222 protein-coding genes, 4 tRNA genes, 1 pseudogene and 1 riboswitch (2 of these 228 running past the window's edge) are annotated in these 222,825 nt (G+C 70.4%); of the genes and pseudogenes, 81 read left to right on the forward strand and 146 right to left on the reverse strand.

The window, feature by feature from the left end:
* The 3 genes from ACZ7J0_RS11325 to ACZ7J0_RS11335 form a co-directional block, all read right to left on the reverse strand.
* Positions 1 to 378 carry the 5' portion of a hypothetical protein gene (locus ACZ7J0_RS11325; RefSeq protein WP_470886216.1) on the reverse strand. It extends 186 nt beyond the left edge of the window, so only the first 378 of its 564 coding nucleotides appear in the window; the start codon lies at positions 376 to 378; its stop codon lies beyond the left edge, outside the window.
* Between the two features lie 70 nt (positions 379 to 448).
* Positions 449 to 1,108: a DUF4328 domain-containing protein gene (locus tag ACZ7J0_RS11330; protein ID WP_470886218.1), complete on the reverse strand. Its 660-nt coding sequence runs from the start codon at positions 1,106 to 1,108 to the stop codon at positions 449 to 451.
* 86 nt (positions 1,109 to 1,194) lie between these two features.
* Complete coding sequence (locus ACZ7J0_RS11335; protein WP_470886220.1) at positions 1,195 to 2,844, reverse strand: beta-N-acetylhexosaminidase; 1,650 nt, start codon at positions 2,842 to 2,844, stop codon at positions 1,195 to 1,197.
* 269 nt (positions 2,845 to 3,113) lie between these two features.
* Here ACZ7J0_RS11335 and ACZ7J0_RS11340 point away from each other — a divergent pair, with 269 nt between their 5' ends.
* The 7 genes from ACZ7J0_RS11340 to ACZ7J0_RS11370 all read left to right on the forward strand — a co-directional run bounded on the left by ACZ7J0_RS11340 (position 3,114) and on the right by ACZ7J0_RS11370 (position 9,102).
* On the forward strand, positions 3,114 to 3,683 hold the full coding sequence (locus tag ACZ7J0_RS11340; protein WP_470886752.1) for a 2-oxo-4-hydroxy-4-carboxy-5-ureidoimidazoline decarboxylase: 570 nt from the start codon (positions 3,114 to 3,116) through the stop codon (positions 3,681 to 3,683).
* A gap of 148 nt (positions 3,684 to 3,831) precedes the next feature.
* Positions 3,832 to 4,212 (forward strand): succinate dehydrogenase, cytochrome b556 subunit, encoded by a 381-nt coding sequence (gene sdhC, locus ACZ7J0_RS11345; RefSeq protein WP_470886222.1) that lies wholly within the window; start codon positions 3,832 to 3,834, stop codon positions 4,210 to 4,212.
* Positions 4,213 to 4,220: 8 nt separating this feature from the next.
* Entirely contained in the window at positions 4,221 to 4,694 is a 474-nt protein-coding gene (locus tag ACZ7J0_RS11350; protein ID WP_470886224.1) for a succinate dehydrogenase hydrophobic membrane anchor subunit, read from the forward strand.
* Between the two features lie 22 nt (positions 4,695 to 4,716).
* Complete coding sequence (gene sdhA, locus ACZ7J0_RS11355; RefSeq protein ID WP_470886226.1) at positions 4,717 to 6,471, forward strand: succinate dehydrogenase flavoprotein subunit; 1,755 nt, start codon at positions 4,717 to 4,719, stop codon at positions 6,469 to 6,471.
* A complete protein-coding gene (locus tag ACZ7J0_RS11360) occupies positions 6,471 to 7,229 on the forward strand; it encodes a succinate dehydrogenase iron-sulfur subunit (protein WP_470886228.1) in 759 nt (252 codons plus the stop codon). Before sdhA ends, ACZ7J0_RS11360 begins: the two co-directional genes overlap by 1 nt.
* Before the next feature lie 142 nt (positions 7,230 to 7,371).
* Positions 7,372 to 7,875, forward strand: a complete 504-nt coding sequence (locus tag ACZ7J0_RS11365; protein ID WP_470886230.1) for a hypothetical protein — start codon at positions 7,372 to 7,374, stop codon at positions 7,873 to 7,875.
* A gap of 81 nt (positions 7,876 to 7,956) precedes the next feature.
* Positions 7,957 to 9,102, forward strand: a complete 1,146-nt coding sequence (locus tag ACZ7J0_RS11370; protein WP_470886232.1) for a serine hydrolase domain-containing protein — start codon at positions 7,957 to 7,959, stop codon at positions 9,100 to 9,102.
* Here the strand turns inward: ACZ7J0_RS11370 and ACZ7J0_RS11375 are convergent.
* On the reverse strand, positions 9,099 to 9,632 hold the full coding sequence (locus tag ACZ7J0_RS11375) for a MarR family winged helix-turn-helix transcriptional regulator (protein WP_470886234.1): 534 nt from the start codon (positions 9,630 to 9,632) through the stop codon (positions 9,099 to 9,101). The genes ACZ7J0_RS11370 and ACZ7J0_RS11375 overlap by 4 nt on opposite strands.
* Before the next feature lie 135 nt (positions 9,633 to 9,767).
* On the opposite strand from ACZ7J0_RS11375, the gene ACZ7J0_RS11380 reads away from it, so the two are divergent.
* The 4 genes from ACZ7J0_RS11380 to ACZ7J0_RS11395 all read left to right on the forward strand — a co-directional run bounded on the left by ACZ7J0_RS11380 (position 9,768) and on the right by ACZ7J0_RS11395 (position 12,717).
* A complete protein-coding gene (locus tag ACZ7J0_RS11380) occupies positions 9,768 to 10,982 on the forward strand; it encodes an MFS transporter (RefSeq protein ID WP_470886236.1) in 1,215 nt (404 codons plus the stop codon).
* Positions 10,983 to 11,064: 82 nt separating this feature from the next.
* Entirely contained in the window at positions 11,065 to 11,499 is a 435-nt protein-coding gene (locus tag ACZ7J0_RS11385) for a hypothetical protein (RefSeq protein WP_470886238.1), read from the forward strand.
* A 7-nt stretch (positions 11,500 to 11,506) separates the two neighbouring features.
* Positions 11,507 to 11,905: a thiol-disulfide oxidoreductase DCC family protein gene (locus ACZ7J0_RS11390; protein ID WP_470886239.1), complete on the forward strand. Its 399-nt coding sequence runs from the start codon at positions 11,507 to 11,509 to the stop codon at positions 11,903 to 11,905.
* Between the two features lie 53 nt (positions 11,906 to 11,958).
* Complete coding sequence (locus ACZ7J0_RS11395; protein WP_470886754.1) at positions 11,959 to 12,717, forward strand: TetR/AcrR family transcriptional regulator; 759 nt, start codon at positions 11,959 to 11,961, stop codon at positions 12,715 to 12,717.
* 32 nt (positions 12,718 to 12,749) lie between these two features.
* On the opposite strand, the gene ACZ7J0_RS11400 is transcribed toward ACZ7J0_RS11395, so the two are convergent.
* From ACZ7J0_RS11400 to ACZ7J0_RS11410, 3 genes are all read right to left on the reverse strand, one after another.
* Positions 12,750 to 14,303 carry an ABC transporter substrate-binding protein gene (locus ACZ7J0_RS11400; protein ID WP_470886241.1) on the reverse strand — a complete coding sequence of 518 codons (1,554 nt, stop codon included), beginning with the start codon at positions 14,301 to 14,303 and terminating at the stop codon, positions 12,750 to 12,752.
* Between the two features lie 149 nt (positions 14,304 to 14,452).
* Positions 14,453 to 15,793 carry a metallophosphoesterase gene (locus tag ACZ7J0_RS11405; protein ID WP_470886243.1) on the reverse strand — a complete coding sequence of 447 codons (1,341 nt, stop codon included), beginning with the start codon at positions 15,791 to 15,793 and terminating at the stop codon, positions 14,453 to 14,455.
* Positions 15,794 to 15,864: 71 nt separating this feature from the next.
* Positions 15,865 to 16,110 carry an SCO4848 family membrane protein gene (locus ACZ7J0_RS11410; RefSeq protein ID WP_470886245.1) on the reverse strand — a complete coding sequence of 82 codons (246 nt, stop codon included), beginning with the start codon at positions 16,108 to 16,110 and terminating at the stop codon, positions 15,865 to 15,867.
* A 106-nt stretch (positions 16,111 to 16,216) separates the two neighbouring features.
* On the opposite strand from ACZ7J0_RS11410, the gene ACZ7J0_RS11415 reads away from it, so the two are divergent.
* Positions 16,217 to 17,473: a D-alanyl-D-alanine carboxypeptidase family protein gene (locus ACZ7J0_RS11415; protein WP_470886247.1), complete on the forward strand. Its 1,257-nt coding sequence runs from the start codon at positions 16,217 to 16,219 to the stop codon at positions 17,471 to 17,473.
* Here the strand turns inward: ACZ7J0_RS11415 and ACZ7J0_RS11420 are convergent.
* Genes ACZ7J0_RS11420 through ACZ7J0_RS11435 form a run of 4 tightly spaced genes read right to left on the reverse strand, consistent with a single transcriptional unit; the run spans position 17,439 to position 20,446 of the window.
* Positions 17,439 to 18,467 carry a YihY/virulence factor BrkB family protein gene (locus ACZ7J0_RS11420; RefSeq protein WP_470886249.1) on the reverse strand — a complete coding sequence of 343 codons (1,029 nt, stop codon included), beginning with the start codon at positions 18,465 to 18,467 and terminating at the stop codon, positions 17,439 to 17,441. The genes ACZ7J0_RS11415 and ACZ7J0_RS11420 overlap by 35 nt on opposite strands.
* The gene (locus ACZ7J0_RS11425) at positions 18,455 to 18,850 is read right to left on the reverse strand and encodes a GtrA family protein (RefSeq protein ID WP_470886251.1); all 396 of its coding nucleotides are present in this window, start codon (positions 18,848 to 18,850) and stop codon (positions 18,455 to 18,457) included. Before ACZ7J0_RS11425 ends, ACZ7J0_RS11420 begins: the two co-directional genes overlap by 13 nt.
* Before the next feature lie 29 nt (positions 18,851 to 18,879).
* Positions 18,880 to 19,848 (reverse strand): decaprenyl-phosphate phosphoribosyltransferase, encoded by a 969-nt coding sequence (locus ACZ7J0_RS11430; protein WP_470886253.1) that lies wholly within the window; start codon positions 19,846 to 19,848, stop codon positions 18,880 to 18,882.
* Complete coding sequence (locus tag ACZ7J0_RS11435) at positions 19,841 to 20,446, reverse strand: phosphatase PAP2 family protein (protein ID WP_470886255.1); 606 nt, start codon at positions 20,444 to 20,446, stop codon at positions 19,841 to 19,843. The genes ACZ7J0_RS11430 and ACZ7J0_RS11435 overlap by 8 nt, the downstream gene beginning before the upstream one ends.
* Positions 20,447 to 20,619: 173 nt before the next feature.
* Here ACZ7J0_RS11435 and ACZ7J0_RS11440 point away from each other — a divergent pair, with 173 nt between their 5' ends.
* On the forward strand, positions 20,620 to 22,002 hold the full coding sequence (locus ACZ7J0_RS11440; RefSeq protein WP_470886256.1) for an FAD-binding oxidoreductase: 1,383 nt from the start codon (positions 20,620 to 20,622) through the stop codon (positions 22,000 to 22,002).
* Positions 22,003 to 22,084: 82 nt separating this feature from the next.
* A complete protein-coding gene (locus ACZ7J0_RS11445) occupies positions 22,085 to 22,840 on the forward strand; it encodes a decaprenylphospho-beta-D-erythro-pentofuranosid-2-ulose 2-reductase (protein ID WP_470886756.1) in 756 nt (251 codons plus the stop codon).
* A gap of 24 nt (positions 22,841 to 22,864) precedes the next feature.
* Here the strand turns inward: ACZ7J0_RS11445 and ACZ7J0_RS11450 are convergent, their stop codons facing one another.
* Together ACZ7J0_RS11450 and trpS are read right to left on the reverse strand one after the other, a co-directional pair.
* The gene (locus tag ACZ7J0_RS11450; RefSeq protein WP_470886258.1) at positions 22,865 to 23,458 is read right to left on the reverse strand and encodes a 2'-5' RNA ligase family protein; all 594 of its coding nucleotides are present in this window, start codon (positions 23,456 to 23,458) and stop codon (positions 22,865 to 22,867) included.
* Between the two features lie 94 nt (positions 23,459 to 23,552).
* Complete coding sequence (gene trpS, locus ACZ7J0_RS11455; protein ID WP_470886260.1) at positions 23,553 to 24,566, reverse strand: tryptophan--tRNA ligase; 1,014 nt, start codon at positions 24,564 to 24,566, stop codon at positions 23,553 to 23,555.
* Between the two features lie 56 nt (positions 24,567 to 24,622).
* Here trpS and ACZ7J0_RS11460 point away from each other — a divergent pair, with 56 nt between their 5' ends.
* Together ACZ7J0_RS11460 and ACZ7J0_RS11465 are read left to right on the forward strand one after the other, a co-directional pair.
* Positions 24,623 to 25,246 (forward strand): RNA polymerase sigma factor, encoded by a 624-nt coding sequence (locus ACZ7J0_RS11460; protein WP_470886262.1) that lies wholly within the window; start codon positions 24,623 to 24,625, stop codon positions 25,244 to 25,246.
* A complete protein-coding gene (locus ACZ7J0_RS11465) occupies positions 25,203 to 26,120 on the forward strand; it encodes a hypothetical protein (RefSeq protein ID WP_470886263.1) in 918 nt (305 codons plus the stop codon). Before ACZ7J0_RS11460 ends, ACZ7J0_RS11465 begins: the two co-directional genes overlap by 44 nt.
* A gap of 241 nt (positions 26,121 to 26,361) precedes the next feature.
* Here the strand turns inward: ACZ7J0_RS11465 and ACZ7J0_RS11470 are convergent, their stop codons facing one another.
* Positions 26,362 to 27,633: a serine hydroxymethyltransferase gene (locus tag ACZ7J0_RS11470; protein ID WP_470886265.1), complete on the reverse strand. Its 1,272-nt coding sequence runs from the start codon at positions 27,631 to 27,633 to the stop codon at positions 26,362 to 26,364.
* A 66-nt stretch (positions 27,634 to 27,699) separates the two neighbouring features.
* Positions 27,700 to 27,790: riboswitch (ZMP/ZTP riboswitch) on the reverse strand.
* A 107-nt stretch (positions 27,791 to 27,897) separates the two neighbouring features.
* Here ACZ7J0_RS11470 and rocD point away from each other — a divergent pair.
* The gene (gene rocD, locus ACZ7J0_RS11475; protein WP_470886266.1) at positions 27,898 to 29,103 is read left to right on the forward strand and encodes an ornithine--oxo-acid transaminase; all 1,206 of its coding nucleotides are present in this window, start codon (positions 27,898 to 27,900) and stop codon (positions 29,101 to 29,103) included.
* 70 nt (positions 29,104 to 29,173) lie between these two features.
* Here rocD and ACZ7J0_RS11480 read toward each other — a convergent pair whose 3' ends face one another.
* The gene (locus tag ACZ7J0_RS11480; protein WP_470886268.1) at positions 29,174 to 30,367 is read right to left on the reverse strand and encodes a glutathionylspermidine synthase family protein; all 1,194 of its coding nucleotides are present in this window, start codon (positions 30,365 to 30,367) and stop codon (positions 29,174 to 29,176) included.
* 15 nt (positions 30,368 to 30,382) lie between these two features.
* Positions 30,383 to 30,694: a hypothetical protein gene (locus ACZ7J0_RS11485; RefSeq protein ID WP_470886270.1), complete on the reverse strand. Its 312-nt coding sequence runs from the start codon at positions 30,692 to 30,694 to the stop codon at positions 30,383 to 30,385.
* A gap of 136 nt (positions 30,695 to 30,830) precedes the next feature.
* Here ACZ7J0_RS11485 and ACZ7J0_RS11490 point away from each other — a divergent pair, with 136 nt between their 5' ends.
* Positions 30,831 to 31,721, forward strand: coding sequence for a DMT family protein (locus ACZ7J0_RS11490; RefSeq protein WP_470886272.1), 891 nt, complete (start codon positions 30,831 to 30,833; stop codon positions 31,719 to 31,721).
* A 4-nt stretch (positions 31,722 to 31,725) separates the two neighbouring features.
* Here the strand turns inward: ACZ7J0_RS11490 and pdxR are convergent, their stop codons facing one another.
* A complete protein-coding gene (gene pdxR, locus ACZ7J0_RS11495) occupies positions 31,726 to 33,156 on the reverse strand; it encodes a MocR-like pyridoxine biosynthesis transcription factor PdxR (RefSeq protein WP_470886274.1) in 1,431 nt (476 codons plus the stop codon).
* A 47-nt stretch (positions 33,157 to 33,203) separates the two neighbouring features.
* Here pdxR and ACZ7J0_RS11500 point away from each other — a divergent pair, with 47 nt between their 5' ends.
* The 3 genes from ACZ7J0_RS11500 to ACZ7J0_RS11510 all read left to right on the forward strand — a co-directional run bounded on the left by ACZ7J0_RS11500 (position 33,204) and on the right by ACZ7J0_RS11510 (position 35,004).
* Positions 33,204 to 33,728: a carboxymuconolactone decarboxylase family protein gene (locus ACZ7J0_RS11500; protein WP_470886276.1), complete on the forward strand. Its 525-nt coding sequence runs from the start codon at positions 33,204 to 33,206 to the stop codon at positions 33,726 to 33,728.
* 86 nt (positions 33,729 to 33,814) lie between these two features.
* A complete protein-coding gene (locus tag ACZ7J0_RS11505) occupies positions 33,815 to 34,264 on the forward strand; it encodes a carboxymuconolactone decarboxylase family protein (protein ID WP_470886278.1) in 450 nt (149 codons plus the stop codon).
* Positions 34,255 to 35,004, forward strand: a complete 750-nt coding sequence (locus tag ACZ7J0_RS11510; protein ID WP_470886280.1) for an isocitrate lyase/PEP mutase family protein — start codon at positions 34,255 to 34,257, stop codon at positions 35,002 to 35,004. The genes ACZ7J0_RS11505 and ACZ7J0_RS11510 overlap by 10 nt, the downstream gene beginning before the upstream one ends.
* Before the next feature lie 9 nt (positions 35,005 to 35,013).
* Here ACZ7J0_RS11510 and ACZ7J0_RS11515 read toward each other — a convergent pair whose 3' ends face one another.
* From ACZ7J0_RS11515 to ACZ7J0_RS11545, 7 genes are all read right to left on the reverse strand, one after another.
* Positions 35,014 to 35,550: a hypothetical protein gene (locus ACZ7J0_RS11515; protein WP_470886281.1), complete on the reverse strand. Its 537-nt coding sequence runs from the start codon at positions 35,548 to 35,550 to the stop codon at positions 35,014 to 35,016.
* A complete protein-coding gene (locus ACZ7J0_RS11520) occupies positions 35,547 to 35,789 on the reverse strand; it encodes a helix-turn-helix transcriptional regulator (protein ID WP_468708189.1) in 243 nt (80 codons plus the stop codon). The genes ACZ7J0_RS11515 and ACZ7J0_RS11520 overlap by 4 nt, the downstream gene beginning before the upstream one ends.
* 62 nt (positions 35,790 to 35,851) lie before the next feature.
* Positions 35,852 to 37,234, reverse strand: coding sequence for a B12-binding domain-containing radical SAM protein (locus ACZ7J0_RS11525; RefSeq protein WP_470886283.1), 1,383 nt, complete (start codon positions 37,232 to 37,234; stop codon positions 35,852 to 35,854).
* Positions 37,235 to 37,359: 125 nt separating this feature from the next.
* Entirely contained in the window at positions 37,360 to 38,349 is a 990-nt protein-coding gene (locus ACZ7J0_RS11530; RefSeq protein WP_470886284.1) for a malate dehydrogenase, read from the reverse strand.
* Positions 38,350 to 38,664: 315 nt separating this feature from the next.
* Positions 38,665 to 39,570: a helix-turn-helix domain-containing protein gene (locus ACZ7J0_RS11535; RefSeq protein WP_470886286.1), complete on the reverse strand. Its 906-nt coding sequence runs from the start codon at positions 39,568 to 39,570 to the stop codon at positions 38,665 to 38,667.
* A gap of 333 nt (positions 39,571 to 39,903) precedes the next feature.
* A complete protein-coding gene (locus ACZ7J0_RS11540) occupies positions 39,904 to 40,545 on the reverse strand; it encodes a DUF3017 domain-containing protein (RefSeq protein WP_470886288.1) in 642 nt (213 codons plus the stop codon).
* A 57-nt stretch (positions 40,546 to 40,602) separates the two neighbouring features.
* Complete coding sequence (locus ACZ7J0_RS11545; protein WP_470886289.1) at positions 40,603 to 41,466, reverse strand: bifunctional methylenetetrahydrofolate dehydrogenase/methenyltetrahydrofolate cyclohydrolase; 864 nt, start codon at positions 41,464 to 41,466, stop codon at positions 40,603 to 40,605.
* A 230-nt stretch (positions 41,467 to 41,696) separates the two neighbouring features.
* Here ACZ7J0_RS11545 and ACZ7J0_RS11550 point away from each other — a divergent pair, with 230 nt between their 5' ends.
* Positions 41,697 to 42,296, forward strand: coding sequence for a hypothetical protein (locus tag ACZ7J0_RS11550; RefSeq protein ID WP_470886291.1), 600 nt, complete (start codon positions 41,697 to 41,699; stop codon positions 42,294 to 42,296).
* 96 nt (positions 42,297 to 42,392) lie between these two features.
* Here the strand turns inward: ACZ7J0_RS11550 and purH are convergent, their stop codons facing one another.
* Positions 42,393 to 43,955 carry a bifunctional phosphoribosylaminoimidazolecarboxamide formyltransferase/IMP cyclohydrolase gene (gene purH, locus ACZ7J0_RS11555; protein WP_470886293.1) on the reverse strand — a complete coding sequence of 521 codons (1,563 nt, stop codon included), beginning with the start codon at positions 43,953 to 43,955 and terminating at the stop codon, positions 42,393 to 42,395.
* Positions 43,952 to 44,575 carry a phosphoribosylglycinamide formyltransferase gene (gene purN, locus ACZ7J0_RS11560; protein ID WP_470886295.1) on the reverse strand — a complete coding sequence of 208 codons (624 nt, stop codon included), beginning with the start codon at positions 44,573 to 44,575 and terminating at the stop codon, positions 43,952 to 43,954. The genes purH and purN overlap by 4 nt, the downstream gene beginning before the upstream one ends.
* A 309-nt stretch (positions 44,576 to 44,884) precedes the next feature.
* Here purN and ACZ7J0_RS11565 point away from each other — a divergent pair, with 309 nt between their 5' ends.
* Positions 44,885 to 45,607, forward strand: a complete 723-nt coding sequence (locus ACZ7J0_RS11565) for a hypothetical protein (protein ID WP_470886297.1) — start codon at positions 44,885 to 44,887, stop codon at positions 45,605 to 45,607.
* A 22-nt stretch (positions 45,608 to 45,629) separates the two neighbouring features.
* Here the strand turns inward: ACZ7J0_RS11565 and ACZ7J0_RS11570 are convergent, their stop codons facing one another.
* Positions 45,630 to 47,363, reverse strand: a complete 1,734-nt coding sequence (locus tag ACZ7J0_RS11570) for a cell division protein PerM (protein ID WP_470886299.1) — start codon at positions 47,361 to 47,363, stop codon at positions 45,630 to 45,632.
* A 116-nt stretch (positions 47,364 to 47,479) separates the two neighbouring features.
* Between ACZ7J0_RS11570 and ACZ7J0_RS11575 the strand changes: the two genes are divergently transcribed.
* Positions 47,480 to 48,718, forward strand: coding sequence for a helix-turn-helix domain-containing protein (locus tag ACZ7J0_RS11575; protein ID WP_470886301.1), 1,239 nt, complete (start codon positions 47,480 to 47,482; stop codon positions 48,716 to 48,718).
* A 185-nt stretch (positions 48,719 to 48,903) separates the two neighbouring features.
* Here the strand turns inward: ACZ7J0_RS11575 and sucD are convergent, their stop codons facing one another.
* The 8 genes from sucD to ACZ7J0_RS11615 form a co-directional block, all read right to left on the reverse strand.
* Positions 48,904 to 49,788, reverse strand: a complete 885-nt coding sequence (gene sucD, locus ACZ7J0_RS11580; protein WP_468708207.1) for a succinate--CoA ligase subunit alpha — start codon at positions 49,786 to 49,788, stop codon at positions 48,904 to 48,906.
* Between the two features lie 19 nt (positions 49,789 to 49,807).
* On the reverse strand, positions 49,808 to 50,986 hold the full coding sequence (gene sucC, locus ACZ7J0_RS11585; RefSeq protein WP_470886303.1) for an ADP-forming succinate--CoA ligase subunit beta: 1,179 nt from the start codon (positions 50,984 to 50,986) through the stop codon (positions 49,808 to 49,810).
* A gap of 480 nt (positions 50,987 to 51,466) precedes the next feature.
* Positions 51,467 to 52,435 (reverse strand): hypothetical protein, encoded by a 969-nt coding sequence (locus ACZ7J0_RS11590; RefSeq protein WP_470886305.1) that lies wholly within the window; start codon positions 52,433 to 52,435, stop codon positions 51,467 to 51,469.
* A gap of 105 nt (positions 52,436 to 52,540) precedes the next feature.
* A complete protein-coding gene (locus ACZ7J0_RS11595; protein WP_470886307.1) occupies positions 52,541 to 53,476 on the reverse strand; it encodes a hypothetical protein in 936 nt (311 codons plus the stop codon).
* Positions 53,477 to 53,577: 101 nt separating this feature from the next.
* Positions 53,578 to 54,753 carry a vWA domain-containing protein gene (locus ACZ7J0_RS11600; RefSeq protein WP_470886309.1) on the reverse strand — a complete coding sequence of 392 codons (1,176 nt, stop codon included), beginning with the start codon at positions 54,751 to 54,753 and terminating at the stop codon, positions 53,578 to 53,580.
* Positions 54,750 to 57,053 carry a DUF5682 family protein gene (locus ACZ7J0_RS11605; RefSeq protein ID WP_470886311.1) on the reverse strand — a complete coding sequence of 768 codons (2,304 nt, stop codon included), beginning with the start codon at positions 57,051 to 57,053 and terminating at the stop codon, positions 54,750 to 54,752. The genes ACZ7J0_RS11600 and ACZ7J0_RS11605 overlap by 4 nt, the downstream gene beginning before the upstream one ends.
* The gene (locus ACZ7J0_RS11610; RefSeq protein WP_470886313.1) at positions 57,050 to 58,180 is read right to left on the reverse strand and encodes an ATP-binding protein; all 1,131 of its coding nucleotides are present in this window, start codon (positions 58,178 to 58,180) and stop codon (positions 57,050 to 57,052) included. Before ACZ7J0_RS11610 ends, ACZ7J0_RS11605 begins: the two co-directional genes overlap by 4 nt.
* Before the next feature lie 188 nt (positions 58,181 to 58,368).
* Positions 58,369 to 58,494 carry a hypothetical protein gene (locus ACZ7J0_RS11615; protein ID WP_470886315.1) on the reverse strand — a complete coding sequence of 42 codons (126 nt, stop codon included), beginning with the start codon at positions 58,492 to 58,494 and terminating at the stop codon, positions 58,369 to 58,371.
* A 47-nt stretch (positions 58,495 to 58,541) separates the two neighbouring features.
* On the opposite strand from ACZ7J0_RS11615, the gene ACZ7J0_RS11620 reads away from it, so the two are divergent.
* Both ACZ7J0_RS11620 and ACZ7J0_RS11625 read left to right on the forward strand, forming a co-directional pair.
* Entirely contained in the window at positions 58,542 to 59,930 is a 1,389-nt protein-coding gene (locus tag ACZ7J0_RS11620; RefSeq protein ID WP_470886317.1) for an SWIM zinc finger family protein, read from the forward strand.
* A gap of 16 nt (positions 59,931 to 59,946) precedes the next feature.
* Positions 59,947 to 61,575 carry a DUF5691 domain-containing protein gene (locus tag ACZ7J0_RS11625; RefSeq protein WP_470886319.1) on the forward strand — a complete coding sequence of 543 codons (1,629 nt, stop codon included), beginning with the start codon at positions 59,947 to 59,949 and terminating at the stop codon, positions 61,573 to 61,575.
* Between the two features lie 299 nt (positions 61,576 to 61,874).
* Here ACZ7J0_RS11625 and ACZ7J0_RS11630 read toward each other — a convergent pair whose 3' ends face one another.
* Complete coding sequence (locus ACZ7J0_RS11630) at positions 61,875 to 62,288, reverse strand: cobalamin B12-binding domain-containing protein (protein WP_470886321.1); 414 nt, start codon at positions 62,286 to 62,288, stop codon at positions 61,875 to 61,877.
* Positions 62,289 to 62,614: 326 nt separating this feature from the next.
* Here ACZ7J0_RS11630 and ACZ7J0_RS11635 point away from each other — a divergent pair, with 326 nt between their 5' ends.
* On the forward strand, positions 62,615 to 63,451 hold the full coding sequence (locus ACZ7J0_RS11635) for an esterase/lipase family protein (protein WP_470886323.1): 837 nt from the start codon (positions 62,615 to 62,617) through the stop codon (positions 63,449 to 63,451).
* Between the two features lie 261 nt (positions 63,452 to 63,712).
* Complete coding sequence (locus ACZ7J0_RS11640) at positions 63,713 to 65,218, forward strand: M23 family metallopeptidase (protein WP_470886325.1); 1,506 nt, start codon at positions 63,713 to 63,715, stop codon at positions 65,216 to 65,218.
* 91 nt (positions 65,219 to 65,309) lie between these two features.
* Here the strand turns inward: ACZ7J0_RS11640 and pcrA are convergent, their stop codons facing one another.
* Positions 65,310 to 67,796, reverse strand: a complete 2,487-nt coding sequence (gene pcrA, locus ACZ7J0_RS11645; RefSeq protein WP_470886327.1) for a DNA helicase PcrA — start codon at positions 67,794 to 67,796, stop codon at positions 65,310 to 65,312.
* A gap of 302 nt (positions 67,797 to 68,098) precedes the next feature.
* Here pcrA and ACZ7J0_RS11650 point away from each other — a divergent pair, with 302 nt between their 5' ends.
* The gene (locus tag ACZ7J0_RS11650; protein WP_470886329.1) at positions 68,099 to 69,274 is read left to right on the forward strand and encodes a C40 family peptidase; all 1,176 of its coding nucleotides are present in this window, start codon (positions 68,099 to 68,101) and stop codon (positions 69,272 to 69,274) included.
* Positions 69,275 to 69,309: 35 nt separating this feature from the next.
* On the opposite strand, the gene ACZ7J0_RS11655 is transcribed toward ACZ7J0_RS11650, so the two are convergent.
* Positions 69,310 to 69,663, reverse strand: a complete 354-nt coding sequence (locus ACZ7J0_RS11655) for a hypothetical protein (RefSeq protein ID WP_470886331.1) — start codon at positions 69,661 to 69,663, stop codon at positions 69,310 to 69,312.
* Positions 69,664 to 69,894: 231 nt separating this feature from the next.
* Here ACZ7J0_RS11655 and ACZ7J0_RS11660 point away from each other — a divergent pair, with 231 nt between their 5' ends.
* On the forward strand, positions 69,895 to 70,965 hold the full coding sequence (locus ACZ7J0_RS11660; RefSeq protein WP_470886333.1) for a C40 family peptidase: 1,071 nt from the start codon (positions 69,895 to 69,897) through the stop codon (positions 70,963 to 70,965).
* Here the strand turns inward: ACZ7J0_RS11660 and ACZ7J0_RS11665 are convergent.
* The 3 genes from ACZ7J0_RS11665 to ACZ7J0_RS11675 all read right to left on the reverse strand — a co-directional run bounded on the left by ACZ7J0_RS11665 (position 70,929) and on the right by ACZ7J0_RS11675 (position 74,213).
* Entirely contained in the window at positions 70,929 to 72,131 is a 1,203-nt protein-coding gene (locus ACZ7J0_RS11665) for an alpha/beta hydrolase (RefSeq protein WP_470886335.1), read from the reverse strand. The two genes, ACZ7J0_RS11660 and ACZ7J0_RS11665, sit on opposite strands and share 37 nt — an antisense overlap.
* 100 nt (positions 72,132 to 72,231) lie before the next feature.
* Positions 72,232 to 72,939 carry a LuxR C-terminal-related transcriptional regulator gene (locus tag ACZ7J0_RS11670; RefSeq protein WP_470886337.1) on the reverse strand — a complete coding sequence of 236 codons (708 nt, stop codon included), beginning with the start codon at positions 72,937 to 72,939 and terminating at the stop codon, positions 72,232 to 72,234.
* Positions 72,936 to 74,213: a PspC domain-containing protein gene (locus ACZ7J0_RS11675; protein WP_470886339.1), complete on the reverse strand. Its 1,278-nt coding sequence runs from the start codon at positions 74,211 to 74,213 to the stop codon at positions 72,936 to 72,938. Before ACZ7J0_RS11675 ends, ACZ7J0_RS11670 begins: the two co-directional genes overlap by 4 nt.
* A 265-nt stretch (positions 74,214 to 74,478) precedes the next feature.
* On the opposite strand from ACZ7J0_RS11675, the gene ACZ7J0_RS11680 reads away from it, so the two are divergent.
* A complete protein-coding gene (locus ACZ7J0_RS11680) occupies positions 74,479 to 75,768 on the forward strand; it encodes a PspC domain-containing protein (protein ID WP_470886341.1) in 1,290 nt (429 codons plus the stop codon).
* Positions 75,755 to 76,018, forward strand: a complete 264-nt coding sequence (locus tag ACZ7J0_RS11685; RefSeq protein WP_470886343.1) for a hypothetical protein — start codon at positions 75,755 to 75,757, stop codon at positions 76,016 to 76,018. The genes ACZ7J0_RS11680 and ACZ7J0_RS11685 overlap by 14 nt, the downstream gene beginning before the upstream one ends.
* Here the strand turns inward: ACZ7J0_RS11685 and ACZ7J0_RS11690 are convergent.
* From ACZ7J0_RS11690 to guaA, 4 genes are all read right to left on the reverse strand, one after another.
* Positions 75,925 to 76,458, reverse strand: coding sequence for a DoxX family protein (locus ACZ7J0_RS11690; protein ID WP_470886345.1), 534 nt, complete (start codon positions 76,456 to 76,458; stop codon positions 75,925 to 75,927). The two genes, ACZ7J0_RS11685 and ACZ7J0_RS11690, sit on opposite strands and share 94 nt — an antisense overlap.
* Before the next feature lie 156 nt (positions 76,459 to 76,614).
* Positions 76,615 to 77,874, reverse strand: coding sequence for a hypothetical protein (locus ACZ7J0_RS11695; protein WP_470886347.1), 1,260 nt, complete (start codon positions 77,872 to 77,874; stop codon positions 76,615 to 76,617).
* 154 nt (positions 77,875 to 78,028) lie between these two features.
* Positions 78,029 to 78,859: a class II aldolase/adducin family protein gene (locus ACZ7J0_RS11700; protein WP_470886348.1), complete on the reverse strand. Its 831-nt coding sequence runs from the start codon at positions 78,857 to 78,859 to the stop codon at positions 78,029 to 78,031.
* A 135-nt stretch (positions 78,860 to 78,994) separates the two neighbouring features.
* Complete coding sequence (guaA, locus tag ACZ7J0_RS11705) at positions 78,995 to 80,593, reverse strand: glutamine-hydrolyzing GMP synthase (protein ID WP_470886350.1); 1,599 nt, start codon at positions 80,591 to 80,593, stop codon at positions 78,995 to 78,997.
* Between the two features lie 313 nt (positions 80,594 to 80,906).
* On the opposite strand from guaA, the gene ACZ7J0_RS11710 reads away from it, so the two are divergent.
* A complete protein-coding gene (locus ACZ7J0_RS11710) occupies positions 80,907 to 81,227 on the forward strand; it encodes a chorismate mutase (RefSeq protein WP_470886352.1) in 321 nt (106 codons plus the stop codon).
* An 873-nt stretch (positions 81,228 to 82,100) separates the two neighbouring features.
* Entirely contained in the window at positions 82,101 to 83,177 is a 1,077-nt protein-coding gene (locus ACZ7J0_RS11715; RefSeq protein WP_470886354.1) for an LAETG motif-containing sortase-dependent surface protein, read from the forward strand.
* Positions 83,178 to 83,266: 89 nt separating this feature from the next.
* Here the strand turns inward: ACZ7J0_RS11715 and ACZ7J0_RS11720 are convergent, their stop codons facing one another.
* From ACZ7J0_RS11720 to ACZ7J0_RS11750, 7 genes are all read right to left on the reverse strand, one after another.
* Positions 83,267 to 85,102 (reverse strand): GMC oxidoreductase, encoded by a 1,836-nt coding sequence (locus ACZ7J0_RS11720; protein WP_470886356.1) that lies wholly within the window; start codon positions 85,100 to 85,102, stop codon positions 83,267 to 83,269.
* 29 nt (positions 85,103 to 85,131) lie between these two features.
* Positions 85,132 to 86,757, reverse strand: coding sequence for a succinic semialdehyde dehydrogenase (locus ACZ7J0_RS11725; RefSeq protein ID WP_470886357.1), 1,626 nt, complete (start codon positions 86,755 to 86,757; stop codon positions 85,132 to 85,134).
* A 284-nt stretch (positions 86,758 to 87,041) separates the two neighbouring features.
* Complete coding sequence (locus ACZ7J0_RS11730) at positions 87,042 to 87,377, reverse strand: hypothetical protein (protein ID WP_470886359.1); 336 nt, start codon at positions 87,375 to 87,377, stop codon at positions 87,042 to 87,044.
* Between the two features lie 30 nt (positions 87,378 to 87,407).
* A complete protein-coding gene (locus ACZ7J0_RS11735) occupies positions 87,408 to 89,006 on the reverse strand; it encodes a serine/threonine-protein kinase (protein WP_470886361.1) in 1,599 nt (532 codons plus the stop codon).
* A 177-nt stretch (positions 89,007 to 89,183) separates the two neighbouring features.
* Positions 89,184 to 92,129 (reverse strand): protein kinase, encoded by a 2,946-nt coding sequence (locus ACZ7J0_RS11740; RefSeq protein WP_470886362.1) that lies wholly within the window; start codon positions 92,127 to 92,129, stop codon positions 89,184 to 89,186.
* 137 nt (positions 92,130 to 92,266) lie between these two features.
* Positions 92,267 to 94,816: a serine/threonine-protein kinase gene (locus tag ACZ7J0_RS11745; protein ID WP_470886364.1), complete on the reverse strand. Its 2,550-nt coding sequence runs from the start codon at positions 94,814 to 94,816 to the stop codon at positions 92,267 to 92,269.
* 366 nt (positions 94,817 to 95,182) lie between these two features.
* Entirely contained in the window at positions 95,183 to 96,889 is a 1,707-nt protein-coding gene (locus ACZ7J0_RS11750) for a glycerol-3-phosphate dehydrogenase/oxidase (protein ID WP_470886366.1), read from the reverse strand.
* A 268-nt stretch (positions 96,890 to 97,157) separates the two neighbouring features.
* Between ACZ7J0_RS11750 and ACZ7J0_RS11755 the strand changes: the two genes are divergently transcribed.
* Positions 97,158 to 98,399 (forward strand): nucleotide sugar dehydrogenase, encoded by a 1,242-nt coding sequence (locus ACZ7J0_RS11755; protein WP_470886368.1) that lies wholly within the window; start codon positions 97,158 to 97,160, stop codon positions 98,397 to 98,399.
* A 111-nt stretch (positions 98,400 to 98,510) separates the two neighbouring features.
* Here the strand turns inward: ACZ7J0_RS11755 and ACZ7J0_RS11760 are convergent, their stop codons facing one another.
* The 4 genes from ACZ7J0_RS11760 to ACZ7J0_RS11775 form a co-directional block, all read right to left on the reverse strand.
* Positions 98,511 to 99,635 carry a GuaB3 family IMP dehydrogenase-related protein gene (locus ACZ7J0_RS11760; protein WP_470886370.1) on the reverse strand — a complete coding sequence of 375 codons (1,125 nt, stop codon included), beginning with the start codon at positions 99,633 to 99,635 and terminating at the stop codon, positions 98,511 to 98,513.
* 104 nt (positions 99,636 to 99,739) lie between these two features.
* Complete coding sequence (gene guaB / locus ACZ7J0_RS11765; protein WP_470886372.1) at positions 99,740 to 101,245, reverse strand: IMP dehydrogenase; 1,506 nt, start codon at positions 101,243 to 101,245, stop codon at positions 99,740 to 99,742.
* 127 nt (positions 101,246 to 101,372) lie between these two features.
* Positions 101,373 to 101,960, reverse strand: a complete 588-nt coding sequence (locus ACZ7J0_RS11770) for a sigma-70 family RNA polymerase sigma factor (protein WP_470886374.1) — start codon at positions 101,958 to 101,960, stop codon at positions 101,373 to 101,375.
* Between the two features lie 295 nt (positions 101,961 to 102,255).
* On the reverse strand, positions 102,256 to 102,867 hold the full coding sequence (locus ACZ7J0_RS11775; protein ID WP_003948568.1) for a response regulator transcription factor: 612 nt from the start codon (positions 102,865 to 102,867) through the stop codon (positions 102,256 to 102,258).
* A gap of 458 nt (positions 102,868 to 103,325) precedes the next feature.
* Here ACZ7J0_RS11775 and ACZ7J0_RS11780 point away from each other — a divergent pair, with 458 nt between their 5' ends.
* Positions 103,326 to 103,655 carry a WhiB family transcriptional regulator gene (locus ACZ7J0_RS11780; protein WP_470886376.1) on the forward strand — a complete coding sequence of 110 codons (330 nt, stop codon included), beginning with the start codon at positions 103,326 to 103,328 and terminating at the stop codon, positions 103,653 to 103,655.
* A 77-nt stretch (positions 103,656 to 103,732) separates the two neighbouring features.
* Here ACZ7J0_RS11780 and ACZ7J0_RS11785 read toward each other — a convergent pair whose 3' ends face one another.
* Positions 103,733 to 104,626, reverse strand: coding sequence for a LysR family transcriptional regulator (locus tag ACZ7J0_RS11785; RefSeq protein ID WP_470886377.1), 894 nt, complete (start codon positions 104,624 to 104,626; stop codon positions 103,733 to 103,735).
* Between the two features lie 80 nt (positions 104,627 to 104,706).
* Here ACZ7J0_RS11785 and ACZ7J0_RS11790 point away from each other — a divergent pair, with 80 nt between their 5' ends.
* Both ACZ7J0_RS11790 and ACZ7J0_RS11795 read left to right on the forward strand, forming a co-directional pair.
* Entirely contained in the window at positions 104,707 to 105,372 is a 666-nt protein-coding gene (locus ACZ7J0_RS11790) for an MOSC domain-containing protein (protein ID WP_470886379.1), read from the forward strand.
* 65 nt (positions 105,373 to 105,437) lie between these two features.
* Positions 105,438 to 106,211 (forward strand): SDR family NAD(P)-dependent oxidoreductase, encoded by a 774-nt coding sequence (locus ACZ7J0_RS11795; RefSeq protein WP_470886381.1) that lies wholly within the window; start codon positions 105,438 to 105,440, stop codon positions 106,209 to 106,211.
* Here ACZ7J0_RS11795 and ACZ7J0_RS11800 read toward each other — a convergent pair.
* Entirely contained in the window at positions 106,208 to 108,055 is a 1,848-nt protein-coding gene (locus ACZ7J0_RS11800) for a DUF2264 domain-containing protein (RefSeq protein ID WP_470886383.1), read from the reverse strand. The genes ACZ7J0_RS11795 and ACZ7J0_RS11800 overlap by 4 nt on opposite strands.
* Before the next feature lie 192 nt (positions 108,056 to 108,247).
* Between ACZ7J0_RS11800 and ACZ7J0_RS11805 the strand changes: the two genes are divergently transcribed.
* The 6 genes from ACZ7J0_RS11805 to ACZ7J0_RS11830 all read left to right on the forward strand — a co-directional run bounded on the left by ACZ7J0_RS11805 (position 108,248) and on the right by ACZ7J0_RS11830 (position 114,372).
* On the forward strand, positions 108,248 to 109,366 hold the full coding sequence (locus ACZ7J0_RS11805) for a LacI family DNA-binding transcriptional regulator (protein ID WP_470886384.1): 1,119 nt from the start codon (positions 108,248 to 108,250) through the stop codon (positions 109,364 to 109,366).
* A gap of 136 nt (positions 109,367 to 109,502) precedes the next feature.
* Positions 109,503 to 110,825, forward strand: coding sequence for an ABC transporter substrate-binding protein (locus tag ACZ7J0_RS11810; protein WP_470886386.1), 1,323 nt, complete (start codon positions 109,503 to 109,505; stop codon positions 110,823 to 110,825).
* A gap of 5 nt (positions 110,826 to 110,830) precedes the next feature.
* Positions 110,831 to 111,718 carry a carbohydrate ABC transporter permease gene (locus tag ACZ7J0_RS11815; RefSeq protein WP_470886387.1) on the forward strand — a complete coding sequence of 296 codons (888 nt, stop codon included), beginning with the start codon at positions 110,831 to 110,833 and terminating at the stop codon, positions 111,716 to 111,718.
* Positions 111,715 to 112,554, forward strand: a complete 840-nt coding sequence (locus ACZ7J0_RS11820; RefSeq protein ID WP_470886389.1) for a carbohydrate ABC transporter permease — start codon at positions 111,715 to 111,717, stop codon at positions 112,552 to 112,554. The genes ACZ7J0_RS11815 and ACZ7J0_RS11820 overlap by 4 nt, the downstream gene beginning before the upstream one ends.
* Before the next feature lie 38 nt (positions 112,555 to 112,592).
* Positions 112,593 to 113,621, forward strand: a complete 1,029-nt coding sequence (locus ACZ7J0_RS11825; RefSeq protein WP_470886391.1) for a hydroxyacid dehydrogenase — start codon at positions 112,593 to 112,595, stop codon at positions 113,619 to 113,621.
* A gap of 52 nt (positions 113,622 to 113,673) precedes the next feature.
* Entirely contained in the window at positions 113,674 to 114,372 is a 699-nt protein-coding gene (locus ACZ7J0_RS11830; protein WP_470886393.1) for an ester cyclase, read from the forward strand.
* A 217-nt stretch (positions 114,373 to 114,589) separates the two neighbouring features.
* Here the strand turns inward: ACZ7J0_RS11830 and groL are convergent, their stop codons facing one another.
* The 4 genes from groL to ACZ7J0_RS11850 form a co-directional block, all read right to left on the reverse strand.
* A complete protein-coding gene (groL, locus tag ACZ7J0_RS11835; protein ID WP_470886395.1) occupies positions 114,590 to 116,218 on the reverse strand; it encodes a chaperonin GroEL in 1,629 nt (542 codons plus the stop codon).
* Between the two features lie 103 nt (positions 116,219 to 116,321).
* Positions 116,322 to 116,630, reverse strand: a complete 309-nt coding sequence (gene groES / locus ACZ7J0_RS11840; RefSeq protein ID WP_073810087.1) for a co-chaperone GroES — start codon at positions 116,628 to 116,630, stop codon at positions 116,322 to 116,324.
* 174 nt (positions 116,631 to 116,804) lie between these two features.
* Positions 116,805 to 117,005, reverse strand: coding sequence for a hypothetical protein (locus tag ACZ7J0_RS11845; protein ID WP_470886397.1), 201 nt, complete (start codon positions 117,003 to 117,005; stop codon positions 116,805 to 116,807).
* A gap of 19 nt (positions 117,006 to 117,024) precedes the next feature.
* Entirely contained in the window at positions 117,025 to 117,951 is a 927-nt protein-coding gene (locus ACZ7J0_RS11850) for a polysaccharide deacetylase family protein (protein ID WP_470886399.1), read from the reverse strand.
* A gap of 115 nt (positions 117,952 to 118,066) precedes the next feature.
* On the opposite strand from ACZ7J0_RS11850, the gene ACZ7J0_RS11855 reads away from it, so the two are divergent.
* From ACZ7J0_RS11855 to ACZ7J0_RS11865, 3 genes are read left to right on the forward strand one after another with little or no spacing between them, the layout of a single operon-like run.
* On the forward strand, positions 118,067 to 119,266 hold the full coding sequence (locus ACZ7J0_RS11855) for a class I SAM-dependent methyltransferase (RefSeq protein ID WP_470886757.1): 1,200 nt from the start codon (positions 118,067 to 118,069) through the stop codon (positions 119,264 to 119,266).
* Between the two features lie 2 nt (positions 119,267 to 119,268).
* The gene (locus ACZ7J0_RS11860; protein ID WP_470886401.1) at positions 119,269 to 119,919 is read left to right on the forward strand and encodes a hypothetical protein; all 651 of its coding nucleotides are present in this window, start codon (positions 119,269 to 119,271) and stop codon (positions 119,917 to 119,919) included.
* Positions 119,912 to 121,369, forward strand: coding sequence for a hypothetical protein (locus ACZ7J0_RS11865; protein ID WP_470886403.1), 1,458 nt, complete (start codon positions 119,912 to 119,914; stop codon positions 121,367 to 121,369). The genes ACZ7J0_RS11860 and ACZ7J0_RS11865 overlap by 8 nt, the downstream gene beginning before the upstream one ends.
* 32 nt (positions 121,370 to 121,401) lie before the next feature.
* Here ACZ7J0_RS11865 and ACZ7J0_RS11870 read toward each other — a convergent pair whose 3' ends face one another.
* The 5 genes from ACZ7J0_RS11870 to tsaB all read right to left on the reverse strand — a co-directional run bounded on the left by ACZ7J0_RS11870 (position 121,402) and on the right by tsaB (position 124,833).
* Positions 121,402 to 122,256: a polysaccharide deacetylase family protein gene (locus ACZ7J0_RS11870; protein ID WP_470886405.1), complete on the reverse strand. Its 855-nt coding sequence runs from the start codon at positions 122,254 to 122,256 to the stop codon at positions 121,402 to 121,404.
* Between the two features lie 90 nt (positions 122,257 to 122,346).
* On the reverse strand, positions 122,347 to 122,586 hold the full coding sequence (locus ACZ7J0_RS11875) for a hypothetical protein (protein ID WP_470886759.1): 240 nt from the start codon (positions 122,584 to 122,586) through the stop codon (positions 122,347 to 122,349).
* Positions 122,587 to 122,600: 14 nt separating this feature from the next.
* Complete coding sequence (tsaD, locus tag ACZ7J0_RS11880; protein ID WP_470886407.1) at positions 122,601 to 123,698, reverse strand: tRNA (adenosine(37)-N6)-threonylcarbamoyltransferase complex transferase subunit TsaD; 1,098 nt, start codon at positions 123,696 to 123,698, stop codon at positions 122,601 to 122,603.
* 2 nt (positions 123,699 to 123,700) lie between these two features.
* Positions 123,701 to 124,156 (reverse strand): ribosomal protein S18-alanine N-acetyltransferase, encoded by a 456-nt coding sequence (gene rimI, locus ACZ7J0_RS11885; RefSeq protein WP_470886761.1) that lies wholly within the window; start codon positions 124,154 to 124,156, stop codon positions 123,701 to 123,703.
* Between the two features lie 23 nt (positions 124,157 to 124,179).
* Complete coding sequence (gene tsaB / locus ACZ7J0_RS11890) at positions 124,180 to 124,833, reverse strand: tRNA (adenosine(37)-N6)-threonylcarbamoyltransferase complex dimerization subunit type 1 TsaB (protein ID WP_470886409.1); 654 nt, start codon at positions 124,831 to 124,833, stop codon at positions 124,180 to 124,182.
* Positions 124,834 to 124,965: 132 nt separating this feature from the next.
* Between tsaB and ACZ7J0_RS11895 the strand changes: the two genes are divergently transcribed.
* Entirely contained in the window at positions 124,966 to 125,529 is a 564-nt protein-coding gene (locus ACZ7J0_RS11895) for a L,D-transpeptidase (RefSeq protein WP_470886411.1), read from the forward strand.
* A gap of 19 nt (positions 125,530 to 125,548) precedes the next feature.
* Here ACZ7J0_RS11895 and ACZ7J0_RS11900 read toward each other — a convergent pair whose 3' ends face one another.
* The 9 genes from ACZ7J0_RS11900 to ACZ7J0_RS11940 form a co-directional block, all read right to left on the reverse strand.
* Positions 125,549 to 125,749 (reverse strand): hypothetical protein, encoded by a 201-nt coding sequence (locus ACZ7J0_RS11900; protein ID WP_470886412.1) that lies wholly within the window; start codon positions 125,747 to 125,749, stop codon positions 125,549 to 125,551.
* 136 nt (positions 125,750 to 125,885) lie between these two features.
* The gene (gene tsaE / locus ACZ7J0_RS11905; RefSeq protein WP_470886414.1) at positions 125,886 to 126,464 is read right to left on the reverse strand and encodes a tRNA (adenosine(37)-N6)-threonylcarbamoyltransferase complex ATPase subunit type 1 TsaE; all 579 of its coding nucleotides are present in this window, start codon (positions 126,462 to 126,464) and stop codon (positions 125,886 to 125,888) included.
* Positions 126,436 to 127,647 carry an alpha/beta fold hydrolase gene (locus ACZ7J0_RS11910; RefSeq protein WP_470886416.1) on the reverse strand — a complete coding sequence of 404 codons (1,212 nt, stop codon included), beginning with the start codon at positions 127,645 to 127,647 and terminating at the stop codon, positions 126,436 to 126,438. The genes tsaE and ACZ7J0_RS11910 overlap by 29 nt, the downstream gene beginning before the upstream one ends.
* A gap of 9 nt (positions 127,648 to 127,656) precedes the next feature.
* Positions 127,657 to 128,817: an alanine racemase gene (gene alr / locus ACZ7J0_RS11915; RefSeq protein WP_470886418.1), complete on the reverse strand. Its 1,161-nt coding sequence runs from the start codon at positions 128,815 to 128,817 to the stop codon at positions 127,657 to 127,659.
* Between the two features lie 20 nt (positions 128,818 to 128,837).
* Entirely contained in the window at positions 128,838 to 129,728 is an 891-nt protein-coding gene (locus tag ACZ7J0_RS11920; protein WP_470886763.1) for a L,D-transpeptidase family protein, read from the reverse strand.
* Positions 129,729 to 130,162: 434 nt separating this feature from the next.
* Positions 130,163 to 131,587, reverse strand: a complete 1,425-nt coding sequence (locus ACZ7J0_RS11925) for an NAD(P)H-hydrate dehydratase (RefSeq protein ID WP_470886420.1) — start codon at positions 131,585 to 131,587, stop codon at positions 130,163 to 130,165.
* A 4-nt stretch (positions 131,588 to 131,591) separates the two neighbouring features.
* Positions 131,592 to 131,960, reverse strand: coding sequence for a holo-ACP synthase (locus ACZ7J0_RS11930; RefSeq protein WP_470886422.1), 369 nt, complete (start codon positions 131,958 to 131,960; stop codon positions 131,592 to 131,594).
* A 7-nt stretch (positions 131,961 to 131,967) separates the two neighbouring features.
* On the reverse strand, positions 131,968 to 133,815 hold the full coding sequence (gene glmS / locus ACZ7J0_RS11935; RefSeq protein WP_470886424.1) for a glutamine--fructose-6-phosphate transaminase (isomerizing): 1,848 nt from the start codon (positions 133,813 to 133,815) through the stop codon (positions 131,968 to 131,970).
* 30 nt (positions 133,816 to 133,845) lie between these two features.
* On the reverse strand, positions 133,846 to 134,076 hold the full coding sequence (locus tag ACZ7J0_RS11940) for a hypothetical protein (protein WP_470886426.1): 231 nt from the start codon (positions 134,074 to 134,076) through the stop codon (positions 133,846 to 133,848).
* Between the two features lie 72 nt (positions 134,077 to 134,148).
* Between ACZ7J0_RS11940 and coaA the strand changes: the two genes are divergently transcribed.
* Both coaA and ACZ7J0_RS11950 read left to right on the forward strand, forming a co-directional pair.
* A complete protein-coding gene (gene coaA / locus ACZ7J0_RS11945; RefSeq protein WP_470886428.1) occupies positions 134,149 to 135,138 on the forward strand; it encodes a type I pantothenate kinase in 990 nt (329 codons plus the stop codon).
* Between the two features lie 11 nt (positions 135,139 to 135,149).
* On the forward strand, positions 135,150 to 136,070 hold the full coding sequence (locus tag ACZ7J0_RS11950) for a DUF389 domain-containing protein (protein ID WP_468708333.1): 921 nt from the start codon (positions 135,150 to 135,152) through the stop codon (positions 136,068 to 136,070).
* Positions 136,071 to 136,116: 46 nt separating this feature from the next.
* On the opposite strand, the gene glmM is transcribed toward ACZ7J0_RS11950, so the two are convergent.
* The 5 genes from glmM to ACZ7J0_RS11975 all read right to left on the reverse strand — a co-directional run bounded on the left by glmM (position 136,117) and on the right by ACZ7J0_RS11975 (position 142,155).
* Complete coding sequence (gene glmM, locus ACZ7J0_RS11955) at positions 136,117 to 137,475, reverse strand: phosphoglucosamine mutase (protein ID WP_470886430.1); 1,359 nt, start codon at positions 137,473 to 137,475, stop codon at positions 136,117 to 136,119.
* 133 nt (positions 137,476 to 137,608) lie between these two features.
* Positions 137,609 to 138,127, reverse strand: a complete 519-nt coding sequence (gene rpsI, locus ACZ7J0_RS11960; protein WP_470886432.1) for a 30S ribosomal protein S9 — start codon at positions 138,125 to 138,127, stop codon at positions 137,609 to 137,611.
* Positions 138,128 to 138,171: 44 nt separating this feature from the next.
* Positions 138,172 to 138,615: a 50S ribosomal protein L13 gene (gene rplM, locus ACZ7J0_RS11965; protein WP_470886434.1), complete on the reverse strand. Its 444-nt coding sequence runs from the start codon at positions 138,613 to 138,615 to the stop codon at positions 138,172 to 138,174.
* A gap of 266 nt (positions 138,616 to 138,881) precedes the next feature.
* Positions 138,882 to 140,456 carry a serine/threonine protein kinase gene (locus ACZ7J0_RS11970; protein ID WP_470886436.1) on the reverse strand — a complete coding sequence of 525 codons (1,575 nt, stop codon included), beginning with the start codon at positions 140,454 to 140,456 and terminating at the stop codon, positions 138,882 to 138,884.
* Positions 140,457 to 140,532: 76 nt separating this feature from the next.
* Entirely contained in the window at positions 140,533 to 142,155 is a 1,623-nt protein-coding gene (locus tag ACZ7J0_RS11975; RefSeq protein ID WP_469122283.1) for an ABC-F family ATP-binding cassette domain-containing protein, read from the reverse strand.
* Between the two features lie 56 nt (positions 142,156 to 142,211).
* Between ACZ7J0_RS11975 and ACZ7J0_RS11980 the strand changes: the two genes are divergently transcribed.
* A complete protein-coding gene (locus ACZ7J0_RS11980; RefSeq protein ID WP_470886438.1) occupies positions 142,212 to 143,087 on the forward strand; it encodes a hypothetical protein in 876 nt (291 codons plus the stop codon).
* 142 nt (positions 143,088 to 143,229) lie between these two features.
* Here ACZ7J0_RS11980 and ACZ7J0_RS11985 read toward each other — a convergent pair whose 3' ends face one another.
* The 34 genes from ACZ7J0_RS11985 to rpsJ form a co-directional block, all read right to left on the reverse strand.
* The gene (locus ACZ7J0_RS11985) at positions 143,230 to 144,843 is read right to left on the reverse strand and encodes a glycosyltransferase family 39 protein (RefSeq protein ID WP_470886440.1); all 1,614 of its coding nucleotides are present in this window, start codon (positions 144,841 to 144,843) and stop codon (positions 143,230 to 143,232) included.
* Positions 144,843 to 145,823: a glycoside hydrolase family 26 protein gene (locus tag ACZ7J0_RS11990; RefSeq protein ID WP_470886441.1), complete on the reverse strand. Its 981-nt coding sequence runs from the start codon at positions 145,821 to 145,823 to the stop codon at positions 144,843 to 144,845. The genes ACZ7J0_RS11985 and ACZ7J0_RS11990 overlap by 1 nt, the downstream gene beginning before the upstream one ends.
* Complete coding sequence (locus ACZ7J0_RS11995; RefSeq protein WP_470886765.1) at positions 145,823 to 147,238, reverse strand: glycosyltransferase family 2 protein; 1,416 nt, start codon at positions 147,236 to 147,238, stop codon at positions 145,823 to 145,825. The genes ACZ7J0_RS11990 and ACZ7J0_RS11995 overlap by 1 nt, the downstream gene beginning before the upstream one ends.
* Before the next feature lie 343 nt (positions 147,239 to 147,581).
* Positions 147,582 to 148,436, reverse strand: coding sequence for a tRNA pseudouridine(38-40) synthase TruA (gene truA / locus ACZ7J0_RS12000; RefSeq protein WP_470886443.1), 855 nt, complete (start codon positions 148,434 to 148,436; stop codon positions 147,582 to 147,584).
* A gap of 83 nt (positions 148,437 to 148,519) precedes the next feature.
* Positions 148,520 to 149,011, reverse strand: coding sequence for a 50S ribosomal protein L17 (rplQ, locus tag ACZ7J0_RS12005; RefSeq protein WP_470886445.1), 492 nt, complete (start codon positions 149,009 to 149,011; stop codon positions 148,520 to 148,522).
* 121 nt (positions 149,012 to 149,132) lie between these two features.
* The gene (locus ACZ7J0_RS12010; RefSeq protein ID WP_003956430.1) at positions 149,133 to 150,155 is read right to left on the reverse strand and encodes a DNA-directed RNA polymerase subunit alpha; all 1,023 of its coding nucleotides are present in this window, start codon (positions 150,153 to 150,155) and stop codon (positions 149,133 to 149,135) included.
* A gap of 128 nt (positions 150,156 to 150,283) precedes the next feature.
* A complete protein-coding gene (gene rpsK / locus ACZ7J0_RS12015) occupies positions 150,284 to 150,688 on the reverse strand; it encodes a 30S ribosomal protein S11 (protein WP_003956432.1) in 405 nt (134 codons plus the stop codon).
* Between the two features lie 101 nt (positions 150,689 to 150,789).
* The gene (gene rpsM, locus ACZ7J0_RS12020) at positions 150,790 to 151,170 is read right to left on the reverse strand and encodes a 30S ribosomal protein S13 (RefSeq protein WP_365718491.1); all 381 of its coding nucleotides are present in this window, start codon (positions 151,168 to 151,170) and stop codon (positions 150,790 to 150,792) included.
* A gap of 193 nt (positions 151,171 to 151,363) precedes the next feature.
* The gene (gene rpmJ, locus ACZ7J0_RS12025; RefSeq protein ID WP_003956441.1) at positions 151,364 to 151,477 is read right to left on the reverse strand and encodes a 50S ribosomal protein L36; all 114 of its coding nucleotides are present in this window, start codon (positions 151,475 to 151,477) and stop codon (positions 151,364 to 151,366) included.
* Between the two features lie 60 nt (positions 151,478 to 151,537).
* Positions 151,538 to 151,759: a translation initiation factor IF-1 gene (gene infA, locus ACZ7J0_RS12030; RefSeq protein ID WP_003956442.1), complete on the reverse strand. Its 222-nt coding sequence runs from the start codon at positions 151,757 to 151,759 to the stop codon at positions 151,538 to 151,540.
* Positions 151,760 to 152,158: 399 nt separating this feature from the next.
* Complete coding sequence (map, locus tag ACZ7J0_RS12035) at positions 152,159 to 152,995, reverse strand: type I methionyl aminopeptidase (RefSeq protein WP_470886447.1); 837 nt, start codon at positions 152,993 to 152,995, stop codon at positions 152,159 to 152,161.
* A 121-nt stretch (positions 152,996 to 153,116) separates the two neighbouring features.
* Positions 153,117 to 153,782, reverse strand: coding sequence for an adenylate kinase (locus tag ACZ7J0_RS12040; RefSeq protein ID WP_470886449.1), 666 nt, complete (start codon positions 153,780 to 153,782; stop codon positions 153,117 to 153,119).
* The gene (secY, locus tag ACZ7J0_RS12045; protein ID WP_470886451.1) at positions 153,782 to 155,101 is read right to left on the reverse strand and encodes a preprotein translocase subunit SecY; all 1,320 of its coding nucleotides are present in this window, start codon (positions 155,099 to 155,101) and stop codon (positions 153,782 to 153,784) included. The genes ACZ7J0_RS12040 and secY overlap by 1 nt, the downstream gene beginning before the upstream one ends.
* Before the next feature lie 265 nt (positions 155,102 to 155,366).
* A complete protein-coding gene (rplO, locus tag ACZ7J0_RS12050; protein WP_468708352.1) occupies positions 155,367 to 155,822 on the reverse strand; it encodes a 50S ribosomal protein L15 in 456 nt (151 codons plus the stop codon).
* A gap of 1 nt (position 155,823) precedes the next feature.
* The gene (rpmD, locus tag ACZ7J0_RS12055; RefSeq protein ID WP_015035589.1) at positions 155,824 to 156,006 is read right to left on the reverse strand and encodes a 50S ribosomal protein L30; all 183 of its coding nucleotides are present in this window, start codon (positions 156,004 to 156,006) and stop codon (positions 155,824 to 155,826) included.
* Positions 156,006 to 156,608: a 30S ribosomal protein S5 gene (rpsE, locus tag ACZ7J0_RS12060; protein WP_254372698.1), complete on the reverse strand. Its 603-nt coding sequence runs from the start codon at positions 156,606 to 156,608 to the stop codon at positions 156,006 to 156,008. The genes rpmD and rpsE overlap by 1 nt, the downstream gene beginning before the upstream one ends.
* A gap of 46 nt (positions 156,609 to 156,654) precedes the next feature.
* Entirely contained in the window at positions 156,655 to 157,038 is a 384-nt protein-coding gene (gene rplR, locus ACZ7J0_RS12065) for a 50S ribosomal protein L18 (RefSeq protein WP_469122279.1), read from the reverse strand.
* A 3-nt stretch (positions 157,039 to 157,041) separates the two neighbouring features.
* Positions 157,042 to 157,581, reverse strand: coding sequence for a 50S ribosomal protein L6 (gene rplF, locus ACZ7J0_RS12070; protein ID WP_470886454.1), 540 nt, complete (start codon positions 157,579 to 157,581; stop codon positions 157,042 to 157,044).
* Positions 157,582 to 157,602: 21 nt separating this feature from the next.
* Entirely contained in the window at positions 157,603 to 158,001 is a 399-nt protein-coding gene (rpsH, locus tag ACZ7J0_RS12075; RefSeq protein WP_018528360.1) for a 30S ribosomal protein S8, read from the reverse strand.
* 209 nt (positions 158,002 to 158,210) lie between these two features.
* Positions 158,211 to 158,396, reverse strand: coding sequence for a type Z 30S ribosomal protein S14 (locus tag ACZ7J0_RS12080; RefSeq protein ID WP_003956452.1), 186 nt, complete (start codon positions 158,394 to 158,396; stop codon positions 158,211 to 158,213).
* A 3-nt stretch (positions 158,397 to 158,399) separates the two neighbouring features.
* Positions 158,400 to 158,957 (reverse strand): 50S ribosomal protein L5, encoded by a 558-nt coding sequence (rplE, locus tag ACZ7J0_RS12085; protein WP_019888759.1) that lies wholly within the window; start codon positions 158,955 to 158,957, stop codon positions 158,400 to 158,402.
* Complete coding sequence (gene rplX / locus ACZ7J0_RS12090) at positions 158,957 to 159,280, reverse strand: 50S ribosomal protein L24 (RefSeq protein WP_019888758.1); 324 nt, start codon at positions 159,278 to 159,280, stop codon at positions 158,957 to 158,959. Before rplX ends, rplE begins: the two co-directional genes overlap by 1 nt.
* A 2-nt stretch (positions 159,281 to 159,282) precedes the next feature.
* Positions 159,283 to 159,651, reverse strand: a complete 369-nt coding sequence (gene rplN / locus ACZ7J0_RS12095) for a 50S ribosomal protein L14 (RefSeq protein ID WP_003956455.1) — start codon at positions 159,649 to 159,651, stop codon at positions 159,283 to 159,285.
* Between the two features lie 101 nt (positions 159,652 to 159,752).
* A complete protein-coding gene (rpsQ, locus tag ACZ7J0_RS12100; RefSeq protein WP_093656384.1) occupies positions 159,753 to 160,037 on the reverse strand; it encodes a 30S ribosomal protein S17 in 285 nt (94 codons plus the stop codon).
* A complete protein-coding gene (gene rpmC / locus ACZ7J0_RS12105) occupies positions 160,037 to 160,261 on the reverse strand; it encodes a 50S ribosomal protein L29 (RefSeq protein ID WP_015035581.1) in 225 nt (74 codons plus the stop codon). Before rpmC ends, rpsQ begins: the two co-directional genes overlap by 1 nt.
* Positions 160,261 to 160,680, reverse strand: coding sequence for a 50S ribosomal protein L16 (gene rplP / locus ACZ7J0_RS12110; RefSeq protein ID WP_014047785.1), 420 nt, complete (start codon positions 160,678 to 160,680; stop codon positions 160,261 to 160,263). Before rplP ends, rpmC begins: the two co-directional genes overlap by 1 nt.
* A gap of 5 nt (positions 160,681 to 160,685) precedes the next feature.
* Complete coding sequence (rpsC, locus tag ACZ7J0_RS12115) at positions 160,686 to 161,534, reverse strand: 30S ribosomal protein S3 (protein WP_468708358.1); 849 nt, start codon at positions 161,532 to 161,534, stop codon at positions 160,686 to 160,688.
* Positions 161,534 to 161,881, reverse strand: coding sequence for a 50S ribosomal protein L22 (rplV, locus tag ACZ7J0_RS12120; RefSeq protein WP_009997296.1), 348 nt, complete (start codon positions 161,879 to 161,881; stop codon positions 161,534 to 161,536). The genes rpsC and rplV overlap by 1 nt, the downstream gene beginning before the upstream one ends.
* Before the next feature lie 42 nt (positions 161,882 to 161,923).
* Complete coding sequence (gene rpsS, locus ACZ7J0_RS12125) at positions 161,924 to 162,205, reverse strand: 30S ribosomal protein S19 (protein ID WP_003948639.1); 282 nt, start codon at positions 162,203 to 162,205, stop codon at positions 161,924 to 161,926.
* A 12-nt stretch (positions 162,206 to 162,217) separates the two neighbouring features.
* Positions 162,218 to 163,054, reverse strand: a complete 837-nt coding sequence (gene rplB, locus ACZ7J0_RS12130) for a 50S ribosomal protein L2 (protein ID WP_344363073.1) — start codon at positions 163,052 to 163,054, stop codon at positions 162,218 to 162,220.
* A 40-nt stretch (positions 163,055 to 163,094) separates the two neighbouring features.
* A complete protein-coding gene (rplW, locus tag ACZ7J0_RS12135) occupies positions 163,095 to 163,418 on the reverse strand; it encodes a 50S ribosomal protein L23 (RefSeq protein WP_147980752.1) in 324 nt (107 codons plus the stop codon).
* Positions 163,418 to 164,068 carry a 50S ribosomal protein L4 gene (gene rplD / locus ACZ7J0_RS12140; protein WP_470886459.1) on the reverse strand — a complete coding sequence of 217 codons (651 nt, stop codon included), beginning with the start codon at positions 164,066 to 164,068 and terminating at the stop codon, positions 163,418 to 163,420. Before rplD ends, rplW begins: the two co-directional genes overlap by 1 nt.
* A 4-nt stretch (positions 164,069 to 164,072) precedes the next feature.
* Entirely contained in the window at positions 164,073 to 164,717 is a 645-nt protein-coding gene (rplC, locus tag ACZ7J0_RS12145; protein WP_470886461.1) for a 50S ribosomal protein L3, read from the reverse strand.
* Positions 164,718 to 164,730: 13 nt separating this feature from the next.
* Positions 164,731 to 165,039, reverse strand: coding sequence for a 30S ribosomal protein S10 (rpsJ, locus tag ACZ7J0_RS12150; protein WP_003948644.1), 309 nt, complete (start codon positions 165,037 to 165,039; stop codon positions 164,731 to 164,733).
* Positions 165,040 to 165,604: 565 nt separating this feature from the next.
* Here rpsJ and ACZ7J0_RS12155 point away from each other — a divergent pair.
* Both ACZ7J0_RS12155 and ACZ7J0_RS12160 read left to right on the forward strand, forming a co-directional pair.
* A pseudogene (locus ACZ7J0_RS12155) lies at positions 165,605 to 166,441 on the forward strand (RNA repair domain-containing protein); the annotation flags it as partial.
* A 255-nt stretch (positions 166,442 to 166,696) separates the two neighbouring features.
* On the forward strand, positions 166,697 to 168,769 hold the full coding sequence (locus ACZ7J0_RS12160) for a PIG-L family deacetylase (protein WP_470886767.1): 2,073 nt from the start codon (positions 166,697 to 166,699) through the stop codon (positions 168,767 to 168,769).
* Between the two features lie 116 nt (positions 168,770 to 168,885).
* On the opposite strand, the gene tuf is transcribed toward ACZ7J0_RS12160, so the two are convergent.
* The 13 genes from tuf to ACZ7J0_RS12225 all read right to left on the reverse strand — a co-directional run bounded on the left by tuf (position 168,886) and on the right by ACZ7J0_RS12225 (position 185,974).
* Positions 168,886 to 170,079, reverse strand: coding sequence for an elongation factor Tu (gene tuf, locus ACZ7J0_RS12165; protein WP_451485640.1), 1,194 nt, complete (start codon positions 170,077 to 170,079; stop codon positions 168,886 to 168,888).
* Between the two features lie 150 nt (positions 170,080 to 170,229).
* Positions 170,230 to 172,359 carry an elongation factor G gene (gene fusA, locus ACZ7J0_RS12170; protein WP_468708367.1) on the reverse strand — a complete coding sequence of 710 codons (2,130 nt, stop codon included), beginning with the start codon at positions 172,357 to 172,359 and terminating at the stop codon, positions 170,230 to 170,232.
* A gap of 38 nt (positions 172,360 to 172,397) precedes the next feature.
* The gene (gene rpsG / locus ACZ7J0_RS12175) at positions 172,398 to 172,868 is read right to left on the reverse strand and encodes a 30S ribosomal protein S7 (RefSeq protein ID WP_468708368.1); all 471 of its coding nucleotides are present in this window, start codon (positions 172,866 to 172,868) and stop codon (positions 172,398 to 172,400) included.
* Between the two features lie 2 nt (positions 172,869 to 172,870).
* On the reverse strand, positions 172,871 to 173,242 hold the full coding sequence (rpsL, locus tag ACZ7J0_RS12180; RefSeq protein WP_003948652.1) for a 30S ribosomal protein S12: 372 nt from the start codon (positions 173,240 to 173,242) through the stop codon (positions 172,871 to 172,873).
* Between the two features lie 500 nt (positions 173,243 to 173,742).
* Positions 173,743 to 177,642: a DNA-directed RNA polymerase subunit beta' gene (locus tag ACZ7J0_RS12185; protein ID WP_470886464.1), complete on the reverse strand. Its 3,900-nt coding sequence runs from the start codon at positions 177,640 to 177,642 to the stop codon at positions 173,743 to 173,745.
* 107 nt (positions 177,643 to 177,749) lie between these two features.
* The gene (gene rpoB, locus ACZ7J0_RS12190) at positions 177,750 to 181,235 is read right to left on the reverse strand and encodes a DNA-directed RNA polymerase subunit beta (protein ID WP_470886465.1); all 3,486 of its coding nucleotides are present in this window, start codon (positions 181,233 to 181,235) and stop codon (positions 177,750 to 177,752) included.
* Between the two features lie 530 nt (positions 181,236 to 181,765).
* Positions 181,766 to 182,149, reverse strand: coding sequence for a 50S ribosomal protein L7/L12 (rplL, locus tag ACZ7J0_RS12195; protein WP_470886467.1), 384 nt, complete (start codon positions 182,147 to 182,149; stop codon positions 181,766 to 181,768).
* A gap of 111 nt (positions 182,150 to 182,260) precedes the next feature.
* Complete coding sequence (gene rplJ, locus ACZ7J0_RS12200) at positions 182,261 to 182,791, reverse strand: 50S ribosomal protein L10 (RefSeq protein WP_468708679.1); 531 nt, start codon at positions 182,789 to 182,791, stop codon at positions 182,261 to 182,263.
* Positions 182,792 to 183,097: 306 nt separating this feature from the next.
* Positions 183,098 to 183,820 carry a 50S ribosomal protein L1 gene (gene rplA / locus ACZ7J0_RS12205; RefSeq protein WP_470886469.1) on the reverse strand — a complete coding sequence of 241 codons (723 nt, stop codon included), beginning with the start codon at positions 183,818 to 183,820 and terminating at the stop codon, positions 183,098 to 183,100.
* A gap of 106 nt (positions 183,821 to 183,926) precedes the next feature.
* Entirely contained in the window at positions 183,927 to 184,361 is a 435-nt protein-coding gene (gene rplK / locus ACZ7J0_RS12210) for a 50S ribosomal protein L11 (protein ID WP_005313632.1), read from the reverse strand.
* Positions 184,362 to 184,527: 166 nt separating this feature from the next.
* Positions 184,528 to 185,427 (reverse strand): transcription termination/antitermination protein NusG, encoded by a 900-nt coding sequence (gene nusG / locus ACZ7J0_RS12215; RefSeq protein WP_470886471.1) that lies wholly within the window; start codon positions 185,425 to 185,427, stop codon positions 184,528 to 184,530.
* 78 nt (positions 185,428 to 185,505) lie between these two features.
* The gene (secE, locus tag ACZ7J0_RS12220) at positions 185,506 to 185,793 is read right to left on the reverse strand and encodes a preprotein translocase subunit SecE (protein WP_468708380.1); all 288 of its coding nucleotides are present in this window, start codon (positions 185,791 to 185,793) and stop codon (positions 185,506 to 185,508) included.
* A gap of 108 nt (positions 185,794 to 185,901) precedes the next feature.
* Positions 185,902 to 185,974: transfer RNA gene (locus ACZ7J0_RS12225), tRNA-Trp, on the reverse strand.
* Positions 185,975 to 186,155: 181 nt separating this feature from the next.
* Between ACZ7J0_RS12225 and ACZ7J0_RS12230 the strand changes: the two genes are divergently transcribed.
* Positions 186,156 to 187,382, forward strand: coding sequence for a pyridoxal phosphate-dependent aminotransferase (locus tag ACZ7J0_RS12230; RefSeq protein WP_470886473.1), 1,227 nt, complete (start codon positions 186,156 to 186,158; stop codon positions 187,380 to 187,382).
* A gap of 121 nt (positions 187,383 to 187,503) precedes the next feature.
* Positions 187,504 to 188,523, forward strand: coding sequence for an adenosine deaminase (locus tag ACZ7J0_RS12235; RefSeq protein ID WP_470886475.1), 1,020 nt, complete (start codon positions 187,504 to 187,506; stop codon positions 188,521 to 188,523).
* Here the strand turns inward: ACZ7J0_RS12235 and ACZ7J0_RS12240 are convergent.
* The gene (locus ACZ7J0_RS12240) at positions 188,513 to 189,112 is read right to left on the reverse strand and encodes a TetR/AcrR family transcriptional regulator (RefSeq protein WP_470886477.1); all 600 of its coding nucleotides are present in this window, start codon (positions 189,110 to 189,112) and stop codon (positions 188,513 to 188,515) included. The genes ACZ7J0_RS12235 and ACZ7J0_RS12240 overlap by 11 nt on opposite strands.
* An 87-nt stretch (positions 189,113 to 189,199) precedes the next feature.
* On the opposite strand from ACZ7J0_RS12240, the gene ACZ7J0_RS12245 reads away from it, so the two are divergent.
* Positions 189,200 to 189,832 (forward strand): NAD(P)-dependent oxidoreductase, encoded by a 633-nt coding sequence (locus ACZ7J0_RS12245; protein ID WP_470886479.1) that lies wholly within the window; start codon positions 189,200 to 189,202, stop codon positions 189,830 to 189,832.
* Positions 189,833 to 189,862: 30 nt separating this feature from the next.
* Here ACZ7J0_RS12245 and ACZ7J0_RS12250 read toward each other — a convergent pair whose 3' ends face one another.
* From ACZ7J0_RS12250 to ACZ7J0_RS12285, 8 genes are all read right to left on the reverse strand, one after another.
* Positions 189,863 to 190,918, reverse strand: coding sequence for a UDP-N-acetylmuramate dehydrogenase (locus ACZ7J0_RS12250; protein WP_470886481.1), 1,056 nt, complete (start codon positions 190,916 to 190,918; stop codon positions 189,863 to 189,865).
* An 89-nt stretch (positions 190,919 to 191,007) separates the two neighbouring features.
* Positions 191,008 to 192,447 carry an MFS transporter gene (locus tag ACZ7J0_RS12255; RefSeq protein WP_470886483.1) on the reverse strand — a complete coding sequence of 480 codons (1,440 nt, stop codon included), beginning with the start codon at positions 192,445 to 192,447 and terminating at the stop codon, positions 191,008 to 191,010.
* Positions 192,448 to 192,533: 86 nt separating this feature from the next.
* Positions 192,534 to 193,103, reverse strand: a complete 570-nt coding sequence (locus ACZ7J0_RS12260; protein WP_470886485.1) for a TetR/AcrR family transcriptional regulator — start codon at positions 193,101 to 193,103, stop codon at positions 192,534 to 192,536.
* 81 nt (positions 193,104 to 193,184) lie between these two features.
* Entirely contained in the window at positions 193,185 to 193,613 is a 429-nt protein-coding gene (locus ACZ7J0_RS12265; protein WP_470886487.1) for a MaoC family dehydratase, read from the reverse strand.
* 2 nt (positions 193,614 to 193,615) lie between these two features.
* Positions 193,616 to 194,068 (reverse strand): FAS1-like dehydratase domain-containing protein, encoded by a 453-nt coding sequence (locus ACZ7J0_RS12270; RefSeq protein WP_468708394.1) that lies wholly within the window; start codon positions 194,066 to 194,068, stop codon positions 193,616 to 193,618.
* 94 nt (positions 194,069 to 194,162) lie between these two features.
* Positions 194,163 to 194,327, reverse strand: a complete 165-nt coding sequence (gene rpmG / locus ACZ7J0_RS12275; protein ID WP_007265873.1) for a 50S ribosomal protein L33 — start codon at positions 194,325 to 194,327, stop codon at positions 194,163 to 194,165.
* 88 nt (positions 194,328 to 194,415) lie between these two features.
* Positions 194,416 to 194,488: transfer RNA gene (locus ACZ7J0_RS12280), tRNA-Met, on the reverse strand.
* Positions 194,489 to 194,534: 46 nt separating this feature from the next.
* A tRNA-Thr gene (locus ACZ7J0_RS12285) sits at positions 194,535 to 194,607 on the reverse strand.
* 231 nt (positions 194,608 to 194,838) lie between these two features.
* On the opposite strand from ACZ7J0_RS12285, the gene ACZ7J0_RS12290 reads away from it, so the two are divergent.
* From ACZ7J0_RS12290 to ACZ7J0_RS12300, 3 genes are read left to right on the forward strand one after another with little or no spacing between them, the layout of a single operon-like run.
* Entirely contained in the window at positions 194,839 to 196,086 is a 1,248-nt protein-coding gene (locus ACZ7J0_RS12290) for an amidohydrolase family protein (protein WP_470886489.1), read from the forward strand.
* A 34-nt stretch (positions 196,087 to 196,120) separates the two neighbouring features.
* Positions 196,121 to 196,777 (forward strand): SDR family oxidoreductase, encoded by a 657-nt coding sequence (locus ACZ7J0_RS12295; protein ID WP_470886491.1) that lies wholly within the window; start codon positions 196,121 to 196,123, stop codon positions 196,775 to 196,777.
* A gap of 22 nt (positions 196,778 to 196,799) precedes the next feature.
* A complete protein-coding gene (locus ACZ7J0_RS12300; protein WP_470886492.1) occupies positions 196,800 to 197,297 on the forward strand; it encodes a GyrI-like domain-containing protein in 498 nt (165 codons plus the stop codon).
* 251 nt (positions 197,298 to 197,548) lie between these two features.
* On the opposite strand, the gene ACZ7J0_RS12305 is transcribed toward ACZ7J0_RS12300, so the two are convergent.
* Positions 197,549 to 197,746: a hypothetical protein gene (locus ACZ7J0_RS12305; RefSeq protein ID WP_470886494.1), complete on the reverse strand. Its 198-nt coding sequence runs from the start codon at positions 197,744 to 197,746 to the stop codon at positions 197,549 to 197,551.
* Positions 197,747 to 198,210: 464 nt separating this feature from the next.
* Here ACZ7J0_RS12305 and ACZ7J0_RS12310 point away from each other — a divergent pair, with 464 nt between their 5' ends.
* The 4 genes from ACZ7J0_RS12310 (at position 198,211) to ACZ7J0_RS12325 (ending at position 202,336) form a co-directional block, all read left to right on the forward strand.
* A complete protein-coding gene (locus ACZ7J0_RS12310) occupies positions 198,211 to 198,804 on the forward strand; it encodes a hypothetical protein (protein ID WP_470886496.1) in 594 nt (197 codons plus the stop codon).
* Positions 198,805 to 199,202: 398 nt separating this feature from the next.
* Entirely contained in the window at positions 199,203 to 199,721 is a 519-nt protein-coding gene (locus ACZ7J0_RS12315) for a DUF4365 domain-containing protein (protein ID WP_470886498.1), read from the forward strand.
* 1,576 nt (positions 199,722 to 201,297) lie between these two features.
* The gene (locus ACZ7J0_RS12320) at positions 201,298 to 201,762 is read left to right on the forward strand and encodes a MarR family transcriptional regulator (protein WP_470886499.1); all 465 of its coding nucleotides are present in this window, start codon (positions 201,298 to 201,300) and stop codon (positions 201,760 to 201,762) included.
* Position 201,763: 1 nt separating this feature from the next.
* Complete coding sequence (locus ACZ7J0_RS12325; RefSeq protein WP_470886501.1) at positions 201,764 to 202,336, forward strand: HD domain-containing protein; 573 nt, start codon at positions 201,764 to 201,766, stop codon at positions 202,334 to 202,336.
* Here the strand turns inward: ACZ7J0_RS12325 and ACZ7J0_RS12330 are convergent.
* Together ACZ7J0_RS12330 and ACZ7J0_RS12335 are read right to left on the reverse strand one after the other, a co-directional pair.
* Positions 202,324 to 202,797 carry an NUDIX domain-containing protein gene (locus tag ACZ7J0_RS12330; protein ID WP_470886503.1) on the reverse strand — a complete coding sequence of 158 codons (474 nt, stop codon included), beginning with the start codon at positions 202,795 to 202,797 and terminating at the stop codon, positions 202,324 to 202,326. The two genes, ACZ7J0_RS12325 and ACZ7J0_RS12330, sit on opposite strands and share 13 nt — an antisense overlap.
* A gap of 2 nt (positions 202,798 to 202,799) precedes the next feature.
* On the reverse strand, positions 202,800 to 203,516 hold the full coding sequence (locus ACZ7J0_RS12335; protein ID WP_470886504.1) for a MerR family transcriptional regulator: 717 nt from the start codon (positions 203,514 to 203,516) through the stop codon (positions 202,800 to 202,802).
* Positions 203,517 to 204,109: 593 nt separating this feature from the next.
* Here ACZ7J0_RS12335 and ACZ7J0_RS12340 point away from each other — a divergent pair.
* From ACZ7J0_RS12340 to ACZ7J0_RS12400, 13 genes are all read left to right on the forward strand, one after another.
* Positions 204,110 to 204,403, forward strand: coding sequence for a hypothetical protein (locus ACZ7J0_RS12340; protein WP_470886506.1), 294 nt, complete (start codon positions 204,110 to 204,112; stop codon positions 204,401 to 204,403).
* A complete protein-coding gene (locus tag ACZ7J0_RS12345; protein WP_470886508.1) occupies positions 204,400 to 205,395 on the forward strand; it encodes a DUF2637 domain-containing protein in 996 nt (331 codons plus the stop codon). The genes ACZ7J0_RS12340 and ACZ7J0_RS12345 overlap by 4 nt, the downstream gene beginning before the upstream one ends.
* The gene (locus ACZ7J0_RS12350) at positions 205,392 to 206,039 is read left to right on the forward strand and encodes a GGDEF domain-containing protein (RefSeq protein ID WP_470886510.1); all 648 of its coding nucleotides are present in this window, start codon (positions 205,392 to 205,394) and stop codon (positions 206,037 to 206,039) included. The genes ACZ7J0_RS12345 and ACZ7J0_RS12350 overlap by 4 nt, the downstream gene beginning before the upstream one ends.
* Positions 206,039 to 206,425 (forward strand): RRQRL motif-containing zinc-binding protein, encoded by a 387-nt coding sequence (locus ACZ7J0_RS12355; RefSeq protein WP_470886512.1) that lies wholly within the window; start codon positions 206,039 to 206,041, stop codon positions 206,423 to 206,425. Before ACZ7J0_RS12350 ends, ACZ7J0_RS12355 begins: the two co-directional genes overlap by 1 nt.
* Before the next feature lie 80 nt (positions 206,426 to 206,505).
* The gene (locus ACZ7J0_RS12360; RefSeq protein WP_470886514.1) at positions 206,506 to 208,731 is read left to right on the forward strand and encodes a cell division protein FtsK; all 2,226 of its coding nucleotides are present in this window, start codon (positions 206,506 to 206,508) and stop codon (positions 208,729 to 208,731) included.
* A gap of 139 nt (positions 208,732 to 208,870) precedes the next feature.
* Positions 208,871 to 209,122, forward strand: a complete 252-nt coding sequence (locus tag ACZ7J0_RS12365; protein ID WP_470886516.1) for a hypothetical protein — start codon at positions 208,871 to 208,873, stop codon at positions 209,120 to 209,122.
* A 164-nt stretch (positions 209,123 to 209,286) separates the two neighbouring features.
* Positions 209,287 to 209,475 carry a hypothetical protein gene (locus tag ACZ7J0_RS12370; RefSeq protein ID WP_470886518.1) on the forward strand — a complete coding sequence of 63 codons (189 nt, stop codon included), beginning with the start codon at positions 209,287 to 209,289 and terminating at the stop codon, positions 209,473 to 209,475.
* 10 nt (positions 209,476 to 209,485) lie between these two features.
* Complete coding sequence (locus tag ACZ7J0_RS12375; protein ID WP_470886520.1) at positions 209,486 to 210,094, forward strand: hypothetical protein; 609 nt, start codon at positions 209,486 to 209,488, stop codon at positions 210,092 to 210,094.
* A gap of 3 nt (positions 210,095 to 210,097) precedes the next feature.
* Positions 210,098 to 210,580: a hypothetical protein gene (locus ACZ7J0_RS12380; RefSeq protein WP_470886522.1), complete on the forward strand. Its 483-nt coding sequence runs from the start codon at positions 210,098 to 210,100 to the stop codon at positions 210,578 to 210,580.
* A gap of 85 nt (positions 210,581 to 210,665) precedes the next feature.
* On the forward strand, positions 210,666 to 211,532 hold the full coding sequence (locus ACZ7J0_RS12385) for a bifunctional DNA primase/polymerase (protein ID WP_470886524.1): 867 nt from the start codon (positions 210,666 to 210,668) through the stop codon (positions 211,530 to 211,532).
* Positions 211,533 to 211,534: 2 nt separating this feature from the next.
* A complete protein-coding gene (locus tag ACZ7J0_RS12390; RefSeq protein WP_470886526.1) occupies positions 211,535 to 213,013 on the forward strand; it encodes an ATP-binding protein in 1,479 nt (492 codons plus the stop codon).
* A gap of 501 nt (positions 213,014 to 213,514) precedes the next feature.
* Positions 213,515 to 213,724 (forward strand): helix-turn-helix transcriptional regulator, encoded by a 210-nt coding sequence (locus ACZ7J0_RS12395; protein WP_470886528.1) that lies wholly within the window; start codon positions 213,515 to 213,517, stop codon positions 213,722 to 213,724.
* Entirely contained in the window at positions 213,721 to 215,103 is a 1,383-nt protein-coding gene (locus ACZ7J0_RS12400; RefSeq protein ID WP_470886530.1) for a tyrosine-type recombinase/integrase, read from the forward strand. Before ACZ7J0_RS12395 ends, ACZ7J0_RS12400 begins: the two co-directional genes overlap by 4 nt.
* Before the next feature lie 180 nt (positions 215,104 to 215,283).
* Here the strand turns inward: ACZ7J0_RS12400 and ACZ7J0_RS12405 are convergent.
* Positions 215,284 to 215,365: transfer RNA gene (locus ACZ7J0_RS12405), tRNA-Tyr, on the reverse strand.
* Positions 215,366 to 215,581: 216 nt separating this feature from the next.
* On the opposite strand from ACZ7J0_RS12405, the gene ACZ7J0_RS12410 reads away from it, so the two are divergent.
* The 4 genes from ACZ7J0_RS12410 to ACZ7J0_RS12425 all read left to right on the forward strand — a co-directional run bounded on the left by ACZ7J0_RS12410 (position 215,582) and on the right by ACZ7J0_RS12425 (position 218,210).
* Entirely contained in the window at positions 215,582 to 216,070 is a 489-nt protein-coding gene (locus tag ACZ7J0_RS12410) for a YajQ family cyclic di-GMP-binding protein (RefSeq protein WP_468708407.1), read from the forward strand.
* 302 nt (positions 216,071 to 216,372) lie between these two features.
* On the forward strand, positions 216,373 to 216,759 hold the full coding sequence (locus ACZ7J0_RS12415) for a rodlin (protein WP_470886532.1): 387 nt from the start codon (positions 216,373 to 216,375) through the stop codon (positions 216,757 to 216,759).
* Positions 216,760 to 217,071: 312 nt separating this feature from the next.
* The gene (locus ACZ7J0_RS12420) at positions 217,072 to 217,575 is read left to right on the forward strand and encodes a methylated-DNA--[protein]-cysteine S-methyltransferase (protein WP_470886534.1); all 504 of its coding nucleotides are present in this window, start codon (positions 217,072 to 217,074) and stop codon (positions 217,573 to 217,575) included.
* Positions 217,572 to 218,210 (forward strand): alpha-ketoglutarate-dependent dioxygenase AlkB family protein, encoded by a 639-nt coding sequence (locus ACZ7J0_RS12425; protein ID WP_470886535.1) that lies wholly within the window; start codon positions 217,572 to 217,574, stop codon positions 218,208 to 218,210. Before ACZ7J0_RS12420 ends, ACZ7J0_RS12425 begins: the two co-directional genes overlap by 4 nt.
* On the opposite strand, the gene ACZ7J0_RS12430 is transcribed toward ACZ7J0_RS12425, so the two are convergent.
* A complete protein-coding gene (locus tag ACZ7J0_RS12430; protein WP_470886536.1) occupies positions 218,207 to 218,476 on the reverse strand; it encodes a GlsB/YeaQ/YmgE family stress response membrane protein in 270 nt (89 codons plus the stop codon). The genes ACZ7J0_RS12425 and ACZ7J0_RS12430 overlap by 4 nt on opposite strands.
* Positions 218,477 to 218,560: 84 nt before the next feature.
* Here ACZ7J0_RS12430 and ACZ7J0_RS12435 point away from each other — a divergent pair, with 84 nt between their 5' ends.
* A complete protein-coding gene (locus tag ACZ7J0_RS12435; protein ID WP_470886538.1) occupies positions 218,561 to 219,799 on the forward strand; it encodes an APC family permease in 1,239 nt (412 codons plus the stop codon).
* Between the two features lie 370 nt (positions 219,800 to 220,169).
* Here the strand turns inward: ACZ7J0_RS12435 and ACZ7J0_RS12440 are convergent, their stop codons facing one another.
* The 4 genes from ACZ7J0_RS12440 to ACZ7J0_RS12455 all read right to left on the reverse strand — a co-directional run.
* On the reverse strand, positions 220,170 to 220,562 hold the full coding sequence (locus ACZ7J0_RS12440) for a YccF domain-containing protein (RefSeq protein ID WP_470886540.1): 393 nt from the start codon (positions 220,560 to 220,562) through the stop codon (positions 220,170 to 220,172).
* Positions 220,559 to 221,422 carry a zinc metalloprotease HtpX gene (htpX, locus tag ACZ7J0_RS12445; RefSeq protein ID WP_470886541.1) on the reverse strand — a complete coding sequence of 288 codons (864 nt, stop codon included), beginning with the start codon at positions 221,420 to 221,422 and terminating at the stop codon, positions 220,559 to 220,561. The genes ACZ7J0_RS12440 and htpX overlap by 4 nt, the downstream gene beginning before the upstream one ends.
* Positions 221,423 to 221,567: 145 nt before the next feature.
* On the reverse strand, positions 221,568 to 222,023 hold the full coding sequence (mscL, locus tag ACZ7J0_RS12450) for a large conductance mechanosensitive channel protein MscL (protein WP_470886543.1): 456 nt from the start codon (positions 222,021 to 222,023) through the stop codon (positions 221,568 to 221,570).
* Positions 222,024 to 222,081: 58 nt separating this feature from the next.
* On the reverse strand, positions 222,082 to 222,825 hold the final stretch of the coding sequence (locus tag ACZ7J0_RS12455) for an NADH-quinone oxidoreductase subunit N (protein ID WP_470886545.1). The gene runs 768 nt beyond the window's last position; only the last 744 of its 1,512 coding nucleotides appear in the window; its start codon lies off the right edge, out of view — the gene reads right to left on this strand; its stop codon occupies positions 222,082 to 222,084.

A 222,825-nucleotide genomic window follows, 5' to 3' on the forward strand; every position in this document is an offset into this window, starting at 1 on the left:
CACGAGTTCCTCGTCGTCGTCACGGGCGTCGAAGCGCGCGTGGAGCCCGAGGGCGGTGGCGGAGCAGGCGTCCGCCCACTGCCGCAGCGGGTCCCCGGCCCACACGGCGGGCGCCGTGCCCAGCATGGCCCGTACGAGAACGGCCTGCTCGTCCGTCCCGCCACCGTCCAGCCCCGCGCGGGCCTTGGCGATCGCCTCGCTCCAGGCCTCTCCGTCGCCGCGGGCCACCGCCGCCCACGCGGGCCGCAGCACCTCGGCGGCCTCGGGGTCGAGCAGGGGCAGGCAGCGGTCCAGGCAGGCCAGCCCCGCTGCGGCGAGGCCACGCTCATCCGCCTGTGCGATCAGTTCCACCAGGCTTCGGCTCGTTGCCGACGTCATGGACGCCTCCCGTCGCGGACGCAGTACTTCCTCGTACTTCACTCTTACTGCGCCGCGTGGCCGGATTACGTCACCCCGTGGCGACCCAACCGCCGCGCATGGCGCCGCACGCGCCCTTGTCCCGCTGCATGCGCGTGAGCCGCCGGACGAAGAGGATCGCCAGTGCCGCGGCGACGAGGTCCACAGCGGCGGAGACCGTCATCGCGAGGGCCGCCCCCTCGAAGTCCGCCGCCTTCGCCGCGTCCTCACCCGCGCCGCTCGCGAGGGTCTCGGCGACCACCGACAGGATCCAGAACGTCCACCAGAGGTTGAGGAGGGTGAAGGGTTCCTCCTTGCCGTCGCCGTAGGGGTCACGGCGGCTCGCCCGCCAGGTGTCGGCGGCGACCCCGCGCGGCAGCCAGATGTTGGCGATCGGGATCAGCCAGGCGCCTATCGCCCAGCCGGGGCCGCCCCGGTGCAGATCGGGCGCGAAGACGCCCGCGTTCCTGCGGACGCGGTGGAACCAGACGATGAAGACGACGCCGGTCACGAGGAACACCGACCCCTGCACCGTCGTCAACACGTTCGTCAGCGTGTCCTCGAGCCAGATCTCCGACGGATCGCCCGCCGGAGTGCCGGACAGCAGGGAGCGGAGGCGGAGGGCGCCGCCGATCAGGAACAGATCGCCCAGCGCGCACGCGCCGAGCAGGGACACGACGGCGTAGGACAGGCCGACAGGACTACGGAGCATGGCCGGGCAGACCCCCACGGGTGAGCGGCGCCCCTCCCCGAGGCGCCGGCGCGGCCGTCCGGCCGCCGACGCGGAACAGTACCGCCCTAGCCGACCTTCTCCGCCAGAGCCCTGAACGCCGTCCAGCCCTGGGCGGGTTTGCGCGGATCCCACAGCTTCTGGGACACGGCCGCCAGCGGCAGGCGTATGCCGCGCGCCACCTGATCGGCCGTCTGGCGGTCGGCGAGATCGCACCAGACCGCGAACCGGCCGCCGAGTATCTGCGCCGAGTACCGCTGCGGGACCGCCTGCGTCCCGCGCAGGACCAGTGGGGTCCACTGCTCGTATATGCGCTGCCCGGTCGGATAGCGGAACTGGTTGGGCTCGCCGAGGACGTAGTAGAGGTACTCGTCGTTGAGGTTCACCGCCTTGCGGCCCTCGCGCAGATACTCCAGCGGCGGCCGCGCGCCGATCTCCTTGCCGGTCCAGTACTCGACCTCGATGGACTTGTCGGCGGTCACGACCCCGTTCCGGAAGAAGCCGTCGTTCCAGGCCTTCGCCTTCTTGCCGGCGTCACGGACCACGGCCGCGCGGTCGTTCAACCAGCCCTCCGCCAGGTCCTGGATCCGGGCCTGCGGGCCGTACTTCTGCCGGGCCGCCCCGGCAAGCTGCGGGTACGAGACCGCCGGGTCGCGCACGGTCAGCGCCTGGTACTCGTCGGCGCCGACGTGGAACCAGCCACCGGGGAACAACCCCGCGTACTCGCGCAGCAGGTCGTCCACGATCCGGGCCGACTCGGGCTTGGATATGTCGATGGCGCCCTGACGGGGCGTCCCCTGCGCGTTGCGCAGCTGGAGCTGCGGGTGCGCCCGCATGACCGCTCCCAGGTGTCCCGGCGAGTCGATCTCGGGCACGACGGTGATGTGGAGGCTCCGCGCGAGCGCGAGGATGCGGCGGACCTCGGCCTTGGTGAGGTGCTGGGCGGAGACGACCTCGGGGTGGGAGTCGGAGGCGATCCTGAATCCCTGGTCGTCGGAGAAGTGCAGGGCCAGCTGGTTGAGCTTCAGGTCGGCCATCTCGCGCAGCCGCGCCTCGATCCACCCCGCGGTGAAGTGCTTGCGGGCGATGTCGAGGTTCAGCCCGCGCTGCGGCCGGTCGGGACGGTCGTTGACGACCCCCTCCGGAACGATGTGGCCGGAGAGCAGGGACTGCTTCACGGTCCTCGTGCCGTAGAAGACACCGGCCTCGTCGGGGCCGCTGATCCGGACCCGCCCGTCGCGGGTGGTGAGGGTGTACGACTCGGCGGGCCCGCTCCCCGAGGGGGCGAGGGCCAGCTGGACGTCGCCGGCGCGGACCGGGGCAGTGCCCTTGTACTCCGTCTTGAGCTCCCGGGCGAGCAGCCGCGCCTCATCGGCGAGCGCCTCGCTTCCCTCGGCGACGACGACGGCGCTGCCGGGCACGGGCCGCCAGCCAGGGCCCCGGGCAGCTTCGTGCGAGCGGACGGAGGGGACCGTGCGCGGCGCCCGGGAGAGCGGATGGGTCGGGGTGGGGGTCGGGGACGGCGGAGGAGTGGACGAGGCGGGAGCCGAAGAGGGGAGCGGGCTCGAGGTCACTGCGTCCGGGCTCCGGGCGCCGCCCGTGCTGCCCGCGCCCTCCGAGCCGTTCCCGCAGCCGGTCACGGAGACGGCGAGCAGCGCGGCCGCCGTAGCGGTCGCGCCGCCCAGGCGTCCGTGCCGGGAATCCCTGAAGGTCCACATCACTCGAAATGCTCCCTTATCGGATGGAGTATGACCAACCGGCCATATGCGTTTAAAATTCGCAGGTGAACGTCCATCCCGGGGACCGAAACTCTCCCTTCCGGGTGAAAATCGCGCATCCGTCGGACAGCTCCCCCGGCCCGCCGATAGCGTTGTGGCACATCCACCCCACCCTTCCCAGCCGCCTTGCGGAGGAGCTCACGCTGTCCAGCGCATCCCACGCCGGTCACACCTCCGGTCCCCCGACCGGAAGCGCCGCCTCCGCGGCCATACCCGCGCAGAGCCGCGGTACTCGCCACGGCGCCGGCCTGGACCGCTTCAACACCGCGCCCGCCGGAGCCACCGAGGCCGCCCTGCTCGCCTGCTGCGGCAGCCACCGCTGGGCCCAGCGGCTGGCCGCGCACCGCCCCTACCCCACCCTCGACGCGCTGCTGGCCGCCGCCGACGAGGCCAGCTACGACCTCTCCGCCGCCGACCTCGACGAGGCCCTGGCCGACGAGACGTCCGCCGCTCCGCTGCCCGGCACTCCCCCGGCCGCGCTCACCGCACTGCGGGCCGCCCACGCGGCGTACGAGAGCAGCTTCGGCCACGCCTTCGTGATCAGCCTCGACGGCCACCGCCCCGAGGAGCACCTCGATCAGGTGCTCGCCGGAATCCGCTCCCGGCTCTCGCACGAACCGGACGAGGAGCGCGCCGTGGCGGCCGACGAGCTGCGCCGCCTCGCCCGGGCCCGGCTCGCCCATCTCGTCGCCGAATCCGGCGGAGTGTCCGAAGGGCCCGAAACCGCCGCCCCGGGCCTCTCAGCAGGTCACCCCGGTAGCCCGTCCGTGCCTGTTTGATTGCCTGTTTGATCACACCTACCGGACCCCGGGCGAGGGAACCGACATCTCGTCGCTACGATGACCGGGGCCGGTGGACCGTACCCGGCCGGGTCAGACCGACAGAGAAGCCGGCCGACCCCGATCCCCGCTCCCGGAGGGTTTTTCCGTGCCGGCTGGAACGCTGTACCGCGGCCGGGAAGGAATGTGGAGTTGGGTGGCTCATCGAGTCACCGGCGTCCTCATCTTCTTCTTCCTGTTCGTACACGTGCTGGACACCGCTCTCGTCCGAGTCTCCCCCGAGGCCTATGACGATGTCGTCGCCACGTACAAGACGCCGCTCGTCGCGCTGCTGGAGTACGGCCTCGTCGCCGCAATCCTCTTCCACGCGCTCAACGGGCTGCGTGTCATCGCCGTGGACTTCTGGTCCAAGGGCACGCGCTACCAGAAGCAGATGCTCTGGGGCGTCATGATCACCTGGATCGTGCTGATGGCAGGCGCCATCTACCCCGTCCTCGGTCACGCCGCACGCGTACTCTTCGGGAGCTGACGCCAGACATGTCTACCGACACCTCTTCCGCGATCGGCCCCGTCGAGGGCTCGCACTACGACGTGGACAACCCCGCGCCCTACATCGAGGCACCGCGCAAGCGCACCGGGAAGACCCCGAAGTCGACGCGTGGCAACTTCGAGATGGCCGCGTGGCTCTTCATGCGCCTCTCCGGCGTCGTGCTCGTCGTCCTGGTCATCGGCCACCTGCTCATCCAGCTCGTCCTGGACGGCGGCGTCTCCAAGATCGGCTTCGCCTTCGTGGCCGGCCGCTGGGCCTCGCCGTTCTGGCAGACCTGGGACCTGCTGATGCTGTGGCTGGCCATGCTGCACGGCGCGAACGGCCTCCGTACGGTCATCAACGACTACGCGGAGCGGGCCGCCATGCGCCTGTGGCTCAAGGGCCTGCTGTACACCGCCACGGTGTTCACCATCCTTCTGGGCACGCTGGTGATCTTCACCTTCGACCCGAACATCCGCTAGGCACGGGGCTGAGGCAACCACCATGAAGATCCACAAGTACGACACCGTCATCGTCGGCGCCGGTGGCGCCGGTATGCGCGCCGCCATCGAGGCGACGAAGCGCAGCCGCACCGCCGTGCTCACGAAGCTCTACCCCACCCGCTCCCACACGGGCGCCGCACAGGGCGGCATGGCCGCCGCGCTGGCCAACGTGGAGGAGGACAACTGGGAGTGGCACACCTTCGACACGGTCAAGGGTGGTGACTACCTGGTCGACCAGGACGCCGCCGAGATCCTGGCGAAGGAGGCCATCGACGCCGTCCTCGACCTGGAGAAGATGGGCCTGCCGTTCAACCGGACGCCGAACGGCACCATCGACCAGCGCCGCTTCGGCGGCCACTCGCGCAACCACGGCGAGGCCCCGGTCCGCCGGTCCTGCTACGCCGCGGACCGCACCGGTCACATGATCCTCCAGACGCTGTACCAGAACTGCGTCAAGGAGGGCGTGGAGTTCTTCAACGAGTTCTACGTCCTCGACCAGCTGATCACCGAGGTCGACGGCGTCAAGAAGTCGGCGGGCGTGGTCGCGTACGAGCTTGCCACCGGCGAGATCCACATTTTCCAGGCCAAGGCCGTGATCTACGCGTCCGGCGGCACCGGCAAGTTCTTCAAGGTGACCTCCAACGCGCACACCCTCACCGGTGACGGCCAGGCGGCCTGCTACCGGCGCGGTCTGCCGCTGGAGGACATGGAGTTCTTCCAGTTCCACCCGACGGGCATCTGGCGCATGGGCATCCTGCTGACGGAGGGCGCCCGCGGTGAGGGCGGCATCCTCCGCAACAAGGACGGCGAGCGCTTCATGGAGAAGTACGCGCCGGTCATGAAGGACCTCGCGTCCCGTGACGTCGTCTCGCGCTCCATCTACACGGAGATCCGCGAGGGCCGCGGCTGCGGCCCCGAGGGTGACCACGTCTACCTCGACCTGACGCACCTTCCGCCGGAGCAGCTCGACGCCAAGCTCCCGGACATCACCGAGTTCGCGCGTACGTACCTCGGCATCGAGCCCTACACGGACCCGATCCCGATCCAGCCGACCGCGCACTACGCCATGGGTGGCATCCCGACCAACGTCCAGGGTGAGGTCCTCCGCGACAACACCACGGTCGTTCCGGGTCTGTACGCCGCCGGTGAGGTCGCGTGCGTGTCGGTGCACGGCGCCAACCGCCTGGGCACCAACTCGCTGCTCGACATCAACGTCTTCGGCAAGCGGGCCGGTATCGCCGCCGCCGAGTACTCGGCCAAGGCCGACTTCGTCGAGCTGCCGGAGAACCCGGCGTCGTTCGTCGAGGAGCAGGTCGAGCGGCTGCGCAACTCCACCGGCTCGGAGCGGGTCGCCGAACTGCGCCGCGAGCTGCAGGAGACGATGGACGCCAATGTGATGGTGTTCCGTACCGAGCAGACCATCAAGACGGCCGTCGAGAAGATCGCCGAGCTGCGCGAGCGCTATCTGAACGTGTCCGTCCAGGACAAGGGCAGGCGCTTCAACACGGACCTGCTGGAGGCCATCGAGCTGGGCAACCTGCTCGACCTGGCCGAGGTCATGGCCGTCTCGGCGCTGGCCCGCAAGGAGTCCCGCGGCGGTCACTACCGCGAGGACTTCCCGAACCGCGACGACGTCAACTTCATGCGCCACACCATGGCGTACCGCGAGGTCGGCGACGACGGCTCCGAGACCGTCCGTCTCGACTACAAGCCGGTCGTCCAGACCCGCTACCAGCCGATGGAGCGTAAGTACTGATGGCTACCCCCGTACTGGACAAGGTCGAGGCCGATTCCGCCGCCTCTCCGTACATCACGGTCACCCTCCGGATCCGCCGCTACAACCCCGAGGTCTCGGACGCGGCGGTCTGGGAGGACTTCCAGATCGAGATCGACCCGAAGGAGCGGGTGCTCGACGCCCTTCACAAGATCAAGTGGGACGTCGACGGCACGCTGACCTTCCGTCGCTCCTGCGCGCACGGCATCTGCGGCTCCGACGCGATGCGGATCAACGGCAAGAACAGGCTCGCCTGCAAGACGCTGATCAAGGACATCAACCCGGAGAAGCCGATCACGGTCGAGGCCATAAAGGGCCTCACGGTCCTCAAGGACCTCGTGGTCGACATGGAGCCGTTCTTCCAGGCGTACCGCGACGTCATGCCGTTCCTGATCACCAAGGGCAACGAGCCGACGCGCGAGCGTCTGCAGTCCGCCGAGGACCGCGAGCGCTTCGACGACACCACCAAGTGCATCCTGTGCGCCGCGTGCACGTCGTCCTGCCCGGTCTTCTGGAACGACGGGCAGTACTTCGGCCCGGCGGCGATCGTCAACGCGCACCGCTTCATCTTCGACTCGCGCGACGAGGCCGGTGAGCAGCGTCTGGAGATCCTCAACGACAAGGACGGCGTGTGGCGTTGCCGCACCACGTTCAACTGCACGGACGCCTGCCCGCGCGGTATCGAGGTCACCAAGGCGATCCAGGAGGTCAAGCGCGCGCTGATCACGCGTCGCTTCTGATCAGCGCCTGCTGACCCTCCGTCGGATCCGGCCACGCGTCGTTTCCGACCGGTCGCACGGCCGAAGGCCCGTTTCTGTACGCTCACCGTGCAGGAGCGGGCCTTCGCGTTCCTGGAGGCCGGAGATCGGAGATCGGGGAAAGATGAGCGAGCCGAACCCGTACGCGGACGGGGAGTACAGGTGGGGGCCCGACCAGCCGCCGGGGACCCCGGGTTACGGGTACCCCAACCCCGCGCAGGGATACGGGTATCCGCAGCAGCCGCCGGCTCTGCCGGGGCAGTATCCGCCGCCCGCGGGCGGCGGGGCGCCCCTGTTGTCGCTCGGCGACATCACGGTCATGGGTGACTCGATCATCACGCCGGCCGGCACGATGCCGCTCAAGGGCGCGGTGTGGAACGCCACCGACATGTCCCGTACGGAGGAGAAGATTCCGACGGTCGCCATCGTGCTGGCGATCATCTTCTTCCTGCTGTGCCTGCTGGGGCTGCTCTTCCTCCTGATGAAGGAGAAGACGACGACGGGCTTCATCCAGGTGACGGTGACCAGCGGCGGGCGCCATCACTCGACGATGGTTCCGGCGACCGGCCCCGACACCATCCACTGGGTCATGAGCCAGGTCAACGTCGCGCGCTCGCTGAGCATCTGAGGGTTGCCACAGGGTCGCCCCAGGGTCGCCCCGGGGTGATCCCCGATGATGCGGTGATCCTTCGGCGACAGACTTCTCTTCATGAGGAACTCGCGGAAGTACACAGCACGTTGGACCGTCCTGCTGGCCACCGGGGCCGCGCTGGCCGGCGTCGTGGGTGTCACGGTGCCCGCCGCCGCCGCGCCCACGGCCCCCGGCCCGGCAGCGGTGGGCCGACACCACACCCCGCTGGACGGCGCGGCGCTGCGCGCGTCGATCGGCGGGATGCCCGACCGGATCGTGACCGGCGCCCTGGTCCAGGTGAGCGGACGGGACGGGCGCTGGACCGGGACGGCGGGACCCTCCGTCCCGTCCTCCGACGCGCACGTCAGGATCGGCAGCATCACCAAGCTCTTCACCTCGGCCATCGCCCTCCAACTCGTCGGCGAGGGGCGGCTGCGCATGGATTCCACCGTGCGCGAGGTCCTGCCGGGTGTCCTCCCGGACGCGTACGAGCACGACATCACGCTGGAACACCTGCTGAGCCACACCAGCGGCATCCCCAACCCCTCGTGCGCGGTGGGTGGGCCGCCGGAAAAGGTGGTCGCCGAGGCCCTGAGGTGCGCCAGGCCGGCCACTCCGGGTGAGAGCGCCCAGTACAACGGCATCAACTACTTCCTCACCGGGTTGATGATCGAGAAGGTGACCGGCCGCTCGTACGAGCGGGAGCTTCAGACACGCATCCTGCGCCCGCTGGGACTGCGGGACACCTCCCTGCCGGACGCCGGCGACCTCTCGATGCCCGCGCCGTTCACGCGGGCCGCCGTCGCGAAGACGCCCGACGCCACCGAGCTCACGGACATATCGGAGGCGACGAGCCCCTGGCCGTGGGCGGAGGGCGGCATGATCTCCAACGCTCCCGACCTGCGCCGCTTCCACACCGCGCTCATGCGCGGCCGCCTCCTGGCGCCCGCCCAGCAGAAGGTGCTGTTCGAGATGCCGACGGTGCCGGGCGCGCGCTGGAGCAAGGGCGGACTGATGCGCGTGGAGCTCGACAACGGCGTGGTGGCCTGGGGCAAGACCGGTTCGTACGGGGGTTACACGAACGGTGTCTTCGCCACGCGTGATCTGGACCGGGTGCTCGTCTACTCGATGAACCCGACCGGGCGGGCGCCGGTCGTCGACGAGCGCTCGGAGATGGACCGCATCATGGGCATCGCCAACGCCGCGTTCCAGAACGCGTCCTAGACGGGGGCGTGGCCACCGCCCGGGCCGCCCGGCTGTTCGGCGAGGAGCATGACGCGGCGCAGCATGTCGTTGAGCAGTCGGCGCTCGTCCGGGTCGAGGACGCCGAGCAGCCGGTCCTCCTCGTGCCCGAGGACGTCCATCGCGCCGAGCCAGGTGGCCCGGCCGGACTCGGTGAGCTCCACGACGACCCGGCGGCGGTCGTGGGTGGCCTGGGTGCGGCGGACGAAGCCCCGGCGTTCGAGGGCGTCGAGGCGGCCGGTGACCGAGGCGGGCGCGAGGTCCAGGTCGATGGAGAGCTCGGAGGGAGCGGCGCTGCCGCCACGGCCGGCGAGCTTGTGGAGCGTGTCGAACTCGTGGCGCTCCAGGTCGAAGTCGACGAGCGACTGCTCGCGGACCCGGCGCAGGTGGACGGAGAGCTTCTTCATCCGGGTGACGGCACCCTCGACCTCGGGGTCGAGGTCGGGCAGGACCGGCTTCCAGCGCGCCACATGTCCGTCGGTCCAGTCCCTCGGGCCGCCTTCGGTCTCCATGGGACCGATGGTACGTCGGCGGGCGGGGCCGGGGGCATGCCACTGACCCGTCCGGGACCGGTGCGCGGCCCCTGGGTACTTCGGAAGCAAATATTTCATTGACGAACTATTCGCTGCCGAAATACCCTCCTTCGCATGCCCCACCCCCTGCGCTCCCGCCGGTTCCAGCTGCTCTTCGCCGGACGCTCGCTCTCCCTGCTCGGCGACGCCGTCATCCCCGCCGCGCTCGCCCTCGCCGTCCACCGGGCCACCGGTTCGACGTCCGCGCTCGCCCTCGTCCTCGCCTGCGCGATGGTCCCCAAGCTGCTTCTCCTGCCTCTCGGCGGGGTGTTGGGCGACCGGCTCAACGCTCGCACGATCGCGCTCACCACCGATCTCGTGCGGTGCGCGAGCCAACTCCTGGTCGGCGCCCAGCTGCTCGGGGGCGAACCGACGCTCTGGGTGATCGCGACGGCCGAGGCGGCCGGCGGCGCGGCCGGAGCCTTCGCGATGCCGACCGCCTCCCCGCTGATCAAGGGAGTCGTGGCCGACGACGGGCTGCAACGCGCCCATGCCGCGTTGGGCGTCGCCACCAGTGCGACCCGGCTCGGCGGCCCGGCGCTCGCCGGTCTGCTGGTGTTCACCGCCGGCCCCGGCTGGGCCTTCGTCCTGGACGGACTGAGCTTCGCCGTCTCCGCCGGGCTGCTCGCCGCCCTGCGGGTCGCGCATGTGCCGATCCCCCGGCGTTCGCTCCTCGCCGACCTCAAGGAGGGCTGGCGGGAAGTCCGCGACCGCGACTGGTACTGGACGAGCCTGATCGGCCACGCCGCGTGGAACGGCGCCGCCGCCGTGCTGATGACCCTCGGCCCGGCCATCGCCCTGGCCGAACTCGGCGGCGAGGGCGCCTGGGTGGCCCTCCTTCAGACCGGCGCGGTCGGCCTGCTCGCCGGCTCTCTCCTCGCAAGCAGGTTCCGCCCGAAGCGGCCGGTCCTCACGGCCAACCTCGGCCTCGCGCTGTACGCCCTGCCCCTCCTCCTGCTGGCCGCGTCCGCCCCCGCGCCGCTGACCATCGCGTCGTACGGCGTCGCCCAGGCGGGCCTCGGCTTCCTCTCCCCCGTATGGGACACCGCCGTCCAGCAGGCCGTCCCGGCACACGCCCTGGCCCGCGTGACCTCCTACGACTGGCTGCTGTCCCTCGCCGCCATGCCCCTCGGGTACGCCCTCGGCCCGGCCGCGGCTGCCGTCTGGGGCGCCGAAGTACCCCTGACGGCGGCGGCCGTGATCGTGGCGGGCTGCTGCCTGGCGACGGCGCTCGTCCCGGGGGTGCGCCGCTTCGGCCGGGACGGCCGCCCGATGGAGGCGGCTGCCTGAAGCCACTCACTTGAACACGTTCAAAGGAGGGTCTACAGTCAACGACATCAGCCTTTTGAACGCGTTCAAGGGAGGGTGGGGCATGGACCTCACTGTCGTCGCGTATGTCGTCTACCTGCTCATCAGCGTGGCCCTCACCATCTGGGTCGCCCGGACGCTCAGCCGGAACGGAAAGCTCTTCCTCGCGGACGTCCTGCACGGCAACGAGAAGCTGGCCGAGGCCGTGAACCACCTGCTGGTGGTCGGCTTCTACCTGGTCAACTTCGGCTTCGTCGCCCTCTACCTCAACCAGGACGACACCGTGCGGGACGCCCGGGGACTCTTCGAGGCGCTCTCGGTGAAGCTCGGAGTGGTGCTGCTCGTTCTCGGCGTGATGCACCTCGGCAACGTCTACGTCCTCAACAAGATCCGCCGGCGCGGTGTCATGGAGCGCGAGCAGGTCCCGCCGGTGCCGCCGCAGGGCTGGACGGGCCCGGCCGGCAAGGGACCCTGGGCCACGCCCGCCACGGGGTCGTGAGACCGCCGTGCCCACGCCCGTACGACGCCTGACCGTGCTGTACGACGCCCAGTGCGAGCTGTGCGTGCATGTGCGCCACTGGCTCCTGCGGCAACGGCAGCTCGTCCCGCTCGACATGGTCCCGGCCGGATCGCAGGAGGCGCGGCGGCGCTTCCCCGGCCTCGACCACGAGGCCACCCTGGCGGAGATCACGGTGATCGGCGACGCCGGCCAGGTCTACCGCTCCACCTCCGCCTGGATCGTCTGCCTGTGGGCGCTGGCCGAACACCGGCCCAGGGCCCACTGGCTGGCCACCCCCGCGGGAGCGCCCTTCGCCCGCGCAGCGGTCATCGCCGCCGCGAAGTGGCGGGCGGCGACGGCGGACTGCGGCGACGGGCGGTGCGGAGCCCCCGGCGCGCCCGGTTAGGCTCGGACACCGTGAAGGAAGAGAAGCCCGCCGGGGCGAAAGCCACGGAGACGATGCCCGCCGAGGCCGGGAAGGCCGCGAAGGCCCCCAAGAGCGAGCAGACCCGCACGCTCATCCTCGAAACCGCGCTCCGGCTCTTCAAGGAGCGCGGCTACGACAAGACGACCATGCGGGCCATCGCCCAGGAGGCCGGGGTCTCCGTCGGCAACGCGTACTACTACTTCTCCTCCAAGGAACACCTGGTCCAGGGGTTCTACGACCGGATCGCCGAGGAGCACCAGGCGGCCGTCGCCCGCATCCTCGACAGCGATGAGAAGGACCTCACGGCACGGATCCGAGGGGTCCTCCTCGGCTGGCTGGACATCGCCGAGCCGTACCACGAGTTCGCCGCCCAGTTCTTCAAGAACGCCGCCGACCCGGACAGCCCGCTCAGCCCCTTCTCCCCCGAGTCGGAAGGCCCGCGCGAGGCCGCGATCGACGTCCACCGCCGGGTGATCGCGGGGGCAGCCGTGAAGGTGGACCCCGAACTGGCGGAGCCGCTTCCGCAGTTGCTGTGGCTCCAGCAGATGGGCCTGGTGCTCTTCTGGGTGTACGACCGGTCCGAGGGCTGCGCCAACAGCCGTCGCCTGGTCGACCGGCTCGCCCCGGTCACCGCCCGCGCGATCTCCCTCTCCCGCTTCCGGCTGCTGCGCCCCCTCGTCAAGGAGACGCACGAGCTGCTCCGGGACTTCATGCCCACGGCGGCGGGCATGGCGGCGTCCGGGATGCCCAAGCGCGCCGCGGCGAAGAAGGGTTCGGGCAAGGGCGCCTAGCGTGCGCCGCGGACCCGCCCGCCGGGGACCGCTCAGATCCAGCTGAGCTCCCACAGCCGCCAGATGCCGGTGCCGTCCGTCAGGTACTGCGAGCCGGCGACGTCCGCGCTGCTCAGCACGTAGTCCTTCTTCTGCCACAGCGGCACCAGCGGAACGTCCTGGGCGATCTCCCGCTGGAGGGACTTGAAGTCGGCGGCCGTCCGGCCGCGCTCGCTGAACTGCTGCGTCGTGGCGATGAGCTGGTCGACGCGCCTGCTCGAATAGCCGTTGTGGAGGGTGTTGTCGGTGCCTACGAGAGGCGCGGTGAAACTGTCGGAGTCGGGGAAATCGGGCAGCCAGCCCACGGTGTACGCGTCGTACGCACCGCCCGCGTACCCCTTCTGGAAGTCCTTCCACTCCGCCTCGACGACCTCGACCTCGAAGAGACCGGTCTCCTCCAGCTGCCGCTTCAGCTCCGCCGCCTCCGCCGCGTAGGTGACGTCCTTGCGGTGGCCCAGGGTGAACGTCACCGGCGTGTCGACATCGGCGTCCTTCAGCAGCTTCTCGGCCCTCTTCGGGTCCGGCGCCGGATAGGCGTCGAAGAAGGCGGTGCTGTGGCCGATGAACCCCTGCGGGATGAGCGAGTAGAGGGGCGTGACGGTGCCGTGGTACGCGCCCGTCGCGATCTTGGGCCGGTCGACGACGGCGGCGACCGCCTTGCGGACGGCCTTCTTAGACATCACCGACCCCTTCCTCACATTGAAGTTGAGGTTCCGGGTCTCGGCGCTTTCCGCCTCGGTGAGCCGCAGGCCGTCCGCGCTGCGGTCCAGGGTGGCCAGCGTCCGCGGGGGCATCTGCCGGTGCGTCACGTCGACCCGGTGGTCCCGCCAGGCGCCGGCGAGCTCCTCGGACTCCTTGAAGTACCGGACGATCACCGGCCGTCCGGCCTTGGCGACCGCGCCCCGGTAACGCGGGTTGGGCTCCAGGCGGGCGCTGACTCCGGGCTTGTACTCCTTGAGGACATACGGCCCCGAGCCGTCCACGGCCGCGCCCCGGCGCAGTCCGCCCCGCGGGTACCGGGTGCGGTCGACGATCGAACCCGCGCCGGTCGCGACCTTCTGCGGGAACGTCGCGTCCCTGGCGCTCAGGTTGAAGGTGACCGTCCTGCCCTCGGCGACGACGGAGGTGAGCGTCGGGAACAGCGGCTGCGGGCCGACGTCCGTCTTGATGCTCATCATCCGGTCGAAGGAGTACTTGACGTCCTCGGCGGTGATCGGGCGGCCACCCGCGAAGGTCAGGTCGTCCCGCAGCTCGCAGCGGTACGTCTGGAGCTTCAGTCCGGTGAACTTGCAGCCGCTGGCCGCGTCGGGGACGGGCGTGGTGGAGCCCGGCCTGAAGGTCAGCAGCGACTGGTAGACGTTGCTGTACATCGCCCAGGATCCCGAGTCGTACGCCCCCGCCGGGTCCAGTGAGGTCACCTCGTCGGTGGTGCCGACAGTGATCGGGTCCGACCGCACCCCGTCGGAGGGCAGCAGTTGCCAGCCTCCCGTTCCGGCCGCCAGTAGTACCCCACACGTAATCAGTATCCGAAAACGGACAGACCGCATTTCGCCGTGTTTCCCTTCACGCCACCCCTGCCGCGATGGCGTCACCCAACCACACGGATTTCACAGGGGGAAGAGAAAATCTTCACCTCACGGCCATACGTCTCCGGAAATTCCACGGAGTACGGACCCGGAGCCGGGCCGCACGGGTGTTACGCCTGGCGCGAGGCGAGCTCCACGACGGTGATGTCGGACGGCGCCCCGACCCGCACCGGCGGCCCCCAGGCGCCCGCGCCCCTCGACACGTACAGCTGGGTGTCGCCGTACCGCTCCAGGCCCGCGAGGGTCGGATTGGCCAGATCGGCGATGAGGTTGCCGGGCCACAGCTGCCCGCCGTGCGTGTGGCCGGACAGCTGGAGGTCGACGCCGTGGCGTACGGCGTCGTGGATGACCACGGGCTGGTGGGCGAGGAGCACGGCGGCGCGCGTCCGGTCCCGGTCGCCGAGCGCGCGGGCGAAGTCGGGGCCCTTGCCCTCGCTCTCGCCCGCCACGTCGTCCACGCCCGCGAGGTCGAAACCGGCGAGCTCGACCCGGTCGTTGCGCAGCGGGCGCAGGCCCAGCTCCCGTACGTGGTCGACCCAGGCGTCCGCGCCGGAGAAGTACTCGTGGTTGCCGGTGACGAAGAACGACCCGTGGCGGGCTCTCAGCCGGGCGAGCGGCTCGGCCGCCGGGCCGAGGTTCTCCACGCTGCCGTCGACGAGGTCGCCGACGACGGCGATCAGGTCGGGCTGGGTGGCGTTGATCGTGTCGACGATCCGCTGGGTGTGGGCGCGGCCGAGGATCGGACCGAGGTGGATGTCGCTGACGACGGCGATGCGGTACCCGTGGGACGCCCGGCCCAGCTTGGCGAGGGGCACGGTGACCCGCTTCACGCGGGGGCCGCGCAGGACGCCGTAGGTGCCGTACGACACGGTCCCGACGGCGGCGGCCGCGGCCGCGCCCCCGACCACCCGGCCGACGAAGAGCCGGCGGGACAGGGCGGGGCGGGGAGCGTCCCCGCCGCCGGTGTCGATGCCGGGGCCGGTGTCCGTATCGGCCGGGACGGCGGTCGCGACGGCGGTGCCGGACGAACCGGCCGTGTCGGTGGCCGCCGGGGTCGCGACGGTGTCCGCCGCTCGGGGGACGGAGGTCCCCGCGGTTTCGGGAACGGGCGACGTGGTGGCGGCGGAAGCGGCACGCCGCTCCAGGCAACGGCGCAGCAGCGGGCGCACGGCCTCGCCGACCACCAGGGCCAGGACCACGTACAGCAGCACTGCCAGCCACAGGTACCCGGGCCAGGACACCACCCGCTGGAGCCAGAACGGCGCCCCGACCCGGGCCGAGACGGGCGCGGCGACGGCCAGCATCGGGAGGACGAACGCGGCCGCCGTCCCCGCGCGCCGCGCCGCGCTCCCGCGTACCGTCACATCACGGACAAGTCGGCGCCAGACATACCAGTGGACCCCGACGAGCAGGGCCACCACCACGACCAGTACGAGCAGAAAGATCAACACGAACCCGACAGCCCCTCACCCGTATCCGCTGTGCCCCGGCCGCCCGCGGCCGTCCGACGAAACGCCTGCCGCTAGTCGCGTTCGCGACGCGATGCGCGCACGCCACGCAACCCGATGACCCCCACACCCGTCCCCAGGAGAAAGGACGTGATGGCGAGCAGCAGATGAACCCAGAAGTACCCGGTCGGGTCACCCGCGTCGTCGAAAGCGAGACCGCTTCCGTCGTTCCACAGGTTTTTGATGAAAGTGATCCAAATGAACCAACTCCACACCCCGAAGGCGAGCAGGAACCAGGACACGGGGCGGCTGAGCTTCATGGTTTCAGTATCACCGCCCGGTACCGGGGCGGTGCGGCGGGGTGGGCGTGCCCCATTCCGACCGGTGGTGTTCGGTTCTCTCCTCGCTCCCTGTACGTTCTCGTCCGTGTCTGCCTTGAAAAGGACCGTGCTGACGGTCACCGCTGCTGTGTCTCTTTCGGCTCTCCCGGTTCTCCCCCTGCTCACCGCCGCTCCCGCCCTGGCGAGCCCCGCGGTGGACAAGAAGGAGGAGACCAAGAAGGAGGAGAAGAAGCCCCAGCCGCCCGCCGCCATGTCCACCGTCGGCGGGGCGCTGCTCGGCAAGCCGGGCACGCAGGTGCAGCTCGGTCCCGGCGCCCCCGTGCTGCCGAAGGAGCTCACCGGCCGGTCCTGGATCGTCGCGGACGCCGAGAGCGGTGAGGTGCTGGCCGCGCACAACGCGCACTGGCGGCTCCCGCCCGCCTCCACCCTGAAGATGCTCTTCGCGGACACGGTCCTGCCCAAGCTGCCCAAGACCCAGACGCATCTGGTGACCAACGCGGAGCTGGCCGACCTGGGCGAGGGCTCCAGCCTGGTCGGGATCAAGGAGAAGCTCCCGTACACCGTCCACGACCTGTGGCTCGGCGTCTTCCTGAAGTCCGGCAACGACGCGGTGCACGTCCTGTCCGCCATGAACGGCGGCGTCCCCAAGACCGTCCAGGACATGAACGACCGCGCGGCCGAGCTCCAGGCCCTGGACACCCATGCCGTCTCGCCCGACGGCTACGACGCCCCGGGGCAGGTCTCCTCCGCCTACGACCTGACGCTCATCGCGCGCAGCGGACTGCAGAACGCGGACTTCCGCGAGTACTCCTCGACGCCTCGCGCCGCCTTCCCGGGCGAGCTGAAGCCGGGCAAGAAGCGCGAGATGTTCGAGATCCAGAACACCAACCGGCTGCTGACCGGTGACTACGGCATAGCCCCGTACAAGGGCATCGCCGGCGTCAAGAACGGCAACACCACACACGCGGGCGCCACCTTCACCGGAGTGGCCGAGCGGAACGGCAAAGTCCTGCTCGTGACGGTGATGAACCCGTCGTCGGGGGAGAGGTTCGCGGTCTACAAGGAGACCGCCCGGCTGCTCGACTGGGGCTTCGCGGCGGCCGGCAAGGTGAAGCCGGTCGGCGAGCTGGTCCCGCCGAAGTCCGCACGGACCGGCACGGGCGCCTCGCCGGACACCGAGCAGGCCGGCCACGGCAAGGGCGGTCCGGCGAAGAACGCCTCCGCGGGGAAGCGCTCCGGCGGCATCGGCACGGCGCTGGGGATAGCGGGAGGCGCGCTGGTGCTCGTGGTCGGTGCGGCGTTCCTGGTCAACCGGAAGTGGCCGCTCCGCCGCGCGCGCTAGCGATGGGCGGTGCGGCGGGCACGCTAGCGGTGGGCGGTGCGGCGGGCGCGCCCTTGCTCGCGTCGGCGCCCTCCTCCCGGCGGCTGCCCTCGCCGTCGTCCTTCCCGTCTCCGTCGTCGTTCGCGTCCTCGTCGGCCTCGTCCCGCCGGCTCCCCGTCGCCGTCCAGGCCGCGCAGAACAGCAGTAGTTTCGCGGTGAGGTTGAGCCACAGCAGCAGCGCGACGGGCACGCCGAACGCGCCGTACATCGACTTCGCCGCGACCTCCCGCATATAGCCGCCGAGCAGCAGTTTCAGCAGCTCGAAGCCGACGGCGCCCATCACCCCCGCCACCACCAGGCGGCGGCGCGGTGGATGGACGCCCGGCAGGAGCGTCAGCAGATAGAGCAGCAGCAGGAAGTCGGCGAGCGCGCCGACGACGAGGGCCGCGATCTGCAGCAGCACCCCGCCCGCGCCGCCGTGGTCCACGCCCAGCCGGTCCGCGCTCCAGCCGACGGCGGTGGAGCCCAGCGCGGAGGCCGCGAGCGAACCCAGCGCGGTCGCCCCGAGCCCGAGCAGGACCACCGCGTCCTTGGCCTTGCGCAGGAACGGATTGCCCTCGTCCTCGTCGTCCGCGTCCCACACCGCGCGCAGACAGTCCCGCATCGAGCCGACCCAGCCGATGCCGGTGAAGAGCAGTACGGCGCCGGCGACGAGCCCGACGGTTCCGGCGTTGGCCACGAGCGCGTCGATGTCCAGCTGGTCGGAGATCCCCGGCACCTGCTCGGAAATCTTCCGCTGGATCTCGTCGAGCTGCTTCTCGCTCAGCAGCGCGGCGCCGAGCGCCGCGCCGACCGTGATCAGCGGGAAGAGCGCGAGAAAGCTGATGAAGGTGATGGCGGCCGCCAGCCGGGTCCAGTGGGCCCGGTCGAGGGTCTCGTACGAGCGCCACGCATGGGTACGCATGAGCCGCCCGACGACGGGTCCGACGACGGGGAGCCTGATCAGCCAGTCCATGACGTACGCCTACCACGCTCACCGAAAACCAGGCTTCGCGTGCCCCAGAAACGCAGGCAGGTGGCGAGGACCATGCCGATGCCGAGCCCGGAGACGGTGTCGGCGCGGACGGAGGTGAGGCCGAGGCCGTAGTGGGAGACGCCCAGGCAGAGCAGCTGGACGAGGGCGCCCGCGACGTTGACGGCGAAGAAGACGGCGTACTGACGCAGGCCCACGCCTCCGCGGCCGTGCGCCCCCAGCGCGTTGCCCAGGTAGGCCACGGTGCACCCGCCGAGGAAGGAGAACGCCTTCGCGACGATCGGGGCCTGGCCGAGCGGGCCGCGGAGCCAGGCGAAGAGAGCGAGATCGGCCGCGTACGCGCACAGTCCGGCGGCCGCGAACACGGCCACCTCCCGCCGGCGTGGGTCCGAGCTCACAGGTCGGCGACCGCCATGCCGTACATCGCGGCCCAGGCCAGACCGATGACGGCCAGCGGCCGGTCGCGCAGGACGACGTCCTCGGGGGCTCCGGCGGTGCCCCGGTCGGCGAAGACCGCGTACCGCAGGACGGCGAGGATGAAGGCGATCATCGAGAGCTGACGCCAGGGCAGCAGTGAGCCGTTGGCGGTGCCGCCGCTCTCCAGGGCCCACAGGCAGTAGCCGAGGACGGCGACCCCGGCGGCCAACTGCCAGACGAAGCGCAGGTATCCGGTGGTGTACTCGGTGAGCAGCGCGCGGGTCGCGCCCTTGTTGTTCGCCAGCTGCACCGCCTCCGAGTACCGCTTGGCGGCGACCATGAAGAGCGCGCCGAACCCGGTGGTGATCAGGAACCAGCGGGAGAGCGGGATGCCGAGGGCCAGTCCGCCGATCATCGCGCGCATGAGGAAGCCGGTGGTGACGACGGCGAGGTCGACGACCAGGACGTGCTTGAGGCGGACGCAGTACGCGAGTTGCATGGCGAGGTAGGCGGTGAGCAGCGCGGCCGTCATCGGATTGCACAGGAAGGCGGCGGCCGCCGTCGCCGCGAGGGCGAGGAAGGCCCCGGCGGTGTACGCGACGGGCACGGGGACGACGCCGGCGGCCACGGGCCTGCGGCACTTGACCGGGTGGGCCCGGTCGGCCTCGGCGTCCCGCGCGTCGTTGACGAGGTAGACGGCGGCCGCCGCCGCCGTGAACAGCGTGAAGACAAACGCCAGTTGGCGTGCGGTGGTCCAGGAGACCAGCTCGCCCGCGGCGGCGGGCGCGGCGACGACGAGAGCGTTCTTGATCCACTGCCGGGGACGCGCGGTGCGGGCGAGACCGAGGCACAGATCGAGGGCGGCCCGCCAGAGCGGCCGGGGCCGTGCCACCGCACCGCGCCCCGACGCGGGCGCCTCCAGCAGCGCGGTGGTCCGCTCAGGCATGCGGCCCCCTCGTCCCGTCGGGCGTCGTCCACCCGGGCGCCCGCGCCACCGCCCCCACTCCGGCGCCCGCGTCCGCGCCACCGGAACGCAGCCAGCCGCCGCCCAGCGTGGCCAGGGCGCCACCCAGGAGCGCCCCCGCCGCCACGTCCGTCGGGTAGTGCACGCCGGCGACGAGCCGGGAGAGGCACATCGCGGCCGCCAGCGGCGGGGCGAGGCGGCGGCCGGCCGGGCCGAGGGCCGCGAAGGCGACCGCTGCGGCGGCCGCCGACGCCGCGTGGGAGCTGGGGAAGGAGTGGCGCCCCACGGTCCGTACGAGGGGCTCGTAGGTGTTCGGTTCGGGGCGGGGCCGGCGCACCATCCGCTTCACGCCCATGCTCGCCAGGTGCGCCGCGCCGATCAGCGCCGTGCCGCGCAGCCACGCGCCGCGCCGCTGCCGGTCGGTCGCCGCGCCCGCCAGGCCCACCGTGAGCCACAGCGCTCCGTGGTCACCGCTGAGCGAGAGCGCCCGGGCGGCCGCGGCCACCCCCGGCCGGCGCCCGCAGCCGCGCAGCGCGGCGAGCAGCCGGTGATCGGCGCCCGCACAGTCGACGTACCGCATCCGCCACCCCTTCCGTCCCCGCGCCCGATGCGCGCCATGGGCCAGGGGCGAGGATGGCTCGGGGGCGGGCGGACGGCACGTCAATCTTTCCTGACACTCCTTTAATCACCCATTTCGGCGAGCCCCATAACAAACCCGGCAAAAAGCTCACGGGTGGCTATACGGTCACAACCATGGCTGCTGACACCCCCACTGACGCCGCCCCGAAGGCCGTACCCGTGACCGGCTGGGGCCGTACCGCCCCCACCGTCGCGCGCGTCGTCCGCCCCCGCACGTACGAGGAGACCGCCGCGGCCGTCCGCGCCTGCGGAGTCGCCGGCGCCCGCGGGGGCATCGCCCGGGGCCTCGGCCGCGCGTACGGTGACGCCGCACAGAACGCCGGCGGCTCCGTCCTCGACATGACACGCCTCAACCGCGTCCACTCGGTCGACATGAGGAGCGGCACCGTCGTCTGCGACGCCGGAGTGAGCCTGCACCGGCTGATGGAGGTGCTCCTGCCGCTCGGCTGGTTCGTGCCGGTGAGCCCAGGGACCCGGTACGTCACGGTCGGCGGCGCGATCGCCGCTGACATCCACGGCAAGAACCACCATGTCTCGGGCTCCTTCGCCCGCCACGTGCGCTCCCTCGAACTGCTCACGGCCGACGGCTCGATCCATACGGTCGTCCCCGGCACCGACCTCTTCGACGCCACCGCGGGCGGCATGGGCCTCACCGGGGTGATCCTCGCGGCCACCGTCCAACTGCACCGCGTCGAGACGTCCTTGATGTCGGTGGACACCGAACGGGCCGATGACCTCGACGACTTGATGGCCCGGCTCACCGCCACCGACCACCGGTACCGCTACTCGGTCGCCTGGATCGACCTGCTGGCGCGCGGCGCCGCACTCGGCCGGTCGGTGCTGACCCGGGGTGAGCACGCACCGTACGACGCGCTCCCCCCGCGTGCCCGGCGCGCACCCCTCGCCTTCCGCCCGGGGCACCTGCCCCCCGCCCCCTCCCTGATCCCGGAGGGACTGCTCGGCAGAACGACCGTCGGCCTCTTCAACGAGCTCTGGTACCGCAAGGCCCCCCGGAAGCGGACCGGCCGGCTCCAACGGCTCTCCACGTTCTTCCACCCCCTGGACGGCGTGCCGCACTGGAACCGCGTCTACGGCCGGTCCGGCTTCGTCCAGTACCAGTTCGTCGTCGGCCACGGCCACGAGGACACCCTGCGCCGGGTCGTCCAGCGCATCGCCCGCCGCGGTTGTCCGTCGTTCCTGGCGGTGCTGAAGCGGTTCGGCGAGGCCGACCCCGGCTGGCTCTCCTTCCCCATGCCGGGCTGGACGCTGGCCCTGGACATTCCGGCCGGCCTGTCGGGGCTCGGCGCCTTCCTCGACGAGCTCGACGAGGAGGTCGTCGCCGCGGGCGGCCGGGTCTACCTGGCCAAGGACTCCCGGCTGCGCCCCGAGCTCCTGCGCTCCATGTATCCGCAGCTGCCGCGATTCCGGGAGCTGCGGGCCGAGTTGGACCCCCGCTCGGTCTTCACCTCGGACCTCTCCCGCCGCCTCGCCCTCTGAGGTGAATCCGGTCATGCCCTCCGAGGGATCCCGACGCGGGGATCCCGACGAGGAAACCCCGCTCATGAAGGAGACGCCGCTCATGAAGGACGCCTTCGGCGCCCCGCAGTCCCTGCTCGTCCTCGGCGGTACGTCCGAGATCGGCCTCGCCACCGCCCGGCGCCTGATCGCCCGCCGCACCCGCACGGTCATGCTGGCCGGCCGTCCCTCCCCCGCCCTGGAGTCCGCCGCGTCCTCGCTGCGCGAGCTCGGCGCGGACGTCCGTACCGTCCCCTTCGACGCGCTCGACACCGCCACGCACGAGGAGCGCCTGGCGAAGCTCTTCACCGACGGCGACATCGACATGGTGCTGCTCGCCTTCGGCGTCCTCGGCGACCAGGCCCTTGACGAGGCCGACCCGGTCGCCGCCGTGCGGGTCGCCCAGACCAACTACACCGGGGCCGTCTCCGCCGGGCTGATCTGCGCGAAGGCCCTCCAGTCGCAGGGACACGGCTCCCTGGTGGTCCTCTCGTCGGTCGCCGGGGAGCGCGCCCGCCGCGCCAATTTCATCTACGGGTCCTCGAAGGCCGGCCTGGACGCCTTCTGCCAGGGCCTCGGCGACGCCCTCTACGGCACCGGTGTGCACGTGATGATCGTCAGGCCCGGTTTCGTACGGACGAGGATGACGGCCGGCCTGACGGAGGCACCCCTGGCCACGACACCTGAGGCGGTGGCCACGGCGATCGAGCTGGGGCTGCGGCGCCGCTCGGAGACGGTCTGGGTACCGGGGGCGCTACGCGTCGTGATGACGGCGCTGCGGCACCTGCCGAGGCCGCTCTTCCGCCGTCTGCCGGTCTGAGGACGGGGCGGCGGGGTGCGCGCGCTACGGAGCGGTGAAGGTGGCCGGCGCGTCGACGGGGGTGCCCTGCGCCGGGACGCCCGTCACGGGCCGGCCGCCGCCGAAGTCGTACGACTGGAGCTTGCGCCAGACGCCGTCCGGGCCCTGTTCGTAGAGCGCGAAGGACGTGCAGGACCACTCCGCCGCGAACTCGGACAGCTCCTCGTAGGCCCGGTCCATCGCCTCCTCGGAGATGCCGTGCGCGACCGTGACGTGCGGGTGGTAAGGGAACTGCAGCTCCCGCACCAGCGGCCCGGAGGCGTGACGGATCCGCTTCTGCAGCCAGGAGCAGGCGGCCGCGCCCTCGACGACCTGGACGAAGACCACCGGCGAGAGCGGACGGAAGGTGCCCGTGCCGCTCAGCCGCATCGGGAAGGGGCGGCCGGCCGCCGCGACCTCGGCGAGATGGGCCTCGATCGCGGGCAGGTCCGCCGCGTCCGCCTGCGTCGGCGGAAGGAGGGTGACATGCGTGGGGATGCCGTGCGCGGCAGGATCCCCGAAGCTCGCGCGCAGCTCCTGGAGCAGGCTGCCGAAGGGCTCCGGGACCGCGATCGAAACGCCGAGCGTTACGGTCCCCACGTCGTTCTCCTCAGTCATCGGTGATGGGTCGCACAGCCGCCAGTGTGGCGCCTGCGCGTCCGGGAGGCCAGGGCCCTCGGGCCCCACTCCGGACTCAGTGCTTCGCGGGCAGGAAGCCCACCTTCTCGTAGGTCTGGGCAAGGGTCTCGGCGGCGACCGCGCGGGCCTTCTCCGCGCCCTTGGCCAGGATGGAGTCCAGCGTCTCCGGGTCGTCCAGGTATTCCTGCGTACGGGTCCGGAAGGGGGTGACGAATTCCACCATGGCGTCGGCGAGGTCCGTCTTCAGCGCACCGTACATCTTGCCCTCGTACTGCTTCTCCAGCTCCGGGACGGTCGTACCGGTGAGGGTGGACAGGATGGTGAGGAGATTGCTGACGCCCGGCTTCTCCACGGGGTCGAAACGGATCACGGTGTCCGTGTCGGTGACCGCGCTCTTGACCTTCTTCGCCGTCGCCTTCGGCTCGTCGAGCAGGTTGATCAGGCCCTTGGGCGTCGACGCCGACTTGCTCATCTTGATCGCCGGGTCCTGGAGATCGAAGATCTTCGCCGTCTCCTTGAGGATGTACGGCGCCGGGACGGTGAACGTCTCGCCGAAGCGGTTGTTGAAGCGCTCGGCGAGGTCGCGCGTCAGCTCGATGTGCTGGCGCTGGTCCTCGCCGACCGGGACCTGATGGGCCTGGTAGAGCAGGATGTCCGCGACCTGCAGGATCGGGTAGGTGAACAGGCCGACGGTGGCCCGCTCGGCACCCTGCTTCGCGGACTTGTCCTTGAACTGCGTCATGCGGCCGGCCTCGCCGAAGCCGGTCAGGCAGTTCATGATCCAGCCGAGCTGGGCGTGTTCGGGGACGTGGCTCTGGACGAAGAGGGTGCAGCGCTCGGGGTCGAGGCCGGCGGCCAGCAGCTGGGCGGCCGCGAGGCGGGTGTTCGCACGCAGGTCGGCGGGGTCCTGGGGAACGGTGATCGCATGCAGGTCCACGACCATGTAGAAGGCGTCGTGGGTCTCCTGCAGGGCGACCCACTGACGCACCGCACCGAGGTAGTTGCCGAGGTGGAACGAGCCTGCGGTGGGCTGGATTCCGGAGAGCACACGAGGACGATCAGAGGCCATGCTCATCATTCTCTCAGGTGTGGGAACCGATCCCGGACTGCCGGTGTATCAAAGGTGTGAGGACGCGGGAGGGGGGCCGCACCGTCGTCGACGAGGCCGCGGTGATCACACGCGTACGCGCCGGGGAGGCGGAGGCGTACGCCGAGTTGGTGCGTGCCCACACGGGTGTGGCGCTGAGAGCGGCCGTGGCGTGCGGAGCCGGTGCGGACGCGGAGGACGTGGTGCAGCAGGCCTTCTTCAAGGCGTACTGCTCGCTCGGGCGGTTCCGGGACGGCTCGGCGTTCCGTCCGTGGCTGTTGCGGATCGTGGTCAATGAGACGAGGAACACAGTCCGCGCGGCCCTGCGGCAGCGGGCCGTCGCCGGCCGGGAGGCGGATCTGCTCGCCTCCGAGCCCCTGATACCGGAGTCGGCGGACCCGGCGGTGGCCGCGGTCGAGCAGGAGCGCAGCCGGCTGCTGGCGGCCGCGCTGGACGGGCTGAGCGAGAGCCATCGCCAGGTCGTGATCTACCGCTATCTGCTGGAGCTGGACGAGGCGGAGACCGCGCAGGCGCTGGGGTGGCCACGGGGCACGGTGAAATCACGGCTCAGCCGGGCGCTGAAGCAGCTGGGACTGGTGCTGGAGGGAGGTGATGGGCATGAGCGACGAGGATCTTCCGGGGAAGCCGGACGACGGGGTTGAGCGGGACGACAGGATTGAGCGGGGACGCGCGGGCGGCGAGCGGGGTCGCGCGGAGGGGCGGGAGCCTGCGGGCGGCGAGCCGGACCACGCGGACGAGCGGGGCCTGCCGGGAGAGCTGCGGGAGCTGGGGCGGCGGATGCGGATCCCCGACGTCGACGGGGAGACGATGGCCGAGCGGGTGCTGGCGCAGCTGCTGGCCGCGTCCGTGCCGGTGCCCGATCCGCCCGGGAGGACGGAGCGGCTGAGGCGCTGGCTGCGCCGCCACGGGCGCGCGCTGGCCGCGGCGCTGTCGGGGGTGCTGGTGGTGCTGGTGCTCACGCCTCCGGTACGCGCGACGGTGGCGGACTGGTTCGGCTTCGGCGGGGTGGAGGTGCGGTACGACCCGAAGGCGCCGCCGAGGACCGGAGCGTCCGTGCCGGGGTGCGCGGACCCGGTTCCGGAGGAGCGTGCCGCGAGCCTGGCGGGGTTCCCGCCCCGGATACCCGAGGCCCTCGGCCCTCCCGACGCGGTGTCGGTGACACGGCTGCCGGAGGGGCGGGCCATGGTGAGCCTCTGCTGGAGGGCCGCGGGCGGGGCGATACGCCTCGACGAGTTCCCCGGTCAGCTCGACGCCGGCTTCGCCAAGCTGGTCCGTGTGCAGCCCGAGTGGGTGGATCTGAGCGGCGGCCGTGAGGGGTACTGGTTCGCCGAGCCGCATCTGCTGCGCGTCCCCCTGACGGACGGCCGTGGCCGGGGATGGACCCGCTCCGAGCGGACGGCGGGTCCGACCCTGCTGTGGACCGGGGCGGGCGCGGACGGGGGCGCGCTGACCCTGCGGCTGGAGGGCGAGGCGTCGCCGGAGCGGGCGAGGGAGATAGCGGAATCCACCCCGTGAGCCGCGCGAGGCCCGCGAGGCCCGCGAGGCGTGTGCGGCGTGGGGCCCGTGGGCGGCGCGAGGCGCGTGGGGGCGGCGCAAGGCCCGCGAGCCGTGGGCCCGGGGGCGGCGTGAGCCGCGTGGGCCCGGGGGCGGCGTGAGCCGCGTGGGCCCGGGGGCGGCGTGAGCCGCGGAAGCCGGGTGAGCCCCGTGAGGCCTCAGGGGACGCCCATGAGGCCTCACGGAGAGAAGCGGTCGGTGATCAGGTGGGCAGGCCCGGGGCCGGGAAGGCGGACATCAGGTCGGCGACCTCGGCGCGGATCCGGGCCAGGGCGTCCTCGTCACCCGAGCCGGCCGCGGTGACACCCCGGTCGATCCAGTCCGCGACGGCGGCCATGTGCTGGGTGCCGAGCCCGCGCGAGGTGAGGGAGGGGGTGCCGATACGGACGCCGGAGGGGTCGAAGGGCTTCCTCGGGTCGAACGGGACGGTGTTGTAGTTGACGACGATCCCGGCCCGGTCGAGGGCCTTCGCGGCCACCTTGCCGGGGACGTCCTTGGGGGTGAGGTCCATCAGGATCAGGTGGTTGTCGGTACCGCCGGAGACCAGGGCGAAGCCTCGGGCCAGCAACTCCTCGGCGAGCGCCTTGGCGTTGGCGACGACGGAGTGCGCGTAGTCACGGAAGGAGGGCTGGGAGGCCTCGTGGAGGGCGACCGCGATGGCGGCGGTGGTCTGGTTGTGGGGGCCTCCCTGAAGACCCGGGAAGACCGCCTTGTCGATGGCCTTGGCGTAATCCTCGCGGCACATGAGCATCGCGCCGCGCGGGCCACGCAGGGTCTTGTGGGTGGTCGTCGAGATCACGTCGGCGTGCGGCACCGGCGAGGGGTGGGCGCCACCGGCGATGAGTCCGGCGATGTGGGCGACGTCGGCGACGAGCACCGCGCCCGCCTCCTGGGCGATCTCCGCGAAGGCGGCGAAGTCGATGGTGCGGGGCAGCGCGGTGCCACCGCAGAAGATGACCTTGGGGCGCTCCTTGAGGGCGAGTTCGCGCACCTCGTCGAAATCGATGAGCCCGGTGTCCTGGCGTACGCCGTACTGGATGCCCCGGAACCACTTGCCGGTCGCCGAGACGCCCCAGCCGTGGGTGAGGTGGCCGCCCATGGGCAGAGCCATGCCCATCACCGTGTCGCCGGGCTCGGCGAAGGCGAGATAGACGGCGAGGTTGGCCGGGGAGCCGGAGTACGGCTGCACATTGGCGTGGTCGACGCCGAAGAGGGCCTTGGCGCGGGCGATGGCGAGGACCTCGACCTGGTCGATGTTCTGCTGGCCCTCGTAGTAGCGCCGGCCGGCGTAGCCCTCGCTGTACTTGTTCTGCAGGACGGTGCCGGACGCTTCGAGGACGGCGTGCGAGACGTAGTTCTCGCTGGGGATCAGCCTGAGCGTCTCGGCCTGCAGGCGCTCTTCGGCGCCGACGAGCGCGGCGAGCTCGGGGTCTTCCGCGGAGAGGGCGGGGTGGTGCGCGGGAAGGTCGTTCATGGCGTTCCTCCGGGCGATGCGGTGGCTCCCGGGGGTCTGACGCGGCACACCCACACGGGACGGATCCCAGGGTGCCCAGGCGGGCGGCACCTCGTGCGGTTTGCCGCGCACGGCTTCCCCGGGGTTTCTTCCCCGTACGCCAGTCGCCGTGCGTGTTTCCAGCCTAGCGGGCGAGTCGTCATCAAGGTTTCCTCGTCCAGCATCCGAGCGACGATAGAAAAGGGCACCATTGCCGCACCGAGCCGCAGGACGAACGGAGATCCCGTGTCGAGAACACAAGACGCGATCGCTTCCGCGGAGGCGCACAGCGCACACAACTACCACCCTCTGCCCGTCGTCGTCGCCTCGGCGGACGGCGCCTGGATGACCGATGTCGAAGGGCGCCGCTATCTCGACATGCTCGCCGGCTATTCGGCGCTCAACTTCGGACACGCCAACCGCCGGCTCATCGACGCGGCCAAGGCCCAGCTGGAACGGGTGACGCTCACGTCGCGCGCGTTCCATCACGACCGGTTCGCCGAGTTCTGCGGCAGGCTCGCCGAGCTGTGCGGCATGGAGATGGTGCTGCCGATGAACACCGGGGCGGAGGCGGTGGAGACCGCCGTGAAGACGGCCCGGAAATGGGGGTACCGCGTCAAGGGCGTGCCGGACGGCCAAGCGAAGATCGTCGTCGCGGCGAACAACTTCCACGGGCGGACGACGACGATCGTCAGCTTCTCGACGGACGCCGAGGCGCGGGCGGACTTCGGCCCGTACACGCCGGGCTTCGAGATCGTCCCGTACGGCGATCTGACCGCGCTGGAGACGGCGGTCAGCGCCAACACGGTGGCCGTGCTGCTGGAGCCCATCCAGGGCGAGGCCGGGGTCCTGGTGCCGCCGGCCGGCTATCTGGAGGGGGTCCGTCGCCTCACCCGCGAGCGGAACGTGCTGTTCATCGCCGATGAGATCCAGTCTGGTCTGGGCCGGACAGGGAAGACCTTCGCGTGTGAACACGAGGGCGTGGTCCCGGACATGTACGTGCTCGGCAAGGCGCTGGGCGGCGGTGTGGTGCCGGTGTCCGCGGTGGTGTCGAGCGCCGAGGTGCTCGGGGTGTACCGGCCGGGTGAGCACGGTTCGACGTTCGGCGGGAATCCGCTGGCGTGCGCGGTGGCGCTGGAGGTGATCGCGATGCTCAGGACCGGCGAGTACCAGCAGCGGGCGACCGAGCTCGGGGACCATCTCCACCGTGAGCTGGGCCTGCTGGTGGGCGGAGGTGCGGTGGAGGCCGTGCGGGGCCGCGGCCTGTGGGCGGGTGTCGACATCGCCGCGAGCCGGGGCACGGGCCGGGAGATCTCGGAGAAGCTGATGGACCGCGGGGTCCTGGTGAAGGACACCCACGGGTCGACGATCCGGATCGCCCCGCCGCTGGTGATCAGCAAGGAGGATCTGGACTGGGGGCTCGATCAGCTGAGGGCGGTGCTGGGGGACTGAGGCGGCGCCGGCCCTCTTGTGAGGGGGCCGGCCGGCCGTTGGCTGTGCGACAGGGGGCGGCCGGGTGGGGTCAGAGGATGACGTGGGGCAGGAAGCGGGCGTACTCGTCCGTGATCAGCCCCGACGACTCGCGGATACCGAGCCCCGCCGCTTCGTCCCCGACGACCCACGCGCCGAGTACGACGTGGTTGCCGGCGAAGTCGGGCAGCGGGGCCAACTCCTGGTAGCAGACCGGCTCTTCCCGCACGACGGGGTCCGCCGCCGGGTCGGCGCCCGGCGCGTGGACGGTGACGCCCGCGCCTTCGCGGCCGAGCAGCGGCTTGGCGACGTAACCGGAGGTCACGGCCAGGTCGCGCGGACCGTCCAGATGGGCGGCCAGCAGATTCGGGTGCCCCGGATACAGCTCCCAGAGGACCGCGAGCAGCGCCTTGTTGGAGAGGAGCATCTTCCAGGCCGGCTCGATCCAGCAGGTGGTGCCGGTGCCGCCGCCGTTGTCGAGCGTGTCCAGGACGTGCGGCCCGAACCGGTCCGTGACCAGCCACTCCCACGGATAGAGCTTGAAGCAGCTGCGGATGAAGCGCAGCCGGTCGTCGACGAAGCGTCCGCTGAGCCGGTCCCAGCCGATCTGCTCCATGGACAGCGCTTCGGTGTCGAGTCCGGCCTGCTGGGCGGTCTCGCGCAGATACGCGACCGTCATCAGGTCCTCGCCCAGCTCGTCCCCGTCGGAGTGCGCGAAGTGCACCGGGCCGGGCGGCAGCAGGGCGGACTGGCTCTTCCAGGCGTCGACGAGCCGCTCGTGGAGCGAGTTCCACTGGTCGGCGCCCGGGAAGCGTTCCTCCATCCAGAACCACTGCGGGCCCGCGGCCTCCACGAGCGAGGTGGGCGTGTCGGCGTTGTACTCCAGCATCTTGGCCGGGCCCGTACCGTCGTAGCGCAGGTCGAACCGGCCGTAGAGGGAGGGGAGTTCGTCCCGCCGGCGCCAGGACTCGGCGACGAGTGAGGCGAGCCGGGGGTCGGTGATCCCCAGGTCGGCGAAGCGCTCCCGCTCGACGATGTGGGCGGCCGCCACCAGACACATGGCGTGCAGCTCCTCGACGACCTCCTCAAGCGCCTCGACCTCGGGCAGGGTGAAGGAGTAGTACGCGCTCTCGTCCCAGTAGGGGCGCAGCGAGCCGTCGGGGTAGCGGGTGAGGGGATAGACGAGCCCCTGCTCCTCGACGGTCCGCTGCCAGCCGGGGCGGGGTTCGATGGTGTGCCGTTCCATGTCGACCCGACTCGCTCAGCCGCCGCCGGAGCCGGACCCGGAGCAGCCGAAACCGCCCCGGTCGACCGCCGTCTTGTCGAAGCTGCCGCCGTCGACCCGGTCTCCGCTCACACTGCCGCCGTAGTAGTACGAGCCACGAGGGGTGCTGCTGCTGCCACTGCTGCTCCCACTACCGCTGCCGCTCCCGCTGCACTCGTAACTGGGCAGCATCTCCCGGGTGAGCGGGTCGACGCACCGCTTGTCCGGTTCGGAACCGCAGGCGGTGATCGTCGCCGCGAGCACCCCCATGCCGCCGAGCACCACGGTGCTCGACCTGAGCCTGCGCATGTGCCGCCCTTCCGCTTCTTCCACGTCCTCGACCAACCGTTCGCACACCCTAGAGGGCCGCCCGCCGCGCCCTTGCGCCCGGTCCGCGAATGATCTGTGAACGATCCGGGACTACAGTCGCTTTGTGTTGTTGGGGATGGTTTGCGCACTCGCTTCCGCGGTCTGCTTCGGCACGGCCTCCGTCCTGCAGGCCATTGCCGCCCGCGCCGCGAAACCCGGCAGCGGCTCCGGGGTCGACCCGGCGCTGCTGATCCGCGCGCTGCGGCAGTGGCGCTACCTGGCCGGACTCGGGCTGGATGGCCTCGCCTTCGTCCTGCAGATCGTGGCCCTGCGGAGCCTTCCCATCTACGCGGTGGGCGCGGCGCTCGCGGCGAGCCTCGCGGTGACCGCCGTCGTCGCCTCGCGTCTTCTGCGGGTCAGGCTGAGCGCTGCCGAGTGGGCGGCCGTGGTGGTGGTCTGCGCCGGGCTTGCGATGCTCGGCTTCGCCTCCGGCCCGGAGGGCGACCGGCCGGGATCGGCGGCGCTGCGCTGGTCGATGCTCGGGATGGCGTTCGGGATCCTGCTGATCGGCGCGGCGGTGGGCCGGCTGCCGGAGGGGCCCCGGGCGTTGCTGCTGGGACTGGCCGCCGGCTTCGGATTCGGGGTGGTCGAGGTCGCGGTCCGGCTGATCGACTCCTTCGACCTGGCGAACCCCGCGATCTACGCGCTGATGCTCGGCGGCAGTGTGGCGTTCCTGCTGCTCACCTCGGCGCTCCAGCGCGGCTCGGTGACGACGGCCACGGCGGGCATGGTCCTCGGCGAGACGATCGGCCCGGCGGTGGTGGGCGTGGTGTGGCTGGGCGACCGCACGCGCGAGGGGATGGCCTGGCTGGCGGTCACCGGTTTCGTGGTCGCGGTGGCGGGCGGGCTGTTCCTGGCCCGCTTCGGCGAGCCGCCCGCGCCCGAGCCCGTCCAGCCGCCCGGGCCGACACCCGCGCCCTCACCGACGCCGGCGCCCGGGACCCCGGACGATCCGGAGCGGAAGTAGGGGTTCAGGGGAGCACCCGGCACAGCGCGTCCAGCGCACCAGCCCACCCGCTGTCCGTCGGGGTCGCGTACCCGACGACCAGTCCGTCGCGGCCCTGCTCCACCGACGGGTGGCGGAAGCGGTCGACGCCCATCAGGGCCAGCCCCTGCCACGCCGCGGCCTGGATCACCGCGCGCTCCGTGCCGGGCGGCAGGTCGAGGACGGCGTGAAGACCGGCCGCGATCCCGCTCACCCGGATGTGCGGGGCCCGCTCGGCCAGCGCCTCCACCAGCTGGTCCCTGCGGCGCCGGTACTTCAGCCGCATGCCGCGCACATGCCGGTCGTACGCCCCCGACGCGATGAACTCCGCGAGCGTCAGCTGGTCCAGCGCGCTCGACACCCAGTCGACGTTTCCCTTCGCCTCCAGTACGTCGCCGACCAGATCCTCCGGCAGCACCATCCACGCCAGCCGCAGCCCCGGCGCCAGTGACTTGCTCGCCGTCCCCATGTAGACGACGCGCTCCGGGTCGAGGCCCTGGAGGGCGCCGACCGGCTGGCGGTCGTAGCGGAACTCGCCGTCGTAGTCGTCCTCCAGGATCAGACCGCCCGTCGCGCGCGCCCAGTCGACGGCGGCGGCACGCCGGTCCGGGGGCAGCGCGCCGCCGAGCGGGAAGTGGTGGGCCGGGGTCATCAGTACCGCGCCCGCACCCTTCATGTGAACCAACTGATCGGTGCGCGTGCCCAGTTCGTCGAGGGGAAGGGCCGGCAACCGCAATCCGGCCTCGATGAGAAGATTCCAGTGCACATCGAGTCCGTACGACTCGACGGCCACCTCCCGCATCCTCCCCCTGCGCCCCGAGGGCAGGGGTGGACCCCCGGCGCGCAGCACCTTGCCCATCAGCATCAGCCCGTGCACGAAGCCGGAGCAGATGACGATCCGGTCCGGACTCGCGTGAACGCCGCGCGCCCTGGCCAGGTACTCGGCGAGGACGGTCCGCAGTTCGATCCGGCCGCGCGGATCCCCGTAACCGAAGGCCTCGTGCGGGGCGTCGGTCAGGGCCCGCCGGGCCGCCTTGAGCCATTCGGCGCGCGGGAACGAGCCGACGTCGGGGGTGCCGGGGCGCAGGTTGTGGGTGGCCCGGCCCGGCGACGGGTGGGACCGGGGCGGGGCGGGCGCGGGTCTGCGCGGCGCGGCGCGCCGGGCCACCCGGGTGCCGGAGCCCTGCTGCGCGGTGAGCCAGCCCTCGGCGACCAGCTCCGCGTACGCGTCAGCGACGGTGTTGCGGGCGATCCCCAGGTCGGCGGCGAACGAACGGGACGACGGCAGCCGTGTCCCGGGCGCGAGGCGTCCGCTGCGCACGGCCTCGCGCAGGGCGTCCATCAGCCCCGCCCGCAGCCGTGGTCCACGCAGCTCAAGATGGAGGTCGGCCCCGAAAGTGGCCCAGTCATTCGCCATGAAGGTGGACCATACTCCTGCGCCACGCGCGCCATACGGTCGTTCTCATGACCACGACGAACCCCGCGCCCGGGAACACCGCGGACGAGAAGACCTACGCCCCCGAGCACACCCCCCGCCTCCCTCTGGCCACGCTGGCGCCAGAGTTCTACCGGGCGATGATCCGGCTCGAGACGGCCGCCGCGAACGGTCTGGACCCGGTCGTGTACGAGCTGGTCAAGATCCGGGCCTCGCAGATCAACCACTGCGCCTTCTGCCTCGACATGCACACCAAGGACGCGCTCGCGGCCGGTGAGTCGGTGGAGCGGATCGTCCAGCTCTCCGCCTGGGAGGAGTCCGAGCACTTCTACACCGAGAAGGAGCTGGCGGCGCTCGCGCTGACCGAGGCGGTCACGGTTCTGACCGACGGTTTCGTGCCGGACGAGGTGTACGAGAGGGCCGCCCGGCACTTCGAGGAGGCCGAACTCGCCCAGCTGATCGCGGCGATCACGGTCATCAACGCGTGGAACCGTATCGGCGTGACCGCCCGTACGGTCCCGGGCCACTACACCCCGGGCATGTTCAAGAACTGACCCGCCGCAAGCGCCGTACCGACCGTCCTGCTGAAGGACCGCCCGCTCGACCGTCCGGCCGACCCAGTGAAGGACCGCGCACCGACATGCCGTCCCGTACCGACCGGCTCTCCGCCGACGTCTACCACGCGCTCGCCGCCGCGAGCGCGGCCGCCAAGAAGGGTCTCGGCGATCCGGTCCTCGTCGAACTGGTCATGCTCCGCGCCTCGCAGATCAACCGCTGCGCGTTCTGCCTGGACATGCACCTGGCCCTGGCGCGCGAGAACGGCGAGTCCGAGCGGCGGCTCGATCTGCTCCAGGTCTGGGAGGAGACGGACGGCGTCTTCACCGAGCGCGAGCGTGCCGCGCTGGCGCTGACCGAGTCCGTCACCGTCCTCACCGACGGATTCGTCCCCGACGCCGTCCACGAGCGGGCCGCCGCGCACTTCGCACCGGCCGCTCTCGCCCATCTGATCGCCCTGATCGTCGTCATCAACGGCTGGAACCGCCTCATGGTCGCCCGCCGCACACCGCCCGGAGGACTCGTATGGCAGTGACCCAGGGCCGCGGCGCGGCCGCCGTCGAGGTGTTCCGCACGCTGCACCAGGACCGGGCGGCCGACGACCCGTTGGTCCTGCCGGGCCCCTGGGACGCGGTCAGCGCCCGTGTCTTCGCGGACGCCGGCTTCCCGGCACTGGCGACGACCAGCGCCGGGGTGGCCGCCTCACTGGGGTACGAGGACGGCGGCGCGATCCCCGTCGACGAGATGTTCGCGGCGGTGACCAGGATCGTCCGCTCGGTCTCCGTGCCCGTCTCGGCGGATCTGGAGCACGGCTACGGACTGGCTCCGAAGGAGCTGGTGGCCCGGGTCCTGGAGACGGGCGCGGTCGGCGTGAACCTGGAGGACTCGGAGCCCGGGAAGGGCCTCAAAGACCCCCGGGAGCACGCGGACTGGCTGGCGGCGGTACGGGCCGAGGCCGGTGACGCGCTCTTCGTCAACGCCCGCGTCGACAGCTTCGTACGGGGCGTGCCCGACCCCGCCGAGGCCGTCGAGCGGGCCCGGCTCTACCACGCGGCGGGCGCGGACAGCGTCTTCCCGATCATGGCGCCGACGGACCAACTGCCGTTCCTGCGCGCCGAGATCGGCGCTCCGCTCAATGTGTTCGCGCTGCCCGGCGGCCCCTCACCGGCCGAACTCGGCCGGCTCGGCGCCACGCGGATCACCTTCGGCCCCGGTCTGCTGCGCCGCGCGACGGCAGCGCTGCGTGACATCGCTTCGGAACTCGCCTCCGCGTAGGACCGCGCGTCAGTCGTCGGCGGGCTCGTCCTGGACCCGGAGCCCGGCGACCCACAGCGGCATCAGCCAGTGGGTGACGAGCGCCCCGAAGAGCACCGGAAAGACCATCCCGTCGAGGGTCAGCCCCGCGAACCAGGCCGCCGCGCCGACGGCCGCCGTGGCCGCGCCGAGCACCCAGGTCGTGATCCGGTGCGCCAGGGCGCGCACCCTGTCGCGCTCGGCGAGCTGGCGTTCGTCGAGCATCCGGCCGCGCAGTTCGAGCAGGCCCCGGGTGGAGCCGTTGATGACGCCGGTCGCGAAGACCCACGGCAGCAAGAGACCGAGCATGGCGCAGGCGGGCCACATCGCGTCACTGCGGACCAGCTCGATCCAGACGCCGACCGAGGCCGCTGTCAGCGCGATGTGGATGCCGACGGCGGTCCGCCGACGGGCGGCGGTGGCGTAGAAGGGCGCGCCCTCGCGGTTGTTCATGAGCGCGTACATGCGCCGGTCGAAGCGCGTCGCCCCGCTCGCGCCCGTGGTCGTCCCCGTGGTCAGCATCGTCATTTCCTCCCGTAGACCTCATCGGTGAGCGGCTGGAACGGCTCCAGGGAGAACAGCGCCTCCACCGGCAGACCGAAGTACTGCGCGACCTTCAGCGCCAGGTCGAGGCTCGGGTTGTACTGGCCGCGCTCGATGTAGCCGATGGTCTGGTAGTGGACCCCCACCGCCTCGGCGAGAGCCTGACGCGACACCTTCCGCTCGGCCCGCACCACGGCGATCCTGTTGTGCACCTGCTCGCTCATGTATAAGAAGTACTACATTCGAGTGTAGATGCACAACAGGCGGGGGGTAGCGCGTGGGTGTCCTAGCTGTGGGGCCGCCTGCCGCCGAAGGCCGCCAGCGTCCGCTCCAGCAGCGGCAGGGCGCCCACCACGCGGCGGGAGCGGATCAGCGCGTCCCAGGCGGGCTCGAACTTCTTCCAGCCACCCGCGTACGCGAGATGCCTCAGCCGCTCGTGCGGACCCGGCTGGGCCGACGAGCCCTGCCAGATGTTCCGCCACCGGTAGAAGTCCCGGTACGCGCGCCAGTAGCCGTCCTCCAGCTGACGCGCGGTCATCCCCTTCGGCCGGTAGACGACGTGCCGCGTGTCGTAGAGGTCCCAGTCCCGGTGGACGATCCGGTCCTCGGCCTCCATCTGCTTCCACAGACCGGTGGACGGATAGGGGGTCATGATGTGGAACGTGGCCGTCTCGATGCCCTGCTCGACGGCCCACTCCACCGTCCGGTCGAAGACATCGGGACCGTCCTGGTCGAGGCCGAACACAAAACTGGCGTTGACCATGACACCGGCGTCATGGAGACGGCGGACGGCGGCCGCGTAGTCCTTACCGATGTTCTGGTTCTTCCGGCGCTCCGCGAGATTGGCGCTGTTGACGGTCTCGAAGCCGACGAACAGGCTGCGCAGGCCCGCCTCCACGGCGCGCTCCAGAAGCCCCGGCTGGAGTACGGAGTTCACGGTCCCCGCCGCCTGCCACAGCCGCCCCATGCCGGCCATCCCGTCGAACAGCGCCTCCGCGAACCGGCGGTTGCCCAGAAGGTGGTCGTCCAGGAAGTACAGATGTTTGCCCGGCAGCCGGTCGATCTCGGCGAGCGCGTCGTCCACGGCCTGCGTGTAGAAGGACTTGCCGCCCTCGAAGAAGGCGTCCTTGTAGCAGAAGTCGCAGTGGTGGGGGCAGCCGCGCGAGACGACGATCGAGTTGGGAACGAGATACAGCCGGCGCTTGATCAGGTCACGCCGTACCGGAGGAAGTCCGGCGAGGGTGCGCAGGGTGGAGTCGTAGCGCCGGGCGGGCGCGCCGTCCCGGAAGTCCTTCAGGAACCGTGGCCAGGTGTCCTCGCCCGGACCGGTGAAGATCGTGTCGGCGTGCGCGGCGGCCTCGTCCGGGAGCGACGTCACATGCAGCCCGCCCATGGCGACGTGCGCGCCCCGGGCGCGGAAGTGGTCGGCGATCTCGTAAGCCCGGCGGGCGGAGGTGATGTACGGCTGGACGACCAGCAGATCGGGCGTCTCCAGGGCCTCGATGTCGACGCGCTCCACGTGCTCGTCGTGGAGGGTCACCTCGTCGCCGGGGTCCAGATAGCCGGCGAGGGTCGCGAGACCCAGCGGCGGGAAGAGCGAGTACTTGATGGGCCGGAAGAGGGGGCTCGTCGCTTCTGTCAGGGCGGGAAGGATCATCATCACGCGCATGACAACCCAGACTCCCGGAGCACCCCGTCCAGTTCCGGACACACGACCGCCCCCCGGCAGCGGGGCTGCCGGGGGGCGGTACGAAACCGGGTCTGGCCGGGCTCGGACGAGGCTGAGCGCTGGGCTCAGATGAGGCCGAGCCCACGCACGGCGTCGCGCTCCTCGGCCAGTTCCTGGACCGAGGCGTCGATGCGGGCGCGCGAGAACTCGTTGATGTCCAGGCCCTGGACGATCTCGTACGAGCCGTTCTTCGTGGTCACCGGGAAGGAGGAGATCAGGCCCTCCGGGACGCCGTACGAACCGTCCGACGGGATGCCCATGGAGGTCCAGTCGCCCTCGGCCGTGCCGTTGACCCAGGTGTACACGTGGTCGATCGCGGCGTTCGCGGCCGAGGCGGCCGAGGACGCGCCACGGGCCTCGATGATCGCCGCGCCACGCTTGGCGACGGTCGGGATGAAGGTGTCGGCCAGCCACTGCTCGTCGTTGACGACCTCGGCGGCGTTCTTGCCGGCGATGTCCGCGTGGAAGATGTCCGGGTACTGGGTCGCCGAGTGGTTGCCCCAGATGGTGAGGCGCTTGATGTCGGAGACGGCGGCGCCGGTCTTGGTGGCCAGCTGCGAGATCGCGCGGTTGTGGTCCAGGCGGGTCATCGCCGTGAAGCGCTCGGCCGGTACGTCCGGAGCCGCGGCCTGGGCGATCAGGGCGTTGGTGTTGGCCGGGTTGCCGACGACCAGGACCTTGATGTCGTCCGCGGCGTTGTCGTTGATGGCCTTGCCCTGCGGCTTGAAGATGCCGCCGTTGGCCGAGAGCAGGTCACCGCGCTCCATGCCCTTGGTGCGGGGGCGGGCGCCGACGAGCAGCGCGACGTTGGCGCCGTCGAAGCCGACGTTCGGGTCGTCGGTGATCTCGATGCCGCGCAGCAGCGGGAACGCGCAGTCCTCGAGCTCCATGGCGGTGCCCTCGGCGGCCTTCAGGCCCTGGGGGATCTCGAGGAGGCGCAGCTTGACCGGCACGTCCGCGCCGAGCAGGTGGCCGGAGGCGATGCGGAAGAGCAGCGCGTAACCGATCTGGCCGGCCGCGCCGGTGACGGTGACATTCACGGGAGTGCGGGTCATGGCGATCTCCGTAAGACAGCTGGCGGTGGGGGTCCCTGCCCCTGGTGCTGGACATCTCCCATGATCGATCGGTGTCTCGACGTGAAGAGATATCCAGCGGTCAGGCTATCCGACCGTGGGCGGGTCCAACCCCCACCCCCTTGTGGGACGGCTCACTGCCACCCCTCTGCTTCACCGTGGGGTCTGGTTCTCCGTCAGCGGGGGCCGGGCGTCGGCGCGCACGGGTTCGGGGCGCAGGGCCGGAGTGTTGGCGCGCACGGGTCGGGGCGTGTGCCCGGGGCATCGGGTCGGGCCGGGGGCGTCAAGCTCGCGGTGTCAGCCGGTCGTACAGCCCTTGGGACCCGCCGCGAGCGTGGCGCATGCGTGCGCGTCCGTGCCCGAAGCCACCGCCACCATCGGGGTGTAGGCGCCGCCGTCGGCGTCCACGACACCACCCCGTGTCCTGCCGCCCACCGTGATCCGTACGGTGTCGCCGGGCGCTGCCCCACTGATACGGGCCCAGGCGGCCCCGCACGCCCCGCCGCGGCGGACCTCCACGAGGGCCGCGCCGACCCGCGCACTGGAGACGGTCGTGGCGAACTTCCCGCCGCAGCCCATGGTCGCGGGGTCCCGGCCGTCGCAGGCGGCGCCGGCGCACTTCACCCCGGCCGGGAGCGGCCGGCCTCCGGTGGCGGACGAGGAGGGGGACAGGGACGGGGACGGGGGCTCGGCCTTCCCGCCGTGGTCGTGGCTTTCGCCGGCGGCGCCGGAGGCCCCCGGCCCGCCCAGGTCGGTGACGAGGACGGCAGCGCCGACCACGAGCAGGGCGCCGACGAGGCCCGCGAGGAACATGAGGGCTTTCCGCCCGTCGCCGGCGCCGGGGCCCCGACGGGCTCGGGTGGGCGCCGCTGTCGGCGCGTCCCGTGCCCGGGAGGGCCGTTCGGCGTCCATGGTCGCGGCGTGCCGTGTCGGGGAACGGCTCCAGGCGCGCTCCGCCTGCTGCCACATGGCCATCACATCCGCCGGGGCGGCGCCGGTGACTTCGGTGAGCGCCAGGATCGCGGCCCGGGGTGCGAGCAGCCGTCCGTTCAGATAGCGCTCCCAGGAGGTCCTGCTGTACCCGGTTCTGTCCGCGACGGCGGCGAGACTCAGTCCGCTGCGGTCGACGAGCCTGCGTAACTGGTTCGCGAACTCCCTGGCCTGTGGATCGAGTTCTTCAGGCAGCGCCTTCCAGCGAGGCATCGCTTCCCCCTCATCCCCCACCGTCCCCGGCCCGCGGCTTCCGCGTGCGGGCTTCCGCGTGCGGACTACCCAGCGGGACGCCCGGACTCAGGATGGCAGGCACAACCAGGGGGGCGCACCGGGGCATTCGTCGCAGAGCGACACTCTCTCGCGCGCCCCCGGTATTGGTTGCACACCTGCCACACGTTCCCGGAATGGTCACTTCCGCGCCACAGGCCCCGGACGAACCTTGAACCACTTTGGCGCGTGCATGACTCTTGATCGCAGACGGCGCCCGTCCTCCCTCGGGGGAGGGGACGGGCGCCGTCGCCGCGATCTGCCAGGTGACGGTCGCTAAGTGACGGTCACATGGAGGGCGTCCTCCAGGAACGGGATCTCCAGCCACGGCCGCGGCTGCAGCATGAGGGCGAGGAGCACGATGATCACGCCCATGAGTCCGTACGTGACCATGTCGGTGAAGCGTGAGCGGACCGCGAGCATGCCGACGGACGGCAGGGTGCGGCGCATGACGGCGCCGGTGAGCAGGGCGACGCCGATGAGGATGGCCCCGACCCGGAACGCCTGAGGGAACGGATCCGCACCGACGATCAGCAGCCCGAGCCCGGTCATCCCGAGCACGGTGAGCAGCGGCCACTGCCGCGCGGGAGCGGGCGCGTCCCCGGGAGCCGCCCGCCCGCCGCCCTCCGGCCGGGCGGTATCGGTGGTCACCGCCGGGGGCCGGCGGGACTTCCCGGAGGCGGCGGTGGCCCCGAGGAAATCACCGCGCCCGGCGGCGTCGTCACCGGTCCCGTTGACCTCGACAGGCCCCACGGGTTCACGGCCGGACTCCTGGACCTCGGTCCGGCCTTCCTCTTCCGACTCCGACCCCGGCCCCGCCTTGTCGGCGCCGGTCGCGGGGCCTTCGGCCGGATCGCCCGCGCCGTCCGCCCGGGGCGTCCGCGCGGAGTCCGCTTCGTCGTTCGGCCGTGCGCCCATCAGCGGCACCCTTCCCCGGTTCCCGACACCGTTCCCGTTCCCGTCACCGTTCTCGTGTCAGCTCGTCGCGGCGCTCGCGCGCTCCGCCGCCTCGACCACGTTCACCAGAAGTTGCGCGCGGGTCATCGGACCGACGCCGCCCGGGTTCGGGGCGACCCAGCCGGCCACCTCGGTGACACCCGGGTGCACATCCCCGACGATCTTGCCGTTCTCGTCCCGGCTGACACCGACGTCGAGCACGGCCGCACCCGGCTTGATGTCCTCGGGCTTGATCAGGTGCGGTACGCCCGCCGCGGCGACCACGATGTCGGCCTGCCGCAGATGCCCGGAGAGGTCGCGTGTGCCGGTGTGGCACTGCGTGACCGTCGCGTTCTCGGACTTACGGGTCAGAAGCAGCGGCATCGGACGGCCGATGGTGATCCCGCGGCCGACCACGACCACATGCGCCCCGGCGATCTCCACACCGTGCCGGCGCAGCAGGGTGACGATGCCGGCCGGGGTGCAGGGCAGCGGCCCGGTCTGGCCGATCACCAGGCGGCCGAGGTTCGTGGGATGCAGACCGTCGGCGTCCTTCTCCGGGTCCATCAGCTCCAGTACGCGGTTGGTGTCGATGCCCTTGGGGAGCGGCAGCTGCACGATGTACCCCGTGCAGGCAGGGTCCTCGTTGAGCTCGCGGACGACCGCCTCGATCTCCTCCTGCGTGGCGGAGGCGGGCAGTTCACGCTGCAGGGAGGCGATGCCGACCTGCGCGCAGTCACGGTGCTTGCCCGCGACGTACTTCTGGCTGCCGACGTCGTCGCCGACGAGCAGCGTGCCGAGCCCAGGGGTGATGCCCTTGGCCTTGAGGTCCGCCACACGGGCGGTCAGATCGGACTTGATCGCGGCTGCGGTGGCCTTGCCATCGAGAATCTGGGCGGTCATGACCCCATCCTCCCGGATGACCCCTCCCTTGTTCCAATTCGTGGTCATCAGCAGGAACACGAGGTTGCACTTGCACAACGCAGAGCGATACCGACTGGACAAAAAGTCGACGTTAAGACGACGATGAACGGCGCAGTGCCGCGGGCAGTGCCGGGGGGCAAACTGTTCAGTTCGTAAAGATCCTCCGCGCGGGCCGCGTCGTCCCCGCACAACCCACGGAGGAAACCCGCATGAGCTTCGGCGACCCGAACAACCCCTACGGCCAGCAGCAGCCTCCGCAGCAGCCGCAGCCGGGCTACGGCTATCCCCAGGACCAGTACCAGGGCCAGCAGCCCGGTTACGGCTACCCGCAGGCCCCGCCGGTCCAGCAGCCGTACGGCGCGGGCTACCCGGGCGTTCCGACCGAGATGCCCGGTGGCGTGAAGGCCGCCCGCATCATGCTCTTCATCCTCGGCGGCCTGCAGGTCCTCGGCGCGATCGCCATGGTCGCCCTCGGCGGCTGGGTCGCCGACCAGATGTCGGACTCGGCCGAGCTCGGCTCCGACGCCGACACCGCCGCGTCCGCGATGACCGGTGTCATGGTGGTCGCGGGCATCCTGACGCTCGGTGTCGCCCTGTGGGCGATCCTCACTGCGGCGAAGTTCCGTTCCGGCGGGAACGGCATCCGCATCTCGGCGATCGTGTACGGCTCGCTGACCGCGCTGTTCAGCCTCTTCAGCCTGCTGACCGCGAACGTCCTCGCGCTGATCAGCCTCGCGCTGGGCATTCTGATCATCGTCTTCTGCGCCAAGCAGGAGGCCTCGACCTGGTTCCAGCGCCCGCGCCACTGACGCACGGCTCCCGCCGGATACCACGAAGGCCGCAACGCTCCGCCGTGAGGCGGGTGTTGCGGCCTTCGTCGTTCGACTGCGGGGACTGCCCGGGGGCTAGTGGAAGAAGTGGCGCGTGCCGGTGAAGTACATCGTCACGCCCGCCTTCTTCGCCGCCTCCACGACCAGTTCGTCACGAACCGAACCGCCGGGCTGGACCACGGCCTTGACGCCGGCCGCGGTGAGGATCTCCAGGCCGTCCGGGAAGGGGAAGAAGGCGTCCGACGCGGCGTACGAGCCGCGGGCCCGCTCCTCGCCGGCGCGCTCCACCGCGAGCTTCGCGGAGTCGACGCGGTTGACCTGGCCCATGCCGACGCCGACGGAGGCGTTGTCCTTGGCGAGCAGGATGGCGTTCGACTTGACGGCCCGGCAGGCCTTCCAGGCGAAGGCGAGCTCGGCGAGCTCGTCGGTGGAGAGCGCGTCGCCGGTGGCGAGGGTCCAGTTCGCCGGGTCGTCGCCCTCCGCCTGCAGACGGTCGGTGACCTGGAGCAGCGCGCCGCCGTCGATCGGCTTGACCTCGACCGGGTTGGCCGGGGCGCCCTCGGCGCGCAGGACGCGGATGTTCTTCTTGCGGGCCAGGATCTCGACCGCGCCGTCCTCGTACGCCGGAGCGACGATGACCTCGGTGAAGATCTCGGCGACCTGCTCGGCCATGGCCACGGACACCGGGCGGTTGACCGCGATCACACCGCCGAATGCGGACAGCGGGTCGCAGGCATGCGCCTTGCGGTGGGCCTCGGCGACGTCCTCACCGATCGCGATGCCGCACGGGTTGGCGTGCTTGATGATCGCGACGCACGGCTCGGCGTGGTCGTAGGCGGCCCGGCGCGCGGCGTCGGTGTCGGTGAAGTTGTTGTACGACATCTCCTTGCCGTGCAGCTGCTCGGCCTCGGCGAGGCCGCCGGTGCCGTCGACGTACAGCGCGGCGCCCTGGTGCGGGTTCTCGCCGTAGCGCAGCACGTTCTCGCGCGCGTAGGTGGCGCCCAGGAAGTCGGGGAAGCCCGAGTCGTCGGCGGCGGCGTAGTCGTCGGCGAACCAGGAGGCGACGGCGACGTCGTACGCGGCGGTGTGCTGGAAGGCCTCGGCCGCGAGGCGCTTGCGGGCGCCCAGCTCGAAGCCGCCCTCACGGGCCGCGGTGAGCACGTCCGCGTACCGCGCGGGGCTGGTGACGACGGCGACGGAGGGGTGGTTCTTGGCGGCGGCGCGGACCATCGACGGGCCGCCGATGTCGATCTGCTCGACGCACTCGTCCGGGGTCGCGCCGGAGGCGACGGTCTCCTTGAACGGGTACAGGTTGACGATCACCAGGTCGAACGGCTCGACGCCCAGCTCGGCGAGCTGTCGGCGGTGGTCCTCGAGGCGCAGGTCGGCGAGGATGCCGGCGTGCACCCGCGGGTGCAGCGTCTTGACCCGGCCGTCCAGGCACTCGGGGAAGCCGGTGAGCTCCTCGACCTTGGTGACCGGGACGCCGGCCGCGGCGATCTTCGAGGCGGTGGAGCCGGTGGAGACGAGGGCGACACCCGCCTCGTGCAGGCCACGGGCCAGCTCCTCCAGGCCGGTCTTGTCGTAGACGCTGACGAGCGCGCGGCGGATGGGGCGCTTCGTACCTTCGGCGGTCACGGGATTGATACCTTTCGTCCCTCAATGCGGTAGCCGTGCCGGGCCAGACGCCCCACGACATCGACGAGCAGCCTTCGCTCGACTTCCTTGATGCGCTCATGGAGAGCGGCTTCATCGTCCTCGTCCCGGACCTCGACCACGCCCTGGGCGATGATCGGGCCGGTGTCGACGCCGTCGTCGACGAAGTGGACGGTGCATCCGGTGACCCGTACGCCATAGGCGAGTGCGTCACGCACTCCGTGGGCACCGGGAAAACTGGGCAGCAGCGCGGGATGCGTATTGACGATCCGGCCGCCGAAGCGGGAGAGGAATTCCTTCCCGAGGATCTTCATGAAGCCCGCCGAGACGATGAGGTCCGGCTCGTGGGCGGCGGTGGCCTCGGTCAGCGCGCGGTCCCACTCCTCGCGGGTGGGGTGGTCCTTCACCCGGCACACGAAGGTCGGCAGCCCCGCCCGCTCGGCCCGCTCCAGACCGGCGATTCCGTCTCGGTCCGCCCCCACGGCGACGATCTCGGCGCCGTATCCCTCCGGCCCTCGCGGGTCGGCGGCGATGGCGTCGAGCAGTGCCTGGAGATTGGTACCGGACCCGGAGACCAGGACAAGGATGCGGGCGGCGGCCACGAGGGAACTCTTTTCGCGTTGCGGGACCGCGTGATCGCGGCGGTCTCAGCGGCTGGCTGACAGCGACGGACGGCGGTGCTGGTGGGGTCATGTGGCTTTGTACGGTCGTACGAACGAGACGCGTCCCGCGATACGGGGAACTCTACGAACGGCCCGACCGTCAGCAACGATACCGGCACACCGAGCGGCCCCCACGGGACGGGGGCGTGGCCGGGGGGTAGCGTCTGGGGACAGAGCCCGTACCCGTATGGACGGACACGACGACAGAAGACCCGGTTGCGCGGGGTCTGAGGGGAAGACGTTCACCACATGCCGGACCGACGCCGCCGTACGGCCATCCCATTCCTGCCGCGGGAACGCCAGTCGACGGACGACAACAATCCGTTCGCACCGCCGCCGGAGGGCCGACCGGACCAGCCCTGGCAGCCGCGCCGCCCGGAGGACACCTCGGGCTCGCCCGACTCCCCCGACCCGGACTCCGACGGCTCCCCCGACTCCTCGGGGAACGGCAGCCGGTGGAGCCCCCGCCAGCCCGGCCGCTCGACCGACGGCTTCGGCCGCCGCCCGGAGCGCCAGGACGGTGGCGGCACCGGCGGCGGGCAGGACGGCCCCGGCCTCCGCTGGGACCCGACGGACCCCGCGCAGCGACGCGCGCGGTACGCGCTGCTCGCGGGCATGTGGGCATTCTTCTTCGCCATCTTCGACCTCTCCGAGATCGCCCTGCTGCTGGGCGCCCTGGCGCTGTACTGGGGTGGCAGCTCCCTGCGCGCCAAGCCGAAGGCGCCCAACCCGGCCGCGGGCGCCCCCGCGCCGGCCGCCCCGGCCACGACCCGCCCGCAGCGGACGGCCGCGATCAGCGGCCTGGTGACGGCGGCCCTGGCGCTGGCCATCGTGGCGGCGACCTTCACGATCCAGTCGGTCTACCGGGACTACTACACCTGTGTGGACGACGCCCTGACCAGGAGCGGCCAGCTCGCCTGCAACGACCTGCTGCCGAAGCCACTGCGCGACGTCTTCGGCGTCCAGGAGTAGCCCGGCGGGAGCGCGGGGTCCCTTACGGGGCCTCAGGGGGTTCGAGGCGTTCGGGGAGTTCCGGCGGTTCGGAGAGTTCGGGGAGTTCCGGGAGTTCCGGGAGTTCCGGGAGTTCCGGGAGATCCGGGAGATCCGGGAGATCCGGGAGTTCCGGCAGTTCGGAGAGTTCCGGCGGTTCGCTGGGGCGGGGCGGCCGCGAGTCCGGGGAGACGCGCGGGTCCCGGGAGGTCTCCCACAGGGCTGGGAAGAAGTCGTACCGCTCGAACTCCTCGTCCTCACCGCCTTCCTGGTCGTCGTAGAGACCGCCGTCACCCACGTCGGAGCCGGCGTTCACGTCCGCGTGGGCGTCGGTGCCGGCGTCCACGCGCGAGTCGGTGTTCCCGTCAAGGTGGGAGCGGGAGTCGTACGAAGCCGGCTCGTCCCCGGCTTCCGCACCGGCCGGGACCAGGAGCGGCGGCATGGCCGGGAAGGGCGGCGCGACGAATTCGAGTGCAGCGCCCCGGGCGTGGGCACGGGACCGCCACGCATGGAGGGCCAGGGCCAGCGGCAGACCCACCACCGCCGTCCACACCGCCGCCGCCGCGCCCGTCAGCCACCCCACAGGCCCCAGCTCCGACAGCCGCCCCACGCCCAGCGCGCCGCCCGACAGGGACGCGAGAACCGCTGTCGCGGCCCCGCACATCCCCGCCCCCAGCAGCGCCGTCAGCGCCGTCTCCCGCGCGCCCCCGAGCTCCCGCACCTCACCCCGGACCGTCCAGCACGCCAGTACGATCCCCGCAGTCACCGGGATCGCCGCCGCGGCCCAGTGCGGCCAGCTCCCCGGGCCCTCCCCTGGGAGCGCGGCCAGCAGGGGGAAGGGCGGCAGGACGGCATGGCCCGCGAGGGCCAGCGGTGTCGCGGTGGCGCCCGTACCGAGCGCGAAGCCGGGCCCGAGGCCGTACGCCGCCGCCCAGAGCGCCGCGTTCGGCATCAGCGCCAGCGCCAGCAGCCCGACGGACAGCCGTCCCGACCAGTCACCGGCCAGCTCCGCGAAGGACTCCTGCGCGGCGCCCGCGTGCCACCCGAGCGACACCAGGACCAGCACCGCACCTCCGCCGACCAGCGTGAGGAGCGCCGCGGCGGCGGACCGCACCGCCCTGGCGACACGTGTCCGGGCCAGCCCCACCCGTAGCCGTTCGGGAAGCCACCGCGGCAGGGGTCCCCGCGGTCGCCCGTTCGCCGTCCAGACACCCGCGGCGGCGGCGGGCACGGCGACCGCTGGGATCATCAGCAGCGCACTGAGGGAGTCGGGGGCCGGCGAGCCCCCCGACGCGTACCCCACCGTGGCCGCCGCGACCAGCAGATAGCCGCCGGACACGGCGCACAGCGCGCCGCGCGAGGAGGGCTTCGGCCGCCCGTCCTCTGGTTCCAGAGCGTCCCGCGCAGCCCGGTGCGCCAGCCAGGCGGGCAGGGCGACGAGCAACAGCGGCACGATGCCGAGCGGGGCGGACACCCCGGAGAGCGTGTCGGTACGGACGAGGTCCACGCCGTGCGCCAGGAGCCACAGGCCGGCTGCCGTGTGCAGCGCCTCGCCGGGACCGCTGTCGGGGTACGGGGAACTGATCCACAGCGCGATCACCAGGACCGCGAGCGAGCCGAGCCCGAGGCCCGCCGCGACAATTCCCCGGACGAAGGAAGCGGCCAGCGCGGCGGAGCGGCCGCCCTGGACCAGGGGGGCGGACGACAACGACGGGATCTGCTCGCTCACTTGGGTCACACGCCCATGCTGCCAACGACACGCGCTTTTCCGTCGTAACAGGCAAACAGCCGTTGTGTCGCTCAATATACGGTTATGTACTTTTTCGCCCAGTGCGTCGCCGCGGGAGGTCGTCCATGACGCGGCCCACCCTCTCCCCATCCGCCGCCTCTCTGCCTCCCCCCGAGGAGCGACGACGGCTGCGCGAGGCCAAGTCGATGAGCGAGAAAGAACTGGCCTCCGCGATCGGCACCACGGGCGCCACCGTCCAGGCCTGGGAAACGGGCCGCGCGGCACCGCGCGGCCAGAAGCTGGAGGCCTACGCGAGGCTGCTCGCCGAGGCGGCCGCGGAGGTCGAGCCGAAGGTCGAGGAGACGCGGGACATGAACGAGCCGTGCGACACCGATGAGGCAGAGGAGTCGCAGAGGTCGCACGAGCCGGAGCAGCGGGAGCAGCGGGAGCAGTCGGAGCAACCGAAGGAGGCGAAGCAGGCGGATAAGGACGAACCTCCGCTTCCGGAGCCCGCGCCGGACCCCTTGGCCGTCGCCGCCGCGATCGCCGCCCAGAAGCCGCAGCCCCTCACCCCCGAACAGGCCTTCGACGCCCTCTACGCCTACGCCGCCCCCGCACTCGTCCACCAGACCTACCTGCTCACCGGCCGTCGCCGGCTCTCGCGCGAGTCCGTCGAGTACGCCTTCCACCTCGCGTGGCAGCGCTGGCCGGAGGTCGCCGTCGACCGGGATCCGGCCGGCTGGGTCCGAGCCGCGGCCCATGAGTACGCCATGTCACCCTGGCACCGATTCCGCCGCGCGCACCGGCACCCCGACGCCCCGCCGACGGCACCGGCCCGGCGCGAGCTGCTGACCGCGATCCTGGACCTGCCACCGTCGTACCGCCGGACGCTCCTGCTCTACGACGGCCTGGGCATCAACCTGCCCGACATGGCAGCCGAGACGGAGGCGAGCACCCCGGCCGCCGCGAAGCGCCTGCTGCACGCCCGCCAGGCCGTTGCCCAGCGGCTGCCCGAGCTCACGCACCCGGAGGCGCTGCACCGGCGGCTCTCCGCGCTGGTCGCCGAGTCCCCGACGGCGACGATCCCGCCGGCCCGTGCCGTACGAACCGGCAGTGAGCGCCGGACGAGACTGTGGACGCGCGCGGCCGTCTGCCTCACCGTGGTGATCATCGGCGCGACGGCCTTCACCGTGGCCACCGCGCCCACGGCCTATCTGCCGCCCCTCGCCCCGGCGGAGGCCGTCGGCGGCGTGCCGGCGCGCAGCGGCCCGGCCCCGCTCACCGCGGAGGACCAGTTGCTGCGGGCCAAACTGCGCGGGGAGCCGATGAACGGCCCGGAACGACTGATCCCCGATCCCCGCTGAGCCAGCAGCCCGCCCGGCGGCCGAGGTCGCCGGGTTGCCGGGCCGCCGAGGAGCGCCGAGGAGCACCGGACAGGGACTGCTGTGCGCGGGCAGGACGGACCGCCGAGGCGCGCAGGCGCCGCGCGGACGCGAAAGGGCCCGCGCCCCGGTTTGCCGGGGGCGGGCCCATTCGTGGGTCAGGCAGCTCAGCCCGCGAGGATCGCGCGCGCCAGCTTGGCCGTCTCGGTCGGCGTCTTGCCGACCTTGACGCCCGCGGCCTCGAGGGCCTCCTTCTTGGCCTGGGCGGTGCCGGAGGAGCCGGAGACGATGGCGCCGGCGTGGCCCATGGTCTTGCCCTCGGGCGCGGTGAAGCCCGCGACGTAGCCGACGACCGGCTTGGTGACGTTGGCCTTGATGAAGTCGGCCGCACGCTCCTCGGCGTCGCCGCCGATCTCGCCGATCATCACGATCAGGTCCGTCTCCGGGTCCGCCTCGAACGCCGCGAGGGCGTCGATGTGCGTCGTACCGATGACCGGGTCGCCACCGATGCCGACGGCGGACGAGAAGCCGATGTCACGGAGCTCGTACATCATCTGGTAGGTCAGCGTGCCGGACTTGGACACGAGACCGATGCGGCCGGGCTTCGTGATGTCGCCCGGGATGATGCCGGCGTTGGACTGGCCGGGGGTGATCAGGCCGGGGCAGTTCGGGCCGATGATCCGGGTCTTGTTGCCCTTGGCCTTCGCGTACGCCCAGAAGGCGGCGGAGTCGTGGACCGCGATGCCCTCGGTGATGACGACGGCGAGACCGATCTCGGCGTCGATCGCCTCGACGACGGCGGCCTTGGCGAAGGCCGGCGGCACGAAGAGGACGGAGACGTCCGCGCCGGTCTTCTCCATCGCTTCCTTGACGGAGCCGAAGACGGGGACCTCGGTGCCGTCGAAGTCGACGGTCGTACCGGCCTTGCGGGGGTTCACGCCACCGACGATGTTGGTGCCGTCACCCAGCATGAGCTTGGTGTGCTTCATGCCCGTGGCACCGGTCATGCCCTGGACGATGACCTTGCTTTCCTTGGTCAGGAAGATAGCCATGGTGTTCTGACCTCGTCCCTTACTTCGCAGCCGCGAGCTCGGCGGCCTTGTCGGCCGCGCCGTCCATGGTGTCCACGCGCTGGACCAGCGGGTGGTTGGCGTCCGACAGGATCTTGCGACCCAGCTCCGCGTTGTTGCCGTCGAGGCGCACGACCAGCGGCTTGGTGACCTCTTCGCCCTTGTTCTTGAGCAGCTCGAGGGCCTGGACGATGCCGTTGGCGACCTCGTCACAGGCGGTGATGCCACCGAAGACGTTGACGAACACGGACTTGACGTCCGCGTCGCCGAGGATGATCTCCAGGCCGTTCGCCATCACCTGGGCGGACGCGCCGCCGCCGATGTCGAGGAAGTTGGCCGGCTTCACGCCGCCGTGGTTCTCACCGGCGTACGCGACGACGTCGAGGGTCGACATGACCAGACCGGCGCCGTTGCCGATGATGCCGACCTCGCCGTCGAGCTTGACGTAGTTGAGGCCCTTGGCCTTGGCAGCAGCCTCGAGCGGGTTGGCTGCGTCCTTGTCCTCGAGCGCCTCGTGCTCCGGCTGACGGAAGTCGGCGTTCTCGTCGAGGGAGACCTTGCCGTCGAGGGCGATGACGCGGCCGTCGGCGACCTTGGCCAGCGGGTTGACCTCGATGAGGAGCGCGTCCTCGGCGACGAAGGTCTTCCACAGGGTCACCATGATCTCGGCGACCTGCTCGGCGACGTCGGCCGGGAACTTCGCCTGGGCGACGATCTCACGGGCCTTCTCGATGGAGACGCCCTCGTTGGCGTCGACCGGGACCTTCGCGAGGGCCTCGGGGGTCTTCTCCGCGACCTCCTCGATGTCCATGCCGCCCTGGACGGACGCCATGGCGAGGAAGGTGCGGTTGGTGCGGTCGAGGAGGTACGAGACGTAGTACTCCTCGGCGATTTCCGGAGCGGTCTCCGCGATCATCACCTTGTGGACCGTGTGGCCCTTGATGTCCATACCGAGGATGTCCGTCGCGCGGGCGACGGCCTCGTCCGGAGTGGCGGCCAGCTTGACGCCGCCGGCCTTGCCGCGGCCGCCGACCTTCACCTGCGCCTTGACGACCGAACGGCCGCCCAGACGCGTCGTCGCCTCGCGCGCCGCCTCAGGCGTGTCGATGACTTCACCGGCCAGCACCGGTACACCGTGCTTGGCGAAGAGGTCCCTCGCCTGGTACTCGAACAGGTCCACGCGCGTCCGTCCCTTTTCAGTGGTATCGCGGTTCGTTGTCTGCGTGGGCGTGCCGCGGAGGGCAACGTGACTGCGCTGTCACTGAGGGAGGCGTACACGGTGTCCGTGGACGCGGCATGTCCGTCCCGCAGGTTATCCCCGTGGGCCGTGGGTCCCTAAATCGCAGATCACACCTGAGCGGTGATACCGGTCACAGATCGAGCGTACGGCGAGGCGGTCCGTGAGGCACGCAGAGCGGGCCCGCAGCGGGCGTTGACGCAAAGCGCGAGGTCGGCGGGATCGTCGCGGGTGACGCGTGACATGTCCCACAGGACCGCGCCGGAGGGCGTTTTGAGCGCTTCAGGAAGGGCGGAGCTGCGGATTCCGTGCCGCCGGGAAACGGAATCCGCAGAAGGCCGGCCCGGAAGGATCCGCGCCGCCGCCCCGGGGCGACGCGAACGGGACGCGTGTGCGCGGCCCGTCCCGTCGCCCCGGCGACGATCAGATGCCGTACGGCAGGTAGTCCGGGGTGACCGAGGCGACGGTGCCCTGGAGGCCGGTGGTGGCGTTGCCGGTGAGCGGGTGGACGTTGTTGTCGACGGCCGTCACGACGCCGCCCGCGAAGGGCTGGACCTCGCCGACGACACCCTGCGCGAAGCCGGTGGCGCTGCCGCCGACCCCCTGCACGACCGGGTGGACCTGGTCGGCGACGGTCCCGACGACGGTCTCCACGAACGGCTGTACGGAGCCGACGACGCCGCCCGCGAACGGCTGGACCTGCGACACCACACCGCCGGCGAAGGGCTGGACCTCGCCGACGACACCCCCGGCGAGGTGGGTGACATCACCGACCGCCTGGCCCGCGACGGGGAGGACACCGTCGACCGCCCGGCCGGCGATGGGAGGCAGGACGTCGGCGGAGACGCCGTCGACGATCGGGGTGGCGGCGGTGACCACGTTCTGGGCGTAGGCCGGGGCGGTGCCCAGCAGCTGGCCCGGGGCCTGGTCCAGCTCGGGAACGAACGCGGAGAGCGGACCGAAGAGGTAGTCGATCTCGCCCTGGGCGCCGGACTGGACGTCCTGGACCTGGGACTGGACCTGGGACCGGGCCTCGGCCGTGGCTCCCTGGGCCTGTGACCGGGCCTGGGTCGTGGCGCCCTGGGCACCGGCCCGGACGTCGGAGACGGTCGGCAGGTCGACCCGGTCCTGGACCTGGTCCTGGACCTGGTTGTCGACCTGGTTCCGGACCGCGCTCTGGAGACTCCGGGCGTCCTGGACCTGGTTCTGCGCCCCGGACGTCGCGTCCTCGACGCCACCGGCGAGGTCGCCCACCAGGTCGGCGGCCGCGTCCGGCGTCGACAGCGGGACGGATACGGGCAGCTCGTCGGCGCTGGCGGCCGCGGTACCGAGCGCCCACATACCGGTGGCGGTGGCGGCAACGGCTATGGAGCGGCGAATGTTCTTGTTCATGCGTGCGTCGTCCTTCGAATTCGAGATTCCGGAGTGCTCTCCGGTACGGCGGGCAGACCTGTCCCGCCCCCGCGCGGCAGGTCATGAGCGGGGGAAAGGCCTGCCCTAGCCGGGGAATTCGAGGACGTCGTGGGGCCGTGCGAGAAGGGGCGCGACAGTCGCCGGCAGACCGGCTCCCCGTACGAGCCCGGCGCGCGGTCCTTCCGTGGACGGGGTGGCGCAGTGGTCCCCGCCGCGCGGCGTGTTCGACTCGCTCGCGCTCTGCCGCCCGGTGTTCCCGCAGGGCTCGCCGGGAGCGGGCAGGGGCGCGGGCACGGGGGACGGCGCGGCGGGCGCCGGCGCGGCGACCGGCCGGTGTCGTGCCGGATAGGGGCCATCGACGGTGGGCGCGGACGCGAACGCCCGGGCCAACAGAGCCCCGGACGCGGACGTTTCCGAGCCACGGACCGCTACCGGTACCGGTGCCGGGCCCGGACCTCCGGCTCCGGCGACTCCGGTTCCGGCGTCGGCCTCAGCTGCCGGATCGTCGACACCCTCGCCTCCGGTGTTCGTCCCGACCGGGATGTCGCCCTCGGGCAGGTCGAACGGCGGCTCGAGGGGCGGCGTCGCGCCAGGAACGGACGGAAGGGAAGGCACGGCCGGAACGGCCGGGACGGCGGGGAGTTCCGCGACAGCGCCCCGTACCGATTCGACGACGGGCGTGACGACATGGTGGTCCACGGGGGCGGCGACCTGCTCGCCCACGGGCCGCGTCACGGGGTCGACCACGCGGCTGACCACATGCCCAACACGCTGGACACGCTGGGCCGTGGGCTCGACGACCCGCTCGACGGCCGGCGAGGCCGCTTCGGTCGCGACCGGTTCCACCGCACGGGCGTCGGGTGCTGTCAGCGACGACTCCGCCGCCTGCGCCTGTCCGCCGCAGAGGAAACCCAGAGCCAACAGGCCTCCGAGGAACACGACGACGGCCAGCGCACGCCGGGCCACCGCCCCGCGCGCGAGGCGCGGAGCGGCAACCGGCATGACACCTGCGGCAGTCACGGTGTGTGGAACCCCTCGAAATCCGGACACGCGGAACAAGTCCTTCCGCGGACGACGGGACGATGCTTGCACGAGCCTCCCGGGGTCACGCAAGTCCTGTGTTACTGATGGGTCACCATGTCCGGTATGGGTAGGGGCCGCTTCTCGATCGCGGCCGCCATCACCTCCGGAAAGAGGTCGGGTGTACACGCGAACGCCGGCGCGCCGAGTTCGGACAGGGCCGCCGCGTGCTCCCGGTCATAGGCCGGCGCCCCCTCGTCCGAGAGCGCGAGCAGCGCCACGAACTGCACACCCGACGCCTTCATCGCCGCGACCCGCTTCAGCATCTCGTTCCTTATGCCTCCCTCGTAGAGGTCGCTGATGAGGACGACGACGGTGTCGGCGGGGCGGGTGATCTGCGACTGGCAGTACGCCAGCGCCCGGTTGATGTCCGTCCCGCCGCCGAGCTGGGTGCCGAAGAGGACGTCCACCGGGTCGTCGAGCTGGTCGGTCAGATCGACGACGGCCGTGTCGAAGACGACGAGCCGGGTGGCGATGGAGCGCATCGAGGCCAGCACGGCGCCGAACACGGAGGCGTACACGACGGAGGCGGCCATCGAGCCCGACTGGTCGATGCAGAGGACGACGTCCTTCTTCACCGACCGCGCCGCCCGTCCGTAGCCGATGAGCCGCTCGGGGACGACGGAGTGGTACTCCGGCAGGTAGTTCTTCAGGTTCGCCCGGATCGTGCGGTCCCAGTCGATGTCGCGGTGGCGCGGCCGGCTGATCCGGGCACTGCGGTCGAGGGCGCCGGTGAGGGTGGCGCGCGTGCGGGTGGCGAGCCGCTTCTCGAGGTCGTCGACGACCTTGCGGACGACCGCGCGCGCCGTCTCCTTGGTCGTCTCGGGCATGGCCTTGTTGAGCGAGAGCAGGGTCCCGACGAGGTGGACGTCCGCCTCGACGGCCTCCAGCATCTCCGGTTCGAGCAGCAGCGTGGACAGCCCGAGCCGGTCGATGGCGTCGCGCTGCATGACCTGGACGACGGAGCTGGGGAAGTAGGTCCGGATGTCCCCGAGCCAGCGCGCCACGGAGGGCGCGGACGCGCCGAGCCCGGCCGACCGGTCCCGGCCGCGCTGCCCCGCGCCGCCACCCTGCCGCTCCCCGTACAACGCGGTCAGGGCGCCGTCCATCGCGGCGTCGGTGCCCGACAGGGCGTGGCCGGTGCCTTCCGCCGCTCCCCCGCCGAGAACCAGTCGCCAGCGTCGCAGCCGCTCGTCGGTCTCCGTCGCCGCGCTCATGCCGCCACCCCCACACGGTCGTTGTCCGCCAGCAACAGCCTCAGCACCGGGAGCACTCCGTCGGCGCGCTCCTGGTCCAGGCCGGCTCCGAAGCCCGGTGCGACGGGCTGGGCGTGCGCGGGCTTCCGCGGTCCGGCGGGGCCCCTGGCGACCAGCTCGCCCAGCGTGCGGCGGACGCCCGGCTCATACGCCGAGAACGTGCGGCGCAGCAGCGGCAGCACATCGGTGAACGCGCTCGCGGGCACTCCGGTCAGCCAGGTGTCGACGAGGGCGAGCAGTCGCTCGTCGTGCACCAGGAGCAACCCCCCTCCGGCGGCGCCGCCGACGAAGCCCTCGATCCAGGCGGCCGCGTCGGTGGGCGCTGTTCCGGGGGAGAGGGCGAGTCCCATGAGCCGGGCGGCCTCGTCCTCGGCGAGCCGCCCGTCGTCGAGGAGCAGCCGGGCGGCCCGGCCGCGTATCACTCCGGGCACGCTGTCCCGCACGGCGAGCTTGCGCAGGACGGCGCCCCAACGGACGGTCACGTCTCCGCTGTCGGGCAACAGCGCGAGCGCCGAGTGCACGGCGTCGAGGTGTCCGCGCATCTCGGCGGCGCCGTCCGCGTCGAGCCCGGTGCAGGCGGGTGGAAGGCCGACACAGATCCGCTCGGCGAGCCCCGCGGCCACCGCGCCGAGTGCTGCGGTGTCGGTGGACCGGACGTTTCCGTATCTCAGGGACCGGGCCAGTGCGGGCAGGGCCTGGGCGAGATGGCCGACGTCGGCGTCGAGGGCGGCCCGGTCGGCCAGGGCCTTCATGACGACCGGCAGGGCGCCGGGCAACTCGGCGAGCAGGCAGCGCTCGGCTAGCGCGGTGACCTCGGCGAGGGCGGTTGCCGAGACGGCCTGGGACTCGGCCTTGGCGGTGGCGGCGGAGAGCACGGTCGTGCCCCATACGCCGGCTTCGGCCACCCGGACGTGCAGTTCGGGCTCCCAGCGCAGCCGCCAGCTCTCCCGGAAGGTGCCGGTACTCGCGCGCCCGCCGCCGGCCTCGCCCCAGGGCACGGAGAGCAGTCCGAGCCGGTGGAGCAGTCTGCTGCGGGCGGCGTCGGTGTCCTTGCGCAGGTCGAGATCGAGGTCCCGCTCCAGCGCTTCCGGCTTGAGCCTCAGGGTGCGCTGGAGCCGGTTCAGATCCCGCTGCAGCGGGACGGCGGGGGCGTCGGGCGGCACTTCGCCGAGGACGTCGCCGATGATCAGACAGTCCCTGATGAGGCCGAGCGGAACATCGGAACCGTCGCACATGACGGCCCGTACGGCGTCGGTGGTCTCGCCCAGCCCGGCGAGGGGCCGGCCGCGCATGGCGGCGAGCGTGTCGGCGAGCCGTACGGCCTCGATGACATGGGCCGAGGAGACCGGCCGGTCCTCTTCCCGCAGCAGGCCGGCGACCTTGGTCATCCACCGCTCGACGGGCCGGTCGGGGGCGGCGAAGAGGTGGCCGTACCAGCCCGGGGAGTCGATGCCCGCGCCGTAGCCCGAGTGCCGGGCGAGCCTGCGGTGCGTCCAGGGCACCCAGGTCATTTCCACCTTGACCTTGGGCAGCCCCTTGAGGAGGGCCTTGTCCGCGGTGACGGTGGTGCGCTCCAGCAGGGCGGGCACGTGCCAGGCACCGCAGACGACGGCGACGGCCGCGTCGCCGAACTCCTTGCGCGCCTCCCGCAGACGCAGACGCATATGGGCCTCGCGGGCCAGGTCGCGGCCGTGTCCGCCGTGTCCGTACGACTCGCGCAGCGCCCCCATGGCCTCGGCGATCGCGGTGAAGGGCGCGAGGGGGTCGTGGTCGTCTCCGCGGTGTTCGATCACGTCCTCCCACCAGCGCTCGGGGTCGTCGTATCCGGCGGTCTCGGCGAGGACGGCGAGCGGGTCGATCCGCACCCCCTGGTCCACCTCCTCCCCCTCGTCCCCGTCGCCCCAGGTGGGGTCGGCGGCGAGGGCCGTCGAATGGGCGGCGGGCAGGTCGATGAACCGCACGGCGGCCTTGTGGTCGAGGGCCCAGCGGAGCGCCACCCACTCCGGGGAGAATTCGGCCATCGGCCAGAAGGCCGCCTGCCCGGGGTCGTCCACGGCGTGCGCAAGCAGCGCGACGGGCGGGCGCATCGCCTCGTCGGCGGCGAGCCGCACCAGCGCGTCCGCCTCGGGCGGCCCCTCGATGAGCACGGCGGCGGGCTGTTCCGCCTCCAGGACGGCGCGTACCGCGCGGGCCGAGCCGGGCCCGTGGTGGCGGACGCCGAGGATCAGGGGCGCGGGCCGGCCCGTCTCGGTGGCCGTCATGCGCTCACCTCCCGGCAGGCACGGTAGAAGTCCTTCCAGCCGTCCCGCTCCCTCACGACCGTCTCCAGGTACTCCTGCCAGATGACCCGGTCGGCGGCCGGTTCGCGGACGACCGCGCCGAGGATGCCGGCGGCGACGTCGCCGGGCCGCAGGACCCCGTCCCCGAAGTGCGCCGCGAGCGCCAGGCCGTTGGTCACCACCGAGATCGCCTCGGCCGTCGAGAGCGTCCCCGAGGGGGACTTGAGCTTGGTGCGGCCGTCGGCCGTGACGCCGTCGCGCAGCTCGCGGAAGACCGTGACGACCCGGCGGATCTCCTCGATGCCCTCGGGCGCGGACGGGAGTTCGAGCGAGCGTCCGAGCTGGTCCACGCGGCGGGAGACGATGTCGACCTCGGCGTCGGGGGTGGCGGGCAGCGGCAGGACGACCGTGTTGAAGCGGCGCCTCAGGGCGCTGGAGAGGTCATTGACCCCCCGGTCCCGGTCGTTGGCCGTGGCGATGAGGTTGAAGCCGCGGACGGCCTGCACCTCCTGGCCGAGCTCGGGGATGGGAAGGGTCTTCTCCGAAAGGATCGTGATGAGGGTGTCCTGCACGTCCGCCGGGATACGGGTGAGCTCCTCGACCCGAGCGGTCATGCCGTCGGCCATCGCGCGCATCACGGGGCTGGGCACCAGAGCGTCGCGGCTGGGGCCGTGGGCGAGCAGCTGCGCGTAGTTCCATCCGTATCGGATGGCTTCCTCGGGGGTGCCGGCGGTGCCTTGGACGAGGAGTGTCGAGTCGCCGCTGACGGCGGCGGCGAGGTGCTCGGAGACCCAGGTCTTGGCCGTGCCGGGCACGCCGAGGAGGAGGAGCGCGCGATCGGTGGCGAGTGTCGTGACGGCGACCTCGACGATCCGGCGCGGCCCCACGTACTTCGGGGTGATCACCGTCCCGTCGGGGAGCGTGCCGCCGAGGAGATAGGTGGCGACGGCCCACGGCGACATCTTCCAGCGGGCCGGCCTGGGCCGGTCGTCGGCGGCGGCCAGCGCCTTCAGTTCGTCGGCGAACGCGTCTTCGGCGTGCGGGCGCAGGGCCTCGGTGCCGGTGGGCGGCGTGGCGGCGGCGGGCGCGTTGGGTGTGGACACGGTCATGGAATCCCCCTCCAGATCGTTGCGACCGGATGTGGGACCCACCGTGCACCATGCCACTGACAATCGGCCGTCGCCGCAGGTCGAAGGGGCTTCCGACAGTCGTGGGCGGCCGGCTGAAGTCCGGGACGCTCGCGGCGGAACGCACGGCTCCGGGCGGGAGTCGCCCGGGGGCCGTGGAGCCGGACCGGCTACTTGACGATCGGGGAGACGGCGACGCAGCCTCCGGCCATCGCCTTCTCGCCGGTGGCCTCCTTGATGGCCTTCCCCGCGTAGGTGGGGGCGCGGGCTGGACCGAGTCGCCGCTCCCCGCACATCCGCAGGTCAGAGCCGCTTGTCAGTGGCGACCCGTAACGTCGGGACCATGCTGCGATCTCATGGGGGAGGCCCCCCGGACCATCCGAAGCAGGGGGCGCGCTGGACGGCGGAACAGGTGCTGGCTCTGGCTCCTGACGACGCGTCGCGCAGAGCGGGAGGCAAACTCGGCACGGCCGGACCGTGGTCCGAAGCGGGCGACAGCGGCGCGGGCGTCGTCTGGGGCCTGTGCAAGGGCAGTGGCAGCAAGCCGTATCAGACCGTCGTCGACACCACGGGCCCTGCCTACACATGCAGTTGTCCCAGCAGGAAGTTCCCCTGCAAACACGCGCTGGGACTGCTGCTGCTCTGGGCGGAGGGCGAGGAGACCGTCACCTCGGTCGCGGACGGAGACATCCCCGACTGGGCCGCGCGGTGGCTGGAGGGCCGCCGCGAGCGGTCCATGAGCAAGGAAGGGGGCGCGGCGGAGGGGACACCGGCCACGAGCGGCGATCCCGCGGCCGCCCGCCGCAGAGCGGAGCGCAGGGCCGCCAGGATCACCACCGGCGCCCAGGAGTTGGAGCAACGCCTCGCGGACCTGCTGCGCGGCGGACTGGCCTCCGCCGAGCAGGCGGGGTACGGCCTGTGGGAGGAGACGGCCGCCCGTATGGTCGACGCGCAGGCGCCCGGACTAGCCACCCGGGTCCGGGAGTTGGGCGCCATACCGGGCTCCGGTCAGGGCTGGCCGGTGCGGCTCCTGGAGGAGTGTGCCCTGACCCATCTGCTCGACCGCGCCTGGCTGGGTGTGGAGCGGTTGCCCGAGCCGCTGGCCGCCACGGTCCGCACCCGCGTCGGGCTCACCGCTCCGGCGGACGGGCCGCCGGTCCGGGACCGCTGGATGGTCCTCGCGCAGTACGACACCGCCGACGGGAAGCTCACCACCCGCCGCGTCTGGCTGTACGGACAGGAAAGTGGCCGGACCGCCCTCCTGCTGTCCTTCGGCGCGGCCGGCCGGGCACCGCAGCCGGCGCCGCCCGTCGGTGTCGTGCTCGACGCCGAGATCACCCCGCACACCGGCGCGGGACAACTGCGGGCCGAGCTGGGCGAGCAGTTCTCCGTCCCCGTCCCTGTCGAGGCTCCGCCTCCGGGCGGCCGGGTCGAGGAGGCGATCGGCGCCTACGGTCTGGCGCTGCGCGAGGACCCGTGGCTCGATTCCTGGCCGGTGACGCTGACCGACGTCATACCGGTGCCTTCGGACGGCGGCTGGCAACTGGCCGACTCCGTCGGCGGATCGGCGCTCCCCGTCGCCCCGTCGTCCCTCGGCGGCCCGGGGTTCTGGCGGCTCGTGGCGCTCTCCGGCGGCGGCCCGGTCACCGTGTTCGGCGAATGCGGACACCGGGGGTTCGCCCCGCTCGCCGCCTGGTCCGACGACACGTCCGAGACGGTCCCGCTCACCTGACAAGCCTGGAGGATCGATGACCGGCACCACACCCTGGGAAGAGCTCGTCACCTCGGCCCTTCTCGGCACCGACCGCCGCCCGCCCGCGGCCGGACCGACCGCGCCCGGCAGGGACGCGCCCCTCGCCCTGCTCGACGCCGCCGCGCTGCACACCGTGCGGCGCAGAGCGGGGCTGCGGCCGGGCGTCGCGGCCCCGGCGCCGGAACCGGCCCCGCGCGATCCCCGGCCGTCCCTTCCGGAGCCGGCCCGGCGGCGGCTGTCGCAGCTGCTGGCCGGGCGTTCCGCACCCGCGCCGTCCGGGGGGCGGCGCGGGGCGGCGCCCGACCTCACCGAGCTGCTCCCCCAGTGGCTGGCGGCGGCCGGCGAACACGGTTATCGCGCGCCGGCCGCCGCGCTGCCCGCCCTGCTCGACGCGGCCCGCGCCAGGACCGACCTGCGGTCGCAGGCGCTCGCCTTCGCCGGGCCGCGCGGTCTGTGGCTCGCCCGGCTCAACCCGGAGTGGAAGTTCGCCCTGCGCGGCGCGTCGGGCGGCGCCGCGCTGCCCGCGCCGGAGGACGGCGAGGCGGTCCAGCGCCTGTGGGAGGAAGGCCTGTTCGCCGAGCGCGTCGCCCTCCTGACCGCCGTGCGGGCCGCGGATCCGGCAGCCGCTCTCACGCTGCTGGCCACGGGCTGGGCGACCGAACGGGCCGAGGACCGGCTGATGTTCCTCGACTCCCTGCGTACCGGACTCACCGATGCGGACGAGCCGTTCCTGGAGCAGGCCCTCGCCGATCGCAGCCGCAATGTCCGCTCCACCGCCGCCGAGCTGCTCTCCGCGCTTCCCCACTCCGCGCTCGCCCGGCGCATGGCGGAGCGTGCGGTGACCTGCGTGGGTCCGGACCGCTCCGGCGACGCACCCGCGATTGCCGTCGAGGCGCCGCACGAATGCGACGCGGCGATGCAGCGCGACGGCGTCATCCCCACCCCGCCCACGGGTCGAGGTGAACGGTCGTGGTGGCTGGGTCAGTTGATCGAGTCGGCGCCCTTGTCCATCTGGCCGGCGCGGCTCGGCGGCCGTACACCGCAGGAGCTGGTGGCTCTGCCCGTCACGGACGGCTGGCAGGACGAATTGCACGCGGCCTGGTGCCGGGCGGCCGTTCGCCAGCGGGACGCGGAGTGGTCCCGGGCGCTGCTCGGTCCGCCCACGGCGCCCCCGGCGTCGGGTCCCGGCACCTCGTCGCTCGCCGAGCGCTCCAAACTCCTGTCGATACTTCCGGCGGCGGAGAGGTCGTCGTGGGTGGCGTCGTTCATCGGCGCGCACGGTCTGTCCGAGGCGTTCCAACTCCTCGGCGTCTGCGCGGTGCCCTGGTCCGAGCCGCTGGGCCGCTCGGTCGTCGACGCCCTCGACATCGCCCGGGACGCGGGCAGCTATCCATGGAGCTTCAGCGGGGTCATGGGCCTGGCGGAACGCTGCCTCGACCCGGACGAGGCACGCCGCCTGGAAATACTGACCGCCCTCCCGGACGAGGCGGAGGGCGCCTCACCGGGCGCGGGCGGCTACTGGTCGGAGGCGTTCCAGCGCCTCGTCTCGACGCTACGGCTCCGCGCGGCGATGCGGACGGAACTGGCGGGCCGCACGGAGGTGGACGCGGATTCACCGGAGTGACACCCGGCGACCGGGGTCGGGGCTTGAGGCGCCCGGACGCCCGGCGACCGGGAGTGGGGCTTGAGCCGCCCGGAGACACGGCGACCGGGGTCGGGGCTTGAGGCGCCCGGACGCCCGGCGACCGGGAGTGGGCGGCCGGCATCGGGACACGCGGCGCGGCCGGCCGGGATCGGGCCGCGAACGTCCGAACACCCGGCGCCCCGAGGGGGACCGGGACCGGCGGCCCGTGTGGCGGCCGGGGGCCGGCCACCCGGAGGGGCCTCTGTCTCGCCCGCCCCGCCCGGTCGCCCGGCAACCGGTTACGCCTCCGCGCCCTGGCGGACGTTCGCGTGGACCCAGTCCACGATCGACGCGGTCGTCGCACCCGGCGTGAAGATCTCCGCCACGCCCTTCTCCTTCAGAGGAGCGATGTCCGCGTCCGGGATGATCCCGCCGCCGAAGACCTTGATGTCCTCCGCGTCGCGCTCCCGCAGCAGTTCGATCACCTTCACGAAGAGGGTGTTGTGCGCGCCGGACAGGATCGAGAGGCCGATGGCGTCCGCGTCCTCCTGGATCGCCGTGTCCACGATCTGCTCGGGCGTCTGGTGCAGCCCGGTGTAGATGACCTCCATGCCGGCGTCGCGCAGCGCCCGCGCGATCACCTTGGCCCCGCGATCGTGGCCGTCGAGACCCGGCTTGGCCACCACCACGCGGATCGGACCGGTCACACCCATCACTGCCTCCGAATGCGTTCCCCGTACCTGATGCCCGGGGAGGTGAACGAACGTTATCGCCAGCATCCCGCAAGCGGCCGTTTCGCGGTGGGCAGCGAGGGGGAAATCACACGTGGGACATGTTCGCTCTGCACCGTACCCCTGTGAAGGGGCCCACTGGCCTCCGCCGGGACGGTTGCAAGGGGAGCCGCCAGGGGGTCGCCGTATCACCGCGCCGCCAGCCGCACGGCACGGTGGTACGGCTCATCGTCTTCTTTCCGTCGGCACCCCATGAGGGCATACGGGGGACGGAGCCGCTCGCCCGCGTGCCGTTCGGGAGGTCGGCGATGCAGCTCACCCAGGCCCGGACGTGGAAGAAACTGCCGCTTTTTCCACTCCTTCCCCTCTTTCCCCTCGCGCCGCTGCACCTGTCGATCGCCCTGTTGAAGGCGACCGCCCTGGAGCTGGCGATTCTCGCCGGGCACGCCCTGCTCTACCCGTCCGGTGTCGCCCAGGAGCGCCGCCCGTCCGACCGTGTCGACGACCCCTCGCGCCCGCCGGTCGTGCTGCTTCACGGCTTCATCGACAACCGTTCCGTCTTCGTTCTGCTGCGCCGCTCGCTGGTCCGGCACGGCTGGCGCCATCTGGAATCACTCAACTACTCCCCCCTCACCTGCGATCTCCGTAACGCGGCGGAGCTGCTGGGCCGCCATATAGAGGAGATCTGCGCGCGCACCGGCCGTCCCGAGGTCGATCTTGTCGGGCACAGCCTCGGCGGGCTGATCGGCCGGTACTACGTCCAGCGGCTCGGCGGCGACCGTCGCGTGCGCGTCCTGGTCACGCTCGGCACCCCGCACTCGGGCACGCGCGTCGCCCCGCTCGCCGGCGCCCATCCCCTGGTACGCCAGATGCGCCCCGGCTCTCCGGTCCTGCGGGAACTGAGCGAGCCCGCGCCGCACTGTCGTACGCGCTTCGTCAGCTTCTGGAGCGACCTCGATCAGGTGATGGTCCCCGTGGAGACGGCCCGCCTCGACCATCCCGACCTGATCACGCGGAACGTGCGCGTCAGCGGAATCGGACATCTGGCCCTGCCGGTTCACCCGGCTGTCGCCGCCGGGATCCGGGAGGCCCTCGAGTCGGACGACACGAGCGCCGACGCGTCGGGAGCGGCCTCGGTGGCGTGACCGCGCGCCGCCCGACGCGGCGCTCGGCGCCCTGGCGTACACCCGCCATCTGCGTCGAACACGCTTCGAACGCAGAGCCAAAGCTCTGCCCACGGCTGCCGAAACACGTCCGAATGCCCGTTTCCCCTGGGGATAAAACCCGCCGAAGATTGTCGGCTGTGCGTACCGCCGGGTACAGTCGCGCCACTGCTTTCCCCCTGGGGTCCCCCTGCACGGGACCGACCCCGGACTGGTCCTGCTGCCGAGGCGAGAGAGAAGTTGGTGAACGACCAGCACCCCCACGCCGGGTACGTCGGAGACGACGCCTACACCACGGGCAGCTTCGCGACGGATCCGCTCTTCGGTGCCCTTCCCGGCAGCCACGACAGCTCGGGCGGCTACGACACCGGCCACAGCGGGCAGTACGACACCACGCAGTGGGTCGGCACCCAGCAGTGGGACGTGGGCTCGTACGACAGCTATGTGACCCAACAGGCGGCGCCCCAGGCGCAGCAGTACGACGCCACGGGCCAGTGGGACTCCGGCGCGTGGAACCAGTCAACGCAGACAGGCCAGTTCGAGTCCGCGCAGTTCACCTCGTACGACACGACCGGCCAGTGGGCGGCCCCCTCCTTCGAGACCGGTACGTACGACGCGACCGCCTGGAACTACACGGCCCCCGTCCAAGAGGCCCTGGTGCCGCACCAGTACAGCCCCGGGACCACCGAGCAGGCGTACACGACCGAGCCCGAGTACCTCACGCAGACCGAGTACGCCCCGGAGCCGGAGTACTTCTCCGAGCCCGAGCAGCTCGCTCATGAGCCGCTCACTCACGGGACGTTCTCCCACGAGGTGTTCTCCCAGGAAGCGCCGGCCGAGCACCTCGACGATCACTCCGAGGACCACAACGGCAGCGACGCCCACGGCGATACCGACGAGGGGCCCCTCGGCGAACACCTCGCCGAGACGATGACCGCGCCGGTCGTCTCCTCCGCGCACACGACCTCCCCCCGCCCGGTCCGCCGTTCCGGTGGCAGCAGGGGCCGGCGTCGTACCCCCGCCAAGCGCTCCGCGCTCCTCACCGTCGCCGTCCCGTCCGCCTGTGTGATGGGCGTCGCCGGGATCGCCGCGGCGTCCGTCGGCGGACTCACCGAGGGCAACGCCGAGCAGAAGGACAGCACGACGTCCCTCGCCGCCGCCGACCCTTCCTCCGTCAAACCGGTCGCCGCCAACAACGAGTTGGACACCCAGCTCGCCGCGCTCAGCGCCGACGCCCGCGACTTCGGCGACCGCGCCAGCCGCACCCAGGAGCGCATCGACCTCAAGGCGCGCCAGGAGGCGGAGAAGAAGAAGCGCGAGGAAGAGGCGGCGCGCAAGGAGGCCCTGCGCCCCAAGTTCGTTCTGCCGGTGACGCTGCACCAGCTCAGCGCGCGGTACGGCCAGGCCGGCGTCAACTGGATGTCCGTCCACACCGGGATCGACTTCCCCGTCTCGTACGGCACGCCGGTGATGGCCGCGACCGACGGCACGGTCCGTACGCAGTGGAACAGCGCCTACGGCAACATGGCGATCGTGACGGCCAAGGACGGCACCGAGACCTGGTACTGCCACCTCAGCAGCACCAAGATCCGCTCCGGTCAGGTGAAGGCCGGCGAGGTCATCGCGTACTCCGGCAACTCGGGCAACTCCACCGGCCCGCACCTGCACTTCGAGGTACGGCCGGGAGGTGGCTCCGCGATCGACCCGATGCCGTGGCTGCGCAGCCACGGTCTCAACCCGGTCGGCTGACCGCGCGCGGGCCCCACGCCTCACGCTCCATGCTTCAGCGAACGACGAGCGCCCCGGCCGAGGCCGGGGCGCATCCACGTCGCGCGGAGAACTACAGCTTCTCGACCGGCGCGTACCGCAGCAGCAGCCGCTTCGGCTTCTCGTCCCCGAAGTCGATGGTCGCCTGGGCGTCCGCGCCCACCCCGGTCACCGCCATGACGGTCCCGAGGCCGAACTGGTCGTGGGTCACCCGGTCCCCGACCGTCAGCGAGATCACCGGCTTGTCCGTCACCCGGCGCGTCGCGAACCCCGAGGCCCCGGCGGCGGAGCCCGAGCCGGACCGGCCCCTGGACCGCGCGGACAGCGAGGCGGACAAGGAGGACGCGATCCCCGACGTCGGCCCGGCTGGGGCGGTCATCGGCCCGGTCCGCTTCCACTGGAGGTACGCCTCCGGGATCTCCTCGAGGAACCGCGACGCCGGGTTGTACGAGGGCTGGCCCCAGGCGCTGCGCATCGACGACCGGGTCAGATAGAGCCGCTCGCGGGCGCGGGTGATGCCGACGTACGCGAGGCGCCGCTCCTCCTCCAGCTCCTTGACCTGCCCCAGCGCCCGCATGTGCGGGAAGACGCCGTCCTCCATACCGGTCAGGAACACCACGGGGAACTCGAGGCCCTTGGCCGTGTGCAGGGTCATCAGGGTGATGACTCCGGAGCCGTCCTGGTCCTCGTCCGGGATCTGGTCCGAGTCGGCGACCAGGGCCACCCTCTCCAGGAACTCCGCGAGGGTGCCCGCGCCTTCGCCGCCCTCGGCGGCACTGCGCTCCTGCTCGAACTCCAGGGCGACGGCCGCCAGCTCCTGGAGGTTCTCGATGCGGGTCTCGTCCTGCGGGTCGGTGGACGCCTGCAGCTCGGCGAGATAACCGGTGCGCTCCAGTACGGCTTCCAGGACCACCGCCGGGCCGGCGCCGGAGTCCACGACCGTGCGCAGCTCCTCCATCAGCGTGTTGAAGCGCTTGACGGCGTTGGTGGAGCGGGCCGCCATGCCGTACGCCTCGTCGACGCGGCGCAGCGCCTGCGGGAAGGTGATCTTCTCGCGCTGCGCGAGGGCGTCGAGCATGGCCTCGGCGCGGTCACCGATACCGCGCTTGGGCACATTGAGGATGCGGCGCAGCGGGACGTTGTCTTCGGGGTTGGCAAGAACGCGCAGATAGGCCAGGACGTCACGGACCTCTTTGCGCTCGTAGAAGCGCACGCCGCCGACGACCTTGTAGGGCAGCCCGACGCGGATGAAGATCTCTTCGAAGACACGGGACTGCGCGTTCGTGCGGTAGAAGACGGCGACGTCGCCGGCCTTCGCGTCGCCCGCGTCGGTCAGCCGGTCGATCTCGTCGGCGACGAACTGCGCCTCGTCGTGCTCGGTGTCGGCGACGTAGCCCGTGATGTGGGCGCCCGCGCCGGCGTTCGTCCAGAGGTTCTTGGGGCGACGGCTCTCGTTGCGCTCGATGACGGCGTTGGCCGCGGAGAGGATCGTCTGGGTGGAGCGGTAGTTCTGCTCCAGCAGGATGGTGGTCGCGTTCGGATAGTCCTCCTCGAACTGGAGGATGTTGCGGATGGTCGCGCCGCGGAAGGCGTAGATCGACTGATCGGCGTCACCGACGACGCACAGCTCGGCCGGGGCGAGGTCCTCGTATCCGGTGCCCACCAGCTCGCGCACGAGCGTGTACTGGGCGTGGTTGGTGTCCTGGTACTCGTCGACGAGGACGTGACGGAACCGGCGGCGGTAGTGCTCGGCGACGTCCGGGAACGCCTGGAGCAGGTGCACCGTCGTCATGATGATGTCGTCGAAGTCCAGGGCGTTGGCCTCGCGCAGCCGCGCCTGGTACATGCGGTAGGCCTCGGCGAGGGTCTTCTCGAAGCCGTCGACGGCCTGGTCGGCGAAGGTCTCCTCGTCGATCAGCTCGTTCTTCAGGTTCGAGATCTTGGCGCTGAAGGACTTCGGGGGGAACTTCTTGGGGTCGAGGTCCAGGTCGCGGCAGACCAGGGACATCAGGCGCTTGGAGTCGGCGGCGTCGTAGATCGAGAACGACGACGTGAAGCCGAGCTTCTTGGACTCGCGGCGCAGGATGCGGACGCACGCGCTGTGGAAGGTCATGACCCACATGGCGTTGGCGCGCGGGCCGACGAGCTGCTCGACGCGCTCCTTCATCTCGCCGGCGGCCTTGTTCGTGAAGGTGATCGCCAGTATCTGGCCGGGGTGGACGTGCCGGGTGCCCAGGAGGTGGGCGATCCGGTGGGTCAGCACCCGCGTCTTGCCGGAGCCGGCGCCGGCCACGATGAGCAGCGGGGTGCCGGTGTGGACGACGGCGGCGCCCTGCTGTTCGTTCAGCCCGTCCAGGAGCGCGGCCGGGTCCACGACGGGGCGCGGGGCGCCGTCGCGGTAGTGCGCGTCCCGGGCCGGGGGCACGTCGAACCTGCCCCCGAAGAGGTCGTGGGGGACCTCCTCCGCGGCCGGGGCGTCGTCCTCGGGCGGTGGTGGGGGCTCCTCGGAGGTGTGGCTCCGGAAGTCCGTCAGGAAGCTGTCGTCAAAGAGGCTGCTCATCGCCTAACGAGTCTAGGCGGCCGCACTGACACATCGGAGCGGTATCGCGGGACGGCGGGAGATCGGCGACACTGCGTGACCGAATGGGGCCGTTCCGGCGACCATGGCCCGGCTGAAAACGTACGCTTTCGCAAAGGTCACAGAAATGTATCGGGCATATCGAACATCGACCTTCACAGCAGCACCACGAGTTGGCTAGCGTGCTCGCCCAAGCGGACCCGCACCCTCCCGGCGACCACGCCAGACGGGCGGCCCCGCCGAACCGGTCCTCCCCGCACGGGAGTTCATGGCCACGGAAGGAGATGCCGGCCTTGGCCTCGCATCGCAAGCCGCGCACCCCACGCACCACGCACTCCCCCGCCGTCGGGGTCACGACGGCCGCGCTCGCGTCGGTCACCCTGCTGTCGACGCAGGGTGCGGGCATCGCGGCCGCCGCCCCTTCGGCGCCCCGCCCGAAGCCGACCGTCGAAGAGGTCCAGAAGAAGGTCGACGACCTCTACCGGCAGGCCGGCACGGCGACGCAGGAGTACAACCGCGCGAAAGAGGCCACCGACCAGCAGCGGCGCAAGGTCGACACCCTCCTCGACGACGTCGCCGACCGCACCGCGGCCCTGAACGAGCGCCGCAGGGCGCTCGGGTCCTATGCGGCGTCGCAGTACCGGACGGGCGCGGTCAGCCCGACGGCCGCACTGGTCTTCGCGGACAGCCCGCAGAGCTACTTCGACCAGACCCAGCTGATGGACCGGATGACGCAGCGGCAGGAGCGCGCCGTCTCCGAATACCAGTCGGAGCGGGCCGACGCCGCCAAGCAGCGCGCCGAGGCGGCCAGGAGCATGGAGAGCCTCGCCCGCTCCCAGGCGACCCTGCGGGCCGGGAAGTACACCGTCCAGCGCAAGCTCACCGAGGCGCGCACGCTGCTCTCCCGGCTCACGGCCGAGGAGAGGGCGCGTCTCGCGTCCCTGGAGCGCGAGCGCGAGGCGCAGGCGCGCCGCAAGGCCGAGGAGAAGGCCAGGGCGGAGAGGGCCGAGGCGCACAGGCTCGCTCAGGAGGCGGAGCGCAGGCGTCAGGAGCAGCGGGAGTCCCTGCCGCCCGCCCCGACGACGCCGACCGTGCCCGGCGGCGGCTACGCCACCAAGGCCGCCAAGGTGCTGGCCTTCGCCCGGGACCAGATCGGCAAGCCGTACGTGTGGGGCGCGACGGGCCCGAGTTCGTACGACTGCTCCGGGCTGACCCAGGCGGCCTGGAGGGCGGCCGGGGTCGACCTGCCCCGCACGACGTGGGACCAGGTGAAGGTCGGCGAGCGCGTGGCCACGGAGGACCTTCTCCCCGGTGACCTGGTCTTCTTCTACGACGACATCAGTCACGTCGGCATCTACAAGGGCGACGGCACGATGATCCACGCGCCGAAGCCGGGCGCGAACGTCCGCGAGGAGTCGATCTACTACATGCCGATCTACGGCAGCGTCCGGCCGGCCTGACGGGCCGGGCCGGTAGCGGACAGCGGGTGGAGGGCTCAGGTCCAGAGCGTCGCGATGAAGATGTTGGCCACGGTCAGCCCGCCCACCGCGGCGAACAGGCCCTTCTCCACCTTCTCCTCGTCGCGCTTCACATAGACGAGCGCCAGGATCACGATCAGCACGGCCAGCTTGATGCCGATCTTGAGGTTGTTCACCGGCTGGTCGTCCGCCTGGTTGAGACCCACCAGGACCACGCCGGTGACCAGCATCGTCAGCGCGCCGTGCAGCATCGCCGGGACGAAGCGCGCCGTCCCCGCGCCCATCGCCTTCATCTGGGTCAGGAAGCCGCCCAGGAGCGAGGCGATGCCGATGATGTGCAGGGCGACGAAGACATTGATGAGTACGTCCATGGGCCGGAGCCTAGCCGGGCCCTTAGCACGCACCTTCGGTCAGGTCGGCCTCATCGGGCGCATCGGTCACAGCCGTGTACGAATGTGGAGTCCCCCGCGCTCGCCGCCCGGCAGGGAACGGTCCGTCGCGGCCATCTGCGATCAAGAGTGACCAAGTCGCCGCTCGCCCGTGACGCACAGGTTTAGCGTCCTCCCCCAGGACCCCGCCGGGAAAGGATGTGACCCGCCCTCGTGGCAGCGCACCGGAAACCCAGACAACGACCCCTTCGCGGACCGGCTGCCCGTACAGCCGCGACGCTCGCGCTCGCCTCCGCCGCGACCGCGACCGCCTTCGAAGGATCGGGACACGCCGAGCCCCGGCTCACTCCCACGCAGGTCAAGGCCAAGATCGACGCGCTGTACCAGGAGGCGGAGGAGGCCACCGAGAAGTACAACGGCGCCAAGGAGAAGGCCGACGCGGCGCGCAGCTCCTTCGACGAGCTGCGCGACGAGGCCGCCCGCAGGACCGAGCGGCTCAACACCACCCGCAACGCCCTTGGTTCGATCGCCACCGCGCAGTACCGCTCGGGCAGCATCGACCCCGCCTTCCAGCTCGCGCTCACCTCCGACCCGGACGAGTATCTGGAGCGCGCGGCGCTCGCCGAGCGGGTCGGCGAGCGGCAGGCCACCGCCATCGCCTCCGTACGCCGGCAGCTCGCCGAGATCGGCCGGCTGCGCGCCGAGTCGGAGAGCAAGCTGCGCGACCTCAAGGCCCGGCAGGCCGAGCTGAGGACCCACAAGGCGACGATCCAGGGGAAGCTGCGCGACGCGGAGACCATGTTGGCCCGGCTCACCGCCGAGCAGCGGGCACGGTACGAGGGCGGGGGCACCGGCCCCGGGGGCGGCCCGGCAGACGCGACGTCGGCGGAACGCGCCGCCCGCGGGACCCCGCGCGGCTCGGCCACAGCCCCCAACTCCCGCGCGGCGCAAGCGGTCTCCTACGCGTACGGGGCGCTCGGCAAGCCGTACGTCTGGGGCGCCACAGGGCCGAACGCCTTCGACTGCTCCGGCCTCACGCAGGCCGCCTGGCGCTCCGCCGGCGTCTCCCTGCCGCGCACCACCTACACCCAGATCAACGCGGGCAGGCGCGTCGCCCGCTCCGAACTCGCCCCCGGGGATCTGGTGTTCTTCTACTCGGGCATCAGCCACGTCGGGCTCTACATCGGCGGCGGGCAGATGATCCACGCCCCCCGCCCGGGCGCCCCGGTGCGTGTCGCTCCGCTCGATCAGATGCCGTTCGCGGGTGCGACCCGGGTCGGCTGACCGCTCGTCCGCGTGGTCCCCCGGCCGGCGTCCTCGCCCTGCGGCTCCCCGGGCGCGGAGGAAGCGCCGATCTGCCGGGTCAGCCACTCGAAGAGCGCGGGGACCTGCCGCGTCCAGGTGGAGGTCCGGTGGCCGCCCGTCACCAGGCGGGTGTCGACCCGGGTCGGGGGCTTGGCCACCGCCCGCAGGGCGAGCCCCTGCCGGTAGCCGTCGTTGCCCTCCCCAGTGAACAGGAGCGTGGTGCGCGGCGGGGTCGTGGCCGTTTTCAGCATGGTCAGCGGGTTGTGGTCGTGCCGCAGCCGCGGGGTCTTCGCGGTCAGCGAGGCGGGCTCGGCGCCGGGGTCGTTGTAGCCGGACAGGCTGGCCCCGGCGCGGTAGCGGTCCGGGTGGGCGATCGCCAGCTTGGCGGCGCAGTGCGCACCGGCCGAATACCCGGCCACCGCCCAGCCCTCGGCCTTCGGCGAGGTCCTGAAGTTGTCGGTGACCATCTTGCGGACGTCGACGCTCAGCCAGGTGTCGGCGTTGACCTTGCCGGGGATGTTGGCGCAGCCGGTGTCGGTGTCTCCGAGGAGGTTCGTGCGCGGGGCGACGAGGATGAACGGCGCCACCTTCCCCTGCCGCATGAGCGGTGCCAGCTGCTGGTTGGCGCGCAGGCTGCCGAACCAGGCCTTGGGCGAGCCGGGGAAGCCGCCCAGAAGCTCCACGACGGGGAACGTCCGGTTGCTGTGGGCGGGGTCGTCGTACTGCGGTGGCAGCCACACGTACACCTCGGCCTTCACCCCGGACACCTGCCCGTCCAGCACGGTCTTGCGGACGCCCGGGCCCATCGCCGGGTCGTCGACCGCCTCGAAGGACTGCCTGACCTTTGGCAGTTCGGCCACCCGCTTGCCGCCGGTGCCGTCGGGGCCGAGGTCGATCGCCGAGTCCACATGACTGCCCGTGCCGAGCAGGTCCGCCCAACTGTCGTAGAGGCTGTTGGCGTTGTTCACCGCCACGAAGACCACCACGATCGCGGTGACCTGCGCGAACCCCACCATGGCCAGCCGGCAGACCCCTCGTACGAGGGCGGGCCCTCGCAGCCGGCTCCACAGCAGGAGGGGCAGCAGCACCGCGACCACCGCGAGGGCGATCGCGGTCACGAAGAACGGAGTTCCAGTCAGGCTCATCACATGGGTGAAGAGCCCCACCGTCCCGCGCGGGTTGCCGCGGCCACGTACCAGTTACCCGACGATCACCCGACGACGGCCGTTACACAACGTCGCACCGTCACACAAGACGCCGTGCCGTCGCCCAGCGCGTCAGCTCGTGCCGATTGGAGAGCTGGAGCTTGCGCAGGACCGCGGAGACATGCGACTCGACCGTCTTCACCGAGATGAAGAGCTGCTTGGCGATCTCCTTGTACGCGTAACCCCGGGCGATCAGCCGCAGCACCTCGCGCTCGCGCTGGGTGAGCCGGTCCAGGTCCTCGTCGACCGGCGGGGCGTCCGTCGACGCGAACGCGTCCAGGACGAAGCCGGCCAGGCGCGGCGAGAACACCGCGTCGCCGTCCTGCACCCGGAAGATCGAGTCCACCAGGTCCGTACCCGTGATCGTCTTGGTGACATAGCCGCGGGCACCGCCGCGGATGACGCCGATGACGTCCTCGGCGGCGTCGGAGACCGACAGGGCCAGAAAGCGCACGGGGTTCTCGTGGGCCGACATCAGACTCGCGCAGCGGCGCAGCACCTCGACACCGCCTCCGCCGGGCAGATGCACATCGAGCAGGACCACCTCGGGCCTGGTCGCGGTGATGACGGTGACCGCCTGGTCCACGTCGGCGGCCTCACCGACCACCTCGACGCCCGTGACCTCGGTCCGGCCGATCTCCGCCTGCACGCCGGTACGGAACATCCGGTGGTCGTCGACGAGCACGACCCGCACACGACGCTCCGTGGCCGAACCCGTCTCCGTCGCATCCGCCGTCTCGTCGCTCATCCGTCCGCCCTCTCCATCTCAAGCTCCACTTCCGTGCCCCCGCCGGGTACGGATCGCAGCCGGGCCGAACCGCCATTGCGCTGCATCCGGCCGATGATCGATTCTCGTACGCCCATCCGGTCACCGGGGACGGAATCCAGGTCGAAGCCCGGCCCCCGGTCCCGGACGGAGACGAAGACCGTGCGGCCCTCGACCTCCGCGTAGACCTGCACCGCCCCGCCCTCGCCACCGTACTTGGCGGCGTTGACCATCGCCTCGCGCGCGGCCTGCATCTGTGCGGCCAGCTTCTCGTCGAGCGGGCAGTCCCCCACGACGACGACCTCCAGCGGGACGCCGTGTTTGTCCTCGACTTCGGCGGCCGCCTTCTTCACCGCCTCGGCGAGGGTGGCCGGCTCCTCGTCCTCGTCCTCGTCCTTGCCCGTGCCCTCCGGCTTGTACAGCCAGTTGCGCAGCTCCCGCTCCTGGGCGCGGGCGAGCCGGCGCACCTCACCGGCGTCGTCCGCGTTGCGCTGGATCAGGGTGAGGGTGTGCAGGACGGAGTCGTGGACGTGCGCCGCCACCTCCGCCCGCTCCTGGGCGCGGATTCGCATGGTCCTCTCCTCGGAGAGGTCCTGCGTCATCCTCACCAGCCAGGGACCGGCGAGCAGCGCCATCCCGGCGAGGACGGCGATCGCGGCGGTCAGCGCGGTGCCGAGCTGGGCCGCCGAGCCGCGCACGACCATGAAGGCGGTCAGGCCCATGCCGACCAGGGCGACACCGCCGAGGCCGCGGGCGAGCTGCAGGGCGCGCCGGCGGCGGCCGTCCTCGGTCCAGCTGGCGCGGCGGGCGTTGTCCGCCTGCCGCCAGACCAGGATCACGCCGACGCCGATCAGCAGCGTCGGCCAGATGTACCGGTTGGCCTCGCTGCCCATGTTGACGTTGGAGACGAAGACGGCCGCGCCGATCAGCAGCGCGATCAGGGCGAAGACCTGGCCCTTGTCGGGCTTGCGGAGCCGGCGCCGGCCGTCGGGTGTGATCTCGAAGACGGACTTCGGCTCGTTCGCCCGGCCTCCCACGCCCAGTGGGACGACGATCCAGAAGACGGCGTAGAGCAGCGCGCCGAGGCCCTCGGCGAGGAACAGCGCCAGGAAGACGAAGCGCACCCAGATGACCGGCAGCCCTAGGTGCCCGGCCAGTCCGCGCGCGACCCCGCCGAGGAGCCGGCCGTCCGCGCTGCGGTAGAGCTTGCGCACGGGCGGATCGTCGGTCTCGGGCAGTCGGGTGGCGGCTGGCATGCCCCGATGGTCACACGGTCGTGCGGTCGCGGGCATCAGGGTGGGCCCCTGAGACGACCCTGATCCACTCGACCCGGCGTCCGTCGGCGACCGTGGCGTCCCTCGGTGTCCTCCCAGTCCCCCGGCCCCTGCGATCGCCGTGCGTGCCCCGCCCCGGGTGAGCCCGCCCCGTCCCGCGCCCCGGGCCCGGCTCGGGGTCAATATCAGGGACCGACCAGGGTCGGGGCGGGTGCCGCACCGCCGTGCGGCCCGTCACCATGGACGTATGACGAGCACGATGCCCTCTCCGCCGGAGGCCCCGCCCCCACCGCGGCTGCGGCGCACGCCGCGGCAGAAGGTGGTGGCCGGCGTGTGCGGCGGCCTCGGCCGGCACTTCGACCTCGACCCGGTGTTCTTCCGGATCGTGCTCGGCGTGCTCTCCGTGACGGGCGGCATCGGCCTGATCTTCTACGGCTTCGCCTGGCTGTTCGTCCCCGCGGACGGGGACGACGAGAACGAGGCCCGCAAGCTGCTCTCCGGCCGGGTGGACGGTGCTTCGCTGACCGCGATACTGATGGCCCTCGTCGGCTGCGGCGTGTTCCTGTCGATGCTGGGCAGCGGCGGCACCCTCGGCTTCGCCATGATGCTGTCCATAGCGACGAGCGGCGCGGCCGTCTGGTCGCAGCGCCGTCGGCTCGCCACGGAGACCGAGGCCCCGCTGGATCCTGCGACGGCCCAGGCGGTGGCCGAGGCACCGCCCGAGACGAAGGCACCGCCGCCGCCCGACAGTCCGTCGTGGTGGCGGGACCCGATCGTGAAGGACGGGACGACCGGTCCGGTCCCGGCCGGCTATCTGTGGGGGCCCCCGGACTCGATCGCGGCGGACATGTCGGCGGCCCGTCGCATCCACGACATGCCCGTACCCAGGCTCGAGCCGGTGCGCGGCCCGCGCTCCATCGGCGGCCTTGTCTTCGTGCTGGCGCTGGTCGCGGGCGGCCTCGGCACCGGCCTGAGCTGGGACACCCAGCCGCTCGGCACCAGCCTGCAGACCGGTCTCGTCTGCGCGCTCGCCGTCCTCGCCCTGGGTCTGGTGATCAGCAGCTTCCTGGGCCGCACCGGCTTCGGCACGCTGTTCCTGACGGTGGTCACCGCCGGACTGCTGATGGTGGCGGCCGCGCTGCCCAAGGAGATCAGTACGGACTGGGCCCGCACGACCTGGAAACCGGCCTCGGTCACCGCGGTCCAGCCGAGGTACGAACTGGGCTCCGGCGTCGGGGACCTCGACCTGTCCGCGCTCACGGTCCCCAAGGACCGGACGGTCACCACCCGGGTCGAGGTCGGCGCCGGGCAGCTCAAGGTCGTCGTACCGAAGAACGTGACGGTGAAGCTGCACGCCGAGGTGGGCCTGGGCGATCTGCGCTTGCCCGACGAGCCACCGAACGACATCGACGTCGCCCCGGACAGGGAGGTGTTCCGGACGCTCACCCCGCCGCCCGGCGCCGCCCCGGCGGGCACCCTGGACCTCACCCTCGAGGTCGGGCTCGGCCAGGTGGAGGTCACCCGTGCTGCTTCATGAGTTCCGTCCGGGCCGCCTGATCGTCGGCGCCACCGGTCTCGCCGTCGCGGCCCTGTTCGGGGGTGACGCGGCCGGCGCCTGGCAGACACCGTGGTACGCGGTGATCCCGCTGTTCTGCGGCGGCCTGCTGCTGGCGAGCGTGGCGACCTGGACCGCCTACGCGATCCGCCGGCGCCGCTCGGCCAGGGCCGCGTCGAGGGAGAACATGGGCGCCCCGGCCAGCACCAACGGCAACCAGGCCATGAGGTAGGCCAGGTCGTTGCCGTAGTAGTACGGGTTCGACTGCCAGCTCACGGTGAGCCACAGGCTCAGCGAGATGAGGGCACCACCGAGGGCGGCGAGGCGGGCGAACAGGCCGAGGAGGGTACCGAGACCGACCGCCAGCTCGCCGATCCCCATCGCGTAACCGAAGGCCACCGGGTTGTTCAGGGCGATGTCGACGAGCCAGGGCACGGCCGAGCTGTCCCGCACGGCCCGCATCATCTCGCCGATCGACCCGCTCCCCTCGGCGGCCATGAACTGGTCGTCGGTGAGCTTGTCGAGGCCGGCGTAGACGAAGGTCACCCCGAGGAAGATCCGCAGAGGCAGCAGGGCGTAGCGGGAGGCCGCGGCCTTCCACCCCGTGGGTCCGCCCTGGCCCACTCCGTCGCCGGGTCCGTACGCCGTCGTCCCCCGGTGCGTTCGTGCCATTGCCGGCCTGCCTCTCCACGCCACTGTCCGCAGGTCGATTCTCCCCGCGCCCCATCGATATGGATACGCGGGAGGCACACCTATCGCTCAGTCACCTCTGCCGCGCATCCGGCCGGAAGGGCGGACGGACGGGGAGGACGGGTGGACGGGCGGACGTCACTCCATCACCTCGATGGTGACGCGGTTGCTCTCCAGGCCCGCCGACGTCACCACCCACACCTCCACCAGCCCCGGTTCCACGTCCACCGGCAGCGGCACCGTCACGGTCGCGTCCGTCGGGTTGGCGAAGCCGCCCGGGAGCGGGACCAGCGGGACATGGGTGTGGACCGGGCCGACGCGCACCATCAGACGGGTCAGATGGTCGGCCGTGGAGGCACCCGGCGGGACGAAGCCGATGCCCCGGATCTCGATGTCGTCGCCGGTGCGAATGGGGCCGTCGAGGTCACCGGCCTCGTGCGCGCGGACCACCGACAGGATCGCCGGGCGGCTGCCCTCCGCGTACTTCCCAGCCAGGTAGATCACCGCGGAGAGGCCCACCAGGACGGCGAGGGACCAGGGCAACTCCGGGATCTGGTCGGGGCGCCGGCCAAGGCGGATCGCTGTGAAGAGGAGGGCGACCGCGCTGACGGCCACGTACTGGAGGTCGGTGAGGGAGGCCCGGCCGTTGTCGTCGCAGAGCAGGTCGGCGGCGCGCGGCCGGTCCGCGCGGACCTTCTGGAGCCGCTGGGCCAGGACGCGTACGAGCACCACACGGCGCACGACCACGGCGACCGCGCCCAGCAGCGCGATGACGGTCAGCAGGGCGGCGCCCCGGGCGAGTTCGAGGCCGGCGATCAGGTGATCCCGTTCGGCGGGGTCGGACGCGCCCGCGAGCCGCAGAGCGAGGAGCAGGACCGAGAAGGCGGCGAGCATCAGCCAGGAGGCGGCGACCGCACGGGAGGTGGAGAGCCGGTTGTCGTCGCCGATCACGGGGGCTAGGAGACCGCCGCGGGAGCGGTGGGCCGAGGCCGCCAGGGTCAGCAGGCCGGCGGTGAGGAGTGTGGCGGCGAGGGCGGCGGTGCGCGCGCCGGTCCAGCCGACGCCGATCGCGGTGAAGGCCTGCCCGAGCAGCAGGGCGACCACACTTCCCCACAGGAGGAGCAGGGTGCCGCGCCAGACCAGGTGGAGCCAGGACGCGCCCGCCTCGCGGCCGCGCTCGGCGACCGTCCGCGCGGACTGGGTCAGTTCGTCCGACACCCACTGCCGCGATGCCCCGGCCGAGTGGGCGACCGCCGCCGGAAGCCCCTTTCCCGCGGCGAATTCATCCCGCTGGGCGAGGAACGCGGCGACAGCCCGCCGGTGCCCTTCCCGTGCGCCGTGCACGCCGTTCGCACAGTCCGCGCAGTCACTGCGCTGTCTCGCCTCTTGCACCGCCACGCCGGAACGCCACCCTTCCCCACCCCTATCGAACTATCAGTCATTTCAAGGGAATTGTGCCGTACGGGAAGGTCGGAAGAGGCGGCGAAACGAGCCGATCCGGGTGATTGGCCCACCATCGGGTTGACTGAGAAGTACCTCCGTCACACAACCATCAGGTCAGTAGTTCTGGTTCCGCACGGCTGATCCGGCGCCACAACGGCTGGTAGTTGATCCAGGCGACCAGATCGCTGCCGAGCTGCTCCCGCGTGGCCACCGCGTCCCGGTGCTCTATCAGCACCGGTTTGCCCGCGGCCCGCGCCGCCAGCTGGACCTGGCTGCAGCGCTCCATCGCGATGAACCACCAGGCCGCCGCGTCGACCGAGTCACCGACCGTGAGCAGCCCGTGGTTGCGCAGCACGATCGCCTTGTACGCGCCGACCGCGGCGGCGATGCGCCGCCCCTCCTCCTCGTCCACGACGACCCCGGTGTACGCGTCGTAGAGGGCGTGATCCTCGTAGAACGCGCAAGCCTCCTGGGTGAGGGGCTCGATCAGCTCGCCGAGTGCGGCCAGGGCCCGCCCGTACAGGGAGTGGCTGTGCGCGACGGCGACCACGTCGGGCCGGGCGCGGTGCACCTGCGCGTGGACGGCGAACGCGGCCTGGTTCACATGGTGCGTGCCCTGGACGACCTGGCCCTCGCCGTTGACCAGGAGGAGATCGCTCGCGGTCACCTCGGCGAAGGGCACCCCGAAGGGGTTCACCCAGTAGCAGTCGGCGTACTCGGGGTCCCGGGCCGTGATGTGGCCGGAGACACCGTCCTCGTAGCCGAACCGCCCGAAGAGCCGCAGGGCACCGGCCAGTCTCTGTTTGCGCGAGGTCCGCTCCTCGTCCGTGGTCGCGTGGACCGGCGGCATCGCGAAGTGGAGCCGCTCGACGGGGACGGGTGTGGGGGTGGGGGCGAAGCCGGGAACGGAGGCGGGGAAGGGGGCCGGTATCTCGCTCATGCGCCGGAAGCTACCGCGCGTTACGGCAGGTGAACAGAGTCGTGCGGGGACGACAACGGCGCCGCCCCGGGCAGGGGCGGCGCCGTTGAACCGGGCCGGACGGCAGGGCCGTCAGCCCGTGGGCCTACGGGAGGACTACTCCCACTCGATGGTGCCCGGCGGCTTGCTGGTGACGTCCAGCACCACACGGTTCACATCGGGGACCTCGTTGGTGATGCGCGTCGAGATCTTCGCCAGGACGTCGTACGGCATCCGCGTCCAGTCCGCCGTCATGGCGTCCTCGGACGAGACCGGCCGCAGCACGATGGGGTGGCCGTAGGTGCGGCCGTCACCCTGGACACCGACCGAGCGGACGTCCGCCAGCAGGACCACCGGGCACTGCCAGATGTCACGGTCGAGCCCAGCCGCCGTCAGCTCCTCGCGGGCGATGGCGTCGGCCTCGCGCAGCAGGTCGAGGCGGTCCTTGGTGACCTCGCCGACGATACGGATACCGAGCCCGGGGCCGGGGAACGGCTGCCGCTGGACGATCTCCTCGGGCAGGCCCAGTTCCTGGCCGACCATCCGGACCTCGTCCTTGAACAGCTTGCGCAGCGGCTCGATGAGCTCGAACTCGATGTCGTCGGGCAGTCCGCCCACGTTGTGGTGGGACTTGATGTTGGCGGTGCCGGTACCGCCGCCGGACTCGACGACGTCCGGGTAGAGGGTGCCCTGCACCAGGAAGGCGACCTCCTCGCCGCCCGCGGCCTCCGCGATGATCTCGGCCTGCGCCTGCTCGAAGACCCGGATGAACTCGCGGCCGATGATCTTCCGCTTCTCCTCGGGGTCGGAGACGCCGGCGAGCGCGTTGAGGAATCGCTCCTGCGCGTCGACGACCTTCAGCGAGACGCCGGTGGCGGCCACGAAGTCCTTCTCGACCTGCTCGGTCTCGCCCTTGCGCATCAGACCGTGGTCCACGTACACGCAGGTCAGCTGGGAGCCGATGGCCTTCTGGACGAGGGCCGCGGCCACCGCCGAGTCGACGCCGCCGGACAGGCCGCAGATGGCGCGCTTGGTGCCGACCTGCTCGCGGATGAGGGCGATCTGCTCCTCGACCACGTTGTGCGTCGTCCAGGACGGCTCGATGCCGGCGCCCCGGTAGAGGAAGTGCTCGAGGAGCTGCTGGCCGTGCGTGGAGTGCATCACCTCGGGGTGGTACTGCACGCCGTACAGCTTCTTCTCGTCGTTCTCGAAGGCGGCGACCGGCACGACGTCCGTGGACGCGGTGACCGTGAAGCCCTCGGGGGCGGCCGAGCAGGCGTCGCCGTGCGACATCCACACCGACTGCTCGAGCGGGGTGCCCTCGAAGAGGGTCGAGCCGGACTTGGAGACGTGCAGCGGCGTACGGCCGTACTCACGGGCGCCGGTGTTGTCGACGGTGCCACCGAGGGTCGTCGCCATCAGCTGGAAGCCGTAGCACATGCCGAGGACGGGGACGTCGGCCTCGAAGATCTCGCGGTCGAGGCGCGGGGCGCCCTGCGCGTACACGGAGGACGGGCCGCCGGAGAGGATGATCGCCTTCGGGTTCTTGGCCAGCATCTCGGCCACCGGCATGGTGGACGGGACGATCTCGCTGTAGACCCGGGCCTCGCGGACGCGGCGGGCGATGAGCTGGGCGTACTGCGCGCCGAAGTCGACAACGAGGACTACGTCCGGGTTGGTGACGTCGGGCGCGGCAGCGGGGGACGCTGATGACACTTCGGCGGCCTTCCGGCGGTAGGAGGGGTCTGTATTTGTCGATTCTACCGGCGCGGAGGGGTGACTTTTCGTCTCACCATCCGAACCGCGGCTGGTCCGAGCGGCCGCCCCCGGTCCATACTGTCCGCATGCACAAGCAGATGACCTTCGTCTTTACCTATGGCACCGGCCCGTCCGGCTGCCATGGTCGTGCTGCTTGAGCTGACAAGCGACTTCCCAGGCGCCCCGGGCCGACAAGGCCCGGGGCGTTCTGTCGTTTCCGGGCCGTGCCGCTCCGGGGCTCCGACCGACTCCAGCGGAGGAGAACCCCACCATGACTGCCACCACCACTGCCACGACCGCCACGACCGCCACGACCGCCACGGAGAAGACCGGCGCGCGTACCGACGAGGCCGCCACGCTCATCGGAGACGCCCGCGAGCGCATCGACGCCCTCGACGACCGGATCATCGGGCTCATCCAGGAACGGATGGCCGTCTCGGCCGTGATCCAGGAGGCTCGCGTCACCTCCGGAGGCCGCCGGGTGAACCTGGCGCGCGAGATGGAGGTCCTGGGGCACTACAGGGATGCCCTGGGCAAGCCGGGCACCTCCCTGGCGATGACGATGCTGGAGCTGTGCCGGGGCCGTGTCTGAGCCCCCGGCCCCGACCGGGGTACGGATCTGCGTTCGGGCCCGTCCTCACCCGTACGGCGCGTGACCGCTCCACGCGCGGCTTCGTTGGTCCCGGTATCCGCGTCAGCCAGGGGCGGGACCGAAGAAACCACGCGTGGCTCCGCTGGGGCGTGTGACGTGCTCTCGGCACGTCGTGGGACCTCGCCCCGGCGCGTGTGACCGGACGGCAGGGGACAGCAGCCCGGTCACCAAGAAGGGACGGTCGGCTCCGGGGACGCCCGGAGCCGACCGCATCCGGTCAGGACGGTTGCGTCGGCCGCCGACCGCGAGCACGATGCAGAGCAGTCGCCTCGCGCTCCCTCGCACTCCCGTACGGCGCTGCTCCACCCCCGCACTGCCAGAGGTCCACACCACGCGCACTCCCCTCGCGCGCCGGGGCGGCCACCCGGCGGACCGCACGGACTCGCACGACCCGCTCCCACGCGGCGCTACCCCCGGCGCCGCCCCGCGGCATCGACGTTCCCCGGCGTCGGTGCCGACGGCCGAGGGCCCCGTGGACGGAAGATCCACGGGGCCCTCGCTCATCACCCGGTCAGCTCCGGAAGCAGACTGCGGCCCTCCGAGGGACGGCCGCACCGGGCAGGGAGGCCCTGAGCGGCGCGCGCCCCACCGGGGCGCTGTGGTGTCCGTGCCGACACGGTCCCCTCGCGAGCGCCACGCGACGCGCCGGGTGTGACGGGTGACACATAAAGATTCTGTGAGTTCACGTGCAACCAATCCGCCTGGTCACAGGTCATGCATGCGGAACCACCCGCCACACCCGTGACCGCCACTCGGGGCCGGCCCCCGCCCTGTGCCGTGTCTCGCGGCACCCCTGACGTCCCTGAGGTCTTCATGAAGCTTCGCCGTGCCATGGCGGTCGCCGCCGCGACCGTCGTCATAGCTCCCGCCGCCTTCCTGGTGGCGCCTGCCGCGTACGCGTCCACGGGTGGCGCGACCGGTACGCCGGGCACAGCGGGTGCCAGTGCGACCACGACCGGCGGCACCGCGACCGACGACGACCTGCGGGACGGCTCGACGCCCGAGACCGCCTCCACGCCGTCCGCCGACGCCTCCGCGCCCGCCGGGACCGAGGACGCCGCGTCTTCCGGGACGAACGCCGACGCGAAGAACGGCGACAAGAAGTTCGCGTCCGCCGACACTCCCGCGCCGGGTGACAAGCAGGACGGCGAGAAGGACGGCAAGGGCACCGACGCCGAGGACGACGAGGAGTTCCCGGACTGCGAGGAGGCCGCGATCGAGGTCGGCCTCGGCGGGTTCCCGAACAAGATCGTCGCCGGCAGCGGCTGGAAGAACTTCACGTTCCACGTGAAGAACACCGGCGAGAAGAACATCGACGACCTGAACGTCTACGCCGCCGCCACCTACGGCACGTCCCCCGAGGAGGGCGACGAGCGGCTCATCGAGAAGTACGCGCACTTCGAGTACAAGGACCCCGAGACCGGCAAGTGGGTCAACGACTTCGCCGAGAGCCCGTTCAACAACGGCATGTTCTTCGGTCAGTTCCCCCTCGACGCCGGCCAGAAGGTCACCGTCGACCTCCGCGTGAAGATCGACAAGGGCGCCCCCGCGGGTAAGAGCGTCATGATCGCCGCGGGCGGATACGACGACGGCGCCGAGGACGACGAGAACGCCGCCTGCTTCGAGAACGGCGACGTCTACCCGTTCACGATCGTCAAGCCGGGCGCCAAGGCCGACGACGTCGACGACGCCAAGCCCAGCGGTGAGAAGCCCTCGCAGGACCTCAAGCCGCAGGGCGAGGCCAAGCCGCTGCCCGTCACCGGCAACCTCGCCGAGACCGGGTCGTCCTCGATGCTGCCGACCATCGGGATCGCCGGCGGCATCGCCGTCGTCGCCGGTGCCGGTGTGGTCTTCGCGCTGAAGCGGCGCCGGAGCGACGCCGCGGCGTAACACCGCATCACCACAGACCAGAAGGGCGCTGCACTCGGAGGGGGGTGCAGCGCCCTTCTCATGCCCGGTGCGGGCTCACGCCTGGGCGGTCACTTCTTGGGCGGGACCGCCGGGATCCCCAGGAACGGCAGCCTCAGCGCGCCGAACGCGTCCGCCGGCACCGCCGGGGACTTCGGTTCGACCGGGGCGAGGCGGACGTAAGCGGTCCCCTGCGCCGGGCGCGCGTCCGCCTCGCCCTTGTTCGGCCAGAAGGACATCGCCCGCTCGGCCTGCGCCGTGATCGTCAGCGACGGATTGACGCCCAGGTTCGCCGAGACCGCCGAGCCGTCCACCACCGAGATGCCGGGGTGGCCGTAGAGCCGGTGGTACGGGTCGATCACACCGGAGTCCGCCCCCGCGCCGATCGGGCAGCCACCCAGGAAGTGGGCCGTGAGCGGCGTGCCCATCAGCTCGCCGATGTTGGAGCCGGCGAAGCCGTTGATCTCCTCGGCGAGCAGGGTGGCGGCCCGGGTCGCCTCGGGGATCTGGTTCGGGTTGGGTGCGCCGTGGCCCTGGCGGGCGGTGAGCAGGCCCTTGCCGAGGCCCTTCGGCTTGCGGTACGTCGTCAGGGAGTTGTCCAGCGACTGCATGACCAGGCCGATGATGGTCCGCTCCGACCAGCGGCGGTTGGAGAGCGAGCGGGCGGCCAGCCAGGGGTGCCTGGCGACATTGCCGACCCATCCGGCGACCCGGGCCCGGGTGCGGTAGGGCACCTGGAGGATCGTCAGGCTGCCCATGGCGTTGGAGCCCTTGCCGTAACGGACGGGCTCGATGTGGGTGTTCTCGTCCGGGTGGATGGAGGAAGTGATCGCGACGCCCCGGGTGAAGTCGACCTTCTCCGCGCCGTGGCGCCTGCGGTAGCGGCGGCTGTCGGTCTGGGCGCCGACCAGCGCCTCGGAGTTCGTACGGGTCAGTTCGCCGAGGCGCGTCGAGATCCTGGGCAGCAGCCCGGTGTCCTTCATCCGGTGCAGCAGGGTCTGGGTGCCGTAGGTGCCGGCCGCGACGACGACCCGGCGGGCGGTGAACGTACGGCCCTGCCCCTTGCGCTTCTTGTCGCTGGGGAGGGTCCTCACGGCGAAGCCGCCGCGCGAGTCCTCGGTGAGGGCGACGACCGACGTCATCGGGTGGACGACCGCGCCCGCCTTCTCGGCGAGGTAGAGGTAGTTCTCGTTGAGGGTGTTCTTCGCGCCGTGGCGGCAGCCGGTCATGCACTCGCCGCACTCGGTGCAGGCGCGGCGGGACGGCCCGGCGCCACCGAAGTACGGGTCGTCGACGGTTCCGCCCGGCCGGACCTTCGCCGCTCCGCCCCCGTCCCCGCCCACGGCGTCCTTGCCGTCCCCGAAGAAGACACCGACGGGTGCCATGTGGAAGGAGTCCCCGACCCCCATGGCCTGCGCGGTCGCCTTCAGATGGACGTCCGACGGGGTCATGGTGGGGTTGAGCCGTACGCCCAGCATCCGCTTGGCCTGGTCGTAGTACGGGCCGAGCTCGCCCTGCCAGTCGGTGATGTCCTTCCACTGCGGGTCGTCGAAGAACGGCGCGGGCGGTACGTAGAGGGTGTTGGCGTAGTTCAGTGAGCCGCCGCCCACCCCCGCGCCCGCGAGCACCATCACATTGCCCAGCAGATGCACCCGCTGGATGCCGAAGAGCCCGAGGGCGGGCGCCCAGAGGTAGTTGCGCAGGTCCCAGGAGTTCTTGGGCAGGGTCTCGCGGGTGAATCGGCGGCCCGCCTCCAGGACACCGACCCGGTAGCCCTTCTCGGTCAGCCGGAGCGCCGACACCGAGCCGCCGAAGCCCGAGCCGATGACGATGACGTCGTAGTCGTACGCCGAGTCCTCGCCGGAGCCCTCGTCGGCCTGGTTTCGGGCAGGGGGTACCTGGGTCATGGCTCTCCTCGTCGAGAAAGTGCGGGCTTCTAGCGCAGGCGAAGGGCCTTCATCACCTTGAGGCTGGTGCTCATGAAGGCGGCGTACTTCTCGTCGTCCATCCCGAAGGACGGCGCGAGCGGGATGAGCCGCTGCTGGGCGACGGTCTGGGCCTCGGTGTACTTGAGGATGCCCTCGGAGCCGTGCCGGCGGCCGAGGCCGGAGTCCTTCATGCCACCCATCGGGGACTGGACGCTGCCGTAGGCGGGGGCGTACCCCTCGTTGATGTTGACCGTGCCGGTGCGCAGCCGGGCCGCGACCGCGTGGCCCCGGCGCGAGTCCGTCGTCCAGACGCTGGAGTTGAGGCCGTAGGGGGTGGCGTTGGCCAGCTCGACGACCTCGTCCTCGTCGGTGAAGCGGTAGATCGAGACGACCGGGCCGAAGGTCTCCTCGGTGCACACGGCCATCGGCGCCTCGACGCCGTCGAGGATGGTCGGCTCGTAGAAGAGCGGGCCGATGTCGGGGCGGGCGACGCCGCCGGCGACGAGCCTTGCGCCCTTGGCGACGGCCTCGTCGACGTGCTTGGTGACGGTCTCCAGCTGGCGCTCGCCGACGAGCGAGCCCATGTCGGCGCCGTAGGCGAGGGAGTTGCCGAGCCGCATCGCCTTCGTACGGGCGGCGAACCGCTCGATGAACGCGTCGGCGATCGAGTCGTGGACGTACAACCGCTCGATGGAGATGCAGAGCTGTCCGGCGGAGGAGAAGCAGGCGCGCACGGCGCCGGCTGCGGCCTTCTCGATGTCCGCGTCGCGCAGCACGAGCATGGCGTTCTTGCCGCCGAGTTCGAGGGAGACACCGACGAGACGGGCGGCCGCGCCCCGGGCGACCTCGCGGCCGGTCCGGGTGGAGCCGGTGAAGGAGACGTAGTCGGCGTGCTTGACGACCTCGGGGCCGACGACGGGTCCGTCGCCGAGGACGACCTGGAAGACCTCGGCGGGCAGACCGGCCTCGACCAGCAGGTCCCGCGCCCACAGCGCGGTCAGCGCGGTCTCGGTGTCGGGCTTCATGACGACGGCGTTGCCGGAGACGAAGGCGGGCAGGGCGTCACCCACGGACAGTTCCAGCGGGTAGTTCCACGGCGCGATCTGGCCGACGACCCCGCGCGGCTGACGCAGCTCGGTCACCTTGGTGAGGGTCGGGACGACGCCGGTGTGCCGCTTGGCCTTGAGGTACGAGGCGGCCTTGCGGCCGTAGTGCCGGGCGGCGACGGCGACGGCCTGGACCTCCTCGTGCGCGTGCAGCCGGGCCTTGCCCGTCTCCAGCTGGATCAGGTCGAGGACCTCGGCCTGCCGCTCCAGTACGAGGTCGTGGAAGCGCAGCAGCACGGCGGCGCGGGCGCGGACCGGTGTGGCGGCCCAGGCGGGCTGGGCGGCGCGGGCGCGTGTGAAGGCCTCGGCGACGTCCTCGGGCGTGGACTCGGGCAGGTCCGCCAGCTTGTCCCCGGTGAACGGGGTGTGGTTGGCGGTCCGGCCGGAGCCGACGACCCCCCGGGTGAGCTGGGCGACCACTTCGGGAGTGACCACGTCGGCGGCGGTCCGTGCGCCGGCCGGGGCGGGGGCGATGGGGTTCGTGCCGTGCGTACCGGGGGCGGCGGTGGTGGCCTGCGAGTCCGTCATGGGGGCGAGGGTATGCGGCATCCGGGCCTTTGGGTACCCGTCGGTAATACCTTTTCACCGGGTACCCACAACCACGCCAGCGATCACTGGCACATAAGCCCTGATCAGGGGCTTATGGCCGCTACGGACCCTGGATCTTCAGGCCTTTCACGACTTCCGCGTACAGCGCCTCGCCGTCCGTGGCGCCCTTCCCCGCGGCGGGCACCTTCACGCGCAGGTGCCAGAACGTCCTGCCCTCTCCGGGGACGAGGAGCTCGTGGTACCGGTACCGGACGGGATCGTCCTCACTCGACGAGCAGGGCGTGTAGTCGGCGACGAGGTCGGACGCCTTGCGATAGTCCTCCGGGGACGGTCACCTGGGCCTGCAGGAGCTCGCTCTCCGGGCGCACCTGCCAGCCGGGCGGCAGCTCGTCGCCCCCGAAGGGATCGACGACGACCAGGGTGAGCGCGACGGCGACCAGGGTGAGCGCGACGGCGAGCGCCACCAGACCACCCAGCAGGCCGTAACGCGCCCCCCGGCTGTCCCGCAGGATCGGCGGCACCCAGCGGCCGCCACCGGCCGCGGGGCGCCGGGCGCGTAGAACTGCGTCACCGCGCCCGCCTTGCGGCGGCCGGGCCACCGACTCCAGCGTCTCGCGGATGGTGGACGGTCAGGAACCCTTCGGTTTCCAGCTCTTGAGCATGAAATCGAACTGCTCGCGGGTGGTCGCCCAGTCCTCCTGCGGGGAGGACATGTAGAGCGCGTACTCGGTGCCGTCGTCCGCGTAGTAGATCTGGTCGATCGCGTGCCGCTTGCCGGGGTGGGTCTTCTTCTCCGTCCAGGTGAACTCCCACAGACAGGAGTTGAGCTGGTCCCGGAAGGTGTTGGGGTGCAACTGCACCCGCTTGTAGACCGGCAGCCGGTCCTTGAGGGTCTTCTCCACGTCCTGCATGTGCATGTACGGGTTCTCGAAGTCAGGCGAGCGGTCGACGCTGATCCGGATGCGATGACGGCCGTTGTCGGGCGTGTAATCGATCTGGTTGCCGTCCATCTGGCGCTTCCAGCCCTTGGGCACGAGCAGGCTGAAGCCGTCGGGGTCGTTGACCCGGTGCCAGTCGGCCCCGACGGGCTGGTTCTGTGCCGTGGACTCGGGTGTCGTGGAACGCGTGACGTCCGGTCCGGCCTCCGTGCCGCGGCCGCTGTCATCCGCGTACTGCATGGCGGCGAAGACGGCCGCCCCGCCGATCACGGCCGCGAGCACGGCGGCGAGCAGAGCCACGCGGCCGCGCCGCCTGCCCGGGCCCGGGCGCGCACTCGCCGCGGCTGGGTACGGGTCCGGTACCGCGTCGGGCGGCGGGAGTTGGGCCGTCGCGGAGCGCAGGTCCTCCTCCCGCACCCTCTGGGTGGGCACGTACGCCTGCGCGGCGGCGGGGCTGCGCCCCTCCATCGCTTCCATCAGCATCCGCTCGGCCTCGGCCGCTTCCGGACGGTCCGCCGGGGCCTTGCGCAGCAGGGCGGTGATGACGGGCGCGAGAGCCCCCGCGTGCGCCGGGTAGGGCGGCTCCTCGGTCACCACGGCCTGCATGGTGCTGATCGGTGAGGTCCGGCGGAACGGCGACGTTCCCTCCACCGCCGTGTACAGCGTCGCGCCCAGCGACCACAGGTCGGAGGCGGGGCCCGGGTCGCCGCCCCGTACCCGTTCGGGCGCCAGGTAGTCGATGGAGCCGACGAGTTCCCCGGTCCGGGTGATGGTCGAGTCGCCCTCGATCGCGGCGATGCCGAAGTCGGTGATGAGGACCTGACCGTCGCGCGCCAGCAGGACGTTGCCGGGCTTCACGTCCCGGTGGAGCACCCCGGCCGCGTGCGCGGCCCGCAGCGCGCTCAGGACGTGCAGCCCGATGCGGGCCGCCTCGCGGGCCTCCAGCGGCCCCGACTTCTTGGCGGCGTCGGCGAGGGAGGGTCCGTCGACGTACTGCATCACGATCCACGGGCGGTCGTCGTGCTCCAGCACGTCGTGGACGGTGACGACGCCGGGGTGCGTGATGCGGGCGGCGGCGCGCGCCTCCTTCTGCGTGCGGGCGTGCAGGACGACCCGGTCGGCCTCGGAGACGTAGCGACCCGCCGTCAACTCCTTGACCGCGACGACCCGGTGCAGGACCTCATCGTGGGCACGCCAGACCTTGCCCATGCCACCGCTGCCGATGGACTCGCCCAGCCGGTAGCGACCGGCCAGCACCAGACCCGCGCCCGTGCTCTGAGAATGTTCCACTTGCCCCCGCCCACCCGTTCCTTCGGATGCCAGGTTACGGAGGGGGGTGCGGAAGGCGGAACCTCGGGGCAGGCAAAGGAAACCGCACTGTTACGGGCAACGGGCCGGTCTGCCGCGCTCTGCGACGGAGCGCCGACGGGCTGCGACGGACGGGGCGCCGACCCCGGAGCGAGTGGCTCAGCGCGTGGGGCGGTACTCCTGGACGGCCTGTTGGTAGATCTCGGACACCTTGTCGCGCTGGCTCTCCGGGCCGACGACCTGGATGACGTGGTACCGGCCGCCGACGATCATCGCCAGGTTCCGTACGTACACCTCACGGCCGCTGCTGTCCTGCCAGGTGAACTGCCCCTCGGCCATGGCCTGCTGACCCACGTCGATCCGTCGCAGCCCGGAGGCGCTCGACCAGGAGGAGTCGCGCCAGGGCTGGAGCTCGCGCTCCTTGGTGCGCTGGTACGTCATGGGATCGGAGCCGCCCGTCTGGACGGTGTCCCGGCCCGGGACCACGAGCAGGGTGAAGCCATTGCCGTTGTAGCGGACTTGCCCCGCGTCGTTGATCGGGCTGCGCTGCCACTTCTTGTCGACGCCGATCCGGAAGCCCTCGGGATCCTCGCGCAGGGTGTACCCGGCGGCCAGGGGGCGGCCCGGCGTCGGAGGTGTGCCGGGGGTCGTACTGCCCTGCCCACTCGGCCGGGACGGGCTGCTGGGCTGCCCGCCGGGCTGCTGGGACGACGGGGACTGCCCGCTGCCGGGCGTCTGCCCGCCCGGCCGGTCCTGGTCCGAGGTGGGCATGAACTTCACGGCGTACACGACGGCCCCGACCAGCAGGAGCAGGATCAGGACCAGCAGCAGACGCCCCAGGGAGCGCGGCCCGCGGCGCGGCGGCTCCGAACGGCCAGGCCGCAGCGGCCTGCCGGGCGTCTCGGGACGGCTGTAGCCCTCGGGCCGGCCGTAGGGGTCGGACCGGCCGTACGCCTCCGAACGGCCGCGGGCTTCCGACCCGCTGTACGCGGTGGCCCGGTCGGCCCGCGGGGCGCGCTCGCGCGTCCGCCGGGGCTCCTTGGCCTTCTTGTGGCGATGACGGCCGTGGGTGGAGACCCCTCCGCCACGGCGCTTGCGCACCAGCTCGCCGCGGCGGCGCACGATGGGCAGCCGCGTGCCGTCGAAGGACGGCAGCGGTACGGCCTCCGTGCCCACCTCGGGCTCGGGCGCGGACCGCACGAGCGAGCGCAGCCAGCCACGCAGTTCCTCGAAGTCCGGCCGCTCGGTCGGGTCCTGGCGCAGCAGTGACTCGACGATCGGGCGCAGCGGCCCGCACTCCTCGGCGAAGGCGGGGGGCTCGGCGCAGACGAGCTGGACCAGCTCGGCCGCACTCTCCTCGGGGTACGGGGCGTGGCCCTGGACGGCGCGGTAGAGCAGCGCGCCGAGCGCCCAGAGGTCGGTGGAGGGGCCGATGGGCGGGGCCAGCTGCCAGTTCTCGTGGACGGGGCCGGCCTGCTCGGGCGCCCAGCGCTCGGTGACGGCACCCACCACGGCGATCCGGGCCTGCCGGGCCCGCTCGGCGGCGAGGGGCGTGGCGGGGCCCCGGTAGGCGGGCGCCCGGCCTCCGGCCACGACGTCGTCCCAGCGGCCGCCGGCACGGGCCGGTTCGGCCGGGGCCGCCTGGCCCCGCTGTACGTCGGCCCGCTGCGAGTCGGCCTTCAGGGCGTCTCGGCCGCTGTCGCGCGGGGGCGGGGTGGCGGCGCTCGACCGGTAGCCCGTCGGGAGGGCGGGACGTCCAGCGGCGGGCAGTCCTCCGCCACCGGCCGGCAGCGAGCGGGCACCGTCCCGGCCCGCCGACGGGCGGTCGTTCCAGACCCCGGCGAGCAGCGCCCGCCGCGGTCCGCCGCCGTGGCCGTCGTCGACGCCCCCGTCCGGGCCGCCCTCGGCGCCGTCGTCGTCGGCGGCGTCATCGTCGTCCACGGCCTGGGACCACCACTGGGGGTCGTAGGGCGTGCCGCCGTCCGCGGAACGGGCGCCGGGAAGCGGCAGCGGGCCGCCGGCCCGGGGAGCGCCCGGGGCGCCCTGGTGGGCTTCTCGGCTCTGGTGGCCCTCGTGGTTCTCATGGCTCTGCTTGCCCTCTTGGGCTTCGCTGAGGCGCGCCGCGGCCCGGGCTCCCGCCCGGTACGCGGCGATGGCGCCCGCGCGCGCGGCTCGTACGTCCGCCGAGGGAGGCGCCGGGGTCCCCTCGGTACCGGCAGCCGACAACTCGGGCCGCGCCCCGGGGACACGCGGGCCGCCCGGGGAACCGTCGTGCGTGTCGTAGCCGCCGGCGGCGTAGCCCGGGTCGAGGGCGCGGGGGTCGTGGGCGCTGGGGTCGTGGGCGCTGGGGTCGAGGGCGCTGGGGTCGAGGGCGCGCGGGTATTCGCCTGCGCCTGTGCCGTAGCCGTCCGGGCCGTGACCGTCCGTGCCGTAGCCGCCCGAGTCGTTGGTGCTCGCGCCGTAGCTCGGAGCGTTGGCGCCCGGGTCTCCCGGAGCCTGGTCGTCGTCGGCGTCCGGTACCGGCGCGTACCCGCAGAGCGCCTCCTCCGCCGCGCCGGCGGCCAGCCCGGTCAGGACGACCCGTCCGTCGTCGCAGACGAGGACCGTGCGGACGGTGATGTTCCGGTGGGTCCAGCCGTGCGCGTGGAGCACCCGGAGGGCGGTGAGGACGTCCGCGCCGATCTCCGCCGCCCGATACGGGTTCAGGGGCCGCTCGGCGAGGAGCGCCGCGAGCGGCCGGGCCGCGACCAGTTCACTCACTATCCAGAGCGAGCCGCCCTCGGCGAAGACGTCGAAGACCTGGTCGAGCCGAGGGTGGTCGGGGATCTGCGCCGCCGCCTGTGCCGCTTCGATGGCCCGCCGTACGGCGGGATCCGTCGGCCGCCGGGTCGTACGCCCGGACGCCCGTCGCGGCGCGTACCCCGTCGATCCGTCCGCGTCGAGCACCTCGGCGTCGACGACCTCCGGCAACGGCAGCTGGCGGACGAGTACTTCCTGCCCGCTGTACGTGTCAAACGCCCGTGTTTCGACCAGTTCGTACTCGTCCGAAGGCGGCAACGGAAGGCGGTAGCGGTCGGCGAGCACCCTTCCCGCGTAGTCGTCCATGACGCCTCCCCACGAGCGCGCTGTCCCCCAGGTCCCGTAGTTCAGCACGAAACCGTCAATTGCGATCCGGTCCCGTGCAGTTAACGGCTCTGTTCGGCTGCGTACGGTCCCCGGGCTCTCACGATACGTGGCCTTGGTCAGTCCTTGGGGCTGAACGTCGCGAACGCCGTATCACGCAGCGTCTTGCACTCGGCGGCGTTCCACTCACTGGACTTGCAGCTGATCATGATGGAGTAGCCGTGCTTGGCGTCCACCTTGAAGCCGCGGTTGAGGACCATGACGCGCGTACCGCCCTGGTTGCGCTCGAACTGCCAGTCGGCGACGGTCGGGTAGCCCTTGTACGAGACGGTCTTTATCCCGTGGTGCTGGTAGCCGTCGCTGCTGGCGGCCACCCCGCTGACGGCCGCCGTCCAGGCGCCGGCCGCGTCGTTCTTGGGGCTGGCGTTGAAGTCGACCTGGACGCGGGGGAAACCGCCGGAAGCGCTGAAGATCCCGCCGGAGTTCCGACCCGCTATTCCGGTCATCCGGAAGGCCTTGGGCATCGCCATCGAGAAGTGGAACCGCGCGTTGGTCACCATGACGTACCCCGCCGGAAGCACCGCACTGCCGCCGCGGGCCGTGCCACCTGTGCCGCCGGCGCCGCCGGTCCCTCCTGTGCCGCCGGTCGCCTTGCCGTCGCCGGTGGTGGCGCCGGTCGAGCCGTCCTTGCCGGGCTGTGTCCCGTCCCCGCCACCGGTGCTCCGACCGCCGCCGCTGGTCTTGCCGTTCCGGTCCGTGCCCTGGGCGTAACCGCCGCCGGTGGAGGCACCGGCCGAAGCGGCCTTGTCGTCCTTGCCCTTGCCCTGGCTGGTGGTGTCGTCCCCGCCGAAGGCGAGGTACAGGACGGTGGAGAGCACGGCGAGCACCACGACGACCGCGATGATCACCAGGGTCCGACGGGGCACCACATCGGTGATCGGCGCCCGCACGGGCGCGGGACGGCCCGGTCGCCCGCCGGTTTGCGACAGCGACTGCTTCTGTTCGGGCTTCGCGGCCGCGGTGGCGGCGGCGGTCGCGGCCGCCGCGGCGTTCCGTACGGACTTCAGCGCGCCGCGCATCCGCTCCGCGGCAACGTCGGCGGCCTCCTTGGCCTTGTCCTTGGCCCGGCCTTCGGGGGCGGGCGGAACCGGGGGCAGCGCGACGACCCGGGTGGCCTCGGGCGACGGCTCCGGCTCGGCTGCGACGGGCTCCGCGGGCCCGTTGACGACCGCGCTGAGCAGCGCCCGTGCCCCTGCGTCGTCGAGCCGCTGCTCGGGATCCTTGGCGAGCAGGCCGTAGATGACCTCCTCCAGCAGCGGTCCCGCGTTCTTGGGCGGGTCGACCGGCTCGGTCATGACCGCCGTCAGCGTCGCGATGGCGGAGCCCTTGTCGTAGGGCGGGCTGCCCTCGAGGCTCGCGTACAGCAGGCCGCCCAGCGACCACATGTCCGCCGCCGGGCCCGGCCTGTGGCCGCGTGCCCGCTCGGGCGAGATGTAGGAGGGCGCGCCGACGAGCATGCCGGTCGAGGTGATCGAGGGGTCGCCCTCGACCTGCGCGATACCGAAGTCGGTCAGCACGACCCGGCCGTCCTCGGCGATCAGCACATTGGACGGCTTCACATCGCGGTGCAGGATGCCCTCGCGGTGCGCGGAGCGCAGTACGTCGAGGATCGCGAGCCCCACCTCTGCGGCGCGGCGCGGGGTCAGCGTGCCGTCCTCGCGGATGGCGTCGGCGAGGGACTTGCCCTCGATGAGCTCCATGACGATCCACGGCCGGTCGTCCTCGTCCACGACGTCGTAGACGGTCACGGCGCCGTTGTTGCGGATGCGGGCGATCGCCTTGGCCTCGCGCAGGGTCCGGGTGATCAGCCGGCGCTTCTCGTCCTCGTCGATGGCGCCCGGAAACCGGAGTTCCTTGACCGCGACGGTCCGTCCGAGCGTCTCGTCGACGGCACGCCAGACCGTGCCCATGCCGCCACGCCCGAGGACACCGCCGAGCCGGTAGCGGCCGGCCAGGAGCCGTCCTTCGGCGGTCCCACCCTGGGCTGCCGACGGCGTGCCCGACTTGCTCACCTTGGTCTTGGCGTCGGCCCGCACCGGGGCGTCCGCCTTGGAGAGCACGGCCTTCTTCGCGCCACCGGCACCGCCGCCCACGGGGCTCGCGGGGTCCGCGTCCGCCACGGGGCCCTTGCCCTGGGCGGGGTTCGCGTCCGGCGCGGGGCCCTTGCCCTGAACGGGGGCCGCGTCCGGCGCGGGACTCTTGTCCAGCGCGGGACGCTTGTCCTGTATGGGGCTCGCGCCGGCCGCGGGGCCCTTGTCCAGCACGGGGGTCGCGTCCGCCGCAGGACCCTCGCCCTGCGACGCGCCCTCGTCCGACGGCGCGTCGGACTCCCCGTCAGGCCCGCCGTCGCCCGACGGCACACCCGCCGACAGCGCCGACGCCCCGTCAGCCTCCGTGTCCGGCTTCACCGCTTCCGTGCCCGACTTCGGGGCGGTCTGCGCACCGACCCCCGTGTCGGGTTCCCCGTCCCGCTGTGCGGGAACGCCGTCCCCGTCACGGGTGGTTCCGGCACCCCGCCCGGCGTCCGAACCGCTGTCCGGCTCGACGCCCGTCACCGCGTCCCGCCGAGGTTCCCGCGCCGTGTCCCGCGACTGCTCCGCCTCCGACATGCGTCCCCTCTGCGATCCCTGATCTTCGCCCGCGCCTGCCGCTCCCGCGCGATGCGGTAACCCGCCCTGGAAGAGGGTCCATTGTCCCTCACCCCGGGACCGGCACTGCTCCCGGGTCCGCACTCCGACACGACGGCTGCGCGGTGGGCGGTTCCCACCATGCCACCCCGCGGGGCGCAGGTCACGGCCGCCCGGCCGGGCCCCTCCCGGCGCCGGCGGTCACCGGGCACGCCCCCGCGCGCCTGGGCCGCCCGGGCCCCGAAGCACCACGCGCATCAACTCCCGCACGCGCCACGGAGAATGGGCGACATAGGGGCACGGCATATGCCCCCGACGTCCTCCGCCCGGGCCCGCGCACCGCGTGGACTAGATCGGAACGATGTCCGGCGCACCCAGGCGCGCCGCGTCGGCCGTCAGGTCGTCGGGCTGCCGCTGCGACTCCCGCTCCGCCTCGACGCGCTTCTCGTAGTGCGCCACCTCCTTGTCGATCTGCCCCTCGTCCCAGCCCAGGACCGGGGCCATCAGTTCGGCGCACTCGCGCGCGCTGCGCGTCCCTCGGTCGAACGTCTCGATGGAGACTCGGGTACGCCGGGTCAGTACGTCGTCCAGATGGCGCGCTCCCTCGTGCGAGGCCGCGTAGACGACCTCGGCCCGCAGATAGTCGTCGGCCGCCGCCAGGGGCTCGCCCAGACTCGGGTCCGCGGCGATCAGTTCCAGTACCTCCTCCGCCATGGAACCGAACCGGTTGAGCAGATGCTCCACGCGCACCACATGGAGCCCCGTCCGGGCCGCGATCCTCGCCCGTGCGTTCCACAGCGCGCGGTATCCCTCGGCGCCGAGCAGGGGCACGTCCTCGGTCACGCAGGCCGCCACCCGCTGGTCGAGCCCGTGCACGGCCTCGTCGACGGCGTCCTTGGCCATGACCCGGTAGGTCGTGTACTTGCCGCCGGCGACGACGACCATGCCTGGCACCGGGTGCGCCACGGTGTGCTCCCGCGACAGCTTGCTGGTCGCGTCCGACTCCCCCGCGAGCAGCGGCCGCAGCCCCGCGTACACCCCCTCCACGTCGTCCCGGGTGAGCGGCACCGACAGGACCGAGTTGACGTGCTGCAGCAGGTAGTCGATGTCGGCGCTCGACGCGGCCGGGTGCGCCTTGTCCAGATCCCAGTCGGTGTCCGTGGTCCCCACGATCCAGTGCCGTCCCCACGGGATCACGAACAGCACCGACTTCTCGGTCCTCAGGATCAATCCGGTATTCGAGTGAATCCGGTCCTTCGGCACCACCAGATGGATGCCCTTCGAAGCCCGCACATGGAACTGCCCCCGCTCCCCGATCAGCGCCTGTGTGTCGTCCGTCCACACGCCGGTCGCGTTCACGATCTGCTTGGCCCGGATCTCGTACTCCCCGCCGGCCTCGACGTCCTGCACCCGAGCGCCGACCACCCTCTCCCCCTCGCGCAGGAAGCCGACGACCCGCGCCCGGCTGGCGACCTTCGCGCCGTAGGAGGCGGCGGTCCGCACGAGCGTCGTCACGAAGCGCGCGTCGTCCATCTGGGCGTCGTAGTACTGAAGGGCGCCGACCAGGGCGTCCTTCTTCAGGCAGGGCGCCACCCGCAACGCGTGACGGCGTGACAGGTGACGGTGGACCGGAAGCCCGCGGCCGTGGCCCGACGACACCGACATCGCGTCGTAGAGCGCGACACCCGATCCGGCGTAGAGACGCTCCCAGCCCTTGTGCTGGAGCGGATAGAGGAACGGCACCGGCTTCACCAGATGAGGGGCCAGCCGCTCGAGCAGCAGCCCGCGCTCCTTCAGCGCCTCCCGGACCAGCGCGAAGTCCAGCATCTCCAGATAGCGCAGGCCGCCGTGGATGAGCTTGCTCGACCGGCTGGAGGTGCCCGAGGCCCAGTCGCGCGCTTCGACGAGCCCGGTGGCGAGTCCTCGCGTCGCCGCGTCGAGGGCGGTCCCGGCTCCGACCACGCCGGCGCCCACGACCAGCACGTCCAGTTCACCCTCGGCCATGGCCGCGAGCGCCTCGGCGCGCTCCGCGGGTCCCAGTGTCGCTGTCCTCACCGCTGCCTCCCGTCGTCCCCCACGTGGTCGGGCTCACAGACTCGATTCTGTCCCCGCTCACCGACTTCAGCCACCGCCTGTGGATATCCCCGGGGTCCCTGGGGGTGACGCGAGGGGCCCGGCAGATCAACACTCGGCGCACACACGACAGCGCAATGCCGCATATCGGTCATATTTACGCCTAGTCTGACATTGCGTTCGCCCCATTCTGTCCACAGGGCTTGCGCGCTTCGTCCCCTCCGGCTACTGGGAAGGACGGCCCTCCTCCATGCCCGCTGATCTCGCCGTCATCGGCCTCGGCCACCTCGGACTCCCTCTCGCCCAGGCCGCCGTCGCCGCGGGTATCGACACCATCGGCTACGACACCGACCCGCGCCCCGTCGCCGAGCTCTGCGCCGGACGCCCACCCGTCGACGGCTCCCTCACCGCCTCCGAGATCCGCCGGATGCTCGCGGGAGGCTTCCGTCCCACCACCAACCCGGTCGAGCTCGGCCGGGTCCGTACCGCCGTCATCTGCGCCCCCACCGCCCTCGGCGCCGACCACACCCTCGACCTCACGGCCGTCGCGGACGCCGCTCGCGCACTCGGAACGCGCATGCGCCCGCACACCACCGTGCTGCTCGAATCACCTGTGCACCCCGGCACCACCGAGGAATTCCTCCGCCCCCTCCTCGAAGAGGCCTCGGGTCTGCGCGCGGGCCGTGACTTCCAGCTCGCCTACTCCCCCGGGCGCCTCGACCCCGGCAACCGCGCCCACGGCTTCGCGGCGACGCCCAAGGTCATCGGCGGCCTCACGCCGGCCTGCACCGAAGCCGCCGCCGCCTTCTACGGCCGCCTCACCGACAAGGTCGTCCGCGCGCGCGGCCCTCGCGAGGCCGAGACGGTCAAGCTCCTGGAAACCAACTTCCGCCACGTCAACATCGCCCTCGTCAACGAGATGGCCGTGCTCTGCCACGACCTCGGCGTCGACCTCTGGGACGTCATCCGCTGCGCCGAGACCAAGCCCTTCGGCTTCCAGGCCTTCCGCCCGGGCCCCGGCGTCGGAGGCCACGGCGTCCCCGTGGACACCATCGGCGCCCACCGCCCGCTGCGCATGGTCGAGCTGGCGGCCCAGGTCAACGAACGCATGCCGCAGTACGTGATCCAGCGCAGCGCCACCCTCCTCAACGAGCACGGCAAATCCGTCCGCGGCGCACGTGTCCTGCTGCTCGGTGTCACCTACAAACCGGACCTCGCCGACCGCGAGGGCTCCCCGGCTGACGAGATCGGCCGCCGGCTGATGGACCTGGGCGCGGTGGTGAGCTACCACGACCCCTACGTCCCCGACTGGCGCGTGGGCGAGGCCCCCGTCCCCCGGGCGGACTCTCTGTACGAAGCCGCGGCCCACGCCGACCTGACGATCCTGCTCCAGCACCACCGCACGTACGACCTCCAGGGCCTCGCGGTGAAGGCCCAACTCCTCCTCGACACCCGGGGGGCGACCCCGGCGGGGGCGGCCCACCGTCTGTGACCCGTGTCCTTCGCCGGACCACGACCAGACCGAAGGGCCCCGCCGGTCCACGCATACGGAAGGGGCCCCGCACCAGTCGGTGCGGGGCCCCTTCCGTATGTCCGCGGAACGTCAGCGGCTGTGCTGCGAGTCCGCCACCGTCACCTCGACGCGCTGGAACTCCTTGAGCTCGCTGTAGCCCGTCGTCGCCATCGCCCGGCGCAGCGCGCCGAAGAAGTTCATCGACCCGTCCGGCGAGTGCGAGGGACCGGCGAGGATCTCCTCGGTCGTGCCGACGATGCCCAGGTCCACCAGCTTGCCGCGCGGCACGTCCTCGTGGACGGCCTCCATGCCCCAGTGGTGGCCCTTGCCCGGCGCGTCCGTCGCGCGGGCCAGCGGGGAGCCGATCATCACCGAGTCGGCACCGCACGCGATGGCCTTCGGCAGGTCACCCGACCAGCCCACGCCACCGTCCGCGATGACGTGCACATAGCGGCCGCCGGACTCGTCCATGTAGTCGCGGCGGGCCGCGGCCACATCGGCGACCGCGGTCGCCATCGGCACCTGGATGCCCAGCACGTTGCGGGTGGTGTGCGCGGCGCCACCGCCGAAGCCGACCAGCACACCCGCCGCGCCCGTGCGCATCAGGTGCAGGGCGGCGGTGTAGGTGGCGCAGCCGCCGACGATGACCGGGACGTCCAGCTCGTAGATGAACTGCTTCAGGTTCAGCGGCTCGGCGGCGCCGGAGACGTGCTCGGCGGAGACCGTCGTACCGCGGATGACGAAGATGTCCACACCGGCGTCGACGACGGCCTTGGAGAACTGCGCGGTGCGCTGCGGGGAGAGCGCGGCGGCGGTGACCACACCCGAGTCGCGCACCTCCTTGATGCGCTGCCCGATCAGCTCTTCCTTGATGGGAGCGGAGTAGATCTCCTGCAGACGGCGGGTCGCGGTCTCCTCCTCCATCTCCGCGATCTCGTCGAGCAGCGGCTGCGGGTCCTCGTAGCGGGTCCACAGACCCTCGAGGTTCAGCACGCCGAGCCCGCCGAGCTCACCGATGCGGATGGCGGTCTGCGGGGAGACCACCGAGTCCATGGGGGCGGCCAGGAACGGCAGCTCGAACCGGTAGGCGTCGATCTGCCAGGCGATCGAGACCTCCTTCGGGTCCCGGGTGCGCCGGCTCGGGACGACGGCGATGTCGTCGAACGCGTACGCCCTGCGGCCGCGCTTGCCGCGCCCGATCTCGATCTCAGTCACGATGTGTGGCCTTTCCCTCTACGTCTGCGCCTACCAGTATCCCCGACACACGCGTGAGGGGCGGTCCCGGCCGCATGCCGGGACCGCCCCTCACCGGGTCGGCGCTACTTCCTGCTGTAGTTCGGCGCTTCGACCGTCATCTGGATGTCGTGCGGGTGGCTCTCCTTGAGACCCGCGGAGGTGATCCGCACGAACCGGCCGTTCGTCTGAAGCTCCGGCACCGTCCGGCCGCCGACATAGAACATCGACTGGCGCAGACCACCCACGAGCTGGTGGACGACGGCGGAGAGAGGTCCGCGGTAGGGCACCTGGCCCTCGATGCCCTCGGGCACCAGCTTCTCGTCGGAGGCGACGCCCTCCTGGAAGTAGCGGTCCTTGGAGAAGGAGCGCTGCTCGCCACGGGACTGCATGGCGCCGAGCGAGCCCATGCCGCGGTACGACTTGAACTGCTTGCCGTTGATGAAGAGCAGCTCGCCCGGGGACTCCTCGCAGCCCGCCAGCAGCGAGCCGAGCATCACCGTGTCCGCGCCGGCGACCAGGGCCTTGGCGATGTCGCCCGAGTACTGCAGACCGCCGTCGCCGATGACCGGGACACCGGCCGCCTTGGCGGCGAGGGAGGCTTCGTAGATCGCCGTGACCTGCGGGACGCCGATGCCGGCGACCACCCGGGTCGTACAGATGGAGCCCGGGCCCACGCCCACCTTGATGCCGTCGACGCCCGCGTCGATCAGCGCCTGGGCGCCGTCACGGGTGGCGATGTTGCCGCCGATGACGTCGACGCTGGTGGAGTTGGACTTGATCTTGGCCACCATGTCGCCGACCAGCCGGGAGTGGCCGTGCGCGGTGTCGACGACGATGAAGTCGACACCGGCCTCGATCAGCGCCTGGGCGCGCTCGTAGGCGTCCCCGGCGACACCGACGGCCGCGCCGACGAGCAGCCGGCCGCCCTTGTCCTTGGCGGCGTTCGGGTACTTCTCGGCCTTGACGAAGTCCTTGACGGTGATGAGGCCCTTGAGCAGCCCGGCGTCGTCGACCAGCGGCAGCTTCTCGATCTTGTGGCGGCGCAGCAGCTCCATGGCGTCCACGCCGGAGATGCCGACCTTGCCCGTGACCAGCGGCATCGGCGTCATGACCTCGCGCACCTGACGGGTGCGGTCCGTCTCGAAGGCCATGTCGCGGTTGGTGACGATGCCGAGCAGCTTGCCCGCCGCGTCCGTGACCGGGACACCGCTGATGCGGAACTTGGCGCAGATCGCGTCGGCCTCGCCGAGCGTCGCGTCGGGGTGCACCGTGATCGGGTCGGTGACCATGCCGGACTCGGAGCGCTTCACCAGGTCGACCTGGTTGGCCTGGTCGGCGATGGAGAGATTGCGGTGCAGCACGCCGACGCCGCCCTGCCGCGCCATGGCGATCGCCATGCGGGCCTCGGTGACCTTGTCCATCGCCGCCGAGAGGAGCGGGATGTTCACCCGTACGTTCTTGGAGATGTACGAGGAGGTGTCGATCTGGTCGGGCGCCATGTCGGACGCGCCCGGCAGCAGCAGCACGTCGTCGTAGGTCAGCCCGAGTGTCGCGAATTTCTCGGGCACTCCGTCGACGTTTGCAGTCATGACACCTTCCCCAAATGGCCTTGATCGGTGCGGATGTCCATGCTAACGGGCTACGAGGGTGTCTCATTCCACGATCAAGATCACCCGGAAGATTTGTACGTTCATACGTGCGCAGCCGCGACGTACGTCACTGCTCAGCCAGCGCCCTCAGCCGACTGAGCGCACGGTGCTGAGCCACCCGTACGGCCCCCGGTGACATCCCGAGCATCTGACCGGTCTCCTCGGCGGTCAGCCCCACGGCCACGCGGAGCACCAGGAGCTCCCGCTGGTTCTCCGGCAGGTTCGCGAGGAGCCGCTTGGCCCACTCGGCGTCATCGCTGAGCAGGGCCCGCTCCTCGGGACCGAGGGAATCGTCGGGCCGCTCCGGCATCTCGTCGGAGGGCACGGCGGTGGACCCGGGATGCCGCATGGCGGCCCGCTGCAGATCGGCGACTTTGTGCCCGGCGATGGCGAAGACGAACGCTTCGAAGGGCCGACCGGTGTCCTTGTAGCGCGGCAGAGCCATCAGCACCGCGACGCAGACTTCCTGCGCGAGGTCCTCGACAAAGTGGCGAGCATCACCGGGCAGCCGGTTCAACCGCGTGCGGCAATAGCGCAGCGCAAGGGGGTGAACATGGGCCAGAAGATCGTGCGTGGCCTGCTCGTCGCCCTCGACGGCACGGTGAACGAGTGCACCGATAGCCCCAGGGGCAGTCGTAGCCTCGTCGTCACGCATCGCTCCATGGTGCCTTGGCGCCTGCGGATTCGCGGCACCGCGTCCGTAGTTGTGCACCGAAGCGTTATGAGCAGGTGCGCCGGAACTCATCTCCCGCGCCCTCCCCTTCCGCTCGATCGACTCGTCCCCGAGGAACTCCACACCTCAAGGATGCGGCATCCGGAGAGGAAGTGACACAAGCCGCCGCGGCGGGGACGGAAGCCACTGCCGCAGCGGGGGTGCGAGCGGCTCCCGCGAGGGAGGCCCGAACCCGCCCCGTCCGCCCGGCGGCGGACGGGGATCCGACCGGTCACCGCTAGCGGACGAGGCCCCAGCGGAAGCCGAGCGCGACGGCGTGCGCCCGGTCCGAGGCGCCCAGCTTCTTGAACAGTCGCCGGGCGTGCGTCTTGACCGTGTCCTCGGAGAGGAAGAGCTCGCGCCCGATCTCCGCGTTGGACCGACCGTGGCTCATGCCCTCGAGCACCTGGATCTCACGCGCGGTGAGCGTCGGGGCCGCACCCATCTCGGCCGACCGGAGCCGGCGCGGAGCGAGCCGCCACGTCGGGTCGGCCAGCGCCTGGGTGACGGTCGCGCGCAACTCGGCGCGTGAGGCGTCCTTGTGCAGATAGCCGCGGGCACCGGCGGCGACCGCGAGCGCGACACCGTCCAGGTCCTCGGCGACGGTGAGCATGATGATGCGGGCGCCGGGGTCGGCGGAGAGCAGTCGGCGGACGGTTTCCACGCCACCCAGACCGGGCATGCGCACGTCCATCAAAATAAGATCCGAGCGGTCCGCACCCCAGCGGCGGAGGACTTCCTCGCCGTTGGCCGCGGTGGTCACGCGCTCGACGCCGGGCACGGTCGCGACCGCGCGTCGAAGCGCCTCTCGGGCAAGCGGGGAGTCGTCGCAGACGAGGACGGATGTCATGGCCGCCCTCCGCAGCTGATGCGCGTCACCTTGAGCCTCCAGGGCTGGTACGTATCGTCATCTGTGCGGTTGACACCCCCGGACACTTGCCCGAGTGCTTGTTCTCTCAACCGCCTCCGCACTCTCAACGACGGTCACTCGAAAGAGTTACGGGTAGGACGGCCGACTTCGGCACTCTACGTGAGGGAGCGCACACGCAGGAGAGCACCGCAGGTCGTCCGCCCTTGTTCAGACCTATGCCCCATTTAGCCCGATTTCTTCCCTTTATGTGGTGTCTATGGCTAGATTCGCAATGAGTCATATTTACATCTACTTAGACAGTAGTTGTACGGTCGGATCAGACCCACCAGCCGTCCGTCGGCCGTCGGCGGACCCGTCGGGCACGAGTGGCCCCACACATCAGCCATCAACCCGCCCACCACCTATCCGTTCAGTACGGTTTCAAGGGGACAAGCGCAATGGCAGATTTCTCCCGCCTTCCCGGACCCAACGCCGACCTGTGGGACTGGCAACTCCTCGCAGCCTGCCGGGGGGTGGACAGTTCCCTGTTCTTCCATCCCGAGGGAGAGCGCGGCGCGGCACGGAGTGCGCGTGAGAACTCGGCGAAAGAGGTCTGCATGAGGTGCCCGGTACGCGCGCAGTGCGCGGCACACGCACTCGCCGTACGTGAGCCCTACGGCGTGTGGGGCGGCCTCACCGAGGACGAACGCGAGGAACTCATGGGTCGGGCGCGCAACCGTCTGATCACCACAGCCGCTTCGAGCACGGCCGGCGCGACGCGCACCTGAAGGAACGTTTCTGCACAGGATCTGCACAGAGGGTCGCCATCGGCACCCGGTGGCCCCGTCGGCCGGAAGGGCGGCTTCTACGCGCGCGCGGCGGCCCGGGTCAGCTGATCCAGCGTCGCGGCCACGGCCGGCACCTGCGCGAGGTCCGGCAGGGTGAGCGCGACGATCTCGCGCTCCACGGGGGGTTCCACGGTCACGGTTCTCGCACGCTTGGGGCGGACCGACTCGATGGCCAGCTCGGGCAGTACCGCCACTCCCAGGCCGGCGCCGACCAAACCGACCACCGCGGGGTAGTCGTCGGTGGCGAAGTCGATGCGCGGGGTGAAACCGGCGCTCTCGCACACCTCGATCAACTGGCGGCGGCAGCGCGGACACCCGGCGATCCAGGGCTCCTCCGCCAGATCGCCGATGGAGACGGAGCCGGCCTCGGCGAGCCGGTGACCCTCGGGGACGAGGCCGACGAGGCGGTCGACGAGCAGGGGGCGGACGACGAGGTCGTCCCATTCGGCGGCGCCCGTGCCGTAGCGGAAGGCCAGCGCCACATCGCAGTCGCCCTCGCGCAGCATGTCCACCGAGCGGGGCGGCTCGGCCTCCACGAGCGAGACGCGGGTGCCGGGGTGGGCCGCGCGCAGGGCGGCGAGCGCGGTGGGGACGAGCGTGGAGCTGCCGCTCGGGAAGGAGACCAGCCGGACCCGGCCGGCCCGCAGACCCGCGATGGCGGCCACTTCCTCCTCGGCCGCGGTGAGGCCGGCGAGGATGCCGGCCGCGTGCCGGGTGAGGGCCTCCCCCGCCTGGGTGAGGCGCATCTCGCGTCCCGTACGGATGAGGAGCGGGGTGCCCGCGGAGGTTTCGAGGGCCTTCATCTGCTGGCTGACTGCGGGCTGCGTGCAGCCCAGCTCGCGCGCGGCGGCGGAGAAGGAGCCGGTGGCGGCGACGGCGCGCAGGACGCGCAGGTGGCGGGCCTCGATCATTCCTTGAGCATAAGGGACTCTTGGGTTTGACGCCGAATACCGAACTGCTTCTTTGGGGGCGGTCACTTAGGGTGCCCGCTATGAAGGTACTGAGCGTCAATGTCGGGCAGGCGAGGCCCGTGGAGTACACCGATGCGCCCTCGGGAACGACGGGCGTCGACAAGCGGCCCGTCGAGGGGCCGGTCGCCATCTCGGCGCCGGGGGCCAAGGGGACGGGGGCGAGCGGGGTCGCCGGGGACGCGGTGTGCGACCTGCGGTTCCACGGCGGCGACGACCGCGCGGTGTACGCCTTCGCGCGCGAGGATCTCGACGTCTGGGAGAAGGAGCTGGAACGCCCTCTCTCCAACGGACAGTTCGGGGAGAACCTGACCACGAGCGGACTCGATGTGAACGGTGCGCTGATCGGGGAGCGCTGGGCGGCGGGGTCCGTGGTCCTGGAGGTGACCGGGGGCCGCATCCCCTGCCGCACCTTCGCCGGCTTCCTCGGCGAGAAGGGCTGGGTGCGGCGCTTCACTCGGGCGGGGGCACCGGGCGCGCTGCTGCGGGTGATCGAACCCGGGGAGGTCGCGGCGGGCGACCCGCTCCGGGTGGTGCACCGGCCGGCCCACGACATCACCGTGTCACTGCTGCACCGGGCGGCGACCACCGAGCGCTCGCTGCTGCCGCGCACGCTGGTCGCGGCCGAGTGGATGGAGTCCGGGCTGCTGGAGGTGGCGCGGTCCCACACGGCCAAGTACGGGGAGTAGGAGCGGTGGCGCGGGCGCCGCAGGCGCGTACGTCGCCCGCCGACGCGGGCACTAACGTGCCGCGTATGACGACTGCACTGATTACAGGCGCTACGGCCGGGATCGGCGCCGCCTTCGCGCGGCGCCTGGCGGCGAACGGACATGACGTGGTGCTGGTGGCCCGCGATGTGAAGCGGCTTCGGGAGCACGCGACCGAGCTGCACGACCGGCATGGCGTCGAGGCGGAGGTGCTGGCGGCCGACCTGTCCGAGGACGACGGGATCGCGGCCGTGGAGGCACGTCTGTCCGACCCGAAGCAGCCGGTGGATCTGCTGGTGAACAACGCCGGGTTCGGGAACAAGGGCCGGTTCCTGGAAGTGTCGATGGCCGACGAGCTGAAGATGCTGAAGGTCCACTGTGAGGCCGTGCTGCGGCTGACGTCGGCGGCCGCGGAGTCGATGCGCGGGCGGGGCAGGGGCGGCGTGGTGAATGTCGCGTCGGTGGCGGCCTTCGTGCCCCGGGGGACGTACGGCGCGTCGAAGTCGTGGGTCGTGCAGTTCACTCAGGGCGCGGCGCGCGACCTGTCGGGGAGCGGGGTGCGGCTGATGGCGCTCTGCCCGGGCTTCGTGCGGACGGAGTTCCACGAGCGGGCCGGGATGGGTACGGACAACATTCCCGGCTGGATGTGGCTGGACGCCGACAAGCTGGTGGAGACGGCGCTGGCGGATCTGGCGCGGGGCAGGACGCTGTCCATTCCTGACGCGCGCTACAAGGCGTTGATGGGTGTGGTGAAGCTGGCCCCTCGCGGCCTGCTCGGAGGGGTGAGCTCCAAGGCGGGGCGCGCGTACGGCCCTCGCTAGAGGGTGAGGTGGGCCGTGGTTCCGTTCCGCCAGGTCACTCGGATCGTCCGGTCCGTGACCTGGATGTCGGCGAGCGTGGCGACCGGTGCGGGGTCCGGCTCGTCGGTGAGCGAGGCGAGGGCGATGAAGAGCGCCTCGGGGCCGGTGACCGTGGCGTGCAGGGCGGCGGTGCGGGAGCGGGGGCCCTGGAGGGTGGAGCCGGTGGTGAGTTCGACGGTCTCGGCGCACCGCGGGTAGCCGTGGACGGGGTGCAGTTGGGCGGTGGGCCCGCCGGGGGTGGTGGCCCAGCCGGTCTGGCGTACGGCGGTGCCTTCGGGCGCGCCGAGCACCAGATGGGCGCGGACCTCGGCGCGGCCGTGCGCGACGGTGGCGGAGAGGACCCGCACACCGGGGCGGGGCGTGTGGTGCGAGGCGGCCCAGTCCGGTCCGGTGCCGAGCGGGGTGGCGGGGCCGCGGGTGGTGACCGTGCCGTCGAGGACGAGGGCGAAATGGTTGTCGGCCTGGTCACCGGGGGCGGTGGGGCCGGTGCGGGTGGAGTAGGCGAAGCGGGCGTAGCCCGGGTCGTCGTGGCGGCCGACGTGGTTGCTGCCGTGGTTGTGAAGGCGTACGAGTCCGTCGGCGGCGGTGGACTGGACGAGCAGGCCTGGTGCGTGGAGGGCGGTGACCGCGTCGGAGGTCTCGGCGGGGAGCGGCTCCTCGGGATCGGTCCACGCCGGGTGATCGGCGGGCAGGAGGAGGCCGAGGAAGCCCTTGGACGCCCAGTAGGGAGAGGCCGGGCCCGAGTAGTGCTGGACGAGCGGCGGGTACGGGCCGTGCCAGCCGAGGGTGAGCAGCCCGCGCGCGTCGGTGGCACCCTGGTCGAGGAAGTGGCGCAGGGTGCCGGAGGCGAGGCGGCGGGTGGCACCGGGGGTGAGCGGGGTGTGGCCGGTGAGGGCGCCGAGCCAGGGGGCGGCGGCCGCGGCGAATCGGTAGGTGAGCGAGCGGCCGTACGGAAGGGGCGAGCCGTCGCGGTCGAAGAGGCGGACGTATCCCTCGAGTTGGGCCCGCAGCCGCGGACCGTACCGGGTGAGGAGTGCCTGGTCGCCGGAGAGGTGGGCGTGCAGCACGGGGTAGAAGTGCAGGGCCCAGGCGTTGTAGTGGTCGAAGGCGCGGTTGTCGCCGTCGCTGTACCAGCCGTCGCCGAGGTACCACTCCTCGATCCGGGCGAGGGAGCGGTCGATGGTGGCGGTCGCGCGGTCGGTCTCGATGCCCGCGTCCTGGAGGAAGCCGGCGACGGTGAGGCCGAAGAGCCACCAGTTGTTGTCGACGGGTGAGGGCCCGAGGGCCGGCAGCAGCCAGTCGACGACCTGGTGACGGGTGCGGTCGTCGAGCGTGTCCCAGAGCCAGGGCCGGGTGAGGCGAAGGGCGAGGGCGACGGACGCCGCTTCGACGACGGCCTGGCGGACATCCGCCATGAGCGGCCATGTGTCACTGCAGTCACCCAAGTCACTGCAGTCACTGCAGTCACTGCTGTGGTCCGCGTGCGTGCAGGGGCCCGGGTGGGCGCCGGGTTCAGTGCCGGCGGCGAGGCCCTCGGCGTAACGCACGAGGTGGCCGTGTGGGTCGTCGCCCTGGGCGCCCGCGACCCGGAGCGCGGCGAGGAGGAACGTGCGGGCGTAGCCTTCGAGGCCGTCGGAGCGTGCCCCTGACCAGCTGGGACGGTCGCCGGGAAGCTGGATCAGGCCATGGCGGGGCGAGGCGTACGGCCTGACGGCCAGGAGGAGTTCGTCGGCGGCGGCCTCCCAGTGAGCGCGGGTCCACCCGGTGTACGGGCTGAGGACACGGTTCTCGGGCGGCGTGGGCATGAGGCTCCCCTGGAGATCGGCTCGTGGAGATCGGCTCGCTGCGTCGCCGGAATGATGGACATGGCCCTGATCGACCGTCAATGGATCGGACCGAATGATCGAAACTCCCGTCGTTCGATCACGCGTGCACTAAGGTCTGGCTACCCGGGCGACTCCTGACCCGGCCACCCCACCACGAGGGAGACTTCCGCCGTGCGCGCGAGTGCTGCTGAACGTCACGACCGACTGCTGGCCCTGGTGCGGGAGCGCGGTTCGGCGCGCGTCTCGGACCTGGCCGCGCTGCTCGGGGTCTCCCCGGTCACCGCCCGCCGGGACGTGGAGGCCCTGGCCGCCCAGGGCCATCTGGACCGGGTGCACGGCCAGGTCTCCTGGCCGGCGCCGCAGCGTGAACGGGGAATCCCGCGGGCCGGTGCGGGCCTGGTCATCGGCCTGCTCGCACCCTCGTCGACGTACTACTTCGCCGAGGTCATCCGGGGGGCCCACGAGGCGGCGGCGCGGGCCGGGGCGCGGCTGGTCCTGCGCGTCTCGGACTACCGGCCCGAGGACGACCGCGCCCGGACGGAGGGGCTCCTCGCGGCGGGCGCCGAGGGCGTGCTGGTCGCCCCCGGCTGGCGGGCGCCGGAGGACCGGGCCGCGTACGGCGACTGGCTGGCCGAACTGCCCGTCCCCGCCGTGCTCGTGGAGCGGCGCGCGGCGCCCGGCTCCCCGATGGACGGCCTCGACCGGGTGTCGTCCGACCACCGGCACGGGGTGCTGCTCGCCGTACGTCATCTGGTGGGGCTCGGGCATGGATCGCCTCTGCTCGTGGCCCGTTCGGACAGCCCGACGGCGCTCGCCGTGCGCGCCGGGTACGGCGAGGCGCTGGACGCGCTGGGACTGCGGGCGCCGGGACCGGTGATCGATTCCATGCCGGCCGAAACCCACCCGGAGAAGTTCGAGGAGGCGGTGGCGGCGATCCGGTCGGCGGTCGTCTCGGGCGGGGCGAGGGCCGCGCTCGTCCACAACGACGTGGACGCCATCCAGATGGTGCAGCGGCTCGCCGAGCTCGGGGTGCGGGTGCCGGACGATCTGGCCGTGATCGCGTACGACGACGAGGTCGCCGCCCTCGCGCCCATTCCACTGACGGCGGTCGCCCCGCCCAAGCGCCAGGTGGGGCGCCACGCCGCGGAGTTGCTGCTCGAGCGGCTCAGCGGCGGCGCGGACGAGGACGGCGACGCGGGCACCGGCCAGGACGAGGAGGCTCCCAGGCGCCATCTGAGCCTGCTCCCCCGGCTGCGCGTCAGGGCCTCGTGCGGAGCGGTCCGGGCCTGAGCCGGAGGGGGAACCCTCACCTCTGATCGATCTGACCTTTTTTCGATCAATCAATCTTTCGCTCTTGACTTCGGTCAGAACTGGTCCAAGGATCGCGGCCACAACGTCCATGCCGCCCGTCCTCAGGAGCCGTGCCGTGAGCCGCAGTTGGAGCAGAACATCTCGTGTCATAGCCGGCGCCGCCACCGCCCTCGCCGTCCTGACGGCCTGCGGCGGCAGCGGTGACGGCACGTCGGCCCAAGGGTCCGACGGCAAGCCCGTGACCATCACCTTCTGGGGCTGGGCCAAGGGCTCCAAGGATGTCGTCGACGCCTTCAACGCGTCGCACAAGAACATCCAGGTGACGTTCGAGGAGATCCCGTCCGGCAACGCCGGCGGCTACGCCAAGATCTCCAACGCCGTGAAGGCGGGCAACGCCCCCGACCTGGTCTCGATCGAGTACCCCTCGCTGCCCGAGTTCGTCAGCGCCGGCTCCCTGCAGGACATCGGCGCGCACTTCTCGCAGGACGACCGGAAGAAACTGCTTCCGCGGGCCGTCGAACTCACCACACTGGGCGGCAAGACCTGGGCCGTCCCGTTCGACGCCGCGCCGCAGGCCTTCTACTACCGCAAGGATCTCTTCGCCAGGTACGGCGTGACCGTCCCCACGACCTGGGACGAGTTCAAGGCCGCCGCCGAGAAGGTGAAGAAGGCCGACGGCAAGGCGCGGATCGCCACCTTCTTCCCCGACGACCCGACCACCTTCGAAGCCATGGCCTGGCAGGCCGGCGCCCAGTGGTTCAAGGCCGAGAACGAGACCTGGAAGGTCGACACCACCGACCCGGCGACCACCAGGGTGACCGCGTACTGGCAGGGCCTGCTCGACGCCGGACTGGTCCACAACAACGCCTCGTTCAGCCCGGAGTGGACCGGCTCGCTGAAGAACGGCACCACCATCGGCTACCTCGGCGCGTCCTGGGGCGCGGGCGTCCTCAAGGGCACCCTCCCCGAGCAGAGCGGCAAATGGGCCGTCGCCCCGGTGCCGACCTGGGACGGGAAGCCGGCGAGCGGGATGCTCGGCGGCTCCACCTTCGCCGTGACCAAGGGCAGCAAGAAGGCGGCCGCGGCGGTCGAGTTCGCCGCCTGGATGGCGACCACGGAGGAGGGCGTCACGGCACGCATCGCCTCGGGCACCTCCAGCGCCTTCCCCGCCGCCACCGCGCTGCGCCCCGTCGCCAAGAAGTCCTTCGACGCCGGCTTCTACGGCGGGCAGGACATCTACGCGCTGTTCGAGACCGCCGGTGCCTCCATCGGGCCGAACTGGACCTGGGGCCCCGCGACCGGCACGACCAACAACGCCATCAAGGACCGGTTCGGCAAGGTCAAGGGCGGTGGCACCACCCTCGCCGACGCCGTCAGGGCCGGGCACGACGCCACCGTGGCCGAGCTGACCAAGCGCGGTCTGAAGGTCGAGGGCTGACGTCGATGAAGGCCCGCACCCGCGCCGCCACGGTGCTGCTCGCCCCCTTCTTCACCCTGTTCACCGCGGTGATGGTGGTGCCGATCGGCTACGCGCTCTGGCTCAGCCTGTTCACCGAGAAGCAGTCGGGACTGGGCTTCGGCGGCACCGAGACCGTCTTCAGCGGCCTCGGCAACTACCTGGCGGCGCTGGGTGACCGGGCCTTCCTCGACGGCTTCGGCGTACTGCTCGGATACTGCCTCCTCTACATCCCCCTGCTGCTCGCCGGAGCCCTCGCACTCGCCCTGCTGCTCGACTCGGCACTGGCCCGGGCCCGTCGCTTCTTCCAGCTCGCGCTGTTCCTGCCGCACGCCGTCCCCGGCATCATCGCCGCGCTGATCTGGGTCTACCTCTACACCCCCCAACTCAGCCCCGTCGTCGAGGCGATGGAGTCCGGCGGCATCGGTCTCGACTTCTTCTCCCCCGGTGCCGCACTCCCCTCCGTGGTCAACATCGCCCTGTGGGAGTGGCTCGGCTACAACATGGTGATCTTCTACGCGGCCCTCCAGGCGATCGACCGGTCCGTCCTCGAAGCCGCCACCGTGGACGGAGCCGGCGCCTGGCGCATCGCCTTCAGCATCAAACTCCCCCTCATCCGTGCCTCCCTGGCGATGGTCGGCCTGTTCACCGTCATCGGCTCGCTGCAGCTGTTCACCGAGCCGCTGATCCTCAACAAGGGCACGGGCTCCGCCGTCACCTCCACCTGGACCCCGAACATGTACGCCTACACCGCGGCCTTCGACCGCAACGACTACGGGCTCGCCGCCGCCGCTTCCGTACTCCTCGCGCTCACCGCGGCGCTGCTCTCCTTCGCGGTCACCCGCCTCACCGGACGGAAGGGGAAGCGCCCGTGACGAACCGCCGGCTCTCCAAGACCGCCGTCAACGGAGCGCTGCTCCTCGCCGTCGTCTACATGCTCTTCCCCCTCGTATGGCTGGTCACCGCCGCCACCAAGGACGCGGGTGGTCTGCTCGCCGGGAACGCCTTCTCCTTCGAGGGCTTCGATTTCGGCGGCAATCTCACCCGCCTCGCCGACTACGGCGACGGCGTCTACTTCCGCTGGTATCTCAACAGCCTGCTGTACGCGGGCGGCGGGGCCGTCGCCTGCTCGCTGATCAGCGTCGCCGCCGGCTATGCCTTCGACAAGTACGACTTCCCGGGCAAGGAGAAGCTGTTCGGCGTGGTCCTGCTGGGCGTGCTCGTCCCGACCACCGCCCTCGCCCTGCCCATGTATCTGCTCGCCAGCGAGACCGGCATCGTCAACACGTACTGGGCCGTGCTCATCCCGGTTCTGGTGAACCCCTTCGGCGTCTATCTCGCCCGGGTCTTCAGCGCCGGCTACATCCCCGACGAGGCCCTGGAGGCCGCGCGTATGGACGGGGCGGGCGAACTGCGCACCTTCTGGTCGATCGGTCTGCCCATGGTCATGCCGGGCTTCGTGACCGTCTTCCTCTTCCAGTTCACCGCGATCTGGAACAATTTCTTCCTCCCCCTGGTGATGCTGTCGGACCAGAACCTCTTCCCGCTGAGCCTGGGTCTCTACGCGTGGAACAGCAACGCCCACGCGGAACCGGACTTCTACCCCCTCGTCGTCACCGGCTCGCTGCTCGCCATCGTCCCCCTGGTCGTCGCCTTCGTCTCGCTCCAGCGCCACTGGAAGGCCGGTCTGACCGCCGGCAGCGTCAAGTGACGAGCACACCAGGCCAAGTGAGGAGCTTCAGTTCCACCATGCACCACGCCACTGACAACCGGCCCGCGCTGCTGCTGGCGATGGCACCGGACATCGCGCAGCGCCTGCTCACCGACGCCCACCGCACCCGCCTGGCGGCCCTGACCCGCACCGACCCCCACCTGGTCGCCCACGATCTCACCGACCCCTCCCCGGCCGTGGCACGGGCGCTCGACCGGGCGGAGGTCCTCCTCACCTGCTGGGGCGCCACGCCGCTGACGCCCGAGATCCTCGACCGCGCGCCCCGGCTGCGGGCCGTCGTCCACGCCGCCGGCTCGGTCAAACACCACATCACCGACGCCTGCTGGGAGCGCGGCATCGCGGTCACCTCGGCCGCCGGCGCGAACGCCCTCCCCGTCGCGGAGTACACGCTCGCGACCATCCTGCTCGCGGGCAAGCGGGTCCAGCGGTCCGCACACCTCTACGGGGAGCTGCGCGCCGCGCACGACTGGCGCCGGGAACTCGACGATGCCGGGAACTACCGCCGTACGGTCGGGATCGTCGGGGCCTCGCGCATCGGGCGCCGGGTCATCGAGCTGCTGCGCCCCTTCGACCTGCGGGTCCTGCTCTACGATCCGTTCGTCACCGCTGCCGAGGCGGCCGCGTTCGGCGTCGAGCTCGCCTCCCTGGACACCCTGTGCGCGCGGAGCGCGATCGTGTCCGTCCACGCCCCGGAGCTCCCGGCCACGTACCGGATGATCGGCCCGCGCCAGCTCGGCCTGATGCGCGAGGGGGCCACGCTCATCAACACCTCGCGCGGCTCGCTGATCGACGAGCCCGCCCTGCTGCCGCATCTGATCTCGGGCCGTCTCCACGCGGTCCTCGACGTCACCGACCCGGAGCTGCCGCCCCCGGACTCTCCCCTCTACACGCTGCCGAACGTCCTGCTCACCCCGCACATCGCCGGGTCCCTCGGCAATGAACTGCACCGGATGGCCGACCAGGCGCTGGACGAGCTGGAGCGCTTCTCGCGCGGTGAGCCCTTCGCCGACCCGGTGCTCCCGGGGGCACTGAACCGATCGGCCTGAAAAACGCCCCACTGTCTAAAATGGTGCTTGTCCGACCTAATCGGGAGGCACCATGACATTCGTGCAGATCATCGACTGCAAGACGGAGCGGTTCGACGACATGAACCGGCTCCTGGACAAGTGGATCGAGCAGACCCAGGGCAAGCGGACCGCCACCCACAACGTCCTCGGCAAGGACCGCTCCGACGGCTCCCACCTCGTGGAGATCGTCGAATTCCCGTCCTACGAAGTGGCGATGAAGAACTCGAAGCTTCCCGAGACCGACCGGATCTTCCAGGAAATGGTCGCGCTGTGTGACGGGATGCCGACGTTCATGGACCTGGACGTGGTCCGCGACGAACAGCTCTTCAAGACGACGTCCCGCCGGTTCTTCGAGCTGCTCGCCATGAAGGGCGAGCTGCCCCCGCTCGACGAGGTGCTCGCGGAGAACTACCACGACCACGATCCCGGCAACGATCCGGACGCCATCGGCATGGACGCGTTCCGGCGCGGCGCCGAGGAGTGGCGCGGCGGCTTCGACTTCGTCTTCGACATCGAGGACCAGATGGCCGAGGGCGACCGGGTGTGCACGCGTATGACCTGGAAGGGCACGCACACGGGCGAATTCATGGGGATCGCTCCCACCGGCAAGACCGTCTCCATGACCGGCACGGTCGTCCACCGCTTCCGTGAGGACGGCAAGATCGAGGAGGGCTGGTGGCAGTACGACCGGCTCGGCCTGATGGGCCAGCTCGACGTACTGGAAATGTGACGCAGCCAGAAGGAACGACACACAACCGCACAAGGCAAGCAGAAGACCCCCGTCCCACCGCTGAGCCGCAGGGGAACGGGGGCCTTCTCAAGACCGGGACCTTCTCAGGACCGGGGCCTTCTCAGGACCGGGGCCTTCTCAAGACCGGGGCCTTCTCAAGACCCGGCCTTTTCAGGACCCGGCCTTCTCAGACCGGGTCCCGCGGACCTGAAGGGTCTCAGTGGGAGTGACCGTGGCCGTGGCCGTGGCCCGCGTCCGCCGGCTCCTCTTCCTTCTTCTCGACGACCAGGGTCTCGGTCGTGAGCAGCAGGGAGGCGATCGACGCGGCGTTCTCCAGGGCGGAGCGCGTGACCTTGACCGGGTCGATGACGCCGGCCTTCACCAGGTCGCCGTACTCGCCGGTGGCGGCGTTGAAGCCGTTGCCCTTCTCCAGCTCCGCCACCTTCGAGGTGATGACGTAGCCCTCGAGGCCGGCGTTCTCGGCGATCCAGCGCAGCGGCTCGACGGCGGCGCGGCGGACGACCGCGACACCGGTGGCCTCGTCGCCCGACTTGCCGAGGTTGCCCTCGAGGACCTTGACGGCGTGGACCAGCGCGGAGCCACCACCGGAGACGATGCCCTCCTCGACCGCGGCGCGGGTCGCGGAGATGGCGTCCTCGAGACGGTGCTTCTTCTCCTTCAGCTCCACCTCGGTGGCGGCGCCGACCTTGATCACGCACACGCCGCCGGCCAGCTTCGCGAGGCGCTCCTGGAGCTTCTCGCGGTCCCAGTCGGAGTCCGTGGACTCGATCTCGGCCTTGATCTGGTTGACACGGCCCGCGACGTCGTCGGCGTTGCCGCCGCCGTCGACGATGACCGTCTCGTCCTTGGTGATCGTCACGCGGCGGGCGGTGCCGAGCACGTCCAGACCGGCCTGGTCGAGCTTGAGGCCGACCTCCTCGGCGATGACGGTGGCACCGGTGAGGGTGGCCATGTCGCCGAGCATCGCCTTGCGGCGGTCACCGAAGCCGGGGGCCTTCACGGCGACGGCGTTGAAGGTGCCACGGATCTTGTTCACGACCAGGGTCGACAGGGCCTCGCCCTCGACGTCCTCGGCGATGATCAGCAGCGGCTTGCTGGAGCCGGCCTGGATGACCTTCTCGAGGAGCGGCAGCAGGTCCTGGATCGAGGAGATCTTGCCCTGGTGGATCAGGATGTACGGGTCGTCGAGGACGGCCTCCATACGCTCCTGGTCGGTCACCATGTACGGGGACAGGTAGCCCTTGTCGAAGGCCATGCCCTCGGTGAAGTCGAGCTCCAGGCCGAAGGTGTTGGACTCCTCGACGGTGATGACACCGTCCTTGCCGACCTTGTCCATCGCCTCGGCGATGAGCTCGCCGACCTGCTGGTCCTGCGCGGAGAGCGCGGCGACGGCGGCGATGTCGGACTTGTCGTCGATCGGGCGGGCGGTCGCGAGGAGCTCCTCGGACACGGCCTTCACCGCGGCGTCGATGCCCTTCTTCAGGGCGGCCGGGGACGCGCCCGCGGCGACGTTGCGCAGACCCTCGCGGACCAGCGCCTGGGCCAGTACGGTGGCGGTGGTGGTGCCGTCACCCGCGATGTCGTTGGTCTTGGTCGCCACCTCCTTCACGAGCTGGGCGCCGAGGTTCTCGTACGGGTCGTCGAGCTCGACCTCGCGGGCGATCGTGACACCGTCGTTGGTGATGGTGGGGGCGCCGAACTTCTTGTCGATGACGACGTTGCGGCCCTTGGGGCCGATCGTCACCTTCACCGTGTCGGCAAGCTTGTTGACGCCGCGCTCAAGGGCGCGACGGGCGTCCTCGTCGAACTTCAGGATCTTCGCCATGGGAGCGGTTCAGCCCTCTCGGAATTCGTTTTAACGAACTGCGCCCCTGGACGCCCGGGTATGGGGGTCAGGGGCGCAGCTCAAAGCATCTGCTTCGGGTGAATTACTTCTCGACGATCGCGAGCACGTCGCGAGCCGAGAGGACGAGGTACTCCTCGCCGTTGTACTTCACCTCGGTGCCGCCGTACTTGCTGTACAGCACGATGTCGCCGGTCTGGACGTCGAGCGGCAGGCGCTCGCCGTTCTCGAAGCGGCCCGGGCCCACGGCCAGGACGACGCCCTCCTGGGGCTTCTCCTTGGCAGTGTCCGGGATGACCAGGCCAGAGGCGGTGGTCTGCTCGGCGTCGAGCGGCTGGACCACAATGCGGTCCTCGAGCGGCTTGATGGCAACCTTGGAGCTGGTGGTCGTCACGATCCGACCTCCCCCTTCGGAGATCTCACGGGGTTAACTGTCTGAGGTGGCGACCAGGTGGATCCGTCGTCGCGGGTGCCGGACCTGCCCGTCGCTGTGTTGGCACTCTCCAGTGGGGAGTGCCAGTGCCGAGACTATGACCGGGATTAGCACTCGGTCAAGCGGAGTGCCAATTCAGCGGCGGCGCGGCGTTTTTCGCGCCCGGTCCGTCAGGGCGCCGGCCGCCCCGCCGCCGGGCGCGTGCCGCGGCCCCACCTCCTGCGCCGCCTTCTTGCCCAACCGCTCGATGGGGTCCACCGCGGGCGCGCACCCGGCGCCGACGAGCAGAACACCGGCCGCCAGGGATCCCGCCAGCAGCCGGCGCGTACGCGTCATGGACGGGACCCCCACCGGGTCATACGTAGTCCTCCAGCTTCGCCACGGCGTAGCCCTTGTCCGTGATCGTCTTCATCACCTGACGGATCATGTCCGCCATGGTGCCCTTCCAGTCCTCGCGGCCTCTGAAGTGCGTGAGCACGATGTCGCCGGGGTGCAGGTCCCGGTCCCACTCGCGCCACTCCATCCGGTCCGGGAACGCCTCGGCCGCCCACAGCGGCACGGCCTTGACCCCGCAGGACTTGGCGGCCCGCAGGGTGTCCTCGTTGTAGTTGCCGAACGGGGGCCGGAAGAGCGGCGGGCGCTTGCCGTACCGCTTCTCGATCTTCTCCTGCTGGCCGCAGATCTCCCGCTCCTGCTGTTCGTAGGAGAGCCCGGGCATATAGCGGTGGTTCAGGGTGTGGTTGTGCAGCGCCACTCCGCGGTCCTGCATCTTCTGGAAGTAGCCGTAGTCGTCCTTCACCAGGTAGTCGCTGAGGAAGGCGCTGTACGGGATTTTCAGCTCGGTCATCATCCGCAGCAGCTCGGGGTCCTTCTCCGAGCCGTCGTCGATCGTCAGGAAGACGACCCTGTCCTTGGTCGGCACGGTGGTGAAGACCGGCGGCAGGTCCTCGCCGTCGGTTTCGAAGCCCTTGCGGGTGGTGATTTTCGGCTTGACGGCGGGCGGCGGCGGCGCGGCGAGCGGGACCTTGGCCAGGCCCCACTTCTTCGCGGCGACGGCGCGCGCCGCCCGGGCCCGCCGGGTTCGCTCGACATAGGCGGCCAGTGCCCCCGCCGCGCCGGGCGCCTGCCGGGGCTGGCCGGCCGCCGGCCCCGCCGAGGGTTCCCGACCGGCCGCCGCCCGGGGCCCCCGCTCCCCCTCCGGCGGCTCCGCGGCACACCCGGAACCCAGGGCGGCGGCCAGCACGACCGCCCCGACGACCGCCGGCCGGAAGCATCGCAACATTTGGATATGGTCCTTTTGTCGTACTAGCTGCATGGCGCCGCATCCTGTCAGCGCGAACGCCCCGCGCCGGGCCGACACCGCCGCCGGACGCGCACCATCCCCCGCCTGGCCCACAATGGGGCGGGTGACCGATCTTGTTCCCTTCTCCGCGCTCCTCGGCCCCGAGGGTCAGGCCCTGCTCGCCGCCCTGCGGGACTACGACCCGGCCCAGGAGCTGGCGATCGCCTCCCGGCTGCGTCGCGAGCACCCGGCCGGGCTGGTGTCGGCCGCCCTGTCCCAGGCGAGGCTGCGGCAGCGGGCGGTGGCGAAGTTCGGTGCCGAGGACGCGTACCGGATGTACTTCACCCCGAACGGGGTCGAGCAGTCCACGCGCGCGTCCGTCGCCGCGTACCGGGCCCGCCGCTTCCAGGACATCGGCCCCGCCTCGATCACCGATCTGTGCTGCGGCATCGGCGGTGACGTGCTCGCCCTCGCCCGTGCGGGGTTCGTGGTCGAGGCGGTCGACATCGACCCCCTGACCTGCGAAGTGGCCCGGGCCAACATCGAGGCGCTGCTCGGCGACGCGCCGGTCACGGTCGTGACGGGGGACGTGGCCGAGGTCGAGCCGGCCGGCGAGGCCCTCTTCATCGATCCGGCGCGCCGGGGCGGGCGGGGTCGCATCTTCGATCCGGAGGCGTATTCGCCCCCGCTGTCCTGGGCGATCGGGGCGGTCCGCGAACGAGGAACCGGCGCGATCAAGATCGCCCCCGGCATCCCCCACGAGCTGGTCCCCGACGACTTCGAGGCCGAGTGGATCTCCGACGGCGGCGACGTCAAGGAAGCGGTGCTCTGGCACCACGCCCCGGGCCCCCGCACGAGCCCCGTCGTCCCCGGCGCCCGTCGCGCCACCCTCCTCCCCTCCGGCGCCTCCCTCACCGGCCGCGGCCTGCCGAATCCGCCGGTCCGCACGGTCGGCCGCTACCTCTACGAGCCCGACGGCGCCGTCATCCGCGCCCATCTGGTCGCCGAAGTGGCCGAAGACCTCGACGGCGGACTGATCGACGAGACGATCGCGTACATCACGGCCGACGAGCTGCGCCCCACGCCCTATGCCACGGCCTACGAGATCACCGACGAACTCCCCTTCAACCTCAAGAAGCTGAAGGCCCTGCTGAAGGACCGCGAGGTCGGCACACTGACGGTGAAGAAGCGCGGCTCGGCGGTCGAGCCCGAGGAGCTGCGCCGCAAGGTGAAGCCCAAGGGCCCGAACTCCGCGACGGTCTTCCTCACCCGCGTCGCGGGAGCGCCCGCCATGCTGATCGGCGGGCCGGCGTAACGATGGCCCTGCACCCCGAGGGGATACTCACCAGCGGCCCGCTCGCGCTCCTCGCCGGGCTCGCCGCCGACGGCCCCGACCCGCTGGAGTGGGAGGTGTTGCGCCTCAAGCGGACGACCCGCACCGAGCACTGGGACGCGCCCTGGCGGCGGACGCTGCAGCCGCTCGCCTCCCAGCTCGACTACCTCTCGGTCACCTTCACCGACGCGTTCTTCGCCACCTGCCCGGCGGACACCCGGCGCTCGTGGACCGCCGCCGCGGGCCCCAGGAGCGTTCCCGGTTTCATGACCGACCTGGCCATGCTGCTGCGGCTGGCCGACCGGCAGGGGGAACCGGGGTACGACGAGGTGCCCCTGGCGCCCTGGGAGGCGCGGGCACGCTTTCCCTTGCTGTTCGGCATGGACACATGGGCCTACGACGAGGAGTTCACCTCCTTCGAGGAGAGCCTGCGCGACTTCATCGCCAACGAACACCCGTACTGTTTCGAGGAGTTGATGCCCCGCCTCGCGCAGGCCCTCGAGGCGCGGGCGCTGTGCGCGCGCTCGGAGGCGTTCGCCGCGTCCCTGCGGTCGTACGCGCCCGAGGCGACCGCGCAGGCACTGGACACCCTCGCCCGCGTCACCTTCGCGCACATGGAGGAGCACCATGGCTGACTCGCCCCTCGCCGTCCTCAGGGACGATCCGTTTCCCGAACTGTTCGGGCCCCCGAGCCAGGTGGCGCTCAGCGCCGACGGCCGGTGGATCGCCGCCATGTCGGTGACCAGCGCCTCCAGCACACTCGCCCTCTACCGCGCCGCCGATCTGAGCTGTGCGCACCTGCTGGTGTTCACCATGGAGGCCGATTCGATCGCCTTCCACCCCGTCCTCCCGGTCCTCGCCATCGGCTGCGACAACGGCGACGAGTACGACCGCAACGGCAGCCTCACCCTCTTCGAACCCGACACCGGACACCGCGTCGACTTCCCCGATCCGCGCTGCGGAATCGAGGCCGTGCGCTGGTTCGACGAGCGCACGCTCGAGATGGACCTGTTCTTCTACGACTCCGGTGACTCCTGGAGCGGGGACCCGGTGGACGCCCGCTGCCGGATCGAGCGGGACGACTGGCTCGGCCTCGCTCCCGACGCGGTCGACCTGGCGGCGCTGCCCCGGCTGCCGTACGACCCGTGGACCGACGACCGGGAGCCCCCTCCTCCCGGGCCTTCCCTGCGGACGCTCGCCGCCGCGGCGGGACGGTCCTGGGACGGCCGGGGCCGCGTCCAGGACGTGGCCGCGCTCTCCGACGGCCGGGTGCTCGCGGTCCGTACGGGCACCGTCCTGGAGTGCTGGGCGCCGGACGGATCACCGCTGTGGTCGGTCCCCGCCCCCTCGCCGGCCGGCGGAGCGAGCATCGCGCTCGCCGCCGACGAACGGACCGCGCGGGTCGCCGTGCCCGGCGAGGACGCGCGGAAACGGACGGACTTCCCGCTGATCGACACGGCCGACGGCTCGGTCCTCGACCGGTGCTCCGTGGACTTCTCGGCCGCGCTGTCCGCGCGGACGGACGGCACCTGGGCCGTGCGCGACACCTACAACCGCAGCATCGACGCCGAGGACCCCACCCCGCCCAACACCCGTGTGTTCGCGCACGACGGGACGCCCCTCGGCTCCTTCCACGCACCCGACCGGTACGACATGACCCCGCTCCGCGTCCGCCGCGGCCCCGAACTGCTCTACGGACGGCGCGACACCGTGGTCGCTCTGGCCCACGACGGCACACCCGCACCGCTGTTCACCGTGGACCGGCCCCTCGGCCCCGCGGTGTACGTCCACGACGGTGCCGGACCCGCCCTGCTCCACGGCCACAAGCAGCTCGTGCGCCGTGCCTTCCCCTCCGGCGCGCCGGGGTGGAGCCACCCGCTGGACTCCCCCGCCACGGCGCTCGACGCGCACGCCGGCGTCCTGCACGTCGTCTGCGAGGACGGCACCCTGCTCGCCGTGGACGCCCTGGACGGGACCGTGCTCCGGCGTCGCCTGATCCCGCGGTACGTCCCGCTCTCCCTGAGCGCGGCCCCCGACGGCACGGTCCTGATCGGCACGCTCTCCGGGCAGATCCTGCGCTACTGACCGGCCGAAAGGGCTCGCCGCCGGGGGCGCGATCAGACGTAGTCCTCCAGGCGGGCCACCGTGAAGCCCTGCTCCTGTATGTGCCGGAGCATGTTGGCCGTCATCTCGGTCATCGTCGTGCCCTTGAGCTCCGAGGGGCCGCGGAAGTGGGCCAGGATGATGTCACCGGGGTGCAGCTTCTTGTCGGCGCGCTGGTACTGCATGTTCGTGATCTGCATCGACTCGCGCCACAACACGATCGCGTCGAGCCCGCACTGCCCGGCCGCGGCCCGCGTGGACTCGTTCCAGTTGCCGTAGGGCGGGCGCATGAGGCGGGGGGTGGTCCCGTACTCCTTGGCGAGTCTGGTCTGCTGCCCGCATATCTCGTGCTTCTGGGCCCCCGCGCCCAGGGTGCGCAGGTTGGGATGGGTCAGCGTGTGGTTCGCGACGCCGCTTCCCAGCTGCCGCAGCGGCGTGAAGTAGCCGTAGTCGCCGCGGATCGCCGCATCGGTGAGGAACATCGTGACCGGGATCTTCAGGTCCCGCATCATCTCGACGAACTTGGGGTCCTTCTCGGCGCCGTCGTCGAAGGTGACGAAGACGATCTTCTCCTTCGTCGGTATCTCACTGATCACCGGCACCGTGCCGCCGCCGGTCCTGACCGGCTTGGTCTTCGGGGGCGCGGGCGGCGCGGCGAAGGGCTTCAGACCCCACTTGCGGTAGGCGGCCGCGGTCGCGGCCTCACCGCCGTCCGCCGTCGCGGACGGCGCCGGGGTGGGCGGCGCCGTGGACGCGGCCTTCGGATCGTCCCCGCGCCGCGCCTGGTCCGCGGACGCCGGGATCCCCACCGAACAGCCCGAAAGCAGCAAAGCAGCGGCCAGCGCCGCGCCCGCGATCCTCTTCCCCACCCGAAACCCCACGTCCGAACGTCTGCACCATTCCTGCCTACTGCTTGATGGCGGAATGAGGCGTTCGGTTCCCCGTGGGGCCCAGAAGGCTCAGGTGCCGTGCGACTCGAAGCGCCAGCGGTGCACCGGACGGGTGATCAGATCGTCGGCCGGCTCGGGCAGTTCGGGCAGATCGGCGTCGTACGCGGCGTCCCACCAGGTCATCACGAGCACCCTGTCCTGGGGCGCCGAGAAGAGCTCACGGCGCAGCGGCTCGGCCGCCAGCTCCTGCGCCCGGGCCCATTCGAGGAGTTCGGAGCCCCTGCCGTGCACGGCCCGCGCCTCCCACATCAGGGTCACCGTCGTCACGAGTACAGGTTCTCCTTGCTCACCTCGTGCACATGGTCGTGGTCGTGCGTGTGACCGGGCACGTGCGGGTCCGTCACCGGCAGCGAGGAGTCCGCGGACAGCTCCAGGTCCGAGGCCGGCCGGTTGCGCGCCACCATCTCCGCGCCGAGCGCCGCGACCATCGCGCCGTTGTCCGTGCACAGTCCCGGCCGGGGCACGCGCAGCCGGATGCCGGCCCGCTCGCACCGCTCCTGCGCCAGCGCGCGCAGACGGGAGTTGGCCGCGACGCCACCTCCGATCATCAGATGGTCGACGCCCTCGTCCTTGCAGGCCCGGACGGCCTTGCGGGTGAGGACATCCACGACGGCCTCCTGGAAGGACGCCGCCACGTCGCGTACGGGCACCTCCTCGCCCGCCGCCCGCTTGGCCTCGATCCAGCGGGCCACCGCGGTCTTCAGGCCGGAGAAGGAGAAGTCGTACGCGGGGTCGCGGGAGCCGCTCAGCCCGCGCGGGAAGGCGATCGCCTCCGGGTCGCCCTCCTTGGCGAGCCGGTCGATCACCGGACCGCCCGGGAAGCCCAGGTTCAGCACCCGCGCGATCTTGTCGAAGGCCTCACCGGCCGCGTCGTCGATCGTCGCCCCCATCGGGCGGACGTCGGCGGTGATGTCGGGGGCGAGCAGCAGCGAGGAGTGGCCGCCGCTGACCAGCAGGGCCATCGTCGGCTCGGGCAGCGGCCCGTGCTCCAGCTGGTCGACGCAGATGTGCGAGGCCAGGTGGTTCACCCCGTACAGCGGCTTGTTCAGGGCGTACGCGTACGCCTTCGCCGCCGAGACGCCCACCAGCAACGCGCCCGCGAGCCCGGGGCCCGCCGTGACCGCGATGCCGTCGAGATCCCGCGCGGAGATCCCGGCGGTCTTCAGCGCCCGCTCGATGGTCGGCACCATCGCCTCCAGGTGGGCGCGCGAAGCGATCTCCGGCACCACACCGCCGAACCGTGCGTGGGTGTCCACGCTGGACGCGATCGCGTCCGCGAGCAGGGTCGTACCCCGGACGATGCCGACACCGGTCTCGTCGCAGGAGGTCTCGATACCGAGTACGAGCGGTTCGTCAGCCATAGTCACGTCTCTGTTCCTTGAACGGTCAGTCGCATCACGAGCGCGTCGACATTGCCCGGCTGGTAGTAGCCGCGCCGGAAGCCGATGGGCTCGAAGCCGAAGCGCTCGTACAGCTTCTGCGCCCGGGTGTTGTCCACGCGCACTTCGAGGAGCACTTCGTCGCACTCGAAGGCCGTGGCGTACTGCAGCAGGTCGGTGAGGAGCCGGGCGCCGAGGCCCGTCCCCCACTGCTCACGGGCGGCGGCGATGGTCTGGACGTCACCGAGCCCGCCGGCGGCCGCAAGGCCCGCGTAGCCGACGAGCCGGCCCTCCGCGTCCTGTGCGACCACATAGCGCCGAGAGGCCCCCGGGCCGCGCGCATGGGCCAGCTCGGACCAGAACATCCCCGCCGACCAGGCGTCCTCGGGGAAGAGGTCGTGCTCCAGCTCCAGCACCGGCCCGATGTCCCACCAGCGCATTTCGCGCAGTGCCGCGGTGGTGCTCACCGGGGAGTGACCACCTTGTAGTTCTTCGGCACCTGCGCGTCCGGCCGCCGCAGATACAGCGGGGTCGGGGGAAGGAAGTCCTCGCCCGCCGCCAGGCGTTCCGCGGCCAGCGCGGCGAGCGCGGCCGCGGACTGGTGCTCGGGACCGCGGGCGTCCGGGAAGACCTCGGGGTACAGGGCCGCGCCCGCGCCGACCGCCGGGAGCCCGGCGACCCGCTCGGCGATCTCGGCGGGCCGGTCGACGGCCGGCTCCCCCGCGCGCGTACGGAATCCGTCGTACCGCGCCCAGTAGACCTCCTTGCGGCGCGCGTCCGTCGCCACCACGAAGGGCTCCTCGAGCCCCGAGGCGTACGCGAGACCGTCGAGCGTGCACAGGCCGTGCACGGGGACCCCGAGCACCGAGGCGAAGGTGGAGGCCGTCACCAGGCCGACGCGCAGTCCGGTGTACGGACCGGGGCCGACGCCGACGACGACACCCGTCACCGCGTCCAGGGCGAGACCGGCCTTCGTGAGGACACGGTCGACGGCGGGCAGGAGCAGTTCCCCGTGCCGGCGGGCGTCGACCTGACTGGACTCGGCGACGACGGACTCCCCGTCGTGCAGGGCGACGGTGACGGCGGGCGTGGCGGTATCAACGGCGAGCAAGAGCACGCGAACAGCCTACGGCTCCGGCGCCCAAGGCACGGCGCCCCGCCCCTCTTCCGCTCGGCTGCTACCGTCACCTCCGACAGGGCATGGGGGTAGCTCCCGGGCGGAAAGCTCAGGGAGAGAGAGGTGGGCACCGTGGCGAGGAGCAGCTCGGGATTCGTGGCCGGGCTCACGGCGGCGGCGCTCGCCGCAGTCGGCTTCCTCGCCTACCAGGCGTCGGCCTCCCTCCCCGCGGACCTGGCGGCCACGCCCGAGGCCCCGATCGTGAGCCCCACCCTCCCCACCGCCGGTGCCCCGCCGAAGAAGGTCAAGGACCCCCTCGCGGTTCCGGCGCACTCGGGCACCGGCATGCGCGTCGTGTACGGCCTCGGCGACCGGCGCGTTTGGCTGGTGGAGAGGAACGGCAAGCCGTCGCGCGCCTTCAGCGTCAAGCCGAGCACGGTCAGCCCGCGGCCCGGTACGTACGCGGTGACGTCCCGCTCCAACTCCGTGCGCGGCACCGACGGTGTGCGCGTGGAGCACGTCGTGCGGTTCACGGTCGCGCAGGACGTGCCGATCGGTTTCAGCGCGGCGGTGGACGGCACGCTCCCGAGCCCGGATCCCTCCCGTAAGACAGGCGGGATCCGGATGAAGCGGGCGGACGGCGACGCGCTGTGGACCTTCGCGACGATCGGCTCGAAGGTGGTCGTCGTCCCCTGACGACTTTCCCCCGTACGGGCTACGCGGCGTCCCGCCCGGTGGCCCGCTCCACGTGGTTCACCTCAACCACCCGGACCCGGTCTGTCCTTTGACCGGCCTCGGCCCCGGCCTGACCGGGCGGGGTGGACACGGCCGTGGCCGCCTCGCACGACGCCAGCAGTTCGCGCATCGACAACGCGGTCGGCCGCGGCCGCGCGGCAGGCTTCTCGGGCGCCGGCATGGTGCCTCCTGGGGCTCCGGGGGCAGCGTGGTTAGGTAGACCTAACCAGTTCGTGGTCCCATGTCACCACGCCTCGTACGACCGGCGCAACATCTTGCCGACGTCTTGTCGGAACACACAGGCCGATCGCGCCGGACTAGCCCAGGGCGAGATCCGCCTCGGACCAGCGGGCGCCCAGGCCCCTCAGCGTCACCTGGCGGCGGTCGTCGTCCGTGTCGCCCACGACCCGGTGGATCAGTACGTGCAGCCGGTCCTCGGAGAGGTCCTCGACCTTTCCGTCGCCCCACTCCACGACCACGACCGACTCGGGCAGCGAGACGTCGAGGTCGAGGTCCTCCATCTCGTCGAGCCCGCCGCCCAGCCGGTAGGCGTCGACATGGACGAGGGCGGGGCCGCCGGTGAGCGAGGGGTGCACGCGGGCGATGACGAACGTCGGCGAGGTGACCGCCCCGCGCACCCCGAGGCCTTCGCCCAGGCCCCGGGTCAAGGTGGTCTTCCCCGCGCCCAGTTCGCCGGTGAGCATCACCAGGTCGCCCGGGCGCAGCAGGGCGGCGAGGCGCCGGCCCAGCTCCTGCATCTCTCCGGGCGAGTCGACGGAGAGGAGAGCGGTGGTCTCGTTGGTCCCGGCGGTCCGGGACGTCTCGACGGTGTCGGTGGTCCGGGGCGCCCCGGTGGTTCCGGCGGGCTCAGCCCCGGGGATGTGCGGTGCTTCCATACGGGCCAACGTTAGCCGCTTCCGGCACCGCGCCGACCCTCGCCAGCAGGTCCGCCAGCCGGTCGGTGACCGCCTCCGGATGCTCCAGCATCACCAGGTGCCCGGCGTCCGGCACGATGACCAGCTCCGCGTCGGGCAGCAGGTCGGCGATGGCCTCGGTGTGCGAGCTGGGGGTGACCAGATCACGGTCCCCGGCCAGGGCGAGGACAGGCACCTCCCGGAAGATGTCGAGCGCCTCCGCCTTGTCGTGCTCGGTGAACGCCGGGTAGAACTCGGCGACCACGTCGATCGGCGTGCTCTCGATCATCCGCTCGGCGAAGCGGGCCACGGCCGGGTCGACGTCCCGGGACGAGAACGAGTACCGCTTGATCAGCCCGGCGAACAGGTCCGCGGTGGCCCGCCGGCCCCGCTCCACCAGCTCCGCCTGGGAGCCGAGCGCCCGGAGCACGCCGGGGAGCACCCGTCGTACGGCGTTGACCCCGGCGACCGGCAGACCGTAGTTGACCTCGCCCAGCTGCCCGCAGGACGTCCCGACGAAGGCGACACCCACGACCCGTTCCCGGATCAGCTCCGGGTACTGCTCGGCCAGGGCCATCACCGTCATGCCGCCCATCGAGTGCCCGACCAGTACGAGCGGGCCCTCGGGCACGGCCGCGTCGAGCACGGCCTTGAGATCGCGGCCCAGCTGGTCGATGGTGACGGCCACCCCGTCGGGTCCGGCCTGGGCGATGCCCCGGGCCGAGCGGCCGTGGCTGCGCTGGTCCCAGTGGACCGTCCGGACGATTCCGCGCAGGGCTGCCCGCTGGAAGTGCCACGAGTCCTGGTTGAGGCAGTAGCCGTGGCTGAAGACGACCGTGACGGGCGCGGGGGCCTTGCGGCCGAAGAGTCTGCGGCGGCGGGGCGACGGCGCGTCCGACTCGACCTCGTCGACCTCGTAGTACAGCTCGGTCCCGTCGTCGGCGACCGCCTTGGCGGGGGTGCCGCGCAGCGCGCCGTAGGGCCCGGCGGCGTCGAGGGCGAGGCGGGCCTTGCGGCGCATGCCGCGTCCCACCGTGAGCCGCTCGACGGCGACACCGGCCGCCGCTCCGGCCGCGATCACGCCTATCGCGGCGCCGGCGAATCCGGCGCGCCGCCAGCTGCCCGTGGCAGCGGTGGCGAGTGTCTCGGCGCTGGTCTCGCTCACAACCGCTCCCTAGTGGTCGTCACTCTCGTGCAGATAGACGCGCGGGACGCGCGAACCGATGCGCGTGACGATCTCGTACGCGATGGTGTCCGCCGCGCGCGCCCAGTCCTCGGCGGTCGGCTCGCCCCGGTCGCCCGGCCCGAACAGCACGGCTTCGGCGCCCGGTTCCACCACGTCGCCACCGAGGTCGACGACGAACTGGTCCATGGCGACCCGGCCGGCGACCGTACGGACCTTGCCTCCGACGAGGACCGGGCCGCGCCCTGAGGCGTGCCTCGGGACACCGTCCGCGTAGCCGAGGGGGACCAGCCCGAGGGTGGTCTCCCGGTCGGTGACGTAGTGGTGGCCGTAACTGACGCCGTGCCCCGCCGGGACCTGCTTGACCAGGGCGACACCGGCGGCGAGCGTCATGACCGGCCGCAGACCGAAGTCGGCCGGGGTGCCGAGCTCGGGGCTGGGCGAGACGCCGTACATCGCGATGCCGGGGCGTACGAGGTCGAAATGGGTCTCCGGGAGCGTCAAGGTGGCCGGGGAATTGGCGATGTGCCGCACCTCGGGCTCCACGCCGGCCTTCTCGGCGTACGCCAGCATGGTGTGGAAGACGTCCAGCTGGGCCGCGATGGACGGGTGGCCGGGTTCGTCGGCGCAGGCGAAGTGCGACCAGAGGCCGGTGATCCGCACGAGCCCGTCGCGCTCGGCCTTCAGCGCCTCACCGACCAGCTCGGGCCAGTCGGCGGGCTGGCAGCCGTTGCGGCCGAGGCCGGTGTCGGCCTTGAGCTGGACGCGGGCGGTGGTGCCGGTGCGGCGGGCGGCCCCGGTGACCTCCGCCAGCGCCCACATGCCGCTCACCGACACGTCGATACCGGCCTCGATCACGCGGTCCCAGGGGTCGCCCGGGGTCCACAGCCAGCACAGGATCCGGGCACCGTCGATGCCGGCGGCCCGCAGGGCGAGCGCCTCGTGCGGGGTGGCGGTGCCGAGCCAGGTGGCGCCGGCTTCCAGCGCCGCCCGGGCGCAGGGCACGGCGCCATGGCCGTACGCGTCCGCCTTGACCACGGCCATCACCTGGGCGTGGGGCGCGACACGGGCGCGCAGCGCGCGGACATTGGCGCGCAGCGCGCCCAGGTCGATCTCGGCGCGTGCTCGAAGAGGCGGAGGTGTCTCAGTCATCGCGCCCAGTCTCTCAGGTGTCAGCTCCCCGGCCGCGTACCCCAGATGTAGACCCGGTCACCCTTGAGCAGCACATCCCACAGCCGCTGGGCGTCGCGGTGGCTCAGATTGACGCAGCCGCGGCTGCCGGTGGGGCTGTAGAGGCTGCCGGAGGAGGCGTGGAAGGCCTGGCCACCACTGAAGAACTGGCTGTAGGGCATCGGTACGTTGTAGATCGTCGAGTAGTGGTTCTTGTGCTTCCAGTAGACGCTGTGCCAGCCGTTGCGCGTGCGGTATCCGGCGCGGCCGCTGCGGATCGGGACGGGGCCGTAGACGACCTTCTTGCTCTTCTGCACCCACATGAGCTGCCGGGCCTGGTCGACGCAGGCGACCCGGTAGGTGCGGACGGGGCACTTCCCGGCGGCGTTGGGGTTGGGGCGGGCGGAGAGCAGCCGCATCCGGCCCCAGGTGACGGGTCCGGCGAAGCCGTTGGCCGGCTTGATCTTCTGCTTGATCTGGAACGCCCGGATGGCCTTGCAGTCGGCCGCGGACTGCTTGCCGTCCACCCGGCGCTTGAGCCAGCGCTCGACCGCCCGCTGGTGCGGGCCGGCCTTCTTGGTGCACGTGACGGCCGCGGCGGCGTACCGATCGACGACCTCGCCGGGGAGCACGAACTCGACGAGCTCGTCGCCCCCGGCGGGCGGAGACGGCTCGGCCGAGTCCTCCTCGGCGCTCGGCGTGTACACGAACGGCGGCAGCACCTGATCGATCGTGTCCTCCGGCCCGGAAGGCCCGACGGGCACGAGCCCCGGCACGAGCCCGGCCCCGGGCGGCGCGGGCGGATCCGACTGCGCGAAAGCGACGGGTCCTGCCCCGAGAACGGCGCCGAGGACCAGGAGGAGGGCGAGGCCCTGGTGTCTTGTCCAAGTGATCACCCCCTCAGGAGACCCCCCACGACCCCCCGGTCACGTCCGCCGCGCGGCGAAGAGGGCCGGGGTTCCCCCGTTTCGAGGGGGTGGGGCTGGGTGGGTCGGGGATCGTCGCGGCGCGGGGGTGAGCCGGGGCCCGGGTTCGGCGGGGCAAGGCGCCGGCCGAGACGCGGGGGCCCGTCGGCACCCACGCGCGCGGCCTGGACAGCAGCGGCCGGACGGCGGGGGTTCGCCGCCGGCGCGCGGCGAGCCGTGGGCGGGCCCCGGCCGGGGCCCGCCCACGCGCGCGGCGAGCCGGACACCCCGCGCCCCGGGCTGGGGCGTGGCGCGGCCACCGCCCGGGGGGAGGCGGGTGGGTCGGGGGTCCGCGCGGCGCGGGGATGAGCCGGGGGCCCTGGTTCGGGAAGGGGCCCCGGGGGAGAAGTGGCCGTGCCCGTCTAGGTACCGCTCGCGTCTCCCCACGCCCCCCTGATCCCCTCCGCCACGTCCTGCGCCGTCACCGGGCCGCCGTTCGACATGCGGCGGGCCGAGAGGCCGTGGAGGTAGGCCGCCGTCGAGGCCGCGTCGTGCGGGAGCAGGCCGGCCGCGAGGAGGGAGCCCGCCAGGCCCGAGAGGACGTCGCCGCTGCCGGCCGTGGCCAGCCAGGACGTGCCCGTCGGATTCGCGCGGACCGGGCCGGAGGCCGAGGCCACCAGGGTCGTCGAGCCCTTGAGCAGGACCGTCGCCCCGTACCGCCCGGCCAGCTCCCGTACCGCGTCCAGCCGCGCCGCCTCGACCCGCTCGCGGGCCACGCCGAGCAGCGCCGCCGCCTCCCCGGCGTGCGGGGTCAGCAGTGTCGGAGCCGTACGGCCCCGCACGGCGTCCGGGGAGAGGTCCCGCAGGCCGTCCGCGTCCACGAGCACCGGGACGTCGGAGGCGAGGACCTCCGCGACCCCGGGACCGTCGCCGAGACCCGGGCCGACGACCCATGCCTGCACCCGTCCCGCCTTCGCCGGCGGCCCGGCGTGCACCAGGGTCTCGGGGTGGCGCGCGATCACCGCGTCCCCGGCCGGGCCGACGTAGCGCACCGCGCCGGCGCCGCCCCGCAGCGCGCCCGCCACCGCCAGGACCGCCGCGCCCGGATAGCGCGCCGATCCGGCGACGATCCCCACCACGCCCCGCCGGTACTTGTCGCTCTCCGCCGCCGGGACCGGCAACATCCGCGCCACGTCCGCGTGTTGCAGCGCCTCCGCCTCCGGAACGGACGGCAGGTGGTCGTCGAGCCCGATGTCCACGAGCCGCAGCGCCCCGGCGTACTCCCGCGCCGGATCGATCAGCAGCCCCGGCTTGTACGTACCGAAGGTGACCGTCGCGTCCGCCCGCAGCGCCTCCCCCGCCACCTCCCCGGTGTCCGCGTCGACGCCACTCGGCAGGTCCACGGCGACCACGACCGCGTTCGAGCCGCGGGCCGCCCGCGTCACCGGCACCACGTCCGGGCGCAGTCCCCCGCGCCCGCCGATGCCGGTGATCCCGTCCAGGACGAGATCCGCCGCGGCGAGCACCTCGAAGGGATCGTCCACCACCCGCCCGCCGGCCCGGCGCAACGCGTCGAGACCGCCCTCGTGCGCGCGCGAGCCGAGCAGGACGGCCGAGACGCCGGCGCCCCGCCGGGCCAGCCGCGCCCCGGCGAAGAGCGCGTCGCCGCCGTTGTCCCCACTGCCTACGAGGAGGACGACCCGGGCCCCGTACACCCTCCCGAGGAGCGAGCAGCACGCGGCCGCGAGCCCGGCGGCGGCCCGTTGCATCAGCGCGCCCTCGGGCAGACGTGCCATCAGTTCGGCCTCGGCGGCCCGGACGTTCTCGACGCGGTGAGCGGTACGCATACGGTCAACCCTCGGCGATCACCACCGCCGACGCCACCCCCGCGTCGTGGCTGAGGGACACATGCCAGTTCCGTACGCCCAGTTCCGCCGCCCGAGCCGCCACCGTCCCGCGCACCCGCAGCCGCGGCTGCCCGGTCTCCTCGACGTAGATCTCGGCGTCGGTCCAGTGCAGCCCGGCCGGCGCGCCGAGCGCCTTGGCGACGGCCTCCTTCGCGGCGAACCGCACCGCCAGTGACGCCGCCCCGCGCCGCTCCCCGCTCGGAAGCAGCAACTCGCGCTCCAGGAACAGCCGGTGCAGCAGCCCCGGTGTCCGCTCCAGCGACGCGGCGAAACGGTCCACCTCCGCCACGTCGATCCCCACCCCGATGATCATTCGACGCTCACTCCACCGTCACCGACTTCGCCAGATTCCTCGGCTGGTCCACCTCGTTGCCCCGGGCCGTCGCCAGCTCGCAGGCGAAGACCTGCAGGGGCACGGTCGCCACCAGCGGCTGCAGCAGCGTGGGCGTCGCGGGGATCCGGATCAGATGGTCGGCGTACGGCACGACCGTCTCGTCCCCCTCCTCCGCGATCACGATCGTCCGCGCACCGCGTGCCCGGATCTCCTGGATGTTGGAGACGATCTTGTCATGGATGACCGAGCGCCCCCGGGGCGACGGCACGACGACCACGACCGGCAGATCCTGCTCGATCAGCGCGATCGGACCGTGCTTCAGCTCGCCCGCCGCGAAGCCCTCCGCGTGCATGTACGCGAGCTCCTTGAGCTTCAACGCGCCTTCGAGCGCCACCGGGTAGCCGACGTGCCGCCCCAGGAACAGCACCGTGTCCTTCTCGGCGAGCGACCGCGCCAGGGCCCGCACCGGCTCCATCGTCTCCAGGACGCGCTCCACCTCGTCGGAGATCTTCGCGAGGTCCCGGATCACCGCGTGGATCTCGTCGCCCCACTTGGTGCCACGGATCTGCCCCAGGTAGAGCGCCACCAGATAGCAGGCCACGAGCTGCGTCAGGAACGCCTTCGTGGAGGCGACGGCGACCTCGGGTCCGGCGTGCGTGTACAGCACCGCGTCCGACTCGCGAGGAATCGTGGAGCCGTTGGTATTGCAGATGGCCAGCACCTTGGCTCCCTGCTCACGGGCGTGACGCAGGGCCATCAGGGTGTCCATCGTCTCCCCGGACTGCGAGATCGCGATGACCAGCGTGCGGGGCCCCAGGATCGGGTCCCGGTAGCGGAACTCGCTCGCCAGCTCGACCTCGCACGGGATGCGGGTCCAGTGCTCGATGGCGTACTTGGCGATCAGACCGGCGTGGAAGGCCGTACCGCACGCCACGATGACGACCTTGTCGGCCTCGCGCAGCACCGCGTCGGGGATCCGGACCTCGTCGAGGGTCAGCGAGCCCGCCGCGTTGATCCGCCCGAGGAGCGTGTCGGCGACCGCCTTGGGCTGCTCGGCGATCTCCTTGAGCATGAAGTAGTCGTAGCCGCCCTTCTCGGCGGCCGAGGCGTCCCAGTCCACGTGGTACGCCCGCACCTCCGCGGGCGCCCCCTCGAAGTCCGTGACCATGACACCGTCGCGGCGCAGCTCGACGACCTGGTCCTGCCCCAGCTCGATCGCCGACCGCGTGTGGGCGATGAACGCGGCCACGTCGGACGCGAGGAAGGACTCGCCCTCCCCCACGCCCACCACCAGTGGTGAGTTGCGCCGCGCGCCGACCACGACGTCCGGCTCGTCGGCGTGCACCGCGACCAGTGTGAAGGCCCCCTCGAGGCGCCGGCACACCTGCCGCATCGCCTCGGCCAGGTCCCCGCACGAGGAGAAGGACTCGGCGAGCAGATGCGAGACGACCTCCGTGTCGGTCTCCGACGCCAGCGCGTGCCCGCGCTCGGTGAGCTCGTCCCGCAGTGCCGCGAAGTTCTCGATGATGCCGTTGTGGACGACGGCGACCCGGCCCGCGTTGTCGAGATGCGGGTGCGCGTTGGCGTCGGTGGGCCCTCCGTGGGTGGCCCACCGGGTGTGTCCGATGCCGGTGGACCCGCTCGGCAGCGGCCGGTCCACCAGCTCCTTCTCCAGGTTGACGAGCTTGCCCGCCTTCTTCGCCGCGGCCATGCCTCCGTCGGAGAGCACCGCGACCCCGGCCGAGTCGTAGCCCCGGTACTCGAGCCGCTTGAGGCCCGCGATCACTACATCAAGCGCCGACTGCCCGCCGACGTAACCCACGATTCCGCACATGGCGGCAGCCTACGGCGACCTCGGCCCGCGTCAGCTGAGCTTCGCCACCTGCGCGTCGATGACGGGCTTCGGCTGCTTCTCGACCTCGAGGGAGAGACGTCTCGCGGCGAACGACGCGCGGGTGCTGCCCTGGCGCACCGCGGCCAGGGCCGGCGCCTCGGGGACGGGCGCCCGCGGGCGCTGGGCCGCGCCCTTGTCACCGCCCCCCGACGCCGACCCGCCGCAGGCGGCGGTTTCCTCTCGCCCGCGGCGAGCCCCCACAGGACGCCCGTCATACCCCCACGTGACCGAGCACACGACCCACAACCGCCCCGCACCCCCGACAATGTCCCTGTGATCACTTCGCCGCCACGAAGCACTCCTCGCCGGGCCGAGGCCACGCCCTACGTCGACCTCACCCGGGCCGAGTGGAGCGCCCTGCGCGACAAGACCCCCCTGCCGCTCAGCGCGGAGGAGGTCGAGCGGCTCCGCGGTCTCGGCGACGTCATCGACCTCGACGAGGTCCGCGACATCTATCTGCCGCTGTCCCGGCTGCTCAATCTGTACGTGGGAGCGACCGCCAACCTCCGCGGCGCCCTCAACACCTTCCTGGGTGACGCGGGCAACGGCCACGGCACCCAGCAGGGCACCCCGTTCGTCATAGGGGTCGCCGGGTCGGTCGCGGTCGGCAAGTCCACCGTCGCGCGTCTCCTCCAGGCACTGCTGGCCCGCTGGCCCGAGCACCCGCGCGTCGAGCTGGTCACCACCGACGGCTTCCTCTACCCCATGGAGGAGCTCAAGCGGCGCGGCCTGATGTCGCGGAAGGGCTTCCCCGAGTCGTACGACCGGCGCGCCCTGACCCGCTTCGTGGCCGACATCAAGGCGGGCAAGGAAGAGGTCAGCGCCCCCGTCTACTCGCACCTCATCTACGACATCGTCCCGGGCGAGCGCCTCACCGTCCGCCGTCCCGACATCCTGATCGTCGAGGGCCTCAACGTCCTGCAGCCGGCTCTCCCCGGCCAGGACGGCCGCACCCGGGTCGGCCTCGCCGACTACTTCGACTTCAGCGTGTACGTCGACGCCCGCCCCGAGGACATCGAGCGCTGGTACCTCAACCGCTTCCGCCGGCTGCGCGAGACGGCGTTCCAGAACCCCTTCTCGTACTTCCGCAAATACACCCAGGTCTCCGAGGACGAGGCCCTCGACTACGCGCGCACGATGTGGCGGACCATCAACAAGGTGAACCTGCTGGAGAACGTGGCTCCGACGCGTGGCCGTGCGACGCTCGTCGTACGCAAGGGTCCGGACCACAAGGTCCAGCGCCTGTCCCTGCGCAAACTCTGAGGAGCCACGGGGTGCTGCATCTCCGTCTGATCGTCCCGTCCGACCGCACCGACGAGGTCGTCCGTACGCTCGAGAAGACGGTGGGCACGACCCATCTCGCGATCGTGCCCGGCGCCGCCCGCAACCCGGCCGGGGACCTCGTGCTGTGCGACGTCGCCCGCGAGGCGGGCGACGAACTGATCGCCGACCTGAAGGCCCTGGGCATCGACCGGGACGGTTCGATCGCCGTGGAGAACATCGACCTCTCGCTCTCGAAGCGCGCCGACAAGGCGGAGGACGAGGCGCCGGGCGAGGGCGCGGACGCGGTGCTGTGGGAGGCGCTCACGGAGGCGACCCACGAGGAGTCGACGCTCTCCGTCACGTACGTCCTTTTCCTCGCGGTCGCCACGATGCTGGCCGCGTGCGGTGTGATGCTCGACAACGCGATCCTGATCGTGGGCGCGATGGCGGTGGGCCCCGAGTTCGGCCCGCTGGCCGGCATCTCCACCGCGCTGGTACAGCGCGCGCCCCGGCTGGTGTGGCGCTCTCTGGTGGCCCTGCTCGTCGGTTTCGCGGCGGCGATGGTGATGACGGCGGGCTTCGCCTGGCTGATGGACGCGCTCGGCCTCTTCGAACGCTCGATGGTCGAGGCGGCCCGCCCGAACACCGCTTTCATCTGGAAGCCGGACTGGATGTCCTTCGTGGTCGCCTTCCTGGCGGGCATCGCGGGCACGCTCTCGCTGACCTCGGCGAAGTCGGGCGCGCTGATCGGCGTCGCGATCTCGGTGACCACGGTCCCGGCGGCGGCGAACGCCGCCGTGGCGTTCAGCTACACGGACTACGGCCAGTTCTCCGGCTCGGCCGGCCAGCTGATGGCCAACTTGGGCGGCATCGTCCTCGCCGGCACGCTGACGCTCCTGACCCAGAAGTGGCTCTGGTCGCGCACGCGCTGACCCCGGGGCGGACATCCGCCCCGGGGCCTCGACATGCGGCGGGTATCTACCCGAGCGCGGACTTCACCACGTCGGCCAGTCGCCCGGCGACCGTCCGCGCCTGCTCGATGTCCGCCGCCTCGACCATGACCCGCACCAGCGGCTCCGTACCCGAGGGACGCAGCAGCACCCGCCCGGTCTCGCCCAGCTCACGCTCGGCCTCGGCGACCGCGCCCGCCAGCTCGGCGGAGGTCTTCACGCGGGACTTGTCGACGTCCGGCACATTGATCAGTACCTGCGGCAGCCGCTCCATCACGCCGGCCAGCTCCGCCAGCGAACGGCCCGTGGCGGCGACCCGCGCGGCCAGCATCAGACCGGTCAGGGTGCCGTCACCAGTGGTGGCGTGGTCGAGCACGATCACATGGCCCGACTGCTCGCCGCCCAGCGCGTACCCGTGCTCCTTCATCGACTCCAGGACGTACCGGTCGCCCACGGCGGTCTGCACCAGCTGCAGGCCCTCGCGCTCCATGGCGATCTTGAAACCCAGGTTGGACATGACGGTCGCGACGACCGTGTCGCCACGCAGGGTGCCGGCCTCGCGCATGGCGAGGGCCAGTACGGCCAGGATCTGGTCGCCGTCGACCTCGTCGCCCGCCGCGTCCACGGCGAGGCAGCGGTCCGCGTCGCCGTCGTGGGCGATGCCCAGGTCGGCGCCGTGTTCGAGGACGGCGGCCTTGAGGAGGTCCAGGTGCGTCGAGCCGCAGCCGTCGTTGATGTTGAGCCCGTCCGGCGTGGCGCCGATGGTGACGATCTCGGCACCGGCACGGGTGAACGCCTCGGGCGACACCCGGGAGGCGGCGCCGTGCGCCTCGTCGAGGACGACCTTCAGCCCGTCGAGCCGGTTGGGCAGAACGGTCATCAGGTGGCCGACGTACTTGTCGAAGCCCTCGTCGTAGTCGGTGACCCGGCCCACGCCCGCCCCGGTCGGCCGCTGCCACGGGGCACCGGTGCGGTGCTCCTCGTAGACGGTCTCGATCCGGTCCTCCAGCTCGTCGGCGAGCTTGTGACCGCCGCGCGCGAAGAACTTGATGCCGTTGTCGGGCATGGCGTTGTGGCTGGCGGAGAGCATCACGCCGAGGTCGGCGCCGAGCGCACCGGTGAGATACGCCACCGCCGGGGTGGGCAGCACACCGACGCGCAGGACGTCCACGCCCGCGCTCGCGAGACCCGCCACGACGGCGGCCTCCAGGAACTCTCCCGACGCACGCGGGTCCCGCCCGACCACGGCGGTCGGCCGATGCCCCTCGAAGGTGCCCGCCTCGGCGAGCACATGCGCCGCCGCGACCGACAGACCGAGCGCGAGCTCCGCCGTCAGATCCGCGTTGGCGACACCGCGCACGCCGTCCGTGCCGAAGAGTCGTCCCACAGTTGTCCTCCGAAAATGCTCCGAAATACAGGCCTCCAGGGCTTTGTGTGCCCTGAGGTCGTGGAAAGACGTACGCCCCGACAGCACAGAGGTGCCGCCGGGGCGTACGTTCAAAGCAGGCCGAGCAGGCGATTTAGCGCTTGCTGTACTGCGGGGCCTTACGGGCCTTCTTGAGACCGGCCTTCTTGCGCTCGACCGCACGGTCGTCGCGGGAGAGGAAGCCGGCCTTCTTCAGCGCCGGGCGGTTGTTGTCGACATCCGCCTCGTTCAGCGCGCGGGCCACGCCGAGGCGCAGGGCGCCGGCCTGACCGGAGACGCCGCCACCCGAGATGCGGGCGATGACGTCGTAGCGGTTGTCGAGCTCGAGCACCTTGAAGGGCTCGTTGACTTCCTGCTGGTGCACCTTGTTGGGGAAGTAGTCCTCAAGGGTGCGACCGTTGATCTTCCACTTGCCGGTGCCCGGGACGATCCGGACGCGGGCGATGGCGTTCTTGCGACGGCCCAGGCCGGCGGCCGGCTGCGGGTCGCCGAAGCGGGAAGCCAGCGACTCGGTGGTGTACTCGCCCTCGACGGGGACCTCGGACTCGAAGGTGGTGACCTCCGCGTAGGTCTCTTCGCCCTCGACGGGGGTCTCAACAGTGGTCTCGGCCACGATTCTCCTCAGATTTCTTTCGTTCTTAGGGGGTGTGGCCGGAACTACTGCGCGACCTGGGTGATCTCGTACGGGACCGGCTGCTGAGCAGCGTGCGGGTGCTGGTCGCCCGCGTAGACCTTCAGCTTCGAGAGCATCTGACGGCCCAGGGTGTTCTTGGGGATCATGCCCTTGATGGCCTTCTCGACGGCCTTCTCGGGGCTCTTCGCGAGGAGCTCGTCGTAACGGACGGAGCGGAGACCACCCGGGTAGCCGGAGTGGCGGTACGCCATCTTCTGGGTCTTCTTGTTGCCGGACAGGTGGACCTTGTCGGCATTGATGATGATGACGAAGTCGCCCATGTCCATGTGGGGGGCGTACATCGGCTTGTGCTTGCCCCGGAGGAGGTTCGCTGCCGTAGTCGCCAGACGGCCCAGGACGATGTCCTGCGCGTCGATGATGTGCCACTGGCGCGTGACATCGCCGGGCTTGGGGCTGTACGTACGCACGGTCGTAGCCTTCGCTTCTTCAGTGATGGAGTTCTCCCGGCCCAGAGGGCTCAGGAGATGGGTCCTGACAAGCCCACCTGGACGATCACGACAGCCTTGGCGGCGCTACGGGGACGCAACCCGAGTGCCTGCCGCTGGTCATCGGCCCGGTGGACCGGCGTAAGGGCCCCTCGCGTGAGAACGACCAAGCCAATACGCATAACGAACCAGAAGAATACTCGGCGTCCCCCGCCCGGGTCAAAACGCGTCCCCGGGCCCCGGGCCGGTCAGGGCGCGCCGAGCGCGCGGGCCAGGGCGTCGGCCTGGTTCCGGTTGTAGGCCCCGCTGATCTGCACCGTCCGCCCCGTCAGCTTCTCCATCACGACGACATGGCTGACCAGCCTGTCCTCGCCGAGCACCATGGCCAGCTGGTTCCCCGGCCCGGCCCGCCCCGCGACCTTGCCGCTCAGCGCGCTGAAGGCGGACCGGTCGGCGTCCCGGAAGGTGACACTGACCCGCCACGTGCCCGGCGTGTCCGACTCCACGACCCGGACGTCCTCGAAACGGCCGACGGTCATCCCGTCCGTGCTCTTGGTCACCACGCACATGTCGCGGTTGTCGGAGGTGAAGGAGCGGCCCTTGGGGGGCGGGGACTCCAGGGGCATCGCCCCTGGCTGGTCGGAGAAGCACACCCCCTGGCGCACGCTCTCCACCTCCAGGAAGCGCAGCGGCGCGACGGGCGCGCCGATCGTCCGGGCGTCGGCCTCCCAGGGCCGTACGACGGCCAGCGCGGTCCCGGCGACGACGAGCGCGGCCGCCGCGACGGCCCACCACAGCCGCCCGCGTGCCGGCGTTCCGCCCGGCCGGGTGTCCGGCCCTGCCCATGGATCCGGCCGGCCCTCCGTCGTGGCTCCGGTCTCCAGCGCCGCCGTGCGCGGGGGCGCCGGCACGGGGGTCGTCGCCGCGTCCGGGTCCACCGCCCGGCTCGCCTCCTCGACCGCTCGCAGCCGGTCCTGCCGGTGGCGTTCGATCTCCGCCGTCCAGGACGGGCCGAGCCACTCGCGCCGGGCGTCGGTCCCCCCGTCCAGCCGCTGCGAGGTGTAGTCCAGCAGGTCCGCGGGGGTGGGCCGCTTCGACGGGTCGAGGGCCAGGCAGGGCAGTACCAGGGCCCCGAGCCCGTCCGGCAGCCCGTCGAGGTCGAGGTCGCCCGTCGCGGCGCGCACCAGCTGCTCCATCGCCGGGCCGGCCCCGCCGTCGCGATACGGCGCCCGGCCGACGGCCAGGTAGAAGAGGGTCGCGCCGAGCGAGAAGACGTCGGAGGCGATGGTCGTCGGCTCGCCTCGCGCCTGCTCGGGCGACGCGTAGGCGACGGTGCCCAGGGCCGTCTCCGTACGGGTCACGTCATGGGCCTGGGAGATGCCGAAGTCGATCACCCGTGGGCCGTCGAGCGGCAGCAGTACGTTCGACGGCTTGACGTCCCGGTGCACCAGACCCGCCGCGTGGAGCGACACCAGGGCCTCGGCCATCCCCGCCGCCACCCAGTACAGGGCGCGCGGGCCGAGGGTTCCGCAGCGCTCCACGAGATCCTTCAGCGAGGGAGCGGGGACGTACTCGGTCGCCATCCACGGGACGTCGGCCGCGGCGTCCGCGTCCACCACGCTCGCGGTGTAGACGCCCCTCACGCGCCGGGCGAGCCCCACCTCGCGGGCGAACCGCCGCCGGTCGTCCTCGCTGTCGGTGAGGAGTGTCTTGACCGCCACCAGCCGGCCCCCGGGCGAACGGGCGAGATAGACCCGCCCCATGCCCCCGCTGGCCACCTCCGCGAGCACGGTGAACGGCCCGCACTTCTGCCCCGCCCGCATACCCCCACCCCCGGCAGGCACCTTACCGACGGGCAAGCGGGCGCGCAGGGTTATCGGCCGCGGTCGTCCCGCGCGCTCAGCGCGCCCGCTCCACCCGCCGCTCGTCCCACACCGGCTCCGTCGTCTCCCGGACCACCCCGTCCGAGCCGAAGACCAGATACCGGTCGAAGGAGCGCGCGAACCAGCGGTCGTGGGTCACCGCGAGGACGGTTCCCTCGTACGCCTCCAGGCCGTCCTGGAGGGCCTCGGCCGACTCCAGGTCCAGGTTGTCGGTCGGTTCGTCGAGCAGCAGCGCGGTCGTTCCGGACAGCTCGAGCAGCAGGATCTGGAAGCGGGCCTGCTGGCCGCCGGACAGCCGGTCGAAGGGCTGGTCCCCCTGCCGCTCCAGCTCGTACCGCCGCAGCACGGACATCGCCCCGCCGCGGTCCTTCGCGTGCTCGGTCCACAGGATGTCGACGAGCGGGCGGCCCTTGAGCTCCGGGTGCGCGTGGGTCTGCGCGAAGTGGCCGGGCACGACCCGGGCGCCCAGCTTCCACGTGCCGGTGTGCGCCACCGACGGGTCCCCGGCGAGCAGCCGCAGGAAGTGGGACTTGCCGGAGCCGTTCGAACCGAGGACGGCCACCCGCTCGCCGTAGAAGACCTCCAGCGAGAACGGCTTCATCAGACCCGTCAGCTCAAGGCCCTCGCAGGTCACGGCACGCACGCCGGTACGGCCGCCCCGCAGCCGCATCCGGATGTCCTGCTCGCGCGGCGGCTCCGGCGGCGGACCGGCCTCCTCGAACTTCCGCAGCCTCGTCTGCGCCGCCGCGTACCGCGAGGCCATCTCATGGCTGACCGCCGCCGCCTGCCTCAGGTTCAGCACCAGCTTCTTCAGCTGGGCGTGCTTCTCCTCCCAGCGACGCTTCAACTCCTCGAACCGCGCGAACCGCTCCCGCCGCGCCTCGTGGAAGGTGCCGAAGCCCCCGCCGTGGACCCACACGTCCGACCCGGCGGGCCCCGGCTCCACGGCCACGATCTTCTCGGCGGCCCGGGCCAGCAGCTCCCGGTCGTGGGAGACGAAGAGCACGGTCTTACGGGTCTCCCGCAGCCGCTCCTCCAGCCACCGCTTACCCGGGACATCCAGATAGTTGTCCGGCTCGTCGAGCAGCAGGACCTCGTCCGGGCCCCTGAGCAGCGACTCCAGGACCAGCCGCTTCTGCTCGCCGCCGCTGAGGGTGCGCACCTCGCGGAACTGCGCGCGGTCGTAGGGCATCCCCAGCGCCGCCGTCGTGCACATGTCCCAGACCGTCTCGGCCTCGTACCCCTGCACCTCGGCCCAGTCGCTCAGCGCCTGCGCGTAGGTCATCTGCGCGGCCTCGTCGTCGACCGTCATGATCAGGTGCTCGGCCTCGTCGACGGCCTTCGCGGCCTCGCGGATCCGCGGCTGCGCCACCGAGACGAGCAGGTCACGGACCGTGCGGTCGTCGCGCACCGAGCCGACGAACTGCGGCATCACGCCGAGACCGCCGCTGACGGTCACCGAGCCGCCGTGCGGCTGGAGCTCCCCGGAGATCAGCCGGAGCAGGGTGGTCTTCCCGGCCCCGTTGGCGCCGACGAGCGCGACGACGGCACCTTCCCCCACGCGGAAGGAGGCGTCTCCCAGCAGGACCCGCCCATCCGGAAGGTAGTACTCAAGATGCGCGGCCTCGACATGTCCCATGGTCCGCATTGTCGCCGCCGTCTCGACCTGCGCCCAACCGGTTTAGGATGCGCGGCATGAGTTTCGGGGGACCCCAGTGGCCGCAAGAGCCGCAGCAGCCGTTCGGGCAGCACCAGCAGCAGCCGCAGACACCGGACTGGGGCGCACTCGCCGACGCCTCGGCCGCACGCGCACGCCGTAAGCGCTGGCTCATGATCGGCGGCGGCGCCCTCGCCACCGTCGCGGTCGCCGCGATCGTCGCGACCGCCGTGGTGACCTCCAACAACGACTCCGGGACCGGCGACTCCGGCAAGAACGGCACCGCGCTTCCCACGGCCACCGACCTGCCGAGCGACACGACGCAGCCCCAGCCGTCGTTCTCCTCGGTCGCCCCGCCGCCCCCGCCGAACCCCAAGGACTTCATCGCCACGGAGCAGAAGGACCGCGCGCCGCTGAGCGCCGACTCCCTCTTCCCCGGCAAGAAGCTCACGATGAGCGGCCGCGCCTACACGAAGGGCGCGACCTCCTCGACGACCGACTGCGCCTCCGTCACCCAGGGCGGCCTCGGCGGTGTCCTGCAGAAGAACGGCTGCGACCGCGTGATCCGCGCCACGTACGAGAAGGACGGTGTCGCCATCACCGTCGGCGTCGCCGTCTTCTCCACCGAGGCCGAGGCGCTGCGCGCGAAGGACCAGGCGACCGGCGGCATCGCCCCGCTCGCCGGCTCCGGCATCGCCGACTTCTGCCGGGCCACGGTGTGTCTGCGCCGCGCCAACTCCCTCGGCAGGTACGCCTACTTCACCCAGGCCGGGTTCACCAACGGCAAGAAGGTGACCAAGGGCGACCAGGGCGTCTTCACGGCCAGCGACGACCTGGCCAACTTCACGTTCAACCAGATCTACGCCCGCGGCCGCACCCAGGCCTCGGCGGCCGCGGCCGCTCCCGGGGAATGACCGCGGGGTAGGCCGGCGCGACGGCTGCGGTCAGCGGACAGCCGGCGGAGGAGCACCCCGACCCGCCGCGCCCAGCGGGCGGCGGCCCCTCCTCGGCGGCACGCGCCGTGCGCAGCACCCGTCGCAGAGCCTGAGGCCCACATCACCGCCTCACCCAGATCCGGTACGTGCCCGTGCTCTCACCGAGCTCGAACGGCACCGTGCCGAGCAGGCGGTACCGACTGCTGTGTCGCACGGCATCGGCGACGACCTTCTCCATCCGCGGGGCGGCGACCCCGTCGAGCACGACCATGTCGAACCAGCCGTCCTCGATGGCCCTGCGGTAGCCGTTCTCCCCTCGGAGCACTCTGCCCTTGTCATCGGGGTAACCGATGGTGTGCAGCGAGGTCCAGCGGCTCTGGTCGGTGATGTCACGGAGGTGGTACGCGGAGACGGGCGTCGAGGCCAGGTAGCGGCCGGCGGGGGTGACGTGTTCCCTGAGCAGTGCGTTGAGGCGGCTCGCGTCCGGCCACGAGGCGAACCGGGCCGTCGACAGGGTGAGCCCCAGGCAGAGCATGGCGACCCAGAGTGCGCAGGCCGGCTGCGGATGACGGAAGTGGGCACCGATGATCCGGGTCACCCCGATCCCGGCCATGGGAGCGGCGAACAGCAGCGCGAAGCCCACGTCCTCGTGAAGGGCGCTCTGTGGGGCGAGGAGGATCCGGCACACCGGCGCGATCACAACGGCGCCGCACAGCACCAGCCCCAGGAGCGCGCGCCAGGCCGAACCCGGGGTGGCGAGCCCGCTGACCTGCGGAGATTCGTTCATCCGGCCGCGGCGGGCGTACGCGACAGCGCCGCCGCAGGCCGTGACGCACAGCAGACCGCTCCCCCACAGGGACTGTCCCAGAAGCCGCGACGGGGACCTGTCGCCGCCATCGGCCGCGGTGGCGACGGCCCGTACCCCGTCCAGCAGGTCGGTGAAATACACCCCCGCGACGAGCGGAGCCGCGATGCCGAAGCAGAGCAGCGCGGCGCGTGCGAGGGCCGCCCTGCCCTGGTGCGGCCAGGAGACGATCAGCGCGAGCAGGACCAGCGTGGGCAGTTGAAACCCGGCGGCGTACTTCGTGGCGACGGCCAGAGCCGCGGCGGGGGCCGCGAGCAGCACGGCGACGGCCGGCGCGCGGACGGTCCGCACGACGAGCCAGCTCGCCAGGGCGAGCAGGAAGAGCGCCGGCGCGTCGCCGGTGGCGAGGTTCCCCAGCACGATCGTGGAGGGGGTCACCCCGAACACGGCGGCCGCCGCCAGCGCCGGCCGTTCGCTGAACATCCGCCGGGTGAAGGAGTACAGCAGCGCCGTCGTGCCCAGCGCGAGGAGCAGACTCACCAGGCGGGCTCCAGGCAGGCCGAGCCGGGCGTCCACCGCCGCGGCGAGCACCGGATGAAGAAACGGCGAGCCGGCGAGCTGGCCGGTGTGGTCCGCCAGGACCGGAGTGACTTCGAGCAAACGACCGAGCAGCGCGTGACCCGCCATCAGGTCGAGGGCCTCCCGCTGGAAGGCCGTGTTCTCCAGCCGCAGCGACAACATCGCCTGCACGGCCAGGACGCAGACGAGGAGCGCGCGGCACAACCAGGTGCGACGGGGGCTGGGCCCCATGTCCCAACTCGCCTCCGGAACCTTCGGAATGAGATAGGCCGGCTCGCCCTGGTTGTGCCGGGGACGGACCACACCGAGCTGCGGGTCAATGCGCGGACGTGGTGGTTCGGTGGACGTCATCAGACCTTCCGCACGTCGAAGCCGAAGAGTTCGCCGGCCGCCAGGCGTCTGAACTCCGCGAGAGCCGCCGGATTGACGGACAGCCGCCAGTCCTCGCGCTTCTTGAAGTTGAACCAGACGAAACCGACGATGTCGTCGGCGCCCTCGACACCCTTGAGCAGGTGGCGCACATCGGCGGTTCTTCGCTCACCGGACTCCGCCCCCGTCTCGGTGATGAGCAGCGGCTTGCCGCTGAAGGTGCGGATCTGCCGGATCGTCGGCCCGAAGAGCTCATCGAAGGTGCTGCCGTCGGACGTGGTGAAGTACCCGATCAACCCGACCCAGTCGACATAGGCGTCACCCGGGTAGTAGGGCCGCAGCGCGACGTCCCTGACCGGGTTGATGACGTTCGGTGACCACGTCCAGATGACGTTGCCGGCGCCCGCACGGGTGAACACGTCGTGGATGTGACGCCAGGCGCGCACGTAGTCCCGCGGGGCGGAGGCCTTGGTCCCCCAGGGGTCCCAGAAGCCGTTCATCTCGTCGGCGAAGCTGATCGCGACGGGTACGTTCAGCTTGCGGACCGCCGTGGCGTACGTCGTGAGGTAGGCGTCCGACTCGCCGTCGGCGATGGCGGCGAAGGAGACCTTGAACGGTTCCCAGGACATCAGGGTCAGGGCACCGGCCTGCCAGGCCCTGCGCACACCGGCCGCGTTGAACCCGTTGCCCCAGGCGGCGTAGTACCCGATGAGGTTCGGCTTCTTCCCCACGTCCTTGGTGTACGCGCGCACCGGCGCCATCGATGTCGGAGCCTTCTCCAGGGCGGCGCCGAAGTACTTCTTGGGCGGGTGGATGAGCGGGCGTACGTCGACCGGGATGTGGACCGCCGCCCGGGTCGGGGCAGGGGGCCGGAGAGCGCTCAGCGGGACGCAGCCGGACAGGGCCAGCAGCACGGCCGTCACCATCGCGCAGCGGGCGAGGGAGGAAGGGGAAGGAGACATCAGCCGGGGTTCACCTCTCGAGGCTGCACAAGGACCCGAGCGACGATCGCCGCGTACATGAGTCCGGCGCAGAGGACGAACGCGAAGTCGGGCGGGTAGCGGGTAAGCATCCGCCAGAGCGCGGCGGCCACCCAGATCAGGGCAGTGCCACCGCTCCACACCCACATGCCGAGCCAGAACCGCCTGGTCCTGTTCCGCTTGCCTCCCGAGGATCCGGTGGCCTGCCAGGACATGCTGTTCTTGCGGAGGATGTCCCAGATCGCGAAGACGTGCGCCCAGCCGTACATCAGACGGACGGCCCATGCCTCCAGCCGGTACGGGGCACGGTGCCACGCGGGCAGGAGGACCGTGACGTACAGGGCGCTGGGAAGCACCAGGAGGAAGTTCTCGATCCGGAGCTTCTCCGGGAGCGCCACCAGCAGGAGTACGGGAAGCAGGGGCGCGGCGAAGGTGAACACCGCGGTGTGGATGTAGTAGAGGAAGCCGGACAGGTAGCACAGGCGGCTGGACACCCGCAGGGGCGTGCGCCAGAACTTCTTGCTGCTCAGCAGGCTCATCGAGCCGGAGCACCAGCGGTACTGCTGGTTGAAGAACGCGTCGGCGTTGTCCGGGCAGACACCGGCGGAGACCGCCACGGGCAGATAGCGCAGGTCCCAGCCCAGGCTCCGCAGGTCGAACCCGGTGTGTACGTCCTCCGAGTGCTCGATCAGCGTCGTGCCGCCGTTCTCCTCCAGCGCGGCCCGTCGGTATACGGCGCAACTGCCCACGCAGATGGCGCCGTCGCGGCTCTGCCGTGAGACCTGGACGGCCCGGTAGAACAGCTCCTGCACCGCGCCCGCGCCGCGCTCGATCCAGTTCTGGGCATGGAGCACCCGGAAGTACTGCGGGGTCTGGACGATGCCGATGCTCTCGTCCGCTTCCAGGTACGGAAGCGCCTCCTCGAGCAGATCCGCGCGCGGGGTGAAGTCGGCGTCGAGGATCAGGATGTACTTCCCGTCCGAACGGCCGAAGCCGAAGTGGAGGTTTCCCGCTTTCTTGAACCAGCCGGCATTGGGGCGGGTGCCGTACCGGAACCCGAAGTCGGCGGCCATGGCCTCCAGTTCCGGACTCGCGGAATCATCGAGGACGAAGGGATCGCAGACTCCCGGATAGCGGTCGGCGAGAGCCCGCACATGCGTCCAGGCGTTGTGCAGCACGTGGATCGGCTCACCGCACACCGGCAGGAAGACATCGACCGACGGGTGAACGGCGGGCCGCCACTCACGCACCAGCCGCCTGTGTTCCCCCATGTCGAAATCCCGGCTGAAGGCATTCACCCGAAGAGAGATCACGTAGTAGATCACGGTGAACGCCAGCAGAGGTGCGCACACCCAGAGCAATGGCGACGACGAGGCCAGCCTGAACTGACTGACCATCAGGCAGCTGAAGCCGATGAAGGATCCGAGCGTCAGCACCCACAGATGCCGCTTGGCGTACGAGTCCCTCTCCATGTTGTCGGGAGGTGAAGGCAGCAGGCCGTGCCGCTCGGGACCGCCCCCTGCCGCGTGACCGGCGGGCTGCTGCGCCACGTCGTGAGCGACACGGGTGGCCTCGATCGAACTCATCCCTGAACTCCCTGACCGTCTGCCTCGCACGGAACAAGGAGGCCTGCCGCGAATCTAGGACGAGCTCAGCACGCACCAACGCGACACGACTGCACCTTTTGCCACTTTTAACCGAATGCCGTATAAACCGACCACGGCGGCGGGGCGCGCCCCCTCAGCAGCAGCCGCCCGTGCCGAGTGAGCGCTTGTTGCGCGCCTCCAGATTGCGGGCGGCGAGCAGCTCGTCGGCCGGATAGCCGACCTCCTCGAGCGTGAGCCCGTGCGGTCGCACGACATGGACCGCCGAGTCACGCACTCCCGCGGCCAGCACCTTGCCCGGCCAGTCCACCGGCCGGTGCCCGTCCCCGACGAACAGCAGCGCGCCCACCAGCGAGCGCACCATGTTGTGGCAGAAGGCGTCGGCCCGCACGGTCGCTTCGAGGATCCCTCCGGGCCGCCGCTCCCACGAGAGCTGCTGCAGCGTACGAATGGTGGTCGCGCCCTCGCGCTTCTTGCAGTACGCCGCGAAGTCGTGCTCCCCGACCAGCGCTTCGGCGGCCGCGTTCATCGCGTCCATGTCGAGCGTCCAGTCGTGCCACAGCACATGGCCGCGCAGCAGCGGGTCGACACCACCGGGGTTGTCGGTGACCCGGTAGGCGTACCGCCGCCAGATCGCCGAGAAGCGCGCGTTGAAGCCCGGCGGGGCCTCCTCGACCTTCCACACCCGTACGTCGTGCGAGAGACGCCCGGCCAGCCGCCGCAGCAGCTTGTCCCGGTGCTCCGCCCAGAGCGGCTCCGGGAGGTCGACGTGCGCGACCTGCCCGCGCGCGTGCACCCCCGCGTCGGTCCGGCCCGCGACCGTCAGTTCGTACGTCTCCTTGGACCGGGTGACCGTGCGCAGCGCGTCCTCGATCTCCCCCTGCACGGTCCGGCGCCCCCCGGCCTGCTTGGCCCACCCGGAGAAGTCCCTGCCGTCGTACGACAGATCCAGCCGCACCCGCACGAACCCGGGCTTCACCTCATCGCTCACGCGACAGCTCCTCTCAGAACCAGAACAAAGCGGAACGGGCCCGCCCCCGAAGGGACGGGCCCGCTCACCAGCCTTCAGAACGCTCAGGCGTCCTTGGCCTCGTCGGCCGGCTTGGCGTCCTCGACGACCTCGGCCTCAGCGGCCTTGGCCTCGTCGGACTCCTTGACCGCACGCTTGGTGGCGGCCTCGGCCTCGGCGACGGTCGCCTTCTTGGCGATCTCACCCTCGACCAGCTCGATCACAGCCATCGGGGCGTTGTCGCCACGACGGTTGCCGATCTTGGTGATGCGGGTGTAGCCACCCGGGCGCTCGGAGTAGCGCGGCGCGATCTCGGTGAAGAGCGTGTGGACGATGCTCTTGTCCGTGATCGTGGCAAGCACCAGGCGACGGTTGTGGATGTCGCCCTTCTTCGCCTTGGTGATCAGGCGCTCGGCGACCGGACGCAGGCGGCGGGCCTTGGCCTCGGTCGTGGTGATGCGGCCGTGCTCGAAGAGCGACTTCGCCAGGTTGGCGAGGAGCAGCTTCTCGTGCGCGGCGCTGCCGCCCAGACGGGCACCCTTTGCGGGACGCGGCATGGTGTTTCTCCTTGTGTCTGCACCGGCCGTGTCAGGTACCGGTGTCAGTTACCGACGGGCTAGTGCCCGCCGGAAGTCTGTGCGGGGGCCGGGGCCGAAGCCCCGGACCCCGCCGTACTGCTTAGTACTGCTCGGTCTCGACGAAGCCCGCGTCCGCGTCGTCGTCGGCGCCGAAGGCGTCGGCGGCGGCGGTCGGGTCGAATCCGGGCGGGCTGTCCTTGAGGGCCAGGCCCATGCCGGCCAGCTTCGCCTTGACCTCGTCGATCGACTTCGCACCGAAGTTGCGGATGTCGAGCAGGTCGGCCTCGGAGCGCGCCACGAGCTCACCCACGGAGTGGATGCCCTCACGCTTGAGGCAGTTGTACGAACGAACGGTGAGCTCGAGCTCCTCGATCGGCAGCGCCAGGTCGGCGGCAAGGGCGGCGTCCGTCGGGGACGGGCCCATGTCGATGCCCTCGGCGTCGATGTTGAGCTCACGCGCCAGACCGAACAGCTCGACCAGCGTCTTACCGGCGGACGCCATGGCGTCACGCGGCCGCATGGCCTGCTTGGTCTCGACGTCGACGATCAGCTTGTCGAAGTCGGTGCGCTGCTCGACACGGGTCGCCTCGACCTTGTACGTGACCTTGAGCACCGGCGAGTAGATGGAGTCGACCGGGATACGGCCGATCTCCTGGCCCACCTGCTTGTTCTGCACGGCGGAGACGTAGCCGCGACCGCGCTCGACGGTCAGCTCCATCTCCAGCTTGCCCTTGCCGTTGAGCGTGGCGAGCACCAGGTCGGGGTTGTGCACCTCGACACCGGCCGGCGGGGCGATGTCAGCAGCGGTGACCAGGCCGGGACCCTGCTTGCGCAGGTACATCACGACCGGCTCGTCGTGCTCCGAGGAGACGACCAGCTGCTTGATGTTCAGGATGAGGTCGGTGACGTCCTCCTTGACGCCCGGCACGGTGGTGAACTCGTGCAGGACACCGTCGATACGGATGGACGTGACCGCCGCACCCGGGATCGAGGAGAGGAGCGTACGACGCAGGGAGTTGCCGAGCGTGTAGCCGAAGCCCGGCTCCAGGGGCTCGATGACGAACCGCGAGCGGTACTCGTCGACGACCTCTTCGGTCAGCGAGGGACGCTGAGCGATCAGCATGGTGTGAATCCTTCAGTCATGGACACCCACTATTTGATGTCCTGAGGTACTGCTGGTACTGCAAGGGTACGGGCGGCACGCCCCCGAAGAGCCGTACCGCCCGAAGTCCTCAGTCAAGCAGCCGTGCGTCAGACGCGGCGGCGCTTGGGGGGACGGCAGCCGTTGTGCGGCGTGGGGGTGACGTCCTGGATCGAGCCGACCTCGAGGCCGGTGGCCTGGAGGGAGCGGATCGCGGTCTCACGGCCGGAGCCGGGACCCTTGACGAAGACGTCGACCTTGCGCATGCCGTGCTCCTGCGCGCGGCGGGCGGCCGACTCGGCGGCCATCTGCGCGGCGAAGGGGGTGGACTTGCGCGAGCCCTTGAAGCCGACGTGGCCGGCGGAGGCCCAGGAGATCACGTTGCCCGAGGGGTCCGTGATCGAGACGATCGTGTTGTTGAACGTGCTCTTGATGTGCGCGTGGCCGTGAGCGACGTTCTTCTTTTCCTTGCGGCGCACCTTCTTGGCAGCGCCCTGACGTCCCTTGGGGGGCATGTCTTTACTCCAGATGGAGGGAGGTGGTCGGTCCTACAGCGAAGACCGCTGGTACGCGGGTCCGGGAGTGGCCCCCGGGGATCCGCAGTGTCCGCTGTGGACTACTTCTTGCCCGGCTTCTTCTTACCGGCGATGGCGCGACGCGGGCCCTTGCGGGTACGGGCGTTCGTGCTGGTGCGCTGACCGTGGACCGGCAGGCCACGACGGTGACGCAGACCCTGGTAGCAGCCGATCTCGACCTTGCGGCGGATGTCGGCCTGGATCTCGCGGCGGAGGTCACCCTCGGTCTGGAGGTTGGCGTCCACGTACTCGCGGATCTTGACCAGGTCCTCTTCGGCCAGGTCACGAACGCGGGTGTTCGGGTTCACGCCGGTGGAGGCGAGGATCTCCTTGGACCGGGTGCGCCCGATACCGAAGACGTAGGTGAGTGCGATCTCCACACGCTTTTCGCGCGGGATGTCAACACCGGAAACGCGTGCCATTCAATGGCTCCTGTGGTGTTCGGAGGTCTTCCGCAGAACCGCTCCCGGCCGCCGACCGCTCGTATGAGAGGTGGTACGTCCGGGTCCCCGGCCTCCGCCGGAGGTGTCGCCGACCCTGGTGGGCTGGGCGGGCTCTGCGTATGTACGTATTACTTGCGTCGCGCGAAAACTGCGAGGTGCAGGTTGGCGTGCGTCAGCCCTGGCGCTGCTTGTGGCGCAGGTTGTCGCAGATGACCATGACCCGACCGTGACGGCGGATCACCTTGCACTTGTCGCAGATCTTCTTGACGCTCGGCTTGACCTTCATGGGATGTCAGGTTCTCCGGGTCAGTGCCAGCACCCCGCCGAAGCGGGGTGTGGGCAAGATCTACTTGTATCGGTAGACGATCCGGCCACGCGTCAGGTCGTACGGAGAGAGCTCCACGACGACCCGGTCGTCCGGGAGGATACGGATGTAGTGCATCCGCATCTTGCCGGAGATGTGCGCGAGGACCTTGTGACCGTTCTGGAGTTCCACCTTGAACATGGCGTTCGGGAGGGACTCGATCACGGTGCCCTCAATTTCGATGGCACCTTGCTTCTTGGCCACGCTTCGCCTTTCGAATCGGCTACCTTGATCGACTCCCGCAGCCGTGTGTGGACACACGGATACACGAGAGCCGACGCATCAGTCTACGTCAGGCCTCTGGAAAAGACGAATCCGAGAAGTTTGCCCAGCGTCGAAGATCTTTAAGCGGACGGACAACCCAGGCATACAGCCCAGACCCGAGGACCAGCCCACTCCCCAGCGGACCCGCCGCCCCACCCGCGCTCGCTACCCCAGCGGATCCGGCGCCGCCGTCACGCCGAGCTCGGCGAGCTTCGCCTTGCCGCCGACCCCTTCTCGACGCCACCCTCGCGGGCTCGGCGCCGGGGGCGCCTCCCGGGCTTCGGCCGGCTGCGCCGGACTCCGTCCGACGGAACGGGCACGCCGCCCCACCCGCGCTCGCTACCCCAGCGGATCCGGCGCCGCCGCCACGCCGAGCTCCGCGAGCTTCGCCTTGCCGCCGTCCGGGGCCGTCAGGACCAGCGGGCCCTCCTCGGTCAGGGCGATGGAGTGCTCCCAGTGGGAGGACCAGGTGCCGTCGGTCGTGATGACCGTCCAGTCGTCCTCGAGGACCTCGGTGTGCGGCGTGCCGAGGGAGACCATCGGCTCGATCGCCAGGCAGAAGCCGGGTACCAGCTTCGGGCCCTTGCCGCGCTTGCGGGCGACGTAGTTCAGCAGGTGCGGGTCCATGTGCATCTCGGTGCCGATGCCGTGACCGCCGTAGTCCTCGATGATCCCGTACTTGCCCGTGGCCGGACGCGGCTGGCGGCGGATGTACGTCTCGATCGCGCGCGAGATGTCGACCAGGCGGTTGCCGTTCTTCATCGCGGCGATGCCGGCCCACATCGACTCCTCGGTGACCCGGGAGAGCTCGATCAGCTCCGGCGCGTGACCGGTGCCCACGAACGCCGTGTACGCCGCGTCGCCGTGCCAGCCGTCGATGATCGCACCGCAGTCGATGGAGATGATGTCGCCGTCCTTGAGGACGGTCTTCTCGTCCGGGATGCCATGGACGACGACCTCGTTGACCGAGGTGCAGATCGTCGCGGGGAACCCGCCGTACCCGAGGAAGTTCGACTTCGCCCCGTGGTCCGCGATCACCTTGCGCGCGACCTCGTCCAGGTCCTTCGTCGTGGCGCCGGGCACCGCCGCCTCGCGGGTCGCCGCGTGGATGGCCGCGACGACCAGCCCCGCCTCGCGCATCTTCGCGATCTGCTCGGGGGTCTTGAGCTGCACCATGACGGCTGACGCCTTTCTCGGACTTCGGGGATTGCTCGTACAACGATACGGCCAACAGCACTGCGGCCGCGGCGCCCACCAAGGGGCACCGCGGCCGCAGCCTCACTTCGTACGCGCGGACCTAGGCGGCCGCGTCGTCCCCGCCTCGCAGCGCGCCCATCGCGCGCTCGGTCACCTCTTCGACCTTGCCGAGCGCCGAGATCGTGACCACCAGGCCCTGGGCCTTGTAGTAGTCGATGATCGGCTCGGTCTGCGTGTGGTAGACCTCCAGGCGCGTACGGACGGTCTCCTCGGAGTCGTCGTCGCGCTGGTACAGCTCGCCGCCGCAGACGTCACAGACGCCCTCGGTCTTCGGCGCGGAGTACGTGACGTGGAAGACATGCGCGCTGTCGTTGCGGCAGATGCGGCGACCCGCGATCCGCTTCACGACCTCGTCCTCGGGGACCTCGAGGTCCAGGACCGCGTCGAGCTTCATGCCCTCGGCCTCGAGCATCCGGTCGAGCGCCTCGGCCTGGGCCACATTGCGCGGGAAGCCGTCGAGCAGGAAGCCGTTGGCGGCGTCGGGCTGCTCCATGCGGTCCTTGGCCATCCCGATGGTGACCTCGTCGGGTACCAGGTTGCCGGCGTCCATGTACGCCTTGGCCTGCCGACCCAGCTCCGTGCCCTTACTGATGTTGGCGCGGAACAGATCACCCGTGGAGATGTGCGGAATGTCCAGGTTCTTGGCAAGGTACGCAGCCTGCGTACCCTTGCCGGCCCCGGGCGGTCCGACGAGGACGATTCGCATCAGCGGAGGAACCCTTCGTAATTGCGCTGCTGGAGCTGGCTCTCGATCTGCTTCACGGTCTCCAGCCCCACACCCACGATGATGAGGATGCTCGTTCCGCCGAAGGGGAAGTTGGCGTTCGCGCCACCGAAGCCCGCCAACGCCATCGTCGGCACGAGAGCGATCAGACCCAGATACAGCGAGCCCGGCCAAGTGATCCGGTTGAGCACGTAGCTCAGATACTCGGCAGTAGGTCGACCAGCCCGGATACCCGGGATGAAGCCACCATACTTCTTCATGTTGTCCGCGACTTCCTCGGGGTTGAACGAGATCGCCACATAGAAGAAGGCGAAGAACACGATCAGGAGGAAGTACGCGGTGATGTAGTACGGGTGGTCACCCTTGACGAAGTGGGCTTCGATCCAAGTCTTCCAGCCCGCCGTCGAGTTGGAGAACTGAGCGATCAGCGCCGGGATGTAGAGCAGCGACGAGGCGAAGATGACGGGAATCACACCCGCCTGGTTCACCTTGAGCGGGATGTATGTGGACGTACCGCCGTACGACCTGCGGCCGATCATGCGCTTCGCGTACTGCACCGGGATGCGGCGCTGGGCCTGCTCGACGAAGACGACGAGGGCGACCATCACGAAGCCGATCAGGATGACCGTGCCGAACTCGATCCAGCCCTTGGCGAGCTTGCCGCTCTCCTTGATGGCCCACAGGGCGCCCGGGAAGCCGGCGGCGATCGAGATGAACATCAGGATCGACATGCCGTTGCCGATGCCGCGGTCGGTGATGAGCTCACCGAGCCACATGACCACCGCGGTGCCCGCGGTCATCGTGATGACCATGGTGGCGGTGATGAAGATGGACTGGTCGGGGACGACCTGGTCCGCCACCGTGCAGCCACTGAAGAGGGCGCCGGTGCGCGCCGTGGCCACCAGACCGGTGCCCTGCAGGATGGCGAGGGCGACCGTCAGATAACGCGTGTACTGCGTGATCTTGGTCTGGCCGGACTGACCCTCCTTCTTGAGGGCCTCGAGTCGGGGGATGACCACGGTCAGCAGCTGCAGGATGATGCTTGCCGTGATGTACGGCATGATGCCGAGCGCGAAGATCGTGATCTGCAGCAGCGCCCCGCCGCTGAACATGTTCACCAGGCCGAACAGGCTGTTGTTGCCCTGGCTCGCTTGGTCCACACACATCTGGACGTTCTTGTAACTGACACCGGGCACCGGGATGTGCGCCCCGAGCCGGTACAGCACGATGATGCCGAGTGTGAAGAGCAGCTTCTTGCGCAGGTCGGGCGTCTTGAACGCCCGGGCGAACGCGGTGAGCACGGTGCCTCCTGCGACCCCCGCGCTATGCGTCAAGGGTGACGGTCTTGAGGTGCGACGAATAGAAATCGGTCAAACGCCGCGTGGCCGGAGCCAGGCGGCGGTGTCCCGGAGTCTGCGACGCCAGTCGCTGAAGTCGACAGCCTCCAGGTATTACAGCAACAGTGCACGCCACCTTACCGGCGGACATGCCCCCCTAGGAACGACCAACCGGGGATGCCCCTTTTGGGAGGCATCCCCGGTTGGATGTTCAAGCCATCGAGTCGTCTCAGACGAGCTCGGTGACGGTGCCGCCGGCAGCGGCGATCTTCTCCTTGGCGGAGCCGGAGACGGCGTCGACCGTCACCTGCAGCGCCACGGAGATCTCGCCGGTGCCGAGCACCTTGACGAGGCTGTTCTTGCGCACCGCGCCCTTGGCGACCAGGTCGGCCACCGTGACCTCTCCACCCTCGGGGTAGAGAGCGCCGAGCTTGTCCAGGTTGACAACCTGGTACTCGGTGCGGAACGGGTTCTTGAAGCCCTTGAGCTTCGGCAGGCGCATGTGGAGGGGCATCTGCCCACCCTCGAAGCGCTGCGGAACCTGGTAACGAGCCTTGGTGCCCTTGGTACCACGACCAGCGGTCTTACCCTTGGACGCCTCACCACGACCCACACGGGTCTTGGCGGTCTTGGCGCCCGGGGCAGGACGGAGGTTGTGGGCCTTCAGCGGGTTGTTCTCCGCCATGTCAGTCAACCTCCTCAACCGTCACGAGGTGGCGGACGGTGTGCACCATGCCGCGGAACTCGGGGCGGTCCTCCTTGACAACCACGTCGTTGACCTTCTTCAGGCCGAGCGAGCGCAGGGTGTCGCGGTGGTTCTGCTTGCTACCGATGTACGACTTCGTCTGCGTGACCTTGAGGCGAGCCATTACGCACCCGCCCCAGCCCGCGCACGGAGCAGAGCCGCGGGAGCGACGTCCTCGAGGGGCAGACCACGGCGAGCCGCGATCTCCTCGGGACGCTGCAGGCCCTTGAGGGCCGCCACGGTCGCGTGCACGATGTTGATCGCGTTGTCGGAGCCCAGGGACTTCGACAGGATGTCGTGAACGCCGGCGCACTCGAGCACGGCACGCACCGGGCCACCGGCGATAACACCGGTACCGGGGGAAGCCGGCTTGAGCAGGACGACGCCCGCGGCCTTCTCGCCCTGAATCGGGTGAGGGATGGTGCCCTGGATGCGCGGAACCTTGAAGAAGTTCTTCTTGGCTTCCTCGACACCCTTGGCGATGGCCGCGGGAACTTCCTTGGCCTTGCCGTATCCGACACCTACGGTGCCGTCACCGTCGCCCACCACGACCAGCGCGGTGAAGCTGAAGCGGCGACCACCCTTGACAACCTTGGCGACGCGGTTGATCGCGACAACGCGCTCAACGTACGCGGTCTTCTCGGCGGCAGGGCCACCGTCGCGACCCTTCCGGTCCCGCCGCTCGCCGCCACCGGCACCGCTTCCGCGGCGCTGGGGTCCAGCCATTGGATTTACCTCTCTCTGTTACGTCCGTTAGTCCCGGAACCGGGGCTTAGAACTTCAGCCCGGCTTCGCGGGCGGCGTCAGCCAGAGCGGCAATGCGCCCGGCGTACCTGTTGCCACCACGGTCGAACACGACAGCCTCGACGCCGGCGGCCTTGGCGCGCTCAGCGACGAGAGCACCGACCTGCTTGGCCTGCGCGGACTTGTCACCCTCGCCACCGCGGATCGACGCGTCCAGGTTCGACGCCGACGCAAGGGTGTGACCCTTGAGGTCGTCGATGACCTGAGCGGTGATACCACGGTTCGAACGCGTCACGACGAGGCGCGGACGCTCCGCCGTACCCGACACGATCTTGCGGATGCGCATGTGACGGCGCGCCTTGGCGGCACGCTTGTAAGCGTCGCCCTTGGCGATCTTCACACCGTATGCCATGGCTTACTTACCAGCCTTTCCGACCTTGCGGCGGATGACCTCGCCGGCGTACTTGACGCCCTTGGCCTTGTACGGGTCGGGCTTCCGCAGCTTGCGGATGTTCGCCGCGACCTCGCCGACCTTCTGCTTGTCGATGCCCTCGACCGAGAACTTCGTCGGCGACTCGACCTTGAAGGAGATGCCCTCGGGGGCATCCACCGTGATCGAGTGGCTGTAGCCGAGCTGGAACTCCAGAGCGGAGCCCTTCGCGGCGACGCGGTAACCGACACCGCTGATCTCGAGCGCCTTCGTGTATCCCTGGGTCACACCGGTGATCATGTTGGCCACCAGCGTGCGGGACAGGCCGTGGAGGGCCTTGTTCTGACGCTCGTCGTTCGGGCGGGTGACGTTGAGAACGCCTTCCTCACCCTTAACGATCTCGATCGGCGCGGCAACGGTGTGAGCGAGGGAACCCTTGGGGCCCTTCACCTGGACCGTACGGCCATCGATGGTGACGTCCACACCGGCGGGAACCTGGATAGGCAGCTTGCCAATACGCGACATTAGCTATTCCTCCGTTCCCGACTACCAGACGTAGGCGAGGACTTCCCCACCTACGCCCTTCTTGCCTGCCTGCTGACCGGTCAGGAGACCGTGCGACGTGGAGATGATCGCCACGCCCAGGCCACCGAGGACCTTCGGCAGGTTGGTGGACTTCGCGTACACGCGCAGACCGGGCTTCGAGATCCGCTTGATGCCCGCGATGGAGCGCTCACGGTTCGGCCCGAACTTCAGCTCGAGGACGAGGTTCTTGCCGACCTCGGCGTCCTCGACCTTCCAGCCGGTGATGAAGCCCTCCTGCTGGAGGATCTCCGCGATGTGCGACTTGATCTTGCTGTGCGGCATAGCCACGGTGTCGTGGTACGCCGAGTTCGCGTTACGCAGACGAGTCAGCATGTCCGCGATCGGATCAGTCATGGTCATGAATTGGCCTTCGGCCTCTCTCGCCGGGGTTTCCTGTATGCGCCATCCCTCTCCCCACTCAGTGGCGGGACGGGTGCGGTGCGGGGACCTACGGCGTAGTAAGTCGGTCAGGGCGGCGGGCGCCCAACCCCACAAGCCTACGGCATGTGAGGGAGGGCCCCCGCCGACCAGATACTTACCGAGAGCCCGGTATCAACCCAAGTGGGTTGTTACCAGGAGCTCTTGGTCACGCCCGGCAGCTCGCCACGGTGAGCCATCTCACGAAGGCACACGCGGCACAGGCCGAACTTGCGGTACACGGAGTGGGGACGACCGCAACGCTGGCAGCGCGTGTAGGCACGCACGCCGAACTTGGGCTTGCGGGCGGCCTTGGCAATGAGAGCCTTCTTCGCCACGGCTCACGCCTCCTTGAACGGGAAGCCGAGGTGACGGAGAAGGGCGCGGCCCTCGTCGTCGTTGGTCGCCGTGGTAACCACGGTGATGTCCATACCCCGGACGCGGTCGATCTTGTCCTGGTCGATCTCATGGAACATGACCTGCTCCGTGAGACCGAAGGTGTAGTTGCCACGGCCGTCGAACTGCTTGGGGGACAGACCACGGAAGTCACGGATGCGCGGAAGCGCGAGCGACAGGGTGCGGTCCAGGAACTCCCACATGCGGTCGCCACGGAGCGTGACGTGGGCACCGATCGGCTGACCCTCGCGCAGCTTGAACTGCGCGATGGACTTGCGGGCCTTGGTGACGGCCGGCTTCTGACCGGTGATCGTGGTGAGGTCGCGGATGGCGCCCTCGATCAGCTTGGAGTCGCGGGCGGCGTCGCCCACACCCATGTTGACCACGATCTTGACGAGGCCGGGAACCTGCATGACGTTCTCGTACGAGAACTCCTCACGCAGCTTGCCCGCGATCTCCTCGCGGTACTTCGTCTTCAGACGCGGAGTGGTGGTGGTAGCCATCAGATGTCCTCACCCGTCCGCTTGGCAACGCGGATCTTGTTGCCTTCGTCGTCGAAGCGGTAACCGACGCGCGTGACGACCTTGTTGCCGTCCTTCTCCACGACGAGCTGAACGTTGCTCACGTGGATGGGGGCCTCGGTCGTGACGATGCCACCGGTCTGCGAACCGCGAGCGGTCTGGCCGGCCTTGGTGTGCTTCTTGACCCGGTTGACACCCTCGACCAGGACGCGGTCCTCACGGGGGAAGGCCGCGATGACCTTGCCCTGCTTGCCCTTGTCCTTGCCGGTGATGACCTGTACCAGGTCGCCCTTCTTGATCTTCATGCTTACAGCACCTCCGGCGCGAGCGAGATGATCTTCATGAACTTCTTCTCGCGCAGCTCACGGCCCACCGGGCCGAAGATACGGGTGCCGCGAGGGTCGCCGTCGTTCTTCAGAATGACGGCGGCGTTCTCGTCGAAGCGGATGTACGAGCCGTCCTGGCGGCGGCGCTCCTTGACGGTGCGAACGATGACCGCCTTGACGACGTCACCCTTCTTCACGTTGCCACCGGGGATCGCGTCCTTGACGGTGGCGACGATGACGTCACCGATGCCCGCGTAGCGGCGACCCGAGCCACCGAGAACACGGATGCAAAGGATTTCCTTGGCACCAGTGTTGTCGGCGACACGCAGTCGCGACTCCTGCTGGATCACGTCTATCTCCTGATTGTCTGCCGGTTCCCGGCGAGGGGGTCCGTTGCCGGAGCCCCTCGCCGAGCCTGGCGGAACTGACCTGAGGGAAACCCCTCAGGTGATTACTTGGCCTTCTCGAGGATCTCGACGACGCGCCAGCGCTTCGTCGCGGACAGCGGCCGGGTCTCCATCAGGAGGACACGGTCGCCGACACCCGCGGCGTTCTGCTCGTCGTGCGCCTTGAGCTTGTTGGTACGGCGGATGACCTTGCCGTACAGCGCGTGCTTCACACGGTCCTCGACGGCGACGACGACGGTCTTGTCCATCTTGTCGCTGACGACGAGACCCTCGCGGGTCTTGCGGAAACCGCGCTCCGTCTTGTTCTCAGTCACGTTGCTCTCGCTCATCAGGCGCTCTCCACCGTCTCGATGCCCAGCTCGCGCTCACGCATGAGGGTGTAGATCCGCGCGATGTCCTTACGGACGGACTTGAGCCGACCGTGGTTCTCGAGCTGACCAGTCGCCGCCTGGAAGCGGAGGTTGAACAGCTCTTCCTTGGCCTCGCGGAGCTTGTTGAGAAGCTCCTCGTTGCCCAGCTCGCGCAGCTCGGACGCCTTGGTACCGGCCGACATCACGACTCACCTGCCTCGCGCCGAACGATCCGGCACTTCATCGGAAGCTTGTGAGCAGCGCGGGTAAGCGCCTCACGAGCAATCTTCTCGTTCGGGTAGGACAGCTCGAACATCACCCGACCGGGCTTGACGTTCGCGATCCACCACTCGGGGGAACCCTTACCGGAACCCATGCGGGTCTCGGCAGGCTTCTTGGTGAGCGGACGGTCCGGGTAGATGTTGATCCAGACCTTGCCGCCACGCTTGATGTGGCGGGTCATCGCGATACGAGCAGCCTCGATCTGGCGGTTCGTCACGTACGCCGGGGTCAGCGCCTGGATGCCGTACTCGCCGAACGCAACCTGCGTGCCACCCTTGGACATACCGCTGCGCTTCGGGTGGTGCTGCTTGCGGTGCTTGACCCTACGGGGGATCAGCATTTCGGTCAGGCCTCCGTTCCGGTGCTCTCAGCCGGAGCGGCAGCGGCGGCGGGAGCGTCGGCCTTGGGGGCCTCGGCAGCCGGCGCGGACTGCTGCTGCGGCTTGCGGCCGCGGCCGCCACGCTCGCCACCACGACCACCGCGGCCACCGGCCGGACGGTCGCCGGCGGCACCACGAGCCGGGCGGTTACCCGCACGGGCCGCGGCGTTCTCGGCGCGAACCTCGGCGATGTTCTTGACGTCGCCCTTGTAGATCCAGACCTTCACGCCGATGCGGCCGAAGGTCGTCTTGGCCTCGAAGAAGCCGTAGTCGACGTTCGCGCGGAGCGTGTGCAGGGGCACACGGCCCTCGCGGTAGAACTCCGAGCGGGACATCTCGGCGCCGCCGAGACGGCCACCACACTGGATCTTGATGCCCTTGGCGCCGGCCTTCATCGTGCCCTGCATGCTCTTACGCATGGCGCGACGGAAGGAGACGCGGGAGGAGAGCTGCTCGGCGACGGCCTGCGCGACCAGCTGAGCGTCCATCTCGGGGTTCTTGACCTCGAGGATGTTCAGCTGGACCTGCTTGCCCGTGAGCTTCTCGAGGTCGCCGCGGATGCGGTCGGCCTCGGCGCCACGGCGGCCGATGACGATGCCGGGACGCGCGGTGTGGATGTCCACCCGCACGCGGTCACGGGTGCGCTCGATCTCAACCTTCGAGATGCCGGCGCGCTCCATGCCGGACGTCATCATCCGACGGATGGCGACGTCTTCCTTGACGTAGTCCTTGTACAGCTTGTCGGCGTACCAGCGGGACTTGAAGTCCGTGGTGATGCCGAGCCGGAACCCATGCGGGTTAACCTTCTGGCCCATTACCGGGTTCCTTCCTTGCTGCTGACGACCACGGTGATGTGGCTGGTCCGCTTACGGATCCGGTAGGCACGGCCCTGAGCACGCGGACGGAACCGCTTCAGGGTCGGGCCCTCATCCACGTACGCCTCGCTGATGACCAGCGTGGAGGCGTCGGTGTGGTCGTAGTTGTGTGCAGCGTTGGCAATGGCGCTGTCCAGCACCTTGCCAACCGGCACGCTCGCGGCCTGCGGGGCGAAACGCAGGACCGCCTGAGCCTCCGTGGCATCCATGCCACGGATGAGGTCCACCACTCGGCGGGCCTTCATGGGCGTGACGCGGATGTACCGCGCCTGGGCCCTGGCTTCCATGGTTGTCCCTTCGGTGTAAGTCATAGTCGTTCCACCCCGCGGTTAGCGGCGCTTCGACTTCCGGTCGTCCTTGACGTGGCCGCGGAAGGTGCGAGTCGGCGAGAACTCGCCGAGCTTGTGGCCGACCATCGACTCGGTGACGAACACCGGGATGTGGGTCTTGCCGTTGTGCACCGCGATGGTGTGGCCCAGCATTGCCGGGACGATCATCGAGCGACGGGACCAGGTCTTGATGACGTTCTTGGTGCCTGCTTCGTTCTGGACATCCACCTTCTTGATGAGGTGGTCGTCGACGAAGGGCCCCTTCTTGAGACTGCGCGGCATCTAAACCCGCTCCTAGCGCTTCTTGTTCGTCTTGCGGCGGCGGACGATGTACTTGTTGCTCGCCTTCTTGGGAGAACGAGTACGACCCTCCTTCTGACCCCACGGCGAGACCGGGTGGCGACCACCGGAGGTCTTGCCCTCACCACCACCGTGCGGGTGGTCGACCGGGTTCATCGCCACACCGCGAACGGTCGGGCGAACGCCCAGCCAGCGCTTACGTCCGGCCTTGCCCCAGTTGATGTTCGACTGCTCGGCGTTGCCGACCTCGCCGATGGTGGCGCGGCAGCGGACGTCGACCAGGCGGATCTCACCGGAGGGCATGCGCAGGTGGGCCATCTGGCCCTCCTTCGCGAGCAGCTGCACGGAGGCACCCGCGGAGCGGGCGAACTTGGCGCCACCACCGGGACGGAGCTCGATCGCGTGGATCGTGGTACCGACCGGGATGTTGCGGAGGGCCAGGTTGTTGCCGGGCTTGATGTCGGCGCCGGGGCCGTTCTCGATCCGGTCACCCTGGTTCAGGCCACGCGGAGCGATGATGTAGCGCTTCTCGCCGTCCACGTAGTGGAGCAGCGCGATGCGCGCGGTGCGGTTGGGGTCGTACTCGATGTGAGCGACCTTGGCCGGCACGCCGTCCTTGTCGTGACGACGGAAGTCGATCACGCGGTAGGCGCGCTTGTGGCCACCGCCCTGGTGACGGACGGTCACACGACCGGTGTTGTTACGGCCGCCCTTGCTGTGCAGAGGGCGGACCAGCGACTTCTCCGGCGTGGACCGCGTGATCTCGACAAAGTCGGCGACGCTGGAGCCACGACGGCCCGGGGTCGTCGGCTTGTACTTGCGGATACCCATTTCTCAGTCCTCGTCCGATTCCGGACGATCCAGACCGCCCTTAGGCGGTCGGACCGCCGAAGATGTCGATACGGTCGCCCTCGGCGAGGGTCACGATGGCGCGCTTGGTGTCCTTGCGCTTGCCGAAACCAGCCTTGGTGCGCTTGCGCTTGCCCTGGCGGTTGATCGTGTTGACCCCGGTGACCTTGACCGAGAAGACCGCCTCGACGGCCTGCTTGATCTGGGTCTTGTTGGAGCCGGGCGCGACGATGAACGTGTACTTGTTCTCATCGAGCAGGGCGTAGCTCTTCTCCGAGACAACCGGCTTGACGAGAACGTCGCGCGGGTCCGAGAAGGTCTTGCTCGTGACGACGGCCTCAGTCATCAGGCGTCGCTCCCTTCGGTCTCAGCGGTCTGGGGGCCAGACACGAAGGACTCGAAGGCGGCCTTGGTGAAGACCACGTCGTCGGAGACGATCACGTCGTACGTGTTGAGCTGGCCCGGCTCCAGGATGTGAACCTGGGGCAGGTTGCGGGCGGACAGCCACGCGGCCTCGTCGGCGCGGTCGACGACCAGGAGCAGGTTCTTGCGCTCCGAGATCTTGCCGAACAGCGTCTTGGCGGCCTTGGTGGAAACCGCGCCCTCGACCACGCCGGTGACGACGTGGATGCGCGAGTGGCGCGCCCGGTCCGAGAGGGCACCGCGCAGGGCGGCGGCCTTCATCTTCTTCGGGGTGCGCTGCGAGTAGTCACGCGGCTGCGGGCCGTGGACGACGCCACCGCCGGCGAACTGCGGCGCACGGGTCGAACCCTGGCGCGCGCGGCCGGTGCCCTTCTGGCGGTAAGGCTTCTTGCCACCACCGCGGACTTCGCCGCGGCGCTTGGTCTTGTGCGTGCCCTGACGGGCAGCGGCCAGCTGAGCGACGACGACCTGGTGGATCAGCGGAACGCTGGTCTTCGCGTCGAAGATCTCCGCGGGGAGCTCGACGGTACCGGCCTTGTCGCCTGCCGGCGAAAGGATGTCAATGGTGCTCATTACCTCAAGCCCCCTTGGCCGCGGTACGGACCAGGACGAGGCCGCCGTTCGGACCGGGGACCGCGCCCTTGATGAGGAGCAGACCCTTCTCCGCGTCAACCGCGTGGATGGTCAGGTTCTGGGTGGTGACCCGCTCGTTGCCCATACGGCCCGCCATGCGCATGCCCTTGAAGACACGCCCAGGGGTGGCACAGCCACCGATGGAACCGGGGGAGCGGTGCTTGCGCTGGGTGCCGTGACCGGCGCCGAGGCCCTTGAAGTTGTGACGCTTCATGACACCGGCAAAGCCCTTGCCCTTGCTCTTGCCGGTGACGTCGACCTTGACGCCCGACTCGAACACGGCAGCGGTGATCTCCTGGCCGAGCGTGTACTCGCTGGCGTCAGCGGTACGCAGCTCCACCAGGTGGCGGCGCGGGGTGACGTCGGCCTTGGCGAAGTGGCCCTTGAGGGGCTTGTTCACCTTGCGCGGGTCGATCTCGCCGAAGGCGATCTGGACCGACTCGTAGCCGTCGATGTCGTTGGTGCGGACCTGGGTCACGACGCAGGGCCCGGCCTTGACGACGGTCACCGGGACAACCCGGTTGTTCTCGTCCCAGACCTGGGTCATGCCGAGCTTCTCGCCCAGGACGCCCTTAATGTTCTTTGCCATCTCGCGCGTCACCTCAGAGCTTGATCTCGATGTCGACGCCGGCCGGCAGGTCGAGACGCATGAGCGAGTCAACCGTCTTCGGCGTGGGGTCGAGGATGTCGATGAGGCGCTTGTGCGTGCGCATCTCGAAGTGCTCGCGAGAGTCCTTGTACTTGTGCGGCGACTTGATGACGCAGTACACGTTCTTCTCAGTGGGCAGCGGCACCGGGCCCGCGACCGACGCACCAGTGCGCGTCACCGTCTCGACGATCTTCTTCGCCGACGAATCGATGACCTCGTGGTCGTAGGCCTTGAGCCGGATGCGGATCTTCTGTCCCGCCATGGCTACTCAGTAGTCCTGTCTCTCGTAACGCTCTGGTACCCGGGTGATGTGCTCGTGGGAGCCACACCGCCTTCCCTCCGACCCACGCGGTCGGGCGTGTCGCAGTCCCTCTACGAAGAAGTCCCTAAGGATTTCCCAACCAAGGGGTGCGGGCCTGATGACCGCGAGACCGGGGGAGGCTGCATCCGAATCCGGATGACCCACCGGGTGCCTGGCCGGGGCCCCGCTGACGCTTCCCGGAAGATTCCCGTACGTCCGACCCGCATGGGGTCGACGAGTACTGTGGGACTCGCTTCCGGTCCTCCCGGCGGGAGACGCGCAGCATCGGCACTCAACCGAGCAACCTGGATAGTGTGCCATACGGGGACGCCGGGCCGCCAATCGGGCGGAAGACTGTACCCCACGTCACGGGACGCTACGCGCGAGGCGCCGCCCGGCCCCTCCGAGGAACCCCTCGGACGCTGCCGCCGACCCTCACGCGGCGAATCCCTCAGTGTAACGGAGCGTGAAGGCAGCGCCCCGCCCCGGGGCGGCTGATCGCCCGCGCTCCGGGCAGACGCCGGGTGTGCGCACCAGTGACCAGATCTACCACCGGGTCCTCTGGGACCCCCGCCTCGACCCGGAACGCTTCGTGATGGGGATCGGTGAGCGCGGCGGCCCGCCCCAGCGGGTGCCGCTGCCGGACTTCGTCCCGGGCGGGGAGATCCCGTGGCACCGGGTGCTGTTCTTCGAGGCGGACGGCGAGCGGGTCTGGGACCGGGGCGCGGGCGTGGACCGGATGGACGAGACCACCGCCGGGCGCGTACCGGGCGCCTCGCCACCCGCTCGTGCCCACGACGACGAGGACGGGTCCGGCGAGATTCTGGCCGTGCCGCCCACCCCCCGTACGGCCGTGGCCTGGCTTCCGCCGCGAGAGCTGTGGCCGCCGATCCAGCACATCCGGCTCCAGCACGACCGCCAGGTCCGTCGCTGGCCGCCGCACGTCAACGTGCTCTTCGGCTTCGTGCCCGAGGACGACTTCGCGCGGGCGGCCCCGCTGCTGGCGGTGGCCGTCGCCGGGGCGCGGCCCTTCACGGCCCGGCTCGACGGGATCCACTGGTTCGGCCACCGGGAGGACGCCACTGTGTGGCTGGACCCGGCGGCGGCCGGCGAGGAGCCCTGGGCGCTGCTGCGGGAGCGTCTGGAAGCACGTTTCCCACTGTGCGCAGGCCGGGCGCAGGGGTTCACCCCCCACCTCTCCCTGGGCCGCACCCGGGACCCGAACCGCCTCGCGGCACTGGCCGCGGGCCTGCTGGACCCCATGACCGCCCGGGTCGACGAGCTGTTCCTGCTGTCGCGCCGAGGGGACGAGCCGATGGAGGTACGGGCGGCGGTCGCGCTGGGCACCGGCGAGGTGCGGTGGCGGTGAGGGGCGCGCGGAAGCGGACCCCTGAGCGTCCCGACCCCGAGGCAACCACCGCCCCGGCCCACCCGTCTAATAGACCGCGGCACGCGGCGCCGACCCGGGGGACGGCCGCCGACGCCCGGGGATGATGGGTTGACGCAGCACGGGGCATCGCGACCACCGGCCGCTGCGGGGGAAGCGGACGGAGTACGACAAGTGAACGAGAGACGTGTGTCGGGGCTGAGCTCCGCGCTGCGGACCGTGGCCGGGTCGGTGGCCGGGCCGGGGGGCGCGGCAGGCGCCGCCGGGGTCCGGCGGCGCAGCGTCCTCGCCTCGGCCGCCGCGCTCGGGGTGGTGGGAGTGGCCGGGTGTTCGGTGCCGGCGCCCCGCCGCAAACCCTCCACCGCGGATCCGGCTCCCGGCCTCCCGATCGTCAACTCCCGCCGCGCGCAGGTCATGCAGATCGCGGCCCACCCGGACGACGACCTGTACTTCATGAACCCGGACACGCAGCGGATGGTGGACGCCGGCGTCCCCCTCGTCTCCGTCTACGTCACCGCCGGCGAGCACGACGGGCGCAACCACGTCCCGGGGAAGCCCAACACCCCCGCGGACAAGGCCGCTTACTCTTCCGCCCGCCACCAGGGCCTGCGCCAGGCATACGCGGATCTCATCGGTCTCGACAAGTTCACCGAGTGGCAGAAGGGCGTCATCACGCTCGCCGGGGACCGCAAGGCCGAGATCAACACCCTCACCAACGGCAACCGCCGGGTCGAGCTCGTCTTCCTCAATCTCGCCATGCACGCGTCGCGCCGCTACATGGCGCTGCCCAGCCTCTGGAAGGACCGGGCGCTCGGCCTGCGGACCGTCGTGGCCGCGGACTCCCCCGTCCACCGGGCCGACGATTACGACTACGACCGGCTCATCGCCGTCCTCGTCGGGCTGATGGAGCGCTACCGCCCCACCGTGATCCACACCCTGGACCCGGACCCCGACATCCAGCACAGCGACGAGAAGACCCGCCAGTTCGACAGCGAGCAGCCCGGCTACTCGGACCATGCCGACCACACCGCCGCCGCCTCCTTCACCTGGGCCGCGATGGCCCACTGGGTGGCCGACGCGATCGAGCAGGGCGGCACGGTCCCGGCCTTCGCGACGACCGCCTTCCGCGGCTACTACAACCGGCACTGGCCCAAGAACCTCCCCCCGCAGGTCCTCAAGGGCAAGGCCGCGCACCTGGTGCCCTACGGCGGCGCCCCCGATTGGCAGTGCGGCAATCCCTCCGGCTGCGGCGACTACAACGTCGGCGGCGTCCGTCCGCTCACCAACAAGAAGGGCTGGGTGCGGGCCACCCACTACCGCTATCCGGGCTCCGGCCCGGTCGTCGTGACGGAACCCGACGGCCGGCTCACCGCGTACGGCGTGCTGGGTCTGCGGGTGGCGCGCTGGCGGGAGACCGAGCGGGGCAGCGGGCTGTGGGGCGAGCCGGACGACCTCGGCGGCGGCCCGCTGGCGCCCGCACTCGGCTCTGCGGCCCTGCCGGACGGCCGGACGCTGCTGTTCGCGCTGCGCTTCGCGGCGCTCGGCGGCCATGGCGGCCCCAACAAGCGCGAGATCGTCGTGCTCGAGCAGCGCTCCCCCGGTGGCCCCTTCCTCGCCTGGAACGGCCTCGGCAATCCGGAGCGCGGCGACGACCGGGGACGCAGGATCGGCGTCCCGGTAGCCGTGACGGCCCCCGACGGCCGGGTCCACCTCTTCGTACGCAACGCCGACAAGGGCGTCTCCACCCGGGTCCGGGACACCTCCGGCGGCTGGGACGAGTGGCGCGACCTGGGCGGGGAGGAGATCCAGGACGGCCTGACGGCGGTCGTGGACGGCGGCGGTCTGGTGCATCTCTTCGCGGCGGGGCAGGAGTCCATCCACCACTGGGCGCAGACAGCCGCGGACGGCCCGGTCGAGTACCGGCCGGACGCGGCGCTGCCCCTGTCCGGCGACCCGGTGGCCGCGGTGACGGTCGGCGGCGGCCTGGGGCTCTTCTACCGGCGCCCGGCGACCAAGGAACTGGTGTCGGTACGGGTGCCCGGCGCGAGCGCGCCGGCCGTCGCGTTCGACGGGTACGGGCCGGTGGCCGCGGTGGCGGGCGCGAAGGGTCCGGTGCTGCTCGGCAGGGACCTCCGGGGCCGCGTGCAGATGCGGCGGGCCGGCAAGCTGTACATCCGTACGCAGGGTGCCGTGGCGCTGGAGACGGCGACGCTCCATGTGCGCGAGCGGGCCGTCACGGCGGTGGGCATGGGCGCGGACGCGCACCCTTGGTCCTGGGCACCGACGTCGGGCACGGCGGGCTGAGTCCGTAGGGCCGCCCGCCCGGCTTCCCACAGCGTCCGAACAACGCGAAGGGCCCCGCACCTCTCGGTGCGGGGCCCTTGCTTGCAGCTCAGCGAGCTACCAGGTCAAACCAACAATTACTTGTTGATCTTGACGACCTGGCCGGCGCCCACGGTCCGGCCACCCTCACGGATGGCGAACTTGAGGCCCTCCTCCATGGCGACGGGCTGGATCAGCTCGACGGTCATGGAGGTGTTGTCGCCCGGCATGACCATCTCGGTGCCCTCGGGGAGGGTCACGACGCCGGTCACGTCCGTGGTACGGAAGTAGAACTGCGGGCGGTAGTTGTTGAAGAAGGGGGTGTGACGGCCACCCTCGTCCTTCGACAGGATGTAGGCCTGGGCCTCGAAGCTGGTGTGCGGCGTAACCGAACCCGGCTTGATGATGACCTGGCCGCGCTCGACATCCTCGCGCTTGATGCCACGGAGGAGCAGACCGACGTTCTCACCGGCCTGGCCCTCGTCGAGCAGCTTGCGGAACATCTCGATGCCGGTGACCGTGGTGGTGGTCTTCTCCTGCTTGATACCGACGATGTCGACGGTCTCGTTGACCTTGAGGACACCACGCTCGATACGACCGGTGACGACGGTGCCACGACCGGTGATCGTGAAGACGTCCTCGATCGGCATCAGGAACGGCTTGTCGACGTCACGCTCGGGCTGCGGGATCGCCTCGTCGACGGCGGCCATCAGGTTCAGGACCGACTGGCCCCACTCCTTGTCGCCCTCGAGCGCCTTGAGCGCCGAGACCTTGACGACCGGCAGGTCGTCGCCCGGGAACTCGTACTCGGAGAGGAGCTCACGGACCTCGAGCTCGACGAGCTCCAGGATCTCCTCGTCGTCCACCATGTCGGCCTTGTTCAGGGCGACGACGATGTAGGGAACGCCGACCTGGCGGGCCAGGAGCACGTGCTCCTTGGTCTGCGGCATCGGGCCGTCGGTGGCGGCAACCACGAGGATCGCGCCGTCCATCTGCGCGGCACCCGTGATCATGTTCTTGATGTAGTCCGCGTGACCGGGGCAGTCGACGTGGGCGTAGTGACGCGACTCGGTCTGGTACTCGACGTGCGCGATGGAGATGGTGATACCGCGCTGGCGCTCCTCAGGAGCCTTGTCGATCTGGTCGAAGGCCGAGGCCTCGTTCAGGTCCGGGTACGCGTCGTGCAGCACCTTGGTAATGGCGGCCGTGAGGGTCGTCTTACCGTGGTCGATGTGACCGATGGTGCCGATGTTGACGTGCGGCTTAGTCCGCTCGAACTTCGCCTTCGCCACTGGGGTCCTCCTGGAGTGGTTCTGAACGCCTTGCTTCATCGGCGCCAGGTGATCTTTGCTGGAAAGCCGGGGCCCGGGGCATCCCGTCACGGTTGTGCGGAATGCCCCAGCAGGCTCCGGAGTCAAGCCTAAAGCGTGAACTCGGGTGAGTTACTCGCCCTTGGCCTTCGCGATGATCTCCTCGGCGACGTTCCGCGGAACTTCGGCGTAGGAGTCGAACTGCATCGAGTAGCTTGCGCGACCCGAGGTCTTGCTGCGGAGGTCTCCGACGTAGCCGAACATCTCCGAGAGGGGCACGAGGCCCTTCACGACGCGAGCGCCGCTGCGCTCCTCCATGGCCTGGATCTGGCCACGGCGGGAGTTGAGGTCGCCGATGACATCGCCCATGTAGTCCTCGGGCGTGGTCACCTCGACGGCCATCATCGGCTCGAGGAGCACGGGGGACGCCTTGCGGGCACCCTCCTTGAACGCCTGCGAACCGGCGATCTTGAACGCGAGCTCGGAGGAGTCGACCTCGTGGTAGCCACCGTCGAGAAGGGTGACGCGAACGCCCACCATCTCGTAACCGGCCAGGATGCCGAACTGCATGGCCTCCTGCGCACCCGCGTCCACCGAGGGGATGTACTCACGGGGGATGCGGCCACCGGTGACCTTGTTCACGAACTCGTAGCTCGCGTCGCCGCCCTCAATGGGCTCGAGCGCGATCTGGACCTTCGCGAACTGGCCGGTACCACCGGTCTGCTTCTTGTGCGTGTAGTCGATACGCTCGACGGTCTTGCGGATCGTCTCGCGGTACGCGACCTGGGGCTTGCCGACGTTCGCCTCGACGCGGAACTCGCGCTTCATGCGGTCGACGAGCACCTCGAGGTGCAGCTCGCCCATACCACCGATGATGGTCTGGCCGGTCTCCTCGTCCGAGTGAACCTGGAAGGAGGGGTCCTCCTCCGAGAGACGCTGGATGGCGACACCCAGCTTCTCCTGGTCACCCTTGGACTTGGGCTCGATGGCGACCTGGATGACCGGGGCCGGGAAGTCCATGGACTCCAGGATGACCGGGTCCTTCTCGTCGCACAGCGTCTCACCGGTGGTGGTCTGCTTGAGACCCATGACGGCGATGATGTCGCCGGCGCCCACCGAGGCGATCTCCTCACGCTTGTTCGCGTGCATGCGGTAGATCTTGCCGATGCGCTCCTTCTTGCCCTTGACCGAGTTCAGCACGGAGCTGCCGGCCTCGAGGCGGCCCGAGTAGACCCGGACGAAGGTGAGCTTGCCGAGGTGCGGGTCGCTCATGATCTTGAACGCAAGACCGGAGAACGGCTCGTCGTCGGACGGCTTGCGCTTGACGACGACCTCGGCGTCCTTGACGTCGTGGCCCTCGATGGCCTCGACGTCCAGGGGGGAGGGCAGGTAGCGGACGACCGCGTCGAGCAGGGGCTGAACACCCTTGTTCTTGAACGCGGTGCCACAGAACACCGGGGTGACGGTGACGGAGTCCTTGCCACCCTTCGACGCGAGGGTGATACGGCGGATCGCCGCGTAGAGCTGCTCCACGGTGGGCTCATTGCCCTCCAGGTACAGCTCCATCATCTCTTCGTCGTTCTCGGCGACGGCCTCGAGCAGCTTGCCGCGCCACTCCTCGGCAGCCTCGGTGTGGGTGTCCGGGATGTCGACGATGTCGTACATCTCGCCCTTGGCGGCCTCGGCGGACCAGACAAAGGCCTTCATCGTCACGAGGTCGACGACGCCCTTGAAGTCGGCCTCGGCGCCGATCGGGAGCTGCATGACCAGCGGAACCGCACCGAGGCGGTCGACGATCATGTCGACGCAGCGGTGGAACTCGGCGCCGGTGCGGTCGAGCTTGTTGACGAAGCAGATGCGCGGCACGCCGTAGCGGTCCGCCTGACGCCAGACGGTCTCGGACTGCGGCTCGACACCCGCCACACCGTCGAACACGGTGACGGCGCCGTCGAGGACGCGGAGCGAACGCTCCACCTCGACGGTGAAGTCGACGTGACCCGGGGTGTCGATGATGTTGATGGTGTGGTCAACATCGTTGAGCGGCCAGTGGCAGGTCGTCGCGGCAGACGTGATCGTGATGCCGCGCTCCTGCTCCTGCTCCATCCAGTCCATCGTGGCAGCGCCATCGTGGACTTCACCGATCTTGTAGCTCACACCGGTGTAGAAGAGGATCCGCTCGGTGGTGGTCGTCTTGCCCGCGTCGATGTGGGCCATGATCCCAATGTTGCGGACCTTGGCCAGGTCAAGCGAAGTGGTGGCCATAAGGCTCAATCTTCTCTCGGTCTCGATGTGGGTAGCGACTACCAGCGGTAGTGCGCGAAGGCCTTGTTGGACTCGGCCATCTTGTGGGTGTCCTCACGCTTCTTGACCGCAGCGCCGAGGCCGTTGGAGGCGTCGAGCAGCTCGTTCATGAGGCGTTCGGTCATGGTCTTCTCGCGGCGGGCGCGGGAGTAACCCACGACCCAGCGGAGCGCGAGGGTGGCGGCGCGACCGGGCTTGACCTCGATCGGCACCTGGTAGGTGGCGCCACCGACACGGCGGGACTTGACCTCGAGCGCCGGCTTGACGTTCTCGAGGGCGCGCTTCAGCGTGATGACCGGGTCGTTGCCGGTCTTCTCGCGGAGGCCTTCCATGGCGCCGTAGACGATCCGCTCGGCAGTGGAACGCTTGCCGTTGAGCAGGATCTTGTTGATCAGCGACGTGACAAGAGGAGAACCGTAGACCGGGTCGATGATGACCGGGCGCTTCGGGGCGGGGCCCTTACGAGGCATTCTTACTTCTCCTTCTTGGCGCCGTAGCGGCTGCGGGCCTGCTTGCGGTTCTTGACACCCTGGGTGTCGAGGGAACCGCGGATGATCTTGTAACGAACACCCGGCAGGTCCTTCACACGGCCACCACGCACGAGCACGATCGAGTGCTCCTGCAGGTTGTGTCCCTCACCCGGGATGTAGGCCGTGACCTCGATACCGGAGGTCAGACGCACACGCGCGACCTTACGGAGGGCCGAGTTCGGCTTCTTCGGGGTGGTCGTGAACACACGCGTGCAGACGCCGCGGCGCTGAGGAGAACCCTCAAGTGCGGGCGTCTTGTTCTTCTCGACCTTGTCCTGCCGGCCCTTACGGACCAGCTGCTGGATCGTAGGCACTACTTCTCCGGTTTCTGTGTGCCGTTCGTCAAACTAACCTGAAACGTCGCCGACCCACGCGGTCGGGTGTGTCGAAGACTGCAGACCCCCACCCGAGGTGGAATAGGCGCAGATTTCGGTGGCCGTTCTCGAACTCGCCGTGCGGCGGAAGACACGCACACGAGCCCAGGCACACCCCAGGCACAAGGTCTGAGCGTACCTATCGCATGGACCTGGGTCAAAACAAATGCCCCGCCCCCCGCCGCCGCCCCGCCGGCCTCCGTCTCCGAGCGGCTCTGTGCGTCCCCCGGGCCGGCCCGCCGGACTGGCGGGTAACCACGACGGCCGAAACCGTCTGCACGCCGCTCCAGGGCGCCTGGGCGGCCCTCCCTGACAGCTCGGGCGCCGCCCGATCCGGACCTGCGCCCTCCGGCGCGCCCGTTCGGGCCCCCACCCGCCCCCGAAAACCCCGAAGGGCGGCCACCCCCACGGGGTGACCGCCCTTCGGTCGAGCGTCTCGCCTACTGGTTGTACGGACCGTAGTCGTAGTCCTCCAGCGGGACGGCCTGGCCGGAGCCGGTGCCGAACGGCGAGTAGTCGATGTCGTCGTAGCCGACGGCCGAGTACATCGCGGCCTTGGCCTCCTCGGTCGGCTCGACCCGGATGTTGCGGTAGCGGGACAGACCCGTACCGGCCGGGATGAGCTTACCGATGATGACGTTCTCCTTGAGGCCGATCAGGGAGTCCGACTTGGCGTTGATCGCCGCGTCGGTCAGAACCCTGGTCGTCTCCTGGAAGGACGCCGCCGACAGCCACGACTCGGTGGCGAGCGAGGCCTTGGTGATACCCATCAGCTGCGGACGGCCGGAGGCGGGGTGACCGCCCTCGGTGACCACACGACGGTTCTCGGTCTCGAACTTCGAGCGCTCGACGAGCTCGCCCGGCAGCAGCTCCGCGTCGCCGGACTCGATGATCGTCACACGGCGCAGCATCTGCCGGATGATGATCTCGATGTGCTTGTCGTGGATCGACACACCCTGCGAGTTGTAGACCTTCTGGACCTCGCCGACCAGGTGGACCTGGACCGCGCGCTGACCGAGGATCCGCAGCACGTCGTGCGGGTTGGTGGCACCCACGGTGAGCTTCTGGCCCACCTCGACGTGGTCGCCCTCGCCCACCAGCAGACGGGCACGCTTCGAGATCGGGAACGCCGTCTCGTCGCTGCCGTCGTCCGGGGTGACGACGATCTTCTTGGTCTTCTCGGTCTCCTCGATACGGATGCGGCCGGCCGCCTCCGAGATCGGGGCGACACCCTTGGGCGTACGGGCCTCGAAGAGCTCGACGACACGGGGCAGACCCTGGGTGATGTCGTCACCGGCCACACCACCGGTGTGGAAGGTACGCATCGTCAGCTGGGTGCCGGGCTCACCGATGGACTGGGCGGCGATGATGCCGACCGCCTCACCGATGTCGACCAGCTTGCCGGTGGCCAGCGAGCGGCCGTAGCAGAAGGCACAGGTGCCGACCGCGGACTCACAGGTCAGGACCGAGCGGGTCTTGACCTCCTCGACGCCCGCGTTGACCAGCGCGTCGATGAGCACGTCGCCGAGGTCCACGTTGGCCGGGGCGATGACCTTGCCGTCGATGACGACGTCCTCGGCCAGCATCCGGGCGTACACAGAGGTCTCGACGTCGTCCGTCTTGCGCAGGACACCGTCCTCGCCCTTGACCGCGATCCGCAGCTTCAGACCGCGCTCGGTGCCACAGTCCTCCTCGCGGATGATCACGTCCTGCGAGACGTCCACCAGACGACGGGTCAGGTAACCCGAGTCGGCGGTACGCAGCGCGGTGTCGGCCAGACCCTTACGGGCACCGTGCGTCGAGATGAAGTACTCGAGGACGGACAGACCCTCACGGAAGGACGCCTTGATGGGACGCGGAATCGTCTCGTTCTTGGCGTTCGACACCAGACCACGCATACCCGCGATCTGACGCATCTGCATCATGTTTCCTCGGGCACCCGAGTCGACCATCATGAAGATGGGGTTCGTCTTCGGGAAGTTCGCGTTCATCGCCTCGGCAACCTCATTGGTCGCCTTGGTCCAGATCGCGATGAGCTCCTGAGTGCGCTCGTCCTTGGTGATCAGACCGCGCTCGTACTGCTTCTGGACCTTCTCGTCCTGCGCCTCATAGCCCGCGACGATGGCCTTCTTGGCCTCGGGCACGACGACGTCGGAGATGGCCACGGTGACACCGGAACGGGTCGCCCAGTAGAAGCCCGCCGCCTTCAGGTTGTCGAGCGTCGCCGCCACGATGACCTTGGGGTAGCGCTCGGCGAGGTCGTTGACGATCTCGGAGAGCTGCTTCTTGCCGACGGAGTAGTCGACGAACGGGTAGTCCTCGGGCAGCAGCTCGTTGAAGAGCGCGCGGCCCAGGGTCGTCCGCAGACGGAACGAGTCACCCTGCTGCCACTCCGGCTCGCCCTCTTCGGCGACCGGGGGAACCCAGCCGCGCGGCGGGACGGTGCCGATCGGGAAGCGGATGTCGACCTTCGCCTGGAGCGAGAGCTCCCGGGCGTCGAAGGCCATGATCGCCTCGGCGGTGGAGCCGAAGGACCGGCCCTCGCCGATGACCTTGCGCTCTTCCTCGTCCGTGGTGAGGAAGAACAGGCCCAGCACCATGTCCTGGGTCGGCATGGTGACGGGACGACCGTCGGCCGGCTTCAGGATGTTGTTCGAGGACAGCATCAGGATGCGGGCCTCGGCCTGCGCCTCCGCGGAGAGCGGCAGGTGGACGGCCATCTGGTCACCGTCGAAGTCCGCGTTGAACGCGGTGCAGACGAGCGGGTGGATCTGGATGGCCTTGCCCTCGACCAGCTGCGGCTCGAAGGCCTGGATGCCGAGGCGGTGCAGCGTGGGCGCACGGTTCAGCAGCACCGGGTGCTCGGCGATGACCTCTTCGAGGACGTCGTACACCACGGTGCGGCCGCGCTCGACCATGCGCTTGGCCGACTTGATGTTCTGCGCGTGGTTCAGGTCGACCAGGCGCTTCATCACGAACGGCTTGAAGAGCTCCAGCGCCATGGCCTTGGGCAGACCGCACTGGTGCAGCTTCAGCTGCGGACCGACGACGATCACGGAACGCGCGGAGTAGTCCACACGCTTACCGAGCAGGTTCTGACGGAATCGACCCTGCTTACCCTTCAGCATGTCGCTGAGGGACTTCAGCGGACGGTTGCCGGGGCCCGTGACCGGGCGACCACGACGGCCGTTGTCGAAGAGGGCGTCGACCGCCTCCTGGAGCATCCGCTTCTCGTTGTTCACGATGATCTCGGGGGCACCGAGGTCGAGCAGACGCTTCAGACGGTTGTTGCGGTTGATCACGCGGCGGTACAGGTCGTTCAGGTCGGAGGTCGCGAAGCGGCCACCGTCCAGCTGCACCATCGGACGCAGGTCCGGCGGGATGACCGGCACGCAGTCGAGCACCATGCCCTTGGGGCTGTTGCTGGTCTGCAGGAACGCGGAGACGACCTTGAGGCGCTTGAGCGCACGGGTCTTCTTCTGGCCCTTGCCGGTACGGATGATCTCGCGGAGGCGCTCGGCCTCCTCGTTGAGGTCGAAGGACTCCAGGCGCTTCTGCAGCGCCGCGGCACCCATCGAACCGTCGAAGTACGTGCCGAAGCGGTCACGCAGCTCGCGGTAGAGCAGCTCGTCGCCCTCGAGGTCCTGGACCTTGAGGTTCTTGAAGCGGCTCCACACCTCGTCGAGGCGGTCGATCTCGCGCTGCGCACGGTCGCGCAGCTGCTTCATCTCACGCTCGGCACCCTCGCGCACCTTGCGGCGTACGTCGGCCTTGGCACCCTCGGCCTCGAGCTCGGCCAGGTCGGTCTCGAGCTTCTTGGCACGGGCCTCGAGGTCGGCGTCGCGGCGGTTCTCGATCTGCTGGCGCTCGACGGAGACGTGCGCCTCCAGCGACGGCAGGTCACGCGTACGACGCTCGTCGTCGACGAACGTGATCATGTAGGCGGCGAAGTAGATGACCTTCTCGAGGTCCTTCGGCGCCAGGTCGAGCAGGTAGCCAAGACGCGACGGAACGCCCTTGAAGTACCAGATGTGGGTGACGGGAGCGGCCAGCTCAATGTGGCCCATCCGCTCACGACGCACCTTGGCGCGAGTGACCTCGACGCCACAGCGCTCACAGATGATGCCCTTGAAGCGGACACGCTTGTACTTACCGCAGTAGCACTCCCAGTCCCGGGTCGGACCGAAGATCTTCTCGCAGAAGAGTCCGTCCTTCTCGGGCTTGAGCGTGCGGTAGTTGATGGTCTCGGGCTTCTTGACCTCGCCGTGGCTCCACTGACGGATGTCGTCAGCAGTAGCCAGACCGATCCGGAGCTCATCGAAGAAGTTGACGTCGAGCACTATGCGTCAATCCCTCTCAGGGTTGTAAGTCTTGGGGTCTGATACGGGGGTCCTGGGGCCGGCCGGGGACTCAGCGGAATTCACCGAGTCCCCGTACCGGACTCCCGTCAGACCTCTTCGACGCTGCTCGGCTCGCGCCGGGACAGGTCGATACCGAGCTCCTCCGCTGCGCGGAAGACGTCCTCGTCGGTGTCGCGCATCTCGATGGACATGCCGTCCGAGGACAGCACCTCCACGTTGAGGCACAGGGACTGCATCTCCTTGATGAGCACCTTGAAGGACTCGGGGATGCCGGGCTCAGGGATGTTCTCGCCCTTGACGATGGCCTCGTAGACCTTCACGCGGCCGGTGACGTCGTCGGACTTGATGGTCAGCAGCTCCTGGAGGGCGTACGCGGCGCCATAAGCCTCCAGCGCCCACACCTCCATCTCACCGAAGCGCTGGCCACCGAACTGGGCCTTACCACCCAGCGGCTGCTGGGTGATCATCGAGTACGGACCGGTCGACCGGGCGTGGAGCTTGTCGTCGACCAGGTGGTGGAGCTTGAGGATGTACATGTACCCGATCGAGATCGGGTCCGGGAACGGCTCACCGGAGCGGCCGTCGAAGAGACGCGCCTTGCCGGAAGGGAGGACCAGACGGTCGCCGTCGCGGTTCGGAACGGTGTGCTCGAAGAGGCCTGCGAGCTCGTCCTCACGGGCACCGTCGAACACCGGGGTGGCGACGTTGGTGCCGGGCTTGACGTCGTCGGCGCCGATGGCCTGCAGCCGCTGCGCCCACTCGTCCGCGAGGCCGGAGACGTCCCAGCCGCGGCTGGCGAGCCAGCCGAGGTGGATCTCCAGGACCTGTCCCGGGTTCATTCGGGACGGGACACCCAGCGGGTTGAGGATGATGTCGACCGGGGTGCCGTCCTCGAGGAACGGCATGTCCTCGATCGGGAGGATCTTGGAGATGACACCCTTGTTGCCGTGACGGCCGGCGAGCTTGTCACCGTCGGTGATCTTCCGCTTCTGCGCCACGTACACGCGCACCAGCTGGTTGACACCGGGGGGAAGCTCGTCGCCCTCCTCGCGGTCGAAGACGCGGACGCCGATGACCTTGCCGGTCTCGCCGTGCGGCACCTTCAGCGAGGTGTCACGGACCTCACGGGCCTTCTCACCGAAGATCGCGCGGAGCAGGCGCTCCTCCGGGGTCAGCTCGGTCTCACCCTTGGGCGTGACCTTGCCGACGAGGATGTCGCCGGCGACGACCTCGGCACCGATACGGATGATGCCGCGCTCGTCGAGGTCGGCGAGGACCTCCTCGGAGACGTTCGGGATGTCCCGGGTGATCTCCTCCGGGCCGAGCTTGGTGTCACGGGCGTCGACCTCGTGCTCCTCGATGTGGATCGAGGAGAGGACGTCGTCCTGCACGAGGCGCTGCGACAGGATGATCGCGTCCTCGTAGTTGTGACCCTCCCACGGCATGAAGGCGACCAGCAGGTTCTTGCCGAGCGCCATCTCACCCTGCTGGGTGGCGGGACCGTCGGCGAGGACCTGGCCCTCGACGACCCGGGCGCCTTCGTCCACGACAACCTTCTGGTTGACGGAGGTGCCCTGGTTGGAGCGGGAGAACTTGGCGATGCGGTACGTGGTGTACGTGCCGTCGTCGTTGGTGACGGTGATGTAGTCCGCGGAGACCTCCTGGACGACACCCGCCTTCTCCGCCTTGATGACGTCACCGGCGTCGACCGCACAGCGGTACTCCATGCCGGTGCCGACGAGCGGAGCCTCGGACGTGATCAGCGGCACGGCCTGACGCATCATGTTCGCGCCCATGAGGGCACGGTTGGCGTCGTCGTGCTCGAGGAACGGGATCATGGCGGTCGCGACCGACACCATCTGGCGCGGCGAGACGTCCATGTAGTCGACGTCGTCGCCCGGGATGTAGTCGATCTCGCCACCACGGCGGCGGACCAGAACGCGGGACTCCTCGAAGCGCATGTCCTCGGAGAGCGTCGCGTTCGCCTGGGCGATGACGAAGCGGTCCTCTTCGTCGGCGGTCAGGTAGTCGACCTCGTCGGTGACGACACCGTTGACGACCTTGCGGTACGGCGTCTCGACGAAGCCGAACGCGTTGACGCGGCCGTACGAGGCGAGCGAACCGATCAGACCGATGTTCGGGCCTTCGGGGGTCTCGATCGGGCACATGCGTCCGTAGTGGGACGGGTGCACGTCTCGGACCTCGAAGCCGGCCCGCTCACGGGAGAGACCACCCGGGCCGAGCGCCGACAGACGGCGCTTGTGGGTGAGACCCGACAGCGGGTTGTTCTGGTCCATGAACTGCGACAGCTGGCTGGTGCCGAAGAACTCCTTGATGGAGGCGACGACCGGCCGGATGTTGATCAGGGTCTGAGGCGTGATGGCCTCGACGTCCTGGGTGGTCATGCGCTCACGCACGACGCGCTCCATACGAGCCAGACCCGTACGGACCTGGTTCTGGATGAGCTCGCCGACGTTGCGCAGACGACGGTTGCCGAAGTGGTCGATGTCGTCGGTCTCGACGACGATCTGCGTGCCGTTCTCGCCGACCGTCTCGGTCTCGCCCGCGTGGAGCTTCACCAGGTACTTGATGGTGGCGATGACGTCGTCGGTGGTGAGCACGCCGGCGTCCAGCGGCTCGTCGGCGCCGAGCTTCTTGTTCACCTTGTAGCGGCCGACCTTCGCGAGGTCGTAGCGCTTCGGGTTGAAGTAGAGGTTCTCGAGCAGCGTCTGAGCGGCCTCGCGGGTCGGCGGCTCGCCCGGACGCAGCTTGCGGTAGATGTCGAGCAGCGCGTCGTCCTGGCCCTGGGTGTGGTCCTTCTCCAGGGTGGCGCGCATGGACTCGTACTCGCCGAACTCCTGCAGGATCTGCTCGGTGGTCCAGCCGAGAGCCTTCAGAAGGACGGTGACCGACTGCTTGCGCTTGCGGTCGATGCGGACACCGACCATGTCGCGCTTGTCGATCTCCATCTCCAGCCAGGCACCCCGGGACGGGATGATCTTGGCCGAGAAGATGTCCTTGTCGGACGTCTTGTCGATGGAGGAGTCGAAGTAGACACCCGGCGAGCGGACGAGCTGCGACACCACGACACGCTCGGTGCCGTTGATGACGAAGGTGCCCTTGTTCGTCATGAGCGGGAAGTCGCCCATGAAGACCGTCTGGGACTTGATCTCGCCGGTCTCGTTGTTGGTGAACTCGGCGGTGACGAAGAGCGGGGCACCGTACGTGAAGTCACGGTCCTTGCACTCGTCGATGGAGTTCTTCGGGGGCTCGAAGCGGTGGTCGCGGAAGGTCAGCGACATCGACCCGGAGAAATCCTCGATCGGAGAGATCTCCTCGAAGATCTCCTCCAGACCGGACTTCCTGGGGACGTCCTGTCCGGACTCCAGAGCCGCCTCGACACGAGCCTTCCAGGCGGCATTGCCGAGCAGCCAGTCAAAGCTCTCGGTCTGCAGCGCGAGGAGGTTCGGAACCTCGAGGGGCTCCTTGATCTTTGCAAAGGAGATGCGCAGCGGGGCAGTGCTGGCGCCGTTGTTCGTATTCGCGGTCGAGGCGTTGCGCGAGGCGGCCAAGAGGGGGTCCTTCCGAGGGCTCGGACTCACTACGCGCGTACCGGTCCCTCGCGGGGCATGGGGACAGACGTTCCTGATTGGCAGATAACGGCCAGGTCAGGGCGGTTCGGTCCACGATGCTCTTGCGAGGGGTTGCCCCTGGTGACGGGCAGGGGGCAGCTAACAGGCAGCGCAAAGGGTCAGTGTAGCCACTTGGCCCACTGATGTCCAGGGCGAGCTTTTCGCGACCCTCGTTGTTCTCAACTCCGCGGTACCTCGCGCCGTGTAGCGCACCTCGATACTGCCCGTTCGGTCGTCGATCCATGCCTCGGATACGGATCGTTGTGACGACGCGTCCTGAGAATTGCGCGCTGCGTGCGGTTCGTCAAGGCCCCCCGGTCTACGGGGCGCACGGCGAAGATCACCATACTCCGCCATGGGACGGGCGCAAGGCAGCCGCCACGGCAACGCCGAAGGGCGACCACCCGGATGGGTGATCGCCCTTGGCGGCGCCTGGAAGGCGCTGAGCGAGTCAGGAGACTCGCGAGGTGTTACTTGACCTCGACGGAGGCGCCGGCGCCCTTGAGGGACTCGGCAGCCTTCTCCGCGGCCTCCTTGGCGACCTTCTCGAGGACGGGCTTCGGGGCGCCGTCGACGAGGTCCTTGGCCTCCTTCAGGCCGAGGGAGGTCAGCTCACGCACGACCTTGATGACCTGGATCTTCTTCTCGCCGGCGCCGGTGAGGATGACGTCGAACTCGTCCTGCTCCTCAGCGGCCTCGACCGGGGCACCCGGGCCGGCCGGGCCGGCGACGGCGACGGCCGCGGCGGCGGTGACGTCGAACTTCTCCTCGAAGGCCTTCACGAACTCGGAGAGCTCGATGAGGGTCATCTCTTCGAACTGCGCGAGCAGGTCGTCCTGGGACAGCTTCGCCATGATGGCGTCCTTCCACTAATTCGGCTGGTGCCGGGTGTACATGAAGGCGGGCGTACGTTGGGCCCGCTGCGACCGTCGCCCTAGTGGGCGGCGATCATTGCGCGAGCCGAATTACTCGGCACCGCCCTGCTCGGCGAGCTTGACGCGAAGCGCTTCCGCGGTGCGGACGAACTTCGACGGCAGCGCCTGGAAGAGCGAGGCAGCCTGGGACTGCTTGCCCTTGAACGCGCCGGCCAGCTTGCTGAGCAGAACCTCGCGGGACTCGAGGTCCGCAAGCTTCTTGATGTCATCGGCGGACAGCGCCTTGCCATCAAGGACACCGCCCTTGATGATCAGGTTCGGGTTCTCCTTGGCGAAGTCACGAAGACCCTTCGCCGACTCCACCGGGTCACCGGTGATGAAGGCAACCGCCGTCGGACCAGTGAACTGGTCGTCCAGCGAAGTGATCCCGGCCTCGTTGGCCGCAATCTTGGTCAGCGTGTTCTTCACCACGGCGTACTGGGCGTTCTCACCGAGCGAACGACGCAGCGTCTTGAGCTGCGCCACGGTGAGACCCCGGTACTCGGTCAGCACGGCGGCGTTCGAGCTGCGGAACTGGTCCGCGAGCTCGGCTACCGCGGCAGCCTTGTCGGGCCTTGCCATAGAGCGTCGGCCTCCTTCCGGGTGATGAGGACCGCTCAGAAGGGGCTGGGAAAAGAGAACGCCCCGGCGCAGGCGCACGGGGCTTAGCTCAACCGAAAAACATCCGGGAACTCTTCCACGATCACCTGCGCGGGTCGTCCGCTTCCAGCGGATCCTTCGGCCGCTGCACCCCTCACGGAGCACAGCAACGACCAGCGGTCTTTGGCTTCTGGATGAGAGTACGCGAACCCGCACGGGTCAAGCAAATCGGGCCCCGCGCCTCCGAGGAGGTGCGGGGCCCGAGAGTGCCACTCGGAGCCGTCAGGCTCAGACCGCGGCCGGGTCCTCCTCGACGAGGAGGTTCCGGGTGCGGTTGGAGTCCAGCGGGATGCCGGGGCCCATCGTCGTGGCCAGGGTCGCCTTCTTGATGTAGCGGCCCTTGGCGGCGGACGGCTTCAGACGGAGGATCTCCTCCAGCGCCGCCGCGTAGTTCTCGACCAGCTTCGTGTCATCGAAGGAAACCTTGCCGATGATGAAGTGCAGGTTCGAGTGCTTGTCGACACGGAACTCGATCTTGCCGCCCTTGATGTCGTTCACAGCCTTGGTGACATCGGGGGTGACGGTGCCGGTCTTCGGGTTCGGCATGAGACCACGCGGGCCGAGGACGCGGCCGAGGCGGCCGACCTTGCCCATGAGGTCCGGGGTCGCGACGACGGCGTCGAAGTCCAGACGGCCCTTCGCGACCTCGTCGATCAGTTCGTCGGAGCCGACGATGTCGGCGCCCGCGGCAAGCGCGGCCTCGGCACGGTCGCCGGTCGCGAAGACCAGGACCCGGGCGGTCTTACCGGTGCCGTGCGGAAGGTTCACGGTGCCACGGACCATCTGGTCGGCCTTGCGAGGGTCAACGCCCAGGCGGAAGGCGACCTCGACGGTGCCGTCGAACTTGGTGGCGGCGGTGTCCTTGGCGAGACGGACGGCCTCGAGGGGGGCGTAGGTACGCTCCCGGTCGATCTTGGCGTCCGCGCTGCGGAGTGCCTTGCTGCGCTTCACTGCTTCTCCTGTGCAGTAACACCATGCGGCTCGGCCGCGTGGCAGGTGTGGAGTCGTGGTGCGGGCCGGCGCTGGCCCTGCCACTGAAAGGTCAGACGGGGGCTGATCAGCCCTCGACCGTGATGCCCATCGAGCGGGCGGTGCCAGCGATGATCTTCGACGCGGCGTCGAGGTCGTTGGCGTTCAGGTCGGGGAGCTTGGTCGTGGCGATCTCGCGGACCTGGGCAGCCGTCAGCTTGGCGACCTTGGTCTTGTGCGGCTCGCCGGAGCCCTTGTCCACACCCGCGGCCTTGAGGATCAGCTTGGCGGCCGGCGGAGTCTTGGTGATGAAGGTGAAGGAACGGTCCTCGTAGACCGTGATCTCCACCGGCACGACCATGCCACGCTGCGACTCGGTCGCGGCGTTGTAGGCCTTGCAGAACTCCATGATGTTGACGCCGTGCTGACCGAGCGCGGGACCGACCGGCGGAGCCGGGTTGGCCGCACCGGCCTGGATCTGGAGCTTGATAAGCCCCGTGACCTTCTTCTTCTTGGGAGGCATTGCTCTCTCCGGGTCCTAGTGAGAGTTTTCGGCCACCATCCAGTCATCCGGATGGAGGCATACCGCACAACGATAACGGGTATAGGTGCGCGGCTAAAAACCGAGCAGGTCAGAGCGGCTGCGAGAGCCGTTCTGACCTGGTCGGAGGCGTGTGTTCCAGAAGGAGCTAGTTCTTCTGGATCTGGTCGAAGCTCAGCTCGACCGGGGTCTCGCGGCCGAAGATCTCGACGAGGCCCTTGACCTTCTTCGAGTCGGCGTTGATCTCGTTGATGGTCGCCTGCAGCGTCGCGAACGGGCCGTCGGTGACGGTGACCGAGTCGCCCACCTCGAAGTCCAGCACCTGGACCTCGACCTTGCGGGCCGGAGCCGGCTTGCCCTCGGCCTCGGCGGCCTCGCGGGCGGCCTTCTCCTCGGCCTCCGGGGCGAGCATCTTGACGATCTCGTCCAGGGTCAGCGGATACGGGTCGTAGGCGTTGCCCACGAAGCCGGTGACGCCCGGGGTGTTGCGGACGACGCCCCAGGACTCGTTCGTCAGATCCATGCGGACGAGAACGTAACCGGGCAGCTTGTTCTGCCGGACGTTCTTGCGCTCGCCGTTCTTGATCTGGACGATCTCTTCCTCGGGGACCTCGGCCTGGTAGATGAACTCCTCGACGTTCAGCGAGACGGCACGCTGCTCGAGGTTGGCCTTCACGCGCTTCTCGTAGCCCGCGTAGGTGTGGATCACGTACCACTCGCCGGGCAGGCCGCGGAGCTCGTCGCGGAGCGCGGTGACGGGGTCGACCGGAGCGGCGGGCTCCTCGTCGGCCTCCTCGGCCTCCGCGCCCTCTTCGGCGTCGGCGGCGACGGCGTCGACCTCGGCCTCGGTCTCCTCGTCGAGCTCGGACTCGGCGGCGACGTCCTCGCCGGCCTCGTCCTCGCCGTGGATCGCGGCCTCTTCGGCAGCCTCGCCCGCGGCGGCGTCAGCAGCCTCAGCCTGGTCCTCGTCGGCCGCCTCGACGATGTCGAGCTCGTCCTCAGCGGACTCCACAGACTCGATGGCGTCGTTCAGGTTCGGGTCAGACACGGTGGCTGCTTCTTCCTGCGATACAGATGGGGTGGAACATGCGAAAAGGGGCGCCCGCGGGGGCGCCCTCCGCGGGACTCAGCCGAAGACGTACTTGACTGCTTCCTGGAAGCCATAGTCAATCACGGTCACGAGACCGATCATGATGACGACGAAGACGATCACGACGGTGGTGTAGGTCGACAGCTGGCTCCGAGTGGGCCAGACGACCTTGCGGAGCTCCGCGATGATCTGCCGGTAGAAAAGCGCGAGACGGCCCAGGGGGCCCTTCTTTCCGCGCTTACCGCCCTTGCGGGCCTTCTTCTTGGACTCCGGCGCTTCGTCCTCGGCATCAGGCATGTCGATGGAGCCTACGGCGTCCGTCACGATCTCTCACCTGATTCCGGGTCGTGGCCGTGCCGCGCCCGGGTGGAGCCGCACGGCGGTGCAATGAAGACGTACATGCATGCGCACACAACCTGGCGGTGTGTGTAGCAGGGCCGGAGGGACTTGAACCCCCAACCGCTGGTTTTGGAGACCAGTGCTCTACCAATTGAGCTACGACCCTTTGTGGTTTCCCCAACCTACCCCATCCGGAGATGTGGTCGGTGAGGGCCAACGACCAGTGAGTGTACGTGTTCACAGGCCGTGCGTCGAACAGAAAGCACCGGCGACCGCCGATGACCGTTCCTGTCCGCTCCTCGAAACCTGTGTGCCGGGTACGAAGGCCGTCTGGGACGATGGGCCGCATGAGCGCTGCAACCCCTCCCACCGAGCGCCGGGTCTCCGCCCGAGTCGGCGCGATCTCCGAGTCCGCGACCCTCGCCGTCGACGCAAAGGCGAAGGCCCTCAAGGCCGCCGGCCGTCCGGTGATCGGCTTCGGCGCGGGTGAGCCCGACTTTCCGACGCCCGACTACATCGTCGAGGCCGCGATCGAGGCCTGCCGCAACCCGAAGTACCACCGCTATACGCCGGCCGGCGGGCTCCCCGAGCTGAAGGCCGCCATCGCCGCGAAGACGCTGCGCGACTCCGGCTACGAGGTCGACGCCTCCGAGGTCCTGGTGACCAACGGCGGCAAGCAGGCGATCTACGAGGCGTTCGCCGCGATCCTCGACCCGGGCGACGAGGTCATCGTCCCTGCTCCCTACTGGACCACCTACCCCGAGTCGATCCGCCTCGCGGGCGGTGTCCCGGTGGAGGTCGTCGCCGACGAGACCACCGGCTACCGCGTCTCCGTCGAGCAGCTGGAGGCGGCGCGCACGGCGCGGACGAAGGTGGTCCTCTTCGTCTCCCCGTCCAACCCCACGGGCGCGGTGTACAGCGAGGCCGACGCCGAGGCGATCGGCCGCTGGGCCGTCGAGCACGGCCTGTGGGTGCTGACCGACGAGATCTACGAGCACCTGGTCTACGGCGACGCCACGTTCACCTCGCTGCCGGCGATCGTCCCCGAGCTGCGCGACAAGTGCATCGTGGTCAACGGTGTCGCCAAGACCTACGCGATGACGGGCTGGCGCGTCGGGTGGATCGTGGGTCCGAAGGACGTGGTGAAGGCCGCGACCAACCTGCAGTCGCACGCCACCTCCAATGTCTCCAACGTGGCGCAGATCGCGGCGCTGGCCGCCGTCTCCGGGAACCTGGACGCCGTCGCCGAGATGCGCGCCGCCTTCGACCGCCGCCGGCAGACCATCGTGCGGATGCTCAACGAGATCGAGGGCGTGTTCTGCCCGACCCCGGAGGGCGCGTTCTACGCGTACCCGTCGGTGAAGGAGCTGCTGGGCAAGGAGATCCGCGGCAAGCGTCCGCAGACCTCGGTGGAGCTCGCGGCGCTCATCCTCGACGAGGCCGAGGTCGCGGTCGTACCGGGAGAGGCCTTCGGCACGCCGGGCTACCTGCGGCTTTCGTACGCGCTGGGCGACGAGGACCTGGTCGAGGGCGTGTCCCGGATCCAGAAGCTGCTCGCGGAAGCGCGCGCCTGAGTTCTCACGTTCTGAGGAGCGGGTCCCCGGTTTCGGCCGGGGGCCCGTTTTTTCGTTCCATCACGCACCCGTTCGGGGAAAGGGGCTGCCGTACGACGGACGGTTGCGGCAAGATCCCCCAATGGAGCACGTCCGCGACATCCGTCTGCTGCCCAAGGCCCATCTGCACCTGCACTTCACCGGTTCGATGCGGCCCACGACCCTGATCGAGCTCGCCGACAAGTACGGCGTCCATCTGCCCGACGCGCTGAGCAGCGGTACGCCGCCCAAGCTGCGGGCGACCGACGAGCGCGGCTGGTTCCGTTTTCAGCGGCTCTACGACATCGCCCGCTCGTGTCTGCGTGAGCCCGAGGACATCCAGCGGCTGGTCCGCGAGGCGGCCGAGGAGGACGTCCGCGACGGGTCGGGCTGGCTGGAGATCCAGGTCGATCCCACCTCGTACGCCCCTCTCCTGGGCGGGTTGATCCCTGCGCTGGAGATCATCCTGGACGCGGTGGACGCGGCGTCGCGCGAGACGGGCCTCGGGATGCGTGTCCTGGTCGCGGCCAACCGGATGAAGCACCCGCTGGACGCCCGTACGCTGGCGCGTCTCGCCGTCCGCTTCGCCGACCGGGGTGTGGTGGGTTTCGGCCTCTCCAACGACGAGCGCCGCGGTCTGGCGCGGGACTTCGACCGGGCGTTCGCCATCGCGCGGGAGGGCGGGCTGCTCGCCGCGCCGCACGGCGGGGAGCTGACGGGTCCGGCGTCGGTGCGGGACTGCCTGGACGATCTGCGCGCGGCGCGGATCGGGCACGGGGTGCGGGCGGCGGAGGACCCCCGGCTGCTGCGCAAGCTCGCCGAGCGCGGGGTGACCTGCGAGGTCTGTCCCGCGTCGAATGTGGCTCTCGGCGTGTACGAGAAGCCCGAGGACGTGCCGCTGCGGACGCTGTTCGAGGCCGGGGTGCCGATGGCGCTGGGCGCGGACGACCCGCTGCTCTTCGGGTCGCGGCTGGCCGCCCAGTACGAGATCGCCCGCCGCCACCACGGATTCACCGACGCCGAGCTGGCGGAACTGGCCCGTCAGTCGGTGCGGGGCTCGGCGGCGCCGGAGTCGGAGAAGGAGAAGCTGCTGGCCGGCGTCGACCAGTGGATCAGCGGCTGAGGCCGCGCAGGAGGGTGCGCGCGATCGACGCGGCGAAGGTGTCGAGGTCCTGCGGGGGCGTGCCGTCGGGCGTCATGTCGTAGGCGAAGGCCCGCTGGGCGCAGGCGCCCAGGAGGAGGGAAGCGGCCGCGTAGGTGTCCGCGTCCTGGCTGATCCGGCCGGCCCGCTGTTCGGCGCGCAGGTACTGGTCGACGCCGCGGATCGGCATGTGCGGGCCCGCGCCCAGTTCCCGCATCGCCTCGTCGTGGCGCTGCTTGAGCCGCGGGTCCGCGTACAGCGAGGCGGCGATCGGGAAGCTCTGGGCGTAGAACTCGGCGGCGCGGCGGGCGATCTCGGTGAGGTTCTCCTCGACACTCCGCCCGCCCGGCTCGGCGATGAGGCGGTGGACCAGTGGGTGGAGCCTGGGCAGCCGCTCCATGAGGACGGTCACGAAGAGCTCCTCCTTGCTGGCGAAGCTCTTGTAGAGGGCGGCTTCCGAGCATCCGGCCGCCTTGGCGATCTCCTTGGTCGTCGCGCGGGCGAGGCCGAGGGTGAGCATGAGCTCGTAGGCGGCGTCGACGATCCGGACGCGGGCCGGCTTCTGCTGCATGGCGGTTCCAACCAGGCTTGACGGAAGGGTGAGTGAGTACCCACTCTAGGGGTGAGTGAATACTTACCCACCTTGGGAGGGCATGCGATGAGGCTCACGGTTTTCGGTGCGACCGGCGGAATCGGCCAGGAGATCGTCCGGCAGGGCCTGGCGGCCGGCCATCAGGTGACGGCGGTGGTCCGCGATCCGGCCGGGTTCACGCTGACGGGGGACGCGCTGGAGGTGTTCCGGGCGGATCTGCGGGACCCGGAGGCGCTGCGACCCGCGGTCGCCGGCCGGGACGCGGTGCTCTCCGGCCTCGGCTCACGCGGCCGCAAGGCCGACGGGATCACGACGACCCTGACCCGCTCGGTGCTCGCGGCGCTGGAGGACGAGCGCGTCCGGCGGTTCCTGGTGGTGAGCGCGGCGCCGCTGGCGGAGACCCCCGCGGACGAGCCGATGATCGACCGGATGTTCGTCTCGGCGGTGAAGGCGGCCCTGAAGGAGGTGTACGCCGACCTCAGGCTGATGGAGGGCGAGCTCGCGGCCAGTGCCACCGACTGGACCTCCGTACGGCCGCCGAAACTGACCAACGGGCCGGTCACCGGGGTCTACCGGACCGTCGTCGGCGCCAATCCGCGCTCCGGCCGGAACATCGCCCGCGCCGATGTGGCGCACGCGATGCTGGCGATGGTCGACGACCCGAAGACGCTGAAGCGGCCGGTGGGTGTCGCGTACTAGGAGCGCGTACCCACCCGCGTCCGCGGCTGTCTACAGCTCGACGCCCACGGTCACCGGCTCGTTCACCAGGGTGATCCCGAAGGCGTCCCGCACCCCGGCGACCACCTCGCGGGCCAGCGCCAGCAGGTCCTCGGTGGTGGCCGCTCCCCGGTTGGTGAGGGCGAGGGTGTGCTTGGTGGAGATACGGGCCGGGCCGGTGCCGTATCCCTTGGTGAAGCCCGCCTTGTCGATCAGCCAGGCAGCCGATGTCTTGACCCTGCCGTCGCCCGCCGGGAAGGCGGGCGGGGTGACGTCCGGCCCCAGCCGCTCCCTGGCTGCCGCGAGGAAGGTCTCGTACTGCCCGGCCGTCAGGATCGGGTTGGTGAAGAAGGAGCCGGCCGACCAGGTGTCGTGGTCCTCGGGGTCCAGGACCATGCCCTTGCCGGCGCGCAGCTTCAGTACGGTCTCGCGGGCCGTGGTGAGAGGGACGCGCTCCCCCGCTTCCACACCGAGCGAGCGGGCGGTCTCGGGGTACTTGAGCGGCGCGCTCATGCCCCGGGCGTCCTCCAGCTCGAAGCGCACGCGCAGGACCACATAGCGGTCCGGGTGCTGCTTGAAGCGGCTGTGCCGGTAGGAGAAGTGGCAGTCGGCGTTCGCCAGCGTGACCGTCTCGCGCTCCCGGCGGTCGTAGGCGACGACCTCCGTGATGGTGGAGGAGACCTCCTGGCCGTAGGCCCCGACGTTCTGGATCGGGGTCGCGCCGGCCGAGCCGGGGATGCCCGCGAGGCACTCGATGCCCGCGAGCCCGGCCTCGACGCTCCGGGCGACGGCGTCCGTCCAGACCTCGCCCGCGGCAAGCTCCAGCCGCGTGCCGTCCAGGGCGAAACCGGTGGTGGCGACGCGCACGGCGGTCCCGTCGAAGCCCTTGTCGCCGATGACCAGGTTGGAGCCGCCGCCGATGATCAGCAGCGGGGTGCCGGCGTCGTCGGCCTCCCGCACGGCGTCGATCACCTCGGCGTCCGTGGTGGCCGTGACGAGCCGGGTGGCGGGGCCGCCCAGCCGGAAGGTGGTCAGGGGGGCGAGGGGGGCGTCGTGGAGTTCCTGCACGGGCTCAAGAGTACGGGGCCCGCGAGCGCGGCCGCGGAAAGGTGTACGGCCCCGCCGGGATCCCGGCGGGGCCGTACGGCAGCGCGGTGTCAGGCGGCGATCAGCTCACGGTCGCCGGTCTCGGGGGCCCCGGGGGCCTCCTCGGGCGCGGGGCGCCGGGCCGGGATGAGGAGCGCGGCGACCGCTGCCAGGGCCACCGTCGCGGCGCCGACCCACAGGGCGGGCGTCAGACCGTCGACGAAGTGGCGCCCGGAGTCGTAGCCGCCCTGGGCGGCGAAGATCGAGGACATCACGGCGATGCCGAGGGCGCCGCCGACCTCGCGCAGGGCGTTGTTGGCGCCGGAGGCGATGCCCTGCTCGGAGGGGCGGACGCTGGACATGACCAGGTTGGCGGCCGGTGCGAAGAAGAGGCCCATGCCGATACCGCTGACGATCAGGGCGGGGAGCTGGGTGACGTAGGAGGCGTCGGGCGCCACGACCACCGCATACCAGGCGAGACCGAGTGCCTGGAGGGCGAGCCCGGCGGCGACGACCGGGCGGCCGCCGATCCGGTCGGAGAGGTAGCCCGCGATCGGCGCCGCGATCATCGGCATGCCGGTCCAGGGGAGCATGCGCAGTCCGGCCTGGGTGGGCGAGTAGCCAAGGACGCCCTGCATGTACTGGCTGAGCAGGAAGATCGACCCGAACATGCCCAGGAACATCAGCAGGCTCGCCGCGTTGATGCCGGTGAAGGCACGACTGCGGAAGAGGCGCATCGGGAGCATCGGAGCCTTGCTGCGGATGCCGTGGTGGACGAACCCGCCGATCAGCACGGCGCCCGCGATCAGGGCGGTGAGCACGGTGGTGCTGGTCCAGCCGTCAAGGGGGCCGCGGATCAGGCCGTACACGATGCCGAAGAGGCCGCCGCTGGCGAGCAGGGTGCCGGCGATGTCGAGCCGGGCGCCCGTGCCGTACGACTCGGCGAGACGCAGCCGGGCGAGGGGCAGCAGGGCGAGGCCGAGCGGCACGTTCAGCCAGAAGATCCACTGCCAGGACACGTGCTCGGTGAGGCTTCCGCCGATGAGCGGGCCGGAGGCCACGGCGAGTCCGTTGACCGCTCCCCAGATGCCGTACGCCATGCCGCGCTTGGCGGCCGGCACGGCCGCGGTGAGCAGGGTGAGGGTGAGCGGCATCATGATCGCGGCGCCGACGCCCTGGACGGCGCGGGCGGCGATCAGGGCGTCTATGCCGGGGGCGAGGGCGGCAGCGGCGGAGGCGCCGGTGAAGACGGCGAGTCCGGCGATGAAGAGACGGCGGCGGCCGAAGCGGTCCCCCAGGGCGGCGCCGAACATCAGCAGCACGGCGAAGGTGAGGGTGTAGGCGCTCACCGTCCATTCGAGGTCGTCCAGCGCTCCCCCTAGGTCCTCGCGGATCGAGGGGAGGGCCGTGGTGACGACCAGGTTGTCCAGGGCCGCCATGAAACCGGCGACGCTGGTGAGGACGAGAGCCCAGGCGGCTCCGGTACGGCGTTCGGTCACGTGCCCGTTCATCGCGGTCCCCTTCCGAGGAACAAGGTTAGTTATTGATGACTAACTTTCGGGAGCAAAAAAGAGCTCGGAGAGCCCTCGTGGCGCGCTTACTTCTCGAGCCGGCCCTTGAGACGAGCCGACGGATACAACCCTTCCCAGATCCGGTGCTCCGGCGGAAACCCCATGGCGACCAAGGTGTTGATCAGCATCCCGTACGCCATGAACGTCGTGGTCCCGTCGATGTCGGCGCCGAGCGGCACATGCACCGTGTCCCAGAGCTCCAGCCAGCCGGCCCGCACGGCCTCCCCGAGCTCGTGATCTCCGGCCGCCTCGGCCGCCGCCACCGTCGTGTACACCTGCATCTGCATCAGGAGACGCTCGGGGTTCTCGGCGATGACCTTGGTGTAGGCGTTGGCCATGGCGTGCAGGGCCTCTTCGCCCTCCAGCCCCTCCGACGCCTGCGCGAAGACCCGCCGGGAGTCGGCGAGGCAGCGCTCGGAGGCCGCGAGGAAGATCGCCTTCTTGCTCGGGAAGAGACGGAAGAGATACGGCTGCGAGACACCCACCCGCTTGGCGATCGCCTCGGTGGAGGTGCCGTAGTAGCCCCGCACGGCGAACTCGCTCATCGCCGCCCGGATGACGCTCTCGCGCCGGTCTTCCGCGCTCATCCTGACCATGGTCTAAAGTTAGTGGTCAATAACTAACTTTGTCAACGAGGGAACCGGGCAGCCGCCGTTCCCGGCGGCCACCCATGGCTCTCAGCCGAGCCGGACCACCGCGCGGGACATGCCCAGCACCTTCTGGCCCGCCGCCATCGCGGTCAGGTCGACCCGGACCTTGTTGTCGTCCAGCTTCGCCCCGACCTTGGCACTGACCTCGATCACAGCGCCCTCGTCGTCATTGGGGACCACGACCGGCTTGGTGAACCGGACGCCGTACTCGACGACCGCACCCGGGTCGCCGGCCCAGTCGGTGACGACACGGATCGCCTCGGCCATGGTGAACATGCCGTGCGCGATGACATCGGGAAGCCCGACCTCGACCGCGAACTTCTCGTTCCAGTGGATGGGGTTGAAGTCCCCGGAGGCGCCGGCGTACCGCACCAGCGTGGCGCGCGTCACCGGGAAGCTCTGCGCCGGCAGCTCGGTGCCGACCTCGACGTCGTCGAACGCGATCTTCGCAGCCATCGTCAGCTCTCCTCCGCCGCACGCGACACGAGCTTGGTCCACGCCGTCACGACGTGCTCGCCGGACTCGTCGTACACCTCACCGCGGATATCCAGAATGTCGTTGCCCGCCATCGACTTGATCGCCTCGATCGTCGAGGTGACCGCCAGCCGGTCCCCGGCCCGCACGGGACGGGTGTAGGCGAACTTCTGGTCGCCGTGCACCACCCGGCTGTAGTCCAGACCCAGTTGCGGGTCCTGAATGACCTGCCCGGCAGCCTTGAATGTGATCGCGAACACAAAAGTCGGCGGTGCGATCACATCAGGGTGACCGAGCGTCTTCGCGGCTTCCTGATCGGTGTAGGCGGGATGCGCGTCCCCCACCGCTTCGGCGAACTCGCGGATCTTTTCCCGGCCGACCTCGTACGGCGCGGTGGGCGGATAGGTCCGGCCCACAAAGGACTGGTCGAGTGCCATGAACTCGCTACCTCCTGCTACTCCTGGCAAATGATCCGGTGAAACGACACGAGGCCGCCCCCTGGTGGGGACGGCCTCGCATACGAGCCTGGTGTTAGCGCGTCTCGCGGTGCGCAGTGTGCGAGTTGCAGCGCGGGCAGTGCTTCTTCATCTCCATGCGATCCGGGTTGTTACGCCGGTTCTTCTTGGTGATGTAGTTCCGCTCCTTGCACTCCACGCAGGCCAGCGTGATCTTCGGGCGGACGTCGGTGGCAGCCACGTGAGTGCTCCTTGACGGACAGATGGACGGATGAACGCATAAAAGAGTAGCCGATCGAAGGACCGACCCCACAATCGGCTACCGTGTGTAGCGGTGACCGGACTTGAACCGGTGACACAGCGATTATGAGCCGCTTGCTCTACCGACTGAGCTACACCGCTGCGATGACGGATCCCCTCACCCGAAGGTGAGGATCACCACCATCAGAGCCCCAATACGGAATCGAACCGTAGACCTTCTCCTTACCATGGAGACGCTCTACCGACTGAGCTATTGGGGCGAGCGATGAAGACATTACACGGTCCTGCGCCCATCGCCCAAATCCGTTTCCCCGCCCCGCGCGACGACCTTCCCGGCGCCCGCGTCCGGGCCCCGCCCCGGCCGTCCCATAGGCCACTCGTGGTCTCACCGGTACGACTATTGCGCTCCTCCTCGAAGCCCGGTCAGGGCGCCCCTAGGCTCGGCTCACGCTCGTGATCTTGTACGTACGCCCGAGCCCCACGGGAGCGCGATGTCCGCCGACAACCAGCAGCCGCAGCCACCGGACGACCGTGCCGCGGCCACCACGGACACCACCTCACTGCTGCTCAGCGGCGCCCGGCTGACGGACGGCCGCACGGTCGACGTACGGCTCGGCGGCGGACGCATCGAGGCCGTCGGCACGGTCGGCAGCCTCAGCGCCCTCGGCGCCCGCGTCGATCTCAGCGGCTATCTGCTCCTCCCCGCCCCCGCCGAACCGCACGCCCACGCCGACACCGCGCTCAGCGCCGACTCCCCCGGGCCCGTCTCCTACGCCACCGAGGAGGTCCAGCGGCGCGCCACCGAATCCGCGCTGCTCCAGCTGGGGCACGGCTCGACCGCCCTGCGCGCGCACGTGCGGATCGGGGACGTGCAGGAGCTCGGCCCTCTGGAGGCGGTCCTCCAGGCGCGGCGGTCCCTGCGCGGGCTCACCGATCTGACGGCGGTGGCGGTGCCCCGGCTGCTGACCGGAGTGGCCGGGGCGGACGGGCTCGCCATGCTCCGGGACGCGGTGAAGATGGGCGCGGGCGTCGTGGGCGGCTGCCCGGACCTGGACCCCGACCCGGCCGGGTACGCGGAGGCGGTCCTGGAGATCGCCGCGGAGCACGGCTGCCCGGTCGATCTGCACACGGACGGTGACGATCCCGCCAGGCTCGCGCGACTCGCGGCGATGGCGGGCGGGCTGCGGCCCGGCGTGTCGATCGGTCCCTGCGCCGGGCTCGCCCGGCTCTCGGCCGAAGCGGCGACACGGGCGGCGGACCAGCTGGCGGCGGCGGGCGTCACCGTGGTGTGCCTCCCCCAGGGCGGCTGCGGCGGTACGGAGATGCGTGGAACGGCCCCCGTACGGCTGCTGCGGGCCGCCGGCGTCCGTCTCGCGGCGGGCAGCGGATCGCTGCGGGACGTGTCGAATCCTGTCGGGCGCGGGGACCCGCTGGAGGCCGCCTATCTGCTGGCCTCGCAGGGCGGTCTGCGGGCGGCGGAGGCGTACGGCGCGGTCAGCGCGGCGGCGCGGCGGGCGATGGGGCTGGCCGAGGTGCGGGTGGAGGCGGGTTTCCCGGCGGAGCTCCTGGCCGTGCGGGGCGAGCGGCTGACGGGCGTCCTCTCGCTCGCGTACAGCCGGATCGTGGTGCACCGCGGCCGGGTCGTGGCCCGGACCAGCGCAGTGCGGGAGTACTGCGACTCCGCGGTCGCGGTCGCCCTCGACCTGCCCCGGCAGGGCCGGCCGGAGGCGGGTCCCTGAGCGCTTTCGCCGTTCCGGTCGTACGGTCGGAATCATGCGCATTGTCATCGCTGGTGGACATGGACAGATCGCCCTGCGTCTGGAGCGGCTGCTCTCGGCCGCGGGGCACGAGGTCGCGGGCATCATCCGCAACCGGGACCACGCGGGCGACCTGCGGGACGCCGGGGCCGAACCGGTCGTACTGGACCTGGAGTCGGCGACCCCGGAGGCGGTCGCGGCGGCCCTCGCGGACGCCGACGCAGCGGTGTTCGCGGCGGGCGCGGGCCCGGGCAGCGGCGCCGAACGCAAGGACACCGTCGACCGGGCGGCGGCGGAACTCTTCACCGAGGCGGCGGAACGGGCGGGCGCCCGGCGGTTCGTGATGGTCTCTTCGATGGGCGCGGACGCCGAACGGGCGGGCGACGAAGTCTTCGACGCCTACCTGCGCGCGAAGGGCGCCGCCGACGACTTCGTACGGGCCAAGAAGGGCCTGGAGTGGACGATCCTGCGCCCCGGGATGCTGACGGACGACGCGGGCACCGGCCTGGTCCGCCTGGAGGCGTCGACGGGGCGGGGGCCGATCCCGCGGGACGACGTGGCGGCGGTCGTCGCGGAACTGCTGGAGACCTCGTCGACGGCGGGCCTGACGCTGGAAGTCGTCAGCGGCTCGGTGCCGGTGGCGGTCGCCGTGAAGGACGTCGCGGGGAACTGAGGCCGAGTTGCGAGAGGGACGCATGAGCGCGATCAAGGTGGTGCAACGGGCCGAGCAGCCGTATGTCTTCATGCGGCGCTCGGTACGGCTGGACGGCTTCGCGGAGATCGCCGACCGTCTGCCGGAACTCATCGGCTGGCTGACGACCCGCGGGATCCGCATCGCGGACGCGCCCTTCTTCCGCTTCAACACCGTGAACATGACCGGTGAATCGGACGTCGAGGCGGGCGTCCCGATCGTCCATCCGCCGCCCGAGCCGGAGGGCGACATCGGCGTCGCGGTTCTCCCGGCGGGCCATTACGCGACGGTTCGTCACATCGGTCATCCCGACAAGCTGTCGGACGTGGCGTCGCGGCTGCGGGCGTGGGCGGTGGAGCAGGGCCTGGAGTGGGACATGACGCGGTCGGCGGACGGCGTGGAGCGGTGGGGCTGCCGCATCGAGTCGTACCGCACGGACCCGCGCGAGGAGCCCGACGCCTCGAACTGGGAGACGGAAGTGGCCTTCCGCCTGGCCGACTGAGAGGCCTCGGCCCTTGCATACGAAAACGGCCCCTGATCCGCGTTTCCGCTGATCAGGGGCCGTTTCTATCGCGTGGCGGCGCCAGGATTCGAACCTGGGTAGGCTAAGCCGACGGATTTACAGACTCCCGGCGTTCGCCGGTCGACACCCCTACTGACCTGCAGCGAAGCGCGCTCCGTCTCGCGCAGTCGAGGCGGTCGTCCACGCCTCGTCCACCGCGAGAGCCGGCGCACCTCTGCCTCTGTGTCGCCTCACTCCGTCATGAAGCGATAAGCCGTCAGCCCCAGCGTTGCCAGGCCCACGAAGGCTCCTCCCGCTACGCCCAAGGTGACTGTCGCCTCGGCGCCGATCGCGTGGAACAGCACCCCCGAAGCAACCGCCGCGCACACGCTGCCCAGCAGGATGATCGCCAGCCATACACCGCGCTGCGAAGCGGTAGTTGCGCTCACTTGCCCTCCTCCCCCAGCGCTCACGGCACTGGGATCGCCATGTTCACCAACGACCCGCTTGGAGTCAGAACCGAAGGTGCCAGAGGCTAAAGCCCAGGTCAAAGGCACTTATAGACGCTAGTGAAGGTGTTCGGATTCCTGTGCACTGGACACCATCTACCGACGTGGAGTAGTTCTATGACCGTTGCACTTGGCCCCACAATCCTCCTTAGAGGAAAGGGAAGAGAGAACTACTAGTACACCCGTGAACCCCTGGTACCCCTGTACTGCCTGTCTCTCCTTCACAAAGGTCAACGAGTTTGCCGAGCCCCCTCCGCCCAGCCGCCATCGCCCTGTTGGACAAGGCGGTGACCAACGCCTCCCGGCGCACCCAGGTGCCCTTCCCCCTGTCCTTCGTAAGGTCCGACGAGGGCGGGCCCACGCCTCCGCTCGCCCGGCTGATCCAAGGTGGTCGCGGCGGAGAAGTGCGGCTCAAGCTCTACCTCTGCATAACGATGATGGCCACAGCGGAGCCGCACGACATTCGGCGGCCGCCTACGCCACAGCTGTGGTCCCGCATGCTCGCGCTGCCCCCAGATACCGGTCCCCGTCGCATCACCAGCAACCTGAAGTGGCTAGCTGCGAACAAGTTCATCGAGCTGAAGCCTCGACGGGGTAACACACCGATCATCCAAATGCTCTCGCTCGACGACGAGGGGGCCCCGTACCAACGGGCCAGCATGCAGGGCCGGTACGTCGGGATCCCGATCGAATTCTGGAGCCGGGGCTGGATCTTGGAGCTCGAGGCGACCGCCATCGCTCTGCTGTTCATGCTCCTCGAGTCCCAGGGCGGATATGACCACCCCAGGTACATCCCGACGGAGAGGCGCGAAGCCTACGGCGTCTCCCACAACACCTGGACACTGGGAAGGAAGGAGCTTGAACGACACGGGTTCCTGACCGTCGGGAGGACGCCTCAAGGAGGCGACTTCGACTACACCCGTCTGCGCAACACGTACTGGATCGACGAGGGCCGTTTCCTCAGTCCGCCGGGATCCTCGCACCGCATGCCCACCTAGCCCGCCCAGCAGCCGAGCGGTTTCCGCTACTGCGATGCGTCCGCACACCGAGGCACTTACGCCTGAAATCATGGGCCGTCGATGCAGTGCCGGCTACCTCAGCCGCACAGGGGCCGTTCCGTTCAACCTAAGCAGAAACCCGAGTGGCCAGCCGATCTCCCCGCGTCTCTGGGCATCGCGCACGAGCACCGAAGGTCAGGCGCCGTTACCGGCCGACGTCCGTCGCGGACCTCCGCCTCGGCACTCCGCGAGCAGATGGATACGGCTCGCAGCTCGAGGTACCTACCCCGCCCGGCAGGGCACCGCAGCGCAGGAAGATCCCTGAGCCACCAACACGTCGCCCAGCAACGTCACGTGACCCTCTAGCGCGCAACGTGAGCCTCGGCCAGTATTGGCCAATGAGCATCCCGGGGGCACGACCAGACGACGCCTTTCCGCCAATCAGCGTGCTCGGCGATAAAGCGTGCAAGGCGCGCTACGGCGTCTCGTATGTTCGTTCGATATTCAGTCAGGCGGGGTTCCCCTTCAAGGAGACGTCTCCTGACGAAGACGCTATGGCAGTGGATGGCGACGTCGACTTCCTAGCCGCGTCGGCCCGGGTTCAGATTAAGTGCACGTCGCAATTTAAGATATCCGGGAAGGGGGCAACCTGGCCCGCAGAGGTTCACTGGCGAGATCGATGGAATGCGGCCAAGGTGCCGGTCTACTTTGTCCTCGTAATATTGGATCGTCACGACAGAAACGAATGGCTCAGCCACCACTCCAGCGGAACCGATCACAGAGCAGCTGCATTCTGGACCCGCGTCGACAAGATCGGGCCCACCGATAACGTCGTCGTCCCGAAGTCCCAACGGCTCACCATCGCGACTCTTAACGCATGGGAGAAGGAGGTGGAAGGATGCTTCTCTCCGATGTAAACGAAATTGTAGAGCCTCGAACTCCCGCACTTTCCCAGGTTCAGGATTTCATGGAGTCTGAGGGTTGGGCCGCCCAGCCGCCTGGCCCAGCGGGGCGCTTGTGGCTCAAGGGTGCGAATCGGATCGGCATTCCAGACGTTCAGGGCGAGGACGCTCACCTCGTGCGCGGAATCATCGAACGCATCGCGAGAACCGAGCAAAAGGATCTGCGGTTCATCACTAACTACATCCGCTACTACCGAACCGATGTGACACTGCTCCGAGCAGCCAGGGATGACTACACGGAGACCATCCCCCTCGATGCGGCTTCTACCGTCATCTCCAACGCTCGAGCGATCCTGCGAGCGAGCGGAACCACGGCCTGGAGCGAACGCAGCAATATTGCTGGAAACTATTCAAAGCATGGAGACGCGGTAGTCGAGCGGGCTCGAATGGATCACACGGTGCATGCTCCTTTCACAATCCCAGTACTGGTCCCCCTACCTCGCGTAGACAGTCCGGCCCCCCTTCCTGATCTCCATGGCGAACAACTCTTTCGAGCAGCGGCTGAGCCTTTCGCAAGGAGGGTTACTCGAACGCTGGCGCAGTCCCTGATGGCGGTCAACGAAGTGATCGTTCAACCCGAGCGAATGCCGACCGCCAGAGACTTGCACGTAGCAGTCGAGCGGGGTGTTAGCAGGGAATTTTGCTCGGCCCTGACTAGGATCCTCCAAGAGCCTTCTGTTGCGGAATTCAGCACACAATTCCAATGGGCACCAGCCATACAGGCACCCGCCACGATGCCGCAGTCTGTTGAGATCACTTCAATGGCCGCAGAGAAAGTGAAGCGCGCCGCAGAGATCTTGAAAGAGAAGCGAATGGAGCCTCGCTCCAGTTTCTCAGGGGTAATCGTGGAACTGCGGCACGTACAAGATGACCCATGGGGGCTGGTCACGGTCTCTACCCTGCGGCATGGGCGGTCTTGCGAGATTCGCGTAAGGCTTAACTACGATGAATACCAGGAAGCGGTGACGTGGCATAGGGACCACCGAGCCGTCATCGTTCAGGGGACCGTGCGTGAGGGCCCCGGACGCCGACTCATCGTGGACAATCCGGAGAGCTGCCGACCCATCGACGAGGCTTTGCTCCCTGACCCGAGCCAAGGCCAAGTCATAGCACTGCGGCGGCAACGGGGTTCCGGCTTAAACAGCGACTCATAGCGCGAAGCCTGCAATCCGACGGGGAATAGGGCATCTCACCGACTGCAGATGGTGGCGACGCTGGCGTGCCAGGGGTCGTCACCTCGGCCAGGTGTCGGGGCTTCCTGACAGCGCGACCTCTCCACATCACATGGGTCGACGAGTTCCCAGGTAGTGAGCGTCGGAAAGGGGCAGCGGGGCGGTCGCTTAGAAGGGTCTAACACCCCAGTGCTACAGCATCGCCGCACCGGACACTTCGGACAGCGTAGCTGGTGACTGTCTAGGACGCTCATGCTGGCCAAAACGGCGTACGAACAGCCGGACACGATGGACACCCAGCAGGGGAGTGCGGGCATGCGAGGCTAGTGCAGGACGTCGGACTCAGAGGGGAGAAGGGGTTGTCGCAACAGGCGAACCCGCGAGGCACATTCGCACAGATTGCGGACACGCTGCGCTCGGAGATCGAAGCGCACTCCAACGCGACCGAGCTGCCGACGCTTGCGGAAGTCATGGAGCGGTTCGGAGTCTCGCGTGGCCTCGCCATCCGGGCCTTTCGGGTTCTGCACGCGGACGGTGTGGCCGAACCAGTGCCCGGTGGACGTTGGCGTGTCATCAGGGGCGGCCAGAGTGCCGGCCGACGGTCGCTCGCGGAACAGATCTGCCACGTGATGCTCACGGATGAGAGCGTCGCTGTGGGGAAGCCCTTCCTGAGCGCTTCCAAGCTCGCCGAACGCCTCGGAGTCGCGCGCCCTACCGTGGGGAAGGCCCTGGCCGAACTGGAGGCCGCCGGACTGCTCTCGGAGAGCCGTCAGGGGAAGGCACGAACCGTACGCGCCCTGCCGGGCGGAGAGGAGCGCTCCTAGCGTGGCCACCACAGGACTGACGGAGTGGGCCTACCCGCTCGCCGAATCGCTGCTGGCCGAGCCCCTGCCCCGCAGGTGGGCACACTCGCTGGGAGTCGCCGAGCGAGCCCGGCTCATCGCCCCGATCCTCGGCGAAGACGCCGAGCTCCTGGAGGCGGCCGCGGTGCTCCATGACATCGGCTACTCCCCCGATCTCGCCAAGACGGGCTTTCACCCGTTGGACGGTGCCCGGTATCTCCGGGACATCGCCGACGGGGACCAGCGCGTGATCCGTCTCGTCGCTCACCACTCGTGTGCGTGGATGGAGGCGGAAGCCCGTGGCTTGCGCGAGGAGTTGGAGAGCGAGTTTCCGCGCGAGGAGCCTCACCTTGCTGACGCGCTCTGCTTCTGCGATATGAACACCACCCCCGACGGGACACCCACGAACCCCGTCGACCGCGTCAATGAGATCGCCGGACGCTACGGGGCAGACAGCCTCATCGGCACCTTCATCCGACGGGCGGAGCCCGAAATCCTCGCCAGCACGGCGCGGGTGCTCGAACGGGTCGCCGCGGTAAAGCGTCAGCCGATGTAAGGCGCCGGCCGCGACCGGTCCATCGCGTGCTCGATGCGGAGCCGCATGGTCGGGTGGACGTCGAGTTCAGACAGGTCCGCCGGGGCGACCCAGCGGACCTGTGTCGTCTCGTCGCTCGTACGCACGTCGCCACCGACTGGCCGCGCCCGAAAGCAGATGCTGAACTGCTGGCGCGCCTCGCCGTCGTCGTAGAGCATCACGTGTCCTGGGTCGGTGTAGATTCCTGACATCTCGATGACCTCAGCTTTGATGCCGGTTTCTTCCCAGACCTCGCGGACCACGGTGTCGCTGATGGACTCGCCGACATCGTGCCCGCCGCCGGGAAGAGCCCACCGGCCATTGTCGGAGCGCTGAATCATCAGCACTCGTCCGGCGTCGTCCTGGACGAACGCCACGACGGACGGCACCACGGAGTTGGCCGGCGGCGCGTCGGGATCGTGCAGGTAGTCGATGCGTCCCATGTTCAGTCTCCTGTGAGGTCGTGGTCCATCACCTGGCGCGCGCCTCCCCAGGTCTGTTCGATGCAATTCGCGTACGTGTCGAAGAGCCCGCCACCCGGGAGTCTCCGCAGGTGGAGTACGGGAGCCATGTACGCGCCGATGCCGTACACATGGGTATTCACCAACATCTCGTCGTCCGCGCGGAAGAGTGAGTTGTAGAGCGTCGCATCGTGGAGCCGGAAGCCGATGTCGGGATGGCTCGCGAAGAGCGGACGGTAGTTCATCAGGGCATTGCGGATCTTCCCGTCCATGACGCGGTGACCCTCATCTATGCCCCGCTGCTTCACCGCGTCGCAGCCCGGATCCCCAAGAAGGACGCGAACCTGCGCTGTTCGTTGCACCTTGGCCTTGAGGATGTCGAGGAACACGGGGTCCTCTGACAGCCACAAACCGGCATACACGAGCACATCCAGATGCTTCTCCGCACGCGCATACATGTCCCGCCAGAGCCCCGCAGGTACCACGTGCCGATGAGGGTAGACGGTAACGATCTCCGCCTTGCTGAGGTCGACTGAGCTCTCGACCGCGCGCGAGTCGTCCCACAGAGTTGTTACGTCGACTTTCAGGAGCGATGCGGTCGCGTACTGGTGGCGCCGGTACGGAACCTTCCCCTGCGTGATCCAGCGCTCGACCGTCTTCGGGTTGACGTCGATCGCGTCGGCCAGTGCCTGGACAGTCATGCCCTGAGCTAAGAGGGCGGACCGCAAACGCTCGTTAGACATGTCCACTCCCGATGGGACGTCTCGGGAGCTCTTGACGGTAGCCAGATGACCCCGAGCTGTCCATGAGCGAGGTACCCAACGCCCCTGAACTGGCGTGATTCTGATGGTGCGCCAGGAAGACCCGGCGCGAAGCCAGGAAGTTCCGCAAGCTCGCTTGACGCCACTCGATGCAGTACCTGTAATAGAGGTACTGCATCGGTGGCGGCCCAACGGGTGGCGGATCCGATCGGCAGGAGCGCCCACGCGCTGCCCCAGAGCCCGGAGGGCCCCGTGAAACGGGTCCGAAGGAAGCGTCTGTTCTTTGACAACTGAATGGGGATCACGCCGCCTCTCCTCGGCCAAGTAGGCGGTCACGCGGTCTCCGCGTGATGAACAGCGCTACCCAACTCCGCAGCCCACGTCGGTGCTGCCGCCGGTTGCCTCCTCCGTCCGTCTCGTACGGGCGGAGCTGAGGGGCAACCGGAGCACGGCCCCCTTTCGCCGGGGTGGCTGCCTCTCACCACGGACCGAGGCCACCCCGATGTCCCTTCGACTCCTTGGAGCGATCAGCCATGCGTACTTACATCGGCGGTCATCAGGCCGTCAGCAGCGTCGACTTCCTGGAACTGGCCCTTGGTACCCCGGTGCAGCTGTGGCTCGGGGTGGAGGGCGAGACCGAGGAGGAACGCGCGGCCAGGCGGGACGCGGCTCGCGACATCCTCGCGGACAACCCGAACCTGCCGGATGACGTGAGCCGGGTCGCCGCCGAGGCGATCGAGGCGTACGCCCCCGAGTTGTTCAACGTCGTCCCGCTGGTGCGGCCGGCGGTCCGCCGCAGCCGTGCCCGGAACGGAGCTGCGGCGTGAGTGCACTGCCTGAGAAACGGCCGGGGGTTCCGCCGCTGACACGTCCGGAGCTGGGCCTCGCCGGTATCGGCGCCCTAGCCGCTGCCGGTGTCGGGGCCCTGGGGCTCATCTCCTCGTTTGACGCCGTGTCGGCTGCCGCGCTGCGATGGGGGTTCGGTGAGCCGTGGATGCTGCCGGTTGGCATCGACGTGGCGATCCCGGTGTTCACCGTGGCCAACCTGCTGCTGATCCGGATGGACATGGCCCTCGCCTGGGTCCGGTTCGTGCCCTGGGCGCTCACCCTGGTCACCTGTGGCCTGAACGTTGCGACCGGGCATGGGGTGTGGGCGAAGGTCGCGCACGGCACGATGCCGCTGCTGTGGGTGGTGTTCTCCGAGATCGGCGCCCACATCTACGCCGTTCGGATCGGGGCCGTGACCGGCCGCCGGATGGACAAGATCCGTCCCTCGCGCTGGCTGCTCGCCTTCCCCTCCACGTTCTCGCTATGGCGACGGATGACGCTGTGGGAGATCACCTCCTACGCCGACGCGCTCGCCCGGGAGAAGGAGCGGCAGCTCGCCCGCGCCGACCTGCGCGAGACCTACGGGTGGCGATGGCGGTCGAAGACCCCACGCCGCGAGCGTGTCCTCCTGCGCCTCGGAGAGCTCACGTCTGAGGAAGCCGAGGAAGAGCCCGAGCCGAAGGAGCAAAAGCCTCCCGTACCGACGAAGGAGCGGACACCGCGCACGCGCCCGGCCCGCTCGAAGGTGAAGACAGCGAAGGCCCCGCGCACGGCAGCCGAGCTGTTGGCCCAGGCCCGCGAACTGACGGCCGACTGGGCAAATGACGCGATCAACGCAGAGGCGATCCGCACCGCCCTGCACTGCTCGGCCGCGAACTCCCGCACGCTGCGGGACGCCCTGCTCGCCGAGCGGGCCGACGGCCGGCCACTGCACTCCATCAACACCGATGAGGACCAGACCGCCGAGACGGCCGAGGAGGTCGCAGCATGAACACCCTCTTAACCGCCCTCGCGGCGGCTGGGCCGCTCGCAGCCGGATGGTCCGGCCACGTCCTCTGGCTGCGCCGACGGCTCCACACCGCCCGCCGCGACCCACTCACCGGACTGCGGACCCGCGAGGGCTTCACCCGCCGCGCCACCGCGCTCCTGCGCGATGAACGGGCGGTCGTCATCCTCGCGGACGTCGACCACTTCAAGCAGATCAACGACCGCCACGGCCACGCAGCAGGGGACGCCCTGCTCAAGGCCACCGCTGACCGGCTCGCCCACTACGTCGGCCGCCACGGCGTCGCCGGGCGCCTCGGGGGCGACGAGTTCGCCGCCGTCGTCATCGACACCCACGGCACCGTCGCGGATCTACTCGCCGTCCTGCACGGCGTGCTGGCCCGACCCGCCGACAACAACCCGGACGTGACCACCACGGTGTCGCTCGGGTGGGTTCGCGCCGCCGACTACCCGGGCGAAGACCTCTCCCGGCTCCTGGGCCGCGCGGATGAGGCCATGTATGCGGCCAAACAGGCACGGGCCGGAGTCCGGCGGGCAGGGCTGGGACGGCTGTTCGCCACGGTGGCCGGCCGCCGCTCCGGACGCCGAGGCGGCCGCACCGACACCCCGGCGATCGTGGCGGCTGCCTGATGTCGGCCGCGTTCGGCAAGTGCTTCGACCCAACCGGCGCTGCGTTCGGGATACCGACCTACCCATGGCGCTACGCCCCCGACGGCTACGCCACCCGCCGCCAGCTCCGCGCACAAGGCCTCCGGCCCGGCGGTCAACCGGTCGCCGCGCAAGTGATGCGCCGCAGCCGGGGCCGGAAGTCCGGCGTCCTGGTCGGCTACCTCTACCGCACCGACCTCGCCAAGCCCGTCCGTCCGATGACCTCGCGCAAGTGGGGCGCACTCGCCCTGGCGATGCTCGCCCGCCGCACCTGTCCCCAGTGCCAGAAGGACGCCGGATACGTCATCCCGCCCTCGCTCGGCACCTGCGTGACCTGCGCCTACCCAGAAGAAGAACGCGTCGCCTGAACAAGCCAGCGGGCCCGGTCGCCCACCTCTCACAGCGCCGACCGTGCCCGCCCTTTCCCTCCCGAGAGAAGGAAACTTCAGTGAAGCACCCCGACGAAGACAACGACTTCTTCAACCGACTCGAAGCCGACATGGCCGCCGCCCCTGGACCCGACTTCGGGGCCGACGTGGTCGACCTCGACAAGGCCCGATCCGCCCGCACCGAGTCGGCCGACCCCACGGCTCGACCGTCGGCCGACTCCGGCCCGGAGGAGTCGGGCAGTGAATCCGCCGACCCGACGGTCCGCCGGTTGGTCGACGGTCCGGATGTTTCCGGGCCCGGATATCTCGGCCGACTCATCGGCTCCAAGCGGCGGGCGATCGTCCCGGCGTGGCTGCGCTCGACGGCCGAACTCAAGACCGCCGCCACATGGGTCGCCTCGCACTACGCCCACCTCGCTGGGTACCACGCGCTGCGGTCCCCGGTCTACGCCGGTCGTCTCGCGCTCCAGGCGCCGCACGGTGCGGCGAAGTTCGTGGGCGGCACGCTGCGCTGGGTGGCTGACCGCGAGGGCGAGCCTGTCCGGCTTGCCGCCGTCCGCCGTGAGGACGCGGCCGAGTATCTGAAGCTGTCGCGGCAGCGTGACGGCCGGGTCCGGCTGCGGACCCTGGTCGCCACCCTCGCGACCCTGATCGGCACGGGCGCCGCGCTTGCCCTATACGTCCTGGCCCCGGGATGGCTCCAGGCCGTTTCAGTCGGCGCGCTGCTGCTCGCCCTCGGGTCGGCCGGCGGCCATGCCGATGCCCCCGTCGTCAACCGGGCCGTGGAGGTCACCAAGGCTCCCAAGCTCACCAGTGACATCGTCCTGCGCGCCCTCGGCGCGCTGGGGATTCCGGCTATCAACCAGGCACAGGGCAAGGGTCGTGACGGGTTCACCTTCACGGCCCCCATCACCCGCGACGGGCCGGGCTGGCGGGCCGAGGGCGACCTCCCGTACGGCGTGACCGTCACGGACGTCATCGAGCGCCGCGACAAGCTCGCATCCGGACTCAGGCGTCCGCTGGGCTGCGTGTGGCCCGAGGCGGTCCCGGAGGAGCACACCGGGCACCTGGTCCTGTGGGTTGGCGACCAGGACATGTCCACCGCGAAGAAGCCCGCGTGGCCGCTGCTCAAGGGCGGGGGCACGGACCTGTTCAAGCCGGTCGCCTTCGGCACCGACCAGCGCGGGCGCTGGGTCGAGATCACGCTCATGTACATCGCGGCCGTCATCGGCGCGATCCCCCGCATGGGCAAGACGTTCCTCCTGCGCCTGCTGCTCCTTATCGCCGCGCTCGACCATCGGGCCGAGCTGCACACCTACGACCTGAAGGGCACCGGCGACCTCGACCCCGTCGGCGAACGGGTCTCGCACCGCCACCGCGCCGGAGACGACGACGAGGACATCGAGTACGCCCTCGCCGACCTGCGGGAACTGCGGGCAGAGCTGCGCCGGCGGGCGAAGATGATCCGCTCTCTGCCACGGGACATCTGCCCGGAGTCGAAGGTCACCAGCGAACTGGCGAACAAGAAAAACCTCGGGCTCCACCCGATCGTGGTCGGTGTGGACGAGTGTCAAGTCTGGTTCGAACACCCCAAGCACGCAGCGGAGTTCGAGGAGATCTGCACCGACCTGGTCAAGCGCGGCCCCGCTACCGGGATCGTGCTGATTCTTGCCACCCAGCGCCCGGACGCCAAGGCGCTGCCGACCGGCATCAGCGCGAACGCCTCCGCGAGGTTCTGCCTGAAGGTCATGGGTCAGCTGGAGAACGACATGGTCCTCGGTACGTCCAGCTACAAGCGGGGCGTGCGGGCCACGATGTTCTCCTGGAAGGACAAGGGCATCCACTACTTCGTCGGCGAAGGCTCCGACGCCCGGATCGTCTCCTCCGTCTACGTCGACGCCCCCACCGCTGAGACGGTCGGCATGCGGGCCCGCAAGCTCCGCGAGCAGGCCGGCACCCTCTCCGGCCACGCACTGGGAGAGCAGTTCGAGACCAGCGAGGCCAGCGCGTACGACCTACTGCGCGACATCCTCGCTGTCGTCCCCGCTGAGGAGCCCAAGGTCTGGTCTGAAGTCGTCGTTGCCCGGCTCGCCGAGCTGCGGCCCGACGTCTACGGCGGCTGGGACCCCGAAGGTCTGGCCGCCGCGCTGAAGCCCCGCGGCATCTCCACGGGTCAGGTGTGGGGCAAGACCGAGGGCGGCAAGGGTGCCAATCGTCGCGGCGTCGTCCGGGCCGACATCACCATCACTCTCACGGAACGTGACGGAAAGCGGGACGCGAGCTAGCCACGATTCGCCGCTAGACCTAGCGCCCAACCCCGCTAGGCCTAGCGGCACAGCTAGCGGCCTACATCGCATCTGATCAGCCTGCTAGTGCCTAGCGGGTGACCTGCGGAAACCCCAGAAACCGCCTGAGAGGCTCCTCATGACTCTCTTCTTCGCTGCTAGCGCATGCCTTCTCGCCATCACGTTTAGTTACGGAGCCTTGTGTGCGGCCTCGCCGTTCGGCAACTGCCGCAAGTGCAGCGGACTCGGCTTCGCCCTCAAGACCGACCGCAAGGGCAAGCCCAAGCGTGGCAAGCCCTGCCGCCGCTGCAAGGGCCACGGCATACGCATTCGGCTCGGCCGCCACCTGTTCAACATCGCCGCTCGCATCCACCGCGACGGCACCCGCTGACCCCGGACGTGAAGCGGCCGACGGTGCCCGTCATGAGACGTACCCCGCTCCAGTGGAGGAGCTAGGCGGGCGCAGCCGTCGGCCAGACCCCTGAGCTTGCCTGCACCCGAGGGTGCCCGCAGCTTAGCCAGCCATCCGAAACCACCGTCAAAGGAAATTCCCGCATGGCCGTCACCGTCTCACTGGTCCTGCTCTTCGGACTCGTCCTGTTCTTCCTGCTGCGTTCCAAGGCCCTCGGCTACGGCTCCGCGTTCGTTGCCGCGATGTTCGGGTTCTTCCTCGCCTCCACCGGCGCCGCTGGACCCGTCAACGAACTCACCACCGCCGTCATCAACGCCATCCCCAACCTGTAGGGAGCCCGCGATGAACGAACCCCTCCTCCACCGCCACTGGCTCGCCGCAGCCGTCCCCAAGACCGCTCCCGCGATCGCCACATCGACCGTGCTCATCCTCGGCCGGATCTGGAACGCCAACGGCGCCGAACACTCCACTGGCAACGCCGCGCTGATCGTGGTCCTCGCCACCGGCGCGGCGACGGCCGGCGCGTTCGCCTCCGCTGGACGCCGCGGGGACAGCGTCATCGCTGGAACCGCGTTCGCCACCTCGGGCGGTCTCGCGCTCGCCGGAGTCGCCGGATACGCCGACGGCTGGTCCCTGCCCGTCCTGCTGTGGGCGCTCACCACGACCGTCGCGTACGGGCTCGCGGCGCGCTACTGGCGCACCGACCGCCGCGCCGCCGTCACCCACGAACGGCACACCGCTGAACAGTGCGAGAACCACGCCCACGTGGAGCGGGTGGAAGCCCTGCGTGCGGGAGCGCAGATCCAGGTGGCCCGCGAGGGCGCCGCCTACGCGGAAGCCCTCGCCGCCGCACTCAACGCCCGCGCCGCGCTGCCCGGCTTCGACCCCGCCGCACTCACCCGAGCCGGGCTGCCCGAACTCCCCACCATCGAGACCATCCAGGAGCACTGAGCCATGTTCGAAATCCGCGTCATCTGCGACCCGGCCGACACCGAAAGCGTCACCAAGACGCTCACCGCAGCGTTCCTCACCGGCTCGGTGCGCCAGCACGGCACCCGCGACGGACAGCGCACCCGCCTCTACATCACCGCCGACCACCGCCCTGCCAGGGTCCCGGAGCTGGACACAGAGAAGTGGCCCACTCCCGAAGAGGCCTACGCGCTCGCACCGAGCATCGTCAGCGAAATCGGATGGACCGCCAACGCAGCGATCGGCCGGCCCACCTACGCCCTGCTCAACCGGGAGTTCTGGCTCCGCAAAGCCGCCGTCCTCGACCGCATCGCCCTCACGGACGAAGCCGAAGGCATGACGGGCGACGCATGCACATTGGCCGACCAGACAGCCCGCCGCGTGATGGACATCGACGGGGCGGAGACGGTTCCCGACCCGCGCGTTTACATCCGCCAGCAGTACGCCCACTGGGCCAAGCACCAGTAGATACGCCCGGGGCGGCCGCCTCTCACCACAAGACCGCGACCGCCCCGGCTCTCCGTCCCTTCGCAGAAACAGGAGGACCACCAGCATGACCCATTCCGTCCCCATCCGGCGAGACAGCGAGCGGCTGTTACTCGCCTTGCGCCTAGCCGCCGCTGGCGTGCCGGTCCTGCCCCTGCGGGCCGGGAAGGTCCCGTTTGGCAACTGCCCCACATGCACCGGCAACGTGTGTGGTGGTCGGCCGAACATGAAGACCCCCGGCCCCTGCGCCTGCCCCCTGCCCTGCCACGGATGGGCCGCCGCAGCGACCGACCCCAACGTCCTCGCCTCCCCGGCCTGGACGGCCGCATGGCAGCAGGCAGAGACGGTCGCCTACCACCCCGGCGGCGCCGGGGCCACCGTGGTCGACTTGGACGACGCCGACGCCATCGCCTGGGCCCGCGAGACCCTGCCCCAGACCCGGACCGTGGCCACGACGCGGGGAGAACACTGGATCTACCGGGGCGCGATGCGCTCCGCCAACCACGTACGGCCCGGTGTGGACATCAAGTCGTCCATGTCCTACGCCCGCTGGCTCGGCCCCGGAACCGGCACCCTGGCACCACTTCCGGCAGGCGTCCGCGCCCTGGTCGTCAAGGACCCCGCCACCGTCCGGCCGACGCGGTGCGCCGTAACCGTGCCCGCGCCGGCCGGGGGCGGGGAGTGCCCTCACCGTTCGCCTGTCTACCTCGAGCGCGGCATCACGATGGCCGAGCAGCGCATCACCGAGGCCCGCAGCGCGATCCACACCACCGTGTACCGGACGTTCCTCGCGGTGCTGTCCGCCCACGGCCGGTGCGGCTGCCTCACCAACGCACACACCACTCGTCTGTTCACCGCCGCCCAGGCCAAGGGCGAGTCTCTCCGGCACTGCACCGATGCCTGGACCAACGCCCGCACGAGCTTGGGACTGTGACCATGTCCGACGACGACAAGACCCCGGCCCGCCAGATCATCACCGACTACGCGCAATCCCACTTCCGGTACTTCCGCACGGCCGACGGCACGGTGTACGCGCAGAAGAACGGCCACCCCGTCGCGCGTCCGATCCGTTCACAGGGAACTGCGGGCAGCCACCGGCAGGAACTCATGGTCGGCCTCTTCGCGGACGGGTGCGGCGTGTTCAACGGAACCGCCCTGAAGGAGGCATTGGACTTGATCGAAGCGCTCGCGATGAGCCAGGAGGTGCAGCCCGTTCATATCCGGGTCGCGCCCGGATTCGACGGGGCGACGTGGCTCGACCTGGGCCGCAACGACGGACAGTCCGTACGCATCCATCCCACCGGCTGGGACATCGCCACCCCACCGCCGCAGGAGGTGTGCTGGCGGCGGACACAGCTCACCGGAGAACTGCCCCTGCCGGCCAAGGACACCGATGGCAAGGGTCTCGACCTCCTGCTCCGGCTGTGCAACTTCGCAGGCGCCGAGACCGAGTGCCTGGCCATCGCGTGGCTGATCGGCTGCCTCGGGCCGTCCGTACCCGTCCCCGCACCCTTTCTCACCGGCCCCCAGGGCGCGGGCAAATCGACCGGCGGGCGGATGCTCGTACGGATCATCGAGGGCATGAGCGGCGATCTGCGCCGCGCCCCGAAGGACGAGGAGAACCTGATCGCGGCCGTGGCCGCCGGATGGGTCACCGCCCTGGACAACCTCTCCCACCTCGCCCCGGACCTGTCCGACGCCATGTGCTGCATCGTCACCGGCGCCGAGACAGTGAAGCGCGCCCTCTACACCGATGGCGATGTCGTACGGGCCCGCTACCGCCGCCCCTTGCTCCTGACCGGCATCGACGTCGGCGTCATCCGCCCCGACCTCGCCGAACGACTCCTCCCGCTCCGCCTTGAACGCCCCCGCGTACGGCGGACGGAAGCGGAGCTGTGGGCGGAGTACGCAGAGATCCTGCCCGTCATCCTCGGCTCCCTCCTCGACCTCACCGTCAAGGTCCGTGCCGCCGATGCCGACATCCCCACCGATCTGCGGATGGCCGACTTCGCGCACCTGTGCGCGCAGCTCGACGCAGCGACCGGCCTCGGAGCGCTGGACGCCTACCGGGCCAGCCTGGACGACCTCAACGACGACGTCATCGAAGGCGACCTCCTCGCCCAGACCGTGCTCAAGCACGCCGCCGGCCTCGACGCGGGCGTGGAAGTCCGGATGACGTCTGCCGAGTGGCTGCACTGCCTCACCCAGCTCTACACCGGAGAGGACTTCCACCCCCTGCCTAAGGGATGGCCCACCACAGGCAAGGTCCTCTCGGACCGCCTGAAGCGACTTCAACCGACCCTCGCCGCACGTGGCGTCCTCGTCGACTGGGGCCGCACTAAAACCGCCCGCTACATCGAGATGACCCGACCGCCCGCCCTGCCTACGCCAGACCAGCAGAAGCCGATGTTCTAACCGGCGCCGCCACGGTCACCGCACAAGCAAGAGGAGCACCCCGCCGGGGGCGCCTGGCGTGCTCCTCTTGCTGTTCTGGCGGCAACGCCGCCCCTGCATGGGGCGCGCCGCGCAGCGGCTCTGTCGTCGCGTTCTAAGGCGCGCACCACAACAGACACCCCTCCCTCTTGTCCCAAGAGAAGAGACGCTGCGTCACCTGCGTCACCACACGGCGGAATGCGGCCGGTGACCTGCGGTGACGCCGGTGACGCAAGAGCCCGAAGGCTGCGTCACCCCGCGTCATCGGCGTCACCGGTGACAGACACCACCACGGACCGGTGACACACGGCCGCGCCCTCTCCGTCACCGAAGACCGCAGGTCAGCTCAGCGAATGACGCGGATGACGCGGTGACGCAGAAATCGCCGCCTCGGACAGGAGGGACGTTCCGAGGAGCCCCACGCCCGCCCCTGGCTCGCGACTCAAAGTGATCTCACTCCGACTTTCACCCGAGGAGTCTCCCGTGACCACGCTCGCCCGCCGCCGTCGGCCATCCGCCGACGAGTGGCTGCCTCTTAGCGAGGCGCTCGAAGAGATCGGCATCACCCGCGCCACGTACTACCGCTGGCGCAACAGGGGCTATGCCCCCGAGGTCCGGCGCCTGCCAAATGGCCACCTCCGCGTGCGCCGGAGCGTCCTGGACGCGTTCATGAACGAGCTGGAGGCCGCGTGAGCGAGTGGAGCTACACCGTACGGATCTGGAGTATCCGCAAGCGTCCGTACCGCAAGCCGTTCCAGCTCCGCTGGCAGGTGGGCACCCGGCCCCATTCCGAGTCCTTCCTGACGCGGGGGCTCGCCGAGAGCCGCCGCGCGCAGTTCGTCACGGCCGCTCGCGACGGCGAACCCTGGGACGTCGAAAGCGGCCTACCGAAGTCGATGGTCCAGAAGTCCAAGGACATCACTTGGTACCAACACGCCAGGAACTACGTGGCAATGAAGTGGGATCACTCCCCCGCCTCCACGCGCCGGAACCTCGCTGAGGCCATGGCCACGGTGACGCTCGCCCTCGTGAAGGACACAAAGGGGATGGCCGACCACAAGGCCGTCCGGCGAGCGCTCTACACCTGGGGCCTCAATGTGAACCAGTGGAAGGAGGAGCCGCCGGCCGACATCAAGGAGTTGCTTGAATGGGTGGAACGGAAGTCCGTGGCCACCTCTGCTCTTTCGGACCGAATGCTCGTACGTAAGGCCCTGGACGCTTGCTCCCGGCGCCTCGACAGCAAGACGTCGTCGGGGTCGGTCATCGCACGGAAGCGTGCCATCTTCCACCAGGCCCTCGGTTACGCCGTGGATGCCGAACTGTTGGCGGAGAACCCGCTCCCAGCGGTCCGGTGGAAGGCACCCGAGCGTGTGGAGGAACAGGTAGACCCCGAATGTGTCCCGGATCCCGCTCAGGCGGCCGCCCTCCTGGCCGCCGTACGAAAGCAGGGGTATCGCGGGCGGCACCTCGAGGCGTTCTTCGGATGCCTCTACTACTCGGCAGCCCGCCCCGGCGAGTTGGTCGGGCTTCGACTCCAGGACTGCGATCTGCCCCGGCGGGGCTGGGGCCTGTTCCGGCTCCGTGAGAGTCGAGCCCGCTCCGGTAGTTCATGGACGGATACCGGCGAGGCTCATGACCGCCGAGGGCTCAAACACCGGACCCGAAAGAGCGTCCGCTACGTACCGATCCCACCCGAGCTGGTGGCCATGCTCCGGTGGCACGTCACCCTGTACGGCACCCACGCCGATGGTCGGCTGTTCCGTACCGCTCGCGGCGGCATGGTGCAGGAAAGCGGGTACGGCGAGGTCTGGGCCAGGGCCCGCGAGGACGTCCTCTCACCCGCCGAACAGGAAACGAAGCTCGCCAAGCGGCCGTATGACCTTCGTCACGCAGCCGTGTCCACCTGGCTGAGTTCCGGAGTCGAGCCGCAGCTGGTCGCCCAGCGGGCCGGCCACAGCACAGGCGTCCTCTTCCGCGTCTATGCAAAGTTCCTGAAGGGTGGCGACGAGGCGGCCAACGCCAAGATCTCCGCGCGCCTCAACCAGCACCTCGTACCTGCGTCTGGCGGCTGAGCCAAGGGCGCCGTCCATCAGTGCTGGTGGCGGCCAGAATCTCCGTCCACGCTCCGTCCACACACGCTGGTAGAGAGCGTGGTGGAGCGAGACACCGCGAGACAGCCCGGCCAGTCACACTTACACACGAAAACGGCCCCTGATTCGCGTTTCCGCAGATCAGGGGCCGTTTCTATCGCGTGGCGGCGCCAGGATTCGAACCTGGGTAGGCTAAGCCGACGGATTTACAGTCCGCTCCCATTGGCCACTCGGGCACACCGCCATGGGATGCGTTGCCGAGAGTGACCGCTTGGGGCGGAGCTCCGTGGCAACGACGTAAACGATACCTGATGACCGGGGGTGCTTCGCCACCGGATTGATCAGCGCCCGGGGTGGGTGGGGGTGGCTAGGCTTTGGGGTGGTGGTCAGGGCAGCCCGGCCGCCCCTCTGAGCTATCCCTCAGCAGCCCCTACGCACCCGATACAAGGAGCCACAGGACATGGCCGACTCCAGTTTCGACATCGTCTCGAAGGTCGAGCGGCAGGAGGTCGACAACGCCCTCAACCAGGCCGCCAAGGAGATCTCGCAGCGCTACGACTTCAAGAACGTCGGGGCCTCGATCTCCTGGTCCGGCGAGAAGATCCTGATGGAGGCGAACTCCGAGGAGCGGGTCAAGGCCATCCTCGACGTCTTCGAGACGAAGCTCGTGAAGCGCGGCATCTCGCTGAAGGCGCTGGACGCCGGCGAGCCGCAGCTGTCGGGCAAGGAGTACAAGATCTTCGCCACGATCGAGGAGGGGATCTCCCAGGACAACGCCAAGAAGGTCGCGAAGATCATCCGCGACGAGGGCCCGAAGGGCGTCAAGGCGCAGGTGCAGGGTGACGAGCTGCGGGTCAGCTCGAAGAGCCGTGACGACCTCCAGGCCGTGCAGCAGCTCCTGAAGGGCAAGGACCTGGACTTCGCGATCCAGTTCGTGAACTACCGCTGATCACGGCGGCCGGCCCCCCGCGGCAGCCCGGTGTTCGCGTCGGCGATCTTGCGCGCCCCTGTGTGAGCCCATCCGTCACCGCGGATGGGCTCGCGGTGCTTCCAGGGCGGGGCAGAACCCTTTCCGGCGGGGTTTCGAGGCGCCCGGGGTCTCTTATGTACTCGCGTTCCCGCGTTATGGCGTTGATCTGTTGATTGCGCCACGCGAGTGAACTCGCGGAACCAATCCGGTTTCCCGGCGGTTGATCAGCTCGCTTCGGTAACGGAGCATGCCAGGGCTCTTCAGCACAAGAAGGAAAACTCGTGATCAAGAAGATTCTTGCTACGACGGCGATGGCGGCCTCCGTCCTCGGTGTTTCGGCGACTGCTGCCCCGCACGCCATCGCGGACGACGGTAACCACGCGACCCAGATCGGCAACAAGGCCTCGCAGAACATCGGCGCCACGACCACCTACGGCGAGATGAGCCCGAACATGGCCCTCATCCAGGGTGGCGTGCTCAACTGCGTGCCCATCCAGGACATCCACGCCCAGGTTGCGGCCCTCATCGGTGTCAACGTTCAGGACCTCCTGGAAGGCAAGGCGCAGCAGAACTGCAGCCAGATCTCTGCCAACCAGAACGGCGACAACCCGCTGTCGCACGTCCTGGACGGCCTCATCTCGGACAACGGCTCCAACAACCAGAGCTGATCGTCGGTGATGTGAATCCCCGGCCACCGCGGGCCATTCCTCCGCCTGCGGCAGCCGGGGCTTCGTCGTCTCGTCTTCGGCTTTTTGCTCGTTTTTCGCTCGTTGAATTGCGGGCCCCGGTTTTTGCGATGTTTTCCGGTGCTCGATTCCTCAGCCCCCTGCCAGGCGCATTCCATGCCGGGTGAGGGGGCTGAGTCATGTCCGGCACCGTGTCATGGCTGCGAGATGATGTCCGAATACCGCCAGCAGCGACGAGGCGCCGGACGCAGACTCGTAGAGGACAGCAGGGACGCGAGTGGAGGAAGACGAGCCATGACGGTGTACGCGAGGGTCGGCGGTCCCCTGGGCGAGATGCTGCTGGTCGGTGAGGTGTCCGCCACGGCGAAGGGTGGGACCGCGCTCGCCTCGCTCTCGCTGACCGGGCAGAAGGGCGCCGTCGCCGTCCAGGACGGCTGGGTGCACGACCCGGCGGCGTTCGAGGAGATCGGCGGCCGGCTGCGGTCGTACTTCGCCGGGACGCTGAGGCGCTTCGATCTCGAGTACGTGAGCGCTGGTACGGATTTCCAGCGGCGCGTCTGGCAGGCGCTGGAGGACATTCCGTACGGCACGACGACGACGTACGGAGAGATCGCCCGGCTCGTCGGGGTGGCGGGGGCGGGTGTCCGGGCCGTCGGGACCGCGATCGGGCGCAATCCGCTGCTGGTCGTGCGGCCCTGCCACCGGGTGATCGGTGCGGACGGGGCGCTGCGGGGGTACGCAGGCGGGGTGGAGCGCAAGGAGCGACTGCTCGCTCTGGAAGGCGCGCTGGCGCCGTGACGGACGGACTGTTCCCGCTGCCCAGTGCGCGGGCGGTCGTGGCGCCCGGCGCCGTGCACGTGCCGGGGTGGCTGTCCCCGGAGCGCCAGGGGGAACTGGTCGAGGCGTGCAGGGAGTGGGCCCGGGGGCCGCTGCCGTTCCGGCACACCGTGCTGCCGGGCGGCGGGGTGATGTCCGTACAGACGTTGTGCGTCGGCAGGCGGTGGGAGCCCTACCGCTACACCAGCGCGGCCGTCGCATTCCCCGAGTGGCTCGCGGAGTTGGGGCGTGAGGCCGTGGCCGAGGCGTACGGGGAGCACGGCGGGTACGCCCCGGACACCGCGCTGGTGAACTTCTACGACGCCGGGGCGGGCGCGAAGATGGGCATGCACCAGGACAAGGAGGAACGGTCGACCGCGCCGGTGGTCTCCCTGAGCCTGGGGGACACCTGTGTCTTCCGGTTCGGGAACACCGAGAACCGCGGACGGCCCTACACGGATGTGGAGTTGGTCTCGGGAGATCTCTTCGTCTTCGGTGGCGCCTCGCGCATGGCCTACCACGGCGTCCCCAAGGTCCGCCCGGGGACGGCCGATCCCGCCCTCGGGCTGACCGGCCGGCTCAACATCACCCTGCGGGAGACCGGCCTGCCGCTCTAGCGGGAGCGCGAGTGGCCGAAGAAGATCCGGTACACGATCAGCAGCACGAGCGAGCCGCCGATCGCGGCTATCCATGTCGCGCCGTCGTAGAACTGGTTGCTGATCGGCCGGTCCATGAAGCGGGCCGAGATCCAGCCGCCGATGAACGCGCCGGCGATGCCGATGAGGGTCGTGCCGATCAGACCGCCCGGGTCCCGCCCGGGCAGCAGGATCTTGGCGACGACTCCGGCGAGCAGGCCGAGAACGATCCAGCTGATGATGCCCATGCCCTGAACCTGCCTTTCCACGTGGTGTCCCCAAGGACGCGTACGGCGCCGGGGGTGGTTGCGGCGAACAGTAGGGTGCGGCACATGACACAGGAACTGCGCCGGTCACTGGGGGTCTTCGACGCGGTCGTCATCGGGCTGGGCGCGATGGTGGGAGCAGGGATCTTCGTGGCGCTCGGGCCGGCCGCCGCGGCGGCCGGGTCCTGGTTGCTCGCGGGCCTGGCGGTGGCCGCCGTGGTCGCGTACTGCAATGCGACGGCGTCGGCCCGGCTGGCCGCCCTCTATCCGGCGTCGGGCGGCACCTATGTGTACGGTCGTGAACGGCTCGGTCCTTTCTGGGGGTATCTGGCGGGCTGGGCCTTCGTCGTGGGCAAGACCGCGTCGTGCGCCGCGATGGCGCTGACCGTCGGCGCCTACGTGTGGCCGGATCAGGCGCACGCGGTGGCGGTCGCGGCGGTGGTGGCGCTGACTGCCGTGAACTACGGGGGCGTTCAGAAATCGGCGCTGCTGACCCGGGCGATCGTGGCGTCGGTGCTGGCTGTCCTGGTCGCGGTGGTCGTCTCCTGTCTGGGCTCGGGGCGGGCGGACTTGGGACATCTCGCATGGGGCTCCGACGCCTCGGCCAGTGGGGTGTTGCAGGCGGCAGGACTGCTGTTCTTCGCGTTCGCCGGGTACGCCCGGATCGCCACGCTCGGCGAGGAGGTCAGGGACCCGGCCCGGACCATCCCCCGCGCCGTGCCGCTGGCCCTGGGCATCGCGCTGCTCGTGTATGTCGCTGTCGCGGTCTCCGTCCTCTCGGTGCTGGGCGCGGGCGCGCTGGGCGGGTCGGCGGCGCCCCTCGCCGACGCGGCCCGGGCGGCGGGCGCGCGGTGGCTCGTCCCCGTGGTGAGCGTGGGCGCGGCTGTGGCCGCCCTCGGCTCGCTGCTCGCGCTGATCCTCGGTGTGTCCCGTACGACCCTGGCCATGGCCCGCGACGGCCATCTGCCGGCCGCGCTCGCCGCCGTCCACCCCCGGTTCCGGGTCCCGCACCGTGCGGAGCTCGCGGTGGGGCTGGTCGTCGCGGTGGTGGCGGCGACGGCCGACGTGCGGGGGGCGATCGGCTTCTCGTCGTTCGGCGTGCTGACGTACTACGCCATCGCCAACGCCTCGGCGTGGACGCTCGGCAGGGCGAGCGAGCCGAGCCGCATCGGGGGCCGGCTCCTGCCGGCGCTCGGCCTGGTGGGGTGCGCCGTGCTGGCGGTCTCGCTGCCGTGGGCTTCCGTGGCGGCGGGGGCCGCGGTGCTGGCGGCGGGCGCGGTCGTCTACGCGGTACGGCGGCGCTGAGGCGCTCCGCCGGATATCCGGTGGTGCGCCGACTGCTCGATGTCGGTCATGTGTTCATGGTGGACCACGGCACTGACAATCAGTCGGGGACCAGCTCCACGCCCGCTGCCGCGAGGGCGGCGGCGGGCTCGCCGAAGCTGGGCCCGCGACACGGGAATGCCGTGGGCCCGGCCGTCCCCCTCGAGGGCGTCCGGCAGCGCGCCGCGCGGGGAGCAGTCGATGAAGGTCACCTCGACGGGCCTGGCCCGCGCCGGGCCGTTTGGCGCCGCGCCGGCGAAGGGGCCGACCACGTCCTTCGCACAGGGCGTGGACGGACGGGCCCGCGGTCCGACTGCCGGGCGGGGTGACCAGGGCGACTTCGGGGAGTCCGCTAACGCGTGACGAACGGCTGGTCCGTGGGGACGATCTCCTTGCCCAGGGGGAGCAGTGAGACCGGGATCAGCTTGAAGTTCGCGATGCCCAGCGGGATGCCGATGATCGTGACGCACAGCGCGATGCCGGTGACGACATGGCCGAGCGCCAGCCACCAGCCGGCCAGGATCAGCCACAGGACGTTGCCGACGCAGGACGGCGCACCCGCGTCCCGGCGGTCGACGACCGTGTAGCCGAACGGCCAGAGGGCGTAGACGCCGATCCGGAAGGCGGCCAGGCCGAAGGGGATGCCGATGATCGTGACGCAGAGCAGTACGCCCGCGAGGAGGTAGCTGAGGAACATCCAGAATCCGCAGAGGATGAGCCAGATGATGTTGAGGATTGTCTTCACGGGCGGCGACCTGCCATCTGCTCGAGTCGGGCGATCCGCTCCGCCATCGGCGGGTGCGTCGAGAACAACCTGGAGACTCCCTGGCCCGGCCTGAAGGGGTTGGCGATCATCATATGGCTGGCGGTCTCGATCTTGGGTTCCGGCGGCAACGGGAGTTGCTTCGTGCCGGAGTCGAGCTTGCGCAGGGCGCTGGCCAGGGCCAGGGGGTCGCCGGTGAGCTGCGCCCCCGAGGCATCCGCCTCGTACTCCCGGGAGCGGCTGATGGCGAGCTGGATCACCGACGCGGCGACCGGCCCGAGGATCATGATCATCAGCATGCCGAGCAGTCCGGGGCCGTCGTCGTCGCTGGAGCGGCCGACCGGGATCAGCCAGGCGAAGTTCACCAGGAACATGATCACCGAGGCGAGCGCGCCGGCGACCGACGAGATGAGGATGTCCCGGTTGTAGACATGGCTGAGCTCATGGCCGATGACCCCGCGCAGCTCACGCTCGTCGAGGATCCGCAGGATCCCCTCCGTGCAGCAGACGGCGGCGTTGCGTGGGTTGCGACCGGTCGCGAAGGCGTTCGGCGCCTGGGTCGGTGAGATGTAGAGCCGCGGCATCGGCTGGCGGGCCTGTGTGGAGAGCTCGCGGACCATCCGGTACAGCGCCGGGGCCTCGAACTCGCTGACCGGACGGGCCCGCATGGCCCGCAGCGCCATCTTGTCGCTGTTCCAGTAGGCGTACGCATTGGTGCCGAGGGCTACGACAAGCGCCACGATCAGGCCCGTACGGCCGAAGAAACTGCCGATGAGGATGATGAGTGCGGACAGTCCGCCGAGGAGTACGGCGGTCCTCAGCCCGTTGTGCCGGCGGTGCACGGTACGCCCTCCAAATGGTGCGGCAGGGGACCTTTTGCCTGTGCTGGTCCACTGCTTCAGTGGACCCTCCCGTACCGGTCAACGCCAGGCGGGAGACGCAGGTTCCCCAGTGCGCACGGGAGGCCGCGTGGGCCGTGCGGGTGAGTCAGCGCTGGGCGGGGAGCCCGGCCTTCTCCATGGCCTCGACGATCGGCTCCACGTCGCTGGTGCAGTGGGCGCAGCGGGTGGCGATGGCCGGAATCTCGGTGTAGCAGCGGGGGCAGTCGCGGAGGGTGGCCTTGGCGTCCACCGGTTCGTCGCGGGTGAACTTCTCCTGGATCTTCATCATCGGGACGACGACGACGAAGTACAGCACCGCGGCGGTGATCACGAAGGAGATGGCGGCGGCGATGAACAGGCCGTACGGGAACTCCACCCCCCTGACCTTGAAGGTGACCTCGTTGAAGTCCCCGATGGAGCCCGTGGCGACGCCGATGAGCGGGGTGATGAAGGCCTTGCTGAAACCGGTCACGACGGCGGTGAACGCGGATCCGACGGCCAGACCGATGGCCATGGAGATCACGTTTCCGCGAAGGATGAAGTCCTTGAAACCGTTCAGCACGGTACTGCTCCTCGATGTGTGCACGTGTGCGCGTGCGTGATGGGGACTCTCGGTGGCGTCAGAACAGGGTCTTCGCCGCGTAGCGGAGCACCAGCTGCGGGTAGCCCGACAGCAGGACGCCCGCGGCCGCCGTCAGCACGATCGCCAGGGTGATCGGAGCCGGGGCGGGGTGCCGTGCGGGCTCCCGGGCTCCCGCGGGGGCCCGGAAGAGGATCGCGGTCCACTGCAGGTAGTAGTAGAGCGCGATCACGACGTTGACGCCCATGAGGACGGCGAGCCAGCCGAGGCCCGCGTCCACCGCCGCCGAGAACACCGTGACCTTGGCGAAGAGACCGATGATACCCGGGGGCAGGCCGGCCAGGCAGAGCAGGAAGAAACCCATGGCCAGAGCGGTCAGCGGCCGGGTGGCGTACAGGCCCCGGTAGTCGGAGATCCGGTTGTCCGGGCGCGTACGGGCGACCAGCGCGGCGACCGCGAAGGCGCCGAGGTTCACGACGGCGTACATCAGGGCGTACGCGACGGTGGAGCCGATCTGGTCGTCGCCGGAGTACGCGGCGGCGGCGATCGGCACCAGGAGGTAGCCGGCCTGGGCCACGGAGGACCAGGCCAGTAGCCGGATCGCGCTCCACGCGCGCGTGGACACCTGCCGCAGCGCCGCGACGTTGCCGACGGTCATGGTCAGGGCGGCGAGTACGGCGAGGGCCGGCCCCCAGACGTCGGCATACGACGGGAAGGCGATGACGGTCACCAGGATGAGGCCGGAGAAGCCGACCGCCTTGCCGACGACCGAGAGATATGCGGC

Source organism: Streptomyces sp. NPDC038280 (assembly GCF_055600045.1).

Bases quoted from the DNA above. Each gene is read 5' to 3' on its own strand.
- ACZ7J0_RS11330 (WP_470886218.1), bottom strand. From the start codon at position 1,108: ATGCTCCGTAGTCCTGTCGGCCTGTCCTACGCCGTCGTGTCCCTGCTC.
- ACZ7J0_RS11335 (WP_470886220.1), bottom strand. From the start codon at position 2,844: ATGTGGACCTTCAGGGATTCCCGGCACGGACGCCTGGGCGGCGCGACC.
- ACZ7J0_RS11350 (WP_470886224.1), top strand. From the start codon at position 4,221: ATGTCTACCGACACCTCTTCCGCGATCGGCCCCGTCGAGGGCTCGCAC.
- sdhA (WP_470886226.1), top strand. From the start codon at position 4,717: ATGAAGATCCACAAGTACGACACCGTCATCGTCGGCGCCGGTGGCGCC.
- ACZ7J0_RS11360 (WP_470886228.1), top strand. From the start codon at position 6,471: ATGGCTACCCCCGTACTGGACAAGGTCGAGGCCGATTCCGCCGCCTCT.
- ACZ7J0_RS11365 (WP_470886230.1), top strand. From the start codon at position 7,372: ATGAGCGAGCCGAACCCGTACGCGGACGGGGAGTACAGGTGGGGGCCC.
- ACZ7J0_RS11370 (WP_470886232.1), top strand. From the start codon at position 7,957: ATGAGGAACTCGCGGAAGTACACAGCACGTTGGACCGTCCTGCTGGCC.
- ACZ7J0_RS11375 (WP_470886234.1), bottom strand. From the start codon at position 9,632: ATGGAGACCGAAGGCGGCCCGAGGGACTGGACCGACGGACATGTGGCG.
- ACZ7J0_RS11380 (WP_470886236.1), top strand. From the start codon at position 9,768: ATGCCCCACCCCCTGCGCTCCCGCCGGTTCCAGCTGCTCTTCGCCGGA.
- ACZ7J0_RS11385 (WP_470886238.1), top strand. From the start codon at position 11,065: ATGGACCTCACTGTCGTCGCGTATGTCGTCTACCTGCTCATCAGCGTG.
- ACZ7J0_RS11395 (WP_470886754.1), top strand. From the start codon at position 11,959: ATGCCCGCCGAGGCCGGGAAGGCCGCGAAGGCCCCCAAGAGCGAGCAG.
- ACZ7J0_RS11400 (WP_470886241.1), bottom strand. From the start codon at position 14,303: ATGCGGTCTGTCCGTTTTCGGATACTGATTACGTGTGGGGTACTACTG.
- ACZ7J0_RS11410 (WP_470886245.1), bottom strand. From the start codon at position 16,110: ATGAAGCTCAGCCGCCCCGTGTCCTGGTTCCTGCTCGCCTTCGGGGTG.
- ACZ7J0_RS11420 (WP_470886249.1), bottom strand. From the start codon at position 18,467: ATGGACTGGCTGATCAGGCTCCCCGTCGTCGGACCCGTCGTCGGGCGG.
- ACZ7J0_RS11430 (WP_470886253.1), bottom strand. From the start codon at position 19,848: ATGCCTGAGCGGACCACCGCGCTGCTGGAGGCGCCCGCGTCGGGGCGC.
- ACZ7J0_RS11435 (WP_470886255.1), bottom strand. From the start codon at position 20,446: ATGCGGTACGTCGACTGTGCGGGCGCCGATCACCGGCTGCTCGCCGCG.
- ACZ7J0_RS11440 (WP_470886256.1), top strand. From the start codon at position 20,620: ATGGCTGCTGACACCCCCACTGACGCCGCCCCGAAGGCCGTACCCGTG.
- ACZ7J0_RS11445 (WP_470886756.1), top strand. From the start codon at position 22,085: ATGAAGGACGCCTTCGGCGCCCCGCAGTCCCTGCTCGTCCTCGGCGGT.
- trpS (WP_470886260.1), bottom strand. From the start codon at position 24,566: ATGGCCTCTGATCGTCCTCGTGTGCTCTCCGGAATCCAGCCCACCGCA.
- ACZ7J0_RS11465 (WP_470886263.1), top strand. From the start codon at position 25,203: ATGAGCGACGAGGATCTTCCGGGGAAGCCGGACGACGGGGTTGAGCGG.
- ACZ7J0_RS11470 (WP_470886265.1), bottom strand. From the start codon at position 27,633: ATGAACGACCTTCCCGCGCACCACCCCGCCCTCTCCGCGGAAGACCCC.
- ACZ7J0_RS11480 (WP_470886268.1), bottom strand. From the start codon at position 30,367: ATGGAACGGCACACCATCGAACCCCGCCCCGGCTGGCAGCGGACCGTC.
- ACZ7J0_RS11485 (WP_470886270.1), bottom strand. From the start codon at position 30,694: ATGCGCAGGCTCAGGTCGAGCACCGTGGTGCTCGGCGGCATGGGGGTG.
- ACZ7J0_RS11490 (WP_470886272.1), top strand. From the start codon at position 30,831: ATGGTTTGCGCACTCGCTTCCGCGGTCTGCTTCGGCACGGCCTCCGTC.
- pdxR (WP_470886274.1), bottom strand. From the start codon at position 33,156: ATGGCGAATGACTGGGCCACTTTCGGGGCCGACCTCCATCTTGAGCTG.
- ACZ7J0_RS11500 (WP_470886276.1), top strand. From the start codon at position 33,204: ATGACCACGACGAACCCCGCGCCCGGGAACACCGCGGACGAGAAGACC.
- ACZ7J0_RS11505 (WP_470886278.1), top strand. From the start codon at position 33,815: ATGCCGTCCCGTACCGACCGGCTCTCCGCCGACGTCTACCACGCGCTC.
- ACZ7J0_RS11510 (WP_470886280.1), top strand. From the start codon at position 34,255: ATGGCAGTGACCCAGGGCCGCGGCGCGGCCGCCGTCGAGGTGTTCCGC.
- ACZ7J0_RS11515 (WP_470886281.1), bottom strand. From the start codon at position 35,550: ATGACGATGCTGACCACGGGGACGACCACGGGCGCGAGCGGGGCGACG.
- ACZ7J0_RS11520 (WP_468708189.1), bottom strand. From the start codon at position 35,789: ATGAGCGAGCAGGTGCACAACAGGATCGCCGTGGTGCGGGCCGAGCGG.
- ACZ7J0_RS11525 (WP_470886283.1), bottom strand. From the start codon at position 37,234: ATGCGCGTGATGATGATCCTTCCCGCCCTGACAGAAGCGACGAGCCCC.
- ACZ7J0_RS11530 (WP_470886284.1), bottom strand. From the start codon at position 38,349: ATGACCCGCACTCCCGTGAATGTCACCGTCACCGGCGCGGCCGGCCAG.
- ACZ7J0_RS11535 (WP_470886286.1), bottom strand. From the start codon at position 39,570: ATGCCTCGCTGGAAGGCGCTGCCTGAAGAACTCGATCCACAGGCCAGG.
- ACZ7J0_RS11540 (WP_470886288.1), bottom strand. From the start codon at position 40,545: ATGGGCGCACGGCCGAACGACGAAGCGGACTCCGCGCGGACGCCCCGG.
- ACZ7J0_RS11545 (WP_470886289.1), bottom strand. From the start codon at position 41,466: ATGACCGCCCAGATTCTCGATGGCAAGGCCACCGCAGCCGCGATCAAG.
- ACZ7J0_RS11550 (WP_470886291.1), top strand. From the start codon at position 41,697: ATGAGCTTCGGCGACCCGAACAACCCCTACGGCCAGCAGCAGCCTCCG.
- ACZ7J0_RS11565 (WP_470886297.1), top strand. From the start codon at position 44,885: ATGCCGGACCGACGCCGCCGTACGGCCATCCCATTCCTGCCGCGGGAA.
- ACZ7J0_RS11575 (WP_470886301.1), top strand. From the start codon at position 47,480: ATGACGCGGCCCACCCTCTCCCCATCCGCCGCCTCTCTGCCTCCCCCC.
- sucD (WP_468708207.1), bottom strand. From the start codon at position 49,788: ATGGCTATCTTCCTGACCAAGGAAAGCAAGGTCATCGTCCAGGGCATG.
- ACZ7J0_RS11590 (WP_470886305.1), bottom strand. From the start codon at position 52,435: ATGAACAAGAACATTCGCCGCTCCATAGCCGTTGCCGCCACCGCCACC.
- ACZ7J0_RS11600 (WP_470886309.1), bottom strand. From the start codon at position 54,753: ATGAGCGCGGCGACGGAGACCGACGAGCGGCTGCGACGCTGGCGACTG.
- ACZ7J0_RS11605 (WP_470886311.1), bottom strand. From the start codon at position 57,053: ATGACGGCCACCGAGACGGGCCGGCCCGCGCCCCTGATCCTCGGCGTC.
- ACZ7J0_RS11610 (WP_470886313.1), bottom strand. From the start codon at position 58,180: ATGACCGTGTCCACACCCAACGCGCCCGCCGCCGCCACGCCGCCCACC.
- ACZ7J0_RS11615 (WP_470886315.1), bottom strand. From the start codon at position 58,494: ATGTGCGGGGAGCGGCGACTCGGTCCAGCCCGCGCCCCCACCTACGCG.
- ACZ7J0_RS11620 (WP_470886317.1), top strand. From the start codon at position 58,542: ATGCTGCGATCTCATGGGGGAGGCCCCCCGGACCATCCGAAGCAGGGG.
- ACZ7J0_RS11625 (WP_470886319.1), top strand. From the start codon at position 59,947: ATGACCGGCACCACACCCTGGGAAGAGCTCGTCACCTCGGCCCTTCTC.
- ACZ7J0_RS11630 (WP_470886321.1), bottom strand. From the start codon at position 62,288: ATGGGTGTGACCGGTCCGATCCGCGTGGTGGTGGCCAAGCCGGGTCTC.
- ACZ7J0_RS11635 (WP_470886323.1), top strand. From the start codon at position 62,615: ATGCAGCTCACCCAGGCCCGGACGTGGAAGAAACTGCCGCTTTTTCCA.
- pcrA (WP_470886327.1), bottom strand. From the start codon at position 67,796: ATGAGCAGCCTCTTTGACGACAGCTTCCTGACGGACTTCCGGAGCCAC.
- ACZ7J0_RS11650 (WP_470886329.1), top strand. From the start codon at position 68,099: ATGCCGGCCTTGGCCTCGCATCGCAAGCCGCGCACCCCACGCACCACG.
- ACZ7J0_RS11655 (WP_470886331.1), bottom strand. From the start codon at position 69,663: ATGGACGTACTCATCAATGTCTTCGTCGCCCTGCACATCATCGGCATC.
- ACZ7J0_RS11665 (WP_470886335.1), bottom strand. From the start codon at position 72,131: ATGAGCCTGACTGGAACTCCGTTCTTCGTGACCGCGATCGCCCTCGCG.
- ACZ7J0_RS11670 (WP_470886337.1), bottom strand. From the start codon at position 72,939: ATGAGCGACGAGACGGCGGATGCGACGGAGACGGGTTCGGCCACGGAG.
- ACZ7J0_RS11675 (WP_470886339.1), bottom strand. From the start codon at position 74,213: ATGCCAGCCGCCACCCGACTGCCCGAGACCGACGATCCGCCCGTGCGC.
- ACZ7J0_RS11680 (WP_470886341.1), top strand. From the start codon at position 74,479: ATGACGAGCACGATGCCCTCTCCGCCGGAGGCCCCGCCCCCACCGCGG.
- ACZ7J0_RS11690 (WP_470886345.1), bottom strand. From the start codon at position 76,458: ATGGCACGAACGCACCGGGGGACGACGGCGTACGGACCCGGCGACGGA.
- ACZ7J0_RS11700 (WP_470886348.1), bottom strand. From the start codon at position 78,859: ATGAGCGAGATACCGGCCCCCTTCCCCGCCTCCGTTCCCGGCTTCGCC.
- ACZ7J0_RS11710 (WP_470886352.1), top strand. From the start codon at position 80,907: ATGACTGCCACCACCACTGCCACGACCGCCACGACCGCCACGACCGCC.
- ACZ7J0_RS11715 (WP_470886354.1), top strand. From the start codon at position 82,101: ATGAAGCTTCGCCGTGCCATGGCGGTCGCCGCCGCGACCGTCGTCATA.
- ACZ7J0_RS11720 (WP_470886356.1), bottom strand. From the start codon at position 85,102: ATGACCCAGGTACCCCCTGCCCGAAACCAGGCCGACGAGGGCTCCGGC.
- ACZ7J0_RS11725 (WP_470886357.1), bottom strand. From the start codon at position 86,757: ATGACGGACTCGCAGGCCACCACCGCCGCCCCCGGTACGCACGGCACG.
- ACZ7J0_RS11740 (WP_470886362.1), bottom strand. From the start codon at position 92,129: ATGGACGACTACGCGGGAAGGGTGCTCGCCGACCGCTACCGCCTTCCG.
- ACZ7J0_RS11745 (WP_470886364.1), bottom strand. From the start codon at position 94,816: ATGTCGGAGGCGGAGCAGTCGCGGGACACGGCGCGGGAACCTCGGCGG.
- ACZ7J0_RS11755 (WP_470886368.1), top strand. From the start codon at position 97,158: ATGCCCGCTGATCTCGCCGTCATCGGCCTCGGCCACCTCGGACTCCCT.
- guaB (WP_470886372.1), bottom strand. From the start codon at position 101,245: ATGACTGCAAACGTCGACGGAGTGCCCGAGAAATTCGCGACACTCGGG.
- ACZ7J0_RS11770 (WP_470886374.1), bottom strand. From the start codon at position 101,960: ATGCGTGACGACGAGGCTACGACTGCCCCTGGGGCTATCGGTGCACTC.
- ACZ7J0_RS11775 (WP_003948568.1), bottom strand. From the start codon at position 102,867: ATGACATCCGTCCTCGTCTGCGACGACTCCCCGCTTGCCCGAGAGGCG.
- ACZ7J0_RS11780 (WP_470886376.1), top strand. From the start codon at position 103,326: ATGGCAGATTTCTCCCGCCTTCCCGGACCCAACGCCGACCTGTGGGAC.
- ACZ7J0_RS11785 (WP_470886377.1), bottom strand. From the start codon at position 104,626: ATGATCGAGGCCCGCCACCTGCGCGTCCTGCGCGCCGTCGCCGCCACC.
- ACZ7J0_RS11790 (WP_470886379.1), top strand. From the start codon at position 104,707: ATGAAGGTACTGAGCGTCAATGTCGGGCAGGCGAGGCCCGTGGAGTAC.
- ACZ7J0_RS11795 (WP_470886381.1), top strand. From the start codon at position 105,438: ATGACGACTGCACTGATTACAGGCGCTACGGCCGGGATCGGCGCCGCC.
- ACZ7J0_RS11800 (WP_470886383.1), bottom strand. From the start codon at position 108,055: ATGCCCACGCCGCCCGAGAACCGTGTCCTCAGCCCGTACACCGGGTGG.
- ACZ7J0_RS11815 (WP_470886387.1), top strand. From the start codon at position 110,831: ATGAAGGCCCGCACCCGCGCCGCCACGGTGCTGCTCGCCCCCTTCTTC.
- ACZ7J0_RS11825 (WP_470886391.1), top strand. From the start codon at position 112,593: ATGCACCACGCCACTGACAACCGGCCCGCGCTGCTGCTGGCGATGGCA.
- ACZ7J0_RS11830 (WP_470886393.1), top strand. From the start codon at position 113,674: ATGACATTCGTGCAGATCATCGACTGCAAGACGGAGCGGTTCGACGAC.
- groL (WP_470886395.1), bottom strand. From the start codon at position 116,218: ATGGCGAAGATCCTGAAGTTCGACGAGGACGCCCGTCGCGCCCTTGAG.
- ACZ7J0_RS11845 (WP_470886397.1), bottom strand. From the start codon at position 117,005: ATGACGCGTACGCGCCGGCTGCTGGCGGGATCCCTGGCGGCCGGTGTT.
- ACZ7J0_RS11850 (WP_470886399.1), bottom strand. From the start codon at position 117,951: ATGTTGCGATGCTTCCGGCCGGCGGTCGTCGGGGCGGTCGTGCTGGCC.
- ACZ7J0_RS11855 (WP_470886757.1), top strand. From the start codon at position 118,067: ATGGGGCGGGTGACCGATCTTGTTCCCTTCTCCGCGCTCCTCGGCCCC.
- ACZ7J0_RS11860 (WP_470886401.1), top strand. From the start codon at position 119,269: ATGGCCCTGCACCCCGAGGGGATACTCACCAGCGGCCCGCTCGCGCTC.
- ACZ7J0_RS11865 (WP_470886403.1), top strand. From the start codon at position 119,912: ATGGCTGACTCGCCCCTCGCCGTCCTCAGGGACGATCCGTTTCCCGAA.
- ACZ7J0_RS11875 (WP_470886759.1), bottom strand. From the start codon at position 122,586: ATGTGGGAGGCGCGGGCCGTGCACGGCAGGGGCTCCGAACTCCTCGAA.
- tsaD (WP_470886407.1), bottom strand. From the start codon at position 123,698: ATGGCTGACGAACCGCTCGTACTCGGTATCGAGACCTCCTGCGACGAG.
- rimI (WP_470886761.1), bottom strand. From the start codon at position 124,156: ATGCGCTGGTGGGACATCGGGCCGGTGCTGGAGCTGGAGCACGACCTC.
- ACZ7J0_RS11900 (WP_470886412.1), bottom strand. From the start codon at position 125,749: ATGCCGGCGCCCGAGAAGCCTGCCGCGCGGCCGCGGCCGACCGCGTTG.
- tsaE (WP_470886414.1), bottom strand. From the start codon at position 126,464: ATGGAAGCACCGCACATCCCCGGGGCTGAGCCCGCCGGAACCACCGGG.
- alr (WP_470886418.1), bottom strand. From the start codon at position 128,817: ATGACTGAGACACCTCCGCCTCTTCGAGCACGCGCCGAGATCGACCTG.
- ACZ7J0_RS11925 (WP_470886420.1), bottom strand. From the start codon at position 131,587: ATGCGTACCGCTCACCGCGTCGAGAACGTCCGGGCCGCCGAGGCCGAA.
- ACZ7J0_RS11930 (WP_470886422.1), bottom strand. From the start codon at position 131,960: ATGATCATCGGGGTGGGGATCGACGTGGCGGAGGTGGACCGTTTCGCC.
- glmS (WP_470886424.1), bottom strand. From the start codon at position 133,815: ATGTGCGGAATCGTGGGTTACGTCGGCGGGCAGTCGGCGCTTGATGTA.
- ACZ7J0_RS11970 (WP_470886436.1), bottom strand. From the start codon at position 140,456: ATGCGGGCGGGGCAGAAGTGCGGGCCGTTCACCGTGCTCGCGGAGGTG.
- ACZ7J0_RS11975 (WP_469122283.1), bottom strand. From the start codon at position 142,155: ATGGGACATGTCGAGGCCGCGCATCTTGAGTACTACCTTCCGGATGGG.
- ACZ7J0_RS11980 (WP_470886438.1), top strand. From the start codon at position 142,212: ATGAGTTTCGGGGGACCCCAGTGGCCGCAAGAGCCGCAGCAGCCGTTC.
- ACZ7J0_RS11985 (WP_470886440.1), bottom strand. From the start codon at position 144,843: ATGACGTCCACCGAACCACCACGTCCGCGCATTGACCCGCAGCTCGGT.
- ACZ7J0_RS11990 (WP_470886441.1), bottom strand. From the start codon at position 145,823: ATGTCTCCTTCCCCTTCCTCCCTCGCCCGCTGCGCGATGGTGACGGCC.
- ACZ7J0_RS11995 (WP_470886765.1), bottom strand. From the start codon at position 147,238: ATGGTCAGTCAGTTCAGGCTGGCCTCGTCGTCGCCATTGCTCTGGGTG.
- rplQ (WP_470886445.1), bottom strand. From the start codon at position 149,011: ATGCCGCGTCCCGCAAAGGGTGCCCGTCTGGGCGGCAGCGCCGCGCAC.
- ACZ7J0_RS12010 (WP_003956430.1), bottom strand. From the start codon at position 150,155: ATGCTGATCGCTCAGCGTCCCTCGCTGACCGAAGAGGTCGTCGACGAG.
- rpsK (WP_003956432.1), bottom strand. From the start codon at position 150,688: ATGCCCCCCAAGGGACGTCAGGGCGCTGCCAAGAAGGTGCGCCGCAAG.
- rpsM (WP_365718491.1), bottom strand. From the start codon at position 151,170: ATGGCACGCGTTTCCGGTGTTGACATCCCGCGCGAAAAGCGTGTGGAG.
- rpmJ (WP_003956441.1), bottom strand. From the start codon at position 151,477: ATGAAGGTCAAGCCGAGCGTCAAGAAGATCTGCGACAAGTGCAAGGTG.
- map (WP_470886447.1), bottom strand. From the start codon at position 152,995: ATGGTGCAGCTCAAGACCCCCGAGCAGATCGCGAAGATGCGCGAGGCG.
- ACZ7J0_RS12040 (WP_470886449.1), bottom strand. From the start codon at position 153,782: ATGCGAATCGTCCTCGTCGGACCGCCCGGGGCCGGCAAGGGTACGCAG.
- rplO (WP_468708352.1), bottom strand. From the start codon at position 155,822: ATGGCGGAGAACAACCCGCTGAAGGCCCACAACCTCCGTCCTGCCCCG.
- rpmD (WP_015035589.1), bottom strand. From the start codon at position 156,006: ATGGCTCGCCTCAAGGTCACGCAGACGAAGTCGTACATCGGTAGCAAG.
- rpsE (WP_254372698.1), bottom strand. From the start codon at position 156,608: ATGGCTGGACCCCAGCGCCGCGGAAGCGGTGCCGGTGGCGGCGAGCGG.
- rplR (WP_469122279.1), bottom strand. From the start codon at position 157,038: ATGGCATACGGTGTGAAGATCGCCAAGGGCGACGCTTACAAGCGTGCC.
- rplF (WP_470886454.1), bottom strand. From the start codon at position 157,581: ATGTCGCGTATTGGCAAGCTGCCTATCCAGGTTCCCGCCGGTGTGGAC.
- rpsH (WP_018528360.1), bottom strand. From the start codon at position 158,001: ATGACCATGACTGATCCGATCGCGGACATGCTGACTCGTCTGCGTAAC.
- rplE (WP_019888759.1), bottom strand. From the start codon at position 158,957: ATGGCTACCACCACCACTCCGCGTCTGAAGACGAAGTACCGCGAGGAG.
- rplX (WP_019888758.1), bottom strand. From the start codon at position 159,280: ATGAAGATCAAGAAGGGCGACCTGGTACAGGTCATCACCGGCAAGGAC.
- rpsQ (WP_093656384.1), bottom strand. From the start codon at position 160,037: ATGAGCGAGAGCAACGTGACTGAGAACAAGACGGAGCGCGGTTTCCGC.
- rpmC (WP_015035581.1), bottom strand. From the start codon at position 160,261: ATGTCGGCCGGTACCAAGGCGTCCGAGCTGCGCGAGCTGGGCAACGAG.
- rplP (WP_014047785.1), bottom strand. From the start codon at position 160,680: ATGCTGATCCCCCGTAGGGTCAAGCACCGCAAGCAGCACCACCCGAAG.
- rpsC (WP_468708358.1), bottom strand. From the start codon at position 161,534: ATGGGCCAGAAGGTTAACCCGCATGGGTTCCGGCTCGGCATCACCACG.
- rplV (WP_009997296.1), bottom strand. From the start codon at position 161,881: ATGGAAGCCAGGGCCCAGGCGCGGTACATCCGCGTCACGCCCATGAAG.
- rpsS (WP_003948639.1), bottom strand. From the start codon at position 162,205: ATGCCGCGCAGTCTCAAGAAGGGGCCCTTCGTCGACGACCACCTCATC.
- rplB (WP_344363073.1), bottom strand. From the start codon at position 163,054: ATGGGTATCCGCAAGTACAAGCCGACGACCCCGGGCCGTCGTGGCTCC.
- rplW (WP_147980752.1), bottom strand. From the start codon at position 163,418: ATGACTGAGGCCGTCGTCACGAGCAAGACCTTCTCGGACCCGCGCGAC.
- rplD (WP_470886459.1), bottom strand. From the start codon at position 164,068: ATGAGCACCATTGACATCCTTTCGCCGGCAGGCGACAAGGCCGGTACC.
- rplC (WP_470886461.1), bottom strand. From the start codon at position 164,717: ATGGCAAAGAACATTAAGGGCGTCCTGGGCGAGAAGCTCGGCATGACC.
- rpsJ (WP_003948644.1), bottom strand. From the start codon at position 165,039: ATGGCGGGACAGAAGATCCGCATCCGGCTCAAGGCCTACGACCACGAG.
- fusA (WP_468708367.1), bottom strand. From the start codon at position 172,359: ATGGCCACCACTTCGCTTGACCTGGCCAAGGTCCGCAACATTGGGATC.
- rpsG (WP_468708368.1), bottom strand. From the start codon at position 172,868: ATGCCTCGTAAGGGCCCCGCCCCGAAGCGCCCGGTCATCATCGACCCG.
- rplL (WP_470886467.1), bottom strand. From the start codon at position 182,149: ATGGCGAAGCTGTCCCAGGACGACCTGCTCGCGCAGTTCGAAGAGATG.
- rplJ (WP_468708679.1), bottom strand. From the start codon at position 182,791: ATGGCAAGGCCCGACAAGGCTGCCGCGGTAGCCGAGCTCGCGGACCAG.
- rplK (WP_005313632.1), bottom strand. From the start codon at position 184,361: ATGCCTCCCAAGAAGAAGAAGGTCACGGGGCTTATCAAGCTCCAGATC.
- ACZ7J0_RS12230 (WP_470886473.1), top strand. From the start codon at position 186,156: ATGAGCGCTGCAACCCCTCCCACCGAGCGCCGGGTCTCCGCCCGAGTC.
- ACZ7J0_RS12235 (WP_470886475.1), top strand. From the start codon at position 187,504: ATGGAGCACGTCCGCGACATCCGTCTGCTGCCCAAGGCCCATCTGCAC.
- ACZ7J0_RS12240 (WP_470886477.1), bottom strand. From the start codon at position 189,112: ATGCAGCAGAAGCCGGCCCGCGTCCGGATCGTCGACGCCGCCTACGAG.
- ACZ7J0_RS12245 (WP_470886479.1), top strand. From the start codon at position 189,200: ATGAGGCTCACGGTTTTCGGTGCGACCGGCGGAATCGGCCAGGAGATC.
- ACZ7J0_RS12255 (WP_470886483.1), bottom strand. From the start codon at position 192,447: ATGAACGGGCACGTGACCGAACGCCGTACCGGAGCCGCCTGGGCTCTC.
- ACZ7J0_RS12260 (WP_470886485.1), bottom strand. From the start codon at position 193,103: ATGGTCAGGATGAGCGCGGAAGACCGGCGCGAGAGCGTCATCCGGGCG.
- ACZ7J0_RS12265 (WP_470886487.1), bottom strand. From the start codon at position 193,613: ATGGCTGCGAAGATCGCGTTCGACGACGTCGAGGTCGGCACCGAGCTG.
- ACZ7J0_RS12270 (WP_468708394.1), bottom strand. From the start codon at position 194,068: ATGGCACTCGACCAGTCCTTTGTGGGCCGGACCTATCCGCCCACCGCG.
- ACZ7J0_RS12290 (WP_470886489.1), top strand. From the start codon at position 194,839: ATGTCCGCCGACAACCAGCAGCCGCAGCCACCGGACGACCGTGCCGCG.
- ACZ7J0_RS12295 (WP_470886491.1), top strand. From the start codon at position 196,121: ATGCGCATTGTCATCGCTGGTGGACATGGACAGATCGCCCTGCGTCTG.
- ACZ7J0_RS12300 (WP_470886492.1), top strand. From the start codon at position 196,800: ATGAGCGCGATCAAGGTGGTGCAACGGGCCGAGCAGCCGTATGTCTTC.
- ACZ7J0_RS12315 (WP_470886498.1), top strand. From the start codon at position 199,203: ATGAGCATCCCGGGGGCACGACCAGACGACGCCTTTCCGCCAATCAGC.
- ACZ7J0_RS12330 (WP_470886503.1), bottom strand. From the start codon at position 202,797: ATGGGACGCATCGACTACCTGCACGATCCCGACGCGCCGCCGGCCAAC.
- ACZ7J0_RS12335 (WP_470886504.1), bottom strand. From the start codon at position 203,516: ATGACTGTCCAGGCACTGGCCGACGCGATCGACGTCAACCCGAAGACG.
- ACZ7J0_RS12340 (WP_470886506.1), top strand. From the start codon at position 204,110: ATGCGTACTTACATCGGCGGTCATCAGGCCGTCAGCAGCGTCGACTTC.
- ACZ7J0_RS12350 (WP_470886510.1), top strand. From the start codon at position 205,392: ATGAACACCCTCTTAACCGCCCTCGCGGCGGCTGGGCCGCTCGCAGCC.
- ACZ7J0_RS12355 (WP_470886512.1), top strand. From the start codon at position 206,039: ATGTCGGCCGCGTTCGGCAAGTGCTTCGACCCAACCGGCGCTGCGTTC.
- ACZ7J0_RS12365 (WP_470886516.1), top strand. From the start codon at position 208,871: ATGACTCTCTTCTTCGCTGCTAGCGCATGCCTTCTCGCCATCACGTTT.
- ACZ7J0_RS12370 (WP_470886518.1), top strand. From the start codon at position 209,287: ATGGCCGTCACCGTCTCACTGGTCCTGCTCTTCGGACTCGTCCTGTTC.
- ACZ7J0_RS12375 (WP_470886520.1), top strand. From the start codon at position 209,486: ATGAACGAACCCCTCCTCCACCGCCACTGGCTCGCCGCAGCCGTCCCC.
- ACZ7J0_RS12380 (WP_470886522.1), top strand. From the start codon at position 210,098: ATGTTCGAAATCCGCGTCATCTGCGACCCGGCCGACACCGAAAGCGTC.
- ACZ7J0_RS12385 (WP_470886524.1), top strand. From the start codon at position 210,666: ATGACCCATTCCGTCCCCATCCGGCGAGACAGCGAGCGGCTGTTACTC.
- ACZ7J0_RS12390 (WP_470886526.1), top strand. From the start codon at position 211,535: ATGTCCGACGACGACAAGACCCCGGCCCGCCAGATCATCACCGACTAC.
- ACZ7J0_RS12410 (WP_468708407.1), top strand. From the start codon at position 215,582: ATGGCCGACTCCAGTTTCGACATCGTCTCGAAGGTCGAGCGGCAGGAG.
- ACZ7J0_RS12420 (WP_470886534.1), top strand. From the start codon at position 217,072: ATGACGGTGTACGCGAGGGTCGGCGGTCCCCTGGGCGAGATGCTGCTG.
- ACZ7J0_RS12430 (WP_470886536.1), bottom strand. From the start codon at position 218,476: ATGGGCATCATCAGCTGGATCGTTCTCGGCCTGCTCGCCGGAGTCGTC.
- ACZ7J0_RS12435 (WP_470886538.1), top strand. From the start codon at position 218,561: ATGACACAGGAACTGCGCCGGTCACTGGGGGTCTTCGACGCGGTCGTC.